Origin of the sequence: Aquabacter albus, assembly GCF_040049275.1 — a bacterium.
Taxonomy (GTDB): domain Bacteria; phylum Pseudomonadota; class Alphaproteobacteria; order Rhizobiales; family Xanthobacteraceae; genus Aquabacter.
This window is the reverse complement of the sequence record NZ_JBDZDT010000006.1, coordinates 282,576-503,947: the sequence shown is the minus strand read 5'-3', so window position 1 is coordinate 503,947 and position 221,372 is coordinate 282,576. Positions and strand designations below refer to the sequence as shown.

The 221,372-nt window shown below is 65.9% G+C and carries 226 protein-coding genes and 3 tRNA genes (2 of these 229 cut by a window edge); 125 read left to right on the top strand and 104 right to left on the bottom strand.

All coding sequences use genetic code 11. From position 1 onward, the window contains the following. Nucleotides 1–915: the 5' portion of a Bug family tripartite tricarboxylate transporter substrate binding protein gene (locus tag ABLE91_RS18055; protein WP_348932918.1), read on the bottom strand. It extends 60 nt beyond the left edge of the window; only the first 915 of its 975 coding nucleotides appear in the window; the start codon lies at nucleotides 913–915; its stop codon lies off the left edge, out of view. A 152-nt stretch (nucleotides 916–1,067) separates the two neighbouring features. Between ABLE91_RS18055 and ABLE91_RS18050 the strand changes: the two genes are divergently transcribed. Beyond that, complete coding sequence (locus ABLE91_RS18050) at nucleotides 1,068–1,964, top strand: amidohydrolase family protein (RefSeq protein WP_348932916.1); 897 nt, start codon at nucleotides 1,068–1,070, stop codon at nucleotides 1,962–1,964. Between the two features lie 8 nt (nucleotides 1,965–1,972). Beyond that, nucleotides 1,973–2,650 carry a GntR family transcriptional regulator gene (locus ABLE91_RS18045; protein ID WP_348932913.1) on the top strand — a complete coding sequence of 226 codons (678 nt, stop codon included), beginning with the start codon at nucleotides 1,973–1,975 and terminating at the stop codon, nucleotides 2,648–2,650. A 3-nt stretch (nucleotides 2,651–2,653) separates the two neighbouring features. Here ABLE91_RS18045 and ABLE91_RS18040 read toward each other — a convergent pair whose 3' ends face one another. After that, complete coding sequence (locus ABLE91_RS18040; RefSeq protein ID WP_348932911.1) at nucleotides 2,654–2,821, bottom strand: hypothetical protein; 168 nt, start codon at nucleotides 2,819–2,821, stop codon at nucleotides 2,654–2,656. A 28-nt stretch (nucleotides 2,822–2,849) separates the two neighbouring features. Beyond that, entirely contained in the window at nucleotides 2,850–5,024 is a 2,175-nt protein-coding gene (locus tag ABLE91_RS18035; protein WP_348932910.1) for a primosomal protein N', read from the bottom strand. A 77-nt stretch (nucleotides 5,025–5,101) separates the two neighbouring features. On the opposite strand from ABLE91_RS18035, the gene ABLE91_RS18030 reads away from it, so the two are divergent. The 9 genes from ABLE91_RS18030 (at nucleotide 5,102) to rlmH (ending at nucleotide 11,761) form a co-directional block, all read left to right on the top strand. After that, nucleotides 5,102–5,644 (top strand): DUF1697 domain-containing protein, encoded by a 543-nt coding sequence (locus ABLE91_RS18030; RefSeq protein WP_348932908.1) that lies wholly within the window; start codon nucleotides 5,102–5,104, stop codon nucleotides 5,642–5,644. A gap of 52 nt (nucleotides 5,645–5,696) precedes the next feature. Further along, complete coding sequence (gene obgE, locus ABLE91_RS18025) at nucleotides 5,697–6,731, top strand: GTPase ObgE (RefSeq protein WP_348932905.1); 1,035 nt, start codon at nucleotides 5,697–5,699, stop codon at nucleotides 6,729–6,731. A 38-nt stretch (nucleotides 6,732–6,769) separates the two neighbouring features. Next, nucleotides 6,770–7,048, top strand: a complete 279-nt coding sequence (locus ABLE91_RS18020) for a type II toxin-antitoxin system VapB family antitoxin (protein WP_348932904.1) — start codon at nucleotides 6,770–6,772, stop codon at nucleotides 7,046–7,048. Then, the gene (locus ABLE91_RS18015) at nucleotides 7,045–7,437 is read left to right on the top strand and encodes a type II toxin-antitoxin system VapC family toxin (protein ID WP_348932902.1); all 393 of its coding nucleotides are present in this window, start codon (nucleotides 7,045–7,047) and stop codon (nucleotides 7,435–7,437) included. The genes ABLE91_RS18020 and ABLE91_RS18015 overlap by 4 nt, the downstream gene beginning before the upstream one ends. A gap of 67 nt (nucleotides 7,438–7,504) precedes the next feature. Next, nucleotides 7,505–8,635 carry a glutamate 5-kinase gene (gene proB, locus ABLE91_RS18010; RefSeq protein WP_348932901.1) on the top strand — a complete coding sequence of 377 codons (1,131 nt, stop codon included), beginning with the start codon at nucleotides 7,505–7,507 and terminating at the stop codon, nucleotides 8,633–8,635. Between the two features lie 188 nt (nucleotides 8,636–8,823). Then, complete coding sequence (locus tag ABLE91_RS18005) at nucleotides 8,824–10,065, top strand: glutamate-5-semialdehyde dehydrogenase (RefSeq protein WP_348933033.1); 1,242 nt, start codon at nucleotides 8,824–8,826, stop codon at nucleotides 10,063–10,065. 6 nt (nucleotides 10,066–10,071) lie between these two features. Further along, nucleotides 10,072–10,719 (top strand): nicotinate-nucleotide adenylyltransferase, encoded by a 648-nt coding sequence (locus ABLE91_RS18000; RefSeq protein WP_510181967.1) that lies wholly within the window; start codon nucleotides 10,072–10,074, stop codon nucleotides 10,717–10,719. 159 nt (nucleotides 10,720–10,878) lie between these two features. Next, nucleotides 10,879–11,241, top strand: a complete 363-nt coding sequence (gene rsfS / locus ABLE91_RS17995) for a ribosome silencing factor (protein ID WP_348932898.1) — start codon at nucleotides 10,879–10,881, stop codon at nucleotides 11,239–11,241. 37 nt (nucleotides 11,242–11,278) lie between these two features. Beyond that, entirely contained in the window at nucleotides 11,279–11,761 is a 483-nt protein-coding gene (gene rlmH / locus ABLE91_RS17990; RefSeq protein WP_348932894.1) for a 23S rRNA (pseudouridine(1915)-N(3))-methyltransferase RlmH, read from the top strand. A 5-nt stretch (nucleotides 11,762–11,766) separates the two neighbouring features. On the opposite strand, the gene ABLE91_RS17985 is transcribed toward rlmH, so the two are convergent. Then, entirely contained in the window at nucleotides 11,767–12,483 is a 717-nt protein-coding gene (locus ABLE91_RS17985) for an SDR family oxidoreductase (protein WP_348932892.1), read from the bottom strand. Nucleotides 12,484–12,622: 139 nt separating this feature from the next. Between ABLE91_RS17985 and ABLE91_RS17980 the strand changes: the two genes are divergently transcribed. The 11 genes from ABLE91_RS17980 to ABLE91_RS17930 all read left to right on the top strand — a co-directional run bounded on the left by ABLE91_RS17980 (nucleotide 12,623) and on the right by ABLE91_RS17930 (nucleotide 23,888). Further along, the gene (locus ABLE91_RS17980) at nucleotides 12,623–13,942 is read left to right on the top strand and encodes a murein hydrolase activator EnvC family protein (RefSeq protein ID WP_348932889.1); all 1,320 of its coding nucleotides are present in this window, start codon (nucleotides 12,623–12,625) and stop codon (nucleotides 13,940–13,942) included. Continuing rightward, entirely contained in the window at nucleotides 13,939–15,288 is a 1,350-nt protein-coding gene (locus ABLE91_RS17975; protein WP_348932886.1) for a S41 family peptidase, read from the top strand. Before ABLE91_RS17980 ends, ABLE91_RS17975 begins: the two co-directional genes overlap by 4 nt. Nucleotides 15,289–15,653: 365 nt before the next feature. Beyond that, nucleotides 15,654–16,442 carry a transporter substrate-binding domain-containing protein gene (locus ABLE91_RS17970; RefSeq protein ID WP_510181966.1) on the top strand — a complete coding sequence of 263 codons (789 nt, stop codon included), beginning with the start codon at nucleotides 15,654–15,656 and terminating at the stop codon, nucleotides 16,440–16,442. Between the two features lie 191 nt (nucleotides 16,443–16,633). Further along, nucleotides 16,634–17,308, top strand: a complete 675-nt coding sequence (locus tag ABLE91_RS17965; RefSeq protein ID WP_348932884.1) for an amino acid ABC transporter permease — start codon at nucleotides 16,634–16,636, stop codon at nucleotides 17,306–17,308. After that, nucleotides 17,305–17,964: an amino acid ABC transporter permease gene (locus ABLE91_RS17960; protein WP_348932881.1), complete on the top strand. Its 660-nt coding sequence runs from the start codon at nucleotides 17,305–17,307 to the stop codon at nucleotides 17,962–17,964. The genes ABLE91_RS17965 and ABLE91_RS17960 overlap by 4 nt, the downstream gene beginning before the upstream one ends. Further along, entirely contained in the window at nucleotides 17,942–18,667 is a 726-nt protein-coding gene (locus ABLE91_RS17955; RefSeq protein WP_348932879.1) for an amino acid ABC transporter ATP-binding protein, read from the top strand. Before ABLE91_RS17960 ends, ABLE91_RS17955 begins: the two co-directional genes overlap by 23 nt. Nucleotides 18,668–18,942: 275 nt before the next feature. Continuing rightward, nucleotides 18,943–19,497, top strand: coding sequence for a F0F1 ATP synthase subunit delta (locus ABLE91_RS17950; RefSeq protein ID WP_348932877.1), 555 nt, complete (start codon nucleotides 18,943–18,945; stop codon nucleotides 19,495–19,497). Next, on the top strand, nucleotides 19,497–21,026 hold the full coding sequence (gene atpA / locus ABLE91_RS17945; RefSeq protein WP_348932875.1) for a F0F1 ATP synthase subunit alpha: 1,530 nt from the start codon (nucleotides 19,497–19,499) through the stop codon (nucleotides 21,024–21,026). Before ABLE91_RS17950 ends, atpA begins: the two co-directional genes overlap by 1 nt. Before the next feature lie 39 nt (nucleotides 21,027–21,065). After that, nucleotides 21,066–21,938 (top strand): F0F1 ATP synthase subunit gamma, encoded by an 873-nt coding sequence (locus ABLE91_RS17940; protein ID WP_348932872.1) that lies wholly within the window; start codon nucleotides 21,066–21,068, stop codon nucleotides 21,936–21,938. A 32-nt stretch (nucleotides 21,939–21,970) separates the two neighbouring features. Continuing rightward, nucleotides 21,971–23,407: a F0F1 ATP synthase subunit beta gene (gene atpD / locus ABLE91_RS17935; protein WP_348932870.1), complete on the top strand. Its 1,437-nt coding sequence runs from the start codon at nucleotides 21,971–21,973 to the stop codon at nucleotides 23,405–23,407. 58 nt (nucleotides 23,408–23,465) lie between these two features. Beyond that, nucleotides 23,466–23,888 (top strand): F0F1 ATP synthase subunit epsilon, encoded by a 423-nt coding sequence (locus ABLE91_RS17930; RefSeq protein WP_348932868.1) that lies wholly within the window; start codon nucleotides 23,466–23,468, stop codon nucleotides 23,886–23,888. Nucleotides 23,889–24,295: 407 nt separating this feature from the next. Here the strand turns inward: ABLE91_RS17930 and ABLE91_RS17925 are convergent, their stop codons facing one another. Both ABLE91_RS17925 and ABLE91_RS17920 read right to left on the bottom strand, forming a co-directional pair. After that, nucleotides 24,296–24,886: a protein-S-isoprenylcysteine O-methyltransferase gene (locus tag ABLE91_RS17925; RefSeq protein WP_348932866.1), complete on the bottom strand. Its 591-nt coding sequence runs from the start codon at nucleotides 24,884–24,886 to the stop codon at nucleotides 24,296–24,298. Then, complete coding sequence (locus tag ABLE91_RS17920; RefSeq protein ID WP_348932864.1) at nucleotides 24,883–26,118, bottom strand: alpha/beta fold hydrolase; 1,236 nt, start codon at nucleotides 26,116–26,118, stop codon at nucleotides 24,883–24,885. The genes ABLE91_RS17925 and ABLE91_RS17920 overlap by 4 nt, the downstream gene beginning before the upstream one ends. Nucleotides 26,119–26,151: 33 nt before the next feature. Here ABLE91_RS17920 and ABLE91_RS17915 point away from each other — a divergent pair, with 33 nt between their 5' ends. Then, a complete protein-coding gene (locus ABLE91_RS17915; protein WP_348932862.1) occupies nucleotides 26,152–27,087 on the top strand; it encodes a glycosyltransferase family 2 protein in 936 nt (311 codons plus the stop codon). A 36-nt stretch (nucleotides 27,088–27,123) separates the two neighbouring features. Here the strand turns inward: ABLE91_RS17915 and ABLE91_RS17910 are convergent, their stop codons facing one another. Continuing rightward, on the bottom strand, nucleotides 27,124–27,471 hold the full coding sequence (locus tag ABLE91_RS17910; protein WP_348932860.1) for a DUF1236 domain-containing protein: 348 nt from the start codon (nucleotides 27,469–27,471) through the stop codon (nucleotides 27,124–27,126). A gap of 390 nt (nucleotides 27,472–27,861) precedes the next feature. Between ABLE91_RS17910 and dxs the strand changes: the two genes are divergently transcribed. Continuing rightward, nucleotides 27,862–29,784 carry a 1-deoxy-D-xylulose-5-phosphate synthase gene (dxs, locus tag ABLE91_RS17905; protein ID WP_348932858.1) on the top strand — a complete coding sequence of 641 codons (1,923 nt, stop codon included), beginning with the start codon at nucleotides 27,862–27,864 and terminating at the stop codon, nucleotides 29,782–29,784. Between the two features lie 26 nt (nucleotides 29,785–29,810). On the opposite strand, the gene ABLE91_RS17900 is transcribed toward dxs, so the two are convergent. Next, nucleotides 29,811–30,269 carry a hypothetical protein gene (locus ABLE91_RS17900; protein WP_348932855.1) on the bottom strand — a complete coding sequence of 153 codons (459 nt, stop codon included), beginning with the start codon at nucleotides 30,267–30,269 and terminating at the stop codon, nucleotides 29,811–29,813. Between the two features lie 74 nt (nucleotides 30,270–30,343). Further along, nucleotides 30,344–30,901: a hypothetical protein gene (locus tag ABLE91_RS17895; protein ID WP_348932853.1), complete on the bottom strand. Its 558-nt coding sequence runs from the start codon at nucleotides 30,899–30,901 to the stop codon at nucleotides 30,344–30,346. 256 nt (nucleotides 30,902–31,157) lie between these two features. Here ABLE91_RS17895 and ABLE91_RS17890 point away from each other — a divergent pair, with 256 nt between their 5' ends. The 3 genes from ABLE91_RS17890 to ABLE91_RS17880 all read left to right on the top strand — a co-directional run bounded on the left by ABLE91_RS17890 (nucleotide 31,158) and on the right by ABLE91_RS17880 (nucleotide 33,771). Next, nucleotides 31,158–31,886: a TlyA family RNA methyltransferase gene (locus ABLE91_RS17890; protein WP_348932851.1), complete on the top strand. Its 729-nt coding sequence runs from the start codon at nucleotides 31,158–31,160 to the stop codon at nucleotides 31,884–31,886. Then, nucleotides 31,886–33,100, top strand: coding sequence for a class I SAM-dependent RNA methyltransferase (locus ABLE91_RS17885; protein ID WP_348933028.1), 1,215 nt, complete (start codon nucleotides 31,886–31,888; stop codon nucleotides 33,098–33,100). Before ABLE91_RS17890 ends, ABLE91_RS17885 begins: the two co-directional genes overlap by 1 nt. Nucleotides 33,101–33,198: 98 nt before the next feature. Continuing rightward, the gene (locus tag ABLE91_RS17880; RefSeq protein ID WP_348932848.1) at nucleotides 33,199–33,771 is read left to right on the top strand and encodes a DUF4142 domain-containing protein; all 573 of its coding nucleotides are present in this window, start codon (nucleotides 33,199–33,201) and stop codon (nucleotides 33,769–33,771) included. Nucleotides 33,772–33,944: 173 nt separating this feature from the next. On the opposite strand, the gene ABLE91_RS17875 is transcribed toward ABLE91_RS17880, so the two are convergent. The 3 genes from ABLE91_RS17875 to aroC form a co-directional block, all read right to left on the bottom strand. Then, complete coding sequence (locus ABLE91_RS17875) at nucleotides 33,945–34,772, bottom strand: DUF1194 domain-containing protein (protein WP_348932846.1); 828 nt, start codon at nucleotides 34,770–34,772, stop codon at nucleotides 33,945–33,947. 102 nt (nucleotides 34,773–34,874) lie between these two features. Further along, the gene (gene ribB / locus ABLE91_RS17870) at nucleotides 34,875–36,185 is read right to left on the bottom strand and encodes a 3,4-dihydroxy-2-butanone-4-phosphate synthase (protein ID WP_348932844.1); all 1,311 of its coding nucleotides are present in this window, start codon (nucleotides 36,183–36,185) and stop codon (nucleotides 34,875–34,877) included. Nucleotides 36,186–36,253: 68 nt separating this feature from the next. After that, nucleotides 36,254–37,366 carry a chorismate synthase gene (aroC, locus tag ABLE91_RS17865; protein WP_348932841.1) on the bottom strand — a complete coding sequence of 371 codons (1,113 nt, stop codon included), beginning with the start codon at nucleotides 37,364–37,366 and terminating at the stop codon, nucleotides 36,254–36,256. A gap of 142 nt (nucleotides 37,367–37,508) precedes the next feature. On the opposite strand from aroC, the gene ABLE91_RS17860 reads away from it, so the two are divergent. Continuing rightward, the gene (locus tag ABLE91_RS17860) at nucleotides 37,509–38,822 is read left to right on the top strand and encodes a hemolysin family protein (RefSeq protein WP_348932839.1); all 1,314 of its coding nucleotides are present in this window, start codon (nucleotides 37,509–37,511) and stop codon (nucleotides 38,820–38,822) included. 34 nt (nucleotides 38,823–38,856) lie between these two features. On the opposite strand, the gene ABLE91_RS17855 is transcribed toward ABLE91_RS17860, so the two are convergent. The 4 genes from ABLE91_RS17855 to fabI are packed head-to-tail and all read right to left on the bottom strand — an operon-like array spanning nucleotide 38,857 to nucleotide 41,254. Continuing rightward, nucleotides 38,857–39,438 (bottom strand): histidine phosphatase family protein, encoded by a 582-nt coding sequence (locus ABLE91_RS17855; protein ID WP_348932837.1) that lies wholly within the window; start codon nucleotides 39,436–39,438, stop codon nucleotides 38,857–38,859. Continuing rightward, the gene (locus tag ABLE91_RS17850) at nucleotides 39,435–39,860 is read right to left on the bottom strand and encodes a hypothetical protein (protein WP_348932836.1); all 426 of its coding nucleotides are present in this window, start codon (nucleotides 39,858–39,860) and stop codon (nucleotides 39,435–39,437) included. The genes ABLE91_RS17855 and ABLE91_RS17850 overlap by 4 nt, the downstream gene beginning before the upstream one ends. A 58-nt stretch (nucleotides 39,861–39,918) precedes the next feature. Continuing rightward, complete coding sequence (locus ABLE91_RS17845) at nucleotides 39,919–40,413, bottom strand: hypothetical protein (RefSeq protein WP_348932834.1); 495 nt, start codon at nucleotides 40,411–40,413, stop codon at nucleotides 39,919–39,921. A 13-nt stretch (nucleotides 40,414–40,426) separates the two neighbouring features. After that, the gene (gene fabI, locus ABLE91_RS17840) at nucleotides 40,427–41,254 is read right to left on the bottom strand and encodes an enoyl-ACP reductase FabI (RefSeq protein ID WP_348932832.1); all 828 of its coding nucleotides are present in this window, start codon (nucleotides 41,252–41,254) and stop codon (nucleotides 40,427–40,429) included. A 142-nt stretch (nucleotides 41,255–41,396) separates the two neighbouring features. On the opposite strand from fabI, the gene ABLE91_RS17835 reads away from it, so the two are divergent. Beyond that, nucleotides 41,397–41,473, top strand: a tRNA-Pro gene (locus ABLE91_RS17835). 226 nt (nucleotides 41,474–41,699) lie between these two features. Here the strand turns inward: ABLE91_RS17835 and ABLE91_RS17830 are convergent. The 4 genes from ABLE91_RS17830 to ABLE91_RS17815 form a co-directional block, all read right to left on the bottom strand. Further along, the gene (locus ABLE91_RS17830) at nucleotides 41,700–42,524 is read right to left on the bottom strand and encodes a sugar phosphate isomerase/epimerase family protein (protein ID WP_348932831.1); all 825 of its coding nucleotides are present in this window, start codon (nucleotides 42,522–42,524) and stop codon (nucleotides 41,700–41,702) included. 157 nt (nucleotides 42,525–42,681) lie between these two features. Continuing rightward, nucleotides 42,682–43,188: a hypothetical protein gene (locus ABLE91_RS17825; protein ID WP_348932829.1), complete on the bottom strand. Its 507-nt coding sequence runs from the start codon at nucleotides 43,186–43,188 to the stop codon at nucleotides 42,682–42,684. A 139-nt stretch (nucleotides 43,189–43,327) separates the two neighbouring features. Further along, a complete protein-coding gene (locus tag ABLE91_RS17820) occupies nucleotides 43,328–44,413 on the bottom strand; it encodes an MFS transporter (RefSeq protein ID WP_510181972.1) in 1,086 nt (361 codons plus the stop codon). 59 nt (nucleotides 44,414–44,472) lie between these two features. After that, a complete protein-coding gene (locus ABLE91_RS17815; protein ID WP_348932825.1) occupies nucleotides 44,473–45,834 on the bottom strand; it encodes an HdeD family acid-resistance protein in 1,362 nt (453 codons plus the stop codon). Nucleotides 45,835–45,979: 145 nt separating this feature from the next. Here ABLE91_RS17815 and ABLE91_RS17810 point away from each other — a divergent pair, with 145 nt between their 5' ends. Next, nucleotides 45,980–46,231 (top strand): hypothetical protein, encoded by a 252-nt coding sequence (locus ABLE91_RS17810; RefSeq protein WP_348932824.1) that lies wholly within the window; start codon nucleotides 45,980–45,982, stop codon nucleotides 46,229–46,231. A gap of 48 nt (nucleotides 46,232–46,279) precedes the next feature. Here the strand turns inward: ABLE91_RS17810 and mgtE are convergent, their stop codons facing one another. Further along, the gene (gene mgtE, locus ABLE91_RS17805; RefSeq protein WP_348932823.1) at nucleotides 46,280–47,656 is read right to left on the bottom strand and encodes a magnesium transporter; all 1,377 of its coding nucleotides are present in this window, start codon (nucleotides 47,654–47,656) and stop codon (nucleotides 46,280–46,282) included. 63 nt (nucleotides 47,657–47,719) lie between these two features. Next, complete coding sequence (locus ABLE91_RS17800) at nucleotides 47,720–48,349, bottom strand: carbonic anhydrase (RefSeq protein WP_348932821.1); 630 nt, start codon at nucleotides 48,347–48,349, stop codon at nucleotides 47,720–47,722. A gap of 469 nt (nucleotides 48,350–48,818) precedes the next feature. Here ABLE91_RS17800 and urtA point away from each other — a divergent pair, with 469 nt between their 5' ends. The 13 genes from urtA to ABLE91_RS17735 all read left to right on the top strand — a co-directional run bounded on the left by urtA (nucleotide 48,819) and on the right by ABLE91_RS17735 (nucleotide 61,890). After that, entirely contained in the window at nucleotides 48,819–50,120 is a 1,302-nt protein-coding gene (urtA, locus tag ABLE91_RS17795; protein ID WP_348932818.1) for an urea ABC transporter substrate-binding protein, read from the top strand. 149 nt (nucleotides 50,121–50,269) lie between these two features. After that, nucleotides 50,270–51,871, top strand: a complete 1,602-nt coding sequence (gene urtB / locus ABLE91_RS17790; protein WP_348932817.1) for an urea ABC transporter permease subunit UrtB — start codon at nucleotides 50,270–50,272, stop codon at nucleotides 51,869–51,871. Next, on the top strand, nucleotides 51,868–52,995 hold the full coding sequence (gene urtC / locus ABLE91_RS17785; protein ID WP_348932816.1) for an urea ABC transporter permease subunit UrtC: 1,128 nt from the start codon (nucleotides 51,868–51,870) through the stop codon (nucleotides 52,993–52,995). Before urtB ends, urtC begins: the two co-directional genes overlap by 4 nt. Before the next feature lie 6 nt (nucleotides 52,996–53,001). Continuing rightward, entirely contained in the window at nucleotides 53,002–53,772 is a 771-nt protein-coding gene (gene urtD, locus ABLE91_RS17780) for an urea ABC transporter ATP-binding protein UrtD (protein ID WP_348932815.1), read from the top strand. A 189-nt stretch (nucleotides 53,773–53,961) separates the two neighbouring features. Beyond that, nucleotides 53,962–54,657, top strand: coding sequence for an urea ABC transporter ATP-binding subunit UrtE (gene urtE / locus ABLE91_RS17775; protein ID WP_348932814.1), 696 nt, complete (start codon nucleotides 53,962–53,964; stop codon nucleotides 54,655–54,657). Next, nucleotides 54,629–55,471, top strand: coding sequence for an urease accessory protein UreD (locus tag ABLE91_RS17770; protein WP_510181971.1), 843 nt, complete (start codon nucleotides 54,629–54,631; stop codon nucleotides 55,469–55,471). Before urtE ends, ABLE91_RS17770 begins: the two co-directional genes overlap by 29 nt. A gap of 10 nt (nucleotides 55,472–55,481) precedes the next feature. Beyond that, the gene (locus tag ABLE91_RS17765) at nucleotides 55,482–56,102 is read left to right on the top strand and encodes an urease subunit gamma (RefSeq protein WP_348932812.1); all 621 of its coding nucleotides are present in this window, start codon (nucleotides 55,482–55,484) and stop codon (nucleotides 56,100–56,102) included. After that, nucleotides 56,102–56,458, top strand: coding sequence for a GFA family protein (locus ABLE91_RS17760; protein ID WP_348932810.1), 357 nt, complete (start codon nucleotides 56,102–56,104; stop codon nucleotides 56,456–56,458). The genes ABLE91_RS17765 and ABLE91_RS17760 overlap by 1 nt, the downstream gene beginning before the upstream one ends. Nucleotides 56,459–56,468: 10 nt before the next feature. Continuing rightward, nucleotides 56,469–58,181: an urease subunit alpha gene (gene ureC, locus ABLE91_RS17755; protein WP_348932809.1), complete on the top strand. Its 1,713-nt coding sequence runs from the start codon at nucleotides 56,469–56,471 to the stop codon at nucleotides 58,179–58,181. A 56-nt stretch (nucleotides 58,182–58,237) separates the two neighbouring features. Further along, nucleotides 58,238–58,927, top strand: a complete 690-nt coding sequence (locus tag ABLE91_RS17750) for an urease accessory protein UreE (protein WP_348932808.1) — start codon at nucleotides 58,238–58,240, stop codon at nucleotides 58,925–58,927. A 181-nt stretch (nucleotides 58,928–59,108) separates the two neighbouring features. Next, on the top strand, nucleotides 59,109–59,846 hold the full coding sequence (locus tag ABLE91_RS17745) for an urease accessory protein UreF (protein ID WP_510181965.1): 738 nt from the start codon (nucleotides 59,109–59,111) through the stop codon (nucleotides 59,844–59,846). Further along, nucleotides 59,843–60,469: an urease accessory protein UreG gene (gene ureG, locus ABLE91_RS17740; RefSeq protein WP_348932806.1), complete on the top strand. Its 627-nt coding sequence runs from the start codon at nucleotides 59,843–59,845 to the stop codon at nucleotides 60,467–60,469. Before ABLE91_RS17745 ends, ureG begins: the two co-directional genes overlap by 4 nt. A 113-nt stretch (nucleotides 60,470–60,582) precedes the next feature. Beyond that, nucleotides 60,583–61,890 carry an MFS transporter gene (locus ABLE91_RS17735; RefSeq protein ID WP_348932805.1) on the top strand — a complete coding sequence of 436 codons (1,308 nt, stop codon included), beginning with the start codon at nucleotides 60,583–60,585 and terminating at the stop codon, nucleotides 61,888–61,890. A 24-nt stretch (nucleotides 61,891–61,914) separates the two neighbouring features. Here the strand turns inward: ABLE91_RS17735 and cydB are convergent, their stop codons facing one another. The 4 genes from cydB to efp all read right to left on the bottom strand — a co-directional run bounded on the left by cydB (nucleotide 61,915) and on the right by efp (nucleotide 65,750). Beyond that, nucleotides 61,915–62,919, bottom strand: coding sequence for a cytochrome d ubiquinol oxidase subunit II (gene cydB, locus ABLE91_RS17730; protein WP_348932803.1), 1,005 nt, complete (start codon nucleotides 62,917–62,919; stop codon nucleotides 61,915–61,917). Nucleotides 62,920–62,931: 12 nt separating this feature from the next. Then, on the bottom strand, nucleotides 62,932–64,332 hold the full coding sequence (locus ABLE91_RS17725) for a cytochrome ubiquinol oxidase subunit I (protein WP_348932801.1): 1,401 nt from the start codon (nucleotides 64,330–64,332) through the stop codon (nucleotides 62,932–62,934). A 186-nt stretch (nucleotides 64,333–64,518) separates the two neighbouring features. Beyond that, nucleotides 64,519–64,920, bottom strand: a complete 402-nt coding sequence (locus ABLE91_RS17720; RefSeq protein ID WP_348932799.1) for a response regulator — start codon at nucleotides 64,918–64,920, stop codon at nucleotides 64,519–64,521. Between the two features lie 260 nt (nucleotides 64,921–65,180). Continuing rightward, nucleotides 65,181–65,750, bottom strand: coding sequence for an elongation factor P (efp, locus tag ABLE91_RS17715; protein WP_348932797.1), 570 nt, complete (start codon nucleotides 65,748–65,750; stop codon nucleotides 65,181–65,183). Nucleotides 65,751–65,891: 141 nt separating this feature from the next. On the opposite strand from efp, the gene epmA reads away from it, so the two are divergent. Continuing rightward, nucleotides 65,892–66,944, top strand: a complete 1,053-nt coding sequence (gene epmA, locus ABLE91_RS17710; RefSeq protein ID WP_348932796.1) for an EF-P lysine aminoacylase EpmA — start codon at nucleotides 65,892–65,894, stop codon at nucleotides 66,942–66,944. Between the two features lie 9 nt (nucleotides 66,945–66,953). Here epmA and ABLE91_RS17705 read toward each other — a convergent pair whose 3' ends face one another. After that, a complete protein-coding gene (locus ABLE91_RS17705) occupies nucleotides 66,954–68,075 on the bottom strand; it encodes an alpha/beta hydrolase (RefSeq protein WP_348932794.1) in 1,122 nt (373 codons plus the stop codon). Nucleotides 68,076–68,336: 261 nt separating this feature from the next. On the opposite strand from ABLE91_RS17705, the gene ABLE91_RS17700 reads away from it, so the two are divergent. The 4 genes from ABLE91_RS17700 to ABLE91_RS17685 all read left to right on the top strand — a co-directional run bounded on the left by ABLE91_RS17700 (nucleotide 68,337) and on the right by ABLE91_RS17685 (nucleotide 70,786). Then, nucleotides 68,337–69,014 (top strand): NUDIX hydrolase, encoded by a 678-nt coding sequence (locus tag ABLE91_RS17700; RefSeq protein ID WP_348932793.1) that lies wholly within the window; start codon nucleotides 68,337–68,339, stop codon nucleotides 69,012–69,014. A gap of 133 nt (nucleotides 69,015–69,147) precedes the next feature. Beyond that, nucleotides 69,148–69,426 (top strand): PqqD family protein, encoded by a 279-nt coding sequence (locus ABLE91_RS17695; protein WP_348932792.1) that lies wholly within the window; start codon nucleotides 69,148–69,150, stop codon nucleotides 69,424–69,426. Next, nucleotides 69,426–69,866, top strand: coding sequence for a lasso peptide biosynthesis B2 protein (locus ABLE91_RS17690; RefSeq protein ID WP_348932791.1), 441 nt, complete (start codon nucleotides 69,426–69,428; stop codon nucleotides 69,864–69,866). Before ABLE91_RS17695 ends, ABLE91_RS17690 begins: the two co-directional genes overlap by 1 nt. Then, the gene (locus tag ABLE91_RS17685; RefSeq protein WP_348932789.1) at nucleotides 69,833–70,786 is read left to right on the top strand and encodes a hypothetical protein; all 954 of its coding nucleotides are present in this window, start codon (nucleotides 69,833–69,835) and stop codon (nucleotides 70,784–70,786) included. The genes ABLE91_RS17690 and ABLE91_RS17685 overlap by 34 nt, the downstream gene beginning before the upstream one ends. A 40-nt stretch (nucleotides 70,787–70,826) precedes the next feature. Here ABLE91_RS17685 and ABLE91_RS17680 read toward each other — a convergent pair whose 3' ends face one another. Then, nucleotides 70,827–71,000 (bottom strand): hypothetical protein, encoded by a 174-nt coding sequence (locus ABLE91_RS17680; RefSeq protein ID WP_348932788.1) that lies wholly within the window; start codon nucleotides 70,998–71,000, stop codon nucleotides 70,827–70,829. A gap of 110 nt (nucleotides 71,001–71,110) precedes the next feature. On the opposite strand from ABLE91_RS17680, the gene ABLE91_RS17675 reads away from it, so the two are divergent. The 4 genes from ABLE91_RS17675 to ABLE91_RS17660 all read left to right on the top strand — a co-directional run bounded on the left by ABLE91_RS17675 (nucleotide 71,111) and on the right by ABLE91_RS17660 (nucleotide 75,388). After that, on the top strand, nucleotides 71,111–73,060 hold the full coding sequence (locus ABLE91_RS17675; RefSeq protein ID WP_348932787.1) for an asparagine synthetase B family protein: 1,950 nt from the start codon (nucleotides 71,111–71,113) through the stop codon (nucleotides 73,058–73,060). Nucleotides 73,061–73,314: 254 nt separating this feature from the next. Further along, the gene (pqqB, locus tag ABLE91_RS17670; RefSeq protein ID WP_348932786.1) at nucleotides 73,315–74,202 is read left to right on the top strand and encodes a pyrroloquinoline quinone biosynthesis protein PqqB; all 888 of its coding nucleotides are present in this window, start codon (nucleotides 73,315–73,317) and stop codon (nucleotides 74,200–74,202) included. Next, nucleotides 74,199–74,933 carry a pyrroloquinoline-quinone synthase PqqC gene (gene pqqC, locus ABLE91_RS17665; protein ID WP_348932784.1) on the top strand — a complete coding sequence of 245 codons (735 nt, stop codon included), beginning with the start codon at nucleotides 74,199–74,201 and terminating at the stop codon, nucleotides 74,931–74,933. The genes pqqB and pqqC overlap by 4 nt, the downstream gene beginning before the upstream one ends. 125 nt (nucleotides 74,934–75,058) lie before the next feature. Next, entirely contained in the window at nucleotides 75,059–75,388 is a 330-nt protein-coding gene (locus ABLE91_RS17660; RefSeq protein ID WP_348933019.1) for a hypothetical protein, read from the top strand. Between the two features lie 7 nt (nucleotides 75,389–75,395). Here the strand turns inward: ABLE91_RS17660 and ABLE91_RS17655 are convergent, their stop codons facing one another. Next, on the bottom strand, nucleotides 75,396–76,508 hold the full coding sequence (locus ABLE91_RS17655) for an S-(hydroxymethyl)glutathione dehydrogenase/class III alcohol dehydrogenase (RefSeq protein ID WP_348932783.1): 1,113 nt from the start codon (nucleotides 76,506–76,508) through the stop codon (nucleotides 75,396–75,398). A gap of 27 nt (nucleotides 76,509–76,535) precedes the next feature. Beyond that, the gene (gene gfa / locus ABLE91_RS17650; RefSeq protein WP_348932780.1) at nucleotides 76,536–77,108 is read right to left on the bottom strand and encodes an S-(hydroxymethyl)glutathione synthase; all 573 of its coding nucleotides are present in this window, start codon (nucleotides 77,106–77,108) and stop codon (nucleotides 76,536–76,538) included. A gap of 255 nt (nucleotides 77,109–77,363) precedes the next feature. Between gfa and ABLE91_RS17645 the strand changes: the two genes are divergently transcribed. Both ABLE91_RS17645 and ABLE91_RS17640 read left to right on the top strand, forming a co-directional pair. Further along, entirely contained in the window at nucleotides 77,364–78,341 is a 978-nt protein-coding gene (locus tag ABLE91_RS17645) for a helix-turn-helix domain-containing protein (protein ID WP_348932778.1), read from the top strand. A 63-nt stretch (nucleotides 78,342–78,404) separates the two neighbouring features. Continuing rightward, entirely contained in the window at nucleotides 78,405–78,605 is a 201-nt protein-coding gene (locus ABLE91_RS17640; protein ID WP_348932777.1) for a hypothetical protein, read from the top strand. A gap of 9 nt (nucleotides 78,606–78,614) precedes the next feature. Here ABLE91_RS17640 and pqqE read toward each other — a convergent pair whose 3' ends face one another. The 3 genes from pqqE to pqqA form a co-directional block, all read right to left on the bottom strand. Continuing rightward, entirely contained in the window at nucleotides 78,615–79,754 is a 1,140-nt protein-coding gene (gene pqqE / locus ABLE91_RS17635) for a pyrroloquinoline quinone biosynthesis protein PqqE (RefSeq protein WP_348932775.1), read from the bottom strand. Further along, nucleotides 79,751–80,044 (bottom strand): pyrroloquinoline quinone biosynthesis peptide chaperone PqqD, encoded by a 294-nt coding sequence (pqqD, locus tag ABLE91_RS17630; protein ID WP_348932773.1) that lies wholly within the window; start codon nucleotides 80,042–80,044, stop codon nucleotides 79,751–79,753. The genes pqqE and pqqD overlap by 4 nt, the downstream gene beginning before the upstream one ends. A 250-nt stretch (nucleotides 80,045–80,294) precedes the next feature. After that, nucleotides 80,295–80,375 (bottom strand): pyrroloquinoline quinone precursor peptide PqqA, encoded by an 81-nt coding sequence (gene pqqA / locus ABLE91_RS28965; RefSeq protein WP_510181970.1) that lies wholly within the window; start codon nucleotides 80,373–80,375, stop codon nucleotides 80,295–80,297. Between the two features lie 538 nt (nucleotides 80,376–80,913). Between pqqA and ABLE91_RS17625 the strand changes: the two genes are divergently transcribed. From ABLE91_RS17625 to ABLE91_RS17615, 3 genes are all read left to right on the top strand, one after another. Then, nucleotides 80,914–82,734: a methanol/ethanol family PQQ-dependent dehydrogenase gene (locus tag ABLE91_RS17625; protein WP_348932771.1), complete on the top strand. Its 1,821-nt coding sequence runs from the start codon at nucleotides 80,914–80,916 to the stop codon at nucleotides 82,732–82,734. Nucleotides 82,735–82,843: 109 nt separating this feature from the next. Next, the gene (locus ABLE91_RS17620; RefSeq protein ID WP_348932769.1) at nucleotides 82,844–83,383 is read left to right on the top strand and encodes a c-type cytochrome, methanol metabolism-related; all 540 of its coding nucleotides are present in this window, start codon (nucleotides 82,844–82,846) and stop codon (nucleotides 83,381–83,383) included. Between the two features lie 64 nt (nucleotides 83,384–83,447). Further along, entirely contained in the window at nucleotides 83,448–84,278 is an 831-nt protein-coding gene (locus tag ABLE91_RS17615; protein WP_348932767.1) for a substrate-binding domain-containing protein, read from the top strand. A 9-nt stretch (nucleotides 84,279–84,287) separates the two neighbouring features. On the opposite strand, the gene ABLE91_RS17610 is transcribed toward ABLE91_RS17615, so the two are convergent. The 10 genes from ABLE91_RS17610 to ABLE91_RS17565 all read right to left on the bottom strand — a co-directional run bounded on the left by ABLE91_RS17610 (nucleotide 84,288) and on the right by ABLE91_RS17565 (nucleotide 95,405). Beyond that, complete coding sequence (locus ABLE91_RS17610; protein WP_348932766.1) at nucleotides 84,288–84,941, bottom strand: hypothetical protein; 654 nt, start codon at nucleotides 84,939–84,941, stop codon at nucleotides 84,288–84,290. Next, entirely contained in the window at nucleotides 84,938–85,810 is an 873-nt protein-coding gene (pedC, locus tag ABLE91_RS17605) for a lanthanide ABC transporter permease protein PedC (protein ID WP_510181964.1), read from the bottom strand. The genes ABLE91_RS17610 and pedC overlap by 4 nt, the downstream gene beginning before the upstream one ends. After that, entirely contained in the window at nucleotides 85,788–86,567 is a 780-nt protein-coding gene (pedB, locus tag ABLE91_RS17600) for a lanthanide ABC transporter ATP-binding protein PedB/LutE (protein WP_348932764.1), read from the bottom strand. Before pedB ends, pedC begins: the two co-directional genes overlap by 23 nt. 20 nt (nucleotides 86,568–86,587) lie before the next feature. Then, nucleotides 86,588–87,013: a cupredoxin domain-containing protein gene (locus tag ABLE91_RS17595; protein WP_348932762.1), complete on the bottom strand. Its 426-nt coding sequence runs from the start codon at nucleotides 87,011–87,013 to the stop codon at nucleotides 86,588–86,590. Between the two features lie 53 nt (nucleotides 87,014–87,066). Beyond that, a complete protein-coding gene (locus tag ABLE91_RS17590; RefSeq protein ID WP_348932761.1) occupies nucleotides 87,067–88,038 on the bottom strand; it encodes a YVTN family beta-propeller repeat protein in 972 nt (323 codons plus the stop codon). 53 nt (nucleotides 88,039–88,091) lie between these two features. Then, nucleotides 88,092–89,318, bottom strand: a complete 1,227-nt coding sequence (gene pedA1 / locus ABLE91_RS17585; protein ID WP_348932759.1) for a lanthanide ABC transporter ABC transporter substrate-binding protein PedA1 — start codon at nucleotides 89,316–89,318, stop codon at nucleotides 88,092–88,094. 275 nt (nucleotides 89,319–89,593) lie between these two features. Continuing rightward, a complete protein-coding gene (locus ABLE91_RS17580) occupies nucleotides 89,594–91,900 on the bottom strand; it encodes a xanthine dehydrogenase family protein molybdopterin-binding subunit (RefSeq protein WP_348932757.1) in 2,307 nt (768 codons plus the stop codon). A gap of 355 nt (nucleotides 91,901–92,255) precedes the next feature. Continuing rightward, nucleotides 92,256–93,425 carry a serine hydrolase domain-containing protein gene (locus ABLE91_RS17575; RefSeq protein WP_348932754.1) on the bottom strand — a complete coding sequence of 390 codons (1,170 nt, stop codon included), beginning with the start codon at nucleotides 93,423–93,425 and terminating at the stop codon, nucleotides 92,256–92,258. A 41-nt stretch (nucleotides 93,426–93,466) separates the two neighbouring features. After that, entirely contained in the window at nucleotides 93,467–94,480 is a 1,014-nt protein-coding gene (locus ABLE91_RS17570; RefSeq protein ID WP_348932752.1) for a Bug family tripartite tricarboxylate transporter substrate binding protein, read from the bottom strand. 100 nt (nucleotides 94,481–94,580) lie between these two features. After that, on the bottom strand, nucleotides 94,581–95,405 hold the full coding sequence (locus ABLE91_RS17565) for a GntR family transcriptional regulator (RefSeq protein WP_348932750.1): 825 nt from the start codon (nucleotides 95,403–95,405) through the stop codon (nucleotides 94,581–94,583). 492 nt (nucleotides 95,406–95,897) lie between these two features. Here ABLE91_RS17565 and ABLE91_RS17560 point away from each other — a divergent pair, with 492 nt between their 5' ends. From ABLE91_RS17560 to ABLE91_RS17515, 10 genes are all read left to right on the top strand, one after another. After that, nucleotides 95,898–97,217, top strand: coding sequence for an ABC transporter substrate-binding protein (locus tag ABLE91_RS17560; protein WP_348932749.1), 1,320 nt, complete (start codon nucleotides 95,898–95,900; stop codon nucleotides 97,215–97,217). 114 nt (nucleotides 97,218–97,331) lie between these two features. After that, nucleotides 97,332–99,101: a CocE/NonD family hydrolase gene (locus ABLE91_RS17555; RefSeq protein ID WP_348932747.1), complete on the top strand. Its 1,770-nt coding sequence runs from the start codon at nucleotides 97,332–97,334 to the stop codon at nucleotides 99,099–99,101. A 419-nt stretch (nucleotides 99,102–99,520) separates the two neighbouring features. Continuing rightward, nucleotides 99,521–100,315: an HpcH/HpaI aldolase family protein gene (locus ABLE91_RS17550; RefSeq protein ID WP_348932745.1), complete on the top strand. Its 795-nt coding sequence runs from the start codon at nucleotides 99,521–99,523 to the stop codon at nucleotides 100,313–100,315. A gap of 110 nt (nucleotides 100,316–100,425) precedes the next feature. Further along, a complete protein-coding gene (locus ABLE91_RS17545; protein ID WP_348932744.1) occupies nucleotides 100,426–101,502 on the top strand; it encodes an amidohydrolase family protein in 1,077 nt (358 codons plus the stop codon). Beyond that, nucleotides 101,495–102,619 (top strand): amidohydrolase family protein, encoded by a 1,125-nt coding sequence (locus tag ABLE91_RS17540; RefSeq protein WP_348932742.1) that lies wholly within the window; start codon nucleotides 101,495–101,497, stop codon nucleotides 102,617–102,619. Before ABLE91_RS17545 ends, ABLE91_RS17540 begins: the two co-directional genes overlap by 8 nt. 4 nt (nucleotides 102,620–102,623) lie before the next feature. Then, complete coding sequence (locus tag ABLE91_RS17535; protein ID WP_348932740.1) at nucleotides 102,624–103,076, top strand: Rieske (2Fe-2S) protein; 453 nt, start codon at nucleotides 102,624–102,626, stop codon at nucleotides 103,074–103,076. A 21-nt stretch (nucleotides 103,077–103,097) separates the two neighbouring features. Continuing rightward, a complete protein-coding gene (locus ABLE91_RS17530) occupies nucleotides 103,098–104,186 on the top strand; it encodes an NAD(P)/FAD-dependent oxidoreductase (RefSeq protein WP_348932739.1) in 1,089 nt (362 codons plus the stop codon). Continuing rightward, nucleotides 104,183–104,443 carry a 4Fe-4S dicluster domain-containing protein gene (locus tag ABLE91_RS17525; protein WP_348932737.1) on the top strand — a complete coding sequence of 87 codons (261 nt, stop codon included), beginning with the start codon at nucleotides 104,183–104,185 and terminating at the stop codon, nucleotides 104,441–104,443. Before ABLE91_RS17530 ends, ABLE91_RS17525 begins: the two co-directional genes overlap by 4 nt. 190 nt (nucleotides 104,444–104,633) lie before the next feature. Continuing rightward, a complete protein-coding gene (locus ABLE91_RS17520; RefSeq protein ID WP_348932735.1) occupies nucleotides 104,634–105,623 on the top strand; it encodes a Bug family tripartite tricarboxylate transporter substrate binding protein in 990 nt (329 codons plus the stop codon). 123 nt (nucleotides 105,624–105,746) lie between these two features. Beyond that, the gene (locus ABLE91_RS17515; RefSeq protein WP_348932733.1) at nucleotides 105,747–106,691 is read left to right on the top strand and encodes a LysR substrate-binding domain-containing protein; all 945 of its coding nucleotides are present in this window, start codon (nucleotides 105,747–105,749) and stop codon (nucleotides 106,689–106,691) included. Here ABLE91_RS17515 and ABLE91_RS17510 read toward each other — a convergent pair. From ABLE91_RS17510 to ABLE91_RS17490, 5 genes are read right to left on the bottom strand one after another with little or no spacing between them, the layout of a single operon-like run. Beyond that, nucleotides 106,688–107,236 carry an isochorismatase family protein gene (locus ABLE91_RS17510; protein ID WP_348932732.1) on the bottom strand — a complete coding sequence of 183 codons (549 nt, stop codon included), beginning with the start codon at nucleotides 107,234–107,236 and terminating at the stop codon, nucleotides 106,688–106,690. The genes ABLE91_RS17515 and ABLE91_RS17510 overlap by 4 nt on opposite strands. Nucleotides 107,237–107,254: 18 nt before the next feature. Then, nucleotides 107,255–108,397 carry a CaiB/BaiF CoA transferase family protein gene (locus ABLE91_RS17505; RefSeq protein WP_348932730.1) on the bottom strand — a complete coding sequence of 381 codons (1,143 nt, stop codon included), beginning with the start codon at nucleotides 108,395–108,397 and terminating at the stop codon, nucleotides 107,255–107,257. 12 nt (nucleotides 108,398–108,409) lie between these two features. Beyond that, a complete protein-coding gene (locus ABLE91_RS17500; RefSeq protein ID WP_348932727.1) occupies nucleotides 108,410–109,621 on the bottom strand; it encodes a CaiB/BaiF CoA transferase family protein in 1,212 nt (403 codons plus the stop codon). A gap of 8 nt (nucleotides 109,622–109,629) precedes the next feature. Beyond that, the gene (locus ABLE91_RS17495) at nucleotides 109,630–111,267 is read right to left on the bottom strand and encodes a thiamine pyrophosphate-binding protein (RefSeq protein WP_348932726.1); all 1,638 of its coding nucleotides are present in this window, start codon (nucleotides 111,265–111,267) and stop codon (nucleotides 109,630–109,632) included. Between the two features lie 33 nt (nucleotides 111,268–111,300). Next, entirely contained in the window at nucleotides 111,301–112,587 is a 1,287-nt protein-coding gene (locus tag ABLE91_RS17490) for a CaiB/BaiF CoA transferase family protein (RefSeq protein WP_348932725.1), read from the bottom strand. A 655-nt stretch (nucleotides 112,588–113,242) separates the two neighbouring features. On the opposite strand from ABLE91_RS17490, the gene ABLE91_RS17485 reads away from it, so the two are divergent. After that, entirely contained in the window at nucleotides 113,243–114,211 is a 969-nt protein-coding gene (locus ABLE91_RS17485) for a Bug family tripartite tricarboxylate transporter substrate binding protein (protein WP_348932723.1), read from the top strand. Nucleotides 114,212–114,282: 71 nt separating this feature from the next. On the opposite strand, the gene ABLE91_RS17480 is transcribed toward ABLE91_RS17485, so the two are convergent. Beyond that, complete coding sequence (locus ABLE91_RS17480; RefSeq protein ID WP_348933013.1) at nucleotides 114,283–115,572, bottom strand: MFS transporter; 1,290 nt, start codon at nucleotides 115,570–115,572, stop codon at nucleotides 114,283–114,285. A 197-nt stretch (nucleotides 115,573–115,769) separates the two neighbouring features. Here ABLE91_RS17480 and cyoA point away from each other — a divergent pair, with 197 nt between their 5' ends. The 7 genes from cyoA (at nucleotide 115,770) to ABLE91_RS17445 (ending at nucleotide 122,567) form a co-directional block, all read left to right on the top strand. Then, complete coding sequence (gene cyoA / locus ABLE91_RS17475; protein WP_348932721.1) at nucleotides 115,770–116,942, top strand: ubiquinol oxidase subunit II; 1,173 nt, start codon at nucleotides 115,770–115,772, stop codon at nucleotides 116,940–116,942. A gap of 11 nt (nucleotides 116,943–116,953) precedes the next feature. Next, a complete protein-coding gene (gene cyoB / locus ABLE91_RS17470) occupies nucleotides 116,954–118,963 on the top strand; it encodes a cytochrome o ubiquinol oxidase subunit I (RefSeq protein WP_348932718.1) in 2,010 nt (669 codons plus the stop codon). After that, on the top strand, nucleotides 118,960–119,589 hold the full coding sequence (cyoC, locus tag ABLE91_RS17465; RefSeq protein WP_348932716.1) for a cytochrome o ubiquinol oxidase subunit III: 630 nt from the start codon (nucleotides 118,960–118,962) through the stop codon (nucleotides 119,587–119,589). Before cyoB ends, cyoC begins: the two co-directional genes overlap by 4 nt. After that, entirely contained in the window at nucleotides 119,586–119,966 is a 381-nt protein-coding gene (gene cyoD / locus ABLE91_RS17460) for a cytochrome o ubiquinol oxidase subunit IV (protein ID WP_348932715.1), read from the top strand. Before cyoC ends, cyoD begins: the two co-directional genes overlap by 4 nt. Nucleotides 119,967–120,040: 74 nt before the next feature. Further along, a complete protein-coding gene (locus tag ABLE91_RS17455) occupies nucleotides 120,041–120,721 on the top strand; it encodes an SURF1 family protein (RefSeq protein WP_510181963.1) in 681 nt (226 codons plus the stop codon). A gap of 24 nt (nucleotides 120,722–120,745) precedes the next feature. After that, nucleotides 120,746–122,029 (top strand): ATP-binding protein, encoded by a 1,284-nt coding sequence (locus ABLE91_RS17450; RefSeq protein ID WP_348932713.1) that lies wholly within the window; start codon nucleotides 120,746–120,748, stop codon nucleotides 122,027–122,029. Then, nucleotides 122,019–122,567, top strand: coding sequence for a response regulator transcription factor (locus ABLE91_RS17445; protein WP_348932711.1), 549 nt, complete (start codon nucleotides 122,019–122,021; stop codon nucleotides 122,565–122,567). The genes ABLE91_RS17450 and ABLE91_RS17445 overlap by 11 nt, the downstream gene beginning before the upstream one ends. Nucleotides 122,568–122,968: 401 nt before the next feature. On the opposite strand, the gene ABLE91_RS17440 is transcribed toward ABLE91_RS17445, so the two are convergent. Beyond that, nucleotides 122,969–123,280, bottom strand: a complete 312-nt coding sequence (locus ABLE91_RS17440) for a CsbD family protein (protein WP_348932709.1) — start codon at nucleotides 123,278–123,280, stop codon at nucleotides 122,969–122,971. 86 nt (nucleotides 123,281–123,366) lie between these two features. Here ABLE91_RS17440 and ABLE91_RS17435 point away from each other — a divergent pair, with 86 nt between their 5' ends. The 4 genes from ABLE91_RS17435 to ABLE91_RS17420 all read left to right on the top strand — a co-directional run bounded on the left by ABLE91_RS17435 (nucleotide 123,367) and on the right by ABLE91_RS17420 (nucleotide 127,158). Then, a complete protein-coding gene (locus ABLE91_RS17435; RefSeq protein ID WP_348932707.1) occupies nucleotides 123,367–125,673 on the top strand; it encodes a Tex family protein in 2,307 nt (768 codons plus the stop codon). A 111-nt stretch (nucleotides 125,674–125,784) separates the two neighbouring features. After that, the gene (locus ABLE91_RS17430) at nucleotides 125,785–126,102 is read left to right on the top strand and encodes a hypothetical protein (protein WP_510181962.1); all 318 of its coding nucleotides are present in this window, start codon (nucleotides 125,785–125,787) and stop codon (nucleotides 126,100–126,102) included. 373 nt (nucleotides 126,103–126,475) lie between these two features. Continuing rightward, nucleotides 126,476–126,724, top strand: a complete 249-nt coding sequence (locus tag ABLE91_RS17425; protein ID WP_348932706.1) for a hypothetical protein — start codon at nucleotides 126,476–126,478, stop codon at nucleotides 126,722–126,724. A 44-nt stretch (nucleotides 126,725–126,768) separates the two neighbouring features. Next, nucleotides 126,769–127,158 (top strand): Ig-like domain-containing protein, encoded by a 390-nt coding sequence (locus ABLE91_RS17420; protein ID WP_348932704.1) that lies wholly within the window; start codon nucleotides 126,769–126,771, stop codon nucleotides 127,156–127,158. A 69-nt stretch (nucleotides 127,159–127,227) separates the two neighbouring features. On the opposite strand, the gene rpsU is transcribed toward ABLE91_RS17420, so the two are convergent. The 3 genes from rpsU to ABLE91_RS17405 all read right to left on the bottom strand — a co-directional run bounded on the left by rpsU (nucleotide 127,228) and on the right by ABLE91_RS17405 (nucleotide 128,368). Continuing rightward, on the bottom strand, nucleotides 127,228–127,482 hold the full coding sequence (gene rpsU, locus ABLE91_RS17415; RefSeq protein ID WP_348932703.1) for a 30S ribosomal protein S21: 255 nt from the start codon (nucleotides 127,480–127,482) through the stop codon (nucleotides 127,228–127,230). A 216-nt stretch (nucleotides 127,483–127,698) separates the two neighbouring features. Then, nucleotides 127,699–127,908 (bottom strand): cold-shock protein, encoded by a 210-nt coding sequence (locus ABLE91_RS17410; protein WP_348932701.1) that lies wholly within the window; start codon nucleotides 127,906–127,908, stop codon nucleotides 127,699–127,701. A gap of 256 nt (nucleotides 127,909–128,164) precedes the next feature. After that, nucleotides 128,165–128,368 (bottom strand): hypothetical protein, encoded by a 204-nt coding sequence (locus ABLE91_RS17405; protein ID WP_348932700.1) that lies wholly within the window; start codon nucleotides 128,366–128,368, stop codon nucleotides 128,165–128,167. 459 nt (nucleotides 128,369–128,827) lie between these two features. Here ABLE91_RS17405 and ABLE91_RS17400 point away from each other — a divergent pair, with 459 nt between their 5' ends. Then, a complete protein-coding gene (locus ABLE91_RS17400; protein ID WP_348932698.1) occupies nucleotides 128,828–129,058 on the top strand; it encodes a hypothetical protein in 231 nt (76 codons plus the stop codon). An 88-nt stretch (nucleotides 129,059–129,146) separates the two neighbouring features. Here ABLE91_RS17400 and ABLE91_RS17395 read toward each other — a convergent pair whose 3' ends face one another. Next, nucleotides 129,147–129,965: a transglutaminase-like domain-containing protein gene (locus tag ABLE91_RS17395; RefSeq protein ID WP_348932696.1), complete on the bottom strand. Its 819-nt coding sequence runs from the start codon at nucleotides 129,963–129,965 to the stop codon at nucleotides 129,147–129,149. 401 nt (nucleotides 129,966–130,366) lie between these two features. Here ABLE91_RS17395 and ABLE91_RS17390 point away from each other — a divergent pair, with 401 nt between their 5' ends. After that, on the top strand, nucleotides 130,367–130,834 hold the full coding sequence (locus tag ABLE91_RS17390; protein WP_348932694.1) for a Ros/MucR family transcriptional regulator: 468 nt from the start codon (nucleotides 130,367–130,369) through the stop codon (nucleotides 130,832–130,834). Nucleotides 130,835–131,350: 516 nt separating this feature from the next. Then, nucleotides 131,351–133,312, top strand: a complete 1,962-nt coding sequence (locus ABLE91_RS17385) for a methyl-accepting chemotaxis protein (RefSeq protein ID WP_348932693.1) — start codon at nucleotides 131,351–131,353, stop codon at nucleotides 133,310–133,312. 64 nt (nucleotides 133,313–133,376) lie between these two features. Here the strand turns inward: ABLE91_RS17385 and ABLE91_RS17380 are convergent, their stop codons facing one another. The 5 genes from ABLE91_RS17380 to ABLE91_RS17360 all read right to left on the bottom strand — a co-directional run bounded on the left by ABLE91_RS17380 (nucleotide 133,377) and on the right by ABLE91_RS17360 (nucleotide 151,324). Further along, nucleotides 133,377–135,545: a site-2 protease family protein gene (locus ABLE91_RS17380; RefSeq protein ID WP_348932691.1), complete on the bottom strand. Its 2,169-nt coding sequence runs from the start codon at nucleotides 135,543–135,545 to the stop codon at nucleotides 133,377–133,379. Continuing rightward, the gene (locus tag ABLE91_RS17375; protein ID WP_348932690.1) at nucleotides 135,530–136,864 is read right to left on the bottom strand and encodes an efflux RND transporter periplasmic adaptor subunit; all 1,335 of its coding nucleotides are present in this window, start codon (nucleotides 136,862–136,864) and stop codon (nucleotides 135,530–135,532) included. The genes ABLE91_RS17380 and ABLE91_RS17375 overlap by 16 nt, the downstream gene beginning before the upstream one ends. Next, a complete protein-coding gene (locus ABLE91_RS17370; protein WP_348932688.1) occupies nucleotides 136,861–137,631 on the bottom strand; it encodes an efflux RND transporter periplasmic adaptor subunit in 771 nt (256 codons plus the stop codon). Before ABLE91_RS17370 ends, ABLE91_RS17375 begins: the two co-directional genes overlap by 4 nt. Nucleotides 137,632–137,695: 64 nt before the next feature. Next, nucleotides 137,696–139,255 (bottom strand): TolC family protein, encoded by a 1,560-nt coding sequence (locus tag ABLE91_RS17365; protein WP_348932686.1) that lies wholly within the window; start codon nucleotides 139,253–139,255, stop codon nucleotides 137,696–137,698. Between the two features lie 60 nt (nucleotides 139,256–139,315). Continuing rightward, the gene (locus ABLE91_RS17360; protein ID WP_348932684.1) at nucleotides 139,316–151,324 is read right to left on the bottom strand and encodes a cadherin-like domain-containing protein; all 12,009 of its coding nucleotides are present in this window, start codon (nucleotides 151,322–151,324) and stop codon (nucleotides 139,316–139,318) included. A gap of 1,322 nt (nucleotides 151,325–152,646) precedes the next feature. On the opposite strand from ABLE91_RS17360, the gene ABLE91_RS17355 reads away from it, so the two are divergent. Beyond that, nucleotides 152,647–161,118: an autotransporter outer membrane beta-barrel domain-containing protein gene (locus tag ABLE91_RS17355; protein WP_348932682.1), complete on the top strand. Its 8,472-nt coding sequence runs from the start codon at nucleotides 152,647–152,649 to the stop codon at nucleotides 161,116–161,118. Nucleotides 161,119–161,171: 53 nt separating this feature from the next. Then, complete coding sequence (locus ABLE91_RS17350) at nucleotides 161,172–161,333, top strand: hypothetical protein (protein WP_348932681.1); 162 nt, start codon at nucleotides 161,172–161,174, stop codon at nucleotides 161,331–161,333. A gap of 28 nt (nucleotides 161,334–161,361) precedes the next feature. Here the strand turns inward: ABLE91_RS17350 and ABLE91_RS17345 are convergent, their stop codons facing one another. Together ABLE91_RS17345 and ABLE91_RS17340 are read right to left on the bottom strand one after the other, a co-directional pair. Beyond that, entirely contained in the window at nucleotides 161,362–161,508 is a 147-nt protein-coding gene (locus ABLE91_RS17345; protein ID WP_348932680.1) for a hypothetical protein, read from the bottom strand. Nucleotides 161,509–161,710: 202 nt separating this feature from the next. Further along, complete coding sequence (locus ABLE91_RS17340) at nucleotides 161,711–162,655, bottom strand: 2-hydroxyacid dehydrogenase (protein ID WP_348932678.1); 945 nt, start codon at nucleotides 162,653–162,655, stop codon at nucleotides 161,711–161,713. Nucleotides 162,656–163,101: 446 nt separating this feature from the next. Here ABLE91_RS17340 and rnk point away from each other — a divergent pair, with 446 nt between their 5' ends. Further along, nucleotides 163,102–163,509: a nucleoside diphosphate kinase regulator gene (gene rnk, locus ABLE91_RS17335; protein ID WP_348932676.1), complete on the top strand. Its 408-nt coding sequence runs from the start codon at nucleotides 163,102–163,104 to the stop codon at nucleotides 163,507–163,509. 375 nt (nucleotides 163,510–163,884) lie between these two features. On the opposite strand, the gene ABLE91_RS17330 is transcribed toward rnk, so the two are convergent. Beyond that, nucleotides 163,885–164,223, bottom strand: a complete 339-nt coding sequence (locus tag ABLE91_RS17330) for a P-II family nitrogen regulator (protein WP_348932674.1) — start codon at nucleotides 164,221–164,223, stop codon at nucleotides 163,885–163,887. A gap of 356 nt (nucleotides 164,224–164,579) precedes the next feature. Next, nucleotides 164,580–164,655 (bottom strand) — tRNA-Thr (locus tag ABLE91_RS17325). A 194-nt stretch (nucleotides 164,656–164,849) separates the two neighbouring features. On the opposite strand from ABLE91_RS17325, the gene ABLE91_RS17320 reads away from it, so the two are divergent. The 10 genes from ABLE91_RS17320 (at nucleotide 164,850) to ABLE91_RS17275 (ending at nucleotide 172,737) form a co-directional block, all read left to right on the top strand. Beyond that, a complete protein-coding gene (locus tag ABLE91_RS17320) occupies nucleotides 164,850–165,071 on the top strand; it encodes a hypothetical protein (RefSeq protein WP_348932673.1) in 222 nt (73 codons plus the stop codon). Nucleotides 165,072–165,123: 52 nt separating this feature from the next. Then, nucleotides 165,124–166,413: a UDP-N-acetylglucosamine 1-carboxyvinyltransferase gene (murA, locus tag ABLE91_RS17315; RefSeq protein ID WP_348932671.1), complete on the top strand. Its 1,290-nt coding sequence runs from the start codon at nucleotides 165,124–165,126 to the stop codon at nucleotides 166,411–166,413. Between the two features lie 69 nt (nucleotides 166,414–166,482). Beyond that, complete coding sequence (locus ABLE91_RS17310; protein ID WP_348932670.1) at nucleotides 166,483–166,932, top strand: DUF2948 family protein; 450 nt, start codon at nucleotides 166,483–166,485, stop codon at nucleotides 166,930–166,932. Nucleotides 166,933–167,184: 252 nt separating this feature from the next. Then, nucleotides 167,185–168,483 carry a histidinol dehydrogenase gene (hisD, locus tag ABLE91_RS17305; protein WP_348932668.1) on the top strand — a complete coding sequence of 433 codons (1,299 nt, stop codon included), beginning with the start codon at nucleotides 167,185–167,187 and terminating at the stop codon, nucleotides 168,481–168,483. A 12-nt stretch (nucleotides 168,484–168,495) separates the two neighbouring features. Continuing rightward, complete coding sequence (locus ABLE91_RS17300; protein ID WP_348932666.1) at nucleotides 168,496–168,993, top strand: UPF0262 family protein; 498 nt, start codon at nucleotides 168,496–168,498, stop codon at nucleotides 168,991–168,993. Between the two features lie 56 nt (nucleotides 168,994–169,049). Then, on the top strand, nucleotides 169,050–169,466 hold the full coding sequence (locus ABLE91_RS17295) for an arsenate reductase ArsC (RefSeq protein ID WP_348932664.1): 417 nt from the start codon (nucleotides 169,050–169,052) through the stop codon (nucleotides 169,464–169,466). Nucleotides 169,467–169,563: 97 nt separating this feature from the next. Beyond that, nucleotides 169,564–170,184: a Maf-like protein gene (locus tag ABLE91_RS17290; RefSeq protein ID WP_348932662.1), complete on the top strand. Its 621-nt coding sequence runs from the start codon at nucleotides 169,564–169,566 to the stop codon at nucleotides 170,182–170,184. Then, the gene (gene yacG / locus ABLE91_RS17285; RefSeq protein ID WP_348932660.1) at nucleotides 170,181–170,378 is read left to right on the top strand and encodes a DNA gyrase inhibitor YacG; all 198 of its coding nucleotides are present in this window, start codon (nucleotides 170,181–170,183) and stop codon (nucleotides 170,376–170,378) included. Before ABLE91_RS17290 ends, yacG begins: the two co-directional genes overlap by 4 nt. A 254-nt stretch (nucleotides 170,379–170,632) precedes the next feature. Further along, entirely contained in the window at nucleotides 170,633–172,033 is a 1,401-nt protein-coding gene (locus ABLE91_RS17280) for an aspartate aminotransferase family protein (protein ID WP_348932659.1), read from the top strand. 314 nt (nucleotides 172,034–172,347) lie between these two features. Continuing rightward, nucleotides 172,348–172,737, top strand: a complete 390-nt coding sequence (locus tag ABLE91_RS17275) for a DUF1236 domain-containing protein (RefSeq protein ID WP_348932657.1) — start codon at nucleotides 172,348–172,350, stop codon at nucleotides 172,735–172,737. A gap of 59 nt (nucleotides 172,738–172,796) precedes the next feature. On the opposite strand, the gene ABLE91_RS17270 is transcribed toward ABLE91_RS17275, so the two are convergent. Both ABLE91_RS17270 and ABLE91_RS17265 read right to left on the bottom strand, forming a co-directional pair. Next, nucleotides 172,797–173,399 carry a glutathione S-transferase family protein gene (locus tag ABLE91_RS17270; protein WP_348932655.1) on the bottom strand — a complete coding sequence of 201 codons (603 nt, stop codon included), beginning with the start codon at nucleotides 173,397–173,399 and terminating at the stop codon, nucleotides 172,797–172,799. A 67-nt stretch (nucleotides 173,400–173,466) separates the two neighbouring features. Further along, complete coding sequence (locus ABLE91_RS17265) at nucleotides 173,467–174,315, bottom strand: 23S rRNA (adenine(2030)-N(6))-methyltransferase RlmJ (RefSeq protein ID WP_348932654.1); 849 nt, start codon at nucleotides 174,313–174,315, stop codon at nucleotides 173,467–173,469. 114 nt (nucleotides 174,316–174,429) lie between these two features. Here ABLE91_RS17265 and ABLE91_RS17260 point away from each other — a divergent pair, with 114 nt between their 5' ends. Continuing rightward, on the top strand, nucleotides 174,430–174,819 hold the full coding sequence (locus tag ABLE91_RS17260; protein WP_348932653.1) for a DUF2147 domain-containing protein: 390 nt from the start codon (nucleotides 174,430–174,432) through the stop codon (nucleotides 174,817–174,819). Nucleotides 174,820–174,832: 13 nt separating this feature from the next. Here ABLE91_RS17260 and ABLE91_RS17255 read toward each other — a convergent pair whose 3' ends face one another. Both ABLE91_RS17255 and ABLE91_RS17250 read right to left on the bottom strand, forming a co-directional pair. Further along, on the bottom strand, nucleotides 174,833–175,465 hold the full coding sequence (locus tag ABLE91_RS17255) for a ribonuclease T2 family protein (protein ID WP_348933007.1): 633 nt from the start codon (nucleotides 175,463–175,465) through the stop codon (nucleotides 174,833–174,835). Further along, nucleotides 175,465–175,938, bottom strand: a complete 474-nt coding sequence (locus tag ABLE91_RS17250; protein WP_348932651.1) for a hypothetical protein — start codon at nucleotides 175,936–175,938, stop codon at nucleotides 175,465–175,467. Before ABLE91_RS17250 ends, ABLE91_RS17255 begins: the two co-directional genes overlap by 1 nt. Nucleotides 175,939–176,251: 313 nt before the next feature. Between ABLE91_RS17250 and ABLE91_RS17245 the strand changes: the two genes are divergently transcribed. Next, nucleotides 176,252–177,589, top strand: a complete 1,338-nt coding sequence (locus ABLE91_RS17245; RefSeq protein WP_348932650.1) for a type III PLP-dependent enzyme domain-containing protein — start codon at nucleotides 176,252–176,254, stop codon at nucleotides 177,587–177,589. A gap of 112 nt (nucleotides 177,590–177,701) precedes the next feature. Here the strand turns inward: ABLE91_RS17245 and msrP are convergent, their stop codons facing one another. The 4 genes from msrP to ABLE91_RS17225 all read right to left on the bottom strand — a co-directional run bounded on the left by msrP (nucleotide 177,702) and on the right by ABLE91_RS17225 (nucleotide 181,180). Then, nucleotides 177,702–178,655 carry a protein-methionine-sulfoxide reductase catalytic subunit MsrP gene (msrP, locus tag ABLE91_RS17240; RefSeq protein WP_348932648.1) on the bottom strand — a complete coding sequence of 318 codons (954 nt, stop codon included), beginning with the start codon at nucleotides 178,653–178,655 and terminating at the stop codon, nucleotides 177,702–177,704. A 71-nt stretch (nucleotides 178,656–178,726) separates the two neighbouring features. Further along, a complete protein-coding gene (locus ABLE91_RS17235) occupies nucleotides 178,727–179,218 on the bottom strand; it encodes a DUF992 domain-containing protein (RefSeq protein ID WP_348932647.1) in 492 nt (163 codons plus the stop codon). Between the two features lie 124 nt (nucleotides 179,219–179,342). Beyond that, nucleotides 179,343–179,825, bottom strand: a complete 483-nt coding sequence (locus tag ABLE91_RS17230; protein WP_348932645.1) for a DUF992 domain-containing protein — start codon at nucleotides 179,823–179,825, stop codon at nucleotides 179,343–179,345. Between the two features lie 152 nt (nucleotides 179,826–179,977). Then, the gene (locus ABLE91_RS17225; protein ID WP_348932643.1) at nucleotides 179,978–181,180 is read right to left on the bottom strand and encodes a pyridoxal phosphate-dependent aminotransferase; all 1,203 of its coding nucleotides are present in this window, start codon (nucleotides 181,178–181,180) and stop codon (nucleotides 179,978–179,980) included. A 199-nt stretch (nucleotides 181,181–181,379) separates the two neighbouring features. Between ABLE91_RS17225 and ABLE91_RS17220 the strand changes: the two genes are divergently transcribed. From ABLE91_RS17220 to ABLE91_RS28960, 4 genes are all read left to right on the top strand, one after another. Continuing rightward, on the top strand, nucleotides 181,380–182,006 hold the full coding sequence (locus tag ABLE91_RS17220) for a glutathione S-transferase family protein (protein ID WP_348932641.1): 627 nt from the start codon (nucleotides 181,380–181,382) through the stop codon (nucleotides 182,004–182,006). A 188-nt stretch (nucleotides 182,007–182,194) separates the two neighbouring features. Next, the gene (locus ABLE91_RS17215; RefSeq protein WP_348932638.1) at nucleotides 182,195–182,548 is read left to right on the top strand and encodes a hypothetical protein; all 354 of its coding nucleotides are present in this window, start codon (nucleotides 182,195–182,197) and stop codon (nucleotides 182,546–182,548) included. Further along, on the top strand, nucleotides 182,548–183,687 hold the full coding sequence (locus ABLE91_RS17210) for a PQQ-dependent sugar dehydrogenase (protein WP_348932636.1): 1,140 nt from the start codon (nucleotides 182,548–182,550) through the stop codon (nucleotides 183,685–183,687). Before ABLE91_RS17215 ends, ABLE91_RS17210 begins: the two co-directional genes overlap by 1 nt. Before the next feature lie 41 nt (nucleotides 183,688–183,728). Next, on the top strand, nucleotides 183,729–183,818 hold the full coding sequence (locus ABLE91_RS28960) for a hypothetical protein (protein ID WP_510181969.1): 90 nt from the start codon (nucleotides 183,729–183,731) through the stop codon (nucleotides 183,816–183,818). 77 nt (nucleotides 183,819–183,895) lie between these two features. Here the strand turns inward: ABLE91_RS28960 and ABLE91_RS17205 are convergent, their stop codons facing one another. The 3 genes from ABLE91_RS17205 to ABLE91_RS17195 all read right to left on the bottom strand — a co-directional run bounded on the left by ABLE91_RS17205 (nucleotide 183,896) and on the right by ABLE91_RS17195 (nucleotide 186,695). Then, on the bottom strand, nucleotides 183,896–184,249 hold the full coding sequence (locus ABLE91_RS17205; protein WP_348932635.1) for a DMT family protein: 354 nt from the start codon (nucleotides 184,247–184,249) through the stop codon (nucleotides 183,896–183,898). A 63-nt stretch (nucleotides 184,250–184,312) separates the two neighbouring features. Beyond that, nucleotides 184,313–185,449, bottom strand: a complete 1,137-nt coding sequence (locus tag ABLE91_RS17200; protein ID WP_348932634.1) for a DUF2865 domain-containing protein — start codon at nucleotides 185,447–185,449, stop codon at nucleotides 184,313–184,315. A 151-nt stretch (nucleotides 185,450–185,600) separates the two neighbouring features. Further along, nucleotides 185,601–186,695: a TRAP transporter substrate-binding protein gene (locus ABLE91_RS17195; RefSeq protein ID WP_348932632.1), complete on the bottom strand. Its 1,095-nt coding sequence runs from the start codon at nucleotides 186,693–186,695 to the stop codon at nucleotides 185,601–185,603. 131 nt (nucleotides 186,696–186,826) lie between these two features. Here ABLE91_RS17195 and ABLE91_RS17190 point away from each other — a divergent pair, with 131 nt between their 5' ends. Beyond that, on the top strand, nucleotides 186,827–187,339 hold the full coding sequence (locus ABLE91_RS17190) for a CreA family protein (protein WP_348932630.1): 513 nt from the start codon (nucleotides 186,827–186,829) through the stop codon (nucleotides 187,337–187,339). A gap of 232 nt (nucleotides 187,340–187,571) precedes the next feature. On the opposite strand, the gene ABLE91_RS17185 is transcribed toward ABLE91_RS17190, so the two are convergent. After that, on the bottom strand, nucleotides 187,572–187,919 hold the full coding sequence (locus ABLE91_RS17185) for a hypothetical protein (RefSeq protein ID WP_348932628.1): 348 nt from the start codon (nucleotides 187,917–187,919) through the stop codon (nucleotides 187,572–187,574). Between the two features lie 400 nt (nucleotides 187,920–188,319). Between ABLE91_RS17185 and cysS the strand changes: the two genes are divergently transcribed. The 3 genes from cysS to cimA are packed head-to-tail and all read left to right on the top strand — an operon-like array spanning nucleotide 188,320 to nucleotide 191,836. After that, complete coding sequence (cysS, locus tag ABLE91_RS17180) at nucleotides 188,320–189,708, top strand: cysteine--tRNA ligase (RefSeq protein ID WP_348932627.1); 1,389 nt, start codon at nucleotides 188,320–188,322, stop codon at nucleotides 189,706–189,708. Further along, entirely contained in the window at nucleotides 189,705–190,226 is a 522-nt protein-coding gene (locus ABLE91_RS17175; RefSeq protein ID WP_348932626.1) for a GNAT family N-acetyltransferase, read from the top strand. Before cysS ends, ABLE91_RS17175 begins: the two co-directional genes overlap by 4 nt. Further along, nucleotides 190,223–191,836: a citramalate synthase gene (gene cimA, locus ABLE91_RS17170; protein WP_348932624.1), complete on the top strand. Its 1,614-nt coding sequence runs from the start codon at nucleotides 190,223–190,225 to the stop codon at nucleotides 191,834–191,836. The genes ABLE91_RS17175 and cimA overlap by 4 nt, the downstream gene beginning before the upstream one ends. A gap of 239 nt (nucleotides 191,837–192,075) precedes the next feature. Here the strand turns inward: cimA and ABLE91_RS17165 are convergent, their stop codons facing one another. From ABLE91_RS17165 to rplU, 4 genes are all read right to left on the bottom strand, one after another. Then, nucleotides 192,076–192,585, bottom strand: coding sequence for an RNA pyrophosphohydrolase (locus ABLE91_RS17165; RefSeq protein ID WP_348932623.1), 510 nt, complete (start codon nucleotides 192,583–192,585; stop codon nucleotides 192,076–192,078). 79 nt (nucleotides 192,586–192,664) lie between these two features. Then, complete coding sequence (locus ABLE91_RS17160; RefSeq protein WP_348932621.1) at nucleotides 192,665–193,297, bottom strand: GNAT family N-acetyltransferase; 633 nt, start codon at nucleotides 193,295–193,297, stop codon at nucleotides 192,665–192,667. A gap of 147 nt (nucleotides 193,298–193,444) precedes the next feature. Continuing rightward, nucleotides 193,445–193,717: a 50S ribosomal protein L27 gene (gene rpmA, locus ABLE91_RS17155; protein WP_348932619.1), complete on the bottom strand. Its 273-nt coding sequence runs from the start codon at nucleotides 193,715–193,717 to the stop codon at nucleotides 193,445–193,447. A gap of 18 nt (nucleotides 193,718–193,735) precedes the next feature. After that, nucleotides 193,736–194,047 (bottom strand): 50S ribosomal protein L21, encoded by a 312-nt coding sequence (gene rplU / locus ABLE91_RS17150; protein WP_348932618.1) that lies wholly within the window; start codon nucleotides 194,045–194,047, stop codon nucleotides 193,736–193,738. Nucleotides 194,048–194,258: 211 nt separating this feature from the next. Here rplU and ABLE91_RS17145 point away from each other — a divergent pair, with 211 nt between their 5' ends. From ABLE91_RS17145 to ABLE91_RS17135, 3 genes are all read left to right on the top strand, one after another. Continuing rightward, nucleotides 194,259–194,660: an acyl-CoA thioesterase gene (locus tag ABLE91_RS17145; protein ID WP_348932616.1), complete on the top strand. Its 402-nt coding sequence runs from the start codon at nucleotides 194,259–194,261 to the stop codon at nucleotides 194,658–194,660. A 163-nt stretch (nucleotides 194,661–194,823) separates the two neighbouring features. Beyond that, nucleotides 194,824–194,913: transfer RNA gene (locus tag ABLE91_RS17140), tRNA-Ser, on the top strand. Nucleotides 194,914–195,034: 121 nt separating this feature from the next. Beyond that, a complete protein-coding gene (locus ABLE91_RS17135; RefSeq protein WP_348932615.1) occupies nucleotides 195,035–196,357 on the top strand; it encodes a tyrosine-type recombinase/integrase in 1,323 nt (440 codons plus the stop codon). Here ABLE91_RS17135 and ABLE91_RS17130 read toward each other — a convergent pair. Next, entirely contained in the window at nucleotides 196,303–196,539 is a 237-nt protein-coding gene (locus tag ABLE91_RS17130; protein WP_348932613.1) for a hypothetical protein, read from the bottom strand. The genes ABLE91_RS17135 and ABLE91_RS17130 overlap by 55 nt on opposite strands. Nucleotides 196,540–196,546: 7 nt before the next feature. Further along, nucleotides 196,547–197,032 carry a thermonuclease family protein gene (locus ABLE91_RS17125; protein WP_348932611.1) on the bottom strand — a complete coding sequence of 162 codons (486 nt, stop codon included), beginning with the start codon at nucleotides 197,030–197,032 and terminating at the stop codon, nucleotides 196,547–196,549. 84 nt (nucleotides 197,033–197,116) lie between these two features. Between ABLE91_RS17125 and ABLE91_RS17120 the strand changes: the two genes are divergently transcribed. Continuing rightward, nucleotides 197,117–197,314 carry a hypothetical protein gene (locus ABLE91_RS17120; RefSeq protein ID WP_348932609.1) on the top strand — a complete coding sequence of 66 codons (198 nt, stop codon included), beginning with the start codon at nucleotides 197,117–197,119 and terminating at the stop codon, nucleotides 197,312–197,314. Nucleotides 197,315–197,319: 5 nt separating this feature from the next. Here ABLE91_RS17120 and ABLE91_RS17115 read toward each other — a convergent pair whose 3' ends face one another. Next, nucleotides 197,320–197,748, bottom strand: coding sequence for an ASCH domain-containing protein (locus ABLE91_RS17115; protein WP_348932607.1), 429 nt, complete (start codon nucleotides 197,746–197,748; stop codon nucleotides 197,320–197,322). Between the two features lie 101 nt (nucleotides 197,749–197,849). Between ABLE91_RS17115 and ABLE91_RS17110 the strand changes: the two genes are divergently transcribed. After that, nucleotides 197,850–198,107: a hypothetical protein gene (locus ABLE91_RS17110; protein WP_348932606.1), complete on the top strand. Its 258-nt coding sequence runs from the start codon at nucleotides 197,850–197,852 to the stop codon at nucleotides 198,105–198,107. Nucleotides 198,108–198,391: 284 nt separating this feature from the next. On the opposite strand, the gene ABLE91_RS17105 is transcribed toward ABLE91_RS17110, so the two are convergent. The 7 genes from ABLE91_RS17105 to ABLE91_RS17075 are packed head-to-tail and all read right to left on the bottom strand — an operon-like array spanning nucleotide 198,392 to nucleotide 201,730. Continuing rightward, nucleotides 198,392–198,625, bottom strand: coding sequence for a hypothetical protein (locus ABLE91_RS17105; RefSeq protein ID WP_348932604.1), 234 nt, complete (start codon nucleotides 198,623–198,625; stop codon nucleotides 198,392–198,394). A 1-nt stretch (nucleotide 198,626) separates the two neighbouring features. Then, nucleotides 198,627–199,676, bottom strand: a complete 1,050-nt coding sequence (locus ABLE91_RS17100; protein WP_348932602.1) for a DUF2303 family protein — start codon at nucleotides 199,674–199,676, stop codon at nucleotides 198,627–198,629. 28 nt (nucleotides 199,677–199,704) lie between these two features. Next, nucleotides 199,705–200,055 (bottom strand): YfdP family phage-associated protein, encoded by a 351-nt coding sequence (locus ABLE91_RS17095; RefSeq protein ID WP_348932601.1) that lies wholly within the window; start codon nucleotides 200,053–200,055, stop codon nucleotides 199,705–199,707. Nucleotides 200,056–200,067: 12 nt separating this feature from the next. After that, entirely contained in the window at nucleotides 200,068–200,748 is a 681-nt protein-coding gene (locus ABLE91_RS17090) for a hypothetical protein (protein WP_348932600.1), read from the bottom strand. Then, nucleotides 200,745–201,041 carry a hypothetical protein gene (locus ABLE91_RS17085; RefSeq protein ID WP_348932598.1) on the bottom strand — a complete coding sequence of 99 codons (297 nt, stop codon included), beginning with the start codon at nucleotides 201,039–201,041 and terminating at the stop codon, nucleotides 200,745–200,747. Before ABLE91_RS17085 ends, ABLE91_RS17090 begins: the two co-directional genes overlap by 4 nt. Before the next feature lie 3 nt (nucleotides 201,042–201,044). Further along, a complete protein-coding gene (locus ABLE91_RS17080) occupies nucleotides 201,045–201,476 on the bottom strand; it encodes a hypothetical protein (protein ID WP_348932597.1) in 432 nt (143 codons plus the stop codon). Beyond that, the gene (locus ABLE91_RS17075; protein WP_348932596.1) at nucleotides 201,473–201,730 is read right to left on the bottom strand and encodes a hypothetical protein; all 258 of its coding nucleotides are present in this window, start codon (nucleotides 201,728–201,730) and stop codon (nucleotides 201,473–201,475) included. Before ABLE91_RS17075 ends, ABLE91_RS17080 begins: the two co-directional genes overlap by 4 nt. Nucleotides 201,731–201,840: 110 nt before the next feature. Here ABLE91_RS17075 and ABLE91_RS17070 point away from each other — a divergent pair, with 110 nt between their 5' ends. Both ABLE91_RS17070 and ABLE91_RS17065 read left to right on the top strand, forming a co-directional pair. Further along, complete coding sequence (locus ABLE91_RS17070; RefSeq protein ID WP_348932594.1) at nucleotides 201,841–202,131, top strand: hypothetical protein; 291 nt, start codon at nucleotides 201,841–201,843, stop codon at nucleotides 202,129–202,131. Between the two features lie 290 nt (nucleotides 202,132–202,421). After that, on the top strand, nucleotides 202,422–203,837 hold the full coding sequence (locus tag ABLE91_RS17065; protein WP_348932592.1) for a hypothetical protein: 1,416 nt from the start codon (nucleotides 202,422–202,424) through the stop codon (nucleotides 203,835–203,837). On the opposite strand, the gene ABLE91_RS17060 is transcribed toward ABLE91_RS17065, so the two are convergent. Beyond that, the gene (locus tag ABLE91_RS17060) at nucleotides 203,824–204,576 is read right to left on the bottom strand and encodes an XRE family transcriptional regulator (RefSeq protein ID WP_348932591.1); all 753 of its coding nucleotides are present in this window, start codon (nucleotides 204,574–204,576) and stop codon (nucleotides 203,824–203,826) included. The genes ABLE91_RS17065 and ABLE91_RS17060 overlap by 14 nt on opposite strands. Nucleotides 204,577–204,659: 83 nt before the next feature. Between ABLE91_RS17060 and ABLE91_RS17055 the strand changes: the two genes are divergently transcribed. Then, a complete protein-coding gene (locus ABLE91_RS17055; protein WP_348932590.1) occupies nucleotides 204,660–204,890 on the top strand; it encodes a transcriptional regulator in 231 nt (76 codons plus the stop codon). A gap of 5 nt (nucleotides 204,891–204,895) precedes the next feature. Here ABLE91_RS17055 and ABLE91_RS17050 read toward each other — a convergent pair whose 3' ends face one another. Beyond that, nucleotides 204,896–205,168, bottom strand: a complete 273-nt coding sequence (locus ABLE91_RS17050; RefSeq protein WP_348932589.1) for a hypothetical protein — start codon at nucleotides 205,166–205,168, stop codon at nucleotides 204,896–204,898. Between the two features lie 77 nt (nucleotides 205,169–205,245). Between ABLE91_RS17050 and ABLE91_RS17045 the strand changes: the two genes are divergently transcribed. The 3 genes from ABLE91_RS17045 (at nucleotide 205,246) to ABLE91_RS17035 (ending at nucleotide 206,671) form a co-directional block, all read left to right on the top strand. Beyond that, nucleotides 205,246–205,797 carry a hypothetical protein gene (locus ABLE91_RS17045; protein WP_348932588.1) on the top strand — a complete coding sequence of 184 codons (552 nt, stop codon included), beginning with the start codon at nucleotides 205,246–205,248 and terminating at the stop codon, nucleotides 205,795–205,797. 64 nt (nucleotides 205,798–205,861) lie between these two features. Then, entirely contained in the window at nucleotides 205,862–206,395 is a 534-nt protein-coding gene (locus ABLE91_RS17040) for a hypothetical protein (RefSeq protein WP_348932586.1), read from the top strand. 51 nt (nucleotides 206,396–206,446) lie between these two features. After that, nucleotides 206,447–206,671, top strand: coding sequence for a hypothetical protein (locus tag ABLE91_RS17035; protein WP_348932584.1), 225 nt, complete (start codon nucleotides 206,447–206,449; stop codon nucleotides 206,669–206,671). 242 nt (nucleotides 206,672–206,913) lie between these two features. Here the strand turns inward: ABLE91_RS17035 and ABLE91_RS17030 are convergent, their stop codons facing one another. The 8 genes from ABLE91_RS17030 to ABLE91_RS16995 form a co-directional block, all read right to left on the bottom strand. Beyond that, the gene (locus ABLE91_RS17030) at nucleotides 206,914–207,390 is read right to left on the bottom strand and encodes a hypothetical protein (protein ID WP_348932582.1); all 477 of its coding nucleotides are present in this window, start codon (nucleotides 207,388–207,390) and stop codon (nucleotides 206,914–206,916) included. A gap of 279 nt (nucleotides 207,391–207,669) precedes the next feature. Next, nucleotides 207,670–207,915: a hypothetical protein gene (locus ABLE91_RS17025; RefSeq protein WP_348932580.1), complete on the bottom strand. Its 246-nt coding sequence runs from the start codon at nucleotides 207,913–207,915 to the stop codon at nucleotides 207,670–207,672. A gap of 21 nt (nucleotides 207,916–207,936) precedes the next feature. Next, nucleotides 207,937–208,209, bottom strand: coding sequence for a hypothetical protein (locus tag ABLE91_RS17020; RefSeq protein WP_348932578.1), 273 nt, complete (start codon nucleotides 208,207–208,209; stop codon nucleotides 207,937–207,939). A gap of 156 nt (nucleotides 208,210–208,365) precedes the next feature. Then, entirely contained in the window at nucleotides 208,366–208,713 is a 348-nt protein-coding gene (locus ABLE91_RS17015; protein WP_348932576.1) for a hypothetical protein, read from the bottom strand. 129 nt (nucleotides 208,714–208,842) lie between these two features. Continuing rightward, the gene (locus ABLE91_RS17010) at nucleotides 208,843–209,091 is read right to left on the bottom strand and encodes a hypothetical protein (protein WP_348932574.1); all 249 of its coding nucleotides are present in this window, start codon (nucleotides 209,089–209,091) and stop codon (nucleotides 208,843–208,845) included. 141 nt (nucleotides 209,092–209,232) lie between these two features. Further along, nucleotides 209,233–209,493: a hypothetical protein gene (locus ABLE91_RS17005; RefSeq protein WP_348932572.1), complete on the bottom strand. Its 261-nt coding sequence runs from the start codon at nucleotides 209,491–209,493 to the stop codon at nucleotides 209,233–209,235. A 7-nt stretch (nucleotides 209,494–209,500) separates the two neighbouring features. After that, nucleotides 209,501–209,668 carry a hypothetical protein gene (locus ABLE91_RS17000; RefSeq protein ID WP_348932570.1) on the bottom strand — a complete coding sequence of 56 codons (168 nt, stop codon included), beginning with the start codon at nucleotides 209,666–209,668 and terminating at the stop codon, nucleotides 209,501–209,503. Nucleotides 209,669–209,769: 101 nt separating this feature from the next. Next, the gene (locus ABLE91_RS16995) at nucleotides 209,770–210,021 is read right to left on the bottom strand and encodes a hypothetical protein (RefSeq protein ID WP_348932568.1); all 252 of its coding nucleotides are present in this window, start codon (nucleotides 210,019–210,021) and stop codon (nucleotides 209,770–209,772) included. A gap of 47 nt (nucleotides 210,022–210,068) precedes the next feature. On the opposite strand from ABLE91_RS16995, the gene ABLE91_RS16990 reads away from it, so the two are divergent. Together ABLE91_RS16990 and ABLE91_RS16985 are read left to right on the top strand one after the other, a co-directional pair. After that, nucleotides 210,069–211,316 (top strand): DUF7146 domain-containing protein, encoded by a 1,248-nt coding sequence (locus tag ABLE91_RS16990; protein WP_348932566.1) that lies wholly within the window; start codon nucleotides 210,069–210,071, stop codon nucleotides 211,314–211,316. After that, entirely contained in the window at nucleotides 211,313–211,987 is a 675-nt protein-coding gene (locus ABLE91_RS16985) for a GcrA family cell cycle regulator (RefSeq protein ID WP_348932564.1), read from the top strand. Before ABLE91_RS16990 ends, ABLE91_RS16985 begins: the two co-directional genes overlap by 4 nt. A gap of 2 nt (nucleotides 211,988–211,989) precedes the next feature. On the opposite strand, the gene ABLE91_RS16980 is transcribed toward ABLE91_RS16985, so the two are convergent. Then, nucleotides 211,990–212,349 (bottom strand): type II toxin-antitoxin system HicB family antitoxin, encoded by a 360-nt coding sequence (locus ABLE91_RS16980; RefSeq protein ID WP_348932562.1) that lies wholly within the window; start codon nucleotides 212,347–212,349, stop codon nucleotides 211,990–211,992. Between the two features lie 179 nt (nucleotides 212,350–212,528). On the opposite strand from ABLE91_RS16980, the gene ABLE91_RS16975 reads away from it, so the two are divergent. Further along, nucleotides 212,529–212,897, top strand: a complete 369-nt coding sequence (locus ABLE91_RS16975) for a helix-turn-helix domain-containing protein (protein ID WP_348932560.1) — start codon at nucleotides 212,529–212,531, stop codon at nucleotides 212,895–212,897. Nucleotides 212,898–212,901: 4 nt separating this feature from the next. Next, complete coding sequence (locus tag ABLE91_RS16970; protein WP_348932558.1) at nucleotides 212,902–214,032, top strand: DNA cytosine methyltransferase; 1,131 nt, start codon at nucleotides 212,902–212,904, stop codon at nucleotides 214,030–214,032. 11 nt (nucleotides 214,033–214,043) lie between these two features. Here ABLE91_RS16970 and ABLE91_RS16965 read toward each other — a convergent pair whose 3' ends face one another. The 4 genes from ABLE91_RS16965 to ABLE91_RS16950 form a co-directional block, all read right to left on the bottom strand. After that, the gene (locus ABLE91_RS16965) at nucleotides 214,044–214,313 is read right to left on the bottom strand and encodes a BrnA antitoxin family protein (RefSeq protein WP_348932556.1); all 270 of its coding nucleotides are present in this window, start codon (nucleotides 214,311–214,313) and stop codon (nucleotides 214,044–214,046) included. Next, nucleotides 214,300–214,578: a BrnT family toxin gene (locus tag ABLE91_RS16960; RefSeq protein WP_348932554.1), complete on the bottom strand. Its 279-nt coding sequence runs from the start codon at nucleotides 214,576–214,578 to the stop codon at nucleotides 214,300–214,302. The genes ABLE91_RS16965 and ABLE91_RS16960 overlap by 14 nt, the downstream gene beginning before the upstream one ends. Nucleotides 214,579–215,085: 507 nt before the next feature. After that, a complete protein-coding gene (locus tag ABLE91_RS16955; RefSeq protein ID WP_348932552.1) occupies nucleotides 215,086–215,271 on the bottom strand; it encodes a hypothetical protein in 186 nt (61 codons plus the stop codon). A gap of 203 nt (nucleotides 215,272–215,474) precedes the next feature. Continuing rightward, complete coding sequence (locus ABLE91_RS16950; RefSeq protein WP_348932550.1) at nucleotides 215,475–215,732, bottom strand: hypothetical protein; 258 nt, start codon at nucleotides 215,730–215,732, stop codon at nucleotides 215,475–215,477. Between the two features lie 92 nt (nucleotides 215,733–215,824). Here ABLE91_RS16950 and ABLE91_RS16945 point away from each other — a divergent pair, with 92 nt between their 5' ends. From ABLE91_RS16945 to ABLE91_RS16925, 5 genes are all read left to right on the top strand, one after another. Then, entirely contained in the window at nucleotides 215,825–217,327 is a 1,503-nt protein-coding gene (locus tag ABLE91_RS16945) for a DUF5906 domain-containing protein (protein ID WP_348932548.1), read from the top strand. Between the two features lie 324 nt (nucleotides 217,328–217,651). Further along, nucleotides 217,652–218,515: a hypothetical protein gene (locus ABLE91_RS16940; RefSeq protein ID WP_348932546.1), complete on the top strand. Its 864-nt coding sequence runs from the start codon at nucleotides 217,652–217,654 to the stop codon at nucleotides 218,513–218,515. A gap of 102 nt (nucleotides 218,516–218,617) precedes the next feature. After that, nucleotides 218,618–219,157 carry a hypothetical protein gene (locus ABLE91_RS16935; RefSeq protein ID WP_348932544.1) on the top strand — a complete coding sequence of 180 codons (540 nt, stop codon included), beginning with the start codon at nucleotides 218,618–218,620 and terminating at the stop codon, nucleotides 219,155–219,157. 210 nt (nucleotides 219,158–219,367) lie between these two features. Next, nucleotides 219,368–219,970 (top strand): hypothetical protein, encoded by a 603-nt coding sequence (locus ABLE91_RS16930; protein WP_348932542.1) that lies wholly within the window; start codon nucleotides 219,368–219,370, stop codon nucleotides 219,968–219,970. Nucleotides 219,971–220,071: 101 nt separating this feature from the next. After that, a protein-coding gene (locus tag ABLE91_RS16925; RefSeq protein WP_348932540.1) for a terminase gpA endonuclease subunit crosses the window boundary here: on the top strand, nucleotides 220,072–221,372 show its 5' portion. 625 nt of this gene lie beyond the right edge of the window; only the first 1,301 of its 1,926 coding nucleotides appear in the window; the start codon lies at nucleotides 220,072–220,074; the stop codon falls past the right edge of the window.

Below are 221,372 nucleotides of genomic sequence, written 5' to 3'. Positions count from 1 at the left end.
GATGAACTTGCCGAAAGCGGGGCCGAAGAGGGTGCCGGGCTCGGCGCCGAGATCGGCGAACTTCTTCGCCATCTCCGGCTCGGTGAGCGCCTTTTTGGTGGCGTCGATGATGACCTGGAGGACGTCCTGGCTGGTTTTGGCGGGGGCGACGAGGCCGAACCAGGCGGAGGCGTCGAAGCCGGGCACGCCGGCCTCGATCATGGTCGGCAGCTCGGGGAACAGCGGGGAGCGCTGGGCTCCGGCCACGGCGAGCGCACGGATCTTGCCGGCGGTCACCTGGGGCCGCACGGCGGGCATGTTGTCGAACATCATGGGGATATGCCCCGCTACGAGGTCGTTCATGGCCGGCGCCGCGCCGCGATAGGGCACGTGGACGATGTCGATGCCGGCCAGCGTCTTGAACAGCTCGCCCGCCAGATGGTTGGTGGTGCCGTTGCCCGAGGAGCCGAAATTGAGCTTGCCGGGCTCCGCCTTCGCGAGGGCGATCAGCTCCTTCACGGAGGTCGCCTTCACCGCCGGATTCACCGCGAGCACGATCGGCACGTTGGCCACCAGCGCGATGGGCGCGAAGTCCTTCAGCGGATTGTAGGGGAGGTTGGGATAGAGCGACGGGTTGATGGCGAGCGGGCCGGGGGCGGACAGGAGGAGCGTGTAGCCGTCCGGATCGGCGCGGACCACGTTGTCCGCGCCGACGTTTCCGCCCGCGCCCGAGCGGTTGTCGACGATGACCGGCTGCTTCCACTGCTCCTGAAGGTTTTGCGCGAGCAGCCGCGCGATCACGTCATTCGATCCGCCGGCCGGGAAGGGCACGATGATGCGCACCGGGCGGTCGGGGAAGGCCGCCGCCGCGCCGGTGACGCCGGCCAGCAGGGTGAAGGTCACCGCCGCGAGGGCGGCCAGAGAACGACGAAGCATCACTCCTCCAGATTTCATCGATGATTTTCAAAAAATCGATGATTATTCATTTACACCTCCCGGCTTCGTCGTCAAATGAATGAATCAGATCGTGCCTCTCCCATCGTGGATCGACGGTGACGCAGAGGCACCCGAAGGCCAAAGGTTGACTGATGAGCGTTGATGCCGCCCGCCCCATGCACGCCTGCCCGGCCCCCGACCGGAACACCAAGACGCCGGCCTTCAAGATGCCGCGCGGCGCTTGCGACACCCATGTCCACGTCTTCGGCCCGCAGGTGGTCTTTCCCTTCAGCCCCAAGCGCAGCTACACGCCGGAGGATTGCACCTTCGAGGATTTGCAGAAGCTTCATGCCATCCTCGGCATCGACCGGGCGGTGATCGTCCATGGCGGGGCGCACGGCACCGACAACCGCGCGACCCTGGACGCCCTCGACCGCAGCCCCGGGACCTTGCGCGGTGTGGCGGTGATCCCGTCCGGTCTGCCGCGGGCGGAGCTGGAGGACATGCACCGCCGCGGCATGCGCGGGTGCCGCATGTCCACGGTGGTGAGTGGCGGCGCTTCCTTCGACCATCTGGAGCGGCTGTCCGACGAGACGCGCGATCTCGGCTGGCATCTGGTGCTGCATTTCAACAAGGCGTCCGAGCTGGTGGACGTGGCGCCGCGGCTCGAGGCCATCAAGAGCCCCTTCGTGCTCGACCACATGGCCCGCATCGACGGGCGGGAGGGGGTGGACTCGCTGGCCTTCGCGATCCTGATGGGCCTGCTGGACACCGACCGCTGCTATGTGAAGCTCGCCAGCCTCTACCGCCTCTCCGCCGAGCCCTATCCCCACCGCGACATGCTGCCCATGATCGAGCGGGTGGTGGAGGCACGGCCGGACCGCATCCTGTGGGGCAGCAACTGGCCGCATCCCATCTGCCCTGTGCCCATGCCCAATGATGGCGATATAGTCGACCTCATTCCGCTCTGGCTGCCGGACGAGACCACCCAGCGGCTCGCATTGGTGGACAATCCGGCTGCGCTCTACGGTTTCGGAGCGATCGAGTAGACGAGGACATGACAGACATCCGCACCGCCGACACCCAGGGCGCCACGCTCTCCTCGACCCTCGTGACGCGGCTGCGCGCCTCCATCATGAACGGCGAGCTGATGCCCGGCGCCAAGCTCGTGCTGGACCGCATGCGCGCTGTTTATGGCGTCAGCTTGAGCCCGCTGCGCGAGGCGCTGTGCCGGCTGGAGAGCGAGGGGCTGGTGGAGATCGTGGACCAGCGTGGCTACCGCGTCGCGCCGGTCTCCAACGACAATCTGGCCGAGGTCATCCGCCTGCGCGTGGAGCTGGAATGCCTTGCGGCGCGCGAAGCGATCCTCCTGGGCGATGCCGCCTGGGAAGGGCGCATCCTCTCGACGCTCCACCAGCTCGGCCGCTGCAAGCGCGGCTCGCGCTCGGTGGAGGAGCAGGAGGCGTGGGAGGTCGCCCACCGCGCCTTCCATGCGGAGCTCATCTCGGCGTGCCGCATGCCGCTGCTGCGGCAGTTCTGCGAGACGCTTCACGACCAGAGCGACCGCTACCGCCGTATCTTCCTGAAGGACCACATGCCGGATAGGGATGTGCCGGCCGAGCATGCCGCCATCGCCGATGCCATGATCGAGCGGCGGGCGGATGACGCCACCCGCCTGCTGCGCGACCATATCGAGCGCACCGGCCGCAACATCCAGGCGGCTCTGTGCGGTTGAGGGCTATTTCGGCAGGGGTTCTGCGCCGCAGGCCTTCGGGCTGTCGTATTTGAACCAGTTGCCGCACTTGTCGCAGGCGGAAACGGACAGGCCGAGCGCGACAACCAGCGCGATGCGAACGAAACTGCGCACGGAAAACTCCCTCTCCGGTTCGCGCACAAGATAGGCCATCGCCGCTCTTTTGGAAGCGGCGCAGTGGTCACAGGAAGCTCAGCGGGTCCACATCGATGGCGACGCGCGTGTTGCCCGTGACCTTCGGCGCCACGGCGCGCCAGGCGCGCAGATAGGCGGACAGGTCGAAGTTGCGCGGCGCGCGCGCCAGGAGCCGCCAGCGATGGCGCCCGCGCAGCACGGCGAGCGGCGCCTCGGCGGGGCCCAGCACGCGCACATCCTTCGTGATGGGTGCGCAGGCGGCAAGGCGCCGGGCATGGGCCTCGGCGGCATGTGCGTCGGTGGCGGAGACAACGAGGCTCGCCATTCGGCCGAAGGGCGGCAGGTGCGCCTCCTGACGCGCCGCGATCTCGCTTTCATAGAAGGCGGCGCGGTCGCCTTTTACCAGAGCTGTCATCACCGGGTGCTCCGGCATATGGGTCTGGATGAAGCCGCGCCCTTCCGCAGCGCCACGTCCCGCGCGCCCGGCGACCTGATGGACGAGCTGGAACGTGCGTTCGGCGGCGCGCGGGTCGCCCTGGCCGAGGCCCACATCGGCATCCACCACGCCCACGAGGGCGAGGCCGGGGAAATTGTGGCCCTTGGCCACCAATTGGGTGCCCACCACCACATCCACCTCGCCGCGCGCCACCGCCTCCAGCTCCGCCCGCATGCGCTCGACGCCGCCGGTGAGGTCGCTGGAGAGGACGAGGCTGCGCGCCTCCGGGAACAGCGCCTGCACCTCCTCCTGAAGCCGCTCGACGCCGGGGCCGCAGGGGATGAGGCTGTCCTTGGCCTCGCAGCTCGGGCAGGTCTCCGGCACCGGCGCCTGATAGCCGCAATGGTGACAGGCGAGGCGGCGGCGGAAGCGATGCTCCACCAGCCAGGCGGAACAGGAGGGGCAGCGCATGCGATGCCCGCAGGAGCGGCAGAGGGTGAGGGGCGCATAGCCCCGCCGGTTCAGGAACAGGAGTGCCTGCCCGCCGCCGGACAGGGTCTCGTTGATCTCGGCTTCCAGGCGCGGCGCGATCCAGCGTCCGCGCGGCGGGCCTTCTTTGCGCAGGTCGATGGGAGCAAGCCCCGGCACCTTGGCGCCGCCGAACCGCTCGGGCAAAGCCAGCCGCCGGTAGCGCTCGCGCCGCGCATTCACTTCGGTCTCGATGGAAGGGGTCGCGGAGGCCAGAACGATGGGCGCACCTGCAAGCCGGGCGCGCACCACCGCCATGTCGCGGGCATGGTAGGCGACGCCTTCGTCCTGCTTATAGGCTGGGTCGTGCTCCTCATCGACAATGGTGAGAGCGAGATCGCGGAACGGCAGGAACAGGGCCGAGCGGGCGCCGGCCACCACCTTGACCTCGCCCGTGGCGACGCCCTGAAGGATGCGGGCGCGGCGGCGCGTGGAGACGCCTGAATGCCATTCCGCCGGCTTCACGCCGAAGCGTTTGGTAAAGCGGTCGAGGAAGGCCTGGGTGAGGGCGATTTCCGGCAGGAGAATGAGCGATTGCCGGCCCTGCTTCAGCGCCTCCGCCACCGCCTCGAAATAGACCTCTGTCTTGCCGGAGCCGGTCACGCCATCCAGCAGATGGACGGAAAAGGCGCGGGCCTCCACGGCGGCGCGCAAAGCGGCGGCAGCTGCCTCTTGGATTGACGACAGGTTCGGCGCGGCATGGGTGGGGTCGGGGAGTTCCGCCGCCGGCTCCGGCGGAAGCACGATGGTTTCCAGCGCGCCGTCATCCACGAGGCCGTCCACCACGGAAGGGGAGACCCCCGCCTCCCGCGCCGCGTCGCCCTTGCCGCGCACGAACCCGTCCGCCAGAAGGTCCATGAGCTTGTGGCGCGCGGCGGTCATGCGGCCGGGCACCTTTCCGGTGGCGCGTACGCCCACCCGTTCGCGCGCGACGCCCGGGCTTTCCCCGTGGCGCAGCGCCATGCGCAACACCATCCCTCGGGGCGCGAGGGTATAGTCTGCCATCCAGTCGATGAGCTTTAAGAGGTCCGCCGGCAGGCGCTCATAATCCAACAGCGCCTTGACGCTCTTGATCTTGGCGGTGTCCACCGCCTTGCCGTTGGCCGCGCCCGGCCACACGCAGCCGACCATTCCCTTGGTGCCGAGCGGCACATGCACGAGGTCGCCGGGCTGAAGCTCCAGCCCGTCGGGGACGGCGTAGGAATAGGGCGTGTCGAGGCCGAGAGGCAGCAGGACGTCGACGGTGCGCGGGCTCATGTTCCTCTTTTGGTCCAAGGCGCTCGAAAGGTCAAAGGGGCTGGACGGCGCCAAGTGTGTTGGAGATATTTCGGCCCATGAGCAAGCGGGTGGCACTTCTGCGCGGCGTGAACGTGGGTGGAAAGACCATGGTTTCCATGGCGGAGCTGCGCCATGCGTTGGAAGCGCTCGATCTCGCGGATGTTTCCACGCTGCTGCAATCGGGAAATGTGCTGTTCGAGGCGGGCGGGGCGGGCAATGCCGCGCTGGAGACGCGCATCGCCGGAGCGGTCTCCGAGCGCTTCGGCCTTGAGACCGAGGTGTTCGTGCACGATGCCGGAACCTGGGGAAAGCTGATCAAATCCAATCCCATGACCGCCGCAGCGGAAGCAGCGCCCAGCGGCTTCATCATGCTGGTGCTGAAGGCGCCGGCCGAGGCGAAGGTGCTGGAGAAGCTCCAGGCGCTCGCCGTCGACGGGGAGGAGTTGAAGGCGGTGGGCCACGCCCTCTTCGCCTCGCTTCCCAATGGGATCGGCCGCTCGAAACTGGGCAATGCGCTTTCGGGCAAGATGGCGGGATTGCGCGGGACCGGGCGCAACTGGAACACGGTCCTGAAGATCGCGGCGCTTCTGGAGGCGTGAGGAGAAGCAGCTCGGCCTTGCCTTCCTGCGTCGCCACGTCTACCTCCAGGCCATGAAATTCCTCGATCAAGCCAAGGTCTATGTGCGCTCCGGCGATGGGGGCGCGGGGTGCGTCTCGTTCCGGCGCGAGAAGTTCATCGAGTTCGGCGGCCCCAATGGTGGCGATGGCGGGCGCGGGGGCGATGTCTGGATCGAGTGCGTGGACGGGCTCAACACCCTGATCGACTATCGCTACCAGCAGCATTTCAAGGCCAAGAAGGGCGAGCACGGCATGGGCGCCAACCGCACCGGCGCGCGCGGCTCCGACGTCGTGCTGAAGGTGCCGGCCGGCACGGAGATCCTCGACGAGGATGAAGAGACCGTGCTCGCCGACCTCACCGAGGCGGGCCAGCGCATCAAATTGCTGGAAGGCGGAAACGGCGGTTTCGGCAACGCCCAGTTCAAGACCTCCACCAACCAAGCCCCGCGCCGCGCCAATCCCGGCCTTGAGGGCAAGGAGAAGTGGATCTGGCTGCGCCTGAAGCTGATCGCCGATGCCGGCCTCGTGGGCCTGCCCAATGCGGGCAAGAGCACGTTCCTCGCCGCCACCACGGCGGCAAAGCCGAAGATTGCGGACTATCCCTTCACCACGCTCCACCCCGGCCTCGGCGTGGTGCGGGTGGACGACCGCGAATTTGTGCTGGCGGACATTCCCGGCCTGATCGAGGGCGCGCACGAGGGCGCCGGCATCGGTGACCGCTTCCTCGCCCATATCGTCCGCTGCGGCGCCCTGCTGCATCTGGTGGACGGCACGTCCGAGCATGCGGGCAAAGCCTACAAGACCGTGCGGGCGGAACTGGCCGCCTATGGGCACGACCTTGAGGACAAGCCGGAGATCGTGGCGCTCTCCAAGGTCGATGCCCTGTCGCCGGAACTGCTGAAGCAGCAGAAGGAGCGGCTCCAGCGCGCCGCGAAGAAGAAGCCGCTGCTGCTCTCCGCCCAATCGGGGCAGGGGGTGCAGGAGGCGCTGCGCATGCTGCTCGATATCGTGCAGGCAGCGCGCGCCGCGGAGATCGAGGCCAAACCCCGGCCGGAATGGCGGCCTTGAGGGAAATATGCTAGCATCTTCGTAAAGGAGCTAGCACCATGGCCCGCCAACTGAACATCCGCAGCGACGAGGCGGTGGAAACCGCCAAGCGGCTGGCGAAGCGGCATGGCGTCACCACCACGGAGGTGGTGGTGCGGGCCCTGCGCCGTCTTGACCAGGATGCGCCGCCTGTCCCGACCGATGAAGAGCTGACGCGCGAGCAGAAGGCGGAGATCGAAGCGTTGCGGCGGCTTTCTCGCGAGGCGGCAAAGCATGCGGTTCCCGGCGCGACCTCCGATCACAGCGACATGTACGACGAGAATGGGCTGCCCATTTGATCGCGCTGGATACCTCGGCGATCGTCGCCATCGCACTCGGCGAGCCCGAGGCAGAGGCTTTCACGGAAATCATTGGTGCCCGACGTGCTTATGTTGCTGCGCCCACCGTGCTGGAGATCAAGCTGGTGCTGACTCCGCGTCTGGGAGCATACGCGGATGCGTTTCTAGAGGCCCTGCTGAGCAGGCCCTCGATCCGCTGCGTGGACTTCACGCTTCCCATGTATCGCCTCGCCGCCGATGCCTTCGATCGGTTCGGCAAGGGCCGTCACGCGGCCCGGCTCAATTTCGGAGACTGCATGTCCTACGCGGTCGCCAAGGCCCACGATGTGCCGCTCCTCTTCAAGGGCAACGACTTCGCGCAGACCGACATCAGGCCGGCTTTCGTCTGAGGCCATCTGTTCCTGACGCCCCTCTTGGAGTATCGAGACGGCCCCGCTTCACTGAAAAAGCCCAGCCGTGACTGCCCGAACCCCCGCCCTCGCCGATTTCCGCCGCATCGTCATCAAGGTGGGCTCCGCGCTCCTCGTGGATTCCGCGCGCGGGAAGGTGCGCCTCGCCTGGCTGACCTCGCTGGCGGAGGATATCGGCGCGCTGCACCGGCAGGGGAAGGAGATCATGGTGGTCTCGTCCGGCGCCATCGCACTCGGGCGCACCGTGCTCTCGCTGCCGAAGGGCCCGCTCAAGCTGGAGGACAGCCAGGCCGCCGCCGCCGTGGGGCAGATCGCGCTCGCCCGCACCTGGGCGGAGGCACTGGCGCACGAGGAAATCACCGCCGGCCAGATCCTCCTGACGCTGGGCGATACCGAGGAGCGCCGCCGATACCTCAATGCCCGCTCCACTTTGGCGCGGCTGATGGATTATCGCGCCGTGCCGGTGATCAATGAGAACGACACGGTCGCGACCTCGGAGATCCGCTACGGCGACAATGACCGCCTCGCCGCCCGCGTCGCCACCATGGCGAGCGCGGACCTCCTGGTGCTGCTCTCGGACATTGACGGGCTCTACACCGCCCCGCCGGCGCAAGACCCGGAAGCGAAGCACATTCCCGTGGTGCCGCGCATCACCGCCGAGATCGAGGGCATGGCGGGGGCCGCCGGCTCGGAACTGTCGCGCGGCGGCATGCGCACCAAGATCGAGGCGGGCAAGATCGCCACCTCCGCCGGCACCCACATGGTCATCGCCTCCGGCCACGGGAAGAATCCCCTGCGCGCCATCCAGGAGGGCGGGCGCTGCACGTGGTTCCTCACCGGCGCCACCCCCGCCCGCGCCCGCAAGGCGTGGATCGGCGGAGCGCTGGAGCCGCGGGGCGTGCTGCATCTCGATGCCGGGGCCGTGGCGGCGCTGCGGCGCGGGGCGAGCCTGCTGCCGGCGGGCGTCACCCGTGTCGAGGGCCTGTTCGAGCGCGGCGATGCGGTGTTGCTGCGCGGCCCGGACGGGGCCGAGGTGGGGCGCGGGCTCGTCGCCTATGACAGCGACCATGCGGAGCGCATCGTCGGCCGCGGCACGACCGAGATCGAGAATATCCTCGGCGTGTCGGGCCGCGCCGAGATGGTCCATCGCGACGACATGGTGGTGGGCGCCAAATAGCGCCCCATATAAGGTTCCACCCGTCGCCCGCTGTCCCGCTGGGGCATGGGGTGGTAAAGGTGGCTCAAGAGCCGATGCCCGGCCGTGTTCAAGAGAGTTGTGCCATGTCCCAGTCCACTGCCGCCCGTGCTGCCGCCCTCGTCGAGCGCACCACGCCGCCGGCTGCGCCTGCGGATGTGGCCGGCTATATGGTCGAATTGGGCCGCCGCGCCCGCGCCGCATCCCGCTCCCTGGGCCTCGCAAGCGCTGATATGAAGACGCAGGCGCTCAAGGCTGCCGCTGCCGCCATCCGCGCCGCCGCGCCCGCCATCCTCGCCGCCAATGATGAAGACCTCGCCCGCGCCCGCGCCGACGGCATGAGCACGGCGTTTCTCGACCGCCTCGCTTTGGACGAGAAGCGCATCGAGGGCATCGCGGCCGGGGTGGACATGGTGGCGGGCCTTGCGGACCCGGTCGGGGCCGTCACCGAGAGCTGGACGCGGCCCAACGGCCTGCTGATCGAGCGCGTGCGCACGCCGCTCGGCGTCATCGGTGTGATCTATGAGAGCCGCCCGAACGTGACTGCCGATGCGGCGGCCTTGTGCGTGCGGGCCGGCAATGCGGTGGTCCTGCGCGGCGGGTCGGACAGCCTCCTGTCCTCCGGCGCCATCCATGCCGCCTTCGTCTCCGGCCTCGTGGAGGCCGGCCTGCCGGCGGATGCGGTGCAGTTCGTGCCGTTCGCGGATCGCGCTGCCGTGGGCGCCATGCTGGCGGGGCTCAACGGCAATCTGGACGTGATCGTGCCGCGCGGCGGCAAGGGACTGGTGGGCCGCGTGCAGGCGGAGGCGCGGGTGCCGGTCTTCGCCCATCTCGACGGCATCGTGCATGTCTATGTGCATGCGGCGGCGGATCTCGCCATGGCCAAGACCGTGCTGCTCAACGCCAAGATGCGCCGCACCGGCATCTGCGGCGCCGCTGAAACTCTTCTGGTGGACCGCGCCGTCGCCGGCGAGATGCTGGCGCCGCTGGTGACGATGCTGCTGGACGCGGGCTGCGAGGTGCGCGGCGATGACGCCACCCAGGCCGTGGACACCCGCGTCGTGCCGGCAAAGCCCGAGGACTGGGACACCGAATATGAGGACGCCATCATCTCCGCGAAGGTGGTGGACGGCCTCGATGAGGCCATCGCCCATATCGAGGGCCACGGCTCGCACCACACCGATTCCATCATCACACGGGATGAGGGCGCCGCGCAGCGCTTCCTCACCGAGGTGGATTCGGCCATCGTGCTGCACAATGCCTCCACCCAGTTCGCCGATGGCGGGGAATTCGGCTTCGGCGCCGAGATCGGCATCGCCACCGGGCGCATGCATGCGCGCGGGCCGGTGGGGGCGGAGCAACTCACCACTTTCAAATACCGTGTCCACGGCTCCGGCCAGACCCGTCCGTGACCTGAGATGGCGGGGGAGGGGGCCGTGGCGTTAAGTGAGCAAGCCGTCCTGCGCCTGCCGCCGGTTTCGCGCGGTATGCGCATCGGCCTGTTCGGTGGCAGCTTCAATCCCGCCCATGAGGCGCACCGCGCGGCGAGCCTTCTCGCGCTGAAGCGGCTGGGTCTCGACCGGGTGTGGTGGCTGGTGACGCCGGGCAATCCCTTGAAGGATAATCGCCACCTGCCGACCCTGGCGGCGCGCGTCGCCTATGCCGAGACGGTCGCCCACCACCCGCTGATCGACGTGACAGGGGCCGAGGCGGCGCTTGGCACCCGCTACAGCTACGAGACCGTGGCGCTGCTCACCGAGCGCATGCCCTATGTGCGCTTCGTCTGGATCATGGGCGCCGACAATCTATCCCATTTCCACCGCTGGCAGCGCTGGCGCGCGTTGGCCGAAAGGGTCCCCATCGCGGTGGTGGATCGCATGGGCGACAGCCTCGGCGCCACCGCCTCGCTGGCGGCGAAAGCGCTCGGACGCTATCGAATCGACGAGAGTGACGCCGCCATCCTGCCGACCCTCGACCCGCCCGCCTGGGTGTTCCTGCACGGGTTGAAATCCGCCATGTCCTCCACCGGCATCCGCGCCGCGCAGCGGGCGCGGGAGGCGGCCTAACGGCGCGGTTTGGTTAAGGCGCCTTGATATTTGCCCGGTTTGGCCCCATTCTAAGGGTGCGGCCTCAGGGGCGGCGTCGCTGGTTCCTGGGCTGCTGATAAACAAGCGAGAGGATCCGGACCCCTGTCCACATCGGCTTCCCTGGCGGCTGCCACACCCATGGCTCCCGCACCGGTCTCCCAAGCGCAACTTGACGCCGAGGAGATCCTCGCCTTGGTTCTCGCACGCCTGGACGACGACAAGTCGGACGACATCGTCTCCATCGATCTGCGCGGGAAGACCTCCATCGCCGACTATATGGTGGTTGCCTCCGGCCGCTCTCAGCGGCATGTGGGCGCCATCGCCGAGCACCTCATCGAGGGGCTCAAGGCGGCCGGCATCAAGCAGGTGCGGGTGGAAGGCCAGCCCGCCTGCGATTGGGTGCTCATCGACGCGAACGACGTGATCGTTCACGTCTTCCAGCCCGAAGTCCGCAGCTTCTACAATATCGAGAAGATGTGGTCGGGCACCGCCCGGGCCTGATCTGCGAGGGCGCGCCCATCCAGTGCTGAGGCGCGCCGTGCGCATCCTGATCGCCTGTATCGGCCGCATGAAGGCCGGGGCTGAACGCGACCTCGTGGCGCGCTATCTCGATCGCGCCAAGGCTGGTGGCCGTTCGCTCGGCCTCAGCGGCTTCGAGGTGGTCGAATTTTCCGAATCATCCGCCCGCCGCGCGGAAGACCGCATGGCCGAAGAGGCCGGCGCCCTGATCGGCGCGCTGCCGGCCGGTGCGCGGCTCGGTGTGCTCGATCCGCGGGGACGCAGCCTGTCCAGCGAGGACTTCGCCGCGCGGATCGGCGGCGAGCGGGATGCCGGGGCGGGTGCCTTCGGCCTCGTGATCGGCGGTGCCGACGGCCTTTCGGACATGGTGCGCGTCCGCGCCGATTTGACCATCTCCTATGGAGCCGCCACATTTCCGCACCAGCTCGTGCGCGTCATGCTGGCCGAGCAGATTTACCGGGCGACGACGATTCTCTCGGGCCACCCCTATCACCGCGCCTGAGCCCTCTACCTGCCGCCGAGGCTCGCCCCGCCATCCACCCCCAGCACCTGCCCCGTGACGAAGCCGGCCTCCTCCGACAGGAGGAAGCAAATGACGGCCGCCACTTCCTCAGGCTGGCCGAACCGCGCCATGGGCACGGAGGCGAGCGTGCTGCGTTCCGCCTCGCTGCCCGGCGGGCGGGAGCGCCGCATCAGCTCGGTCTCGATGGGGCCGGGGGCTACCGCATTGGAGGTGATGCCGAAACCGGCCAGCTCCAAGGCCCAGCTCCGGGTGCAGCCGACCAGCGCGCTCTTGGCGGCGGAATAGGCGGTGCGGTTGTAGCCGCCATGGATGGCGCGGCTCACCACGTTCACGATGCGCCCGGTGCGGCGCGCCTTCATTCCGGCAAGAAACGCCTGCGTGACCTGCACGGCGGCACGGACATTGAGATCGAACACGGCCTCCAGCGTCGTGAGCTCCAGCTGCTCCAGCGGCTGGGGCGTGACGATGCCGACATTGTTGACGATGCGGTCGATGGCGAATCGCGCCTCTACCTCGGCCAGGACCCGGGCGGTATCGCCGGTATCGGCAAGGTCGCACGCCAAAAGCGTGCCGGGAAAATCGATGCCGTCCACATTCCGCGCGAGGCCGACCACCGCCGCGCCCTGGTCCGCCAGCCGCTGGGCCGTGGCGAGCCCGATGCCTTTCGTGGCGCCAGTGATGAGTACTGCCGTCTCCGCCATGCCGTCCTCCCGTTTTTCTGCCCTTTGGGTCGTGATGTCACAGGCGCCGCCGGGGAGCCAGCGGAATGGCTTTGAGACTGGCGGGCGCGGGTGCAGCATGGTTTACGTCTGCTCAACCACGCGGCTTTAGTTTCCATTCATGGTTCTTCGCATCGGCCCGTTCTTCAGCGCCTTGGTGCTCGCCTGTGCGCTCGCAGGTGGGAGCGCGCTCGCGCAGGCGCCTGTGCCGATGCCGCGCCCCCCGTCGGCGGGCGCCCCCCGCACTATGCCCAATGTGGACACGGACGCGCTGCGCGGCGATGTGAGCCGCAATGAGGCGCTTCAGGCCAAGCTTCGCGCCGATCTTGAGGCGGCCCAGGGTGACCGCGGTAAGCTGGCGCAGTTCCTCGTGGACACCACCAGCCGCATCCGCGACGTGGAGCAGCAGCTCATCGAGGTGGAAGGGCGGATGACCGAGCTGGACAAGGCCGGCTCGCAGATCCGCGCCTCCCTGGTGCAGCGCCGGGCGGTGCTGGCCGAGGTGCTGGCAGCGCTGGTGCGGCTGGGCCGCAATCCGCCGCCGGCCCTCCTGATGCGTCCCGACGATGCACTGGATGCCGTGCGCTCGGCCATTCTGCTGGGCGCAATCCTTCCGGAAATGCGGGTGGAAGCGGAGACTCTGGCCGCCGACCTCGGGGAACTCGCCCGGGTGCGCAGCGAGCTCTCCTCCGCTCGCGAACGTTTGACCACGCTGCGCCGGTCCCTCGACGAGGACCGTACCCGCATCGCGGCCCTGGTGACGGAACGTCAGCGCCGGCAGGCGGAGACGAATCCCACCCAGGCGGGCGACAAAGCCCAGGCCGAGACGGTGGCGAAGGCCACCGGCGACGTGCACGATCTCGTGACCCGGCTTGAGACCGAAGTGGCCCCCGCCGCGCGCGCCGCCGATGCCGCGAAGGCCCAGCCTCAGCCTGGTGCGGCCACGCCCGAGCCGGCAAAGACGACGATGGCCGCGCTCCAGAACCCGGGTCGCATCGCCCCCGCCATGCCCTTCACCGAGGCTAAAGGCTTGCTGCCACTGCCAGTTGCGGGTGTTCGGCTCAAGGACTTCGGTGCTTCGGACGGCCTCGGCGGGGCCGAGAAGGGCCTCACCATCGCAACCCGCGCCGGTGCCCAGGTGGCGGCGCCGTGTGACGGCTGGGTGGTCTATGCCGGGCCGTTCCGAAGCTACGGGCAACTCTTGATCATCAATGCCGGCGGCGGATACCATGTCCTGATGGCAGGCATGGACCGCATCACCGTGGATCTTGGCCAGTTCGTTCTCACGGGCGAGCCGGTGGCGGTGATGGGTAACGGGCCGCGCGTGGTTAACGCGGCCTCGGGGCAGCCTCAATTGTATGTGGAATTCCGCAAGGACGGAGTTTCAATCGATCCCGCCCCATGGTGGGCGGCAACGGACAGTCAGAAGGTGCGCGGATGATGCGTCGTACGTCTCTTTTTCTCTTCGGCGTCGCGGCCGGTGCCTTGGCGACTGTGGCCGCTGTCCAGCCGAGTATCCTGTCGGGCATGGCGGCCGAGGCCGCGTCCTCTGACACCTACCGACAGTTGAATCTGTTCGGCGACGTGTTCGAGCGGGTGCGCTCGGACTATGTGGAGAAGCCGGACGACGCGAAGCTGGTGGAATCGGCCATCAACGGCATGCTTGCCGGGCTTGATCCCCACTCCTCCTACATGGACGCGAAGAGCTTCCGCGACATGCAGGTGCAGACCCGCGGCGAGTTCGGCGGCCTCGGCATCGAGGTGACGATGGAAGACGGCCTCGTGAAGGTCATCGCTCCCATCGACGACACCCCGGCCGCCAAGGCCGGCGTGCAGGCCGGCGACATCATCACCAAGCTCGACAACGACCAGGTGCAGGGCATGACCCTGAACCAGGCGGTGGAGAAGATGCGCGGGGGCGTCAACACCCCCATCACGCTCACCATCGTCCGCAAGGGCGCCGAGAAGCCCATCGAGATCAAGGTGGTGCGCGACACCATCCGCATCCGCGCCGTGCGCTCGCGCATCGAGAACGGCGATGTGGGCTATATCCGCGTCACCTCGTTCAACGAGCAGACCTACGACAACCTGAAGAAGGCGGTCGAGGACGTCACGGCGCAGATCGGCCCGGACAAGATCAAGGGCTACATCATCGACCTGCGCAACAATCCCGGTGGCCTGCTCGACCAGGCCATCGCGGTCTCCGACGCCTTCCTGGAGCGCGGCGAGATCGTCTCCACCCGCGGCCGCAATGCGGACGAGACCCAGCGCTTCAACGCGCGGGGCGGTGACCTCACCAAGGGCCGGCCGATCATCGTGCTGACCAATGGCGGCTCGGCCTCGGCGTCCGAGATCGTGGCCGGCGCGCTGCAGGACCACAAGCGCGCGACCATCCTTGGCTCGCGCTCATTCGGCAAGGGCTCGGTGCAGACCATCATCCCGCTGGGCGGGAACGGCGCCCTGCGCCTGACCACCGCGCGCTACTACACGCCGTCGGGCCGCTCCATCCAGGCCAAGGGCATCGAGCCGGACATCGTCCTCATCCAGGACATGCCCGACGAGCAGAAGGCCAAGATCGCGGCGGCCGGCGGCGACACCACTCGCGGCGAGGCGTCCCTGAAGGGCCACCTGAAGAATGGCGACGACGAGCAGGCGGGCTCGCCCTCCTACGTCCCGGCCGATCCGAAGGACGATACCCAGCTCAAGATGGCGGTGGACCTGCTGGAAGGCGTTCAGAAGAACGCGGCCTTCCCGCCGAACCCGAACAAGACCAGCGTCGCCAACTGAGCGGCGTAAGTTCCAAGTTCCAAGGCCCTGCCGGGGAGACCCGGCGGGGCCTTTTGTTTTTGGACGGCTGCTTCTGGGAGGACCCGTGTCCGACGTCCCACCCACCAGCCGTCATGCCCGGGCGTGACCCGGGCATCTCTTTAAGGACCGGGCGCACCAGGATTCCCAGGAGATCCCAGGATCAAGTCCGGGGATGACGAGGGTTGGAGGCATCCCTCTCATTGCTGTTTTTTTAGGCGCGGTGCCCTTCCGGGGCGACAGCCCTGCTCATCGCATGCGCGGGGACCGACACCACATCCCGCATCTGCCCATGGCACACCTCTTGCTGATCCTGGTGGGAAACCTCGCGTCTGGAGCGTTCCCCCATGTCCTTCACCCGTCGCTCTCTCTTCGCCGGCGGCCTTGCGCTCGCCATGGCGGCTCTCCCGCTCGCCGCGCAGGCGGACGCGCTGGACGACATTATGAAGGCCGGCGTCATCAAGGTGGCCGTGCCGCAGGATTTCCCGCCCTTCGGCTCCGTAGGTCCGGATCTCAAGCCGGTGGGCTACGACATCGACATCGCGAACCTCATCGCCGCCAAGCTCGGGGTGAAGGCGGAACTGGTGCCGGTGTCTTCGGCGAACCGCATCCCCTATCTCCAGACCAAGAAGGTGGACCTCGTCATCTCCTCCCTCGGCAAGAATGCCGAGCGCGAGAAGGTGATCGACTTCTCCGTTGCCTACGCGCCCTTCTTCAATGGCGTGTTCGGTCCGGCGGACCTGAAGGTGACGAAGGTGGAAGACCTCGCCGGCATGACGGTGGGCGTCACCCGCGGCTCGGTGGAGGATCTGGAGCTCGCGAAGATTGCGCCCGCCAATACCGACATCAAGCGCTACGAGGACAACAACTCCACCATCTCCGCCTTCCTTTCCGGCCAGGTGAAGGCCATCGCCACCGGCAATGTGGTGGCCGCCGCCATCCTCGCGCGCAACCCGCCGAAGAAGCCGGAGGTGAAGTTCCTCATCAAGAATTCGCCCTGCTTCGTCGGCCTCAACAAGGACGAGCCCAAGCTCCTGGCGAAGGTCGATTCGATCCTGACGGCGGCGAAGAGCGACGGCGCTCTCAACGCCATCTCCCAGAAATGGCTCGGCGCGCCGCTGCCAGCGGACATGTGAAAACCAAGAGAGCTCCCTCTCCCGCTTGCGGGGGAGGGGTGGGGAGGGGGCATGTCAAGCAGAGCGGCGTCTGCAACCACTCGGACTGCACCTTTCCCCCTCCCTAGCCCTCCCCCGCAAGCGGGAGAGGGAATCACGAGCGGTGTCGTTGCGCGTTTGATGCGCGGCAGGGCAGGGGGACCGAACCAAGCATGGCCTATAGCCTCGATTTCGGCGCGCTGGCGGAATATGCGCCCGTCTTCGCCAAGGGCGTCGCCATCACGGTGGAGCTGATCGCGGTGGGCGGCACGCTTGGCGTGGCTCTCGGCATCGCCTGCGCCTGGGTGCGCACGCAGGGGCCGAAGCTGCTGCGGCCTCTGGTGTCGCTCTATGTGGAGTTGATCCGCAACACGCCCTTCCTGATCCAATTGTTCTTCATCTTCTTCGGCCTGCCGTCCATCGGCGTCTCCCTCACGGAGATGCAGGCGGCCATCCTCGCCATGGTGGTCAATCTCGGCGCCTATGCCGCCGAGATCATCCGCGCCGGCATCGAGGCGACCCCGCGCGGACAATTTGAAGCCGGCTCAAGTCTTGCCATGTCGCGGTTCCAGACCTTCCGCTACGTGGTGCTGGCACCGGCGCTCCAGCGCATCTGGCCGGCGCTTTCCTCGCAGATCGTCATCGTCATGTTCGGCTCGGCGGTTTGCTCGCAGATCGCGGTGGAGGACATCACCTTCGCCGCCAACTTCATCCAGTCCCGCAACTTCCGGGCGTTCGAGGCCTATATCGTCGCGACGCTGCTCTATCTCGTGCTGGCGCTGGCGTTGCGGCAGCTCATGCGCCTGCTGGGAACCGCCATCTTCCCCCGCCGGAGGGCCGCACGATGACCCCCTTCACCACCTGGGACATCGTCCGCAACCTCCTTTATGCGGCCGAGTGGACGGTCATCCTCTCGCTGGTCGCCTTCTTCGGCGGCGGGGTGGTGGGCCTGGTCGCGCTGTTCGCCCGCACCTCGAAGAACGTGGCCGCGCGCCGGCTGGCGGCCGTCTATATCGAGCTGTTCCAGGGCACGCCGCTGCTGATGCAGCTGTTTCTGTTCTTCTTCGGCCTCTCGCTCCTGGGCCTCAACGTGCCGCCCTGGCTTGCCGCAGGCGTTACGCTGACGCTGTGGACCGGCGCCTTCCTTGCCGAGATCTGGCGCGGCTGCGTGGAAGCGATTCCCAAGGGCCAGTGGGAGGCGTCCTCCAGCCTCGCCATGGGCTATTTCGAGCAGATGCGCCACGTGGTGCTGCCCCAGGCGCTGCGCATCGCCGTGCCGCCCACGGTTGGCTTCTCGGTGCAGGTGGTGAAAGCCACGGCGCTCACCTCCATCATCGGCTTCGTGGAGCTCTCCAAGGCCTCCACCATGATCACCAACGCCACCTTCCAGCCCTTCGTGGTCTACGGATTCGCGGCCCTCATGTACTTCGCGCTGTGCTGGCCTCTCTCGAAGAGCAGCCAGCTTCTGGAAAGGAAGCTGAATGTCGCTCATCGCAATCACTGAGGTCCGCAAGCGCTTCGGCGACAACGAGGTCTTGAAGGGAATCAATCTGGACGTGGCGCCCGGCGAGGTGATCGCCATCATCGGCAAGAGCGGCTCGGGAAAGTCGACGCTGCTGCGCTGCATCAACGGCCTCGAGACCATCGATGACGGGTCCATCCTGGTGGCCGGCGCGCAGCTTGCTCCCGACGAAGTGCATTTGCGGGCGCTGCGGCTGAAGGTCGGCATGATCTTCCAGCAGTTCAACCTGTTCCCGCACCTCACCGCCGGGCGGAACGTCATGCTCTCGCCCATGGTGGTGAAGAAGGTGCCGGCCAAGGAAGCTGAGGAAGAAGCACGGGCGCGGCTGGAGCAGGTGGGCCTTGGCCACAAGTTTGATGCCTATCCGGACGAACTCTCCGGCGGGCAGCAGCAGCGCGTCGCCATCGCCCGCGCGCTCGCCATGAAACCCCTGGCGCTCTTGTGCGATGAAATCACCTCCGCCCTCGATCCGGAGCTGGTGAACGAGGTGCTCCAGGTGGTGGGCAAGCTGGCGGGGGAGGGGATGACCCTGTTGATGGTGACCCACGAAATGCGCTTCGCCCGCGAGGTCTGCGACCGCGTCGTCTTCATGCACCAGGGCCGCGTCCATGAGATCGGCCCGCCGGACGAGGTGTTTGGATCTCCGAAAACCGTGGAACTTCAACAGTTTCTCGGCCTCGCCTGAGGCTGGGACGCTCACCCGATACCGGCGGCGCTCCGTCTGCGTCTGCCCCAAGGTGACCTCTTGCGCGCGTCCGCGGCAGGCCGGTGCGGCAATGCGGCGCTTGGGCGGGAACCCGGTCGTGTTGCCGCTTCGCAAAGCCTGTGTTAGGCAACCCGCAACTCCTGGGAGCGGCCTCGTCCGCGGTCCGGGATTTGGGCAATGATAATCCCAACAGATCAAGGGTTTCAGCTCTTGGCGCGGTTCGCGCCCAGGGACATGACCCAAGAGAGGCGCGGGTGGCGGAAACGATCGTGTCAGGCATGGCGGGGCGCTATGCGACCGCACTGTTCGAACTGGCCGACGAGGCTGGGTCCATCGACGCCGTAAAGGCGGACATGGACAAGCTGACGGCGGTGATCAGCGAGAGCGCGGATTTCGCGCGCCTCGTGAAGAGCCCCGTCTTCTCGGCTGAAGAGCAGGAGAAGGCCGTGGCGGCCGTCCTTGGCGCCCTCGGCATTTCCGGGCTGGCCGCCAACTTCGTGAAGCTGGTGGCGCAGAACCGCCGCCTGTTCGCGCTGCCGGCGATCATCAAGTCCTATCTTGCCCTCGTCGCCGCCAAGCGCGGCGAAGTCACCGCGCAGGTGACGGTGGCCGAGCCCCTCAGCGAAAGCCACACGGCCGCGCTGAAGCAGGCGCTCGTTGAAAAGACCGGCAAGGACGTGGGCCTCGACGTGACCGTCGACCCCTCCATCCTTGGAGGCCTCATCGTCCAGCTCGGCTCCCGCATGGTTGATGCTTCGCTGAAGACCAAACTCAATTCTATTCGGCATTCGATGAAAGAGGTTCGCTGATGGACATTCGAGCCGCTGAAATCACCGCGATCCTCAAGGAGCAGATCCAGAATTTCGGCCAGGAGGCGGAAGTCTCCGAGGTCGGTCAGGTTCTCTCCGTTGGTGACGGTATCGCGCGCGTCTATGGCCTCGACAATGTCCAGGCCGGCGAGATGGTCGAGTTCGAGAACGGCACGCGCGGCATGGCGCTGAACCTCGAAATCGACAATGTGGGCATCGTGATCTTCGGTTCCGACCGCGAGATCAAGGAAGGCCAGACCGTCAAGCGCACCGGCGCCATCGTGGACGTGCCGGTCGGCAAGGGTCTGCTGGGCCGCGTGGTGGACGCGCTGGGCAATCCCATCGACGGCAAGGGGCCCATCGAGGCCACCGAGCGCCGCCGCGTGGACGTGAAGGCCCCCGGCATCATCCCGCGCAAGTCCGTGCATGAGCCCATGCAGACGGGCCTGAAGGCCATCGACGCGCTGATCCCCATCGGCCGCGGCCAGCGCGAGCTCATCATCGGCGACCGCCAGACCGGCAAGACCGCCGTGGCGCTCGACGCCATCCTCAACCAGAAGCCCATCAACCAGGGCACGGACGAGAAGGCGAAGCTATACTGCGTGTACGTCGCGGTGGGCCAGAAGCGCTCCACCGTCGCGCAGTTCGTGAAGGTGCTGGAAGAGCAGGGCGCGCTGGAATACTCCATCGTCGTCGCCGCCACCGCCTCCGACGCTGCCCCGATGCAGTTCCTGGCGCCCTTCGCCGGCACCGCCATGGGCGAGTTCTTCCGCGACAACGGCATGCATGCCCTGATCATCCACGACGACCTGTCCAAGCAGGCTGTCGCGTATCGTCAGATGTCGCTGCTGCTGCGCCGCCCGCCGGGCCGCGAAGCCTATCCCGGCGACGTGTTCTACTTGCACTCCCGCCTGCTGGAGCGCGCCGCCAAGCTCAATGACGCCAACGGCGCCGGCTCGCTGACCGCCCTTCCGGTCATCGAGACCCAGGCGAACGACGTGTCGGCCTATATCCCGACCAATGTCATCTCCATCACTGACGGCCAGATCTTCCTGGAGTCCGACCTGTTCTACCAGGGCATCCGCCCGGCGGTGAACGTCGGCCTCTCGGTGTCCCGCGTGGGATCTTCCGCGCAGATCAAGGCGATGAAGCAGGTGGCGGGCAAGATCAAGGGCGAGCTCGCCCAGTATCGTGAGCTCGCGGCCTTCGCCCAGTTCGGCTCGGACCTCGACGCTTCGACCCAGAAGCTGCTGAACCGCGGCGCGCGCCTCACCGAGCTGCTGAAGCAGAGCCAGTTCTCTCCCCTCAAGGTGGAGGAGCAGGTGGTGGTGATCTACGCCGGTACCAATGGCTACCTGGATGCTCTGCCGGTGTCGAAGGTGCGCGAGTACGAGCAGGGCCTCCTGCTTGCCATGCGCTCCCAGCACCAGGACATCCTGGACACGATCCGCACCTCGAAGGAGCTCTCCAAGGAGACCACCGAGAAGCTGGTGAAGGCGCTCGACACCTTCTCCAAGAGCTTCGCCTGAGGTCGCCCTTGAAGCTGTGCAAGTGAAGGGGCGGGCGCCATGGCGAGCCTGAAAGACCTAAGAAACCGCATCGCCTCGGTGAAGGCGACACAGAAGATCACCAAGGCGATGCAGATGGTCGCTGCGGCGAAGCTGCGTCGCGCCCAGATGGCGGCGGAAGCAGCCCGTCCGTTTGCGGAGCGCATGGAGACGGTGCTGGGCAACCTTGCCTCCAGCATCACCACCAGTGCGGACACGCCTCTGCTGCTGGCAGGCACGGGCAGCGACGAGCGGCACCTGCTGATCGTCTGCACCTCCGAGCGCGGCCTGTGCGGCGCCTTCAACACGGCCATCGTCCGCCTCGTGCGCGAGCGGGCCAACACCCTGATCGCGCAGGGCAAGAAGGTGGAGTTCTTCTGCGTGGGCCGTAAGGGCTACGACCAGATCCGCCGCGTCTATCCCAAACAGATCGTCGAGTTCGTCGACCTGCGCGCGGTGCGCACGCTGGGTTATGACAACGCCCACGACATCGGCGACAAGGTGATCGCGCTGTTCAACAAGGGCGCGTTCGACGTCGCCACCGTGTTCTATTCGCACTTCAAGAACGTGGTGACGCAGATCCCGACCGCACAGCAGGTCATCCCAGCGGTTTTCGAAGCGAAGCCGGCGGGCGAGGCGGTGCCTTACGACTACGAGCCGGAGGAGAGCGAGATCCTCGCCGACCTCCTGCCGCGCAACATCGGGGTGCAGATCTTTCGGGCACTCCTGGAGAACCAGGCGTCGTTCTATGGCTCTCAGATGAGCGCCATGGACAACGCGACCCGCAATGCGGGCGACATGATCAAGAAGCAGACGCTGATCTATAACCGGACGCGTCAGGCCATGATCACGAAGGAACTCATCGAAATCATCTCCGGCGCCGAAGCGCTCTGACGGCAGCGGGACGAGGATAAAGGACGACGAACATGGCGAACTCCACCGGACGCATCACCCAGGTTATCGGCGCCGTCGTCGACGTGCAGTTCGACGAGCACCTGCCGGAAATCCTCAACGCGCTGGAGACCTCCAACCAGGGCAACCGCCTGGTTCTGGAAGTGGCCCAGCATCTCGGTGAGAACACCGTGCGCACCATCGCCATGGACTCTTCCGAGGGTCTCGTGCGCGGCCAGCTCGTCACTGACACCGGCAGCCCCATTATGGTGCCGGTGGGCGAGGCAACCCTCGGCCGCATCATGAACGTTATCGGCGAGCCGGTGGACGAGCTGGGCCCGGTGGTCGGCGATTCCATGCGCGCCATCCACCAGCCGGCGCCGTCCTATGCGGACCAGTCCACGGAAGCCGAGATCCTCGTCACCGGCATCAAGGTGGTGGATCTGCTGGCGCCTTACTCCAAGGGCGGCAAGATCGGCCTGTTCGGCGGCGCGGGCGTCGGCAAGACCGTGCTCATCATGGAGCTCATCAACAACATCGCGAAGGCGCACGGCGGCTATTCCGTGTTCGCCGGCGTCGGCGAGCGCACCCGTGAGGGCAACGATCTCTATTACGAGATGATCGAGTCCAAGGTGAACGTGGACCCGCACGAGCACAACGGCTCGGCCGCTGGCTCCAAGTGCGCCCTGGTCTATGGCCAGATGAACGAGCCTCCGGGTGCTCGTGCCCGCGTCGCGCTGACCGGCCTCACCGTTGCCGAGCACTTCCGCGACCAGGGCCAGGACGTGCTGTTCTTCGTGGACAACATCTTCCGCTTCACCCAGGCCGGCTCGGAAGTGTCCGCGCTGCTGGGCCGCATTCCCTCGGCGGTGGGCTATCAGCCGACCCTCGCGACCGACATGGGCGCGCTCCAGGAGCGCATCACCACCACCACCAAGGGTTCGATCACCTCGGTGCAGGCCATCTACGTGCCCGCCGACGACCTGACCGATCCGGCGCCCGCCGCCTCCTTCGCCCATCTGGACGCCACAACCGTGCTGTCGCGCTCCATCGCGGAAAAGGGCATCTACCCGGCGGTGGACCCGCTGGACTCCACCTCGCGCATCCTGTCCCCGCTGGTGATCGGCGAGGAGCACTACAACGTGGCCCGGCAGGTTCAGCAGACCCTGCAGCGCTACAAGGCGCTCCAGGACATCATCGCCATCCTCGGCATGGACGAGCTGTCCGAAGAGGACAAGATGACGGTGTCCCGCGCCCGCAAGATCGAGCGCTTCCTCTCCCAGCCCTTCCATGTGGCGGAAGTGTTCACCGGCTCGCCCGGCAAGCTGGTGGATCTCGCCGACACCATCAAGGGCTTCAAGGGCCTGGTGGAAGGCAAGTACGACCACCTGCCCGAGCAGGCCTTCTACATGGTGGGTTCCATCGAGGAAGCCATCGAGAAGGGCAAGAAGCTGGCAGCCGAGGCGGCCTGAGGCGCGCCGCGCCTTCGGGCGCGGCTGATCCCGCCACGCGGACAGCGGAGAGAACGACATGGCCACCTTCACGTTTGAACTCGTCTCCCCGGAGCGGCTCGTCTTTTCCGGCGACGTCACCTGGGTGGACGTTCCAGGTTCGGAGGGCGATTTCTCGGTTGGTGCCGGCCATGCGCCGTTCATCGCCATGCTGCGCCCCGGCATCCTGACCATTCGCGGCGAGGGCGCGCCCAAGCGTCTCTTCGTGCGCGGCGGCTTCGCCGAGGCGAACCCCACCAGCCTCACCGTGCTCGCCGAGCGCGCGACGCCGGTGGAGGAGATCAACATGGAGCAGCTTCGGCAGCTCATGAAGGACGCCGAGGAAGACGTCGCCGATGCGCGGACCGACGAGGCCAAGCAGAAGGCTTCTGCCCAGCTCGCCGACCTGAAGCAGGTTGTCGAAGTGCTGAACCAGGGCGCCCTGAGCGGCACCACGCACTGAGCGCTTCCAGGGTTTGGAGTTCAGGAGCCGGGCGTTCGCGCCCGGCTTTTTTGTTGGCAGAAAGAGCGCCCGCTTTGCGACCGGCGCTCCGCCAATTCCCTCTCCCGATCCAAACGCAGCCGTCATGGGCGGGCTTGACCCGAAGTCGGATGTTTCCGACTTCGGTCTCAAGATTGGAAGTCGGCAGCAGCCGACTTGCATGCCATCCACGTAGTTCTGCCGGATGAACGCTTAAGGGATAGCCGTGGATGCCCGGGTCGAGCCCGGGCATGACGATTTCGAGGGCAAGATGGGGGCGCAGACGCGATGTCCCAATCTGGCACGGCTCGTCCGCTCCGCACTGCACACACCGGGAACAAACCCGCTCCGAATCGCGGATGTCCGCAGTCCGTGGTTTGTTCGGCCGCTCAGTAGATGAAGGGCAGGACGCGCTTGGTGCGCGCGCAATAGGCGTCGTATTCGGCGCCGAAGGTCTCGCGCATCATGGCCTCCTCCTCGCCCACCCTGAGGAAGAACAGGATGCCGAAGCCCACAAGGCCGGACAGGCCGGCCACGAGATTCGGCAGAAGCAGCGCCTGCGCCAGGGCCCACAGGAAGAAGGCCGTGTACATGGGGTGCCGCACCCGCTCATAGACGCCGGATGTGATGAGGCGGTGCTGGTCCCTGATCTCCAGCGTCACCGACCATTGCCGCCCCAGGGCCTTGTGGGTGCGCCAGAACAGCCAGAGGGCGACGAGAAACACTGCGATACCGGCCACGACCTGGAGCGGCGAGACGGGGTAGGACAGGCCCCTGGGAAAGCCCGTCGCCACATAGATGGCCGGCACGACACCGAGGCCGAAGGTGGAGATGGAGAGGAGAATCATCTCCCGCGCCGTGCGCCGGCGCCCATCGGCCACGCGGGTGCGGCGCGCCTTGATCTGGAAGGGCAGGCGGATGAGGAACCAGGCGGCGACGCCCACCACCCAGGCGGCCTTGGCGAAAGCAAGCAAGCTCATGCGGCGCCCCGGCGCTCGGCGGGCACGATGGCGCCGTCCTGTTCAAAGATGACCTGCGGCCCCTCGATCTCGTGCACGATCGCGTTGAACGAGACCGGGGCGAAGACGAAGGCGTAGAAATCGTAGGCCGCGCGCCGGTCGTTCGCCAGGAAGAACTGGCAGTGCAGGCGCATGATGTCGAGCCGGAACCGGGAGAAGGTCTCGGGGGTCAGCATCTCGCGGATGGTCACCTGCCGCACGAACGGCCGCAGCAGGCCGTTGGAATTGCCGGCATGGCGCAGGTTGACCGGGTTAACCTTGTAGAAGCTGACAATGTCGTCCCGCGCCTGGAATTCCACCCAGTAGATGTCGCGTGCGTCATAGACCGCCTGCGCCGCCTGCCGCAGCCACGCACCTGCCGGGTGAAGCGCGAACTTGGCCGAGGTGTTGCCCACGGTCAGCAGGCGGATGGACGCGTGCTGGGGAAAGTCGGGATCCTTCTCCAGCGCCCGCGCCAGCAGGCTCACCGCATGCATGGCGCCGAGGCTATGGCCGGCGATGACGATCTCATCCACCCCGCCTTCCGCCACCACCGCCAGAAGCCGGTCGGCGAACGCGTCCATGCGCGCCTCGATGGCGGGGTGGCGCCGGCGCACGAAGTCTACCGAGAATTCTGCAAGGTCCAGGGATTGCTGCAGCCGCACCCGCGCCCCGAACGTCGCCATGAGACCGAAGAAAGCGCCGGCTGTCGCCGCTATGGACAGGCCGGCCGCCATCCACCCTCCCAGCGCCGCGGCGAAGCCGAAGACGAGCCAGCCGGCAAAGATGGACGCCGCCGTGATGGCGAGGAGGGCGACATAAGTGAGGACGAAGAAGATGCCGTAGCGGTGGCTGAACTGGAAATAGCGCAGGATCGTTCCGGTCGCGATCATGTCGGCGATGGCCCGCAGGCCTCCGCCAATATGCGACCAGCGGCTGCGCCGCATGTCCGCCCGCACCAGATCGTCCCAGGCCAGAAGCTCGAATCGCGTCTGCGTGGTCCAGCCGGGGCCGGAGGCGACGGCATCCCACTGGGCGCCGGTTGGGGTCGGGCGAGGATGGGGCTCGCACTCCGCCTGCGTGTTCCACACCGAGGCAAAGCGCGCCATCTCCCGGGTGAAGATGCGGTGGTGCCCTTCCGCATCCATGGGATCGAAGCCGGCCAGGAAGAAGAAATGGCGGCGGAGCGTCGGGGCGTTGTCGCGCAGCGGCATGGTCCGCAGCCTTCTACCGGAGGAGGCGGTGCGATGAAAGGGCCGCGCGGCGGTTTGACCGCGCCGGGGCAGGTGCTACCTATCCAGCGCGGCGCACCGCCGCGGCTTGGGCAAGGGTTTTCCGTGCAGTCGCTTGATTCCGTCTCGGTGGTCCTGGTCTCCTATGACAGCGGAGCGGTGATCGGCCGGGCGGTGGCGTCGGTGCCGCGGGAAGCCGAAATCATCATCGTCGACAATGCGAGCCCCGAGGGCACCGGCTTCATGGACGGGCTGGCGCGCCCGGCCACCTTATTGCCCATGGCACGCAACATGGGCTTCGGCACCGCCTGCAATGCCGGCGCGCGGGCAGCGCGCGGGCGTCATGTATTCTTCCTCAATCCCGACGCGGTATTGGAGGAGGGGGCTCTCACTACGCTGCTCGCCACCGCCGGCCGATACGGGCCGGGCCTGCTGATGCCGTCCATCGTCGGCGAGAACGGGCGGCTGATGCGCAAGGAAGGGTCGATCTTCCAGCCCGTGCCGCGTGGGCGCCGGTTGAAGGAGCAGGAGATCGCCGGGGACTATTGCACGCGCTTCGTGCACGGCGCGGCCTTCCTGGTGGAGCGCGACCTGTTCCTGGAGATGGGCGGGTTTGACGAGCGCATCTTCCTCTATCACGAGGACGACGACCTCGCTTTGCGCGCGGAGGCGCGGCATCTGCCCATTATCGTGGTGCCGGAGGCGCGCGTACGCCATGGCGGCGGCAAGTCCAGCGCGCCCAGCCTGAAGCGCACCTTCGCGATAAACCGCCTGAAGAAGCATTCCGAGCTTTACCTGCGCCGGAAATACGGCCGGCCCATCGCCTTCCTGCGCGATGCGGCGCGGCTCGGGGGAGGGTGCCTTCTGGCCGCCCTGACCCTCGACAGACACCGGTTCATGATCCGCGCCGGCAAGCTGGCAGGGCTTCTGGATGAGCGCGGGGCGCCGTGACGACGCCCCGCTTTCATCGGTGTGCTGACGTTCAGGTTACTCGATGATCTGGATGACCTTCCGGGTGCCGGGCTCCACCAGCACGGTCTGGCCGCCGATCACGGAATAGCGGTAGCGGCTGACGCCCACGTCGGACGGGAAGGAATAGAGCTCAACGCTTTGGGGGACCGTGGCACCCGTGGAAACGGTGAAGCCGGACGGCGCGGCCACCGACGGACGCTGCTCGCGGACCACATAATCGCGGATCTTGGTGCGCTGCTCTGTGGTGACGGAGACCGAGCTGGACCCGCTGGGCGAAACGGTGGTGGTGGTGCTTGTCTGGGCCAGTGCCGGCGCTGTGACAAGAAGCGCGGCAATGGTCGCTACTGCAAAGTTAGCACGCATGATGTTCTCCAATGCTATGCCCGAATTCGAACGATGGGAGTAGCGAAGGGTTCCTGAAATAATGAGGATGATGTCATCTAGGACTGTTTGGGCAAAAAATCTTATAATTGGCTCAGAATATACTTTTATACGCCGAATCTATGCCGCACATACGTCTTGTTGTTTCCAAAATTATTCCCAGATTTAGGGCTCCTGTGGGTGAGGCGCGGGACTATCGGATGCTGCGCTGATGGTGCCGCAAAACGGGGCCATTTCCTTGATCCGTTGCGCGTTTCGGTGCAGCCGTGTAAGCCTCAAAGGCCTGCGCGGGAGAAACCGCCGACCCGGCCCGTCCCGTCGGACCGGCCCGGTCCCTCCAGCGCCAAGACGGCCGATTGGGCGGAGTTTTTCGTGACGGTTTCCAGGACCCCGCTTCTCGACACGGTGACCTCGCCCGCCGACCTGCGGGCGCTGCCGGACGAGAAACTGCAGCAGCTTGCCGACGAGCTGCGCGCCGAGACCATCGATGCGGTTTCCGTCACGGGCGGGCATTTGGGCGCCGGGCTCGGCGTGGTGGAACTCACCGTTGCGCTGCACCACGTCTTCGAGACCCCGCGCGACCGGCTGATCTGGGACGTGGGGCACCAAGCCTATCCCCACAAGATTCTCACCGGCCGGCGCGACCGCATCCGCACCCTGCGCCAGAGCGGGGGGCTTTCCGGCTTCACCCGGAGGTCCGAGAGCGAATACGACCCGTTCGGCGCCGCCCATTCCTCCACTTCCATCTCGGCCGGGCTCGGCATGGCGGTGGCGCGCGACCTCTCGGGGGAAGACCGCAACGTCGTTTGCGTCATCGGAGACGGCGCCATGTCGGCGGGCATGGCCTATGAAGCGATGAACAATGCCGGCGCCATGGACAGCCGGCTCATCGTCATCCTCAACGACAATGACATGTCCATCGCCCCGCCCACGGGCGCCATGTCGGCCTATCTGGCGCGGCTCATCTCCGGGCGCACCTATCTCTCGCTGCGCGAGCTGGGCAAGCAGCTCTCCCGCCACATGCCGAAGTTCGTGGAGCGCGGCGCGCAGCGGGCGGAGGAGTTCGCGCGCGGCTTCTGGACCGGCGGCACGCTGTTCGAGGAGATGGGCTTCTATTATGTGGGCCCCATCGACGGCCACAATCTGGAGCACCTGCTTCCGGTGCTGCGCAATGTGCGCGACGCCAAGACCGGGCCGATCCTGGTGCATGTGGTGACCCAGAAGGGCAAGGGCTACGCCCCCGCCGAGGCCTCCGCCGACAAGTATCACGGCGTGGTCAAGTTCGACGTGGTGACGGGCACGCAGGTTAAGCCCAAGTCCAATGCGCCGTCCTATACCCGCGTGTTCGCTGAGAGCCTCATCAGCGAGGCGCGGCGCGACGAGAAGATCGTCGCCATCACCGCGGCCATGCCCTCGGGTACGGGGCTCGATCTGTTCGGGCAGGCGTATCCCGAGCGCACCTTCGATGTGGGCATCGCCGAGCAGCACGCGGTGACGTTTGCCGCCGGGCTCGCGACCGAGGGCTACAAGCCCTTCTGCGCGCTTTATTCCACTTTCCTCCAGCGGGCCTATGACCAGGTGGTGCACGACGTCGCCATCCAGGGCCTGCCGGTGCGCTTCGCCATCGACCGGGCCGGACTCGTGGGGGCAGACGGGGCGACCCATGCGGGCGCCTATGACGTCGCCTTCCTCGCCTGCCTGCCGGGCTTCACCATCATGGCCCCCGCCGACGAGGCGGAGCTGACCCATATGATCGCCACCGCCGTGGCGTTCGACGAAGGGCCCATCGCCTTCCGTTTTCCGCGCGGCGAGGGCGTGGGCGTGGAGCGGCCGGACCAGGGCGAGGTGCTGCCCATCGGCCGCGGGCGTGTGCTGCGCGAGGGCACGGATATCGCGCTCGTCTCATTGGGCACGCGGCTTGCGGCCTGCATGGAGGCGGCTGACCAGCTGGCAGCCATCGGCCTGTCGGCGACGGTGGCGGATGCCCGTTTCGCAAAGCCCATCGACAGCGCGCTGATGCTGCGGCTCGCCCGCGAGCACGGAGCGATGATCACGGTGGAAGAGGGATCGGTGGGCGGCTTCGGCAGCCAGGTGATGCAGCTTCTGAGCGATGCCGGCGCGCTGGATCGCGGCTTCAAGCTGCGCTCCATGGTGCTGCCCGACACCTACATGGACCATGACAGCCCGGCGCATCAGATCGCCATGGCCGGGCTCGATGCCGATGCCATCACGGCGAAGGCCTTGTCGCTGCTCGGCCCCGCCGAGGCGCGCGCGCCGATCACCCGGCGCGCGTGACGCGTTGAGCGCCTAATTGGCGGCGCCTATTTGCAGGCGCCCTCGAACTGGCCGTAGGCGTCCACTGCGCCGTCGAGCACCACCTGCTGCTTGACGCCCTTGGTCTCGATCACCAGCAGCTTGCCGCCGGCGAGGACGGCCTTGATATCGGCCAGCTTGCCGCCGGCATCCACGTCCACGGACGCGGCTTCATCGTTGGCGACGCCCTTTCCGGAGAACTCCTTCTTCACCTTGCCGGCGGTGAGGATGATCTTCGCGGGATCGTTGGCCTTCAGGCCCTTGGAGCCGATGTGCGAGCTGACCAGCACGGTGGCGTTGCCGCGGTCGCAGGTGAAGGAAATGAAGGAGTTGTCGGTCTCGGGCACGCCGAAGAACAGCACCGACCCCGTGTCGGTGTCGGTGGTCCCCCAGGACATCTTGACCTGGGCGGCCGCCGGCAAAGCCGAGGCGGCGAGGAGCGTAAGGGCGAGGGCCGCGCATTTCATGGCGTGTTCCTTGTCAGTTCGCGCGGGATCATAGACGGACGTCGGCAAAGGGAAAGCCGAAGTCGGAAGCTTGGTTAGCGCCGGGAAAGGCAGGACGCCTCGAAGTCGGCGAGGCGCGCTCGCGCATTGGCCAGAGGAAAGCTCTGGTTGACGCTCGGCATTTTCGGGATCGCCGCCGGCATCTTCGCGTTGAGGGTGTCGCCCGCACGGAACAGATCGAACACGCGCGGCTCCAGGGCCACGGCGGCCTCCACCACCAGCGCCCCGTCGCTGGAGCCGAGGAAGGCGGTGGCCGCAAGCTCAAGCCGCCGCTTGCCATTGGTGAGCGACAGCGGGACGCCATCACCGGAGGCGAACGGCTTTCCCTCCACCTCGATGGCGATCTGGAGCAATTGCGCAGAGGGCTGGCAGGTGGCGGCGAAGACGGGGTCGGGGTCGCGAGGCTGGCCGAAGCGCAGCACATAGGTGCCCTCGCCGCGGACGACGCTCCAGACCCGGGTGTCGACCGGTGCCGACGGTTTTGCGGTGGTGGATTTCGTGGACTTGGTCTTGGCCGTGGATGTCGCCGCCTCGGCGGTGCCGAGGCCAAAAGTGATCAGAAGCGCGCCGAAAAGCGCTGGCACTGGGCGCATGCGGACTCCGATCCCGACGGCTGCATGGTGCCGATACGCTTCGGGCGTCACGGCGGACATTCAACTGCGAAGGTCGCTTGATGGTTCAGGGAAAAAACGTCGCGGGCGCGGGGAGATGGGTCAAGGTCCGGCAGTGGGATTGCCCCCGCCGACGCTCTGCTATCTTACCGCACGACCATCCTTTAGAAGGGTCACCATGGCGAGATGGTGGCGCGGTTTCACGATCTTTCCTAGGGGCGTATCAGGGTAGGGTTAAATGACGCGTCAGCGCATCGATAAGCTGCTGGTGGCGCGCGGCCTGTTCGACAGCCGGGCCCGCGCGCAGGCGGCGGTGCGGGCGGGGCTGGTGCGGGTGGACGGTGTGGCCGCCACAAAACCCTCCGAGGAAGTGGCCGAGGATGCGGTGCTGCTGGCGCAAGAGGCCCATCCCTTCGTCTCGCGCGGCGGCCTGAAGCTGCAAGCCGCGCTGGATGCCTTCGGCTTCAATCCCGAAGGCTGCATCGCGCTGGATGTGGGCGCCTCGACAGGCGGGTTCACCGATGTGCTGCTCGCGCGCGGCGCCAGGCGGGTCTATGCGGTGGATGTCGGGCACGACCAGTTCCATCCGCGCCTGCGCGCGCGCCCGGAAGTGCAATTGTTCGAAGGCACGGACGCCCGCTCCCTGTCGCGGGAGCTTGTGCCGGAGCCCGTGGATCTCGTGGTGGTGGATGTGAGCTTCATTTCCCTTTCGCTGGTGCTGCCGGCCGCCTTGAGCCTGGCGGGGGAGGGCGCCCGCCTTGCGGCATTGGTGAAGCCGCAGTTCGAGGCGGGCCCGGCGCGGGTGAAGAAGGGCATCGTGCGCGACGCGGCGGTGCATGAGGAAGTTTGCGCGCGCGTCTCGGCGGAGGTATCGGCGCTGGGATGGCGGGTTGTCGGCCTCATCCCCTCGCCCATCGAAGGCGGCGACGGCAACCGCGAATTCCTGATCGGAGCAGAGCGAGCGTGATGGAGGCGGTTGTGGCGCGCATGGGCGCACAGGGCGACGGCATTATCGAGGCCGAGGACGGCTCCCTGTTCGCGCCTTATACCCTGCCGGGCGAGCGGGTGAGCGGGGTGCGCGAGAAGGACAAGCTCAAGGTGGAGCGGATCCTCTCCGCGAGCCTTGAGCGCGTCGCGCCTGAATGCGGCCATTTCGGCATTTGCGGCGGCTGCCTGCTCCAGCATTGGGAGGCGGGGGCCTACCAGCGCTGGAAGCGGGATCTGGTGGTCCAGGCGCTCCGGTGGGAAGGCATCGAGACGGAGATTGCGCCGCTGGTGGATGCCCATGGGGCTGGGCGGCGGCGCGTGATCTTCCATGCGCGGCAGGCGGGCGCGCGGACCATCGTGGGCTTCGCCGAGCGCAAATCCCATTCCATGGTGCCCATCGTGGAATGCCCGGTGCTGGCCCCGGCGCTGGACCAGGCCCTGCCGGCCGCGCGGGCAGTGGCCGAGGCGCTGGCACCCCTGAAGAAGCCGCTCGACCTCCACGTCACCGCTACCGAGGCGGGAATGGACATGGATGTGCGGGGCTCCGGCCCCCTCCCGCCCATGATCGCCATGGATCTCGGCGCCATCGCCCAAACCTTCCGCCTCGCCCGCCTCACCCGACATGGGGAATTGGTGGCGCAGCACGAGGCGCCGTTCGTCACCATGGGCCGGGCGCGGGTGCATCTGCCGCCGGCGTCTTTCCTCCAGGCGACGCAGGCCGGGGAGGAGGCCCTGGCGATGCTGGCCCTCTCCATCGTGGCGGGTGCCAAGAGCGTGGCGGACCTGTTCTGCGGCGTCGGCACCTTCGCCTTGCGCCTCGCCGAGACCGCCCGCGTTGCGGCCTATGAGAACAATGCGGGCGCCATCGCCGCGCTCGCCCGTGCGTCGGCGCCCGGCCTGAAGGGCGTCGAGGCGGAGGTGCGCGACCTGTTCCGCCGGCCTTTGCTGGCGGAGGAGCTTGCCCGGTTCGACGCGGTGGTCATCGACCCGCCGCGCCAGGGGGCGGAAGCGCAGGCGCGGGAACTGGCGCGGGCGAAGCTCGATCGCATCGCCTATGTCTCCTGCAGCGCCTCCACCTTCGCCCGCGATGCGCGGCTCCTGGCGGAAGGGGGATTCCGCCTGCGACATGTCACCCCGGTGGATCAGTTCCGCTATTCGCCGCACGTGGAGCTGGTGGGCCATTTCCAGCGCTAAGCCAGAGCCTTAATGCCCGCGAGGCATGCGGAAGGGGGCTGGTGCCGTGCCCCGAAAAAGGGCTAGAAAGAGGCGGTATCCTTTTCGGGGAGAGGGCAATGAGGGCTGTTATTTTCGCCTCCGCCGTGGCCTTGGCTTTGAGCGCCACGCTGGCTTCCGCGCAGACCATGAGCATGCCGACGGCCGCCGCCGCCGGTCCCACGCCGGCCGCTCTCGCCGCCGCCGCGACCGTGCCGAGCACCAAGGCGTTCGTGGAGACCGCCGCCGCCGCCAACCAGTTCGAGATCGTGTCGAGCCAGCTCGCGCTGACCAAGACCAAGAACAAGAAGATCGTCGCCTTCGCCAAGAAGATGATCAAGGACCACACCCAGATCGGGAAGAACTACGTCGCGGCCCTGGGCAAGGCGAATACCGGCATCACCCCGCCGGCGGGCCTCGGCGACGAGCTGGACAAGATCATGGCGCGCCTGAAGTCCGAAGAGGGCGCGACCTTTGAGGCGGACTACATCGCCGCCCAGACCAAGGGCCACCAGGATGCGGTGGGCCTCTTCGCCGGCTATGCCAAGGGCGGGGACAACAAGGTGGTGCAGGCCTTCGCCAAGAAGACCCTGCCCATGATCGAGATGCATCTTCAGATGTGCTACGAGCTGGCCGCCGCTCAGAAGAAGTGAGGGGCAGCTCTAAGTAAGCTGCAACGTGAAAGCCGTCACGTCATGGCCGGGCTTGTCCCGGCCATCCACGCGGCTCCGCATGTGCTGAGCGAACGGTGGGACGTGGATGCCCGGGCCAAGCCCGGGCATGACGGTTGTTTAGTTGCTACGTGGGCAAAGGAATCCGGCCGGCCTCAATTGTTCCAGTGCTCTTGCCACATGCGCTCGCCCACAAGGCAGGAGACGCGGGCGGGGTCCACCACCGGTACGACGCGCGATGACGCGGATGGGGGCTTCACTCCGGCCACTTCCAGCACCAGCTTGGTCTTGATGGCGCGGGCGAACTCCGCCGTGGAGCGCACCGGGATGACGAAAGCCCCGGCGCCGCCGATGACGCAATCCTCATAGTAGAGGTCCAGCTCCGGCACATCCATGGCGGAATTGGTGCCCCGTTTCAGCAGCAAGGGCAGGCCGTTGATGGTGACGCCGCGGCTCACCACCTCGTCGCGCACCCGCGTCACCGGCGGGCCCTGATTGTTGACCCCGTCACCGGACACGTCGATCACGTTGCGCAGGCCGCGATAGCCGCTGGACTGGAACAGCTTGGAGGAGAACAGCAGGGCGCCGGAAATGGATGTGCGATAGGCCCGCCGCAGCGGCGTCGCGAGGATGGCGTCGGAGAGCGCCTTCGCGCTCGCCGGGCCGTCGACGATCTGCCACGGCAATATCACCCGCTGCTCGCTTTCGCCGGCCCATTCCACATAGGTCACCGCGATCCGCCCGTTGGGGCCGAGCTTGAGGGCGTCCAGGAACTCGCTGGAAATCAGCGCCGCCGCATAGCCCTCGCGTTGCAAGGCTTGCTCGTCCGGGTCCATGGAATAGGAAATGTCCACCGCCAGGACGAGCTGGACGTCCACCACATTGTCAGCCTTCTGGGCCGGCGCGGCGGAAGCGGTCGCAGGCGCGAGCGCCCAGGCCAGGGCTGCGAGAAAGACAGCGACACCCAACTTCCGCTGAGCCATGGCTTCCTCCTAAAGGGAACGGCAGCAGGAATGATGCGTCGCATCATGCTGCCACCAAGCCGCCCCGTGAGGAAGAGGTTAGCCGCCTGTTTCTTCAGCGCGTCACGAATCGAGGGATTCGGTCTCCACGATCTCGATGCCGAAGCCGGCCAAGCCCACATAGGTCCGCGCCTTCGAGGCCAGAAGGCGGATGGAGACCACGCCGAGGTCTCGCAGGATCTGTGCGCCGAGGCCCACTTCCCGCCAATGCTGGTCGCGCTCCGCCTCGCTGGCGCTCTTGTCGGAATGGCCCATGGCGGTGGCGGGCACGCCCGAGGTGCCGTCGCGGAGATAGACGAGCACGCCCCGGCCCTCCGCCTGGATGCGCTCCAGCGCCTTCTGCACCGTCTTCGCGCCGCCGAACGCGTCGGCGATGGGGTCGGCACGATGCAGGCGCACCAGGACGTTCTCCCCGTCACCGATGCGGCCGAGCACCACGGCGAGGTGGTTCACGCTCTCGAACGGGGTGAGGAAGGAATAGCCCTTCATCTCGCCGATGGAGGTCGGGACCGGGAATTCCGCCGAGCGGGACACCAGCTTCTCGCGCGCCTGACGATAGGCGATGAGGTCCGCCACCGAGATGCGCACGAGGCTGTGCTTGTCCGCAAAGGCCGTCACCTGCGCGCCCCGCTGGACGGTGCCGTCATCATTCACCAGCTCGGCGATGACGCCCACCGGGGGCAGGCCGGCCAGCCGGCACAGGTCCACTGCCGCCTCGGTGTGGCCGGAGCGCATGAGTACGCCACCTTCCTTGGCGATGAGGGGGAAGACATGGCCCGGCCGCACGAAATCGGCGGCGCCCATGTTTGGGTTGGCAAGCGCGCGCACCGTATTCGTGCGCTCCTCGGCCGAGATGCCGGTGGTGGTGCCGTGCTTCACGTCCACGGAGACCGTGAAGGCGGTGCCCATGGGCGCGTCATTGTTCGCCACCATGGGCTCCAGCCGCAGGCGCTTCGCCTCGGACGGGGGCAGGGGGGTGCAGACGATGCCGGAAGTATTGCGGATCACGAACGCCATCTTCTCCGGCGTCGTGAGGGAGGCGGCGAGGATGAGGTCGCCTTCATTCTCGCGGTCGTCATCGTCGGTCACGACGACAATGTCCCCGCGCGCGATGGCCTCGATGGCGGATTGGACGCGGGACTGGGCGCTGTCGGTCACGGGAACACCTCGAATGCGCGGCGGCGCTAGGCCGAGAAGGTCATTGGGGGTGACGGCTTGGCCGGTGGCTTCCGCGATGCGCTCTGCCGTCTCGCGGGAGACCCAGGCGCGGGCATCGTTGCACAAGGACGTCACGCTGGCGGGCGAGAGCCCCACCTGCCGCGCGAAGGCGCTGCGTGTCGTTCCGGTGCTTTCCAGCCAATCCGTCAGTTTCATGCGGCCAAGCTAGCAAAGCTGTTTTTCAGTCTCAATGAAAATTTATGAGATTTCAGTAAAACTGAAAATCACCGTTCGAAGGGCCAGCGGGGCGTGTCGCCGACCTGGCCGCGATGGCGCAGGAAATGGTCCGCCAGCACGCAGGAGAGCATGCCCTCGCCCACCGGCACGGCGCGGATGCCGACGCAGGGGTCGTGCCGCCCCTTGGTGATGAGGTCTGTCTCCTCGCCGTATTTGTCCACCGTCTTGCGGGGCGTGAGGATGGAAGAGGTGGGCTTCACGGCAAAGCGCGCGATCACAGGCGCCCCCGTGGAGATGCCGCCCAGGATGCCGCCCGCATGGTTGGCAAGAAAAGCGGGCCGTCCCTCATTCCCGCGCCGCATCTCGTCGGCATTCTCCTCGCCGGTGAGCAGGGCGGCGTTGAAGCCTTCGCCGATCTCCACGCCCTTCACCGCATTGATGCCCATGAGGGCCGCGGTGATGTCCGAATCGAGCTTGCCATAGATGGGCGCGCCGAGGCCGGGGGGAACGCCTTCCGCCACCAGCTCGATGACAGCCCCCACGGAAGAGCCGGCCTTGCGGATGCCGTCGAGATACTCGGTCCAGAGCGGCACGGTGCCGGGATCGGGGCAGAAGAAGGGGTTGTTCGGCACCTCGGCCCAATCCCATCGGCTGCGGTCGATCTCGATTTCGCCGATGCGCACCAGCGCGCCGCGCACGGTGACGTCCGGCAGCACCTTGGCCGCCAGCGCGCCGGCGGCGACCCGCATGGCGGTCTCGCGCGCGGAGGAGCGGCCGCCGCCGCGATGGTCGCGGATGCCGTATTTCACGTCATAGGTGAAATCCGCGTGGCCCGGCCGGTAGCTGCCGGCAATGTCGGAATAATCCTTGGAGCGTTGGTCCACATTCTCGATCAGCATGGCCACCGGCGTGCCCGTGGTGACGAGCCCGCCCTCGGGATGCTCCAGCGTACCCGAGAGGATGCGCACCTCATCCGGCTCGCGGCGCTGGGTGGTGAAGCGCGACTGGCCGGGCCTGCGACGGTCCAGCGCGGCCTGGATGTCCTCAAGCGCAAAGCGCAGGCCGGGCGGGCAGCCGTCCACGACGCAGCCGATGGCAGGGCCGTGGCTTTCCCCGAAGGTCGTGACCCGGAACAGATGTCCGAACGTGTTGAACGACATGGCCTCGCTTCCGATCTGTCGCGCTGTCTAGATGAATTTCCTCCAAAATTGAAGGCTCTGGCCCACTGCGGCGCGATCCCTCACGCATCGGCCGCGAGGCTATGCTATGGAGGACGGGACGAAAGGTGCCCTTCTCTTCGCCATGCCCATTATCGAGATCCTGATCGTTCTTTTCCTGGTGTTGCTCAACGCCGTTTTGGCTGCTGCGGAGCTCTCCATCGTCTCCTCCCGCCCCGCGCGCCTGCGCACTCGGGCGGATCGCGGCCATAAGGGTGCGAAGGCGGCGCTCGCGCTTGGCGCCGAGCCGGGCCGTTTTCTCTCCACGGTTCAGATCGGCATCACCCTTATCGGCATCCTCGCCGGCGCCTTCTCCGGCGCAAGCCTGGGCGAGTGGGTGGGCAATAGCCTCGCGGATCTCGGCCTGCCGCACAATCTGTCCGATCCTTTGGGCTATGCCATCGCTGTGGCGGGTATCACCTATGTTTCGCTGGTGATCGGCGAATTGATCCCGAAGCGCATGGCCCTGCGCAACCCCGAGAGCCTCGCCGTCATCCTCGCGCCGCTGATGATCTCCCTGTCGAAGGTCGCGGCTCCGGCTGTCTGGTTGCTGGACCTCTCGACCCAGCTCGTGCTGCGCCTCCTTGGCAGCAAAGCGGGGGAAGGCAGCGGTGTCACGGACGAGGAGATCCGCGCCATCATCGCCGAGGCGGAGGGCGCCGGCGTCATCGAGCCGGCGGAGCGGCGGATGATTTCGGGCGTGATGCGCCTTGCCGACCGTCCGGTCACCGCCATCATGACCCCGCGCCCGGACGTGGAGTGGGTGGACGTCACCGCCAGCGCCGAGGAAATCCGCGCGGCGCTGCTGGACGCGCCCCATAGCCGCATGCCCGCCTGCGAGAAATCTCCCGAGGAGACCCTGGGCGTGATCCAGGCCAAGCGCCTCCTCAACGCCTATCTGAAGGGCGAGACGCCGGACCCGCGCGCGTTCGTGGAGACCGTGCCGTTCCTGGTGGAGACCGTGGGGGCGCTGGAAGCCATGCGCGTCCTGCGCAGCGCCGAGGTGCCCATGGGCATCGTGGTGGACGAATATGGCGACATGGTCGGGGTCGTCACCGGCTACGATCTGCTGGTCGCCATCACCGGCTCCATCCCCGAGACCGACCATGTGCATGAGCGGCATGTGGTGGAGCGGCAGGACGGCTCCTTCCTCATCTCCGGCGAGACGCCGGTGGACGAATTGCGCGAAGTGATCGACGCGGAGCTGCCGGAGGACGGCAGCTACCACACGGTGGCGGGCTTCGCCTTGTCCCAGATCAAGGAGCTGCCCGAAGTGGGGGCGGTGTTCGACGCTTATGGCTGGCGCTTCGAGATCGTCGACATGGACGGCCGGCGCATCGACAAGCTGCTGGCTTTCCGCCCACCGGTCCTGCACCGGCAGAAGGTAGGCGGCGGCTGAGGCGGGAACGCAATCACGCCTCCGGGCGCGCTGCTTATTCAGCCACCTGGAACCTGCCGCCGGCCAGCACATAGACCGCCCCCTGGCGCACGGGAACGATGGTCGCCTCGCTTTGGGGCATGCCGGCCTTGGCGTGCAGGAGCGCACGGATGACGCCGCCATGGGTCACCACCACGGCATCGCCCGGAATGCGGTCCACGGCGGCCACCGCCCGTTCGCTCAGCGTGGCATAGCTTTCCCCGTCCGGCGGCACGAATCCCCAGGGATCGAGATCACGCGCCCGGACGTGGGTGGAATAGCGCTGGCGCAGCTCGGGCCAGGTGTGGCCCTCCCACCGGCCGAAGGAGAGTTCCGCGAGATCGTGGTCCTGTGCGAATTCAGATGCCGGCAGGTCGAGCGCGGTGCGCAGGATGCGCATGGTCTCCACGGCCCGCGAGAGCGGGCTTGAGACATAGGTGAGCGTGCGCACGTCCCCTGTCACCTGATTGAGCACGCGGCCCACCTGCGCCGCCTGGGCCCGCCCGAGGCTGTTCAGCGTGATGTCACGGCGGCCTTGCAGGCGGCCGGCGATGTTCCAGTCCGTTTCGCCGTGGCGTACCAGGAAGAGGCGCGTCATCGGCCGGGCAATGTGATCGTGTGCGTGTACCACTGGCCGATGGGCGGATAGGCGACGCGGATGGTCGCCTGTCCCGCGCCTGAGCCGGTGACGATGGTGCCCGGCAGCCTGCGGCCGAGGCAGACGAGATAGCCGTAATCCGTGCCCGTGACGACGTACGTACCGAGCCGGATGTTCAGGTGCACGCCGGGGGAGGCGCTGATGACGGTGATCTGCGGCTCGCCCTGATTGGTGCATTGCTGGTTGGCGGTGCCGGCCGCGAACAGCACGCCGTCGCCGCCGCCGGTGTAGAAATTCACCACATAGGCGTCGGGGTCGTTGTCGGCGCGGGCGAAGGCGGGGCTGGCGGCGGCCGAGACGGCGCCGGCCAGCACAATGCCTGCCAGAATCCCCCGCGGCGCGGGGTGGGTTTTGAAGCTCATGATCCGACCTCCCCTTTTTGGAACCGGGGACGTGCGAGCCTGAAACAGGCGACCGACCTCACCGGTAGGGCACCTCTACGACATGATCATACCATGCCCCGAGATTGGGGTAGGTCACGCGCAGCGCGATCCTTGCGCCGCCCTTGGGCGGACGGCCCACATAGCGCACCACCGCCCCGCTGACGGGCCGGCCCAGGCAGAAGGTGGAGCCGGCGTCGGTGCCGCTGGCGATGAACGTGCCGGGCGAGACCACCACCTTGCCTCTCGCCGGGGCGTTGAGCACGGCGATCGTCGGCCGCTGCCCAGTCTGGCAGAGGAAATCCACCGTCGCTGCCCCGAAGGCCGTGCCCTTTGGCCCGCCGGCGCTGCCGGTGAGATAGGCGATGCTCGATTCGGAGGGGGTGACGTAATTCGGGAAGATCGCGCCGCCGGGGCCGAAGATGCGCTCGCTCAGCGGATATTCCTGGAAGCTCGTCCAGCTTTGCGCCAGCGCGCCCGAAGCCGTGCCGAGGGACAGGAGAAAAGCTGCGGAAAGGGTTTTCAGCTTGCTCATCCTGTCAGCTCCTTCAGTCGCGCACGAGCGCCAGGTCCGGCGCATCGGGGTGCTTCATGCCGACGATATGATAGCCGGCATCCACATGATGCACCTCTCCCGTCACGCCGCGCGACAAATCTGAGAGAAGATAGACGCCGGTGTCGCCCACCTCGTCCGTGGTGACGGTGCGGCGGAGCGGGGAGTTCAGTTCGTTCCACTTCAGGATGTAGCGGAAGTCGCCGATGCCGGACGCGGCCAGCGTCTTGATGGGGCCGGCGGAGATGGCGTTGACGCGGATGTTCTTCGGCCCGAGGTCGGCGGCGAGATAGCGCACGCTCGCCTCCAGCGCGGCTTTGGCGACGCCCATGACATTGTAGTGGGGCATCCACTTCTCGGCGCCGTAATAGGTGAGCGTGAGAAGCGAGCCGCCATCGCTCATCAGCTTCTCCGCGCGCTGGGCGACGGCCGTGAAGGAGTAGCAGGAGATGAACATGGTCTTGGTGAAATTGTCGGCCGTGGTGTCCACATAGCGGCCGTCCAGCTCGTCCTTGTTGGAGAAGGCGATGGCGTGGACGAGGAAGTCCAGCTTGCCGAACAGCTTCTCCGTCTCGGCGAACACCGCGTCCATGCTGGCCGGCTCGGTGACGTCGCAATGGCCGACCAGATGGCCGCCCAGCTCCGCCGCCAGCGGCTCCACGCGCTTCTTCAGCGCCTCACCCTGATAGGTGAGGGCGATCTCCGCGCCATGGGCGCGCGCGGCCTTCGCGATGCCGTATGCAATGGAGCGGTTGTTGGCGACGCCGAGAATCAGCCCGCGCTTTCCCGTCATGAGACCGCCCGCGCTGCCGTCGTTCACCATGGTCCGCTACTCCCTTGGGCCACAAATCGCCCATGACGGGCGGGCCTCCTATGGCACGCGGGCGAGGGGGGTTCAAGCGACGCCGTTCGAGAACGGCCTTGCTTCCCTCCCGCGACGCATGCTAGAGGCTCGCGCCTTGGTTCGGAGTGTAGCGCAGTCTGGTAGCGCACCACGTTCGGGACGTGGGGGTCGCAGGTTCAAATCCTGCCACTCCGACCAGTTAAGAATTTGATCTAAAAGGGCTATCCCGAACCCTTTCCGTTGCTGCCAAAGGCAACAGCGACAGAATCCCTCCATCAGATAGAGCGCCGCCGGCGGTCCAGGGCTCCGGCCCGGCGTTTTTGCGTCAGCGCGCATCTTCAAGGGCTGGCTGGCCCGACTCACATGAGCCTGCGGGGGCGCGATTCACCGGCCCTTCCGAAAGCCGCTTTCGATTCACCGAGGGTCAGATGCTGGTGCGCGCGCGGGCGATGAGGGTGCGCAGGACCTCGTCCGGGTCTTCCTTCCACCAATGATCGCGCGAGAAGATTTCCACCTCGATGAGGCCGTCATAGCCCACGGCTTCCACCATGCGCCGGATGAGGGGGATGTCGATGACCCCGTCCCCCATCATGCCCCGGTCGAACAGGAGGTCGCGCGTGGGCACCAGCCAGTCGCAGACGTGAAAGGCCAGAAGGCGTTCCCGTCCCGCACGCACGATCTCGCGCGCCAGGGCCGCGTCCCACCAGACATGATAGACGTCGAGGGCGATGCCGACCCCCGGCCCCAGCGCGTCGCACAGGTCGTTGGCCTCGGCGAGGGACGTCACGCAGGAGCGGTCGCCGGCATACATCGGGTGCAGGGGCTCGATGGCCAGGGGAATGCCCGCCCTGCGGGCGTGATCCAGAACGGCGGCGATTCCCTCGCGGACCTGCGCCCGGGCTCCGGCAAGGCTCTTCGAGCCCTCGGGCAGGCCGCCCACCACGAGAACGAGGCACCGGGCGCCGATGGCGGCCGCCTCGTCTATGGCGCGCCGGTTGTCGTCGAGGTTGCGCTGGAAACCGCTGGCGGTGGCGGCGGGAAACATGCCGCCCCGGCACAGGCCGGTCACGGTCAGGCCATGGTCCTGGATGAGACGCGCCGCTTCAGCCACGCCGCAGGCGGCGAGCATGTCCCGCCAGGGGGAAATGCCGCCAATGCCATGGCGGGCGCATCCCTCGATGCACTGCCGAAGCGTCCATCTTTCCCGCACGGTCGCGGTGTTCAGTGACAGGCGGGCGGGCTCGACCATGGTCTTGAGCTTACCATGTCGCGCAGGCGCATGGCGGGTGTCAGGAAGATGCCCTCGGGCCTCGTTGCGGGCCTGACGGTGCGTGCAAGCTCATCCTATGCCCGGAAAAAGAAAAGCCCCCGCTCCGGACGGAGCGGGGGCTTTCCCGAAACAGAGCTCACCAGCCGCAGTGCAGGCCACCATACGGGCCGCGCCAGCAACGGCCAGGGCCGCCATACCACCAGTCGATGAAGAGGCTCGCCGCCTGGCCGGAGACCGGCTTCTCGTTGCTCAGCACCTTGATGTTGTAGGTGAGCGTGTCGCCCGACAGGACCGGGTCGGACAGCTCAACCACGGACACCTGGGACTTGCCGTCCACGGTCACCGAAAGGGTGGCGTTGGGCGGGTCCTTCTGGAAGCTGTCCTTGCCGTCGGTCCACAGCTTCACGAAGCTCGCCGTGGTGGTGTCGCCGGTCATGCGCTCGGGACGGTCGGCGAACATGACGGTCTGCGGGGCGACGCCCTTCAGCACCAGCTTGGAGCCGTCGACGGTCGCGGAATCCGCCGCCTGGACGAACAGCCAGTTGGCCGCCGGCATCGCCGTCTGCGCGCTGGACTGCGCCATGGCAGGAGCCGCTACGGCGAGCGTCCCGGCAATGACGGCTGCACTCAACCAAGTCTTCATGGGAAGCTCCCCCGATAGTTTCGCCCGATGGCAGGACCTTACCAAATCCAAAGTGGAAGTGAAGATTTTAATAAATTATTACAGTAATTTAACAGCAGCGACGCTTACGCTTTTTCCAAACTGGACATCTGCCTTTGCGTCAGGTGTCCCGCTTCAGGAAAAGGGCGGCGAGAGCGAACGCGCCGCAGGCTATGGCGGCGAAATAGGCAAGGCCGTGCAGGAAGGTCTGCATGGCGAGCCCCGCTGCCAGCGGCCCCACCAGCGCGCCGCCGCCCCACACGAGGCCCATGACCGCATAGATGCCGACCAGTTCGCCACCCTTGAAGCGGCTGCCCACCACGGTCAGCATGATGGTGGCGACGCCCACGAACGAGCCGCCCCAGACAAACAGAAGCGCATAGGCCGCCCATTCGTGGCCCATGGTCAGCGGCCAGATCAGGGCGCCAGCGGTGGCGATCAGCGCCAGGATGATCACCAGCTTGCGCCGGTCCATCTTGTCGCCCAGCCAGCCGATGGGGAGCTGAAGGAGGATGGCGCCCACCATCATGCAGGTGATGAGCCGCGTCGCGTCGCCCTCGCTCCAGCCCACGTTCACCGCATAGATGGCGAGGAAGGACAGGCCCGCGGCTTCCAGCGCCGCATTGAGCAGCGTGGCCGAGAGGGCCAGAGGGGCGAGGCGCATGTAATGGATCGGGCTGGAATGACTGGGGGCGTCGAAGACCGGCGCGACCACCTTCGGCGAGGCGACAAACAAGGCGGAGAATAACGCCAGCCCGGCACCCACCGCATAGGGCAGGGCGCCGGCCGTGCCGATCACGGAGAGGATCAGCGGGCCAAGCGCGAACCCCACCGAAAGCGCGGCGGTGTAGGTGGCCATGGCCCGCGCCCGGGTCTCTTCGGTGGAGAGGCTGTTGATCCAGGTCTCGGAGAGGACGAACAGCGTCTCCGAGGCGACGCCCAGGACGAAGCGCAGCGGGAACCACAGCCACACCAGCGGCATCAGCGGGAAGCCCATGAGCGTCACGGCCGCGAGGGCGAGCGCCGCGAGGATGAGCTTGCGCACGCCGAATGCGGCGACCATGCGCGGCAGCACCATGGCGGTGGCGAGGATGCCGATGGCATGCATGGCCGCATTGGCGCCGATAGCCGCCTCGCTCAGGCCCCGCTCGGCGAGGTCGAGGGCGATCAATGCGGCGCTGAGGCTGTAGGTCAGCCCGAACATCATCGCGGTCGCGATCACCGCCCCGCGCGAAAGCAAGTTGGAGGAGGCGGGGGCGATGGCGGTCACGGGGCGGTTTCCTTGCTGTCGAGCGGGGCGGCCTCGGATGCGGCGCGTACGGAATGCGGGGTGCGGAAGTGCCGGATGGCGCCGCGCAGGCGCTCCATCCAGGAGACCTGGACCGGCTCCACCAGCCGGTGCATGGCGCGGGCATAGTCGAGCGCGTAGCCGGGGGTCCAGGTCATGGTTTCCGCGCGCTGGCGCAGCATGACCGCCACCCACATGTCGGGATTGCAGAGCAGCCGGATGAGGCGTGCCCACGGATATTTGGTGGCGAGCGAGCCTTCCAGGGCCGCATCGAGCGCCGATGCGACGGCCACCGAGCAGTTCCGGTTGGTGAGGTTGTAGGTGTTGTCCTGCCGGTAGCCGGCCCAGAAGGCGCGCAGGCGGCGTGGGCTGTAATTGTGGAAGATCACATCGGAATCCGACTCGCACCAGCCGGCGGCCTCCACCGCATAGGAGGGCTGGAAGCGGCCCGCGAAGTCGTTCTCCTTGGTGGCCTTGAACATGGCCATGAAGTCGCCGGAGCTGCGGTCGATCTCCACCGCCGGATAGTGGCTGATATAGAGGTCCGGCTGGGCTTCCAGCGCGGCATGGCCGGTGGAGATCACGCCGTTGCGGTCCACCGCCGCGATGTAGCGGTCGAGGACGAGGCGCCGCCGCGCCACGTCGGCCGAGCCCACGGGGGTCCAGACATGGACGATCATCGGGTGCTCGGGCTTGGCCTCGTCCTCCAGGCCGATGAGCACCGGCGCGTTGTCGTACCAGGCGCGTTGCGCGAACATGGGCAGCGCCAGGATCGCCACTTCCGGTTCGAGCTTCTTGAGCATCAGGCTCATGCGCAGCAGCACCCAGCCCGAGAACATGAGGCTGAGGCCGACGCAGAAGGGGATGTTCTTCGCCCGCGGGATTGGCCAGTCGGTGATGATCAGCGCCGCGATCAGGAACTCGAATAGGCCGAACGCGATCACCGCGCGCCAGGCGGAATAGCGCAGCGCATTGGCGGTGAGGATGCGCAGCATCCCGTCCACGATGAATGCGAGGGCGAACAGGGTCGTGACGGCGAGGTCGTTCTTGTACGGAAAATCGAGGATCAGGCCCGCGATGAACAGCAGGAACACGCCGCGCGCTGCGGTCAGGTAGCTCCCGACATTCGGCCCGGTTCCCAGCAGCGAGACGAGCGCGAGGATGCCCTGGATGACGAAGAGCAGGCCGAAGACCTGGGTGGCGACGATGGTCACGCCGTCGGTGGCGTCGAAAATGATCAGAAGGCCGAGCACCGTCAGCACGGCGCCCAGCGCCGCGATGACGAACCATCGCTTGCGCAGGGAATCCGAGCCGATGAGCAGGAATGCCAATTGCCCCACGACGATCCCGTCCCCCGAATAGATGGCCGCCTTAGTATCTCAACCGCGAGCGGGGGCCAAGCGCGTGTAATGGGCAGCGCCTGCGCGGAACCGGCGCGGCTCACCCTCGTTACTGAGGCGTGGCCAGACGAAGAAGGAGGTCGGCATGAGCACCCATGATCTGGAGCGGTTGAAGGCTGATGCCTCCGGCAATACCGGGCTGAGCGAGGTTTTGGCCGAGGCTGTCTCCAGCTTCGCCAGCACGGACGATGCGGTGAATTTCCTGGAGACCCGCGGCTTCAGCATCTCCGCCAAGGAACTCACCGTCGCTGCCGCTGACGAGGCACGCGAGGAGGTGCCGGTTGGCGAGGGTGAAGGCGGCTACGGTGCGCTTCTGAGGTTCGTGTCGAATCACTAGAGCGGCAGGCTGGCGGGAGCCGGCGACAGGCCGGCTCCCGCAGGCCGGTCACAGAATGGTGCCGTGGAGGAAGAGCCACGCCACGCTGAAATAGATGACGATGCCGGTGACATCCACCAGCGTCGCAACGAAGGGCGCTGACGCGCTGGCGGGGTCGAAGCCGACCCGTTTCAGGATGAACGGCAGCATCGAGCCGGAGAGCGAGCCGAAGGTCACGATGCCGATCAAGGCGACGCCGATGGTAACCGACAGCAGCATCCAGTGCTCGCCATAGTCAAAAATGCCGAATTCCTGCCAGATGGCGATGCGCAGGATGCCGATGACGCCGAGGATGGAGCCCAGCACGATGCCGGTGGGCAGTTCGCGGATGACGACCTTGTACCAATCGCCGAGCTTGACCTGGTGCAGCGCCAAAGCGCGGATGATGAGGGAGGTGGCCTGCGAGCCGGAATTGCCGCCCGAGCTCATGACGAGCGGGATGAACAGCGCGAGCACGATCGCCTTCTCAAGCTCGTCGGAGAAGACCTGCATGGCGCTGGTGGTGAGCATTTCCGACAGGAACAGCACGCAGAGCCAGCCGCCGCGCTTCTTGATCATCTGCGAGAAGGAGATCTGCAGATAGGGCTCGTCGATATGCTCCATGCCGCCCATGCGCTGGACGTCCTCGGTCTGCTCGTCGATCATCGCATCGATCATGTCGTCGAAGGTGCAGATGCCGATGATGTGGCCGGTGGTGTCCACCACAGGGATCGCCAGGAGATCGTATTTGGCGATGAGGCGTGCGACGTCCTCGCGGTCCGCCAGCGCATTGGCGGTGATGGCCGGATAAGCCGGCGCCAGCGAGAGGATGGGGGCCTGCGGCTCCGCGGTGATGAGCGCGCGCAGCTTGACCACGTTCACGAGGCGCTTGGAGACGGGATCGAGCAGGAAGATGGCGTAGATGGTCTCGCGGGAGGATTCCACTTCCCGCAGATGGGTGAGGGTCTGCTGCACCGTCCAATTGGCCGGCACGCTGACGAACTCGGTCGTCATGATGCTGCCGGCGCTGTTGTGGGGATAGTTGAGAAGCTGATCGATGGCCGTCCGGGTCTCGGCGTTAAGCCCGTCTTTCAGCTGGGAGCGCTTGGGCTCCTCGATCCACCGCAGGATGTCCGCCACCCGGTCGCTCGACATCTGTTCGAGCAGGGCGTTGGCCCGTTCCGGGGGGAGTTCCTCCAGGACCTCGCAGGCCCAGATGAAGTCGGGCTGATCGAGCAGCTCGACGGCCCATTCCTGGGGCATGGTGCCAATGAACTGCACCGTCTCCGCCAAGGTCTTGCGGTTCAGCAGTTCGACGACGTCGGCGACATGGTGCGTGCCGATGGCGGTTGGCGCTGCCGCAATGGATGCGGTGTCGATTGGATCCTGTTTCACACGTTCCCCCATTCCCCAAGGGCAAAGCCATTGCACTGCCAATAGGCAGAAAATCGCAAATGGCGTGTGACGCTGCTACTCGTCTCGCCCGGTTGTCGGGACGGCGCGGAACTCGCCGTCCTCCAGCAATTCGAGGCGGCCGGTGGCAACGCCGAAATAGGCGCCGTGGAGCGTGAGGTCGCCGGTCTCGACCCGCTCGGCGATCCAGGGAAAGGTGGACAGGTTGTCGAGCGAGAGTTGCACACAGCACCGCTCGCAGAAGTATTGCTGCTGGTCCGGAGGGAGGTCCGCCTCCAGTGTCTGGCGCCGGGCCTCTTCCGCAATGGTGATCCACTGCGCGACGAAGTCCTGTGCCCCGGGAGGGGCGCCCTTGAGAAGGGCGCTGACGCCGCCGCATTGGGCATGGCCAAGCACGACGATTCTCTTCACCTCGAGCACCCGCACGGCAAATTCCAGCGCCGCGCTGGTGCCGTGATAGTTGGCGTCGGGCTGATAGGGCGGCACCAGATTCGCGACGTTGCGGACCACGAACAGCTCGCCCGGGCCGGCATTGAAGATCATCTGCGGATCGACCCGGCTGTCCGAGCAGGCGACCACAAAGGTCTCCGGCTTCTGGCCGCGCGCTGCCAGGGTCTCGAACAGCGCCTTATGCTCCGGCCACGCCAGCTCTCGGAAGCGCCGGTAGCCTTCGATCAGTTTGTCCATCGTTTCGCCCCCGCTGAAACCGGCGCATAGAAACGCCCACTTATGTCCAAGGTCAAGATGGGTGCGATGCACAAATAAGGACCTGCTTCGATTTCGGAACGCCAGAGCCTGTGGTGCGTTGTCTCGGCAGAAAATCTGCTGAGAGGAGTTAAAGATGCGCGGCTTGGTATTGTGGCTTCTGGGTGTGCCTTTTTCGGTGATCGTCCTTCTGTATCTCTTCAATGTACTATAACCCTGCGGAAGGCGCAGGTGACGCAGGGGTTTGCCCCAAAGCGTCGCCTGCGCCTTAAATATGGGCACGTGGATAAAAAATCATCAATGGCGGCCGATTGTATGCCGCTTGCTGCGTCTTTATCGATGCGGCGCGAGGGTTCCGCGCCCTCAGGTCCAGTCGATGCGGTGATGGCATGCCGCTTGCTGTGTTGGTGTGCGCTGGCCCGGGGCCAGCCGACGAACACGGAGAGAGCGCATGCTCGGTTTGCTGGGACGGGCCGCCAAAGGGCTAGGGGCTTTGGCTGCAGTCGCGACGGTGGCGGGAACCATCGGGTCCGCCAATGCGCAGGAGACCATCAAGGTCGGCATCCTGCATTCCCTTTCGGGCACCATGGCCATCAGCGAGACCACGCTGAAGAACGTGATGCTCATGCTCATCGACGAGCAGAACAAGAAGGGCGGCATTCTCGGCAAGAAGCTGGAAGCCGTCGTTGTCGATCCCGCCTCCAACTGGCCGCTCTTCGCGGAAAAGGCGCGCGAGCTGATCACCAAGGACAAGGTCTCCGCGGTGTTCGGCTGCTGGACCTCGGTGAGCCGCAAGTCCGTGCTCCCCGTGTTCAAGGAGCTGAACTCCATCCTCTTCTATCCCGTCCAGTATGAGGGCGAGGAGAGCGAGCGGAACGTCTTCTACACCGGCGCCGCCCCGAACCAGCAGGCGATCCCGGCGGTGGACTACCTCGCCAAGGAAGAGAAGGTTGAGCGCTGGGTGCTCGCGGGTACCGACTATGTCTATCCCCGCACCACCAACAAGATCCTGGAAGCCTATCTGAAGTCCAAGGGCGTGAAGTCCGAGGACATCATGATCAACTACACCCCGTTCGGCCAATCGGATTGGCAGACCATCGTGGCCGACATCAAGAAGTTCGGCTCGGCGGGCAAGAAGACGGCGGTGGTCTCCACCATCAACGGCGACGCCAACGTGCCTTTCTATAAGGAGCTGGCCAACCAGGGCATCAAGGCCACCGACATCCCCGTCATCGCCTTCTCCGTGGGCGAGGAAGAGCTGGCCGGCATGGACACGAAGCCCCTGGTCGGCCATCTGGCCGCCTGGAACTACTTCATGTCCATCAAGACCCCGGAGAATGACGCCTTCATCAAGCAGTGGCAGACCTTCATGAAGAACCCGAAGGCCGTCACCAACGATCCCATGGAGGCCCATTATATCGGCTTCAACATGTGGGTTCAGGCGGTCACGAAGGCCGGTACCACCGACCCCGACAAGGTGATCGCGGCGCTGCCCGGCACCAAGCAGCCGAACCTCACCGGCGGCGTCTCGGAGATGCTCCCCAACCACCACATCACCAAGCCCGTCTTCATCGGCGAGATCGAGGAGAACGGTCAGTTCAACGTGGTGTGGAAGACCGAGAACCTCATCCCCGGCGAAGCCTGGTCCAAGCAGCTCGAAGGCTCCAAGGACCTCGTGGCCGACTGGGTGCAGCTCAATTGCGGCAATTACGACTCGGTCAAGAAGACCTGCCTCGGCAGCGTGACCAAGTGAGTTGAGCGGCCCGCCGCCGTCGGGCGGCGGGCCGTTCCCCGGCACCTCGCCGGCCGCGTTCGCGCGGCCGTCCCTTGGCAACGGTGGGATTGCGGACCGACATGATAATTCAACGATTGAGACGTGCCGTTCTCCTGCTTTTCGCGTGGATGGCCCTTGCCATCTCGCCGGCCATTCTCGCACCCACAAGTTTCGCGCCGGCTTGGGCGCAGGCGGCCTCCGGCGATCTTTCCGCCGCGCTCGCCAAGCTTGGCACCGACAGCTATTCGGACACAGAGGCGGCGCTGGGCGCCCTTGCGGTCTCCACTAGTCCCCAGGCCCCCGCCATCGTGGACGCCATCCGCGACGGGCGCCTCCTCATCGATCCCCAGAGCAAGGCGGTGTTCCTGCGCACGCCGGCCGGTGCGATCACCGATCCAGCGACCGGCGCGACGGTGGCCGCGCCTCCTTCCGGCCTGCGCGCGGTGCGGCTCAACAATCGCGTCCGCCGCGCGGTGGATGCGGCCGCCGGCGCGCTGGCGCTGCTGAGCCCCAATCCTCAGAAGCGCCTCGAAGCCGCGGCCGCCGTGTTCAAATCCCGCGACGCGACCGCGCTCCCCACGCTTGATGCCGCCATCGCCAAGGAGAGCGACGCCGCGGTGAAGACCGCCTTCGCCCAGGCCCGTGCCGTCCTCATCGTCGGCAGCCCGTCCGTCTCCGAGCCGGAGCGCGTCTCCGCCGTGCGCCTCATCGCGGCGCGGGGCGACCAGGATGCGCTGGCCGTCCTCTCCAGCCTGCCGGCGGAGTCCCCCGCCGCCGTGAAGGCGGCGGCCGCGGACGGCATCGAGGCCATCAATCGCAACCTCGCCATATGGGCGGTGGCGCAGAATGTCTGGTACGGGCTCTCGCTGGGCTCGGTGCTGCTGCTGGCCGCCATCGGCCTCGCCATCACCTTTGGCGTCATGGGCGTCATCAACATGGCCCATGGCGAGATGGTGATGATCGGCGCCTACACCACCTTCATGGTGCAGGAGGTGATCCGCAACAGCGCGCCCTTCCTGTTCGGCTGGTCGCTGGCCATCGCGCTGCCCCTGGCCTTCCTGGTGACCGCGCTGGTGGGCATCCTCATCGAGCGCACGGTGATCCGCTTCCTCTATGGCCGGCCGCTGGAGACGCTGCTGGCCACCTGGGGCATCTCGCTCATCCTCCAGCAGGCGGTGCGCTCGGTGTTCGGGCCCACCAACAAGGAGGTGGGCTCGCCCTCTTGGATGTCGGGCTCCTTCGATCTCGGCCACATGGCCATCACTTATAACCGCCTCGCCATCATCATCTTCTCGCTGCTGGTGTTCTTCGCCCTGCTCATGGTTCTGAAGCGCACCGCGCTCGGCCTCTATGTGCGGGCGGTGACGCAGAACCGACGCATGGCGGGGGCCATGGGCATCCGCACGGGGCGCATCGATGCGCTCACCTTCGGCCTCGGCTCCGGCATTGCCGGCATCGCCGGTGTCGCCCTCTCGCAGATCGACAATGTCAGCCCGAACCTCGGCCAGGGCTACATCATCGACAGCTTCATGGTGGTGGTGTTCGGCGGGGTGGGGAACCTCTGGGGCACGCTGGTGGCGGCCTTCGGGCTCGGCATCGCCAACAAGCTGCTCGAACCCTTCGCGGGTGCCGTGCTCGGCAAGATCATCATCCTCGTCCTCATCATCCTGTTCATCCAGAAGCGCCCGCGCGGCCTGTTCGCGCTCAAGGGCCGGGCGGTGGAAGCATGAACGGCCTCGGCATCATCGACCGCAAGGGCGCGGTCTTCCTCGCCATCGTGCTGGGGGCGGCGGTGCTCGTCCCCGCCTCCAACCTCACGCTGGCGGAGAGCAACCCGCTCCACGTCTCGGACTATCTGGTCCCGCTGCTGGGCAAATATGTCTGCTATGCGCTCCTCGCCGTCGCGGTGGATCTGGTCTGGGGCTATTGCGGCGTGCTTTCGCTCGGCCACGGCGCCTTCTTCGCTCTGGGCGGCTACGCCATGGGCATGTATCTCATGCGCCAGATCGGCCCCCGGGGGGTCTATGGCAACCCGGTCCTGCCGGATTTCATGGTGTTCCTGAACTATAAGGAGCTGCCCTGGTTCTGGTGGGGCTTCGACTGGTTCCCGTTCGCGCTGGTGATGGTGTTCCTGGTGCCCGGCGCGCTGGCGTTCCTGTTCGGCTGGTTCGCCTTCCGCTCTCGGGTCACGGGCGTCTATCTCTCCATCATCACCCAGGCCATGACGTTTGCGCTCATGCTCGCTTTCTTCCGGAACGACATGGGCTTCGGCGGAAACAACGGCCTCACCGATTTCAAGGACATTCTCGGCTTCTCCATCTCCGCCGACGGCACCCGCGCGGCCCTGTTCGCGGCCTCCGCCATCGCTCTCGCCGGCGGCTATCTCGTCTGCCGGGCGCTGGTGACGTCCAAATACGGAAAGGTGCTGGTGGCGGTGCGCGATGCGGAGAGCCGCACGCGGTTCCTCGGCTATCGCGTCGAGAACTACAAGCTGCTCTGCTGGGTGGTCTCCGCCATGCTCGCCGGCGTCGCCGGGGCGCTCTATGTGCCGCAGGTGGGCATCATCAATCCCGGCGAGTTCGCCCCCGCCAATTCCATCGAGATGGTGATCTGGGTGGCGGTCGGCGGGCGCGGGACGCTGGTGGGCGCGGCGCTCGGCGCGCTCATCGTCAATGCCGGCAAGACCTGGTTCACCGGCGTTCTGCCCGAGGCGTGGCTGTTCGCGCTCGGCGCCCTGTTCGTGCTGGTGACCTTGTTCCTGCCGCGTGGCGTGCTCGGGCTCTGGGACAGCATTTTCGCCAGGCGGCGCAAGCCGGAACCGGCCGGCGTGCCCGTCGCCAAGCCAGCGGAGTGAGGACCCATGGAAGCAACGCTCCCCGATACCCAGACCCTCACCCAGTCCCTCTTGTACCTCGACAACGTCTCGGTGGTGTTCGACGGCTTCAGAGCGCTCAACGCCCTCTCGCTCACCATCGAGGAAGCCGAGATGCGCGCCATCATCGGCCCCAACGGCGCCGGCAAGACAACCATGATGGACGTCATCACCGGCAAGACCCGCCCCACCAAGGGCGAGGCCATGTTCGCCGGCACCTACGACCTCACCAAGCTGGACGAAGCCGCCATCGCCCAGCTGGGTATCGGCCGCAAGTTCCAGACCCCCACCGTGTTCGATATGCACACGGTGGAGGACAATCTGCTCCTCGCCCTGAAGGAGGACCGGCGCGCCTTCGCCAACATCTATTGGCGCCGCACGGCCCATGAGAAAGAGCGCATCGAGGCGCTGCTGGAGCGCATCCGCCTGAAGGACCATCGCTTCCGCAAGGCGGCGGAGCTGTCCCACGGGCAGAAGCAGTGGCTGGAGATCGGCATGCTGCTGGCCCAGGAGCCGCGCCTTCTTCTGGTGGACGAGCCCGCCGCCGGCATGACCGACCAGGAGACGGCGGACACGGCGGATTTGCTGCGGGATATCGCAAAGACGCAGTCGGTGGTGGTGGTGGAGCACGACATGCAGTTCGTGCGCGACCTCGGCGTGAAGGTGACGGTGCTGCACGAAGGCTCGGTGCTGGCGGAAGGATCGCTCGATCAGGTGAGCGCCAATGAGCGCGTCATCGAAGTCTATCTGGGGAGGTGAGGGAATGCCTGTTTCCGACACGTACTCTCCCGCTGGGCGCGCTCCCTCTCCCGCTTGCGGGGGAGGGCTGGGGAGGGGGCAGGCGCGACCTCTCCACGCTCCTGGCGTTAACCGGCCTGCGGCCGGCCCCCTCCCACCCCTCCCCCGCAAGCGGGAGAGGGCTTTTGCGCGCCCCAGCGGAGGCCTCCCATGCTGAAGGTCGAAAACCTCGATCTCTATTACGGCGCCGCCCACACGCTGCGCAAAGTCTCGGTGGAGGCGCTGCCGGGGCAGGTGACGTGCGTGCTCGGCCGCAACGGCGTGGGCAAGACCTCGCTCCTGCGCGCCATTGTCGGGCAAAGGACCATCGCCGGCGGCACCATCACCTTCAACGGGCAGGATATCACCCGCCTGCCGACGCCGGACCGCGCCGCGCTCGGCATCGGCTTCGTGCCCCAGGGCCGCGAGGTGTTCCCGCTCCTCACCGTGAAGGAGAATCTGGAAACCGGCTATGCCCGCCTCGCCCGCAAGGACAAATACGTCCCTGACGAGATTTTCGAGCTGTTCCCGGTGCTGAAATCCATGATGGGCCGGCGCGGCGGCGACCTCTCCGGCGGGCAGCAGCAGCAGCTCGCCATCGGCCGCGCGCTGGTGACACGGCCGAGCCTCCTGGTGCTGGACGAACCAACGGAAGGCATCCAGCCTTCCATCATCAAGGATATCGGCCGGGCCATCGCCTATTTGCGCGACAAGGGCGACATGGCCATCATCCTGGTGGAACAGTATTTCGAGTTCGCCAAGGAGCTTGCCGACCGCTTCATCCTGATGGAGCGCGGCGAGGTGGCGGCGAGCGGAGACCGGAGCGGGCTCGATGGGGATGATGTCCGCCGCCTCATGGCCATCTGAGGGACAGGCGCCGGCGCGCCAGCGCAGCGAAGGGCGGGTGCGGGTGACGGTGGAAGCGGCGCGCGGCCGCACCCATCTGGCGGAGCTTTCCGAGAGCGGCGCCCTGCGGGCCCGCCTCCCGCGCGTGGATGGCGTGGGCCTGGAGGCGGTGCTGGTCAACACGGCCGGCGGCGTCGCCTGCGGCGACCGTTTCACCATTGCGGCGGGGGCGGGGGCGGGTGCGCGCCTCACCGTCTCCACGCCGGCCGCCGAAAAGGTCTACCGCTCCGATGGGGCGACCGCCCATATCGCCGTCCGCCTCTCAGCCGCGCACGGCGCCCATCTCCACTGGATGCCGCAGGAAACCATCCTGTTCGACCACGCCCGCCTCGCGCGGCGCTACGAGGTGGATCTGGCGCCGCTCTCTTATTTCCTCTCCTTCGAGGCAGTGGTGTTCGGCCGCGCCGCGCGGGGCGAGGCGATGGAGAGCGGACACCTCTGCGACCACTGGCGTGTGCGCCGGGCGGGGGAGCTGATTTTCGCCGACGCGCTGCGCCTTTCCGGCCCCGTCGCCGCGCTCCTCTCCCGTCCGGCGGTGGCGGCGGGCAAGGCGGCTCTTGCCACCTGCCTTTATGTCGCGCCCGACGCGGAAGCGCGGCTGGAGGAGGCGCGGGGCCTGCTGGACGGCTGCGCCAGCGAGGCGGGCGCCAGTGCCTGGAACGGGCTTCTTGCCGTGCGCTGGGTCGCCGCCGACATCGAAACGTTGCGGCGCGATGCCATCTCGTTTCTCATGAGATTCCGGGGCGCGCCGCTGCCCCGCGTTTGGGCTTCTTAGGAGGGACGCCGTGCTGCTGACGCCGCGCGAAAAAGACAAGCTGTTCATCGCCATGGCCGCCGAGGTCGCCCGCAGGCGCCTTGCGCGCGGCGTGAAGCTCAACCATCCCGAGGCCATCGCCCTCATCACCGATTTCGTGGTGGAAGGGGCGCGGGACGGACGCACCGTGGCGGACCTGATGGAAGCGGGCGCCCATGTGATCACCACCGATCAGGTGATGGAGGGCATCGCCGAGATGATCCACGACATCCAGGTGGAGGCGACCTTTCCGGACGGCACCAAACTCGTCACCGTCCACCACCCCATTCGCGGCGCCGCCTCCGACGACGTGCCGGGCGCGATCACGACGAAGCCCGGCGACATCGTCTTCAACGCGGATGCCGAGCGGGTGGCGGTGAGCGTCGCCAACACCGGCGACCGGCCCATCCAGGTGGGCAGCCACTACCACTTCTTCGAGACCAATCCGGCGCTGGCCTTCGACCGCGCCAAGGCGCGCGGCATGCGCCTCGACATCGCCGCCGGCACGGCGGTGCGCTTCGAGCCGGGTTCGACCCGGGAGGTGATGTTGGTACCGTTCTCCGGCAAGCGGGAAGTGTATGGCTTCCGGGGCGACGTGATGGGAATTCTGTGATGGCAATCCAACACTATTTCGGCGGTTGCCAATGCGGCGCCGTGCGCTTCGAGGTGGATCTGGACCTCGATGACACCATGACCTGCAACTGCTCGCGCTGCGGGCGCCTCGGCACCATCCTCACCTTCGCGCCCGCCGGCGCGTTCACCCTGAAGAAGGGCGAGGGGGCGATGACCGAGTATCTCTTCAACAAGCACCGGATCCAGCATCTGTTCTGCGCCACCTGCGGTGTCGAATCCTTCGCCCGTGGCACGAAGCTCGACGGGACGGCGGTGGTCGCGGTGAATGCCCGGACGCTGGACGGCGTGGACCTTTCGAGCCTGAAACCGATAGCCAATGACGGCGCGAGCACCTGAGGACCCTGTGATGACCAAGGCCCATCTGCCCCGCTCCGCCTACGCCCACATGTTCGGCCCCACCACGGGGGACAAGATCCGCCTCGCGGATACGACCCTCATGATCGAGGTGGAGAAGGACTTCACCATCTATGGCGAGGAGGTGAAGTTCGGCGGCGGCAAGGTGATCCGGGACGGCATGGGCCAGAGCCAGGTGACCAATGCGGCCGGCGCGGTGGACACAGTCATCACCAATGCGGTGGTGCTGGACCATTGGGGCATCGTGAAGTGCGACGTGGGCATTTCCGGTGGGCGCATCGCGAAGCTCGGCAAGGCCGGCAATCCCGATGTGCAGCCGGGCGTCGACATCATCATCGGTCCCGGCACGGAAGTGATTGCGGGCGAGGGGAAGATCCTCACCGCTGGTGGCTTCGACAGCCACATCCATTTCATCTGCCCGCAGCAGATCGAGGAGGCGCTGTCCTCCGGCATCACCACCATGCTCGGCGGCGGAACGGGGCCGGCCACCGGCACCTTCGCCACCACCTGCACGCCGGGGCCCTGGCACATCTCCCGCATGATCGAGGCGGCGGATGCCTTCCCCATGAATCTCGCCTTCGCCGGCAAGGGCAATGCCTCCCAGCCGGCGGCGCTGGAGGAGATGGTACGGGCCGGCGCCTGCGCGCTGAAGCTCCACGAGGATTGGGGCACGACCCCGGCCGCCATCGACTGCTGCCTCTCGGTGGCGGATGCGTTCGACGTGCAGGTGATGATCCACACGGACACGCTGAACGAGAGCGGGTTCGTGGAGGACACCATCGCCGCCTTCAAGGGCCGCACCATCCACGCCTTTCATACCGAGGGCGCGGGCGGCGGGCATGCGCCTGACATCATCAAGGTGGCAGGGCTCGCCAATGTGCTGCCCTCCTCCACCAACCCCACGCGGCCCTTCACGCGGAACACCATCGACGAGCATCTGGACATGCTCATGGTGTGCCACCACCTCGACCCCTCCATCGCAGAAGATTTGGCCTTCGCGGAAAGCCGCATCCGGCGCGAGACCATCGCGGCGGAGGATATCCTCCACGATATCGGCGCGCTCTCCATGATGAGTTCGGACAGCCAGGCCATGGGCCGGGTGGGTGAGGTGATCATCCGCACGTGGCAGACCGCGGACAAGATGAAGCGCCAGCGCGGCGGCCTGCCCGGCGAGGGCGACAACGACAATCTGCGCGCGCGCCGCTACATCGCGAAATACACCATCAACCCGGCCATCGCCCACGGCGTGTCCAGGCACATCGGTTCCGTGGAGGCGGGCAAGCTCGCTGACCTCGTGCTCTGGACGCCGGCCTTCTTTGGCGTGAAGCCGGACCTCGTGCTGAAGGGCGGCGCCATAGCCATGGCGCAGATGGGCGACCCCAATGCCTCCATCCCCACGCCCCAGCCGGTGCATTACCGCTACCAGTTCGGCGCCTTTGGCCGGGCGCGCACCGCCACCTCCTTCACCTTCGTCTCCAAGGCGGCGCTGGAGGACGGCATCGCGGCCCGCCTCCAGACCGGTAAGGCGCTGGTGGCGGTGGAAAATGTGCGCGGCGGCATCTCTAAGAAAAGCATGATCCTCAACGATGCCACGCCCCATATCGAGGTAGATGCGGAGACCTATGACGTGCGCGCGGACGGGGAGCTTCTCGTCTGCGAGCCGGCGGAGGTGCTCCCCATGGCCCAGCGCTATTTCCTCTTCTGAGCTATGATGGGCGGCAGAAGCGTGCTTCGGCGCGCCCGTCCTGATCCGAGGTTTCCATGATCCGCGCCACCGCCATCGTCCGCCGCCCCGCCGTCCGCGAGGAGCGCGTCGTCGACACCGTGATCCTCGACCATCAGGCCCGCCACCGCCGCCGCATCGTGATGACCGGGGAGGGTGGGACGCAATTCCTGCTGGATCTGGAGAAGGCCACCGTCCTCGACCATGGCGATGCCATCAGGCTGGAGGACGACCGGCTGGTGAAGGTGGAAGCCGCGCCGGAAAAGCTGATCGAGGTGAAGACCACGAGCCCGCTGCGGCTGCTCAAGGCCGCGTGGCACCTGGGCAACCGGCACGTGGCGGCGGAGATCACGGAAGAGGCGATCTATTTCGCCGAGGACCATGTGCTGCTGGAAATGGTGCGCGGCCTGGGTGCCATCGCGACGCCGGTGGTGCGGCCGTTCCGGCCCGAGAAGGGGGCCTATGAGGCGGCGGAGGCCCATGGCGGGCACGGGCATCATGGGCATGAGCACCACGACCATGGGCACCATCACGGCCATGGCGAGGAAGGCCATGTGCACGGACCGGATTGCGGCCATGACCATGGGCATGAGCACCAAGGGCACTCTCACTCCCACGCCCATGCTCATTCCCACGCCGAGGCGCATGCGCATTCGCATGGCGAGAAGCACGATCATGCCCATGGCGAAGACTGCGGCTGCGGGCATCACCACCACCGTCATGGCTGATGTCGCGAAGCGCCTGCCGGCGACGGTCGAGGGCGAGGCGCCTCTGGTCTCACCCTCCCCCCTTGCGGGGGAGGGCAGGGAGGGGGGTGATGTCCTCTCTGCTCTCACGATATCTGGTTCTTTAGCGGAGGCTGTATCACCCCCCTCCCTAGCCCTCCCCCGCAAGGGGGGAGGGGACGCGGTGGTCGAAGGGGTAGGGCGCACATTAAGGGCTGAGGAAGCGTCCCGCATAAGGGACGGAGGGGCACTCAGCCTCCTCCCGCTCTTCGCCTGGCTCTCCCCCTCCTTCCCCGTCGGGGGTTATGCCTATTCCCACGCGCTCGAATGGGCAGTGGAAGCGGGGGACGTGGAGAAGGAGGACAGCCTCCTCTCCTGGCTCTCAGACCTGCTCCTCTACGGCTTTGCCCGCAGCGACGCCATCCTGCTCTCCCACGCCTTCGATGCGGCCGGACGGGGGGATGCCGCTGCCCTTGCCGAGGTGAAGGCCCTCGCCGTTGCGCTCGCGCCTTCGGCCGAGCTGCGCCTGGAGACCTGCCAGCAGGGGCGCAGCTTCCTTGACGCGGTGCTGGCCGCATGGCCGCACGAGCAGCTGGATGCCCTGGCTCCGGCGCTGAAAGGCGATGTCGCCTATCCCATAGCCCTCGGCCTTGCCGCCGCGGCTCACGGCCTGCCCAAGCCCGCCGTCATCGAAGCCTTCCTGCTGGCCCTGATGCAGGCGCTGGTGTCCGCCGGAATCCGCCTCGCCCCCATCGGCCAGACCGGCGGCACGCGCGTGCTCTCCACGCTGGCGCCCAAGGTCGCGGCGCTGGCGCAGGAGATCCCGGCCCTCACCCTGGACGATCTGGGAACTGCCACGTTCCGCGCCGATCTCGGCTCGTTCCGCCACGAGACCCAATATACAAGGCTTTTCCGCTCATGAGCGCTTCGAAGAACGGACCCCTGCGGGTCGGCATCGGTGGTCCGGTGGGATCGGGCAAGACGGCGCTCATGGAAGCGCTCTGCAAGGCCTTCCGCGCCCGCTACGACATCTGCGCCATCACCAACGACATCTACACCAAGGAAGACGCCCGCATCCTGACGGTGGCAGGTGCGCTCGAGCCGGAGCGCATCCTGGGCGTCGAGACCGGCGGCTGCCCGCACACCGCCATTCGCGAGGACGCCTCCATCAATCTGCGCGCGGTCGCGGACATGCGGGCCAAGTTCCCGAACCTCGACATCGTGCTCATCGAATCCGGCGGCGACAACCTCGCCGCCACCTTTTCTCCGGAGCTCGCCGACATCACCATCTATGTGATCGACGTGGCCGGCGGTGAGAAGATCCCGCGCAAGGGCGGGCCGGGCATCACCCGCTCGGACCTGCTGGTGGTGAACAAGACCGACCTCGCCCCCATGGTGGGCGCCGACCTCTCCATCATGGAGGCGGACACGCAGCGCATGCGCGCGGGGCGGCCCTATGTCTTCTCCTCCATCCGCAACGGGGTGGGCGTGGACGTGGTGGCGGCGTTCATCGAGACGGCGGGCGGCCTTTCGGCTGCCGCGTGAGCGGAACGGCGCCCCTGCGGCCAAGGTGGGCATCGCCGGCTTGACTTGCAGCGGCGGTTTCTTCCTATGCCAGCCCATTGGGCCATGGGGCTGGGAAGAGAATGCAGACGACGATGGCAGCGGCCACGGACGTGGAGCAGCGCGCATTTGGTAAGGCGTTGCGCCGCCTCATCCCGCTGATGATGGTGCTCTATCTCGTCAGCTTCCTCGACCGGGTGAATGTGGGGTTCGCCGCTCTCGAGATGAATGCGGACCTCGGCCTGACGCCCCTCGTCTATGGCTGGGGCGCCGGCATTTTCTTCCTTGGCTATTTCCTCTTCGAGGTGCCGAGCAACCTCATCCTGGAGAAGGTCGGAGCCCGGCTCTGGATCTGCCGGATCATGGTGACCTGGGGGCTCATCTCGGCGGCGACAGCCTTCGTCACCGAGGAAAAGGGCTTCTTCGCCTTGAGGTTTCTCCTGGGGGCGGCGGAGGCCGGATTCCTGTCGGGAATGATCCTCTATCTCGGCTATTGGTTTCCCTTGGCCGTGCGTGCCCGCTACGTGGCGCTGTTCATGGCCGCGGTGCCCATTGCGAGCGCCGTCGGGGCGCCGCTTTCGGCTTTCCTCCTGGGTGCCACCCATGGCGTCCTCGGCCTGTCGGGCTGGCAGTGGCTGTTCATCGTCGAGGGCCTGCCCGCCTGTCTGCTGGGCATCGCGGTGCTGAAGTTCCTCCCCGACGGGCCACACGCCGCCCGCTGGCTCACGGCGGAGGAGAAGGCGGCCATTTCGGCCCGGCTCGCCGCCGATCAGGCGGAGCACGCGCCCCTCGCCAGCCATGCGCTGTGGCCGGCCTTGACCGACCCGAGGGTGATCGTTCTCGGCCTCGTCTATTTCGGGCTGGTGGTGGGGCTCTATGGCATCGGCCTGTGGCTGCCCCAGATCATGCAGGCCATGGGCTATGCGACCCAGCAGATTGGGCTGATCCTCATCGTGCCCTATGGCCTCAGCGCCATCGCCATGCTCGTCTGGGGCCATCACAGCGACAGGACGGGGGAGCGCATCCTGCACGTGGCTGCGGCACTGGGCCTCGGCGCCCTCGGCCTGATCGCCAGCGTCCACGCGCCGTCCCACATCGTCGCCATTGCGGCGGTGACCGTCGCCTCCGTTGGCATCTATGCGGCTCTGGGGCCGTTCTGGACGGTGCCGCCCTTGTTCCTGCGCGGAACCGCGGCAGCGGCCGGCATCGCCCTCATCAATTCCATCGGCAATCTCGGCGGCTTCGTCGGCCCGTATCTCGTCGGGTGGATCAAGCAGACCACGGGCCGCTTCGAAGCGGGGTTCGAAGCGCTGGCCTGTGTCCTTGTCGTCGCCGTTATGCTCGCCTTTGTGCTCGGCCGCATGCTGGCGAAGCAGCGCCCGGCGGCGCGGGCCGGACGCTAAAGCGGGCCGCTGCCCCGCAAAGTCTCAGTGATAGCCTTCGCCTTCGCGCACTTTCCCGCGGAAGATCCAGTAGACGAAGATGATGTAGCCGAGGATCACCGGCAGCAGGAACACCACGCCGAACAGCATGAAGATCTGGCTCGCCGGTGCCGCGGCGGTCTGCCAGACGGTGAGGTGCGGGGGCACCAGATAGGGGAAGGTAGAGATGCCGAGCCCCAAAAATCCCAGCACGAACAGGGCGATGCAGCCGAGGAAGGGCCACACCTCCGCCGTGCCCTTCAGCCCGCGCCAGACGAACCACGCGATGGCGGCGGTGATGACCGGCACCGGGGCGAGATAGAAGATGTTCGGCACGGTGAACCAGCGCTGGGCGATGCGCTCGATGGCCAGAGGCGTCCAGAGGCTCACGATGCCCATGAAGACAATGACCACCGGCAGCAGGATGGTCGCCGTGCGGCGCGCCTGGGCGGCCACCGGTCCGTCCGTCTTCATGATGAGCCAGGTGGAGCCGAGCAGCGCATAACCGATCACCACGCCGATCCCGCACATGAAGGCGAAGGGGGTGGCCCAATCGAACGTGCCGCCGGCAAAGGCGCCGTTCTGCACGTTGACGCCCTGCACCAGACCGCCAAGCACCACCCCCTGCGAGAAGGCGGCAAGCGTCGAGCCGGCGGAAAAGGCGACGTTCCACCAGGCCCGGCTCGATGCCGCGACCCAGCGGAACTCGAACGCGACGCCCCGGAAGACCAGGGCAAGCAGCATGATGATGATGGGCAGGTAAAGCGCCGGCATCACCACGGCGTAGGCCTTGGGGAAGGCGACCCACAGGCCGCCGCCGCCCAGAACAAGCCAGGTCTCGTTGCCGTCCCAGAAGGGCGCGACGGTGTTCATCATCTGGTCGCGCTCCCGCTCCTCCTTGGCGAAGGGGAAGAGGATGCCGATGCCGAGATCGAACCCGTCCATGACCACGTACATGATGACCGCGACCGCGATGATCAGCGACCAGATGACCGGGAGATACCATTCCATGGTGCGGTCTCCTCACTCGCCAGGGGCGATGGCATCGCGGGCGGCGGTTTGCGCTGCTGCGATGGGGCGGCTTGGGCGGTCATGGCGGGGCGGCTCGATGGCAGAGCCGGTCGGTCCCTTCACGATGAGGCGGTTGATGTAATAGATGCCCATCGAGAACACGATGCCGTAGACGATGACGAACAGCGCCAGCGTCACCGCGACGGCCGTGCCGCTCACCGGGGAGATGGCGTCTGCCGTGCGCAGGATGTTGTAGGCGACCCAGGGCTGGCGCCCCTGCTCGGTGACGACCCAGCCAGCCAGGATGGCACAGAAGCCGAGCGGCCAGGCCAGCGAAGCCGGCCAGAGATACCAGCGCGTCTCATACAGCTTCCGCCGATAGATGAGCCACGCGCCGACCCAGCCGAACAGGATCATGAGGACGCCGATGCCCACCATGATGCGGAACCCGAAGAAGGGCCCGATCACCGGGGGGCGGTCCTGGGGCGGAAAATCCTTGAGGCCGGGGAAGAGGCCGTCCAGCGAGTGGGTGATCAGCAGCGATGCCCCGCGCGGGATGGAGATCTCGTAGAGATTGGTCTCCGCCTTCTCATCGGGCCACGCGAACAGAACCAGGGGGGCGGGCTTGGAGCCGTCCCAATGGGCCTCGATGGCGGCGATCTTGGCGGGCTGGTACTTGGCGGTGTTTAGCCCGTGGCTGTCGCCCACATAGGCCTGGATGGGCGCGACGATAGCGAGCATGCCCACCGCCATCTGCATCATCACCCGCGATTCCTCGTGGAAACGCCCGGCGAGCAGGTAGCGCGCGCCCACCGCCAGCACCACGAGCGAAGTGGTGAGATAGGCGGCCAGCAGCATGTGCGGCAGGCGATGCAGGAAGCTGGGGTTGAAGATGATCTCCATCCAGTCCAGCGGATAAGCGATGCCGTCGCGCATCTCATGGCCGGTGGGAGTCTGCATCCAGCTATTGGCCGACAAGATCCAGAAGGCCGACATGGCGGTGCCCGCCGCCACCATCACGCAGGACAGAACGTGCAGCCAAGTGGGAACGCGGTTCCAGCCGAACAGCATGATGCCGAGGAAGGTGGCCTCCAGGAAGAAGGCCATGAGCACCTCGAATCCGATGAGCGGGCCGATGACGCTGCCCACCACTTCCGAGAAGCGGGACCAGTTGGTGCCGAACTGGTAGGACAGGACGATCCCCGAGACCACGCCCATGGCGAAGCTGACGGCGAAGATCTTGGTCCAGTAGCGGGCGAGCCGATGGAACACCTCGCGCCCGGTCTTCAGCCACAAAAGCTCAAGCGTGGCGATGAAGGCCGAGAGGCCGATGGTGAAGCTCGGAAAGATGATGTGAAATGAGACCGTGAACGCGAACTGAATGCGCGCCAGCAGCACCGGATCGAAATCCATTGCGCCTCCCCTCCGGCGGCAGAGGGGGAGCCGTAACGCTCCACCTTTCCATGCGCTCGTCGGATTGGCGAAGCTTAGTGGAGTTCCAGCTTTTGCTCCACTGGGGAAACTGCGTAACCCCGGATGGCCGCTACGGCATGTTGCCACCCGGCCAAACGCCGCGCGACGCGGCGGCGCTTGCACATGTCAGATATGCGCGTCGTGCCTTTGGCCGGCCGAGAGGAAGGCCGGGCCGGCATCGCCACTGGTGCGGCTCAGGATATCGCTGAGCGCGTTGGCGATGGCCCGGCTGGTATAAGGCTTCGGCACGCGCACCGCGCCGGCGAATTGCTCCGGCAAAGGCGTCGTGCCGATGAAGCCGCTGCAGAATATCAATGGAATGCCGCGCGCCGCGAGGATCTCGGCGGCAGGATAGACATATTCGCCGCGCAGGTTGACATCGAGGATGGCGACGTCGGCCGCGACCGTCTCGGCGACCCGCTTGGCCTCGGACAGGCTCGCCACCGGCCCGATCACCTCGCAGCCCAGCGATCTCAGATTGTCTTCAAGCCCGAGGGCCACGAGCAGTTCGTCTTCGACGATAAGCACTCGCTTTCCGGAAACATCCATAATCACGCGCCTTATTCCCCCGATCGGCGCAGTAACGGATGAGATTTGATTTTGGTTCCCGCTCTAGCCGAAAGTCTAAGGGCGGCGCGACATTTCTGCCACAGGGGCGGCTGTGGGGAGCAGGTCGGATCCCTGACAACAGCCGTCGTGGCCGGACTTCATCCGGCCATTTCTTCAGAACCAGGGCGCGAGGCACCAGGAGATCCCCGGACAAATCCGGGGATGATGGGCGGGGACGGTCAGTCCTTCGCGCGTTCCACGTAGGACGCATCGGCGGTCATGATGACCACGCGCGTGCCGGCGGAGACGTGGGGGGGAACCATGGTGCGCACGCCGTTGGAGAGCATGGCGGGCTTGTAGGAGGAGGAGGCGGTCTGGCCCTTCACGGTGGGCTCGGTGTCCACGATCTCCAGGGTCACGCGCTGCGGCAGCTCGATGGCGATGGGATTGCCGTTATGGGTGGAAAGCATGCATTCCATGCCTTCCTGCAGGTAGACCTTCTGGTCTCCCAGCACATCCTCGGGCACCGTGACCTGATCATAGGTCTCCGGGTTCATGAAGGTGTAGCCGTCGCTGTCCTGGTAGAGGAAGGTGTGAGGGCGGTCTTCCACATAAGCGCGCTCCACCTGCTCGGTGGTGCGATAGCGCTCGGAGATCTTCACGCCGTCGGAGATGCGGCGCATGTCCATCTGGGTAACGGGCGTGCCCTTGCCGGGATGGATGTTCTCGGCGCTGAGAATGACGTAGAGCTTGTCGTCGATGTCGACCACGTTGCCTTTGCGCAGAGAGCTGGCGATTACCTTGACCACGTCGCGTGTTCCTCAAAAAAGTTGCGGCGTGTCGCCGCCTCGTGTCGGCGCGCAACATAGCGATCTTCGCGCTTTTCGCCAGTCTCCCGGCGTTCTTTTGGGGAATGGTGCCACTTTCCCATCTTCATTGCGGTTGTTCCCATGACAGCGGATGCGGCGGCGAGCCCCTGGTGGGACGAGAGCGTGCATGCCGACCGGCGCCCGTTCCTCATGGCGCGGGGCCGGGTGGTGGCGGCGGTCCGGGCCTATTTCGCGGATGAGGATTTCGTCGAGGTGGAGACGCCGGTGCTCCAATTCTCGCCCGGCAACGAGGCGCATCTGCACGCCTTCGCCACGCAATGGCATGCCCCGGAGGGCGGCGCCTTTCCCTATTATCTGCGCACTTCGCCGGAATTCGCCGCCAAGAAGCTGCTGGCTGCCGGCGAGACGCGCATCTTCGAGATCGCACGCGTCTTCCGCGATCGGGAGCGGGGCCGGGCGCACCATCCCGAATTCACCATGCTGGAATGGTATCGCGCGAATGCCTCCTATGAGGCCTTGATGGCGGATTGCGCGCGCCTGCTGGGGCTGGCCGCCATCGCGGGTAGCGTTGCTGCATTCTCTTATCGCGGCAAGACCTGCGATCCGTTCGCCGCGCCCGAGCGGCTGACCCTGGCCGAGGCGTTCGGCCTTCATGCCGGCATCGATCTTCTACGCTTCCTGGCCGAACCGGGAGAGGAGCCGGAGCCCGCGCCGTTTGCCCAAGCGGCGCAGGAGGCCGGCATCCGCGTTGCGGCGGACGATACGTGGGCGGACATCTTCTCGCGCGTGCTGGTGGAGCGCATCGAGCCCCATCTGGGCGAGGGCCGCGCGACGCTCCTGTGCGAGTACCCCACCAGCGAGGCGGCCCTGGCCCGGCCGAAGCCCTCCGACCCCCGCGTCGCCGAGCGCTTCGAGCTCTATGCCTGCGGGCTGGAACTGGCGAACGCCTTCGGCGAGCTGACCGATCCGCAGGAGCAGCGCCGGCGCTTCGAGGTGGAGATGGCGGAGAAGCAGCGGCTCTACGGGGAGCGCTATCCCATCGACGAGGGCTTCCTTGCCGCGCTCGCCCGCATGCCGCCGGCGAGTGGCAGCGCGTTGGGCCTCGACCGGCTGGTCCTGCTCGCCTCAGGCGCCCGGCGCATCGAGGATGTGCTGTGGGCGCCGGTGGAATGAGCCAGGGGCTCAGAACCCCCCGAAGTTGGGCGTGACGCCGCTGATCTGGATCTGCCCGAACTCCACCGTCTCCGGGACTTTGCCGCCACTGGATGTCACGTTCTGCTCGACTGACTGACGGAGCTGCGAGCGCAGGCCGGCGAGCTGAGCGAACTTGCCATGGTTGAGCTCATCCCCATCCGACTTCACGTCGGTCATGTCGACCACCACCGCGCCGAGCGCAACCAGCTCCTTGTCGTTGTTATAGGCCCCCAGGCGCTGCTTGCCGCCGGCAATGAAGTCCGAGATGCCGAGAGCCTTGTCGTCGTGCGAAACGATGACGATGAACGGCTTTTCCGGCTTTCCGAACCGCTTGAGCTGGGACTTGAACACGTCCACGTCGATGTCCGGCGCCGCCAGGATCACGTTGCCGACCCGCTTGGCGGGAAGGATCGTCCCCGCGATCTTCATCTGCCGGAGCGCCTCCACCGTCAGCCAGTTCCCCATGGAATGGGCCATGATGGTGACCTTCTCGGCATTGCTCTGGGCCACGAGGGTCAGTGTGTGCTCGAGGCTGTCGCGCGCCGCCGTGGCGCTGTTGTTGTCATAGACATAGTCCTCGGTCTTCCCGCGCGAGGCCCAGGTGAAGAGGACCGGGACGGCGGTCGCGTCTGCGTCATGCGCCATCTGGGCCAGGCGGAAGAGCGCCTCCGAGAACATGGTGTTGTAGCCGTGCACGAACAGGAACACGTTCTTTTCGCCACGCGGCCGCTTGGCGAGCTGGGCGTTGAGGTCGGCCACGAATTGCGCGTCGGTGTCGCGATAGACGGCCTCGTGGACCACCATGTCCGTGTTGGGATTGCCCGGCGCCTGCTTCGGCCACTCGATGGCGCCCTGCTTGTGGGTGGGCGGAACGGTGAGGGTGACGGTCGCGAAATCGAGCTTCGCGCTGCGCTCTCCATTGAAGAGGACGCCGGGGCGCGGATCGCGGGCGCGGGTGGTGGCGACGAGGACGGTGTGCGGGGTGGCGCCGGGCGCCTCCGCAAGGCTCGGCGCCAGCACGTCCAACCCGGGACGGGACGCGCAGCCTCCCAGCATCGCTCCTGCGGCCAGAACCGCCGCCACGGTAAGGATCACACGGCCCTTGATCATTGATGAGATATGGAATGGCCGGCGTTCCCGGCGACCCTGCCGTGACGACCGGACGGCTTCAACAGACACTACGCAGCCCCCAAACCTTACCCATCTGGTATCCTAGCAGGAAGCGCACAGGCCCGCGAGATGTGGATTTTTGGCCGCTTTTGAGGCCCAGGCTGGATTCCGGCTCGGATAGCACAATTTTTTTGTCGATGAATTTAGACAATTCACCTTATGCGCATGAATATGACGGAGCGACACCCCATAATGCGAATCATGACGAGCTTCACCGACCCTAGCCATCCCCGCCGCGTTCAATACGCGGCCTTACCCTACCGCCAGAGGCAGGACGGGGAAGTGCAGGTGCGCCTCGTCACATCGCGCGAGACGCGGCGGTGGGTGATCCCCAAAGGCTGGCCCATGAAGGGCGTCCCCCCCCACAAGGCGGCGGCGCGGGAAGCCTTCGAGGAAGCGGGGCTGATGGGCGTCACCTCGCGTACGGCGTTAGGGCTCTACACCTATGAGAAGCGGCTATCGGCGACGCGCAGTGTGACCTGCGACGTGATGGTGTTTCCCATGAAGGTGAAGCGCTATCTCAAGAAGTGGCCCGAGCGCAGCCAGCGCATCGGCTTCTGGTTCACCATCGAGAGCGCCGCTGCCGCCGTGCAGGAAGAGGGGCTGCGTGAGCTGATCCTCCGTTTCGGGGAGGTCTTGGCCGCGCGTTTTGCCGCAAAGCAGAAGAAGGGGGCGGAAGCCTCCGTCGCATTCTCCCCCGCCGCCCCGAAGGCAGCCAAAGCGGTTGTCCCTGGCACAGCGGAAGAGCAGCCGGCGATCTCCAAGAAGATGAGCGGAGCCAAGAAGGCGGCCAAGACCAAAGATGGGCCGACGCCCGCCGCTTCCGCATCGCCAGCGCCCAAGAAGGCAACCGGGAGCCCACATCCGACTTCGCACTGAAGGTCGGTGCAGGTGCTGGATTCGCATTCGGCGTCGGTAGACACAGCAACCTGCTGATGCGGGATGTCATCTGCGAATTGGCGCCGGGATGTACGAGGTGATACGTCATCACGGTTGCTAGGGGCAGGGGAAGATGGGGCTCGGCCTGGACAGCCATATCGTGGCGGCACCCGACATCCTGTCCGCGGACGTGGACGGGGAACTGGTTCTCATGGATGCCGTGTCCGGCAAGTATTTCACGTTCGAGGGTGTCGGCGCCGACATCTGGCGCGCGCTCGGCGCGCCGGTCAGCGTGGGTGCGCTCTGCGACCGGCTGGTCGGCGAGTATGATGCGCCGGAGGAGCGCATCCGCGCATCGACCCTCCGCTTCCTGAACGACATCCTCGAACGCCACCTCATTAAAGTCGTGTGATGCGCGCCCGGCTCCAGGCGGTCGAAACCCTTTTGGCGCTCGCTTTGGGCTGGCTGCTGGTGTTCGTGCTGCCGTTCCGCGTGCTGGCAAAGCTTCTCGGTCACGCCGGGCCCAGTGAGAATTCCCAAGGCCAAGGCGCTTCTTCCACCCACCTTGGGATCGCGCGCGGTCTCGGCTGGCGGATCGAGCGCCTTGCGCCGCGCTTTCCCGGGCGAGCCACCTGCCTGGTGCGGGCGGTTGCCGGCTGGCTCCTGCTGAGGCGGCGCGGGATATCCTCCGTGGTGCGCTTCGGCGTGCGCCGGCACGAGGGGGTGCTGGAAGCGCACGCCTGGATTCGCGTGGGTGAGACGACGGTGCTCGGCGGGGAGGAGGCACAGACCTTCGCACCCATCGCGGATCTCGGGGGATGGGCGGGGGCAGGCGGGCGGTGGCGCCGGTGAACTGGTCCTATCGCGTGAGCGGCCTCACGCTCGGCGCGGAACGCCCGCTGCCTTATCTGAACGCCGTGGACGATACGTGGGCGCCGGATGTCCGCATCGCCTTCGCGCCCGTGCCGGCCCAGCCAGCCGCTAAGACATCAGGGCTGTTCCATATCCACGCGCCAGACCTTGTGGACCTCGTCGTGCCGGACAGGCTGACCATCCGCATCTCCGGCGGCCGGCAGATGACCGTCGCGGTGGCGCCGGATCTGGAGGCGGGCGAACTGCAGACCCTGCTCTTCGGCCCCGCCTTCGCCGTGCTGCTTCACCAGCGTGGGTCACCGCCCTTGCACGCCGGGGCGGTGCGCGTGGGTGAGGGCGCCCTTGCCATTGCTGGGCACAGCGGGGCGGGCAAATCCACCACGGTGCGCGCTTTGGTGCGCCGTGGCTGCCGCCTTCTGTGCGACGACCAGCTTGTGGTCGAGGCCGGCACCGGCATGGCACACGCGGGGTTTCCGGCCATGAAGCTATGGGGCCACGCCGCCGCTTTCTTCGGCGAGGCGGTGGAGGCGGCCCGCCGCGTGCGGCCGGGCCTCGACAAGTTTCATCTCGATGCCGCCGAAGCCTTCGCGCCTCAGGCGGTGCCCTTGCGCGTCATTTGCGTTCTGGTGCCCGATCCGGCCGCCGCGCGTCCCACGGCCGAGCGGCTCAGTAGCCCACAGGCGGTCATGGCGTTGGGCGGGCTCTGTCATTACGGCCAGACCGCCGACGCGCTGGGGATGAGGCCTGCAATCTTTCGGTGGGCGGCGGCACTGGCGGCCCGGGTGCCGGTCTATGTGCTGCGTCGGCCCGATGATCTCGCCGGCATCGAGGAGGTCGCCGACCTCGTGTGGACTTTGGCGCGCCAGCACGCGCCGGAGGCCGCGGAGACGCCGGCATGACGCGGCTTGTGCGCGGACCGGCGGGTCCGCCGGCCGCAATTCAGGACTGGCCGATTCCGCCCTCGGGGTTGCCTGCCTCGTCCGAGCGGGTGAGATCGGCAACCCGGATTTCCACCCAGCGCGGCTCCGACCAGGCTTTCCGGGGAGAAACAGGCGCGGGCGTCGTGCCAATTGCATCGAACGCATCGTAAGAGACGGACTTGTCCTGGTCCATGCGAACCCCCGAGGCCACTTCTTGAACGTGCGGCACGGCCCACCCTCACACCGACAGGCGCGACCGAGGCAAATGTGGCTGCACGCTGCGGACATTATACGGGCGCGGTCATGACAGCCATATGCGGCATCTGGCATCCCGATGGCCGGCCCGGCGCGGCGGACGCCTGCGCGCGCATGCAGCGGGCGCTCGCCATCTATGGATCCGGCCGCACCGGGCATTGGGATGGCGGGGAGATCGCGTTCGGCATCGGGCTCGCCCGCCTGCTGCCGGAGGATGTGTATGACCGCCAGCCATTGACTGGAGGGGGCGGGCGCTTCCGGCTTCTCGCGGATGTCCGCCTCGACAACCGGCCGGAACTGGCCGAGCGCCTCTGCCTGCCGGCCGCCGAGGCGCGTCTCATGGCGGATGCGGACCTTGTGCGCGCGGCCTGGGAGACATGGCAGGTGGGTGCCCTCGACCATCTCATCGGCGATTTCGCCATCGCAGTATGGGATGCGGAACGCCGGCAGCTTCACCTTGCGCGCGACTTTCTGGGCCAGCGCCCGCTTTTCTATCATCACGGCCGGGGCGTCTTCGCCTTTGCCAGCATGGCGAAGGGCCTGCACGCGCTGCCGGACCTGCCGAAGGCGCCGGATCTCGACACGCTGCGCGATTACCTGGCACTGGCCCCGCAGCGCGGCCCCGGCAGCTTCTTCGCCCATGTGAGCCGGGTGGAGCCAGGCTCCCTGGTGACGCTGCATGCGGACGGCCGCCTGGAGCGGCGGGACTGGTACGACTGGCACCTCGATGGGGACCTGCGCCTCCCCTCCGATGCGGCCTATGTGGAGGCGTTCCGTGCCACGTTCGACCGCGCGGTGACGGACCGGCTGCGCGCCACGGGGCCTGTCGCCAGCCATCTCTCCGGCGGCCTCGACAGCTCGGCGGTGACGGCGGCGGCGGCGGGGATGCTCGCGGAGCGGGGGCAGGGGCTCACCGCCTATACCCATGTGCCGCTAAGTGGGGTGGAGCTGGAGGAGCCGCGCAACCGCTTCGGCAATGAGTGGCCGCTGGCCCAGACGGTCGCCCGGGCATATCCGAACATCACGCACGTGGCGGCGGATGCGCCGAACCGGATGATGGGCGGCGACCTCGATGCGCATTTTCATTACTTCGAGTATCCGACGCTCAATCTATGCAACATGGTGTGGGCGCGCGAGATCGCGCAGCTAGCCGGCCGGGGGCGCCAGAAGGTGCTGCTCACCGCCGGCATGGGCAACATGACCATCAGTCAGAGCGGGCTGGAGCGCCCCGCCGAGCTGTTTCGCGCGGGACACTTCCTCACCTGGTTCAAGGAAACTCTGGCATTGACCCGCACCGGGCACTCGCTGGCGGGCGCCTTCGTGGGACGGACTTTCGTGACGTTCCTGCCCGGCCGCATGGTCAACCTGCTGCGGACATTGAGGCGCCGCCAGGCGTGGGAACTGTCGGAATTCTCAGCCTTGCGCCGGGAGGTAATGGACAGCGAAGCCTTCCGGGCCCGCATGCGCGCGCTCAACTACGATCACAGCTTCCGCCCCTGGCCGAGCATGCGCGCCAAGGCCCGCTTCGTACTGCGCCGCAGCGATCTGGGCGGCCATGAGCAGAAGGGCCATCTCGCCGCCTTCGGCATCGACCCGCGCGATCCCACGTGCGACAGGCGGTTGGTGGAACTGGTCCATGCCATGCCGTCATCCATGTTCCTGCGCAACGGGCAGACGAAATGGATTTATCATCAGGCCTTCGCAGATCGCGTGCCGGCGGAAATCCGCGCGGAACGGCGCAAGGGCTATCAGGCGGCCGATTGGGCGGAACGGTTCCGGTGGGCAGCACCCCATCTGGAAGCGCAACTGGCATCCGCCGCCGCCCATCCGGCAGTATCGGGTCTGATGCGGACCGAGGAGATGCTGTCCGCAATGAAAAGCGGCATGCCACAGGGCGTGCCGGACGGGAAAGTTACAAGAAAATATCGCTTGAATATCCTGCGTGGATTGTCCGTCGGGCATTTCGTAACGAAGATGGACAACCGGAATTCATCCTGACGCGGTATTGAAATTCGCGCGGTGTCCTAAGCTCATTTGAATGTCGCCCGAAGTCCTTTCTTGCTCAGAAAGCGGAACGGGAGCGCCGGGCTCACGGCGGCACGCCAAGGCGCCATCCGCGCTCAGCCCCATCGACGGTGTCGAACAGGTGGTCGGTCGAATGTAGGATGGAAGCGATGACTTGCGCATCAATGCCGGAAACGGAGACTTTGGCGCAAGGCGCCGGCGAAGAGGAGGCTGGCTGAGCCGCTCCCATGAAGGCCATCGTTCTCGGGGCAGCCGCCGGTGGTGGCTTCCCGCAATGGAATTGCCAATGCCAAGTCTGCGCGCTCGCGTGGAGCAGGGATTCGCGCGCGCCCTGGCGGACCCAATCGAGCCTTGCGGTGACGCTCGATGGCGAGAGCTGGGCTGTGCTGAACGCCTCCCCTGATCTTGGAAGCCAGATCCGGGCGACGCAGGCCCTGTGGCCGCACCGGGCGCGGCATTCGCCCATCGGCACGGTCATTCTCAGCAGCGCCGAAATCGACCATGTGGCCGGGCTGCTCAGCCTGCGGGAGCGACATCCGTTCGACCTGATCGCGCTCGCGCCCGTTCTGGAAGCGCTCGATGCCAACCCGATGCTCGGAGCCGTGCCAGCGCGGCGCGTGACGGCCACCGCGTCGGCTCCTGTCACCCTGGCCGATGGACTGACGGCAGAACTGTTTCCCGTCCCGGGCAAGGCGCCTCTCTACCTTGAGGGCGACGATCCCCAACTCGGGTCCGAAGCGGGCGAGACGGCCGGCATCCGGATCAGCGGCCGGGGACGATCCATCGTCTACATCCCCGGCTGTGCTGCCTTGTCCGCCAGCGTGCGCGCCCAGGCGGATGGCGCAGATGTGTTGTTCTTCGACGGCACGCTGTTCACCGACGACGAGATGATCCGCGCCGGCCTCGGTGAGAAGACCGGCCGGCGGATGGGACATCTGCCGATTACGGGACCTGGAGGCTCATTGCCCTGGCTTGCCGGGCTGCCCACGGCGCGGAAGATTTATATCCACCTCAACAACACCAATCCGGCCTTGATCGAGGGCTCGCCCGAGCGTCTCATGATCGAGGCTTCCGGTGTCGAAGTGGCCTATGACGGCATGGAGGTGGAGCTGTGAGCGACCTGCTGTCACCCGGCGAATTGGAACAGCGTCTGCGCGCGGTCGGAGAGCAGCGCTATCACGACAAGCACCCCTTTCATGTCCGGCTGCATTCGGGCCAGTGCACGAAGGGCGAGGTCCAGGCCTGGGCCCTCAACCGCTTCACCTACCAGGCCCACATTCCGGTGAAGGACGCCTTCCTGATCGCCCGCACCAACGATCCCGCGCTGCGGCGGGCCTGGCGCCAGCGCCTCGTGGACCATGATGGCCGGGAGGAAGGCGAGGGCGGGATCGAACGCTGGCTCCGGCTTTGCGAAACCCTGGGGCTGGTGCGGGCGGATGTGCAGGCCCATCGCGGCGTGTTGCCGGCGACACGCTTCGCGGTGGAGGCTTATGTCAATTTCGTGCGCGAGCGCCCGCTGCTCGAAGCGGTGGCGTCGTCCCTGACCGAGCTGTTCTCGCCGCAGATCATCCGCGATCGCGTCGCAGGCATGCTGGCCCATTACGATTTCGTCAGCCCCGAGAGCCTAAGCTATTTCACCGCCCGCCCGGAACAGGCGCGGCGCGATGTCGAGACGGCGCTCGCTTATGTCACGACCCATGCCCGCACGCCCGCTCAGCAGCAGGCGGTCATCGCGGCGCTCGAATTCAAGTGCGACGTGCTCTGGGCCATGCTGGACGCGCTCCATCATGCCTATGTGGAGCCCGGCCAGATCCCGCCCGGCGCCTTCGTGCCCGAGGGCGGCTGATTGCTGCATTCGGGCTCAGGGCTTATCCTGTGTTCCCGGCGTGGACCGCTCCACCGATATCGTGTCAGGGAGACGCGAACGTGCGCGGAAAAGCATTCGCCCTCGTGCTCTGCCAGACGCTGACCGTGGTGCTGGCGACACCCTTTGGCATCCGCGATGCCGGCGCTATTGACGTGCCGGTCAATGATTATCCGACGGCCGCGCGCGCCGATTATGTCTTCGGGTGCATGGCCGCGAACGGCCAGACGCGCGACGCGCTGCAAAAGTGCTCCTGTTCCATCGATGTGATCGCGTCCGTCCTGCCTTACGAGGAATATGAGGACGCCGAGACCATCATGTCGGTGCGCCAGCGGGGTGGCGAGAACGCAGCGATGTTTCTCAGCATGCCGCAATTGCGGGAGAAGGTCGCGCGCCTGAAGCGGGCGCAGATCGAGGGCGAGCTTCGCTGCTTCTGACGCCCTCTCAATAGACCACGACCGAGCGGATGGACTTGCCCTCGTGCATCAGGTCGAAGCCGTGATTGATCTCTTCGAGCGTGAGCGTGTGGGTGATCAGATCGTCGATATTGATCTTCCCCTCCATGTACCAGTCCACGATCTTCGGCACGTCCGTGCGCCCGCGCGCGCCGCCGAATGCCGTGCCCTTCCAGACGCGGCCGGTGACCAGCTGGAACGGCCGCGTCGCGATCTCCTTGCCCGCTTCCGCCACCCCAATGATGATGGATTCACCCCAGCCGCGATGGCAGCATTCCAGTGCCTGGCGCATCACGTTGACATTGCCGGTGGCGTCGAAGGAGAAGTCGGCGCCGCCGCCGGTGAGGTCGACGATCGCCTGCACCACCTTGTCGGTGCCGATCTCGCTCGGATTGATGAAGTCGGTCATGCCGAATTTTTCGGCCATGGGGCGCTTGGCCGGGTTGGTGTCGACGCCGATGATCTTGCCGGCCCCCACCATGCGGGCGCCCTGGATCACATTGAGGCCGATGCCCCCTAAGCCGAACACCACGACGTTCGCGCCGGGCCACACCTTGGCGGTGTTGATCACCGCGCCGATGCCGGTGGTGACACCGCAGCCGATGTAGCAGATCTTGTCGAAGGGGGCGTCCTCGCGCACCTTTGCCACCGCGATCTCCGGCAGCACCGTGAAGTTCGAGAAGGTGGAGCAGCCCATATAGTGGAACACCTCGCCGCCATCGCAGGAGAAGCGCGAGGTGCCGTCCGGCATCACGCCCTGGCCCTGCGTGGCGCGGATGGCGGTGCACAGGTTGGTGCGGCGGGACAGGCAGCTTTTGCATTGCCGGCATTCCGGCGTGTAGAGCGGGATCACGTGGTCGCCCACCTTCACGGAGGTGACCCCCGCGCCCACCTCCCGCACGATGCCCGCGCCCTCATGGCCGAGGATCGCCGGGAACTTGCCCTCCGAATCCATGCCGGAGAGGGTGTAGGCGTCGGTGTGGCAGATGCCGGTCGCCATAATTTCGACCAGCACCTCGCCCGCCTTCGGTCCGCCCAGCTCCACGGTCTCGATGGTCAAAGGTTTCGCAGCCTCCCAGGCGACGGCAGCACGTGTCTTCATGGCCGGTCCCTCCAAAGCGACCCGCGATCAGGACTTCAGGACACCGGTTGTCTTGGCAATGTGCGTCGAGATGGCATCCATGAGGGGCGGTGAAAGGCAGTCATAGGGCTCAAGGCCGATCTCGCGCAGATGCGCGCGCACTGCATCCTGGTTTGCCGGATCAGCCCCCGATTCAATGATGGAGGAGACGAACGCGGCGAAAGTCGGCGGCGACCAGCCGGTTTCCGGCGACAGCTCCGTGTGGATGAAATCAAGGCCATAGAAAGCGTGGCCGGTATTCTCGATCCGCCCGTACATATGAACGCCGCACCCCGTGCAGGCATGTCGCTGGATGGTGGCGGAGGCATCGACGACCTTCAGCTTGTCCCCGTTCTCGAGGACCGTGACCTTGTCGCGCGGCGCCACAGCGATCATCGCGAAGAAGGATCCTTGAGGCTTCCAGCACTTCGTGCAGCCGCAGGCGTGGTTATGGGCGGATTGCGAGTCGACACGCACCCTCACGGGGCGGTCCGTGCATTTGCACACGAGCGTTCCCCCGGGGAAACCGGCGGCGGCGGGCGGGAGGCCGCGGTCGATGGACGGATGGATGGCGATGGTCATGATCTCGTCCCTCCCTGTCGCCGGTGTGATCCTGCGTGCGGGATGGCAAAGACCCCGCGCGTGGAAATCCGGCGTTCGTCGGTATACGCCTGATGGCGCGTGTCCAGCATGCAGTGTTGTACCTTTCTCACCGCCGCGCTTGCCCTAAAGGGAAGAGGCGCTTGTCTGTCCGGGAAAGCAGCATCCGGAAGGACATGCTCAAAGACATTTCTTGCCATAGGCCGGCGATGTAGAGTGGCTTTGTCGAAGCCTTGAATGCTGCGCGCGACGATGACCCATTCAATTGTGTCTCTGAGCACCGCCACGACACCTGCTCCGCTGCGGGCCGAATATTGGGCGCAGGCGTTGGGCACGTTATGCGGCCGGCTTCACGCGGATGCATTTGGCGACGGGACCATCGACGGCCATATCGATTATGCGACGATCCGGCGGCTCCGGCTCTGTGAGATCGAGGTCAGCCGGCACCGGATCGCACATCCCGCCTCGTGGACCGAGCGCGGCGGGCATCCCGTCATCAAGGTGCTTTTCCAGACGTGCGGGACGTCCATATTCGAACAGGATGGCCGGCGCCTCGTCATCGGTCCGGGCGACTGTCTCGTTTACGACGTGTCCAAGCCCCACGCCATCACAAGCCCTGCGCTGACGAAGCATCACGTGGTCATCATACCGAGGCCAGTGATGGAGCAGCGCGGCGTGCCGCTGGAGCGGCTTCAGGCGCAGCAGGTTTCGGCGCGCGAGGGCGCGGGCCGCCTGGCCCATGATTTCGTCTTATCCGTCTTCAACGAGGCTCCATCGCTGTCGCCGGGCTGCGAAGTGCAGGTGGCCGAGACCTTGCTCGACCTCGTGCTGCTGCCCTTCTTCTCGGAATCCTGCCTCAAACGATCGGGGCCCGAAGCCCTCAGGTCCCGGATCAAGACCCTCATCCGCGCGAATTTGAGCGATCCGAATCTCAGCATCGAGCAGCTCTCTTCGAGGCTGGATTGCACGAAGCGCTATCTCCACATGTCGTTTGCCGATGAGGGGACGACGATTACCGGCTACATCTGGCAGAAGCGGCTGGAGAAATGCCGGGAAGAGCTGGAGCTTGGCCCGGGATCGGGAAGGACCCTCACGGATATCGCCTTTTCCTGGGGCTTCAGCAGCTCATCGCATTTCACCCATCTTTTCAAGAAACGATACGGAATGCCGCCTTCGGCTGTCCAAAGGCAGGCCAACCCTCCACCCGTCCGGTAGCGCGGGCACGGCTTTTTCCATCGGCCGGAGCTGGTCCGGCCACGCAGCGGTGAGGAGCGGGAGATGCTCGCAATTGTCATTTCCGTCTGCCTCATCAGCAACCCGGCCATTTGCCGGAATGAGCGCATTCCGCTGCTCATCCATTCCTCGCTGACCCAGTGCGCAATGAACGCCGTACCCTATGTGGCGCAATGGAATGGCGAGCATCCGGATTGGCGCGTCGTCCGTTGGCGCTGCAGCGGCGCGGACGAGAAGGACATCTGATGGGATGCCTTATGGCTGGGTCACGCCCTGATACGTCCGATAGATGAAATCGCTGCGGCCGGATGCGGCGTCGGCTTCCGCCAGCGCGACGATCTTCCGATGCAATGGGGACAATGAGCAGGCGGGGTCCGTGGCAGACGCGTCGCCGGCCAGCGCCATGGCCTGGCAGCGGCAGCCGCCGAAGTCCAGCTCCTTTCGCGCGCAACTGCGACACGGCTCCTGCATCCAGTCCGTGCCCCGGAAGGCATTGAACGCCGCGCCGCGATACCAGATGTCCGACAGGCTCGCGTCGCGCACATTGTCGAAGGTCAATCCCGCAATGGTTTCGGCCGCATGGCAGGGCAAGGCGCGTCCTGATGGCGTGATGTTCATCAAACGCGCACCCCAGCCGCCCATGCAGGCTTTGGGGTAACGGGCGTAGTAATCCGGCAGGACACAATCGATGACGAGGCGTCCGGTCGTTCGGCTCCTGGCCTCTTCGACATCCGCCATCGCCGTTTCAACCTGCCGACGCGTGGGCATCAATCGATCGCGATTGACCAGGCCCCAGCCGTAATACTGCACATGGGCAATTTCGATGCGTGCCGCACCCCACTCTTCCGCAAGTCCCACGAAATCGGGGATCTGATGCACGTTTTCCCGATGCACCACGGCGTTGACGGTGAGGCGCAGTCCAAGCCGGGCAATGTCGGCGGCGACCGCATGCTTGCGCTGCAAAGCCCCTTCGTATCCGGCAACGCGATCACAGGTCCTCTCGTCGACGGCTTGCACCGAAAGCTGGATATGGTCGAGGCCGGCTTCAGCGACCGCGTCCAGCACCGCCGGCTGAAAGCCGACGCCGGAGGTGATCATGTTGGTGTAGAGCCCGACCTGATGCGCATGCGCGACCAGTTCGGCGATGTCGCGCCGCAGCATCGGCTCGCCGCCGGAAAAATAGATATGGAGAACACCCAGCGTGGCGGCCTCATCCATCAGCCGCTTCCAGTCAGCGGTGGAAAGTTCGCCCGAGCGCCGGTCGAGTTCGAGCGGGTTGGAGCAATAGGGGCAACGCAGGGCGCAGCGATGCGTCAGCTCCGCCAACAGCCCCATGGGCGGTGGCAGTTCGGGGCGCACCGGGGTGGCTCGTGCGAGCGTTTCCGCATCGCTCATAGGTCGATCATCCTCTGATCGGCGAGGCCGCGCAGAAACACCATGACATCGGCGGCGATCTCGTCATGGTCGGCCTCGAAGGCCGTCGCCAGATCCTTCGCGATCGCTTCGACGCTGCGTGCGCCATCGATCCGCTGCAGGATCTCAATCGCGGTCTCGTCGGGCTCGAACACGCGCTCGGGCCCCAGAAGGAACCATTTCTGGCGGCTTTGGTCGAAGCGCAGGCGAACGCCGCGGGGGAGCGCCGGGACAATGGCTGCAAGGTCAGCGCTCGTGATGTTGGTGGTCATAAGTCAGCGCCTTCCGCAATTTCATCAAGCGTAGGGGCGCCAGAATGCGATGGCGTGAACCACATGAGCACGCGTCCGCGCGTCACGTTGCGCCACCCTGCGATACATTCAAATTCGAGCCGTGACCCGCCGCTCGTCGTTCCACCGCGAGCCGACAACGGCAGCTTCTTCACCGCAACGCGCTCTGCGGCCGGTGAGCCCATGGACCCCATCCGGCCCCAGGCGATGGCCTGACCTTCGGAACGGAAGCTCAGAACTCCGCTGGCGCGTAAGACGTGACTTCGCAGCCAACCGTCACTTCGATGATCGCGGGTTTTTTCCACTTGCGCATGATCGGTTTCTCCAGAACGGGCCGACATCCCTAGGGGAACGCCGGAAGTCCACAGGACTGCAACCTGATGCAGACATAATTTATCGCATCTCCGCACCAAAGGGTCAACGGCTGCGACGTCCTGATGGCTTGCGATCACTGGCACCTTCGTAGCAAGAAAAGGCAAAATACCCCATTCCAAGCCTGAGCTAGGCAGTAACTGAGATTATATATGCCACCGATTACATTGTGCATCGCAAAAATTGCCGCGGAAGCTTCTTTGGATGGATCAATAATCGTGGAAAATCAGCCACTCCGAGATCAAATCTCAAGGGAGCCGAAGCATAAATAAGGCGTGATGACTTAGCTCTATCTTGTCCGGCCTCAAAAAAAGGCATACACCTATGTAGATTGAAATCGGTTTCTAAGGCTGGCGCCCGCTTGGCGTTGATACAGCCGTAGATTGAGCAACGCCCAGGCGCATGGACGCTTCGGCGGTTCGCCGTGACACGCTACGGAGCGCCATTCGAAACAGACAAAAACGCCAGGAGGGTCCGCCATGCGCAAGATTATCCAATCGGCAGCTTTGTTAACGACTGTCGCCTTCTCCGCGCAATCATTGGCAAATTCTGATGTGATCAAGTTGACATCGGATCCAAATCAATGGGCGATCCAGACCGGCGACTACGCGAATACACGCTATTCAAAGCTGGACCAGATCAATCGCGACAATGTCAAGAATCTGAAGGCGGCCTGGACCTTCTCGACCGGTGTGCTGCGCGGCCATGAAGGCGCGCCGCTGGTCATCGGCGATACGATGTATGTCCACACGCCATTCCCGAACATCGTCTATGCGCTCGACTTGAACCAGGAAGGCAAGATCATCTGGAAATACGAGCCCAAGCAGGACCCCTCGGTCATCGCGGTGATGTGCTGCGATACCGTCTACCGCGGCGTCGCCTATGCGGACGGCATGATCTTCCTTCATCAGGCCGACACGACAGTCGTGGCGCTGGACGCCAAGACGGGCAAGGAAGTCTGGAAGCAGGTGAACGGCGATCCCAAGAAAGGCGAAAGCAACACCGCGACTGTTCTTCCGGTGAAGGACAAGCTTATCGTCGGCATTTCCGGCGCCGAGTACGGCGTGCGTGGGCATGTCACCGCCTATGATTTGAAAACCGGCAAGCAGCTCTGGCGGGCCTATTCCACCGGCCCGGACAGCGAGATGCTGATCGATCCCGAGAAGACCACCACGCTCGGCAAGCCGGTCGGCAAGGATTCCTCGCTGAAGACCTGGACTGGCGACCAATGGAAGATCGGTGGCGGCGCCACCTGGGGCTGGTATTCCTACGATCCGGACACCAACCTGTTCTACTACGGCACCGCCAATCCCTCGACCTGGAACCCGGCGCAACGGGCCGGCCCCGATGGCAAGCCCATCGACCAGAAATGGACCATGGCCATCATCGCCCGTGACGTGGACACCGGCATGGCGAAATGGGCCTACCAGATGACGCCGTTCGATGAGTGGGACTATGACGGCGTCAATGAGATGATCCTGGCGGACATCCCCGTCGCCGGCCAGACCCGCAAGGCGCTCGTCCATTTCGACCGCAACGGGCTCGGCTACACGCTGGACCGCGTGACCGGCGAGTTGCTCGTCGCCCAGAAATTCGATCCGGCGGTCAACTGGACCACCGGCGTCGTCATGGACAAGAACAGCCCGCAATATGCCCGCCCGCAGGTGGTCGCGGCCATGTCCACGTTCCAGAACGGCCAGGACAAGAACACGAAGGGCGTCTGCCCGGCGGCCCTTGGCACCAAGGATCAGCAGCCGGCTGCGTATTCGCCGCGCACCAATCTGTTCTACGTGCCGACGAACCACGTCTGCATGGACTATGAGCCGTTCCGCGTCTCCTACACGGCCGGCCAGCCTTATGTAGGGGCAACCCTGTCCATGTTCCCCGCGGCCGGAAGCCATGGCGGCATGGGCAATTTCGTTGCCTGGGATGCCGGACAGGGCAAGATCGTCTGGTCGCTCCCGGAGCGGTTCTCGGTCTGGTCGGGTGCGCTCGCCACCGCTGGCGGCATCGTGTTCTACGGCACGCTGGAAGGCTATCTGAAGGCGGTTGACGAGAAGGACGGCAAGGAGCTGTTCAAGTTCAAGACCCCCTCCGGCATCATCGGCAACGTCATGACCTATACCCATGCGGGCAAGCAGCACATCGCGGTGCTGTCCGGCGTGGGCGGGTGGGCCGGCATCGGGCTCGCAGCTGGCCTCACCAACCCGACCGATGGCCTCGGTGCAGTGGGCGGCTATACCGGACTGCGCGACTACACCGCCCTCGGCGGCACGCTGACGGTCTTCACCCTGCCGTGACCGGCAGGTGGCCAATGGCCGGCGCGCCCCGTGGTGTCGCGCCGGCTTTTTTCAGGCCCGCATTAATATCGCGGGCAGGTGCCGCGCAACCGCTTCCGGAGATGCTGACGTGAGAGGGTTCGGCACCAGCGCTCCGTTCGCGGGCCTCGCTTTCGTCCTCGCGCTCCTGGCTGCAGGCCCCGGCGCGTCGCAGGATAAACCACCACAGGACAAGCCGGCGAAAACCCAGGAAGACGGGAAGTGGTTCGACGCGGATGGCGCGCCGACCTACAACATCACGGTCGATGGCAAGGTGGACTGGTACACCTATTCCGGCTTTCGCCGCTATCATTCCGAGTGCCATGTCTGCCACGGCCCGGAGGGCGAAGGCTCGACCTATGCGCCAGCATTGGTCCAGTCCCTGAAAACCATGAAATATCCCGAGTTCATGGAGGTCGTGGCCAGCGGGCGCACGGTCGACCGTCCCGACAAGACCAGCGTCATGCCGGCGCTCGGCGATAACCCCAACGTCATGTGCTACATCGACGACATCTTCGTCTATCTGAAGGCCCGCGCCGATGGCGCGATCCCGCGCGGCATGCGCCCGGAGCGCGGCGTGGAGAAGCCGGAGACGGCCACAAAAGATGAGAAGGCGTGCATGGGCTCATAGGGGGCTGTCGCGGCGGGCACGCCGCGTAGACCGGGCAACGGAGGCGTTGCGGCTGGCTGATGCCTTGCTTTGGGTTCTGTGCGCCGCGGCGCTGCTGTTCATTCTTGGCGGCGCCGAGGCTGCCGAAACCGGCCGCGCAGATCTGGTGAACCGCGAGGTCCTCCGGGTCTGCAGCGATCCCGCTAATCTGCCCTTCTCCAACGAGGCGCGGCAGGGGTTCGAAAACAAGATCGCCGAACTGGTGGCGGGCGAGCTGAAGATCCCGCTCGAATACACCTGGTTCCCGCAGGCGACGGGGTTCGTGCGCCAGACGCTGTTCGCCAAGCGCTGCGACGTCATCATCGGTTACGCGCAGGGCGACGAGCTCGTTCTCAACACCAATGCCTATTACCGATCGACCTATGTTCTGGTCTATCGGCAGGGGCAGGGCCTCGATGGTGTCAGCACGCTCGCGGATGAGCGGTTGAAGGCCAAGCACATCGGCATCGTCGCCGGCACGCCGCCGGCAAGCGTCATGGCCATGCTCGGGCTCATGGAGAAGGCGAAGCCCTATCCCCTGGTGGTGGACCGGCGCTATGAATCGCCCGCGGAACGGATGATCGCCGATATCCGGTCCGGGGAGATTGATGCCGGCATTCTGTGGGGCCCGATCGGCGGCTATTTCGCCAGCCGCGATGGCGAAGCGCTGACCGTGACCCCCTTGCTGAAGGAGACGATGGGCCCGCGCATGGCCTACCGGATCACGTTCGGCGTCCGCAATCAGGAGGATGACTGGAAGCACAGGCTGAACGAGATCATCGCCAAAAGGCAGGGCGATATGGATGCGATCCTGCTGGATTATGGCGTGCCGCTGCTGGACGAGGAGATGAAGCCCATCACATCGCCCCGGCGCTGAGCGTGGCTGTCAATCCTTCATCAACGCCCGGATTTCCCGCGCGAGGTCGAAGGCCCGTTGCTCGATCTGCACGGGTATTTCACAGGCGTGCGGGATCGCATCCTGTCGTTCGGCGAAGAACCGGGTATCCCAATTGTATCTGTCCTCCGCCGCCTTCAGCTCCGCCTTGGCCGTCTCATCGCTCGCGGCCTTGGCACGCAGCGCGCCGAGCGCGGCGCCTTGGGCCTGGATTCTCTCGGCGAGCTGCCTCTGCCGGTGCTGAAACCGCTCTATCCCCGCAAGGACCACGGCGCGATCGTCATTGATGGTCTTCAGCACGCCCGCGAAGAGGATTTTCAGCTTCTCGTCCCGCACCGGGTCCGGCTGGGCCTTGGCCCATTGCTCAAGGCTGTCTGCCGCTTTCTCCATGGGGACGGCGCGGCTGACGAGCACCTTGATCAGGCGCCCCATCTCCGCGTCGTCCTGCCAGCCCGTGAGCGCTTCCACATCGGGGCCGTCCCACATTTGCGCCGCTGTGAGCGTGACGACCTTCCGCTGCACGCAAGGCCATTCCGCTTCCACCGCGTGCGCTGGAAGGGCCGCGAGCGCGGCCGTGCCGCACGCGATCCAGAGAGCCGCGCACGTCAGGCGCCAGTCCGGGAAAAAGCCTTTCGCGCACGTCATGCGGCGCCTCCGGGAGCACCCCGCCGGCCCAGCAACCCCTTGGATGGATTGTAGGCGTAAATGGCGGCGGCGAGAAAGACGATGGTGAAGGCCAGGACCGCCGTGAGCGAGGCCATATCGAGCTGCGCATACAGGGCGAAGCGGATCAGCTCGACTGCATACGTGAAGGGATTGAGGCGGCAGATCTCATAGAGCAGCGGGCTCGATTCCCGGATGCGCCACAGCGGATAGAGCGCGGAGGAGGCGAAGAACATGGGGAAGATCACGAAGTTCATGACACCCGCGAAATTCTCCAGCTGCTTGATGACCGACGACAAAAGCAAGGCCAGCGCCCCGAGCATCAGGCTCGACAGGAACAGCGCGGGCAGCACCGTGAGGTAGCCGAGCAAGGGCGGCTCGATCTCCCAGGCATAGGCGATCAGCAGAAAGACGTAGACCTGCAGCAGCGCCACCGCCCCGCCGCCGATCAGCTTCGATGTGAGGAGGAACCAGCGCGGAAACGGGCTGACCAGCAAGGTGCGCATGGCGCCTGTCTCGCGGTCATAGACCATGGAGAGTGACGACTGCATGGCGTTGAAGAGCAGGATCATGCCGATGAGGCCCGGCGTGACGAAGACCTCGTAGAGGACGTAGGTTTCGTAAGGCGGGATGATGGATACGCCGAGAACCTGGCGGAAGCCGGCCGCGAAGATGAACAGCCAGACGAGCGGCCGCACCAGCGCGGAGAGGAACCGCTCGCGCTGGTGCACAAAGCGCAGGATCTCGCGCCAGACGATGCCGTTGAAGCACGCCAGATAGCCGGAAAATCCCGAGCCTGCGCGGCCGCTTGCTAGGTCTGGTGACGCGCTATCCATCGGCACGACCTTCATGCCCGGCCCCGCCGGCAGAGTTGGCGTCCGCCGAGCTTGTCATGGTCGTGAAGGCATCGCGGATCGTCGGTAGGCCTGTCTTTGCGAGCAGGGTGTCGTGGTCCCCCGCAAACAGGACCCGGCCCTTGTGCAGAACCACGATGCGATCGGTCGGCGCGATCTCGTCGATCAGATGCGTCGCCCACAGGACGCCGAGCCCCTGCCGGGCCACCAGATCGCGCACCAGGGCAATGATGCTTTCGCGGGCGCCGATATCGAGGCCGACGGTGGCCTCGTCCAGAAGAAGGCAGCGCGGATCGTGCAGCAGGGCGCGGGCGATCTCCACACGGCGCGCCTGCCCCCCGGACAAAGCACGCACTCTGTCGCGCGCCTTGTCGGCCAGCCCGACCGCGGCGAGCAGCTCCATGGCGCGCGCCTTGGCGGATGCAGGGCCAAAGCCATGCAGCGCGGCATGATAGGTGAGATTTTGCAGGAGGCTCAGATCGGCATCGAGCGACCGGCTCTGGAACACCACGCCGATCTGCCGCAACGCGGCCGACGGGGCGCGGCGCACGTCATGGCCGAAGACACGGATTTCGCCGCTCACATTGTCATAGAGCCGTGTGATCAGAGCGAATAGCGTCGACTTTCCCGCGCCGTTGAGCCCGAGGAGCACTGTGAACGAGCCGGCCGGCACATCCAGCGACACATCAATGAGCGCGGGCCGGTCGCCGAACCCATGGCTCACCCCGGCAACCGAAAGCGCCGTGGTGGCCAAGGGATGGTTCGGGCTCACATTCACTTGACGATGAACCGCCCTGCCATGCCCTTTTCCTCCAGCCCCCTGCATGACCAGGCATATTCGCCGGGCCGGATGGGCACGAAGAAAATCTCTGCCTCGCCCTCGCGCTCCATCTCGATTTCGTAGATGTGGCTCGCCTTGATCTCGACCTTGTTGACCTCGACCTTGCGCAGCCAGATGAAGTTGGTGAAATCCGGCGCGATCCAGGCGCATTCCTTCGCGCCAGTGGACTTGAGCTTCAGCACATAGCCCTTGCCGGTCTGAAGAGTGTAATCCTTCTGCGACACGCCATAGCCGGCATTGCCAAGGCCGAGCTCAAGGACGGGGAGCCTTTCGACCTTCTGCGCGAGATAGCCTTCCGCCTGCGCCGAGCCGGCCGTCAGGGTCACTGCAAGCAACAACGCGACGATGCGGACCTTCATGGCTCTCCTCCCGAAAGATCTGTCGGCTTTCCGCCTGTTGATGTTCGAACGGATCAGAAGGGGGCGATCACGACCCCCCAGGGATAGCGCCCCACCTTCACCGATTTGGTCACGCGCAGCTTCTCCACATCGATGACGGAGACGTCGTTCGATGTGCCGTTGGTGGTGAAGAGCAGCTTCTCGTCCGGCGTGAAGGCGAGCTGCCAGACCCGCTGGCCCACCAGGAGATAACGCTCCACTTTCATGGTCGCGACATCCACCACAGCCACGCGATTGGCCGGCCCCAGGGCCACAAACGCCTTCTTGCCATCCTTCGTGATCCGTATCCCCACGGGCTGGATGGCATCGGCGTTGACGCCGTTGATCTGGAACGACACCTTGCCGACGGGCTTGCGCGTCTTCACGTCGATGACGCTCACCGTGCCGCCGATCTCCGAACTCACCCACACTTGCGACCCATCCGGCGTGAACTCCGCATAGCGCGGCCGGGCATCCACCAGCACATGATCGAGGGTCTTGTTGCTCTCGGTATCGATGAAATGGGCCATGTTCGTCGTTTCGGAGGTGTTGACGAGAATGGTCCCGTCGGGGCTGACGCCCATGCCCTCCGGCTCGACGCCGACAGGGATTTCCGCCAGGACTGAGCCCTTCTCGATATCGACCACGGTGACGATATTGTCGTCCTCATTGGCGATGTAGAGCGGGTTGCCCTTCGGGTGCAGGATGAACAGTTCCGGGTCGGGGCCGGATGGCAAATTCTTGATGAAATCGAGTGTCTTCGCATCGAAGACCTGCACGGTATTGTCATCACTCGCGCAGATCAGCAGCCATTGGCCATCCTTCGCCAGCGTAATGCCCCGCGGGCGCTGGCCGACTTTGATGGTCTTGGTCACGGCCAGCGTCTTGCTGTCGATGATGCTGACAGTATTGTCCTTCTCATTGGAGACAAACACCGTGTACGCGCCCGCATTGGTCGCGAACACCACCGACGCCCCCATGAGAAGAAAGGATTTCAGCCACATCATGTTCCGTTCCCCATGAGGACCCGAAGACTTGAGGACGCTCTCGGCTTCTCGTTCTAAATCCTGCGCTCCCACGCCTTGCATTTCGTTTCGGGCCGGTCGACCCCGAGCGTATCGAGCACCGAGAACTGGTGCAGAAAGCCCGGCTGCGGCGAAACCGAGACCGGCAACTTCGGCGTGGCGATCAGGATCGGTTGGCGAAGCTGGCCATTCCAATCCCTGAATGTGAGCTTCTGGCCCTTGAAGCCCGCCACCTCGAACGCGGCGGAGCGCAGATACGCCTCGATATCGGCGAACGTGGTGGAACCACGGCGCGTCGCCGCCTCGCCGATGCTGCGCACCGCGAGCCAGACATCATAATCGAACGGGCGCATGGTCCGGTTCGCGGATCGCCTGAAGCGGTTCTGGAACTGCGTCCCGCCCCATTGTTCGAGGGCGGGATGCCAGCTTGTCGGCGTCAGCCCCTGCGTCCCCACCACCGGCCGCGGGTCCCATGTGCGATACGGCAGGTATTCGCCGAACTGCTCGGATTCGTCGGCGACGACCACCACGTCGTGGGCCGGCGCATTCTGCGTGAAAAGTGGGATCTGCTGTTGAACCTGCTCGTGCCCCCCGTCGGCACGCCGGGAGCCGGTTTCGACCGGGAAGGCCCGCTCCTCGACGATGCGCGCGCCGAAGCGTTTCGCGGCGCGCCGGACCGCGTCCGCATACGCCACGTCTTCCGGCCGCTGTCCGACGATCAGGAACCAGCGCCGCCATTGCTTCCACACCAGATACTGCGCCAGCGCGTCGGCCAGCATGGCGCGGGACGGGCTGGTGTGCAGGACATTGGCACGGCACTCCTCCTCGCGCAGGCTCTCGTCCGGCGCGCCGGCATTGAACAGGAGCGCCTCCTTCTCCCTCAAGGCGTCGGCGAGCAACAGGACGGTCTGGGGCCGGACGGCGAGCACGAGAAAATGCTGGCCCGCAGCGACCCGCTTCTCTGCTTCCGACACCAGCTCGTCGGCCCTCGCGCTCTCGATGATGTCGAGGCGAAACTCCTGGCCGAGAAAGCGCCCCGTATTGTTGTTGTCGGCAATGGCGAGCTTCGCGCCCGCGACCCCCTCGTCCGTCGGCGGGATATCAAGCAGCGACAGAGGAGGAGGTCGGTCGATCATCTCGCGGACGAGCACGATGTCGATCGTTTTTGTCTGCGCCGCCGGCTGCTGCGCGGATTGTGCGCACACTTCCACCGGCGCGCCGGCAAGCAGCAGCGCGCCAATTGTCAGACTGAGGTGCGCCATGCGTCGCGTTCTAGCTTTCACGCGCGGAGGGCGCCGATCGGCCTCGCATTCCTCCATGCGTGGCGCTCCCTGGCGGACGAAAAGCCAGCTGCCGAACGCAGCCGCATCATCCTTCCTCTAGGGGACAAGGCTGCGCCCAGCCACAAAGCACTGTCAAGCAAGATGCACCCTTTGGGCCCATGACCACTTGGGTGAGGGATGTGCTCTGCCAATTTGGGCAGGCCCCGCGAAATACCCGCTGATGTCGGAAACCGACAGCAACCCCCGCCAGCAGCTCAGGATTGCGATGCAGTGCTCAGCGCCTGCCACACCCGTGTCGGCGTCGCCGGCATATCAAGCGCCGGGGCGCCCGCCCGCGCCAGTGCGTCATTGATGGCATTCATGCAGGCGGCCAGTGCACCGACCGTGCCGGCTTCGCCGACGCCCTTCACGCCGAGCGGATTGACCCGCGTCGGCACCTCGTTGAACTTCAATGTGAAGCTCGGCAAGTCCTCGGCTCGCGGCATCTGGTAGTCCATGAAGGACCCGGTGATGAGCTGGCCGCCGTCGTCGTAGACAATCCGCTCGCCGAGCGCTTGGCCGATCCCCTGCGCGATGCCGCCATGGATCTGTCCCTCCGCGAGCATCGGATGGACGACCCGACCAATATCCTCGACGGCACTGTAGGCGACGACTGCGACCTGGCCGGTGTCCGGGTCGATCTCGACCTCGCAGATGTGGGTTCCATTGGGAAAGGTCACCTCCGCCGGCTTGAAGCTGGCCATGCCCTCGGCGGCCACGTCCTCCTCCACCGGAAGCTTCGCGGCGATCTCGGCCAGTGTCAGGGTCCGATTGCCGCCGGAGGCCCGGAACATGCCATCGGAGAGCGTCAACGCTTCCACCGGCACATCGAGCCGCTCGCTCGCGATATCGGTCAGCTTTGCGGCAAGCGTCGTTGCAGCCTCAGCAAGAGCAGGGCCGCCCACGCAGAGCCCGCTTGAACCGCCATTGCCCCTTCCGAACGGCAGGACATCGGTATTGCCCTGCTGGAAGTCGACGAGGTCGTTCGACACGCCGAAGAGATCGGCGACCAGCTGCGGGAAGACCGTCTCGAACCCCTGGCCGACGGACATCGTGCCCGATTGCACGCGCAGCCGCCCATCCCCCAGCAGCGAAACCCGGGCGATATCGGGCGCAATCCGTTTGAACGGTCCGCCAGCCGCCTCGATGCAGTTGCAGATGCCGATGCCGCGAAGCTTGCCGCGCCGTGCCGCTTCCGCCTGCCGTGCCGGGAAACCGGGGAGATCGGCAAGTTGCTCGGCCGCGTCCATATTGGCTTCGAAATTTCCGCAATCATACGTGAAGACGAGCGCGGTCTTGTACGGCATGGCCGAAGCCGGGATCAGATTGCGCCGCCGGAGGTCGACCGGCGAGACGGCGAGCTCGCGCGCAGCGACATCCAGCAGGCTCTCGATTATGTAGGTGGCTTCCGGCCGGCCTGCGCCGCGATAGGCTGCGGTCGGCGCCGTGTGCGAGAAGATGCCGGAGATCTCGGCGTGGATTGCGGGAATGTCGTAGACGCCCGCAACCCCGCCGATATTGTTGACCGTCCAGCCGGATTTCTGGCTGAGATAGGCGCCGAGATGGGCCCGGATGCCGACCCTCAGGCCGACGATGCGCTGCGTTTCGTCGAAACCAATCTCGCCCGTCACCTCAAGCTGCCGCGCCTGGTCGTCGGCCAGGAACGCTTCCGACCGGCTGCTCTCCCAGACAACGGGAAAGCCCAGGCTTCGCGCTGCGTGGGCGACCACGATCGCCTCGGGGATGATGCCGACCTTGAGGCCGAAAGAGCCGCCGACATCGCCGATCCGGATCTGCAGGCCGGCCTTGTCGAAGCCGGCGGCCGCAAGACCATCAAGCAGGGTGTATGGCGATTGATGGCTCGCCTGGATCAAGAGGCGGCCGTCCTCCTGCGGTTGTGCAAGGACGTTGCGGGTCTCCATGGGGTGGGCCGAGACGCGCGAGATGCTCATGCTCAGGCGCGTGACATGGGCCGCGGCCTTCAGCGCCGCGTCCGTTGCCGCCGCGTCGCCGCCTTGCCAGCGGAACGCGATATTGTCGGGTGCATCGTCCCAGACCGCGGGGGGATCGGAAGCCGCCGCATGCATTGATGATGCGGCTTCATCGAACCCATATTGGACGTCGACCTGCTCAGCCGCATCGATCGCCTGCGCGAGCGTCCGCGCGACCACGGCGGCGACGGCCTCGCCCACATAGCGAACCTGGTCGATTGCCAGTGCGGGACGATCGGTCCTCGGGGCCGGGCTGCCGTCCGGATGCGCCACATTGAACCCGCCCGGCGAAGGCTTCAGTCCGGCGGCGCACAGATCTGCGCCGGTGATGACCGCCAGGACGCCATCGGCCGAAGCGGCTGTCGTAATGTCGATGGCGACGATCCGTGCACGCGCATGAGGGGAGCGGATGAACACTGTGTGGAGGAGTCCGTCGGGGCGGAGATCGCCAGTATAGCGCCCGGCACCTGTGACGAACCGGCTGTCTTCAACGCGCCTTCGCGTCTGCACAGCAATTGCACTTAGGTCCATCGTGCTGCTTCTCTCCAAGAGGGTCGGCATCGCACCAGCTAACGGAAAGCTGCGAAGCCCTGACGAACGCTGGTTGGTACGCCAGGCAACGCATGGGAAGTCCAGCAGGCACAGGGGCCCTCTGGCGTTAAGTGCCGCTCCGAAATTCCTGCAAGGGAGCCAGTTTCACAATGGTCGGTGATCTGAGAATGACACAAATGGAAGCGGCGATGGGAGCCGAGCGTTTCCCGGCCTTCCAGCATATGGCGGCCGTTTGTTCATTGCGTGAAGGCAGCGAGCCGGCTGCAATTTTCCGGCCTGCGAATGGTCTCCAGAAGGCGGCATACATTCTGCCGCCTCCTGGATATTGGCGGACTTAGCTGAGCCAGTCGGGGCGCGGCCCACCGGCTGTGGCGACCGAGAGGCTGGCGCCCCGCACGCCGATGCCGGGACCCTGCCGCTGGAAGTTGGTGCAGTAGGCGAAGGAGAGATTGCGCTCCCGATCACACCAAGTGAATGCGCCTCCGGAGCCCGTATGGCCGAACGCCTTCGGATTGGGGCCCATGGGGATGGTGCTGGTCTCGTTGTGCATGAAGCCGTAGCCCATGCGCATCGCGCGCCGCGTCATGATGCAATCGTGCTCCCAGACCACGGTGTTGGCCTGCTCCACCGTCTCCTTGCCGAGGAGGCGCACGCCGTCGATCTCCCCGTTTCCGGCGAGCGCCGCGTAGATGCGCGCCATGCCGCGCGCATTGCCGTGGCCGCCGAAGGACGGGACTTCCTTCTCGCGGATCTCGCGCATGTTCTGGAAGTAGCCGTCGGGGCTTCCGCGCTTGGCGCGGTAGAGGGCCGACGTGGGGTCAGAGGCGATCTGGGCGAACTCGTTCAAAGGGTTCTTGTGCATGTCGGACACCCGCGCGATCTCCGCGGGGGTGAGGCCGATATTATATTCGGCGCCGATCTTGTCGGTGACCTCCTCCCGCAGGAAGCGGCCGACGGTGCGCCCATCCACGCGCCGCACGATCTCGCCGGCGAGAAAACCGATATTCTGGGAATTGTAGGCGCCATAGGTGCCCGGCTCCCAGGCCGGCTCCTGCTTTTCCAGAACGCGGATGAAGGTGTCGTAATCAAAGATGTCGCCAGCCTTGGCGACATCGCAATAGATGACGCCGCAGGAGTGCGACAGCACGTGGCGCACCAGCACCTTTTCCTTCCCGGCCTGGGCGAATTCCGGCCAGTAGGTGGCAACCGGCGCATTGAAGTCCACGAGGCCCCGGTCGATCAGGATATGGACGCACAGCGCGCTCATGCTCTTGGCGATGGAGTTCATGATGACGATGGTGTCTTTCTCCCAGGGCTGGGTGCGATCGACATCCTTGTAGCCGCCCCACAGGTCGACCACCTTTTTCCCATCCTTGTAGACGCACACCGCCGCGCCGATCTCGTTGCGGGAGGTGAAGTTCTTCACGAACTCCTCGCGCACCTCGGCGAATTCGGGAGCGCAGATGCCTTCGATGTGAAGGGGAGCATCCAATACGGTCGTCATGTCTCAAATCCTTTCCTTGATGCCGCGGGAGCGGGCGCCGGCTAGTTTCCGCTCTCGATGTTGTTGTCCTGGATGACCTTCGTGACGCGATCGATCTCCTGGCGCAGGAAGGCGTTCGCGTAGGCGGGCGTCTGCTCGTCCGGGGGATAGATGGACGAACCGGTCTCCGTGTAGGCGTGCACCACGTCGGGCTTGGCGAGGGCCTCCCGGAGCGCTGCGTTCAGCTTCATGATGATGGGCTCCGGCGTGCCGGCGGGCGCCAGCAGCATCTGCCAGAACGGATTGTCCGCCTCCTTAAGCCCCACCGCGGAGGCGTTCGGCACATCGGGCAGGAGGTCGGCGGGTTTTCCGGAGCCCGCCGCGTAGGCGATGAGATTACCGGCCTTGATCTGCGGGATGGAGAGGGTGGTGGCCGCCCAGACCAGATCCACATGGCCGGCAAGGACGTCGTTCATGGCCTGGCCGCCGCCGCGATAGGGCACGAACGTCACCTCGGTGCCGAGCGCTTTCACTGTGACCACCGAGTTGACATGGCCGGAGGTGCCGACACCCGGATGGGCGAAGCGCGCCGGCTTGCCGGGTCCGTTCATCCAGGCCTTCAGCTCCTCGATATTGCGCGCGGGCAGGGTCTTCCGGCCGACCAGGAAATTGTAGGTCCGGTTGATCATGCCGATGGCGGTGAGCTGCTTGTCGATATCCTTGGCGATCTTGGGATAAAGCGCCGGGAGGGTGGCGATGCCGGCCTGCTGGGCGAGGAGCGTGTAGCCGTCCTTGGGGGCGAAGGCGACCTTCACCGTTCCAATGGACCCGCCTGCGGCACCGATATTCTCAATGACCATGGGTTGCCCCAGGATCTGGCTCATGGCCTGCGCGACCGGCCGGATGGCAGCGTCCGTCGGGCCACCCGCGCTATAGGGCACGATGATCGTGATGGCGTGGTTGGGGAAGCTCGCAGCAGTTTCGTTCTGGGCCGCCGCTGTGCCGAGCATGCTGCCGGCCCAAAGCAAAAGCGAGGCGGATAGGAATACTTTCTTCTTTCCGAGCAAAAACGGCATGTTTCATCTCCCTGAGGGTATATTTGTTTTGTTTTGGAGCCGCGCGGCGGCGTTGAATGAAATCTCTCCTTCCTGAAGCGCGAGTGTCTCTTTCCGGCTTCTAAGCGGTCTCCGCGACTTTCGACTTCGTCTTGGACGCGGTCCGGACCTTTGGCTGGAGGCCGGCTCCATGGGCCTGGAGCGAGAGCCGGTCATATTGAGCGTCGAGATAGGCGAGGTTTCCGGAGAAATGATCGACCAAAAGCTGCACAGCGCGATCGCTTTCCCGCTTCACCGCGGCCTCGGCGATCTGCTTGTGCTCCTTGTCCACCTGGCGCGCGGTGGCGGCCGAGGTCGCCATCTGCATGAGGATCGCGCGCCGATATCGTTCGAACTGGTCGCAGAGCACGGAGCAGAAATGCTCGCGCCACGATGAGCCGGGGCAGGCGATGAGGTTGGTGTGGAACTGGGCGTGGAGCCTCTCCCAATTCTCGATCGCCTCATAATCCTCCGGCGAAGCGGGCAGGGGCGTGCGGCTGAGCCGGTGGAGGGACGCGATCACGTCGGCCTCCCAGTCCGCATCGCCTTTTGCGATGGCGATCCTGAGCCCCGCCGCGGTCAGTTCCGACCAGAGGTTGCTGACCTCGTGCAGCTCCTCGCGCGAGATCGGCGCCACAGCGAAACCGCGCTGGCCCTCGAAGGAGACGAGGCGCTCCGAGGCGAGCTTCGACAGCGCCTCTCGGAGCGGCGCGATGCCGAGGTCGTATCGCTGCACGAGCTGGCGGAACTGGAGCTTGTGGCCCGGCGCCAGCCGGCCCGAAAGAATGTCCCGCCGCAGCAGCCGGTAGGCTTCCTCGCCGAAGGTCTTCGACGCCTCGCGTTCCGGGCTGCCGCTCGCCGGCGCACCGCCGGATAGATCGTTGCGCTTCGTTTGCTGCCTCGCCATGCGGCGTTCGCTCCTGTCAGGCGGCGTCCCATTTTCTTATTGCAAAGAATTCGAATTTGTACAAAAATTTCGAACATAAGAAAAATGGGTCGCCCGTCATGACGAAGAATCATGAACGGCGGCACCATTGTCTAGGGAGAACGCCATGCCGACAGCCACGCTTCTGTGGCCTCACGAGGCCGTGCCTTCCGAGCGAAACCACCGCTCCCGCCCCCCAGACCGCTGATCCTCATCGCTGCGCTCGCCACTGACGCGCGGCCGGAACCGGATTCCCCCTGAATATGCGCCACGCCCGGCGCAGGATTTCGTGCGCGCAAGCGGCATGGGGAGCCGGGCATTTTCGGCGTCGGAAAAGGATGACGAGAGCCCGTCTCTACTGAAGCTTCCAGGAAAACAACGGCGGAAGCTTTGCTCCGAAGACCTTCCGGAGCACTCGAGTGTACGGAGGAACGCCAAGAAACAAACAGCAAAAGAAGAGGGAGGACCTGAGGGATGCCCATATCCAGACGAGACCTGCTGCTCGCATCAGCGGGGATGGCCGCAACGTCGGGCTTCACGACCTTTCCCGGCTTCACGCCGGCACACGCCCAGGATGTCACCTTAAGGTACAAGCCGGAGCCGGGCGCGTCGCTGCGCATCCTGCGCTGGTCATCCTTCGTCAAGGCCGATGAGGAGACCTGGCTCGCCAACACCAAGAAGTTCTCCGACCTCACCGGCGTGCCCGTGCGGGTCGACAAGGAGAGCTGGGAGGATATCGGCCCCAAGGCGGCGGTGGCGGCCAGCGTCGGGTCCGGCCCGGACATGATCATGGTGTGGCTGGACAATGCCCAGCTCTATGCCGACAAGCTGTTGGATATGACCGATCTCGCCGATTATCTCAGCGGCAAGTATGGCGGATGGTATCCAAATCTCGCGCTCTATTCGCTGAAGGACAAGAAGTTCATCGGCCTGCCGCTGGCGACCATCGGCAACGCCATCTGCTATCGCGACAGCTGGGTGAAGCAGGCGGGCTTCAGCGCGTTTCCGAAGGACACGGCCGGCTTCCTGGAGGTCTGCAAGGCGCTGAAGGGGATCGGCCATCCTGCCGGCTTCACGCTCGGCCACGGCGTCGGGGACGGCAACAACTTCTGTTACTGGGTGCTCTGGAGCCATGGCGGCAAGGTGGTGGATGACGCCGGCAAGGTGGTGATCAACAGCCCCGAGACCATCGCCGCCCTGAGATATGTCCGCCAGCTGTATCCCACCTTCATTCCCGGCACCGAGACCTGGCTGGACGTGAACAACAACCGTGCCTTCCTGGCGGGCGAGATATCGGCCACCGCCAACGGCATCCTCATGTATCTCGCGTCCAAGAACGACAGCCAGTACGCGAGCATGAAGGGTGACGTGAAGGCGGTAAACATGCCGGTCGGCCCCACCGGCGTTCCGGCAGAGATGTTCGCCACCAGCTCCATCGTGGGCTTCAAGTACACGAAGTATCCGAACGCCCTGAAGGCCTATCTGCAGTTCATGTTCGAGGCGCCCCAGATGAATGCCTGGATCGAGGGCAGCGCGGGTTCCTATTGCCAGCCGCTGAAGGCGTTCGCCGCGAACCCGATCTGGACCTCCGACCCCAACATGATTCCGTTTTCCCGCGCGTCGGAGATCCTGCGGCCGAGCGGCTATTCCGGGCCGCTCGGGGAGGCGTCAGCCACGGTTCTGGCGGACTATATCGTGGTGGACATGGTGGCAGAGGCCGCGACCGGGAAGGCGACCCCGGAAGAAGCCGCCAAGCGCGCCGAGGAGCGGGCCAAGCGCTACTACCGAAGCTGACGACCGCGGGCCGCCCGCGCGGCCCGCACCATTTCCTGGATCTACGGCCGGCGGCTCGACCCGCCGCCGCTTTCATAAGGCGCCGCGCGCGCCCACCATTGAAGGAGACCACCCATGAATGTGCGGGAAAAAACGGATCTGAGGGAAACCAGCGAAGTCCGCGACGGCATGCAGATCGACTGGGACCTGCCCATCACCATGGATGACGGCGTGGTGGTCCGCGCCGACGTCTATCGGCCGACCAAGCCCGGCAAGTACCCCGTCATCATCACCTACGGCCCCTATGCGAAATGGCTGGCCTTCCAGGATGGCTACAAGACCGCCTGGGACATCATGGTGGAAGAGCACCCGGACGTGCCGGCCGGCTCCACCAACAAATACCAGAGCTGGGAGACGGTGGACCCCGAAAAGTGGGTGCCGGACGGCTATGCGGTGGTGCGCGTGGACTCTCGCGGCTCGGGCCGTTCTCCCGGCTATGTGGACCATTTCTCGCCGCGCGAGACCAAGGATTTCCACGACTGCATCGAATGGGCGGCGGTGCAGCCCTGGTCCAACGGAAAGGTGGGGGCCAACGGCATCTCCTATTACGCCATCAACCAGTGGCAGGTTGCGGCGCTGGCGCCTCCGCACCTCAAAGCCATGTGCGTGTGGGAGGGAGCGGGCGACTGGTATCGCGACAAGAACCACCAGGGCGGCATCGTCTGCACGTTCCAGGCGAACTGGTACGACATGCAGTCGGTCAGCGTTCAGCATGGCCTCGGCACCAACGGGCCGAAGAGCAACATCAACGGCGACTGGGTCTGCGGGCCGGACACGCTGAGCGACGCCGAGCTGCGCAAGAACCGCAGCGATTTCGGCCAGATGATCTTCGACCACCCGCTGGACGACCAATATCACCGCGACCGCTCGGCCCATTGGGACAAGATCAAGATCCCCTTCCTTTCTGCCGGAAACTGGGGTGGGAACAGCCTGCACCTGCGCGGCAACGTGGAAGGCTTCGTCCGGGCCGCCTCCGAGCAGAAATGGCTGGAGATGCACGGCTCCCGGCACTGGACCCTGTTCTATGCGGACTATGGCGTGGAACTGCAGAAGCGCTTCTTCGGCCATTTCCTGAAAGGCGAGGACACCGGCTGGGACAAGCAGCCGAAGGTGCAGCTGAACATCCGCCATCCCGGGGAGAAGTTCGTCATCCGCCACGAGAACGAATGGCCGCTGGCGCGCACGCAATGGACGAAGCTCTATCTCAACTTCGCCAGGCAGAGCCTGGACTGGACGCCGCCCGAAGGCGGCGTGAACGAGGTGAGCTTCCCGGCGTCCGGTGACGGGCTGATGTTCCGCACCAAGCCGTTCGCCCACGACACCGAGATCACCGGCCCTTCGGCGGCGAAGCTGTTCCTTTCGTCGTCCACCGACGATGCGGACGTGTTCCTCGTGCTCCAGGTGTTCGACCCGGAAGGGCACGAGGTGGTGTTCAAGGGCGCGCTCGATCCCCACACGCCCATCGCCCAGGGCTGGCTGCGCGCCTCCCACCGCAAGTTGGACAAGGCGCTCAGCACGGAGTACCGGCCCTACCATACCCATGACGAGAAGCAGCCCCTCACCCCCGGCGAGGCGGCGGAGCTGGATGTGGAGATCTGGCCGACCTGCATCGTCATTCCCAAGGGCTACACCCTGGCCCTCAGCGTCCGCTCCAAGGACTATGTCTATACGGGCGGCAGCGGTGGCCGGCTCTCCAACATGAAGAACGAGTTCACCGGCTGCGGACCCTTCCTCCACAACGATCCCAGGGATCGCACGCCCAACATCACCGGCGCCGAACTGACACTGCGCGGCGGCAAGGGCGAGAACTACATTCTCGTGCCCATCATTCCAGAGAAGGCGTGACCTGAAAGGAAGCGGCGCGGACCGCGCCGCTTCCTGACGCCAAAGCCTCGAAATCCGACGACAGGCAAGAAGGCTTTACTAGCCTCCAGGCAACAAACGCCTCATGCCTTGATCCTGTCCGCCCGCGCAGAAGATCGAGCCCATCCGCGGCATTCGCGTCCCGGCGAGCCCCACAGCGGGCAGGCGCCGCCGGCATGGTCCGGCCCACTTTGCAGCCCGTGACCGAGGCGATCTCGCCGTCATGCATCGCGGCATGCGCCTGCCGATGCGAAGACCTCATCGCTGCATGCCGAAACGCGATGGGTGCGCCTCTGGCGCCATGGATAAGCTGCGCCACCGTTTACGGACCTTACCGCGTGAGACGACGCGGCGAGGGAGGCCGGCGTCTCGCCCTTTCAACATCTTCGGGAGCATTTCGGATGGAGCAGGTTCCTGCGCGCATACGCGCGAACACGATCGCGCGGAAGCTTAAGGCCGGCGAGGATTGCTTCGGCGTCTGCATGCGCTTCGCCTCGGACGCCGTGGTGGAGATTGCGGGCACGGTCGGCTGCGACTTCGCCATCGTCGACATGGAGCACGAGGCCCTGGGCCTTGCCGCTGCAGCATCCATGATCCGCACCGCGGACCTGTGCGGCATGACGCCGATCGCGCGGGTGGGGCGCCGCTACGAGACCATCGTCGATCCGCTTCTGTCGGCTGGCGCGCAGGGCTTCTGCCTAGCGCGGGTGCGCACGCGGCAGGATGTGGAGCGGCTGGTGGAGGCGGTCATGTACCACCCGCTGGGCAACCGGACCGTCTACGGCATCGGCCGCTCCGGCTTCTACGGCCACGGCATCGACGAGGACCAGTGGGCCGCCGACGCGAATGACGGGATGTATATCGAGATCGTCATCGAGGAGGCGGAAGCGCTGGAGAACCTCGACGCCATCCTCTCCCATCCGCGCGTGAACGCGGTGCAGTTCGGCCCCAAGGACTTGCGGCAGTCCCTCGGCATGCCGCCGGCGGAACGGCTCGCGGAGATCCTGGGCGATGCCGCGCGACGGGTGGAGGCGCACGGTCTTTCGATCTCGCGCAGCATTGCCGGGCCGGTCGCCCCCCGGGCCTCCGGGTCGGTCCCGCGAAATGTGGGCGACATGCTTGTGGCGGCACCCACCGGCCTTCTCGTCGGCGCCCTGTCGAAGATGGCGCAGAGCATCCGGCAGCCTGCCGCCTGAGGCGTCGCGAGCGCCCGGCGGCCATACGGTTTCGGCATGAGGCCATCTCGTTTCGTTGTTGGTCGTTGCGGAACGCGCTTGATACGCTCCCTTCAAAGGTGAGAGCAAAAATGAAAACCTTGGCGTTCTCCGGCCGCCTTGCCGGAGCCATAGATTGCGATGTTCATAACGCCGTGCCTTCCGTGAAGGTACTGTATCCTTATCTGTCGGAATATTGGCAGGACTTCATGGCCGAGGCGGGACATCCAAGCCTCGAGCCGAACTACTATCCGGTGAACAGTGCAATCGCCGCCCGCCCCGAGGCACGCGGCGCCGGCGGTCCGCCGGGCGCCGATCCCGATGCGCTGATCTCCCTGGTGCTGGACCAGACCGGAGCGAAGCGCGCGATCCTGAATTGCCTCTATGGCGTCCAGGCCCTCTACAACGAGTATTGGGCAGGGGCCATGGCCACCGCCGTCAATGACTGGCTGGCGGACCAATGGCTGGACCGGGATCCGAGGCTTTCCGCATCCATCATCGTCGCGCCCCAGAACCCGGCCGCGGCGGTGGAGGAGATCGAGCGCCGCGCCGCGGACAGCCGGTTCGTCCAGGTGCTGCTGCCGGCGCGCACGCAGATGCCGCTGGGTCGCCGATACTACTGGCCCATCTACGAGGCGGCGGCGCGCCATAAGCTTCCGGTCTGCATCCATGCGGGCGGCGGGGGAGGGGGCAATCCGCCGACGCCCGTGGGCTGGCCGACCTATTATGTCGAGGAATATCTGGCGGTGGCCCAGGGCTTCCAGGGGCAGCTGGTGAGCCTCCTGGCGGAAGGGGTGTTCGCCAAGGTGCCGGACCTGAAGGTGGTGTTCGCGGAATCCGGCTTCACCTGGCTGCCTTCGCTCTTGTGGCGGCTGGACAAGAACTGGAAGGGCCTGCGCCGCGAGGTGCCGTGGGTGGATCGCCTGCCTTCGGAGATCATCCGGGAGCACCTGAAGATCACCCTCCAGCCGCTCGACGAGCCCGATGAACTGCGCCGCCTCGTCGAGACCATCGATCACATCCAGTCGGATCAGGTTCTCCTCTTCTCGTCGGATTATCCCCACTGGCAGTTCGACGAGGAAGGACCCCTTCCCATGGCCCTCTCCCCGGAAGCCGAGCGCAACCTCCTGTTCGCGAACGCCGAAAGGACGTACCGCTTCCATGCTTGACCACGTCACGGAGCGTCCGGCCCGCGCGGCACGGACAAAGGCGCGCCAGCCCTTCATCGATTGCGACATCCACAACTACATCCAGTCGGATGCGGTTCTGATGCGCTATCTCGATCCGCACTGGCACAACCACCACCGCACCTATGGCCATCGCTCCAACCCGGCGCTGACGTTCCACGGCGCGCCCTATCCACGTCTTGCGGGCGTGGGCAAGCGCAAGGACGCCGCTCCCCCTTCCGGCCTCACCGCTGGGGCGGATTTCGACTTTTTCCGGCAGCAGCACCTGGATGCGTTGCCCATCGAGTATGGCATCCTCAACTGCCTCTCGCGGGTCGGCGATCAGCTCAACAGCGATTATGACGCGGCCCTCGCCCGGGCGATGAACGACTGGCAGTCCGCCGAGTGGCTGGCGGCCGACGAGCGGCTTCTCGGCTCCATCATGGTGCCCTATGAGGACGGGGACCTTGCGGCCGAGGAGATCCGCCGCATGGCGGCGGACAAGCGCTGCGCCCAGGTGCTGTTGAAGCCGCGCACCCGTGAGCCGCTGGGCCGCAAGCGCTACTGGAAGATCTACGAGGCCGCGGAGGCCAACGATCTGCCGATCGCGGTTCATTTCGGCGGCTACAGCCAGAATCCCATCACCTCCTCTGGCTGGTCCTCCTTCTATTTCGAGGACCACACCAACATGCCCCAGACCTTCCAGGCCCATCTCATCAGCCTGGTCTGCGAAGGGGTGTTCGAGCGCTTTCCCCGTCTGCGCATCATCTGTGTCGAAGGCGGGTTCGCCTGGCTGCCTTCGCTGATGTGGCGCATGGACAAGCACCTGAAGCGGCTCGCCGATGAAGTGCCACATGTCACGCGCCGGCCGTCCGACCTCGTCCGGGAGCACATACGGTTCACCACCCAGCCCATGGAGGAGGCGCCGAACCCGCAGCACATCCTCCAGGTGATCGAGCATTTCGAGACCGACGAGATGCTGATGTTCGCGACCGACTATCCGCACTGGGACTACGACAATCCCGACCGCGTGCTGGAAAAGCTCCCCGAGGCGCTGCGCCGGAAGATCTTTGTGGAGAATGCCCGCAAGTTCTACGGCCTCGAACCGAGGGCTGCGTGATCCGATGGCACGCTACGTCATCGCCCCCATCAAGGATTTCGAGGCCACGGACCGCATGATCGTGACGGTCGCCGGCCGATCGATCGGTGTCTTCAGGATCAAGGGCGAGTTCTTCGCCGTGCGCAATCAGTGTCCCCATGCGGGCGGCCCGCTGTGCCAGGGCGAACTGGGCGGGATCGTCCGGTCGAGCCTGCCCGGGGAATTCGACTATTCCCGCCGCGGCGAGTTCGTGCGCTGCCCCTGGCATTCCTGGGAATTCGATCTGCGCACCGGCCAGAGCTGGTTCGATCCGGACAAGGTCCGGGTGCGGTCGTACGAGGCGGCCGTGCTCGGCGGCGAGGATGTCCTTGCCTGCGACGTGAAGGAGATCGAGCGGGAAGGGCGGCAGCCCGGGCCCTACACGGTCGAAACCTACCCCATCAGCATTCACGACGATTACGTCGTGGTGGACGTCTAGGACGAGAGCGGAGCGGGCATGATGCTGGAAAGTGATGCGGCGACGATCGAGGCGGGGCCGGTCTGCGACATCACCATCATCGGTGCCGGGCCGGTGGGGCTCTCCGCCGGTTTCTGGGCGGGCATGCGCCGCGCCTCGTGCCGGATCGTGGACTCGCTGCCCACCATCGGGGGCCAGCTGAGCGCGCTCTATCCCGACAAATGGATCTACGACATTCCCGGCCACCAGAAGATCAAGGCGCGCGATCTCGTGGACCGGCTGGCAGAGCAGTCCATCGGGCAGTTCGGGATTCCGGTTCATCTCTCCACAACGGCCCTGTCCTTCTCGCGCCGCTGGCATCCCGAGCTGCAGGAGGAACTGATCGCGGTGGAGACGACCTCCGGGGTGTTCCTCTCGCGCACGGTCCTCATGGCGGCTGGCCATGGCGCCTTCACCCCACGCCCGCTTCCCGGCATCGATGCCGAGCGATGGACCGACCGGGGGCTCACCTTCTTCGTGACGAAGAAGGAGCAGTTCGCGGGGCGGCGCGTGATGATCGTCGGAGGAGGTGACAGCGCTTGCGACTGGGCCATGGAGCTGAAGGACCTCGCGCGGGAGATCATCCTCGTCCATCGCCGGGATCGCTTCCGTGCGCACCAACACACTGTGGACCTGATCGATGCCGCGGTCGCCGAAGGGCGCATCCGTCTCGCGGTGCCTTGCGTGGTCAAGGACATCCATGGCGACGACGCCCTGCGCCACGTGACCCTGGGGCCCGTGAGCAAGGGCGGGGAAGTCCAGCGTTTCGATATCGACGACCTCATCGTGCAGCTTGGTTTCATCACCGGCCTTGGGCCGCTGGCGGACTGGGGCTTCGATCTACAGGACGGCGGGATGCTGGTGGATGACAGGATGCGCACCAGCGTGCCCGGCATCTGGGCCTGCGGCGACATCGCGACCAGCGCCAGCAAGATCAAGCTGATCGCCACCGGCCTCGGCGAGGCGGCCACTGCGGTCGCTCACGCCATGGCCTTCATTCGTCCGGACGTGGAGCTCCAGCCGGAACATTCAACCAGTGTCGGGGTGCCGCCGGGTGTCGAGACCACAGAGCCAACCATGAGCGCAGCATGACCTACGTCATCACCACCCTGTGCATCGGCAGCAAGGACGCCTCCTGTGTTGAGGTCTGCCCGGTCGATGCCATCCATCCCTCGCCGGAAGACGATGTCTATGACGAGGTGGAGCAGCTTTTCATCGATCCGAAGCTGTGCATCGACTGCGATGCCTGCCGCACCGTCTGCCCGATGGAGGCCATCTACACCAAGGCGACGGTGCCGCCGGAGCAGGTGCCGTCGATCCAGCAGAATGCGGCCTTCTATGCTGGCTGAAATCGAGTAAGTCTCAGGTGCAGGCATTTATAATGTATGTGAGATCTGCGCGAGGATGAAGAGAAAATAATATTCAGTACATTGGAATAATAAAACTACAAATACCAATACTCCACCAATGAGCGGAAGCGGGACGAGAAACGCCAAAAAAACGCCTCAGGCGATAATAACAGGAGGAGCAGCTGTGAACATGCGCACGCTCATCGATCGTCGCAAGGTCCTCGCGGGCCTTGGCGCGACGGCCATATTCAATCCCCTGTCCGCACGGGCAGGCGCCTGGCGGCCGAGCGGCACGGTCCGGATGGTGGTGCCGTTCTCCGCCGGCGGCATCACCGATATCATCGCGCGCCTCGTGGCTGCCCATCTCCAGCAGAAATGGGGACAGTCAGTGGTGGTCGACAACAAGACGGGCGTGGGCGGCGTCGTCGGCACCATGGATGTGGTGCGCTCGGCGCCGGACGGGCTCACCCTGCTTCTGGGAAGCACGGGGCCGCAGTCAGTGGCCTACAGCCTGTTTCGGAACCTGAAGTATCAGCCCGCAGATCTGACGCCCATCAGCAACATCATCACCGGCTCCAATATCGTGATGATGAACAATTCCGTCCCCGTGAAATCCGTGCAGGACTTCATCGACTGGGCGAAGGCCAATAGCGGGCGCATCACCTATGCCTCGGCCGGCGTCGGCTCCATGACCCATTTGTCGACGCTCTGGCTGTTCAACCTTCTGGGCGTCCAGGCGACCCACGTGCCCTATCGCGGATCCGCGCCGGCGGTGGTCGACCTCATGACCGGCGTGGTGCCCATGTTCGCCGACAATATCTCCAACGGCATCGAGTTCGTGCGGGCAAACAAGGTGAAGGGGGTGGCGATCACGTCCGCCGAGCGCAATCCCTATTGCGACCTGCCGCCGCTGAAGGGGGCCGTCCCGGCGCTCGACAAATATGTGGTGGATACGTTTTACGGCGTGTTCGGCCCGGCCCGCATGCCGCCCGAGGTCGTCAGCGAGATCAATATCAGCATCAAGGAGTTCCTGGGGTTGGATTCGGCCAAAAAGAACATGGAGACCTGGGCCGCCGTGCCCGCCTGGGCGCCCCCGGCGCAGACGCTGGCCTATGTGGACGCCGACATCGCGAAATGGAAGGCGGTGATCGAGGCGGAAGGGTTGAAGCTGGACTACTGAACACGGCCATTGGCAGGAACATGCATCCATATACGTAATAATGAATGTATTGGCGCGCGTGTGTTCGCAGGTGCAAAACAGGTTCAGCTTTCTTCGCCGGTCGGTCCGGCCTAGGATTTGCGGATGAATCTGAAGCAACTGCGTTACGTGGTTGAGATCGTCAAAAACTCGAACCACCTGTCCGCCGCCGCCGAAGCCCTGAACACGTCTCAGCCCGGTGTCAGCCGGCAGATCCAGTTGCTTGAGGCGGAACTCGGCTTCGCCATCTTCGTCCGCGCGAACAATCGCTTTACAGGGCTGACCGAGGGGGGCGAGCACGTCTTCGCCATTGCCCAGCGTGCGCTTGCGGAGGTGAACGCGCTGCGCGCGCTGAAGGAGGACATGGGCTCCGGCGGCAAGGGCAACCTCATCGTCGCGACCACCCATACCCAGGCGCGGTATTTCCTGCCGCCGATCATCGAAGGCTTCATGGAGCGGCATCCGAACGTCCGGCTGACCCTCAAGCAGGGCGACCCCGCTTATGCCTGCGAGCTGGTGGGGGCGGGCGAGGCGGACCTTGCCATCGGCGCCGAGCCGATCCGCGTCTTCCCGCAGCTCATCTCGTTGCCTTGTGCCGAACTCAAGCGCTCGGTGATCGCCAAGGCGGGGCATCCCATTCTGGAGGTGGAGCCCCTTACGCTCCAGGAGATCGCCTCCCATCCCATCGTGACCTATGACCGGCGCTATAGCGGCCATTGGATCGTCATGCAGGCGTTCGAGCAGGCGGGGCTGGAGCCGAAGATCATGCTCAGCGCCGTGGATGCGGATGTCTGCAAGGCCTATGTGGAAAGCGGCCTCGGCATCGCGATCCTGTCATCTCTCACGTTCGACCCCAAGCGGGATGCCGATCTGCGGATGCGGGACGCAAGCCACCTCTTCCCGTCGAGCGTCGTGAACATCTCCTTGCGGGCGAATACTTATCTGCGGCCGATCATTCTGGATTTCGTCCGCGCCGTCGCCCCGCACCTGACGCCCCGCGTGGTCAGCGAGGCGATGCTCGCCGCTGCGGCGACCGCGAAGGCGGATTAATCCCGCAGCAGGCGACTGAGGGTCTTGAAGTGCGGCATCTCCGCATGCCGCATCCATTCATAGACGACCATCTCGCAATTGGTGATGCCGATGCCCTCCATGCGCAGGCGGGAGAAAGCCAGATCCACGTCCCGCGCGCGGCGGGAGCCCACGGCATCGGCGACCACATGGACCTCGTAACCGGCCTCCTTCAGGCCGAACGCGGATTGCAGCACGCAGACATGGGCCTCCATGCCGGCAATGACGATCTGGGTGCGGGATGTGGCGGCGAGCCGTGTGAGAACCGAGGGCATGGTCGCGACGCTGAAGGCCATCTTCTCGATGACCGCCTCGTTGGAAATGTAGCGCGCCAGCGCCGGCAGGGTCGCGCCAAGCCCGCGTGAATATTGCTCGAAGGCGAGCGCGGGCACGTCGAGATGCTGCGCGGCCTGCAGCAGGACGCCGGTGCGCGAAACCACCCCGTCGACATCGTGGATCACCGGCGCGAGCCGTTCCTGGATGTCGATGACCAAGACCAGGGACTGTGTTGGCGAGAGCAGTGCCAAAGGCGATCCTCCCGGCGCTCATGCGATGGCCTTCGCCTCGCGCAGCCCCGATATCTCGGCATGGGAGAAGCCCCAGTCCGCCAGCGCGGCATCGGTATGCGCGCCGGGCTCCGGCGGCGGCGCCGGGTGGTCCGGCGCGGAGCGGCTGAAGCGCGGCGCCGGCGCGGGCTGCCGCACGCCGGCGACCTCAATGAAGGTGCCCCGGGCCTTCAGGTGGGGATGCTCCATGGCTTCGCCCAGGGTCAGGACGGGCGCCACGCAGACATCCTTCCCGTCCATGAGCTTCAGCCATTCCTCCCGGGTCTTCTTCCGGAACGCGTCGCCGAAGCGCGCGCGCAGCACCGGCCAGCCGGCGCGATCGTGCTGGCCGGGAAGATCCTTGGCGTCGAGGCCGAGCAGCTTGAGGAGCGTGCCGTAGAACCGGCTTTCGATGGCGCCCACCGCGACGAGCTGGCCGTCGGCGGTCTCGTAGGAATCGTACCAGGGCGAGCCGCCATCATAATGGTTCTCGCCGCGCCGGTCGCCGATCAGCCCGGCTGCATACATGCCGTGGACGCTGGTGAGGATGGACGCGACGCCGTCCACCATGGCGGCGTCGACCACCTGTCCCTTGCCGGACGTGCGCGCCTCCAGCAGCGCGCAGACGATGCCGAAGGACAGGTACATGCCGCCGCCCGCCATGTCGGCGAGGAAGTTCTGCGGCGGGGAGGGGAGCTGGCCTTCCCGGCCAATGGCATGGAGGGCGCCGGAGATGGCGAGATAGTTGATGTCGTGCCCCGCCGCCTGGGCGAGCGGCCCCTCCTGGCCCCAGCCGGTGATCCGGCCATAGACCAGCCGGGGATTGGCCGTAAGGCAGGCATCCGGCCCGAGGCCGAGCCGCTCCATGACGCCTGGCCGGAACCCCTCGATGATCGCGTCCGCCTTTTCCACCAGGCGCAGGACCGTTGCCACGGCCCCCTCCGCCTTGAGGTCCATGGCGACGGAGCGCCGGCCCCGGTTCAGCGTGGCAAAGCGCGTCTCGCGCTGGAGGCCGAGATCCGGCGGCTCCATGCGGTCGAGGCGGAGCACCTCCGCGCCCATGTCGGACAGCATCATGGCGCAGAAGGGCCCCGGCCCGATGGCGCCGAACTCGATGACCTTGGTGCCGTGCAGCGGGCCCAATTGCCTGCTCCTTCAGATGGCGGCCTGCCGCACGGCGCCGGCCGCCGAGAGAGCGGCGATGCGGCTCTCGTCGAAGCCGAGCACGTCGGACAGGATCTCGCGGGTGTGCTGGCCAAGTATGGGGCCGGCGACGGGGGGAACGACGGGTGTGCCTGCGAGGCGGAACGGCGGCGCCACGTTCGGAATCTCACCCGCCGTCGGGTGCGGAATGTGGCTGACGAGCCCGCGCTCCGCCATTTCCGGCGAGCGCATGGCCTCCTCGATGGTCTTGGGCATCCCGGCGGGAACGCCAGCCGCCTGGAGCCTCGCAACCCAATCCTCGCGCGTCCCTGCGGCAAACAGGCCGTTCAGCAGCTGGGCAAGAGCGTGCCGGTTCTGCACGCGGCTGCCGGCCTTGTCGTAATCGGGATGGGAGACCAGCTCCGGCTTCCCGAGCACCTCCGCCAGCTTACGGAACAGGCCATCATTGGCGCAGCCGATATAGAATGGGCCGTCGGCGGCGTGGAACATACCCATAGGGGCGCTGTCGGAGCTCATGTTGCCGAAGCGCAGCGGGCTCACGCCCGAGACGAGGTAGCTCATGCCGTGGAAGCCCAGCATGTTCACCGCCGTGTCGAATAGCGCCACCTCCACATATTGCCCGCGCCCGGTCCGGTTGCGCGCGACGAGGGCGGCGAGCACGGCGTTCGAGGCCATCATGCCGGTGGAGACATCCATCACGGCCGGGCCGGTGCGGGTGGGCTCGATCTCCGGGTGGCCGTTCATGGACATGAAGCCTGTCTCGGCCTGCACCACCGGGTCGAAGCCCGCCCGCGCGGCAAGGCTCCCGGTGCGTCCATAGGCGGTGGCGGAACAATAGACGAGGCGCGGATTGACCTCCGCCGCCGCCTCATAGCCGAGGCCGTAGCGGTCCATGACGCCGGTGGAAAAATTCTCCACCAGCACGTCGGCCTTGGCGATGAGCGCCAGTGCGACCTCCTGCGCGGCAGGCTGGCGCAGATCCAGGCAGAGGCCCTTCTTGTTGCGGTTGAAGCCGAGGAACGGCCCGCCTTCCCCGCCCACATGGGGGCGGAAATGGCGGAACGTGTCGCCGCCGGGGGATTCGATCTTGATCACCTCCGCGCCGAGATCTCCCAGCAGCATGGTGCAGTAGGGACCGGCGATGAAGTGCGTGAAGTCCAACACGCGGATGCCGGCGAGGGCGCCTTCCTGGCTGCTGGTCATGTCCGGCCTCAGGTGCTGTGGGCGGTGAAGCTGACGGTGCCGGCCCGCGCCCGCCAGTCGGTGACCACGTTCACCACGGCGGTCCGCCCCTGCGCCACCTGGGCGGCCGCGCGCTCCAAAGCGGGGCGGATGTCCGCCGGCTGCTCCACATATTCCCCGTGGCAGCCGAGCGCCTCGGCCATCTTCTCGAAGCGGGTATAGCCAAGGTCCCGCCCGGGCTTTTTGCGCTCGGGATCGGCGGTCCAGCCGCCGTTCAGGCTGATGACCACCAGGATCGGCAGATCGTGGCGCACGGCGGTGTCCAGCTCCATGGCATTGAGCCCGAAGGAGCCGTCGCCGTGCAGTACCAGCACCTTCTTGTCGGGCCGCGCAGCCTTGGCGCCGACGCCGAACGGAAGGCCAACGCCCATGGTGCCGAACGGGCCGGAATTCAGCCGGTGGCCGGGGAGGTGGCTCGGGATGCTCTGCCGGCCATAATTGAGGATTTCCTGGCCATCGACCACGAGGATGGTCTCCGGATCGATGAAATCGCGGATCTCCTTGCAGAGGCGCAGGGGATGGATCGGCACCGCCTCGCTCGACAGCTCGGCCTCGCCGCCGGCCTTCTTCTTGTCCTCGATGGCTTTCAGGCGCGCCTGCCAGTCCGCGAACTGGCCGCGCGCGAGCTGCCCCGCAGCCGCCTCGGCGAGCTGGTCGACCACGGTGCCGGCATCGCCGACGATGCCGAGGTCCACCCGCGGAGCGGAGATGATGGCACCGGGATCGGTATTGATCATCACGAACTTGGCGTCGGGCGAGAAGCGCGGCGCCTTGCCCTGGCTGAAGACGTAGGTGAGGCGCGTGCCGATCACGAGCACGAGGTCCGCCTCGCGATAGGCGGTGGAGCGCGCCTGCGGCAAGCTTCCGGGTGCGTCCTCGCGCGTGATGCCGCGCCCCTGGGGCGTCGTGTAGAGCGGGATGCCGGCTGCCTCGACGAAGTCCGCCAGCCGCGGAGCCGCGCCAGACCACAGGATGCCGCTGCCAGAAAGGATGACCGGCCGCTTGGCGGCCTTCAGGAGCGCGATGCACTCCTCGACCGCCGCGGCACTGGCCGCAGGCGGGCGGATCTCAAGCGGGCGCGGCCATTCCACGGCCGCCTCGTCCACTTCCGCGTAGAGGACGTCGCCGGGCAGGTCGAGATAGACCGGTCCCGGCCGGCCCGACATGGCTTCGCGGAAGGCGCGGACGATCAGCTCGGGAATGCGCCGCGCCTCGTGGACGCGTTCGGCCCATTTGGTGACCGGCCGCATGATGGCGAGCTGGTCGATCTCCTGGAAGGAGCCGGTGCCGTATTCCGCCAGCGGACTCGCCCCGCCCAGCGCCACCACGGGAGCGCAATCCACCAGGGCATTGGCAAGGCCCGTGGTGAGGTTGATGGTTCCCGGCCCGGATGCGCCCAGGCACAGGCCGGGGCGTCCCCGCATGCGGGCATAGGCCTGCGCCATCATGGCGGCGGCCTGCTCATGGCGCACGTCGATCAGGCGCACGCCATGGTCCCGGGCCGCATTGAGCGCGTCGTTGATGGGACCGCCCATGATGAAGAATGCCGTGTCGGCGCCCACGTGCTCGAGCGCGCGCCCGACCAGCTCATAACCCCGGATACCCATGATGCTACGCCATCTCTATGGTTGAATGCGGCTTCAGATCACGTCCGCTTGCTTCAGGCTTTCCAGCTCGTCTTCCGAGAGATCGAGGAGGGTGCTGTAGACTTGCACGTTGTCCGCTCCGAGGAGCGGCGCAGCCGCGGCGGGCACATGGGATCCCGACATCTTCACCATGAAGCCCGGCATGGTGAATTCGCCACGCTCGGGATGATCCACGGTGACGAACGTGCCGCGCGCCCGAAGATGCGGGTCGAGAGACAGCTCCATGGTGTCGAAGACGGCACTGGCGGGAATGCCGGCCTCGCCGAACAGCTTCATCACGTGCCGCTTGTCGTGCAGCCGGGTCCATTCAGCGATGATGGCGTCCACCTCGCGATAGTTTGCCTGCCGCTGCTTCGGCGTGATGAAGCGCTCGTCGGTGAGCAGGTCCTCGCGCCCGATGACGGCGAGCAGCCGATCCCAATGATGGTTGCCCGCGCGCGTGGTGTAGACGTAGCAATAGTCGTTCGGCCCGCCGCCCTTGCAGGGATAGACTTCACTCGGAGACGTCCCGGCGAGGATGCTCTGGTTGCCGGTGCGAGGCGCGGCCTTGCCGGAGTTCGCCTGGGCGGCGAAGGCGATGCGGCCGAAATTGATCACCGCGTCCTGCATCGCCACCTCGATGCGCTGGCCCTCGCCGGTGACGCGCCGCTGATAGAGCGCGGCGAGGATGCCGATGGCGCAGTGGAGGCCGGCGCCGGTGTCGGCGACGTTCAGGCCGGGCTTGATGGGCCGCCCGTCCGCCTCGCCGGTGATGGAGACGCTGCCGCCGGCCGCCTGGGCGACGGCATCGAAGGCGAGGTAGTTCGCGTAAGGCCCTTCCGGGGCGAAGCCCTTGATCTGGGCGTAGATGATCGAGGGGTTGATCTTCCGGACTTCGTCGTAGGAGAAGCCGAGCCGCTCGATGGCGCCTGGGGCGAAGTTTTCGATGAATACATCGGCCTCGGCGACGAGCCGCCTGAAGAGGGCGCGTCCCTCCTCGCTCTTCAGGTTGCAGGTGACGCTGCGCTTGTTGGCGTTCAGGATCAGGAAGAAGTTGGAATCGAGGCCTGCGGCATCGGTCGTCGCCTTGCGGCCCTGCTCGCCGCGCCCCGGGGCTTCCACCTTGATGACCTCCGCCCCCAGCCACGCCAGCGTCTCGGTGCAGACCGGCCCGGCCTCGAACTGGGTGAGGTCCACCACGCGGATCCCGGCGAGGGCAGCGCGGTTGGGCTTCTCATGGCGCCCCGTCGCTTCCGTGCCGGCGGCGGTGCCGGCGTCACACGCTTCGGCGCCGAGAGTCATGTCGCGATCCTCCACTGTGGATTTCCTTTGATTATTTCTTTCCAGCATTGGCGTTTCGCGCACATGCGGAGAAATTTACTTTGACGATAAAGTATATGAAGAGGAGTGAGTTCCTCGGATGTCTCGAACTGAAGACGTCCCGTGCCGTCACTGCTCCGATTTCAATATCGCCGCTCTCCATTGAACTGTACGGATTGGAGGCGGGCAGGCCCAAGACCATTTGGTTATGTGCGCATAACGGGGGTGCATCGGGCACCACGGCGCAGCCGCGATGCGGCTCTTTCTGGACGACCGGATCCTTGCCGTAGCCTGCCATCTCGACGGTCCCTGCGTGTGGGAAACAACCGCGCAAGAGTTTCAGGGGGTGCGGAGAATGGTGCTGAATTACCGTTAATGCGCCTTCGTTATCCGTGGATAACGAAATCGTCTTAGGTCGCCTCCTGGGAGGTGCTTACTGTTTCAGAACCTTCACCGCGCGAATACGTGGCGGGGAAGGCTTATGACGTCCAAAGAGCGATTAGTCCCGGCAAGCTTCCGAACTTTGCGCTCCGCCCTCAAGTATCTGCGCATCGCCAAATGCGCGAGGGATGGAGCAAGAACGCAGTACAAAAGCGCGCAGCCAAAAAAGCGCGCCATCATCCAGGGAGGGATTTCCATGGTGCGCTTCATCCTGGCGCTGTTCGCGGCCATCATGCCCTTCGCACTCTCCGGCGCGCAGGCGGCCTCCTATCCCGACCGGCCTATCCGCATCCTCGTTCCCTATCCGCCGGGCGGGACCACCGACGTCATGGCCCGCGCCATGCAGGACCCCCTGACGAAGATCCTGGGCCAGCCGATCGTCATCGAGAACCGGGCAGGCGCGGCCGGTGCCATCGCTGCGCGCGAGGTCGCGAAGTCCACGCCTGATGGCTATACCCTGCTGTTCGGCAATGATGGTCCGAGTGTGATCGCCCCGCTGCTTCAGAAGCAGGCCGGCTACGATGCGATAAAGAGCTTCACTCCCATCACCCTGGTCGCCACTCAGCCCATGATCCTGGTGGTGAATGGCGATCTCCCGGTGACGGACCTGAAGAGCTTCGTGAGCTACGCCAAGCAGCAGCCGAAGCCGCTGCTCTACGCCCACGCCGGCTCCGGCTCCTCGGGCCATCTTTCGACGGAGCTGCTGTCGCAGACCGCGGGCATCCCGCTGACGGCGGTGCCCTACAAGGGGTCGTCGGTGACCACGCTGGGCGTCATGAACGGCGAGGTGCAGGTGCTGCTCACCACGTCGACGCCGAGCATGCTGGAATATATCCGCACCGGGAAGCTGAAGCTCATGGGCATGTCCACCAGCTCGCCTGGTTCCCTTCCGCCCGGCACCCCGCTCATTTCCGATGTGTATCCCGACTACAAGCAGGAAAACTGGTTCGGTGTGCTCGGTCCCGCCGGGCTGCCGCAGGACATCACCGACAAGCTGAACAAAGCCATCCGCGAGGTGGTGGCGCAGCCGGATGTGCAGCGCATCTTCCAGTCCGCCGGCTTCATCCCCATGACCGGCACGCCCGATGAGCTGAAGAGCGTCATCGCCTCCAGTTCCAAGCTGTGGGCCAATGTGATCGCCGAGCGCGGGATCGTCGCAGAATAAGGGGGAAGTGCCGCACGTACGGCGCCCCCGCAGTATCCCTGCTTGGGGGCCGAACACGCGGACTGACTTGGTCAGTCCGCGTCCAGCCGCGTGTTGAGCCTCAGGGCGAGCAGGGTGCAGACGGCGCCCGACAGGAGATAGGCGCCCGACGAGATCAGTCCGAACGTACTCGACAGCATGAGCGCGGCGAGGGGGGCGAAGCCGGCGCCGAACAGCCACGCAAGGTCGTTCGTCAGCGCCGAGGCCGTGTACCGGTAACGGTTGGCGAAGCGCGACGCCACAATGCCTGAGGACTGGCCGAACGACACGCCGAGCAGCACGAAGCCGAGCACCATGAAAAGACTTTCCCCAACGACGCCGCCGTTCAGGAGCTGGGGCGCGAAGCCGCTGAACACCGCGATCACCACGGCGGATCCACCGAGCAGGTTTCGACGGCCGACGCGGTCGGCGATGAAGCCGGATGCCACGACCGCCGCAAGGCCGAACACGGCGCCCACCGCTTCGATGATCAGGAATCGCGTCGGCCGCTCCGTCGTGAACAGATAGACCCAGGAGAGCGGGAACACTGTCACCATGTGGAACAGGGCGAAGGTCGCGAGCGGCGCAAAGGCGCCGATGGCGATGTTCCGCCCCTCCGCCCGGACCGTCTGCAGCACCGGGACCGGCTCAAGATCGCCGCGCTTGAACAGCTCGGCATATTCGGGTGTCACCGCCATGCGCAGCCGGGCGAACAAGGCGACCACATTGATGGCGAAGGCGACGAAGAAGGGGTAGCGCCAGCCCCAGCTGTAGAAGTCGTCGGCGGAGAGGTTGCCGGCGAAGAAGGCGAACAGCACGCTCGCGACGATCAGGCCGAACGGTGCGCCGAGCTGGGGGATCATGGCGTACCAGCCGCGCCGGCCTTCGGGCGCATTGAGCGCGAGGAGCGGGGCGAGCCCGTCCCACGTCCCGCCCCAGGCAAGGCCCTGGCCGATGCGGAACAGCGCCAGGAGCCAGACGGAGGCCACGCCGATGGTCTCCCGGCCCGGAAGAAAGGCGATGGCCACCGTGGAGGTGCCGAGCAGGAAGAGCGCCGCGGTCAGCTTTGCCCCGCGCCCATGGGCCCGGTCGACGGCGAGGAAGATCACCGTGCCGAGGGGGCGGGCGATGAAGGCGAGCGCGAAGATGGCGAAGGAATAGAGGGTGCCCGTCAGCGGGTCCACGTTGGGGAAGACCAGCCGCGGGAAGACGATCACCGAGGCGATGGCATAGACGAAGAAGTCGAAGAATTCCGACGTGCGCCCGATCACCACGCCGATGGCGATCTCGCCGGGATTGACGCTGCTATGATCCCCGTGGATCTGCCTCGCATCCCGTTCCATGGTTGATATGGACTGCGCCATGCGCCTCGCCTCGGTGCGACAAGAATAGACGGCCGCGCACGGACAGCGCCGACGGACCGAACGCCCTACTCATCTCCCGGCAGACAGGATGGGGGCATTGGGCAAATTGTCCAATGTCCCCTCTGCTGCAGCGCAGCTAGCCCTTCGCACAGATGATTTTTCCCGAAGGTGCTCCCTTGGGCCGCTTCCGCCTCATTGCCCTGCTTCCGCTGACGGCGCTGCTCTGCGGCTGCGATTTCGTCGTGCTGAATCCCTCCGGCGACATCGCGATCCAGCAGCGTGACCTCGTGGTCATCTCCGTGGTGCTGATGCTGCTCATCATCATCCCGGTCATGGCGCTGACCGTCCTGTTCGCCTGGCGTTACCGGGCGTCCAACACGGACGCGCGCTACGAGCCGGAATGGCACCATTCCACTCAGCTCGAGCTGATCATCTGGTCGGCGCCGCTGCTCATTATCATCTGCCTCGGCGCGCTCACCTGGATGGCCACGCATCTGCTTGATCCCTATAGGCCCATCGAGCGCATCGCCGACGGTGCGCCGGTGACGGACGCCCACAGGCCCCTTGAGGTCGAGGTGGTCGCCCTCGACTGGAAATGGCTGTTCATCTATCCCGAGCAGGGCATCGCCTCGGTGAACGAGCTGGCCGCGCCGGTGGACCGGCCCATCAGCTTCCGCATCACCGCCTCCTCGGTGATGAACTCCTTCTACATCCCCGCGCTCGCCGGCCAGATCTACGCCATGCCGGGCATGGAGACGCGGCTCCACGCCGTCATCAACGATGCCGGCACGTATCGCGGCTTCTCCGCCAATTACAGCGGCGCCGGCTTCTCCGGCATGTTCTTCCGCTTCCTCGGCCTCTCCGGCGGCGACTTCGACAAGTGGGTGGCGGACGCGAAGGCGGGCGGCGGCGCGCTGACCCGTGAGGCCTATCTGGAGCTGGAGAAGCCGAGCGAGAACGTGCCGGTCCAGCACTTCGCGCAGGTGGACCCGGTCCTCTTCAAGGCCATCCTCAATATGTGCGTCGAGAGCGGCAAGATGTGCATGAGCGAGATGATGGCCATCGACGCCAAGGGCGGCCTCGGCATGGAGGGCATCCGCAACGTCCTGCCGTTGACCTATGACAAATATAGCCGCCGCGGCGCCGTGTTCGGTGGCACACCCGGGATGGTGGTGGGCGTGTGCGCGCCGGAAGATCTGGCGGAGCCCGCGGTGCGGGTCGACGCCCTTGCCCCGCGCCCGGCATCCGCCACCACGCGCATCCTCGGCGCCGGCCTGCCGGTTCCCTCCTTCACGCCCATCAGCGCACCGGCGGCCGCTCCCGCCGCGCGCCGGCCCTCAAACTCCTGACGCGAGGCGCCATGTCCGCAGCTTCCGTTCCCGTAAGTCCCATTTTCGGACGGCTGACGCTGGAAAGCCTGCCTTTCCACGAGCCGATCCTGGTGGGTACCTTCATCATCGTGGCGCTGGGCGGCCTCGCCGTCGTGGGCGCCATCACTTACTTCCGGCTCTGGGGCTATCTCTGGCGCGAATGGTTCACCAGCGTGGACCATAAGAAGATCGGCATCATGTACATGGTGCTTGGCATCATCATGCTGCTGCGCGGCTTTGCCGACGCCATCATGATGCGCCTCCAGCAGGCCATGGCCTTTGCGGGCTCGGAAGGCTACCTGCCGGCGCACCATTACGACCAGATCTTCACCGCCCACGGCGTGATCATGATCTTCTTCGTCGCCATGCCGCTGGTGACGGGACTGATGAATTATGTGGTGCCGCTACAGATCGGCGCGCGGGACGTTTCCTTCCCTTTCCTCAACAATTTCAGCTTCTGGATGACGGCGAGCGGCGCCGTGCTGGTGATGACGTCGCTCTTCATCGGCGAGTTCGCAAAGACCGGCTGGCTCGCTTATCCCCCGCTCTCGGGCATCGGTTACAGTCCGGACGCGGGGGTGGACTACTATATCTGGGCCCTACAGATCGCGGGCGTCGGCACCACGCTGTCGGGCATAAACCTCATCTGCACCATCGTGAAGATGCGCGCGCCCGGCATGACGCTCATGAAGATGCCGGTGTTCACCTGGACGTCGCTGTGCACCAACGTGCTCATCGTCGCCTCCTTCCCGGTGCTCACCGCGGTCCTCGTGCTCCTGTCGCTCGATCGCTATCTCGGCTTCAACTTCTTCACGAACGACTTCGGCGGCAGCCCGATGCTGTACGTGAACCTCATCTGGATCTGGGGGCATCCGGAGGTCTACATCCTCATCCTGCCGGCGTTCGGCGTATTCTCGGAGGTCGCCTCGACCTTCTCGGGAAAGCGCCTCTTCGGCTACACCTCCATGGTCTATGCCACGGTGGTCATCACCATCCTGTCCTACCTTGTGTGGCTGCACCATTTCTTCACCATGGGCTCGGGCGCCAGCGTGAATTCCTTCTTCGGGATCACGACCATGATCATCTCGATCCCCACGGGTGCGAAGATCTTCAACTGGCTCTTCACCATGTACCGCGGGCGCATCCGGTTCGAATTGCCGATGATGTACACGCTGGCCTTCATGCTCACCTTCGTCATCGGCGGCATGACCGGCGTGATGCTGGCGATCCCGCCGGCGGATTTCGTGCTGCATAACAGCCTGTTCCTTATCGCCCACTTCCACAACGTCATCATCGGCGGCGTCGTGTTCGGCATGTTCGCCGGCATCGCCTACTGGTTCCCGAAGGCGTTCGGCTTCAGGCTCGACCCGTTCTGGGGGAAGATGTCGTTCTGGTTCTGGGTGGTGGGCTTCTATTTCGCCTTCATGCCGCTCTACGTGCTGGGGCTGATGGGCGTGACGCGGCGCCTGCGGGTGTTCGACGACCCCTCGCTCCAGATCTGGTTCATCATCGCCGCGTTCGGCGCCTTCCTGATCCTGCTCGGCATCCTCTCCTTCCTGGTGCAGATCGTGGTGAGCATCCGCAACCGCGTGGCGCTGAGCGATGTGACCGGCGATCCGTGGGGCGGCCGGACGCTGGAATGGGCCACCTCGTCCCCGCCTCCCGCCTACAATTTCGCCTTTACCCCGGTGGTCCATGACGGCGATGCCTGGTGGGACATGAAGCGGCGTGGCTACAGGCGTCCGCTCGAAGGGTTCAAGCCGATCCACATGCCGCGCAACACGCCAACCGGCATCTTCCTTGCCGGCTGCAGCCTGGTGCTGGGCTTCGCCCTCGTCTGGTACATCTGGTGGCTGGCGGCGGTGAGCTTTGTCGGGCTCCTCGCCATCGCCATCGCCCACACCTTCAACTACGACCGCGACTTCCACATTCCGGTGGAGGACGTGGTCCAAGCCGAGGATGAGCGCACGCGCCTCATCGCCGGGCAGGTGACGCCATGACCATCGCCGTGACCGCAGCCAAGGACGAGGCTCCCGTCTTCTACGAGGTGGAGGAGCATGCACACGCCGAAGGCGACAGCACCGCCCTCGGCTTCTGGATCTATCTGATGAGCGACTGCCTCATCTTCGCGATGCTGTTTGCCACCTTCGGCGTGCTAGGCGGAAATTTCGCAGCGGGACCGGCCCCGAAGGACCTGTTCGACCTGCCATTGGTGGCGCTCAACACCTCCATGCTGCTCCTGTCCTCCATCACCTACGGCTTCGCCATGCTGGCGGTGGACCAGGGCCGCCTCAGGCAAACCCAGGTCTGGCTGGCGGTCACGGGCGTGTTCGGCCTCGCCTTCCTCGGCATCGAGCTGTTCGAGTTCGCCCACATGATCCACGAGGGAGCGACGCCCCAGCGCAGCGCCTTTCTCTCGTCCTTCTTCACGCTCGTGGGCACCCACGGCCTTCACGTGACCTTCGGCATCATCTGGCTGGTGACGCTGATGGTCCAGATCGGGCAGCGTGGCCTGATCCCGGCCAACCGCCGGCGGCTCATGTGCCTGTCCATGTTCTGGCACTTCCTGGACGTGATCTGGATCGGCGTGTTCACCTTCGTCTATCTCATGGGGATGCTGCGATGAGCTCCGAGACGCACGCCCACCCGGCCGGAGCGCACCAAGGCGCGCATGAAAGCGGCCACGGCTCGCTGCGCGGCTATCTGATCGGCTTCGGCCTGTCAGTGGTGCTGACCGCGATCCCCTTCTGGCTGGTCATGATCGGCGCGCTCGGCAATGCCACGGCGACCGCCGTCTCCATCATGGCGCTCGCCATCGTCCAGATCGTGGTGCACATGGTGTTCTTCCTGCATATGAACACACGCACCGAGAACGGCTGGAGCATGATGGCCCTGGTGTTCACCATCATCATCGTCGTGATCGCGCTCAGCGGCTCGCTTTGGGTGATGTACCACCTGAACACCAACATGATGCCGGGCCACGACATGAGCCGGATGCAGTGACGCTCTCAGCCGGCGCGGGGAGCCGCCTTGGCCGCCGAACGCGCGGGGAGGGGAGGCCCATCCGCGCATTCGCGGTGGTCGCCCTCTACCTGGCGAGCGCGGCGGGGTTGTGCGCCCTCGGCGTATGGCAGCTCGAACGCAGGACGTGGAAGCTGGACGTGATGGATCGCGTGGAACAGCGCATCCACGCGCCGCCTGTCTCCGCGCCCGGGCCTGCCGCATGGCCGTCTATCTCGGCAGCCGGCCACGAATATCTCCATGTCCGGGTCTCGGGGCATTTCCTCAATGACCGGGGAGCGCTGGTGCAGGCGGTCACGGAGCGCGGCGGCGGCTATTGGCTGCTCGTTCCTTTTCAGACCTCTGAAGGCTTCACCGCCCTGGTCAATCGCGGCTTCGTGCCGCCGGACCTGCGGGACCCGGCGCGCCGAAGTGCAGGCGAGATCGAAGGCGAAACCACCGTCAGCGGTCTCCTGCGCATGAGCGAGCCGAAAGGAGCCTTCTTGCGCAGCAACGATCCCGAGGCCGGTAGGTGGTATTCGCGCGATGTTCCCGCCATCGCGACGGCGCAGGGGCTCGGCGAGGTTGCGCCCTACTTTATCGACGCGGATGCCAGGCCCAATCCCGGCGGATTTCCGGTCGGCGGGCTCACAATCGTCCATTTTCCGAACAATCACCTCGTCTATGCACTGACATGGTTCGCCCTCGCCGCCATGGCAGCCAGCGGCGCAATCGTCATCTGGGCGCGGCGCGCCTGACATGAAAGGCACGCCACGAAGGACATGACGACGCCAGCCCGCGACACCACAGGCAATAAGAACCTGCTTTTGCTGATCCAGCTGCGTTGGCACGCCGTGGTGGGGCAGGTGGTGACGATCCTCATCGTCGAGTTCTGGTTCCGCATCCCCCTGCCGCTTCTTGAAATGGGATCGGTTCTGGCCTTCCTCGTGACGCTCAATCTCGTGAGCATCTGGCGGCAGCAGAGCCAGGAGGCGGTGACGAACACGGAATTGTTCGTCGAGCTGCTGCTCGATGTCGCCGCGCTCACTGTCCAGCTCCATCTGAGCGGGGGAGCGACGAACCCGTTCATCTCCCTCTATCTGCTGCAGGTGAGCCTCGGCGCCGTGCTGCTGGAGACATGGTCGGCCTGGACGCTGGCGGTGGTGGCGAGCGGATGCTTCGTCTGGCTCACCTCCGCCTTCCGGCCGCTCGCTCTGCCACCGGGGCTCGCCGACAATCTCTTCAGCCTGCACATCAAGGGAATGTTCGTCTGCTTCGTGCTGGCGGCGGGCCTGCTCGTGTTCTTCATTACGCGGATCAGCCGCAACCTGCGCGCCCGCGATGCGCATCTGGCGGACCTGCGCCAGAAATCCGCCGAGGAAGACCACATCGTGCGCATGGGTCTCCTCGCCTCAGGCGCCGCCCACGAACTGGGCACGCCGCTGGCGACGCTGTCGGTGATCCTGAACGACTGGCGGCGCATGCCGTCCTTCGGCGGGGACCCGGATATTGCCGAGGAGATGGCCGAGATGCAGAGCCAGCTCGACCGTTGCAAGACCATCGTCTCCGGCATCCTGATGTCGTCCGGGGAAGCGCGTGGGGAAGGGACCGTGCGCACTACGGCGGGGGCCTTCTTCGACGAGCTGGTGGCGGAATGGCGGGTGAGCCGTTCGCCGGCCACGCTGGAATACAGCAATGGGTTGGGCTCAGGTGAGGCGATCATCTCCGACCCGGCCTTGAAGCAGGTGATCTTCAACGTGTTCGACAATGCCCTCGAAGCGTCGCCGGATTGGGTGGGCGTCGCGGTGCGCCGGCAGGCGGACGAGTTGATCGTCGACGTGAGGGATGCGGGTCCCGGCTTCGCCGAGCAGATGCTGGCCGAGTTCGGCAAGCCGTACCGGTCCAGCAAGAACCGGCCCGGCGGAGGGCTCGGCCTGTTCCTCGTGGTCAATGTGGTTCGCAAGCTTGGCGGCCGCGTGTTGGCGCGCAACGAGGTCAAGGGTGCTTGCGTTACCCTGGCGCTTCCGCTGCCCGCACTGTCGTCCGGAGACGCACATGGACTCTAGCGGCACGGAGCCCGCCGGCCTGCTGCTGATCGTGGAGGACGATGCGTCCTTCGCACGCGCCTTGCGCCGCTCCTTCGAGCGTCGAGGCTACGAGGTGCGGATCAGCGATGGCATCGACGAGGTGCGGGCGCTCCTGGAGGAGGCAACGCCCTCTTATGCTGTGGTCGACCTGAAGCTCGCAGCCGGTTCAGGGCTCGAATGCGTCAAGACTCTGCACACCAGCGATCCAGCCATGAAGATCGTGGTGCTCACCGGCTTCGCCAGCATTGCTACGGCCGTGGAAGCCATCAAGCTCGGCGCCTGCCACTATCTCGCCAAGCCGTCCAACACCGACGACATCGAGGCTGCCTTTGGCAAGACGGCGGGAGATACTTCGGTCCCCGTCGCTGCGCGACCGACCTCGCTCAAGAACCTCGAATGGGAGCGTATTCACGAGACGTTGGCGGAAACGGACTTCAACATCTCCGAGACCGCCCGCCGTCTCGGCATGCACCGCCGCACGCTGGCGCGCAAATTGGAGAAGAAACGCGTTCCCTGACTTTCCCGAGCGGTCTGATGCGGAGGCCCTGCCGGGTCAAGGCGGTACTTGGGAAAGGCCATTTCTCGATAGTGATCGTGTTGGTCTCTTCCCATCGTTCCGATGCGGAACTTGCGGTGGACTTTTCGGCTTCCCGTAGGGGGCGCGCCGAGGGACGCCGCAATGAACAACAGAGACACTGAGCGACCCGAAATCGATGATGGCACCAGCACCTCCGCCGCATTGGATGTTCCCCAAAGCGAGGAGGACCATCGCGCTCCGGCTCGTGCCTTACCGACGGGGCGCACCTGGACCGTAATCTTCGCCGGCCTCGTTGGGCTGCTGGCGGTCATGGCCACGATTTCGTGGCTCTATGACAGCTAGCGGGCGCGCCCGCCCAAAGGGTGACGGGCGCGCCATGCTCAGGCTCGGCCGGCCCAAACGCCGAGAATGAAGCCGATGAATCCAGCGGCGATCATGGCATTGACGGGACGCTCCGCCACATAGTCCTTCACCCGCCCGAGCGTGCTTTCAGCCAGGCCTTCGGCCTGATCGTAATAACCTTCGGTCCGAAGCGACATGTCGCCCGTAAGCGCGCCGGCAGCTTCCTTCACTCTGCCGCCAAGCTCGGTGACCGTTCCTGAAATTCGATTGCTGTCCATTCGACGCTCCATTGCCGTGGCTGAAGCGCAACGTGTTCCCAGGTTTTCCTGTTCCACGGCGTGATCGTTCATGTTTGGCGATGGCGCCTTATCGCCCGTTGGCAGCTGCCAACGGTCCGCTTAATGTCCGCCCCCCGTTCATGACTCGTGAGACCCGAATGGCTGACGCCCGCACCGCCGCCTCCATCGCCCGCACCATTGCGGCGGAGATCTCCGCCCGCCCCGAGCAGGTTTCGGCTGCCGTGACGCTGCTGGATGAAGGCGCGAGCGTCCCCTTCGTCGCGCGCTACCGCAAGGAGGCGACGGGCGGGCTGGACGATACCCAGCTGCGCACGCTGGAGGAGCGGCTCGGCTATCTCAGGGAGCTGGAGGCGCGGCGTGCCACGGTGCTGGAGAGCATCCGCACGCAGGAGAAGCTCACGCCCGAGCTTGAAGCCAGGATCGCGGCAGTGGTCACCAAGGCCGAGCTGGAGGATATCTATCTTCCCTTCAAGCCCAAGCGCCGCACCCGCGCGGAGATCGCCCGCGAGCGCGGCCTCGCGCCGCTGGCGGAGGCGATTTTGGCCGACCGCCGCAAGGTGCCGGCGGAACTCGCGGGCGCCTACATCACCGACGAGGTGGCGGATGTGAAGGCGGCCCTGGAAGGGGCGCGCGACATCGTGGTGGAACGCCTCACCGAGAATGCCGATCTGCTGGGCCGCCTGCGCGCCCACATGAAGGAGCGCGCCGTCCTGCGCGCCCGCGTGGAAGAGGGCAAGCGGGAGGCCGGCGCCAAGTTCTCGGACTATTTCGACCATTCCGAGCGGTGGGCCACGGCACCCGGCCATCGCGTGCTCGCCATGCTGCGCGGGCGCAACGAGGAGATCCTTTCCGTCGAGATCGAAGTGGACGCGGACGATGTCTCCCCGGTGAAGCCGACGGAGCGCATCGTCGCCGCTGCCCTGGAGGTCACAGACACCGCGCCGGGCAATGTGTGGCTGATGGAGGTGGCGCGCTGGGCCTGGCGCGTGCGCCTCTCGCTCAACCTCTCCGTCGATTTGATGGTGGAGATGCGCGAGCGCGCGGAAGAAGAGGCCATCCGCGTCTTCGCCCGCAACCTGAAGGACCTGCTGCTGGCCGCGCCCGCTGGCTCGCGCGCCACCATGGGGCTCGATCCCGGCATCCGCACCGGCGTGAAGGTGGCCGTGGTGGACCGCACCGGAAAGCTCCTGGACACAGCCACCGTCTACCCGTTCCCGCCGCGAAATGACGTGCAGGGCGCGCAGGCGGCGGTGGCGGCCTTGATCGCGAAGCACGATGTGGAGCTGGTTGCCATCGGCAACGGCACGGCGAGCCGCGAGACCGACAAGCTGGCGGCCGACCTCATCGCCCGCCTTCCCGCCGAGCGGCGGCCCATCAAGGTGGTGGTGAGCGAAGCCGGCGCCTCGGTCTATTCCGCCTCCGCCGCCGCCGCGGCTGAATTCCCCGATCTCGACGTCTCGCTGCGCGGCGCCGTCTCCATCGCCCGGCGCCTGCAGGATCCGCTGGCGGAGCTGGTGAAGATCGAGCCGAAATCCATCGGCGTCGGGCAATACCAGCACGATGTGGACCAGTCCCGCCTCGCCCGCGCTCTGGATGCGGTGGTGGAGGATGCGGTGAACGCGGTGGGCGTCGATCTCAACACCGCCTCCGCCTCGCTGCTCGCCCGCGTCTCCGGCCTCGGCGCCTCGCTGGCGGAGGCCATCGTCGCCCATCGCGATGCCAACGGCCCCTTCGCCGCCCGCCGCGATCTGCTGAAAGTCTCTCGCCTCGGCCCGCGCACCTTCGAGCAGTGCGCCGGCTTCCTGCGCATTCCCGACGGCAAGGAGCCGCTGGATGCGTCCTCCGTCCATCCGGAGGCCTATGGCGTCGCCAAGAAGATCGTCGCCGCCTGCGGGCGCGACGTGCGCGCGCTGATGGGCGACAGCGCCAAGCTGCGCGCGCTCGACCCGCACGTCTTCGTCGACGAGCGCTTCGGCCTGCCGACCGTGCGCGACATCATCGCCGAGCTGGAGAAGCCCGGCCGCGACCCGCGCCCGGAGTTCAAGACCGCCTCGTTCGCGGACGGGGTGGACGACATCAAGCATTTGCGCCCGGGCATGCTGCTGGAGGGCACGGTGACGAACGTGGCGGCGTTCGGCGCCTTCGTCGATATCGGCGTGCATCAGGATGGGCTGGTGCACGTCTCCCAGCTTGCGGACCGCTTCGTCAAGGACGCGCACGAGGTGGTGAAGGCCGGTGACGTGGTGAAGGTGCGGGTGCTGGAGGTGGATGTGCCGCGCAAGCGCATCTCGCTCTCCATGCGCAAGGACGGCGCGGCCGCGCCCGCCCGCCCGGCGCCGGACACCCGCGGCGATCGCCGTCCTCCCCCGCCGCCGCGCAAGCCCGAACCCGCCCCGCAAGGCTCATTCGGCGCCGCCTTGGCGGAGGCGATGAAGCGCAAGTGATGCGGGTGTGTCATGCGTTGGTGGGGCGTCGCCACTAGGGTGACGCCTCGCCGGGCGCAGCCCGAACGCCCCAGCAGGACCGCGCCGTTCTTTCAAGTGCCGAGGTGAGACATGCGCCAGATGCAGAAGACCTTCCTTGCCGGCCTCTGCCTGCTCGCATCATTGTTCATGGCGACCGCCGCCACGGCATCGTCCGACGATTCCTGGGGCGCTTTGAGGCAGGCCGTCGAGACCGCCTGCCTCAAGGCAGCATCCGCCAACCTCACGGGGGCGACGGCCACGGTCGACCCGTTTGGAAGCGAATCCTTCGGTCTGGCGCTGCTGCGGGGCAAGCCGAAAGGCGCGAAGCAGCCTGTGATGATGATCTGCGTCTATGACAAGAAGCGCCAGAGGGTCGAGCTGGGCGGCGAGCTTGAGGTGCCGCGTTAGTCTGCGCGGGCAGGGGCCTTTTGCCCCGGAAGCTGCGCGGCTGACGTCCGGCGGTTCCAAATAACCGGTTTGGGGAACGGAGCGGCGGACGCCGGCTTAGCCCCCGCGTTTGCTCGCGCATCATCCTCAATGCGGCAGCTGGGTGCGCCTCTACAGCAAACGCAATTTATCGGCCGGCACAGTGCATAGGAACCTGCCGGAAAGAGCAGATCTATCGCGGTATTTATCTTCTGCTTCTCGCGGCCTGCATAAGAAAAATGCCAATTTTCCCAGAGATATGGTATCGTAACTAAGGGAAGATCCGGCTCTCGATCCGTATCAAGATCGTCGATCGGCTAAAGATTATATCTTCCATTTTCAGAAGGAATGAGAAATGCCGAATATTTATTCCTTCGAATCCGAGGCAAAAAAGGGGCTGTTTGCGTTCGCGGGAGATGAGCGCGGAAGTCAGCTGCCGCAGCGCTTCGCGCCCTGGCGGGAGATTGCGGTTATCCTCCCGCATCACCGGCTTCCGCATCGCATCAACCGGGAATTGATAGAGCAGACGCTGAGCGAAGTGGGGTTTGCCCTGTGGCGGATCAAGAAGCCCGCCAGCCCGCTTCCCGAGCCCGCGGCGTCGTAGCGGAGCCGTTGCCGCCAGCACAAGTGCGCCGTGTTACTCGCCGAATGCCGAAGGACGAAATGTATATCAGACAAGCAATGGCAGCGGGCCTGCTGATCTTCAGCCTCAGCCCGGCGGCGGCTTATTCAGAGGAAATGACTCTGGATTATTCGTGGATCGGGACGAAGCTGTGCATGAGTGCGGCCGTGAGCCCGCCGTTCGCGATCGGGAATGCGCCGCTGGGGACCAGGACATTGAAATTTGTCCTGACAGGGTCCGAGGGGGCGCTGCTGGGGGGCGCCGTCGTGCCATACCCCGTGTCCGGCCAGATCCCGAAGGGGACGGTGTCGTTTCAATCCCCATGCATCTCGGGGATGTACACTTGGACGGTTGAAGCGCGGGACGAGGCAGGAAAGGTCTTATCCTCCGCTGCCTTGACCCGCCCATTTTACTAGAGCGGAGCGCCTTTGGCGATCACGGCCATGGGACTTGGCGGAACAGGACGTGCCGCCAAGCGCCCCTGATCAGGTCGCGCGTGCGGCCGGCGCCGGCCGTGGCTTGGCGGGGCGCTTTGGCAACAGGCCTTCGCGCTGGGCTGCCTTCCGCGCGTTCTTCCGCGCCCGACGGACAGCTTCTGCTTCTTCGCGAACCCGCCTTTCGGAAGGCTTCTCATATGCCTTCCGTTGTTTCATCTCACGGAAGACGCCTTCGCGCTGCATCTTCTTCTTCAAGACCTTAAGTGCTTGATCGATGTTGTTGTCTCTCACGAAAACTTGCAAGATCATATCCGATCTGAATAGTGAGCAGCTTTAGGGCAGAGACCTGATTGCTCGTATCATAGAAAAACCCGCTTCCGATCAAAGAAGCGGGTTTCGATCATGCTGATGCTTGTCCGGAAACGTTCCGCCGTCGACCGCCAGTACATCCGTGGTCAGCCAAAATTTGGCGGAAGCTCCGGGCAGCAGGCAACGAGGGATCGCTGCCCGCTGAAGCAATCAGGTCAGGAGCGCCAGGTTCGACGCAGCCATCTTGCCGCGCTGGTCGGAAGTCAGCTCGAAGCTCACCTTCTGGCCCTCGCGCAGCCCGGTCAGGCCGGCGCGCTCCACAGCGCTGATGTGCACGAACGCATCCGCGCCGCCGCTGTCAGGAGCGATGAAGCCGAAACCCTTTTCGGCATTAAACCACTTTACGGTTCCCGTAGTCATGGGAGACCCTTTCGATAAACATAGGTAGTGCTCGCCCACGTCAGCCGCAGGCCGTCGAATTTGCATTTTTTCGGGTAGGTATCGTCAGCAGGGCGCCGGTGTTCAGCGCAAGGCCAATTCGTCTGACCGTCATATCGACTGAAGGGAAGATGGGGTAAGTCGGGCCCGAAGTCAAATTTTTATTGGAATTTTATTTTTCGAGTCCTGCTGGCGGGCCATGCATCCCTTGGGAATCTTGTTGGAATAACAGTCGCGATCACCCTTTAGCATCGATCGCTTCGATCTGGCTTTCACCAGCCACCCGCTCGAAGGGCTCATCAGCGGAGCGCAGGCGGTAGCGGAACTCGCCCTGCTCGGAAGGCAGAACGCCGACCACTTCGAACGAGGGTGCCGTGGAGCGATGGGTGAAGGGGCGGTTCAGCGCTACCCGTGCGCCGACATTGAATTTGCGGTTAGTCATGATGATCTCATTTCAGGCGGGGGCGAAAAAGCTCTCACCCTCCGACGCCTGTCATTTTCCATTTGTGCGCTGAATATGCGCTTTCAAGCCGCGTCTGACCAGAAAAAGCTGATCGCGCGAGCTGTGAAATATTTTGAACACATGCCTGCGAGGGCAGGGATGATTGCGGAACTATTTTGGCGCCGGAGGCGTTTTCACTGGGATTTCCGGCGATTTGGGCTATCATTTGCCAAGAGATATTGTTCTCGTCCGCGTGCCTGATGCGCGGGGTGTGTGCCGCGTCAAGGCGCCGCGATCGCTGCTCTCATGCGGCAGGTTGCGAGCACGCCCTCGGTGTCGCGCGACGCTCATATGGCGGGAGCAGAGTTCTTTTTGCTGCGGCCCTTAATGGCGGTGCGAACACTTCCCCAGCCCGCGCGGCTACCGGCGACACAATCCCGCAACTGCATTGGACATTCTATGACCACCGTTACAGAACCCCGCAAAACCCTCTCCACCGGCGAGCGTCAGCGCCAGATCGAGGAATCGGTCTCCCGCGCCATGGCCGTCTATAAGCGGGAAGGCGATGCGGTCCGCGCCAATACCGAGCGTCTTCGGGCGCTGCGCGAAGCCCACGAGGCTGCAAATCCCGCTCTGCCGCTGCCGCGTAAGGGGCGTAAGCCCGTAAAGGGTCTCCAATTGGCGGAGTAAGCCTGCCCCAAGCGGGCGAATTGGCTGGATCTACATTCTGGTGGTGAGGCGTGCCGGCACGTTGCGCGCACGCTTGGGGCGCCCTCGGTCATGAACTCGGGGCGGCTGCATCCTCGGTGGTTACGTGAAAGCTCAGAAGGGTGCTTGGGCCGAACGTCATTGCGATCGGCACATCAGCGGCGTCGCGGCCGCGGGCAATCAATATGCGTCCGATGCGCGGGTCGTTGTTGCGAGGATCAAAGATGTGCCAGGCGCCGCCGAGAAAGACCTCGATCCAGGCCGCAAAATCCTGGGGAGCATGGGCTGGCGGAAGGCCGATGTCGCTCACATATCCGGTGCAGTACCGCGCGGGAATGTTGAGGCACCGGCAGAAGGCCAGCGCCAGATGGGCGTAATCGCGGCACACGCCCCGCGGCTCGCGGAAGACATCCGCTGCGGTTCGCGTGGCGCGGGAATGCTCGTATCCAAAAGTGATATGGTTGTGCACATAGTCGCAGACCGCCTTGACGCGCGACCAGCCCGGCGGCGTGCTCCCGAATAAGGACCAGGCAGCCTCCGAGAGTTGATCGGTCTCGCAATACCGACTTCCGAGCAAGAAGAGGAGGGTATCGGGAGGCAAATGCTGGACCGGAAGCTGCGCGGCCCCGTCTTCGGTTGGGTCCCACAAGCCTGAATCGCGCACCACCGTCTCGGTCTTCGCCGAGAATTGCCCCTGCGGGGCCACCAGCCGATTGCACCAGTTCCCGAAGCTGTCCCTGTAGCCTTCAATGGGTACCGAGGGTGTGGTTACAATATAATCCGGCTGTTCAAGGTCAGACACCCTGGATGAGTGAATATTGACCATGAAAATTATAGGGGTTATCTGCTGAAATTGGTAGATGAGCTCACAGCCGACGCGAATGCGCATAGATATATCCTGACGCGTCGGAGTTAAATGAAGTCGCCACCCGTAATATAAAGAATATAGGCGCAGCCTGGAAGTCGCCTTTGGCTCGCAGCCCAGCTTATGACGGACAAGATCGAGGAGTCGTGTGTCTTTTGTATCACGTCGGCCATGCCGCGCCTATGGAGCGGTTCGCCTCGCCGAGTTTCCTGTCTTATCGGCCCGGATTGATCGATTTTGGCCCTCGATGACTGCCATGCGACTCATAACTGTTGCGGGCGAGGAGGGCTGTGGCAGAAAAATCAAGCCCGCAGTGCTGAATGTGTGTTCACCGAAATTCCTGCAACAGGTATATTTTACTTGAAGAGGGTTGCAGAAATCGCGTTCCTTCGTCACATAGACACTTCATGGATTAGGAGGAAGCATTGGCCGACGAACTCAAACCCGTAAATGGTCCCGATTACCTGGGCCTCGCAGCAGATGTCGTCTCGGCGTTTGTTATGAACAATTCCGTGGCGCCTTCGGATCTGCCGGCCCTGATCAACAACGTGCATGCCGCACTCACCGGCCTTTCGAAGGGCAGTGAGCCTCTGGCCGAGCCGCAGCAGCCTGCCGTCGCGATCCGGAAGTCGGTGACGCCCGACTACATCATCTGCCTGGAAGACGGCAAGAAGTTCAAGTCGCTGAAGCGCCACCTGCGCACCACCTACGACATGACGCCGGAAGCCTACCGCGCGAAGTGGAACCTCCCGGCCGACTATCCGATGGTGGCGCCGAGCTACGCAGCGGCGCGCTCGGAACTTGCCAAGCAGATGGGCCTGGGCCAGCAGCGCAGGAAAGCGGTGGAAGCCAAGCCTGTGAAGGCGCCCTCCAGGCGGGCCAAGGCCTCCTGAGCCTGCCGAACCTTCTGGTGGGGGCGCCATCGGCGCCGCCGCCAGCCAGGAGCGTGATCTGGTTTGCATCGAACGGCCCGGCGGATTCGCCGGGCACAGTTCTGTGGGCGTGTCCCTTCCCAACCTGCCTGTGCATGTGCGCTGTTTCGCCGGCCGCACCACGCCTCTCGACAGCCTGATCCCTGCGCCGCTGCCCCTCGTCTGTTAGACGACTTTTAAAGCGATAGCCTCGCACAAGCCTCGTTTCCCTAGGCTTGCGAAACAAGCTCTTGCTTGAGGGGGGATACAGTGTCCGCAAATTCTGGGGTGGCAGCCGTCAATCTGCCAAGCGGCATGATCAATGCCGCGCTTACGTTTCGCCCCGGAAATAGCGGCCGAACCTTCTTCAGGAGCTTGTCGCTTGCTGTCATTCTGCGCGTGCTGTTCGGCGCCATGGCAGCGATTTCTATCGCCATACTTGCTTTTCTTATCTATCACAACCTGAATCAGATCGCAGAAAGCGCGCGTGTCGTTCGCGTGGCCGAAGCCGGCCGCGAGATGTTCACGGTGCTGCAGAATGTCCGCATCCAGCGCGGCCCGACGCGTGTTGCGCTCGCCGCCGAGCAGCCCGCGTCCCCGGCCTTCTTCAGCATGATCAGGGACGCCCAGAGCAAGGCTGATCCCGCCTTGGCGCGTGTGCTCATCTTGTGCCGCGAACTCGATTGCACCAACGGCAAGCCGGAAACCTTCGCGGACCTGCCGGCGAGCCTCGGCAAGATGAAGGCCCTGCGGACCGAGGCGGATCGCGCGCTGGCGCTGCCGCTGGCGCAGCGTCCCAAGAACACCATCAAGGACTTCAATGCGGCGGCGACCGATGTCATCGAGCGCCTCGAACTCATGGCTTTTGCCCTCGGCGAGACCGTCCGCATGGTGGATCCGACGACCGCGGAGCTGATGGCCATCAAGCAGGCGGCCTGGATTGCCCGTGACGGCGTGGGCCTGGAGCGCACAAACCTCTCGGACGCCCGCAATGCCGGCAAGATTTCTCCGGCGCTTGACCGGAAGATGTCCGAGCTGCATGGCCAGGCTTTGACGCATTGGGCGGTGGTGAAGGATCTGGCTGCGCGGCCGGGTGTGTCCCCGGAACTGGCGGCACTGGTGGCGCAGGCGCAGAGCGGCGTTTTCGTGGACTACGAGAAGAACCGCAAGAATGCTTATGACGAGCTTGCCGCCGGCAAGCCGCCGTCCATCTCCGATGATGAACTCAATCGGCTCGGCAATGTCGCGCTCGAAATCCTGACGGCCATCCCGAACACGGCGATGCGGCTTGCGCAGGAGCATGCGGAAGAGAATTACGCGGTCGCGAAGAACCTGCTTCTGGTGCAGAGCGGCGCGCTCGTCGTCGTGCTGGTCATCGCCATTGCCGGCTTCGTCATCGTCCAGCGCCGCGTCATCGGGCCGATCACCGGCATGACCGGGGCCATGGGCGCGCTCGCGGCCGGCGATCTCGATGTGGAGATCCACGGCGCCAGCCGCTCCGACGAGATAGGCAACATGGCGCGCGCGGTCGAGGTGTTCAAGCAGAACGCCATCGAGCGCCACCACCTGGAGGAAGAAGCCGAGCGCATGAAGGGCGTCGCCGAGGCCGAGAAGCGCCGCGCGCTCTACGAGCTCGCCCAGGGCTTCGACGCCAAGGTGGGCGACCTCATCGATTCCCTCGTCACCGCCTCCGGGCAGCTCGAGACCACCGCCAACGACATGACCAGCACCGCCGCCCGCACCACCCAGCAGTCGAGCTCGCTGGCGGAATCCGCGCGCAGCACCGGCGCCAACGTGCAGGCGGTGGCGGCGGCGGCGGAAGAGCTCTCCTCTTCGGCCAACGAGATCGGCACCCAGATCAGCCAGACGGCGAGCGCCGCCCAGAACGCGGTTGAGGATGTGCGCCACACCGACGTGACCGTGCAGGCCCTGTCCACCAGCGCCGAGCGGATCGAGACGGTGGTGGCGCTGATCAACGACATCGCGGCCCGCACCAACCTGCTGGCGCTCAACGCCACCATCGAGGCGGCGCGCGCGGGCGAGGCGGGACGCGGCTTTGCGGTGGTGGCGGGCGAGGTGAAGGACCTCGCCAACCAGACCCTGAAGGCGACCACGGAGATCGGCACCCAGATCAAGGAGCTGCAGCAGGTCACGGTGAATGCGGCCGGGGCCATCCAGGCCATCGGTTCCACCATCGGCCGGGTCTCGGACATCTCCAACGCCATCGCGGCGGCGGCGGAGGAGCAGCATTCGGCGACCTCGGAGATCGCGAGCCGCGTGGCCCAGGCGGCGCAGGGGACGGACGATGTGACGCGCAGCATCGACGATGTGCGCGACGCGGCCTCGATCACCGGCACCTCGGCGGCGGCGGTGCTCACCTCCGCCCGCGACCTCGCCCGCACCTCCGCCGAGCTGCGCCGCGAAATGCAGGTGTTCCTCTCAGGCATCGAAGCGGCGTGAGGGGCTGCGTGCTAATCCCCGGGCACAGCGCTGCGGACTTCCGTGAGCGCGTTCAGGCAGGCCCTCAGAACCCGCTCTCGCGGATGATGACGCTCACCACCTTGCGCCAGACCTGCCCGGCGATGGAGGCCGGATAGCCTTCGATGATGGCTGTGCCGGTGCGAGTATGGTCCGGGGTGACATGCACCGTCGGTGTCAGTGTGACGCGATAGACCGGCACTTCAGGCACCAGGAGTTCATTCTGGCCCTGTCCCGGCGCCTGGCGGGCGGCGATGGCGCCCCCATTCACGGAGGCCAGTTCGGGGTCGGCCAGTGCGCGCGTCGCCGTGCCGTCGATGGAGGTGACCTCCGCCGGCACGCGCGGCGCGGCGATGTTGGTGGGGATGAACTCGGCACGGGCCTTCAGGGGGATGCGATCGAGGTCCGCCTCGTCCACATAGGCATCGACGCGGGTGGAGGAGAGGTCCGCGACGATAGCCACCAGCTCGTTGGGCTTCATCCACTCCCCTTGCCCCAGCGGCTCCGCCATCTCCACCACGGTGCCGGCGATGGGCGAGCGGATGGTCAGCCGCTCGCGCTCGCTCTGGGCGGCGGCGAGCGCGGCGCGGGCGCTGTCGAGATCCCGTGCCAGGAGCTGGGCCTTGGATTGGAATTCGGGCTCCTGGGATGCGGCCTGGATCTGCGCGGTGATGCTGGCGATCTGCCGGACGGCCTGGTCGCGCTTGTAGGAGATGTCCGGGGACTGGAACTCGATCAGCGCCGCCCCTTCCTTCACCGGCGTGCCGACCTTCACCAGGATGTTCGCCACCTGGCCCGGCACCTCCGTGTAGAGGCGCACGCGGGTCTGCGCCGCCAGCAGCGCGGGCGCATGCACCGAGGTGCGCCAGGGGATGAACAGCCCGAGCAGGATAAGCCCGAAGACGGAAAAGGTAAGGAGCGTGCGTGCGTTCATCTTCTGCCCCCGGCGGCGCTTCACCCACTCGCTCATCTCGCGCACGACCGGGCGCAGCAGAAACCACCACACCTCCACCGCGAACAGGAAGACGCCCAGTATCTTGAAGAACATGTGATAGACGAGCAGGGCGATGCCCATGAACAGCAGGAAGCGGTAGACCCAGGTGCAGACCGCATAGCCGAGCAGCACCCGCCGCATGTCGGGAGACCAGACCTCCGGCGGCGGCTCGCGCAGATCGAACAGGATCTCCCGCAGCTTGTGGCGGGTCAGCGCGAAGGAGCGGTCCTGGAGGTTGGGCACGTCGATGAGGTCGGCGAACAGGTAATAGCCGTCGAACCGCATGAAGGGCGACATGTTGATGAGGACGGTCAGCACCCAGGTGGTGGTGGCCCAGATGAAGACGACGCTGCGCAGCAGGCCCTCGGGCAGGAAGCTCCAGGCCAGCAGCGCATAGGCCGCAAGGCAGCATTCCGCCGCCACGCCGGCAAGGCCGATGGCGAGCCGCTTGCGGCGCTCCGGCAGGCGCCAGGCGGCGCTGGTGTCCGTATAGAGCACGGGCGCCAGCACCAGCAGCGCCACGCCCATGCTGGGCACCCGGCAGCCGAGCCTTTTGGCGGTGAGCCCGTGGCCGAGCTCGTGCAGCATCTTCGAGGCCAGCAGCGCCGCGCCCGCCACCGCCGCGCCCTCCAGGGAGAAGAACCAGGGGAAGGAGGCCGAGAAGGTGTCCCACTGGCGCAGCGCCAGATAGAGGCCGAGAAGGCCCGCCAGGACCGTCACGATGAAGAAGGCGCGGGTGTAGACGAAGGACAGGATGGGCACCAGCGCCCCGAGCGCCCGGTCGGGGCGCAGGATCGGGATGCGGATGAACAGATAATGGTGCAGCAGGGCGGTGAGCCAGCCATGGCGCATGGACGCCTTGCGCCCGACCATCCTCTGGGTGGCCTGCACGGTCCCGCCCCGCAGCAGCTCCGCATTGGCGAGGAAGGTCGCGAAGCGCTCCACGTCCTCCGGCTCGGCCTCGATGAGGGTTTCATCGGAAATGCGGGCCGCGATCTCGGCGGGCTTGCGCAGGTGCCAGCGGGAGAGGATCTCGAATTCCAGCCAGCCCAGCCGGTAGAAGCGGTTCGCCACCGGATCGTACAGCGTCCAGGTGGGCGATCCGCCGCGCAGGGTCGGGCCGCGCTCCAGCACCAGCTCGTCGCGCAGGGGCACCAGGTCTGCGGGCGGCGGCCCGCCCATGGGCGGGCCCGCTGCGTCGGCGCTCAGAACCCCAGCCATTGCCGCGCGGACGAGATGGGACGACGCAGGATGGAATAGGCCAGGGGCACCTCGACGCCGTAGAGCTTGGCGGTGCCCTTCAGGCCGATGCGGGGCAGCGGCTCGCCCGCATCCAGCGTGGCCTTGATCCGATAGGCCATCACGCCGTCGGCACCCTTCTGCGGCTGGTAGGAGGCAAAGGTGAGCACGGCGCCGCGCGCCCGCTCGGGATCGATGTTCAGGAACAGGCGCACGGGGCTGCCGATCTCAAGGTCGATGGCGTCGGCCACCGGCAGCCGCACCTCCACCTCCACCTTGCCGGGATCCGCCACCAGCATCACCCGCTCGCCGATGGCCACGGGCCGGCCGAGCCAGTCGTTCGGGTCGTCGAACACCGCAAGGCCCGCCTGGGTCGCGCGGACCTCGATGCGGGCGAGCTGGTCCTTCAGATAGTTCACCTCGGCCAGCTGCTGGTCCACCTTGCCCTGGAGGGTCGGCAGGGTGGCGCGGGCCTTCTGGTCCACCACGGCGGACTGGCGCGCCTGGCGAAGCTCGGCGTCCGCCGCCTCCATGGCGCGGGTGGAGACTTCGAGCTGGTTGCGCAGGCGGCGCGGGTCGAGGGTGAACAGCACCTCCCCGTCCGAAACCTCCTCGTTGGGCTTCACGAGGACGTTGTAGACGACGCCTTCCAGCGGTGCGCGGATCACGGCCGGGTCGCGCGGGATGATCTCGGCCGGCGCCAGCACGGACTGGCGCACCGGGAAGAAGCCGGCGGCGATGACCGCGGCCAGCAGTGCCGCCAGCAGCAGCTTGCGGCGGCCCCCGCCCGCATGGGCGGCCCGGGCGCGCAGGCTGCGGCGCGCGAGGCGGGCGCCCCAGGCATGGCCGTAAGCATCGGCGAGATAGGAGAGGAGTGCCTTGTCTCCCTCCCCAAGCGGCTCCTCACGCGCCAGCACCAGCGCGCCGAGCGAGGCACCGAGCGGCACCCAGACAAGATGGGGCGGCAGCCATTCGTGCCATTCCCGGCCCAGCGCTTCGGGCACGTCGCCGGGACCGATCTCGCGCACCTCGGTGATCTTCAGGCCGTCGAGATGGGCGCACAGCCGGCTCGCCCACACCACATAGGGCGCATAGGGGTCGGCCGCGGCCACCCCTGAGACGGCGACGACCTTGCCCGCCGGCTTGCCCTGCCACAGCAGCGCCTGGCGATAGCGGATGAGGCCTACGGTCTCGTTGGCCATGACGAAGCCGAGCTCTTCGAGGCTCGCACCCCGTGCCCGCTTCTCAAGCTGCAGCAGCGCGGTGAGGCGCAGCAGCTGCTGGGTCTGGAGATTGCTCATCGCGTCGGGGCGGTCTCGGCCGTGGCCGGCGTCGGGGCTTGGAAATGCGCGAGCCCGCTCATGCCGGGAGCGAGATCAGGGAAGTCGCCCTCCACCTGCGCATAGACCTTCACGGACTGGCTTACGGGGTCGATATGCGCGCCGAGCCGGGTGACCACGGCGGGAAAGTCGCGGCCCAGTTCGTCGATGCGCACGCGGAAACGTGTCCCCCGCTTCAGCCAGACAAGCCAGCGGGACGGTGCAAGAAGCTCCACTTCCAGCTCGCGGTCGCTGAGGATCTCGACGATGGGTTCGCCCAGGTTCACATACTGGTGGTTCTTCACCTTCAGTTCGGCGACGCTGCCGGAGAAGGGCGCAAGGATGCTGCAGCGGGAGACGTCGATGGCGGCGAGTTCCTTCTCCGCCCGCGCCGCTTCAACATCGATCTCGGCGAGGTCCAGTTCCACCTTGCCCGTGGCGCCGCGCTTGTCGAGGAAACGGAATGCTTCGAGCTTGCGCTCGGTGCGGCTCACCTGCGCGTCGGCCTGGCCGAGCTTCGCGCGGTAGCTGGCGCAATCGATGCCGACCAGCTCCTGGCCTTTCTGGAAGGTCTCGCCCTCGCGCACCGGCAGGGAGATGATGCGGCCAACGATTTCGCTGGAGAGGATGGTCGCGTAGCGGGGGGTGAGCTGCGCGCGCACATCCACGTCACTGGGGCTCTGAGCCGTTGCGATACCGGGGGCGGCAATGAACGCCAGGATCGGCAGGAAGCGACGGAACGGCAACATCGGCAATGGGTCCAAATGTTACGCGCCGCTTCGGGGAGAAGCGGCGCGCTAATACCTCAGTGTCTCACATCTTGGCGGCGACGACCACCGCCGGAGCGGCCTCCGCCGTGGCGGCGGGCGGCGGCGTGAAGACCGGAACCGGGATGCGGCCCGTCCTCCATTCCTTCTGCTGCTGACGGATTGCCGTCACCAGTTCCGGCAGGCTCGCCGCCTTCACGTCCGCCGGCAGCGGATCGAGGCCGAGGGTCATGTAGATGCTCGCATCGGCGTTCTGGAGGTCGGCATAGGAGCGGTTGCTCCGCAGCTCCGCCAGCACCGCATTCGCCTTCTCGCGGATCAGGTCGAGGTTCGAGGTGGTCTGGGCCTCCTGCGTGTTCGACTGGAGGTCGGCGATGCGGCGATTGATGTCCGCCATGTCGCGGGACCGCTCGAAGGACTTGCGGGCGATGGCGTACTGGCGGGCCGAGATCTGCACCTGGGCGATGACCGCCATGGACATGGCCAGGCGCCGGTAATCGGCGATCTCCGCCTGGGCGTCGTTGAGCTTCATCACGCCGGGGATCGAGATGATGCGCACGAGGCTGGCGGTAAGGCGGGCGCCCACTTCGTTCCAGTCGTTGAACAGCAGGTAGCTGTTGCTGTCGTAGTTCATGGAGGCGAGGAGCGTCACGCCGGGGATGAGCCGGAGCAGGGCGCGGCGGCCTTCATTCTGGGTGATGCGGCCGTTATAGCCCTCTTCACGCAGTTCTGGCCGGTTGATCAGGGCGACGCGCTCCATCTCGTCGATGGTGAGCTTCACGCCCGGCACATAGGGCGAGCCGGAGGGGGATGCCAGGCGATAAGGCGTGCCGGGGCGCAGGCCCATGAGCTGGGCGAGCTGCGTCTTAGCGATGGAGAGCTGGTCCTCGATGAATTCCAGCTGCTGGATCAGCTCCATCAGGCCGCGCTGGTAGCGCAGCGCCTCTGCCGGGTCCTGCGAGCGCTCGGCGCCGGCGGCACGGGACTGCTCGAGGGCGCTCCGCGCTTCCACCAGCAGCGGACGCAGACGCGGGATGACCCGCTCGGCGGCGATGGCGGTCCAGTAGGAGGCGCGCACCTGCTGGAAGATGTTGTTGATCACCCGGCGGCGCTGCTCCTGAGCGATGATCACGCGATCGCTCTGCTGCTTGGCCTGGATGTAGCTGACGCCGAAGTCGATGATGTTCCAGGAGAGCGTCAGGTCGCCGAAGGTGCGGTCGCGGTCGACTGACACGGTCTCGAAGTTCGACGGCGTGATAGTGCCGGTGAGGTAGCTGGCGCTCGAACTCACCAGATCCTTGTTGCGGCCCACATAGCCCGCATTAGCGGTGAGGTTGGGCAGCATGTCGAGCCGGGTGAGGTCGAGCTGCCGATCCTGCAGGGTCGCGTTGAACATCTGCAGGCGGTTGTCGAGGTTGTAGGCAAGCGCACGGGCCTGCGCCTCTTCCAGCGAGATGGGGCTGGTTGGCCGCGGGCTATAGCTCTCAAGCTCCGCCCGGTCGGCGGACGCTCGGGCAACGTTTTCCTCGACCGTAAAGGGTTCCGGCGCCATGGCGCAGGCGCCGAGCCCTAGGCAAAGAACTGCCGCGAATATGCGCGTGTGCATGAACCCCCCTCATCTCGCAATTCAACTGGCGGAAATGACGGGGGCCGATGCGGCGCCCCGCTACAGATGAGGTCGCATGTCCGCTGCCAGCGCTTCCAGGAGTTGCGCCGCTTCAATCATCCGACCTGTTGGCCCCGAATTAAGCAAAGTTTTGGTTAATGAGGGGTTAATATGCAAGTCGGACGCGCTTCCTCCACTCATTTTCTGAGCCTCCGGAAGCTTATCTCCACCAGCGTTGCCAAAATACATCTTTCCAGCACCGCCGAGTAGCGACGAATCAACTGCGATTTCCTGAAGAGATGTCAGATTCGCCGTTTTGTATTCGACCGATTCGCGGTCGCTATTCTGATTGTCGGTACTCTTTTGCTCCTCCTGGTTTGCAGGAGCGGCATCAGGTGCCGCTGGCGCATTCTCTTGCTGCTTCGGCTCATCTTGTTGTTGCTGCTCAGGCTCATCCGCCGGGGGCGTGATCTCGGGCGGCTGAATCCTCACCTTGGCGGTGTCGAGGCTCTTATTGTTGTCGCGCAGCACATGGATGGTGACGGTCGACTCGGCTTCATGACCGGTCGAATCACGGGCCACCACGCGGATCATGTAGACGCCCGGCTCCACATCGTCCGGCGGCAAGGCCATGACGGTCTGGGTGTAGGGATCGAACGAGACCCAGCTCGGCAGCGCCTGGTTCCGGCCGAGTGTCGCCTCGAAGAACAGGTTGCTCTGGTTGGTGTCGCCGGAGAAGCGGAACATCACCTGCTGGGAGATGCCCTGCCACGTGGTGGTGTAGCGATGGATCGGCCACCCTTCGAGATAGGGGAAGCCACCCTCCGCCAGCGGCGCCACGGCGTAAGGCCGGAAGCCGGTCATGACACCCCACTTGTCATACCCGCGGGTGTCGATGTCGGCGGCCTCGTTGCTGCCGGGCACATTCACGACGCCGATGGAGATCGGAACTGCGCTGCGAGACCAGCCACCGGTATGGGTACCGGGCGCGCCGGCCGCCACCGCGGTGAGATCCGCAAAGCCGACGCCGGGGAAAGCGAAGCCGTCCGAGAGGTGGACCGAGAGCTGGCCCGGCGTGCCGCTGAAGCCGGTCGCCGGCACGAACCGGACTTGGGCCGTGGACGGCAGCACCAGGGCATTGCCCTCACTGAGGCCGCCGCTCGGAATCTGCTGCCAGCCGTTGCCGTCATTCAGGTTGTACTGCCAGGCGCCCTGGTCCGGGGTCGCCCCGTTGCCGGAGATGGCGACGCCGGTCAGAGGCGTGTCGCCGTCCGTGCCGTGGCTGACGGACACGTCGTCCTTGTGGTCGTTGTAATTGCCTGTGAGCAGGTCGCCGAACGTGTTGCCCGGCTTCTCGCCCGGGCTGTTGTCCACCGGCGGCAGGGTGACCGAGCCGGTGGCTTCTGGCTGGTCGTTCTCCGGCACGATGTCGATGCGCATGTTGCCCGGGTTGGAGAACGTCAGCCCATCGCTCACCTGGAAGGTGAAGTTGGTGTAGTTCGGCCCGTTGCCGTCGGGCGCCGGCTGATACGTCAGCTTGCCGGCGGCGATGTCGGCGATGGACACCTCGGTCCCGGGGGTCACGAGAATGCCGTCGAGATAGAGCGCACCCAGCGGCGGCAGGTCCGTGATGCGGATCGCCGTGGGGGTGTCGCCTTCCGCATCGGTGGAGGTGAAGTCCGCCGGCGTGAAGACGATCGGCGTGTCCTCGCGGCCGCTCACGAAGTCCCCGGGGGTGACCGGCGCATCGTTGGCGCCGTTGATCGTGATGGTCAGCGTGGCCGTCGACGTGTCGCCGTCCGCGTCGGTGATGGTGTAGGTCACCTTCTCCGTCAGCGTGTCACCATCCCGCAGCGCCGTCACGATCGGGTTCGTGTTGTCGAGCGTGTAGATGTAGCTGCCATCGGCGTTGATCACGATGGAGCCGAAGCTGGTCTGGAAGCTGGTGCCGACCGTCTTCGGATTGCCCTCGAAGACCAGCCCCGTCAGTCCACCCGTCGTGGGATAGCCATCGGCGCCCGACGTGTCGTTGGGCGTGATGACGTTTCCGCTCACCGTAGCAGGCGAGGCGTTCTCGGTGATGCTCGCGGTGTCGTTCACCGCGTGCGGCACGTGGTCGATGATGGTGATCGTGAGCGTGCCGGTGGCAGTGTCGCCGCCTGCGTCGGTGACGATCAGCGGGATCGGATCCGTGCTCTGTGTGGCACCCGGCTGGTGCTGCGGGTTGATGAGCTCATAGGTGTAGGTCAGTTCGCCGCTGGTCGGGACGCCGCCAACGGTCGTACCGGGGGTGAAGCCGGTCAGCGTGATCGTACCCGCCGGGGTCGTGATGACGACCGGAGTGGTGCCAAGGTCGTCGAGGTCGCTCAACGGGACCTCGACGCCGCCGACCGTGATCGACTTCACGCCGTCCGGCGCGGTGATCTGGATCATTCCGGTGGTGATCTGATCGCCCGAAGTGTCGGTCAGACCGCTCTCGTGGACGGTGTTCTCTCCCCCCACGCTTCCGTTCATGTCGTCGGGCGCGATCGTCGGGGTGCCGTCGGTGTCGCCGCCAATTGTGATGGTCAGCGTGGCCGTCGAGATGTCGCCGTCCGCGTCCTTGATGGTGTAGGTCACCACCTCGGTCAGCGTATCGCCGTCCTTGAGGGCGTTCACCGCCGCGTTGGTGTTGTCCAGCGTGTAGGTGTAGGTGCCGTCTGCATTGAGGACGATGGAACCGTAGGCCAGCGTGAGCGAGGCGCCCACGGTGCCGGGGGTCGAGCCGAACGCCACGTCGGTCACGGCGCCGGGGACCGACGGTCCGTCTGCGCCGATGGTGTCGGCAACGTCGCCGGGACCGGCGCCGGCCCCACCGAACACGTTGCCGTCCACGGTGCCCACACCGCCCTCGGTGATGGCCGCCGTGTCGTTGCGCGCGATGGGCGCGTCGTTCTGAACCAGGATGGTCAGCGTGCCGGAGGCCGAGCCGCCGCCGGCGTCATCGACCTGCAGCGCGATATTGTCGGTCACGGTGCCGGACGTGTGATCCTGATTGTCCGCCAGCGTGTAGGTGTAGGTGATGGTGCCATGGGTCGGCACGCCGCCGACCTCGCTGATCACGTCGAACCCGGTCAGCGTGATCGTTCCATCCGGGGTGGTGATAACGACCGGAGTGGTGCCGAGGTTCTCGATGTCGGCCAGCAGGATTTCCGTGCCGCCCACGGTCACGGAGACGAGGCCGTCCGGTGCCGACACATCGATGGTGCCGTCGGTGGTCTCGCCGTTGCCCGCTTCCAGGGTGCCGCCCGGCAGGCCGCTTTCGTTGACCGTGTTCTGGCCGGTGACGCCGGAGCCGTTCTCGTCGGCGGGGGTGATGCTCGGGCCGGTGCCATCCGAATTGCCGTGGATGGTGATGGTGAGCGTCGTCTGGGACGTGTCGCCGTCAGCGTCCGTGATGGTGTAGGTCACCACCTCGGTGAGCGTGTCGCCGGTCTGCAGCGCGTTGACCGTCGCGTTGCCGTTGTTGAGCGTATAGGTGTAGCTGCCATCGGCATTGAGAACGATGGAGCCATAGGCCGTCGTCAGCGACGCGCCCACCGTTCCGACGGTCGCGCCGAAGGATACGCCGGTGACAGGACCGGGGGCATGCGCGCCGTCCGCGCCGATGGTATCGGCCACGTCGGTGGAGCTGGCGCCGGTCGCGCCGAACACGTTGCCGCCAACCGTCGACGATGTGTCTTCGGTGATCTCGTTCGTGTCGGCCCGTGCGATCGGCGCATCGTTCTGGATCAGGATCGTCAGGTTGCCGGTATCGGTATCACCGCCGGCATCCGTGACAGTCAGGTTGAACACGTCTGTGACGGGGCTACCGGAGTGATCCTGGCCGGAAGTCAGGGTGTAGGTGTAGCTCAGCGTTCCGCTGGTGGGCACGCCGCCGATATCCGTGCCGGGGGTGAAGCCATTCAGGACCAAGGTGCCCTTGGCGGTCACGATGGTGACGGGGGTCGAAGGCGACAGGCCGGCAAGGTCCGTCACGTCGAGCGTCACGGTGTCGTCGACGCCGTCCGAGATGATGATGTTCGCAAGGCCATCGGCCGCATCGACCGTGATGGTTCCGTTCACGGTTTCGCTGGTGGCCGAGGGATCGGTGCCCGTCGGCAGGCCGGCCTCGCTCACCGTGTTCTCGCCCGTGGCGCCGGCATTGCCGTCCACAGCCGCGATGGCCGGTGTGTTGTCCGTATGGCCGGTAATGTCGATGGTCAGCGTCGCGGTGTCGGTGCCACCATCGGGATCGGACAGGGTGTAGGTGAACACCTCGTCGTTCAGCGTCTCCCCGGTCTTGAGCGCGTTCACAATCGGGTCGTCGGGATTAAGCGTGTAGGTATACGTGCCATCCTCGTTGATGGTCAGCGTGCCGTGCTTACCCTCGACGACCATCACGCCGCCGGTCGGCGTCACTGCCGGATCGACGCCGTTCGACACCTGCGTCAGGAACAGCTGGGGAACGGTGTTGTCCGGATCGCTGTCGAGCGGCGTCCCGTCGGTGATGACGTTGCCGCCCACCGGCGCGCCATCCTCGGCGACCGTGTTCACGTTGTTTTCCGCCACCGGCGGATCGTTGACCGGGGCGATCAGGATCGTGCCGGTGAGGATGTTGGAGGCGAGCGAGCCGCCCGTGCCGGCCGTGTCGCCATCCGGGTCGGTGTTCACGCCGTCGCGCACCTGCACATGGTAGGTGCGGGTGTCGTTGCTTCCGTAATTGGTCGGGTTGTCGGTGGTGTTGCGGAAGGTGATGGCGTTGAGGATCGCCTGCACCTCGGCAACGGTCGTGTTGTCATCGAGATGGATGATGAGCGAGCGGCCGACGCCGTTCTCCGTGCCATCGATGGTGACGCCCGCGGGGAGGCCCGTCACTTCGAGCCGGTCGCCGGTGACATAGGCATCGAGGGTGATCTCGATCTGGCCGGCACCGAACACGCCGGCAGACAGGCCGGGCGTGGTGGTGAGGTCGACGTCGCTCAGCGAGCCGCTGGAGATCAGGTTGACCGAGGTGGTACCGGTGCCGACGCTGGCGTTCTCGGTGACGCTCGGCGTGACGCCGTCCAGCGTCGTACCGCCGATCACCGGCGCATCGTTCACCGGGGTGACGATGGTGCTGAGGGTCCGCTCGGTGGACCAATGGCTGGTGCTGGTCGCGGTGTCGTCCACGGCGCCGCTGATGTCCGCGTAGCCGTTGGACGCGACGGCCTGATCGGTCACGCGGACCTCCAGGGCGCCGGGCGTGCCGTTGAAGTTCGCGGCAGGGAGGAAGCGGATAAGGGTGGAGGTGGTCAGCTGCAGCGCGTTGCTCTCGTCGAGCCCGCTGGTCGGGATGTCGTTCCAGACGCCGCCGTCGAAATATTGCCACGTGCCTTCGGCCGCGCTGGCATTGTTGCCGACGATCGTGATGCCGCCGAGGGCACCGGCGGCATTCTCGCCGCCGATGGGGGCCGCCGACTGGTTGTCGGTTGCGTCGCTGTACGAGCCGCCGAAGAGCTGGGTCACGGTCTGGCCGGCCGGGTTGGCAGTGTCTTCCACCACCGACGGCAGCGTCCCGTTATTGACGGTGGGCTGGTCGTTGACGTTGTCGACATGGATGTCGAGCGTCACCGTGCCCGCGCTGTAGCGGGTGGTGCCACCATTGTTGGCGCCGGAAACGTCCACGTTTCCGCCGTTGGTGGGCGAGGTGGTCGAACCCGACATGGGATCGTTTCCGCCACCGACGTTGTTCTCCACCAGACGGACGGTGAGCTGCTCCGGCGTGCCGTGGAAATCGTCCGCCGGCACGAAACGAACCAGCGCGTCAGCCTGCAGGTAAAGGCCGGTCGCATCGGTCCGGGGGCCGATGGCGGTCCATGAGGTGCCGCCGTCGGTCGAATACTGCCAGACACCCTGGTTGGCGTTGGTGGTGAGGCCGGTCACGACGACGCCGACGAAGGCGTCCTGAGCGGAGCCGTCGGTGATCTGGTCGGTACCATCCGTGAAATAGCCGGAGAACAGGTTCGAGACCGTATCGCCAGTGATGGAAGCGGCCGCCGTGTCCTCGTTGATGGCGGGCAGGTGCTCGGCGGTGCCGCCGCTGTTGTCCACCACCGGCGCATCGTTCACCGCGTTGATGGTGACGCTGAATTCGCGCGTGGTGACAAGGATGTTGCTCGAGCCATCCGCATAGGCGAAGTCGCCGGGGTTGGCATCGGGATTATCGGTATCGCCCGTGAGGCTGCCCGGCCGTCCGCCATTATTGCCGTTGTCGTTAACGACGATGGTGACGCCGAAGTCCCCGTTCCAGTCGGTGCGGGCGCCGTCGGTGTTCGGGAGCTGGACCTTGAGGCTGTTCACCCAGGCGTTGATCTCGCTGAGTGACCCGGTGAACTGAAGGGTACCCACGGGCCCAACCGCTGCACCGTCCGCCTCCACGATGTTGAAGCCGGCTTCCAGCGTCACCGTGATGGTGAGGTCGTCGCTGAGCGCATCCGAATCCGTGATGGCGATGTCGTGGAACTGATAGGTCGAGCCGCCCTCATTCTGCTGCTGGGCCGGCACGTCCACATGCGCGGGGTCGTTCACCGAGGTCGGGAACACGTCACGATTGGCGAAATTGACGTTCGGCGTCAGGCCGAGCGCGAGGATCTCGGTCGTGGTGTCGCTATAGATATCGAACTCGGCGGTGGGCACGTCCGCAGTGCCGTTGCCGGCATTGTCGTTCTCGCCGCCGTTCGCCTCTGTGCCCACGAGAGCACCCGTGCCGCTGTCGCGCTCGCGGTCGTCCGCGATCACTTCGACATGGTAGTGCGCGTCCGTGTTGGTCAGTCCGCCGCCGATCTCGACCCGGAGGCCGTCGAGATAGCTGTTGATCTGATCGCGCGTCCCGCGCAGCACCAGCGCGCTGCCGGTGCCGTCATAGGTGCTGTCGACCACCAGCCCAGGCACGCTGGCCGTGGAGGTGATGTTGATGATGCCATTCGTGCCGTTGTACGAGGCAAGGTCCAGCGGGTTGCCGGCATCGTCGGTGAGCCGGATGGTCACTTCAAGGAAATCGGATTCGCCATCGGCGACGTTTCCGCCGTCACCGCTGATGTCCTTGTCGGCGACCTGGAAGCCATCGACGTCCGTCGGCCCGGTGAGCGGGACCGTATCGCCCCCGCCCGAGACCGTCGGCCGGTCGTTCACCGGCACGATGGTCAGCCCGATTTCGAGGTTCGGCGGGTTCGCGGAGGCGCCGCTGCTGCCGATGTTGGAGCCCGTATCGCTGAACGAAACCGTCAGCGTCACGTCGCCGGCGTCGGCGCCATTGAGGTCGTGGTTGACGTCGGCAGCGCTCTTGTAGGTCAGGGAGCTGTTGAGGAACGCCTCGATATCCGAGGCTATGCCGGTGACCGTCAGAGTGCCGGTGTTGCGGCCAGAGACCGTGATGCCGGCTTGTGTACCCGCGTTCAGCGTGCCGTTGGGCACTGAGAGCGTCACCGTCACCGGGGTTCCGAAGGAATCGGATTCCGCGTCGGAAATGTTGAAGTTGATCGTGCTGCCGATGGGCGTGGCTTGGTCTTCGTAGACGGTGGCGGTGCCGTTTCCGGTCAGACCCGCGGGATCATTGACCGTCGAGGCGCGGATCGTCACCGCCGCCGCGTTCATGTTGCCCGCGAGATGGTAGAGCGGGTCGGATGTCGGCAGCGCCAAGGTCGGAACGACTGCGCTGTACCAGTCCAGCTCGGTGTTGATCACTGGCGTGGCCTGGCCGGTCAGGACAACCGACGGCTGGTTCACCGTCCCGCCGCCATTGCCGCCGTACTGGGTGCCACCGGTCCCGGTGTCCACGTCCTTGAAGCTGCCATCGGCATTTCGCAGGCGGTCGTCTGCGATCACCTGAACCTGATAAGTCTGATCGTGGTCGGTCGAGAACGCGACAGAGAGCGTCGCCAAGGCCGCGTTGATCTCATCCCGCGTGCCGCGCAGCACCAGATAGTCGTTGATGCCGTTCTTGTCTCCGTCCTGCGTGATGGCGGTGTCGACGTCGATGGTCACGTCGGCGTATTCGCCCGCGGTGAATGCCGTGCCGTTTTCATGCAGCAGGCGGACGGTCACCTGGATGTAGTCGGTCTCATAGGTGGGATTGACGACCGCGAGGTCCGGATCCGAGACGCTGAAGCCGGGGATGTCGGTCTGGTTGTTCGTGGAATCGATCGGCCCCGAAGGTGCGGTCACCACGGGCTGGTCGTTCGAGGGCTTCACATAGATCCAGAACTCGCGCGCGGTCTGCTCCGCGGCGCCATCGGAGAGCGTGAAGGTGAACTTGTCGTCCGGCGTGGCGGGATAGCCCGTGCTGGTCGGGTCATCGCCATTGTGCAGGTAGTAGATGCGGCCCGCATCGACGTCCGCCTGGCTGAAGGAGGAGCCGACGCTGATCGTCGTGAAGGTGAGGCCGCCATCGGTCGAATAGGCGATGCGGCCGTGCGCCGGGGCGCCCGTGATGCGGTACTGCACCTGCATGTTGGTGCTGTCCGGGTCCACCGCCTGGAGCATTGCCGAGGTGATCCGCTCGAACGAGCCCTCATAGACGATTTCCAGCGGCTGGTTCGCAGCGCTGCCGCCCGAGCCGGTGGCGGGGATGACGCCGGTGGGATCGGCCTGCGTCGGATCGGAAGCGATCTGCGGCGGATCGTTGAGCGGCGTGACCACAAAGCCGACGGACGCAGTGGTGGACGTCGCGCTCCAGCGATCGGTGGCCTGGGCCTGGAAGGTATCCAGCCTGGTCTCACCGCCATTGTGGACATAGCGAAGACGGGTGGTACCGGCATCGCCGGTGATCCAGCTCGCTTCCAGCACGGTCGAGCCGATCACCACTTCCCAGCTGTCGCCGTCCCAATATTGCAGGGCGCCGTTGTCGGGCAGATCGGTGATCTTGAAGGTGAGCTGGCTGCCGTTATTATACGCGAAGTTGTCGCCCCCGCCTGGCAGCGTGGCCGAGCCTTCAAGGTAGCTTTCGCTGTTGGCATCGTCCGGATCGGCGAAGCTCAGCTGGGCAGTGGTGATGTAGAAGGTGGCGCCTTCATTGACGACGTTCACCGACGAACCGGCCGCCGTCGGCGTATCGTTCACGGGCTGGACATAGAAGGTAAAGTCGGTGACCCACGCGTCGGGGGCCAGCACGCCGCCACCGCTATCGACCAGGACACCTGCGGACGCACTGAGGGTTACGCTGGATTCAAAGTCCTCGCCGCCGTCATGGACGAAGCGCACATTGCTGTTGTTGAGGTCAGCCTGGGTGAAGGTGTCGTAGACGCCGAGGGTCACCCACGAACCGTTCACGAACTTCTGGAGCTGGCCGTTCCACGCGCCGAAATCACCGCCATTGAAGGCCAGGACGGTATAGACGACCTGCTCGGGCGCAACGCCGTCGACCTCGTAGCTGAGGCCGGGATTCGACCCGCTCCCATCGGTGAGGACAACAGTGCCACCCTCGGGAAGGGTGCCCTGCGCCACGCCTGCCGTGTTCGTGCCCGCATAGTCGGAGGAGTTGTGCGAGGCGACGGTGCCGAGATCAGGCAAACCACCGCCGAGACCCGTGCCGGTCGGGGTCGGTTGCAGGTTGATGGTGAACTGGAAATTGCGGAGCGTATCGGCCGGCGCCTGGCCGGTATAAACGCCGCCCAGACGCTCGAACTGGTTCCCGTTCGCCTCCCAATGGGGCGAGATAGCGTTGTCGAGGACCTGGAAATTGAACGTATCGGTATCGCCGAGGGTGGCGGCAGCCATCTGGTAATAATAAACGCGCCCCGCCAGCACGTCGGCCAGCGTGAACGTGCCGCCATTGGGGATGAAGTATTCGGTGCCGCCGTCCTTGAAGACCAGACGGCCCTGATCGAGCCCGGCCTGGCTCGTCACGCGGAAGGTGAGATTCTCAGGGTTCGAATCGACGTCCGTGACGTTCAGCATCGCCGTGTTGAGCTGAACCATGAAGGAGCTGTCGATCGACGCGGCCAGCGTGCTGCTCTCCACCCACACCGGCTCGTCATTCACCGCGCGCACGGTGATGTCGATGGTCGAGGTGGCGCTCAGCGGGGCAGACGGGCTGGTGCCACCGCCGCCGTCCGTAACCTCGACGCCGAAGCTGTCGTCTTCCGGACGCTGGGGATTGGGATCGCCCCCGCCGGTATTGTCGACGCCGTCATTGGCATAGGTCAGCCCGCCGCGCGCATTGTAAGCGAAGCGGAAGCCCGATCCGGTGCTGATCTCGGACTGGGTAATCTGGTGATTGACGAAGTTCTGGGTCACGCCGTTCACAATGGCCGTGCCGGTGAAGTAGAGCGTGCCGTGCTCGGCGAGCGAGGTGATCCGCACGTTGAGTGCGCTATCGGTGTCCGTGGGATCGCCGCCGCCGTCGGCGGTGATGAAGTTGCCCACCACGGACTGCGGCACGCCGCCGTCGGTCGCATTCGCCGGCTGGCCCTCATAGACCGCGCCACCGCCGGAAATCGACGGCGCCTGGTTCACAGGCGTGATGTCGACCGTGACCGTTGCGGAATCCGACTGCGCGATCGGGGTCGCGCCGTCGTTCACCAGGATGGAGAAGGTATCGTCGGTGTTCTGGGTGGCGCCGGTGGCGGTGTGCACGTAGACGAGGTTGCCGTCGATCACGTTCTGCTGCGTGAAGACGGAGCCGACGCCAATGCGCGTCCCATTGAGGGTCAGGTAGCCATAGATCGGGTTCGCGTTCAGGCGATAGACGATCTGCGAAGGATTCTGGCTCCCCGCGGTGACTTCCGGATCGGCCGCCGGCAAGGCGGAAACAGGCACCGCCGTTCCGGTTGATCCCTCCTGCACCGTCATGATGCTGTCGGACACCAGCACGGGATCGTTGGACGGCGTGACCTCGACAGCGATGGAACGCTGGCTGGTCGGGTGAGCCCCGTCCGTCTGGTTCGTGATCTGAAGGGTGAGGGTGGTGGCGCCCGAAGTCGCCCCCCGCTCCACATCTGCAGCCTTGAAGGAGATCTGGTCCAGCCACGCATTGGCTTGCGCCAAGGTGCCCGTGAACGTCCAGCCGCCGGCGATTGCGCTGCCCTGCCCACTGCCGTTGAGGAGGGTGCCGACCGTGGTATCGCCGATCGTTGCCCGCACGGTGAATTGGTCGCCCGTGTTGGAGCTGGTGAACTGCCAGCCGGACAGCGAGCCGGTGTCCGCACCCGGATCGTTGAGCACGCTCGGCTCCGCCACACGGAGCACGTCTGCGGTGCCCGTGACGGTGGGGGTATCCAGCAAATGATCCCAGGCGGCCGCGGCGGCCATCTCGAACGGCACGACCGTCTCGATGGAGCCGGTCTTGGCCTCCAGATCCCAGTCGCCGCCGCGCGTGGCGGCGCCGGTGGCGTCGGTGGAGGCGGCCACGTCCGCGCCGGTCAGCGAGGAGAGGCTGTTGATGAATGCCTGGCCGCCCGGAAGCTGCGCCACGTCGCAGCCCCAGATCATGATGTCGCCGTTCTGGGTGAGCGCGGAGCCCCACTCCGCGATCTGGCCGGCCTTGGCTGAGAGGGTCGTCGCATCCACCGTGGTGGTGCCGATGCCGAACTCCCCGTTCTCGCCATGGCCGACGAAGTGGATCGCCTTGAGGTCGCCCTTATGCGCGGCGAGCGCGTCGCTCACCTGCGCGAGACCATCCTTGGCGGGGTCGAGGACCACGATCTCCACGCCGGGCTGCGCCTTCAGCGCGCCAAGGTCGGGCAGGCGACCGTCCACGAACACGATCTCGGTGATGGGGGTGGCTCCTTGAGCCGCCGCCTTCTCCAGCTGCGCCTCGCCCTTGCTGCCGAACGGTCCGACATCGGCCGGCACTTCGGTGTGCTTCGCGCCGTCGCCGGGCGTGGTGTTTGACGGCTTGTCGACGGCGGCCGGATTGGCCTGATCCTTCGCCGCGCTCTCAGCGGCATGATCGGCCGGGGGAGGGGCGGGCGGAGCTTCGGCCGCCTTGGCCACGGCGGCGGCGGTCGCCCCGCCGGCGGCGTCGTACATGAAGCGCGGCTCAAGGGCGAGCGTCAGGCTCGCCGCTGGCATTCCCTTACGCGAATTCCCCCGATTCCGGACGGATTTCCCGGCGAAGGTTTCGTCGCGCTTCATGATTTCCCCCATTGGCACAATGCCGAGGCCCACTTCGGGCTGTGCAATGACGCCGTCCCCTGACGGCCGATGAAAAATTGGTGCGGACCAGATTACCGCTCACACGAAATCGATTTGTAGCCGACTCGCCCTATAATTTCAATATAGTGAAATAGAAGCTCCGTGTGGTCTTCATAAACTGAAGAGTGAGCGTTTTGCATGAGAACTATATTTAATATAGCGCTCTAAAATGAGCGATCTCTTATATTTAGTTAGATTAGATTTGGCGGGCGTTTATAATCATAGTATAGATAAAAATGCATAATGAGTACAAAGTGCGTTATATTCGATAAAATAATCGAATATCATGATGCATGATTGCATGTTTAGTGAATTTAAGGCGGGTGTGTATATTTTTAGAGATGATAGTGTTTAATATAAATCATAAAACTGTCATCAAAATATTGATGTATAGTGAAAATGTACTGCGAAAATGCGCTGGAGATCGGAAGTTTTCGCCGATGTTGTAAGATTATATGTGCGTTGCAGTTTATGGTTTTCTATATTCGGGCGGGCTTCGTTTTGATTGTTCTGCAGATCGGGCAATCGCGGCAAGGTTCACGCTTGCGTGAGTTGATCCCCGGTACTCAGATGCATTTATGGAGGTATTATAATAATTTAGATCTGAGTGGGTGAAAACCGTGGCGAGACTTCTCGTGCCCACCGAAGCAGCAATGGCCTTGCGATTTTCGGGGCCTGCGGTGCGGACGAAATTTCCAGGATGAAGAGGCGGAGGTGCACTGAGCCGCAGATCGCCTTCATGCTGCGCAGGCGAGGCGGCTGCTGAGCCTGTGGCCGAGGCCGTTCAAGCAGCTCAGAAGCCACCGAAAGCCACGGACGCGGCGGGTGCCGACACGAGCACTGTGCTGCCATCTGCCGATGCGCCCGAGCTGGCTGCGGCTCTCATCCCGACCGAGGAGGTCGCGGCCGGGATCCGGGAGGCCATCGCGCCAGGACATGTCGTCCTCATGGCCGACGATGTCGACGGCGCGTCCGAGGGATGGTGGCCGCTCCCAACAGCGGTTGTCCTCGTTTCACGCCTCCGCATGAGAGGCGGCTTCCCGCAATGGCTCAAGCACCTCCAGGATGCTGTTTCGGTCCACGCTTCTGCACGAGGAGCGTCCGGGAGGCGACTGCGATGAATCAATATCTCGGTTTCCAACGTCTCCTCGGTCGGCATCTTCGCGCAGGCCATCGGCGGTGCCGGCGGCAGCGGCGGCATGGCCTTCAGCGGCGCCCCGAACCTGGCGGTGGCGGTCGGGGGCTCGGGCGGCGACGGCGGCGGCGGCGCCACCGTTTTGGTGTGGAACACGGGCAACATCTGCACCGGAAACGGCTGCGTTTCCGGCGGCACGGCGCCGACCAGCACCGCAGGCGGCGCGTTCGGCATCCTGGCGCAGTCCATCGGCGGCGGCGGCGGGCTGGGCGGCTTCGGCCTCTCCGGCTCCGCCTCCTCCGTCGCCGGCCTTTCGGTGGCGCTGGGCGGGACCGGCGGCGGCGGCGGCAACGGCGATTATCTCCTTGTCGGCAATATCGGCTCCATCAAGACGGTGGAGATCAACTCCGCCGGCATCCTGGCGCAATCCATCGGCGGCGGCGGCGGGTCGGGCGGCGGCGCCGTGGCCTTCGACCTCTCCGGGGGCGTTGGCGGCGCCATTTCCCACGGCGGATCCGGCGGGTCGGGCGGCGCGGGCTATGGCATCGGCGTGAATTGCAACGGATACAGCCCCGGCGCCAGCGCGGCAGCAGCCAGCGACGTCTGCTGGAGCGGCATCACGGAAGCGACCGCGCCTGCTCCCAACAGCTTCATTTACACGTTGGGCACCGGCTCTCCGGGCATTGTCGGCCAGTCCATCGGCGGGGGCGGCGGCGCGGGCGGATATGCCGTGTCGCTCACCGCCGGCAGCGGCGCGGGCTTCTCGTTCGCCTTCGGCGGCTCGGGCGGCAGCGGTGGCTATGCGGAAGGCGGCTATGTCGGCACCAACGGCGTTCAGATCCTTACGGCGGGCTCGGATTCGCCCGGTCTGATCGCGCAGGCCATCGGCGGCGGCGGCGGCAGCGGCGGCGCCGTCATCAGCGGCAGCATCTCTGCAGGCGCAGCCATCGCCGTCAGCCTTGGGGGCACGGGTGGCAGCGGCGGCTATGCCGGCTCGGTGGTGGCCGAGAACCAGGGCGGCGTCATCACGACGTCCGGCGTGCGCTCGCCGGGCATGATCGCGCAATCCATCGGCGGCGGCGGCGGCGCGGGCGGCTCCTCCATCGCCATCGCGGCTTCCGACACGGCAGCGCTCACTTTGTCCGTGGGCGGCAGCGGCGGATCCGGCGGCTATGCGGGTTCCGTCGTCGTCTACAACGAAAACTATGCCGGCACGAACGGCGGCTCGGGCGCCATTACCACCAGTGGCTATGGGTCCGGCGCCATCCTCGCCCAATCCATCGGCGGGGGCGGCGGCAATGGCGGCTACGACGTTTCCGGCTCGCTCTCTTTGTCGGCGTCCGGCGCGGTCGGCATCGGCGGGCCGGGCGGAAGCGGCAATTATGCGGGCAGCGTGAGCGTGACCAACTCGGGCGTCCTGACCACCACCGGCGGGGGCGCGGCGGCCATCACGGCCCAGTCCATCGGCGGGGGCGGCGGCAATGGCGGCTTCACGGTCGCCGGCGATGTCTCCATCGATGCCGGCGGATCACTGGGCATCGGCGGCACCGGCGGCACCGGCGCGGCGGCAGGGGCGGTCAGCGTCTCCAACAGCGCACAGATCCTCATGTCTGCCGCCCTGACGGGCAACGCGCCGGGCATCCTTGCGCAGTCCATTGGCGGCGGCGGCGGCAATGGCGGGTTTGCCGCCGCCGGTGCCCTGTCCAATGGGGCGGCGGCGAGCCTTTCCGTCGGTGGCGGCGGCGGGTCGGGCGGCACGGCGGGAATGGTCACGATCTCCAATTCCGCCACGGTCTCCGTCGCCGGTCCCCTATCCTCGGTCCTGGTGGCGCAATCCATTGGCGGGGGCGGCGGCAATGGCGGATTCGCCGTCGCCGGAAGCCTCGCCGACGATGCGAGCCCGGCAGCGGCCATCGGCGGCGGCGGTGGCGTGGGCGGCACGGCTTCCGCCGTGACGGTTTCGCTCACGCGCGGCAATCTGGTTGCCGCAGGCGACCAGTCCTCCGGCATCATCGCGCAATCCATCGGTGGCTCGGGCGGTTCGGGCGGATGGGATTTCGCCGGCGCGCTCGGAACGGGCGCCTCTCCTTCGGTCAGCCTCGGCGGCACCGGGGGCGGTGGCGGCTCTGCGGGGAGCATCACGGTCACGGGCGATACCGATTCCCTCATCTCCACGTCCGGGCTGCTGGCTCCGGGCGTGCTGGCGCAATCCATCGGCGGCTCCGGCGGCAGCGGCGGCTTCAGCGCCTCGGCGGCCACCTCGGGTGTCGCGGCGCCGTCCGTGGCGGTGGGCGGGGCCGGAGGCACGGGCGGTACGGCCGGCGCGGTCACGGTGACCATTGCCGGCCTGGTCCAGACGGCGGGCGCGCAATCCCCCGGCATTATCGGCCAGTCCATCGGCGGCAATGGCGGCAATGGCGGATCGGCCATTTCAGGTTCAGCGGTGGCCGGCGGGGCCGAGACGGACGTGGCCATCGGCGCGGCAGGCTCCACCGGGGGAACCGGCGGCACGGGGCAGAATGCCGGCCTTGTTTCCATCACCAGCACCGGCGAGGTGAACACGCTGGGCCCAAGCTCCATCGCCATCCTCGCCCAGTCCATCGGCGGCGGCGGCGGCAATGGCGGGTCGAGCCGCGCCTACAGCCTCACCGCGTCCTCCGGCGATACCACGAGCGTCGCGGCCTCCGTCGCGGTGGGTGGCGATGGCGCGGCGGGCGGAAACGGGGCGGCCGTCTCCGTGGTGCAGCTCGGAACCATCGTGGCCGGCAGCGAAGGCCAGGCGAGCGATCTCGCCGCCGGTATCATCGCCCAGAGCATCGGTGGCAGCGGCGGCAATGGCGGCTCGGCGGATGCCAACGCCATCGCCGGCAGCGTGGCGGCCACCGTCGCGGTGGGCGGAGCCGGCGCGGTCGGAGGCACCGGCTCATCGGTCACCCTCCAAAGCAATCAGAGCACCACCTATTCCGTTGTCACCTATGGCCAGCAGGCGCCGGCCCTCATGGCCCAGTCCATCGGCGGCGGCGGCGGCAATGGCGGCTGGTCGCAGAGCGATGCCTCGAGCAACCAATATTCCGCAGCGGTGGCTGTGGGCGGCTGGGGCGGCGGCGGCGGCTCGTCCGGCACGGTCGAGATCACCTCCGGCGGCACGCTCGTCACCTTTGGACAGGGCTCGGCGGCCATCTTCGCCCAGTCGGTGGGCGGCGGCGGCGGCAATGGCGGCACCAGCTCCACCGTCGCGAAGGGCACCGAGGGCGGCGAGATCGGCGGCGGCATCGCCTCCTATACCGGGGTCGGTGAGGCCCACGGCACGACCAGCGCGCCCAACACCGGCAAGGCGGCGAGCGTGAGCATCGGCGGCTATGGCGGCACGGGGGGCGACGGCGGCGCCGTCACCGTCACCAACGGCGCGGGCATCGTCACCCATGCGGCCAATTCCAACGGCATCTTCGCCCAGTCCGTGGGCGGTGGCGGTGGCAATGGCGGCGACAGCGACGCGGATGCGGGCGGCGGCCAATATTCCGCCGCCGTGAGCCTCGGCGGTGGCGGCGGCGTCGGTGGATCGTCGTCTTCGGTGACGGTGAAGAACACCGAGGCCATCTCCACTTACGGCGCGCAATCGGTGGGCGTGTTCGCGCAGGCGGTGGGCGGCGGCGGCGGCAATGGCGGCACGGCGTCCAGCTCGGCCGATACCGACGGCACCGCCGCCCTGTCCTTCGGTCTCGGCGGCAGCGGTGCCGGGGGCGGCGGTACGGGAACCGTGAGCCTCACCAACAGCGCCGCCATCGCCACGGCCGGCGCCAATGCCGCCGGCCTGTTCGCGCAGTCGGTGGGTGGCGGCGGCGGCAATGGCGGCTCGGCGCTTTCCAGCACCAAGGCCACCAGCGGAATTTCCGGCATCTCGAGTCAAGCCTCGACCGGCACCCTGCCGAGCTCGACGGACGGTTCCTCCACCAACGCCGCGGCAGCGGGCGCGAATTCCTCCGGGTCGAAAGGCAGCCAGGCCGGCTCCAGCGGCGGCAACGCGCTCGGCATGAGCATCGGCGGCGCCGGCGGCGGGGCAAGCTCCGGCAACACCGTCACGATCTCGAATACCGGATCCATCACCACCGGCTACGGGGTGAATGTTTCGGCCGGCGACGCCTCTCCGGACAATTCGCCAGCCATCTTCGCCCAGTCTGTGGGCGGTGGCGGCGGCAATGGCGGCTCCAGCACCACCAATTACGAGGCCTCCGCCTCCTCCGTCGCGCTCTCTCTCGGCGGGTCGGGCGGCGGGGCCGGCGCGGGCGGCGCCGTGAACATCACCACCAATGCCGCGCTCTCCACCTTCGGCAATTATTCCGCGGCCATTTTCGCGCAATCGGTGGGTGGCGGCGGCGGCAATGGCGGGTCGTCGAACACCTCGTCCGGCGATGCCGGTTCGTCGTCCTTCGCCTTCGGCCTCGGCGGATCGGGCGCGGGAGGCGGCGACGGCGGTTCGATCTCGCTTTCGCTGGACAAGTCCGTGCTGATCACCACGACCGGTGTCGGCTCGCAGGGCGTGTTCGCGCAATCGGTGGGCGGCGGCGGCGGCAGCGGTGGGGCCTACACCAGCGCCGTCGCGGGCGTCGAGGGCAGCACCGGCACGGGAAGCGTCACGGGCAAGGCCAGCGGCACGTCCGCCTCGGCCTCCAGCGGCGTCGCCATCGCCGCCGGACTTGGCGGGACGGGCGGCGGCGGCGGTGATGGCGGCTCGGTTTTCGTGGGCAGCGCCAATGGAATCTCCACGAGCGGTACGTCGGCTGCGGGCATTTTCGCGCAATCGGTGGGCGGCGGCGGCGGCGCGGGCGGCGGCGCCGCGACGAACGCCAATTCCGGAACCTTCCTGGTGGGCTTCGGTCTCGGCGGCGAGGGTGGCACCGGCGGTACGGGCGGCGGAGTGACGGTTACCCAGACCGGGTTCGTGACGACGTCCGGCGACCTGTCCTACGGCATTTTCGCCCAGTCGATAGGCGGCGGCGGCGGCGCGGCGGGAGCCTCCAGCACCACTTCCGCAGGCGCCGGCGATGCCACGCTCTCCATGGCGCTGGGCGGCACGGCCGGCACGGGGCAGACCGGCGGCAGCGTGGACCTAACCCTCGAGAACACGGTCAGCACCCAGGGCAACTGGGCGACCGCGATCCTGGCCCAATCCGTGGGCGGCGGCGGCGGTGTCGGCGGGGCCGTCAGTTCCACGAGTACCGGCGTGGGGACGGCCGCCGGAGCCTTCGGGCTGGGCGGCAGCGGCGCAGCCGGCGGCGATGGCGGCGCGGTGACGGTTGATATCGTCGGAAGCGCGATCTCCACCAAGGGCGCTGCTGCGATGGGTATCCTCGCTCAATCCATCGGCGGGGGCGGGGGCCTTGGTGGCGGTGCCACCGGCATGTCGGACCTGTCGCAGTACGGCGCCAACCTCACACTCGGCATGGTCACTTCAACCACCGGCGTCAGCGGTCTCGGGGGAAGCGGCGGCGCCATCAACGTCTCGACCACCGGAGAATTCCTCAGCTCCGCCGGCGTTTCGGAGATCATTGATTCCAGCATCTCCACCAGCGGCCATCTGGGGTACGGCATCCTTGCGCAATCCATCGGCGGGGGCGGCGGTGCCGTCATCAACGTGGCGAGCACATCCGGCACCTCCTCTTCCGTCTCTCTCGAGATGCAGCTGGGCGGAATCGGCGGCGGCGATACGCAGGATGGCGGTGCTGTCACCGTCGCGAGCGGGGGGGCCATCACCACGTCTGGCGCGGGCGCCATCGGCATTGCGGCTCAGTCCATCGGCGGGGGCGGCGGCATCGGCGCGTTCGTGCTCGACGGCACCACCAGCACCAGCATCGATACGCAAACGCTGTTCATCCTCGGTGCCGGCACAGGTGGCGGCGGGAACGGCGCGGCGGTGTCCGTCACCTCCTCGGCCTCCGTCACGACCATGGGTGCCTATGCCACGGCCGTGCTTGCGCAAAGCATCGGCGGCGGCGGTGGACTGACGGTGGGAATAGCCGGCACTGCAGCCAGCATTGCCTTTGGCGGCAGCGCGAGCCTGGGCTACCAGGCCGACGGCAGCGGCGGGGCGGTGAGCGTCACCACCACGTCGGGCACCATCTCCACCTCCAACATCGTGGCGCACGGCATTGTCGCCCAAAGTGTCGGCGGCGGCGGCGGCATGATGACGCCAAGCGGGACCATGATCCTCGGTGGAGCCGGCAGCGGCGATGGTGGCAACGTGACCGTCACGACGGCGTCCGCGATCACCACCACAAGCGCAGCTTCGGTGGCCATCCTGGCTCAGAGTGTCGGCGGCGGCGGGGGGATCGGCATCGCCGACACCGTCATGCTGGGTGGTACCTCCTCAACCTCGAACGGCGGCGCCGTGACTGTGACCAGCGGCGGCGCGATCTCCACCAGCGGGACAAACGCTGTCGGCATCCTGGCGCAGAGCGTCGGCGGCGGTGGCGGCATCGTTCTCTCCACCGGCAATAGCTTGAGCGCGTCGCGGCAGACCGGCAGCGGCTATGGCGGGCCGGTCACGGTGACGGTGAATGCTCCGATCACCACCACCGGCGCGGGCGCCTACGGTGTTGTCGCCCAGTCGGTCGGTGACGGGGGCGGCCTCATCATGGAGGGCACCCGCGTCGAGTTCACTCCCGCAACCACTGGTACGTCGGGCAAGGTGACCGTCAATGCCAACGCCAGCATCACGGCTTCAGGCTCGGGTGCGACCGCGATCTACGCCCAGGGCAGTGGCGACCCGATCATCAACATCGCGGCCGGCGCCAACATCGTCGGCGGGCCGGGCGGGACGGCGATCACCAGCGACGGCTCCGAGCACTACATCACCAATTACGGCGGGGTCTCTACCTTCGACGGGGCCACGGGCCTTGCCATCCAGGTCACGGGGGGCGTCGCGAGCGTGACCAATGGCGGCGTGCTGCTCGGCAATCTCAGCCTGGTCGCCGGGCAGGGCAACCTCCTGCACAACCTCTCCACGGGCACCATATCGGCCGGACCCTCGCTTGATCTCGGCGGCACCGGCCTCTTCCAGAACGACGGCACCCTGCAGATCGCCATGGCGAGCCCGGGTGCAACCACCATCAACGGCAATCTGGTGCAGACCGGGTCCGGCACCATCCTGGTGCGCTATAACCAGGCCACGGGCCTTGCCGACAGTTTCAACATCACGGGGTCGGCGACGCTTTCCGGCGGCCTGCGCCCCGTGCCCCTCAATCCGGGCCTGCTCATGCCCGGCCATCTCACCAATACGGTCATCACGGCCGCGGGCGGGCTCGACACGTCGAACCTGCGCATCGTGGGCCAGACGGCGATCCTGAACTATGCGCTCTCCGGCGCCGGCGGATCGCTCGTCCTCGACACCGACATCGATTTCACACCCTCCGGGCTCAATGCGCGGGGCCTGCGCATCGGCACCCTGATCGGCGCCATCCAGACCCTGGGCAGCTCGCCTCTGTTCCAGACCATCGTCGCGACCCTGGTCTTCGAGCCCACAGTGTCCGGCCTCCAGGTGGCCTATGATACGGTGGGCGGCAGCGCCGCCTCGCTCGTGCCCCAGAGCACCTTCGGTGCGGCGAGTGCGCTGGTCGGCGCGGTCACCGCCCAGATGGACCAGTGGCGCAGGGGGTTCCAGGGACCGCCCGCCGCGTCTGTCGCTGCGCAGGCTAACGGTGTCCAGGGTGCCGGCAGCCGGTATGTGTGGGGCTCGCCCATGGGCGCCGCCACCACGGGGGGCGGCCTCTCCGGCCAGATCTATGGCGGCACGGCCGGCTGGGACGGCGAACTGGCCAATGCGCCGATCGTGATGGGCCTCGCCGTCAACCTCTCCCAGACCCAGCTGGCGGCCTCGCAGTGTGGCGCCAGCGTCACCAACAATTACGGTGGCGTGGCGGTCTATGGCATGGAGCGCTTCGGGCCGGCCTATGTCTCCGTGTCGGGGTCGTTCGGCTACAGCCACGCCACCTTCGACCGGAACTTCTACGATCTGGGCCTTGGGCTCTCCACCTCGTCGGGCTTCGACAGCACCATCCTCGCCGGCCGGATCGAAGCGGGCTACAGTTTCGACCTGCCGGGCACGGGGGCGAAGATCACGCCCTTTGCCGCCTTCCAGCCCATGCAGCTCTGGCAGGGTGGGTCCAGCGAGTGGTTCCTGGGTTATGGTCCCGGCCTGTCCTATGACGCCGCAGCCATCACGGCGCTTCCGGTCTTCCTCGGGGTGCAACTCGACGGCTCTTGGAAGGTGGAGGGCGGCGGTGTCCTCACGCCGTTCCTGAAGCTCGCCTGGATGCACGATTTCAGCCCGAACCGCGATGTGTCGCGCAGCTTCGCGGAGCTGCCCAATTTCTCGTTCTCCGGCAACGCGCTTCCGGTCGTCTCCGACGCGGCGGACATCCATGCGGGCCTGCAGCTCTTCACCGGCTCGAACGTGACCCTATCCGCAAGCTTCGACGGACAGATCGGGTCCGGCTACTCCGTCCTCGGCGGCAGCGGAACATTCCGCGTGCGGTGGTAGCGCATCTTCACACAGCCTTATCGCTGAAGCCCAACGGCCACGGGCCAGCCGTATTGTTCGCCTTCGGCCCCGGCGCCCCCATCGCCGGCGACGAGGCCCTGGTGGAAGCCGGCCTCGACATGGCCTTCACCGCCAACACCACCTTGTCCGTCTTCTATGCCGGCCAGCCCGCCGAGACCGACACCAGCAACATGGTCAGGGCAGCTTCACGCTGAAGTTCTGAGTAAATTGCGCGCACGCCGACTAGGTTTTCGAAGGCCCGTTCACTCGCTCCCGAACTTCTTCCAGCGTTTCATCAACAAGGAAGAACTGGTTCCTGCCGGAGGAGTTGATCGCGGTCGTCACAATGTACGCGCCGTCTTCAGTGCTTCTGGCGAAGACGATATGCATGGGGTTTATCAGGACCGTGTCCTTGTCACCGATCTGGGTGAATTCGCAAAGATGCATTTCCGTCCTCGCTTATTTGGGCCGTTGACCATGGAGCGCGCGCCCATGCGGTTCAAGCAACATATGTCAGGCGGCACCCCGTGACCGCCATCGGGTCAGTGAGTGACGACCTTCAATGGGTCGCAAGGCCCCCTGACGCCGCCGGTTATCCAATGACAGGCGTCAGCACCGGCCGGCCGCGGAAATGAGCCTGAAGGTTGTTGAGGACAAGCTGAACAGTCGCCTGCACGGCCTCCGGTGAAAGGCCCGCGAGATGGGGCGTGATGATCACGTTCCTCAGCGCGATAAGTTCGCTTGGCACCTCTGGCTCGCCATCAATCACGTCGAGTGCAGCGCCGGCGATGCGGCCGTCCCTCAGCGCCTCGATCAGAGCGGCCGTGTCGACCACGCTGCCGCGTGCAATGTTGATGAGGAACCCTTCCGGCCCGAGGGCATCGAGGACGGCCGTGCCGACAAGACGTCTGGTCGCAGCGCCGCCGGGTGTCGCTACCACGAAGTAGTCCGACCATTCGGCGAGTGCGGTTGGGGTCGGAAGGTGCAGCCACGGCGATCCATCGCGGGGCTTCCGGCTATGATAGGCGATGGGCATGCCAAAGCCGCCAAAGCCGCGCTTGGCGATTTGCTCGCCGATATTTCCCAGGCCGAGGATGCCGAGCTTCTTGCCCGAAATCATGGGGCGCATGTGACGGGCGCGCACCCAGTCGCCGCGTCTCACCGCTGCGTCTGACTGCACGACATCACGAGCGATGGACATGAGCAGCGCCATGGCGTGGTCGGCGACCGAAGCGGCGTTGGCTCCCGGGCCATGGGTGACGATGATGCCTCGCGCCCTGGCGGCTGCCACACCAACATTTTCATACCCTGCACCGAGCGCGCAGATGATCTCCAGATTGGGCAGCGACGCGATTTCGTGGGCACCGAATCCCGTTGTGCCATTCGTCAACACGGCCCGGATTTCATCGCCTCGGCTCCGTATTATCTCCGCCCGCTCGGACACGGTGGGGGCAGCGTAAACCTCGAAACCGGCGCCCTTGATGAAAGACCGATGATCAGGGGAGAGTTCGATCGCGACGAGAAGAGGGATCGGCATAGGCAGGCCTTGCTTGAAAGGGACGAGCGGGCCCCCTGAGGCCGCAGGCAGAAAGGGCCTACGAGGCTACCCCGCAGGTTCGCTCATAGGGACAGGCCAAATGCCGCGGCGCCGATCGTGATTTCGAATTTTGGGGGCCACCCTCACATCTTTCGCAGACGGTGGCGCAAGCTCTTCACAGGATGGCCAACTTGACATCGGGTGACGCTACGGAGTGTGATCGCCTCATGAGCGCTGTCGCCAATCACCTCAGTCGTCCCTGCCCAATCGCAGGAGCATAGCCCCGCGCTCGGCCTCCGCGCCCCGAGCGCCGGGGCGGACATCTTGCTGCCTCTTCGATGGGGGGCCGCACGTTCAGAGCGCACCAACTCCCATTTCCGTTTTCCAGCATCTGCGCGAGGCGGGCTTCACGGCCGGCCGGCGGAGCTTTCACAGAGACCAGCGCCATGAACAAGCCGGCGAGAACCCCACGCCTACCCTCCATCGTCCTTGGCAGTGATGAGCATAAGCGACTGACCGGTCTCGCTTCCGCCGCGCTGTCCCGATTGCCGGAAGTGGCAGAAGAGCTGCTTTCCGAGTTGGACCGGGCGCGCCTGGTGGCTCCTGGTCGCGTTCCGGCCTCAGCGGTTCGGATGGGCTCGACATTGACCTTCACTGCAAACGGGCAGTCACGGACCGTGACGCTGGTCTATCCCGAGGAGGCTGATATTGCCGCCGGCCGCATCTCCATCCTGACGCCAATCGGTGCGGCGTTGATCGGGCTGTCGGAGGGCCAGTCCATCGCATGGACGGACCGTAGCGGGCGGCGCCAGGAACTCACAATTCTCTCGGCCCGGCCGCCGTCGGACTTGTAGATGGCTAGCCGTGATCGCAAACGGATTTGGACGCCGGCCGGAAGTTATCCGGTCCTAGGCTGATACCAAAGATCTTCCAGGTAAGCGTTGGCAGCTTCCCTGGAACGAAATGGGCCTGCGTGGATCATCTGGTCGTTATCAACCAGATAAAATCCAAATCCAGCATACCCGTCTGGCACGGCCGTCTGTAAGTCATCGAGCAAGATCACCTGGAGATCTGCAGGCCTTGCCATTCTACCCTCTCCAATGCCCGGTCGAGATCCCTGACCGCGGGGGAAATTATTCGTTTATCCCCCGATTGGGAATATGAATCTTGGGCTTTCCGCTCTTGCGCGGAAGCATGGGCGCGAGCGGCTCGGTGCTGCCGGCGCCATCTCAAAGCGCGTCGGCGTCAGTTTCGCCGGTGCGGATGCGCACTGCGTGGTCGATCTGGAAGACGAAGATCTTCCCGTCGCCGATCTGGCCGGTCCTCGCGGCCCGCGTGATCGCTTCCACGACCTTGGAAACCTCGTCGGACGTCACAGCCACCTCGATCTTGAGCTTCGGCAGGAAGCTCACGGCATATTCGGCGCCGCGATAGATTTCGGTGTGGCCCTTCTGCCGGCCGTAGCCTTTCGCCTCACTGACAGTCATGCCGTGAACCCCGATACTGGTGAGGGCGTCGCGCACATCATCCAATTTGAACGGCTTGATAATGGCCATGACGAGTTTCATCGGTCGGTCCTTCGGCTTTTGCTGTGCGCCCTAGGGACTTCTTAGGTCGGGCAGCTCCCTGGGAACAGCGGGAATTTCTCCCGATATTCTGGGACGTCTCGGTCGCAGCCGACATGGTGGAGGTGAAGCGGGGGCGGAAATTTGCGGTTCGCCATTCTGGCGAACCGCAAGGTGAAGGCGCAAGGAAGGGTGGTTCACCGCCTACCCTTGCTCCGCTGACGTTCCCATTGTCAGCCGAGGTACATTACGCCAACACAAATTTCGGCTCATTTTGCTCTTGGCGACAGAGCCCGAAACGTCAGCGAATTGGGCGCGCGGCTGGCGCAGATAGTTTATTGAATTCATTGGAGAATAAATGGTGCCGCAAGAGGGATTCGAACCCCCGACCCCCTCATTACGAATGAGGTGCTCTACCAGCTGAGCTATTGCGGCTCCGAGGTGTTCTGCCTCGTTTCGGGGTCTGCACCCGCGTAGCCAATGGGCTACCAGGGGCACCATGCCCGTGGGCGCCGTCATACGGAAAGGCCGCCCGACTTGCAAGGGGCGCAGGCAATCCCCAGTTCAAACCGCGGATTGATCCCCAGGCCAAGCTTGCGTCGGCGTGGCGCCGGGGTTAACGCTCGGCCATGTCCGCCGAGAGCGAAAAGAAGGCTCGTCTTGCCAGTGCGTTGCGCGCAAATCTCGCGCGCCGCAAGGCGCAGGGCCGCGCCCGGGCCGCGCAGGAGGACTTGGTTCAGGAAGATATGGGACAAGGGGAGGGGACAGGCGCGCCGCAGGGGGAGGGCGATGCGCCGGGTGCAGGTCCGGCCCACGAACGGCGCATTGTGCCGAAGGACGGGGCCGGCTAGACAAAAGGTTTGACCCGCGCGCACGCCGCACGGGGACGGGAGCGTTCTGCGCATGGACAAGATCAGGATCGTCGGCGGCCGCCACCTCACCGGGACCATTCCCATCTCCGGGGCCAAGAACGCCGCTTTGCCGCTGATGATTGCCGGCCTCCTCACCGAGGAGAAGCTGACCCTGGAGAATGTCCCCCGCCTTGCCGACGTGGCGCTGCTCCAGCGCATCCTCGGCAATCATGGGGTCGACATCACCACCGCCGGCAAGCGCAACGGCGATGATCCCCATGCGGGCCAGACCCTGGAGATCGATGCCCGCGCCATCGTCGACACCACCGCGCCTTACGATCTCGTCTCGCGCATGCGGGCGAGCTTCTGGGTGATCGCCCCGCTGATCGCCCGCATGGGCGAGGCGCGCGTGTCGCTGCCCGGCGGCTGCGCCATCGGCACGCGGCCGGTGGATTTTCATCTCGATGCCTTGCGCGCGCTCGGCGCTGAGATCGAGATCGATGCGGGCTATGTGGTTGCCCGTGCGCCCAAGGGCCTGACCGGCGCGCGCATCGTGTTCCCCAAGGTCTCGGTTGGCGCCACCCATACGGCGCTGATGGCCGCGGCCACGGCGAAGGGCGAGACGGTGATCGAGAATGCGGCCCGCGAGCCGGAGATCGGCGATGTGGCCGCCTGCCTCGTGAAGATGGGCGCGCGCATCACCGGTGCCGGCACGGGCACCATCCACATCGAGGGCGTGCCGCGCCTGCGGGGCGCGCGCCACGCGGTGCTGCCGGACCGCATCGAGACCGGCACCTATGCCATGGCCACCGCCATGGTGGGCGGTGACGTGATGCTCGCCGGCGCGAGCCCGGACCTTCTGGAGAGCGCGCTCGACACGCTGCGCGCGGCAGGCGCCGAGATCGATGCCACCAATGAGGGCATCCGCGTGCGCCGGAACGGCGCCGGCATCCTGCCCGTGGATGTCTCCACCGCCCCGTTCCCCGGCTTCCCGACCGACCTTCAGGCCCAGTTCATGGCGCTCATGACCAGGGCGCGCGGGCGCTCGCGCATCACCGAGACGATCTTCGAGAACCGCTTCATGCACGTGCAGGAGCTGGCCCGGCTCGGCGCCCGCATCCAGCTCGATGGTGATACGGCCATGGTGGAGGGCACCGAGAAGCTGAAGGGCGCGCCGGTGATGGCCACCGACCTTCGCGCCTCGGTCTCGCTGGTGATCGCGGGTCTTGCGGCCGAGGGCGAGACCATGGTCCAGCGGGTGTACCACCTTGACCGTGGCTTCGAGCGGCTGGAAGAAAAGCTCGCCCGCTGCGGCGCGGAGATCGAACGCATCAGTTCGTGAGGTCTTCGGCCCTTGATCCGGGAAGGCATCGTCGCCATTTGCGAGCAAGATGAACAAGGAATAGTCCCGATGGACGCTCTGAAGCTTCTCGCGCTGGACGAGGAAGATCTGGCGATCATCTCGGCGCACCTCCAGGACGCGGTGGTGAAGGTGGGAGACATGGGCTTCCTGCCCAAGACCCAGCGCTTCGCCCTCGTGCTGAACAGGTTCGACTGGGACCAGAAGGTGTGTGCCGAGCAATATGTGCGGCGCCGTGCGGGCCTGCATTTCGAGCGGGTGCGCAATGTGCGCTTCCGCGGGCTCGATCCGAAGGATCGGGAGACGGTGCTGAACCTGCTGGCCGTGACGTTCGATCTGACCGACGCGCCCTCCGGGGAGGTGACGCTCGCCTTTTCCGGCGGTGCCGACATCCGCTTCGAGGTGGAATGCATCGAGGCGCGCCTGTCCGACCTCGGCCCCGCCTGGGGTTGTCCCCACGCGCCCACACATGCGGGTGCGGTGAGCGCGGCGGAAGGCTGAGGCTCTTTTCCTCTCGATTCCCTCTCCCGCTTGCGGGGGAGGGTTAGGGAGGGGCACCTCAAGCAGACCTACGCCGGGATATCTGAGAGGGCGCGCCCTTTCCCCCTCCCCCGCAAGCGGGAGAGGGGGCGGCGCGCTAGGCACCGGCATCCCGCCTCCGACAGTGTGCTGCAACGGCCCCGCGAGGTGCGAGAGGCCGGTATCGCCTAAATCCCCGTTCACCTTTCCCCGCTCTTGCTCTATCGAAGCGGCATGCCGATCCGTCTCGATACATATTCCCCCGATTTCGCCCCGGCCTTCGCGGATTTCCTCGCCGGCAAGCGGGAAGCCTCGGCCGATGTGGCGGCCGTGGTCGCCGACATCATCGCCGCCGTGCGCGCGGAAGGGGATGACGCCCTCATCGCGCTGTCCGAAAAGTTCGACCGGGTGGATCTGAAGCACCTCGGCATCCGCGTCTCCGACGCTGAGATCGACGCCGCGCTGGCAGGCATCCCCGCGGAGACGCTGGAAGCCCTCGCCTTCGCCAAGGCCCGCATCGAGGCGCACCATTCCCGCCAGAAGCCGAAGGACGAGCGCTATACCGACCCGGTGGGCGTGGAACTGGGCCAGCGCTGGACGCCGGTGGATGCGGTGGGCCTCTACGTGCCCGGCGGCACCGCCGCCTATCCCTCCTCGGTGCTCATGAATGCCGTGCCGGCAAAGGTCGCCGGCGTGCCGCGTATCGTCATGGTGGTGCCCGCGCCGGATGGCGAGATCGCGCCTCTGGTGCTGGCGGCGGCGCGCATTGCCGGCGTGGACGAGGTCTATCGCGTGGGCGGGGCGCAGGCGGTGGCGGCGCTCGCCTATGGGACGCAGACCATCGCCCCGGTGGACAAGATCGTCGGCCCCGGCAACGCCTTCGTGGCGGCGGCCAAGCGTCAGGTGTTCGGCAAGGTGGGCATCGACATGGTGGCCGGCCCGTCCGAGGTGCTGATCCTCGCGGATGGCGAGGCGAACCCCGACTGGATCGCCGCCGACCTCCTCGCCCAGGCGGAGCACGACACCGCGGCGCAGTCCATCCTCATCACGGATTCGCCCGAGCTGGCTGAGCGCGTGGAAAGTGCCGTCGCCGACATGCTCAAGACCCTGCCGCGCGCTGAGATCGCCGCCGAATCCTGGCGGGTGCATGGCGCCATCATCCTGGTGCACGCATGGGACGAGGCGCTTGCGCTCTCCGACCGCATCGCGCCGGAGCATCTGGAGATCCACTGCGCCGACGCCGAGGACCTTGCCGCAAAGGTGCGCCATGCGGGCGCGATCTTCATCGGCCCTCATACGCCGGAGGCCATCGGCGATTATGTGGGCGGCACCAACCATGTGCTGCCCACCGCCCGCTCGGCCCGCTTCTCCTCGGGGCTCGGCGTGCTGGATTTCATGAAGCGCACCTCCATCCTGAAATGCAGTCCCGAGGCGCTCCGCGTGCTTGGTCCTGCCGCCGTGCGCCTGTCACAAGTGGAGCGGCTCGACGCCCATGGCCGCTCCATCCTGGCCCGGTCCAACGGGGGCGCTTAAGGCGGGGTCAGCATGAGCGGAAGCAGCGCCAAGAGCACGCCCACCAGCCGCCTGTGCGCGGTGACGCTGGACGACGCCTCCATCGGCCGGGGCGGCTCCGATGTGGAGCATGAGCGCGCGACCGCCATCTATGACCTGCTGGAGGAGAATTCCTTCACCCCCGTGAGCGATCCGGGGGAGGGACCCTACAGCCTCCACATCGCCCTTGCGGACAACCGGCTCGTGCTGGACGTGAAGCGCGAGGCGGGGGAAGTGGTGGTGCAGCACCATCTCTCGCTCACCCCGTTCCGCAAGGTGGTGAAGGATTATTTCCTCATCTGCGAGAGCTATTACCAGGCCATCCGCACCGCATCCCCCACCCAGATCGAGGCCATCGACATGGGCCGGCGCGGGCTCCACAACGAGGGCTCCGAGCTGCTGCGGGAGCGGCTGAAGGACAAGATCGAGGTGGATTTCGACACCTCCCGACGCCTGTTCACGCTGATCTGCGCGCTCCACTGGAGGGGGTAAGGGTGAACGTGTCCCCCGCGTCGCCCGCGCCTGCGCGATCGGCACGGCCTCAGTCCGTGCTGTTCGTCTGCGGCCAGAACGTGGTGCGCTCCGTGATGGCGGAGGCCATCGCCAAGCACCTGTTCGGCAAGTCGGTCTATGTGCAGTCGGCGGGGGTGATCGCCGGGGAGCCGGACCCGTTCGTCACCGTGGTGATGGACGAGATGGGCCTCGACGTGAAGCGCCATCGGCCCCAGAGCGTGGACGATCTGGCGGATTATGAGGGTCTTGGCTTCGATCTCGCCATCTCCCTCTCGCCGGATGCACACCACAAAGCGCTGGAGCTGACCCGCACCAATGCGCTCCACGTGGAATATTGGCCGACCTCCGACCCGACCCTTGAGACCGGCAACCGCGAGCAGCGGCTGGAGGCCTATCGGACCGTGCGGGACGAGCTGGAAATGCGCATCAGGGCGCGGTTCCGGCAGCCCTAGGAGCCGTCATGCGATGGCGGGAGCGTTCCGGAACTTGCATTGATGCCCCTTTCCGATAGCGTGCCGGCGCAAAAGTAGAGTTGGAGCGAGGCGGATTGTGAACGACCGGGTGAAGCTCGTACTGGCGTCTGGATCGCCGCGCCGTCTCGCACTGCTGAACCAGGCTGGCATCGAGCCGGATGTGCTGATGCCGGCGGAGATCGACGAGACGCCGGAGCGCGGGGAGCTGCCGCGCAAGCTGGCGCTGCGCCTCGCCCAGCAGAAGGGCGAGCTGGTGGCCCTGCGCGCCCGCGAGGCGGGCATGAACGCCATCGTGGTGTCCGCCGATACGGTGGTCGCCGTGGGGCGGCGCGTGCTGCCCAAGCCCGACGTTCAGGACGAGGCGGAGCATTGCCTGCGGCTGCTCTCCGGCCGCGCCCACCGGGTGTTCACCGGGCTCTGCGTCGTCTCGGCGCGGGGCCGGGCGCGCACGCGCCTCGTCGAGACCCGGCTACGCTTCCGGCGCCTCTCGGGCGAGGACATCACGGCCTATCTCGCTTCCGGCGAATGGCGTGGCAAGGCGGGCGGCTATGCCATCCAGGGGCTGGCGGGCTCGTTCGTGGTGAAGCTCACCGGCTCCTATACCAGTGTGGTCGGCCTGCCCTTGGCCGAGACCGTGGCCCTGCTCCAGGGCGAGGGCTTTCCCGTGCGCACGGGCTGGAGCGAACGGGCGGCATGACGGAGAGCCAGAAGCCGGATGCGCCGGCCTGCCCCATCTGCGGCAAGCCCATGGTGGAGCGCTATCGCCCCTTCTGCTCCAAGCGCTGCGCGGACGTGGACCTCAACCGCTGGCTCACCGGCGCCTATGCCATCCCGGCCAGCGAGGAAGATGACGAGGACGGCGAGGGCACGGAGCCGAAGGAACGGGGTTAAGACGGCTTATCACGCGTCACACTCAGAAATGAGCAGGTTCTCGACCTTACTGTCGTCATGGCCGGGCTTGTCCCGGCCATCCACGCGGCTTCGCTAGGTACGGACTCAACGGACAGACGTGGATGCCCGGGACAAGCCCGGGCATGACAGCGCTCCGGGGTGTCGTCGCGGCGCGCGGCAGGCTATGGATGTCGGGAAGCTCTGCCCTTGCTGGAAAAGTGCCTGCGGGGCCCGCATCCAGGAGTGCGCCCATCGTGACGTCCGCCCCGGTTTCCAACTCCACCGCTTATTGGCGCCATCTCGACGCCGAGCATCACCTGCACCCCTTCTCGAACACCAAGTCGCTGAACGAGGAAGGTGTGCGGGTCATCACCCATGCGGCGGGGAGCTATATCTTCGATTCCGAGGGCAACAAGATCCTGGACGGCATGTCGGGCCTGTGGTGCTCCAGCGTCGGGCACGGGCGGCATGAGATCGTCGATGCCATCAGCGATCAACTGAAGAAGCTCGATTATTACAACACCTTCTTCAAGACGACCCACCCCGCCGTGGCAGAATTGGCCGCCGCCATCGCCGAGGTGGCGCCCTCCGGGATGAAGCACGTTTTCTTCACCTCCGGCGGCTCGGAGGCGGTGGACACGGTGATCCGCATGGTGCGCCATTACTGGGCGGCCATGGACAAGCCGCAGAAGCACATCTTCATCTCCCGGCGGAACGCCTATCACGGCTCCACAGTCGGTGGCGCAAGCCTCGGGGGCATGAAGCCCATGCATGCCCAGGGCGGTCTGCCCATCCCCGGCATCATCCATGTGCAGCAGCCTTATTGGTGGGCCGAGGGCGGCGACATGAGCCGCGAGGAATTCGGCCTCTTCGCCGCCCGCGAGGTGGCCCGCGCCATCGACGAAGCGGGGGCGGAGAATGTGGCCGCCTTCATCGGCGAGCCCATCCAGGGCGCCGGCGGCGTGGTGATCCCGCCCTCCACTTATTGGCCGGAGGTGCAGAAGATCTGCCGCGAGCGCGAAGTGCTCCTGGTCTCGGACGAGGTGATCTGCGGCTTCGGCCGCACGGGGGAGTGGTTCGGCTGCCAATATATGGGCGTCGAGCCGGACCTCATCACCTTCGCCAAGGGTGTCACCTCAGGCTACTTCCCGTTGGGCGGGGTGATCGTCGGCGAAAAGGTGGCGACGGGCTTCATCGCGCACGGCGGCGAGTTCAACCACGGATTCACCTATTCCGGCCACCCCGGCGGCTGCGCGGCGGCGCTCGCGAACCTGAAGATCATGCGCGAAGAGAAGCTGGTGGAGCGGGTAAAGGGCGAGATCGGCCCCTACCTCCAGGAGCGCTGGCTCAAGCTCGCCGAGCATCCCCTCGTGGGCGAAGCGCGCATGGTGGGCCTCATCGGCGCGCTGGAGCTGACGCCTGATAAGGCCGCCCGCGCCAAGTTCGCCCAGGAGGAGGGGACGGTGGGCCTGCTCTGCCGCGACATCTCCTTCCGCGAGGGGCTGGTGATGCGCGCCGTGCGCGACGGCTTGATCCTCGCGCCGCCCTTCACCCTCTCCTTCGCCGAGGCGGATGAGCTGGTGGCCACGGTCCGCCGGGTGCTGGACGAGGCCTATGCGGAGTTGAAGGCCAGGGACTGGCTGCGGGCGGCGTAGGAGCGCGGGCCTGTGGAGCTGTATCTGTCATGCCCGGGCTTCGCCCGCGCACCCCACGCTCCCGGCTGTCACCGCTATTGTAGCCCGGCTATTCTTAAATAGCTGAGCCCCAGCTAATTCAGGCAGTTTTCGGAAAGTTCCGATCGCGCATAAATAAAATAGAAAAATTCCAGCAAAGCCTACGTTCCTTCAAATAGGAACAAAGTTTGCGCTAAGAAACGCATCTTGTACTTAGCTTCTTTTCAATCTTCACAATGGAACGAAGGCACAGCTACGCCGTTTCGCATTGGGTCCTTACCAAGAGGAGTGATCCTATGCGAAATCGTCTTATGGCTACCGCTGCCGTCCTTGCCGTTCTGACCCCGAGCCTTGCCTTTGCGCAGGCGTCCACGGCGACGGGCGCGGTCGGCGGCGCGGCGGTCGGCGCGGTTGTCGGCGGCCCTGTGGGTGCGGTGGTGGGCGGTGCGGTCGGCGCCACCATGGGCGCGGCGGCCGAGCCGCCTGCGGAAGTGCGGACTTATGTGGTCCAGGAGAACCGTCCGTCGGTGCGGATGGAGCGCCAGGTGGTGGTGGGCGAGCCCCTGCCGTCCAACGTGCGCGTCTATCAGGTGCCGAACTACAGCCAGTATGAATACAGCGTGGTCAACGACCAGCGCGTGATCGTGGAGCCCGGCACCCGCAAGGTGATCCAGGTCATTCCTTGATCGTCCTGATGTGAGGGCCTCAAGCGAGGCCCTCATCGAACAGCCCCTCCTTCGGCGTCCTACGCCGGGGGAGGTGCCGTATCACGGTAGGCCGGGGTGCGGGCCGTGAAATCCGCCAGCCACGCGACAAGCTTGGGGCGGTCGGCCTGCCAGTCGTCTCCGAGCCGCAAATCCACATATCCAAGCGCGCACGCGAGCGCGATGGTTCCGGTGGTCGGCTCGGCCCCAGAAGCTGGCGGCTCGGCTTCCAATGCCGTGAGGGTGCGGTCGATCTTGGCGCGCTGGCGCGCCACCCAGTCCGGGTGCCGCCGCTCCTCGGGCCGGAAGCGCGATTCGTAGAAGACCAGCAGCGCCGCATCCATGATGCCGTCCGCCAGCGCTTCCAGCCGCATGGACGCGAACTTCGCCTCGGGATCCACGGGCACGATCCGTCCGCCACCCGCCTTGTGGTCGAGATAGGCGAGAATAACAGGCGAATCGAACAGCGGCTTCTGCCCCTCGTCGAGAAGCACCGGCAGCTTGCCCAGCGGGTTCTGCACTAGCAGCGTGTCCGTATCGCTGAGCGTATCGGCCAGTTCCAGCTCCAGCGGCAGGCCGAGATGGCCGGCGGCGGTGCGCACCTTTCGCGCGAAGGGGGAGGTGAGGGAATATCTCAGTCGCATGGGAAAGGCTCACGGAGAGGGGTGAAAAGCGGTAAAACGATTTAGCCGCCGAGGAAAGAGACTTCGCTTATTCCGGCACCAGCCAGGAGACCCGAGAGCGGCCTTTTCCATCGTGCGCCAGCAGCGGCGAGAGGGCGGAGAGGATGATGCGCATCTCTTCCTGAAGCGTGAACGGCGGGTTGACGATGATCAGCCCGGAGCCGGACAGGCTGTCCAGGGAGCGCACCTCGGCAAAATCCAGTTCCACCTTCAGGGTCTTGGGCATGCGCAGGCGAGCCACGTCGCGCCGGAAGGCGTCCACCGCGCGCAGGTCCTTGATGGGATACCAGATCATGGCGATGCCGTGGGCGAAGCGCTCGTGCGCCGCCTCCAGCGCCTCCACCAGCCGGCCGAACTCGCCCTGCTCCTCGAATGGCGGGTCCACCAGCAGCAGCCCGCGCCGCTCGCGGGGCGGCAGATGGGCTTTCACCGCGTGCCAGCCATCCTGCACCATCACCTTGGCGCGGGCGTCCTCGCCGATGCGGCGCTCCAGCTTCGCCTTCTCTTCCTTGTGCAGCTCGCAGAACACGAAGCGGTCCTGCGGGCGGGACAGAGCGAGCGCGAGGGCAGGGGAGCCGGGATAGAGGCGGGCCCCGCCCTCCGCCCTCATGCGGCGGACCGTGTCGAGATAGGGCGCCAGAAGCTCGGCGGCGGGGGCGGGCAGGTTGGCCTCAAGCACGCGCTCGATGCCGGCTTCCGCCTCGCCCGTCTTCTGGGCGCTGGCGCCCGAGAGATCGTAGATGCCGGCGCCCGCATGGGTGTCGATTACCCGGAAGGGCGTGTCCTTCTTGGCGAGGTGGACGAGCACGCGGGCGAGTGCGGCGTGCTTCATCACATCCGCCGCATTGCCGGCATGGAAGGCGTGGCGATAGTTCATGGGATCAGCCGGGTTCCGGAGGCAGCGGCGGTTTGTCGATTTGCGTCCCGCATCCTCAAATGCACTCTTACCCGCCGGTCAAGCTCGGACCGCAACATGCCAGGAGGCCGCCCCATGAAATTCGCCGCCGCAATGCTCGCCGCGACCCTGATCGCCGCGCCCGCCATTGCCCAGGAGATCCCCTCCATCACCGGCACCTGGAAGGGCCAGAGCGACGGGCTCAGCAAGAAGGACGGCTGGATCACGGGCCCGGTGACCCTGGTGGTTTCCGAACAGCGCGGGCGCTCGTTCAAGGCGAGGATCACCTATGCCTCGCCCAAGGGCGGCGAGCAGAATGAGGACATTGTCGGCACGCTGACGCCGGATGGAAAGTCGGTCTTCCTGGCGGGGGATGACGGCATTCACATCGCGGTGCTCCAGGGCACGACGCTGGACGCCTGCTATCTCGAGCCCGGCGACGATGACGGCCTCGCCGTTTGCGCCCGGCTCCAGAAGCAGCCCTGATCTCTGGTCCGGCCTATCGCGGGGCCGGCACGTTCAGGGATCGGCGCGGCGAGCAGCTGCGCCGGTCCACCTCGCCGCAGGAGACGAAGGCGAGGTCCTTTCCGAGGCAGATTCGCACCTCATTGAGGCGTCCCTCGCCGCAATCCACCGCCATCATGTCCGGCGCGAGGCTCGGATTGACGCTGCGGAATGCCTCTTCGATCTCCGCGCTGGTCATGGAGAAGGCGCTGGAGGGGGCGGCGAAGGCCGGGGGAATGACGACGCGCTCGCGCGCTTTGCGCACCAGATTGAAATAGGCGGCTGGGGCAAGGCCGGAGCAGGTGCCGTGCTTGCGCCATTCGTGTAGGATCAGGCCCTTGCTGGGCATGAGGTCCGCCATGGCCGAAATGGTGGCGTCCGGCACATAGGGCGCCTGGCGCGTGCAGAAATCGGGGTAGCCGGTTTCATATTGCGGCCAGAGCCCGTGGACCACGAAGGCGCGCGGGGGGCCGGTGCGGCATTGCTGCGGGCTCGCCTTCGGCCCGGCGCAATAGGTCGGGCTCCAGGACAAAGCGAGCACATAGAAATCGAATCGCCCCGGCTGCTCCTGGGCCGCCGCGGGGAAAACCGCCAGCAGGGCCAGAAGGCCCGCCAGCAGGCGCAGCATCACGGACGGGCCATCTTGCAGTTGGGCGCGTAGGCGAGGTTGCGGTCGAGCCCGCTGATGCACCATTCGACGCCCCAGGTGTAACCCTGGAAGCTCGAATCCTCAATGATCGAGTAATAGATGGCGTGCTGGCGCGCATCGGACAGGGTGACCATCGCGCTGCAATAGCGGCGGGGCTGATAGTCCGGGCCCCAGGGGCGATACGCGATTTCGCGGACATTCTGGAAGGTGCTGATGTTCAGCGCCGCGTTCCAGTACATGCGCTCGGTCTCGGCGAACCGCATGGAGATGGTGCCCAGCGCCAGCGGCTCGGAGCACGCGGGCAGGTTCACCGGGGTGGTGCTGTAATCCCCGTTCGGCAGCCAGAAATTGTCGAGCAGGATGTTGGCAGCGGCGGCAGGCGTGACCGCCGACGCGACGGCCATGAAAGCCGCGACACCGGCCCCTGCCCATTTGCGCAAATTGCGACGCATCCCGCTCTCCCAACCCTTCAAACTCGAAACTTGGGGAGGGACGATGAAATGCCCGCGCGCCCGGGTCAAGCGCAGGAGGGCAACACCTTGCGGGAAAAAGCACGCACATCGGCCAATCCAGGGTGTGATGGCGCGCCTGCGGCAGGATGAGGCGCCGTTTCCGGAGGCGTTGCGCAGGTTTTCTCTTCCAGGCCGGCGCTTCGGCGCGTGCGCCGAAGCTGCCATCGTGGTGTCGCGGAAAGCATGTGTCATTGACCTTCATGTACGGTCGGTGGCACCAGTGTGCCGACCCGCACGGACGGAAAGAACATTCATGTCGAAATCCGGCTTCGTTCCTCATCTCGTGGCGGAGGGCGCGTCCCCCAGCCTTCAGCGCTTTGCCACGGGACGCGATGTTGCGATCCACATGCGGCCGGACACGCCGATCTACTGCTTCCGTCCCGCGGTCCTCAACGCCGATGCCCGCGCCTTCAAGGCCGCCTTTCCCGGCAAGACCGCCTATGCGGTGAAGACCAATGGCGAGCACATGGTGCTGAAGACGCTGGCGGATGACGGCATGTCGGTGTTCGACGTCGCGAGCCCGGCCGAGTTCGCTGCGGCGCGGGAGGTCTCGCCAAACTCCGAGCTGCTCTACATGCACCCGGTGAAGGCGCAGTCGGACATCCGCCTGGCGCTGGAGAAATACGGCATCCGCGTCACCGCCGTGGACCACGAGGACGAGGTCGCGAAGATCCTGCGCATCGTGAACGCGCTGGACCTCGACCCCGAGGAATTCACCATGTTCGTGCGCATCGCCTCCAAGGGCGAGGCGGCCTACGAGCTCTCGAAGAAGTTCGGCGCGACGCCGGCCCATGCGGCGGAACTGCTTCAGCGCATCCACAATATCGGCTTCAAGTGTGGCATCGCCTTCCATGTGGGCAGCCAGATGGAAGACCCGACCACCTATGAGCGCGCCATCGCCACGGCCGCCGAGGTGCGTGATGCGGCGAAGGTGCCGATCGTGGAGCTGGACATCGGCGGCGGCTTCCCCGCCGTCTATGCCGACGATCCGCGCCGGCCGCATGCCGCCATGCCTCCGCTGCCGGACCTGATGAAAAGCGTGCTGGAGGCTGTGCAGCGGCACGGCTTCGGCGGCATTCCCTTGGTGGCCGAGCCGGGGCGCGTCATCGTCGCCCGCGCCTATTCCGTCATCGTGCGCGTGCTGTTGAGGAAGGGCCAGCGGCTCTATATCAATGACGGCATCTGGTCCTCGCTCTCCGACAGCTGGACCGGCAAGCTGCTGTTGCCCGTGAACTATATTCCCGATCCGGCGCGCAAGCGGCGCTTCGGCGATCCCCAGAAGATGCTGCCCTTCCGCATCTATGGCGCCACTTGCGACAGCGTTGACGTGCTCTCGCGCCCCTTCTACCTGCCGGAGACGGTGAATTCGGGCGACTGGATCGAGATCGGCCACATCGGCGCCTATTCCCTCTCGCTGCGCACCCGCTTCAATGGTTTCTATCCCGACACGGTGGTCGAGGTGGACCAGCCCTTCGAGCCCCTTAGCATCGCCGGCGCCGCCCCCGAGCCCGACCGCGCGGGCGGGCCGGAGCACGACGCGAGCGTCGGCTACCGGAGCGAGTTCGGCGTGCCTGCGGTCTCGGAGCGTTGAGGAAACGTCTTCGTCATCCCCGGGCCTGACCCGGGGATTCAGGCATCGCGCAGGCGGAAAGAGATGCCCGGGTCGAGCCCGGGCATGAGGGCTGTTGGAAGGGGTCGCCCCCTCACATGAACAGCTTTTCCTTTTCCAATCCCGTATAGAGCCCGGCCACATATTCCCCGTAGCCGTTATAGAGCAGCGTCGGCCGGCGCTCGCCGGTGGCGATGTCCTTCTCGGTGGCCTGGCTCCAGCGGGGGTGGGGCACCTGGGGATTCACATTGGCCCAGAAGCCGTATTCCGCGCCTTGGACCACTTCCCAGAAGCTCTTCGGCCGGGTCTCCACAAAGCTGACCTTCACAACAGCCTTGGAAGATTTGAAGCCGTATTTCCAGGGCAGTGCCACCCGCAGTGGGGCGCCGAACTGGTTGGGCGCGGGCTGCCCGTAAATGCCCGTGACCATGAAGGCGAGTTCGTTGTTCGCCTCCGCCATGGTGATCGCTTCCACATAGGGCCACGGGTAGAAGCGGCCGTTCTGGCCGGGGGCCACGGCGCGGTCGAGGAAGGTCTCGAAGCGCACATATTTCGCGCTGCCCAGGGGTTTGGCGTAATCCACCAGCGCCTTCATGGGAAAGCCGGTCCAAGGCACGGCCATGGACCACGCCTCCACGCAGCGGTGGCGATAGAGCCGCTCTTCCAGGGTGACCGCCTTCAGCAGGTCGTCGATGCCCACCTGCATGGGCTTCTCGACGAGGCCGTCTATGGTGATGGTCCAGGGGCGGGTTTTCAGCTTGGCGGCGGCCCGGCCCACATCGTAATTGGTGCCGAACTCGTAATAATTGTTCACCGAGCTGGCGCTCGCCTCGGGCGTCATGGGTCGGTCGAGGGTGTAGCGCTCGTTGCGCTTGGCGGGATAGAGCCCGGCGGAGGGGTCGGTGTCGGCGAAGGCCGCCTCGGGCAGCATGCCGGCGCCGATGAGGCCGGCGCCCGCGCCCAGAATCGCGCGCCGCGACAGGAAGATGTGCTCCGGTGTCGCCTGGCTCTCCGGGATCTCCCAGCCGCGTTTCGTTCGAATATGCATGGAGTGCCTCCGTTGCCGCGAGCATTGCGGCGGGCCGGAGGAGCGCGCAATTCACAGGCGCGTGTGGGGAATCAACGCTTTGGTGAGGTGTCGAGGGTCAGCGTCACCCCGGCGAGGGAGATGGAGAGGCCGCTATCGGCGGAGATGCTGAGCGGCTGGAGCGAGATGCTCCGGCTCGCATCCTTCGCCACAAGCATATTGGCCGAGAAGCCGGGGCCGAGCGCGATGCCGCTTGTGATGCCTACATATTGGCCGACGAGCGCGCCGGGGCCGAGCTGCGGGGTGGTCGCCAGCACCATCCAGAGCATGCTGGCCTGGTCGGAGACGCCGAAATCCAGCCCCGCCCGCTCCAGGGTGCCTGAATAATAGAATTGGCCCATCTCGGCGGCAGGCCGGTATTCGCAACGCACTTTGCGCGAGGAGCCCAGCCCATAGGCCACTGCAACCTCGCCGCGGCATTCCAGGAGACCGGATGCCACTTTGGGCATCTCCTGTGCGCCGGCCGGCAGCGCGCAGAGAAGGAGAAGGCTCAGCGCGCCGGTGGCGCGGGTGCGAATGCGCATCACGCCGTCAAAGCGCCGGCGCGGACGGACGCCGCGAGGGGCGCGGGGGCGGCGGGAAGGCGCATAGCGATTCTCCAGGACGCGGAAACGGGGCGGAGGCCGGAGCCCCCGCCCCAAAGGAGGCTCAGCGGAGCGTCAGGTCGGAGACGGTGAGGCCGAGGTTGACGCCGGTCTCGCCCTGGAAGGACAGCGGCTGCAGCGCAATGGTGTTGTTCGAGCCGCCGACGAGCGCATTCGCGCCGAGGCCGACGCCGAACGCCGCATTGGCCGAAGCGCCCACATAGGTGCCGCGCAGATCGCTCGGGTTGATGCTGCGGGTCGGCGCGAGCACGGTCCAGATCAGGACGCCCTTGCCGTTGAAGCCCACGTCGAGGCCGAAGCGACGGACCTGGCCGACATAGCTGCCGGGCTTGGTGCGGCGGGACAGCGGCTTCAGCACGCAGGTCATGTCGCGCACGGAGCCGATGACGAAGCTCACATTGGGCTGCATGGCGCATTCGAGGGTGCCGACCTGAACGCGGGTCTGCGCGGAGGCCGGGAGAGCGCCAAACGTCAGAGCAGAGGCGGCGAGGGCAGCGGCAAAGCCGGCTTTGATGAAGGTCTTCATAAGTTTTTCCTCCAAGAGGCACGTCCGGCCGCGGGGGCGTGGCGGACGCCGCAAAGCCTTAGCTCGGCATTGCCGATCCGCCAACGCCCAGAAAGGCCGCAGGTTCCCTGCGGCCAAGATTCTTTCGTGGTAGCGTCTTTTGAACCGCTATTTCAGCGCAAGGCGCCGCAGAAGCGCTGGATGCGCCGGCAGGCTTCCTCAAGCTCCTGCGTCGAGGTCGCGTAGGAGATTCGGAACGCCGGCGCGAGGCCGAAGGCCGAGCCGTGCACCACGGCCACCCCTTCCGAATCGAGCAGCTCCGTTGCGAAGTCCTCGTCGGTTGCGATGGTCTTGCCCGAAGGCGCCGCCCTGCCGATGGTGCCGGCGCAGGTGGGGAACACGTAGAAGGCGCCTTCCGGCTTCGGGCAAGTGAGGCCGTTCGCCTGGTTCAGCATGGCCACCACGAGGTCGCGCCGCTCCTTGAACACCGCATTGTTGCGCGGAATGAAGTCCTGCGGCCCGTTCAGCGCCTCCACGGACGCCCACTGGGCGATGGAGGAGGGGTTGGAGGTGGACTGGGACTGCAACGTGCCCATGGCCTTGATGAGCGGCTCGGGGCCGCCGGCATAGCCGATGCGCCAGCCGGTCATGCAATAGGCCTTCGACACGCCGTTCAGCGTCAGCGTGCGGTCATAGAGGCTTGGCTCCACCTGGGCGGGGGTGGCGAACTTGAAGTCGTCATAGACGAGGTGCTCGTACATGTCGTCGGTGAGGATCCACACATGGGGATGCCGAACCAGAACGTCGGTGAGCTTCTTCAGTTCGTCATGGGTATAGGCCGCGCCCGAGGGGTTGGAGGGCGAGTTGAAGATGAGCCACTTGGTCTTCGGCGTGATGGCCCTTTCCAGCGCCTCGGCCTGGAGCTTGAAATTGTCCTCGATGCGGGTCTCGATGGAGACCGGCGTGCCGCCGCAGAACTCGACGATGTCGGGATAGCTCACCCAATAGGGCGCCGGGATGATGACCTCGTCGCCGGGGCCGATGGTGGCCACCAGCGCGTTGAACAGCACCTGCTTGCCGCCGGTGCCGACGCTGATCTGGCTCGGCTTGTAGTCGAGGCCGTTGTCGCGCTTGAACTTGCTGACGATGGCCGCCTTCAGCTCCGGGATGCCGTCCACCGCGGTGTAGCGGGTCTCGCCACGGCGGATGGCCGCGATCGCCGCTTCCTTGATGTTCTCCGGGGTCTCGAAGTCCGGCTCGCCGGCGGACAACGCGATGACGTCGCGTCCGGTCGCTTTCAGCTCGCGGGCCTTGTTGGAGATGGAGATGGTGGGCGACGGCTTGATCCGCATCAAAGCGGGCGACAGCAGGCTCATGGCCTTAAAGCTCCGGACGTGTTTGTAACCATGCACCGGACGCTTTACTCGACGCGAGGCACGGCGCGCTCATTTAATCGAGCAGGTTTCCCCGAACAAGCAAGCATCTGTGATGGCTGCCGTGCGCGGGGCTGATGGGTACGCCTTGCGGACAGGCGCGAGGTACGCCATGTGGGCGAGGTCCGGGAAGGGGACTGCCGTGCTGAAACTCTATTCCACACAGTCTTCGGGGAATTCGTACAAGGTGCGCCTGCTCCTGGCGAAGCTCGGCCTGCCGTTCGAGCTCATCGAAGTGGACATCTTCGCGGGCGAGCATCGCACGCCCGATTTCCTCGCTTTGAACCCGGAAGGACGGGTGCCGCTGCTGGAGCTGGAGGACGGCGCCATCCTCGCGGAATCGAACGCCATCCTCTTCTATCTCGCCGAAGGCACGCCGCTGCTGCCCGCCGACAAGCTCAAACGCGCCGAGGCGCTCCGGTGGATGTTCTTCGAGCAGAACAACCACGAGCCGGGCATCGCCCAGGCGCGTTTCTGGCTGCGTCAAGTGCGTGGGGGGCGCGAGCTGCGCACCCACGATGCGGACCGCTGGATGGAAGAGGGCTACGGGGCGCTGAAGATCATGGAGCGGCACCTGGCCGGCCGGCGTTTCTTCGTCGATGGCGGGCTGACGATCGCGGATCTCGCCCTCTATCCCCACACGCTGGTGGCCCCGGAAGGGGATTTCGACCTCCAGTCCTTTCCGGAGGTGAGGCGCTGGCTACAACGCGTCGCGGACGAGCCTTTGCACGTGGACATGGACTGGCATCCGCTTCAGGACGCGGCGTAATCCTGGGCTGCCAGGGTCACGCTTGCGTGATCAAAGTCTTGAAAGTGCCACGCTTTTTCCCCGCCGAGTCGCGGCGGCGCCACAATCGCATCGCCCTCGCAGAGCAACTTCTGATGAGTCCGACTGGAACCGATTCGCGGTGATTCGGCGTTGAGGTTCAAAGTCATACGTGAAACGAGTGGTTCACCATGTCTGAGTTTCGCGAGTTCGGCACACTGCGGGTGGGGGCTTCGGCCGCTGATCCCGAGGCCCTTGCGCGCGCCGTGCGCAAGCACAAGGCCGGCGATGTCATGACCCAGGCTGCGCTCACACTGGCCTTGATGTTGGCCATTTGCGCGGTCACCTTTGTCCTTTCGGTGGATCGCGCCGCCGCCATGACGCTGGCGCATGAGGAGGTTGGGATGGTGTCGCACGCGCTCGTTGGAGCTACCCTGACCGCAGCCATTGCTGCTGCCATCGGCGCCACGCTCATCGCCACGTACCGCAGGGCGCAGGCGCGCCTTGTCCGCGTACCCGTCCGCGCCCGCCGCACCCGCGGGTGATGGTGCCGGCCGGCGGCATTGCCGCCCTGGCTTTCGTTCTGTTCGCGGCCTGTGCCGCGACATCCGCCTTCGCCCAGGCCGAATCGCCGCGCACCTTCGCAGGTGAACAGGTGCGTGTGACGCGCTTCGCCTCCGGCCTGGAGAATCCCTGGGCCATAGCCTTCCTGCCCGATGGCCGGCTCCTCGTCACCGAGCGCGCCGGGCGGATGCGGGTGGTGTCCCGCGACGGGCGGGTCTACGCGCCCATCCAGGGGATACCCCGCGTCCATGCCAGCGGCCAGGGCGGGCTGCTCGATGTGGCCCTCGACCCTGATTTCGCCCAGAGCCGTCTTGTCTTCTTCAGCTATGCGGAGCCGCGCGCGGATGGCGCCGGCACGGCGGTCGCGCGCGGCCGGCTCTCCAGCGACATGACCCGGCTCGACGACGTGACGGTGATCTTCCGCCAGATGCCGTCCGGCACCGGCAACAATCATTTCGGCTCCCGGCTCATTTTCGCCCGGGACGGCACGCTGTTCGTGACGCTGGGCGATCGCTACAGCCTCCGTGACAAGGCGCAGGACCTCTCCACCACGCTGGGGAAGGTGGTGCGCATCAACAAGGACGGCTCCATCCCGGCCGATAATCCGTTCCGCAACACGGAGGGCGCGCGTCCGGAAATCTGGAGCTACGGCCACCGCAACGTGCAGGCCGGCGCCATCGATCCGCGGGACGGAAAGCTCTGGACGGTGGAGCACGGCGCACGGGGCGGGGACGAGGTGAACATTCCTGAGGCGGGCATGAATTATGGCTGGCCCGTGATCACCTATGGCCGGGATTATTCCGGCGCCAAGATCGGCGAGGGGACGGCCAAGGCGGGCATGGAGCAGCCAGTCTTCTATTGGGACCCCTCCATCGCCCCGTCCGGTGCGACCTTTTATGACGCGGCGCTGTTTTCCCGCTGGAAGGGCAGCCTGTTCGTCGGCGCGCTGGCGGGCATGTCGCTGGTTCGCCTCACCGTGGACGGAGACAAGGTGACCGGGGAGGAGCGGCTCTCCCTGGACAAGCGGGTGCGCGATGTCCGGCAGGGTCCCGACGGCGCATTATGGCTCGCCATCGACGCGGACGATGGCGAGATCTTGCGGGTGGTGCCGGCGCGGTGAGAGACTTGTCCTGGACAAGCGAAAGCGAAGCTTGAGCGCCGATCCGGGACCCAGCGCAGAGTCCGGCGCAGCCGTCAATCAGCGACCAGCGTAAAGAGCATCTCCGCCGCGCGGCGTCGGAGATGAGGTGAAGCGCCTTCGGCGGTCCCTTGCGCTGGGTCCCGGGTCTGCGTTCCGGCTACGCCGTCACTTGCCCAGGACGAGCCCATTAAAACTTCTGAAAAATGAAGTACGCGCCGAGCGCGATGAAGCCGAAGCCCACCGCGTGGTTCCAGCCCAGCGGCTCCTTCAGATAGAGCACCGAGAAGCCGGCGAAGACGATGAGGGTGATCACCTCCTGCATCGTCTTGAGTTCTGCCGTGGAATAGACGGCGGAACCCATGCGGTTCGCCGGCACGGCAAGGCAATATTCGAACAGCGCGATGCCCCAGCTCGCCAGGATGGCGAGAAGGATGGGCGATGATTTGAACTTGAGATGCCCGTACCAGGCAAACGTCATGAAGACGTTCGAGGCCAGCAGCATGAGGATGGGCAGGACGGCGGCGGGAGACCAGGAAGGCATGATGATCCTCGGTGGGAATCTACCCACTGAGCGCAGCATCACCCTTCCATCAAGTCAAACCGCTCACTGCACCGGCGCGGGCGGTTTCGGCGTGCTGATCACCCGCACCGGCCGCTGGCCGGGCTGTTCAGCCGCCGGCGCCATGGGTGCGGTGGCGGAGGGTGGCGCGTCGGTCGCGCTGGCGGGCTTGGCAGCGGTGCTCGCGGCCCGGCCCTTGGCCTGCTGCGGCACCTCGGCCGGGCGCGGCTGGGACATTTCCTTCGCCTGCTCCTCGGTCACGAGGATATCGCCCTTCTGGAGCGTGCTCTGGTCCTCAAGCCCCGAGAGCGCCTGCGACCAGGACTGGCCGGGCGCCCGGCAGGAGCAGGTGGGGACCAGCTGCTTGCGATAGAGCAGGGCGGTGGGCAGCGACATATAGGGTTTGCCGCTGATGTTCGTCGCCTGCTGGATATCCTCGCCGGGATTACGATAGGTGAAGAGCTGTGCCTCGGCGGCCGGGCACAGGCGGCGGCACAGCGCATCGTCGGTGGCGAAGCGCGCGGGCACCGTGGCGTAGGAGATGGGGAAATAGAAGCCGTCGCAGGTCCGCACGCAGACGGTGCGGAAGGTGGACGATTTCGGCAGGTCCATGGGGGCCACATCAAGGCCGGGCGCCTCTTCCGGCTCGCTGTCCACGGGGCCGCCGAACAGGGCCTCGAAGAAGTTGCGCGGGCGCGCCGGGCGCTGGCCGGCGCTGGGCGTGGTCATGGCCTGGGCGGCGGCGCGGTATTGCGGGCCGCAATTGTTCTGGGCCAGCGCGAGGATGATCTGGCGGCGCTGTCCCTGGGTGTCCACGCCGGACCGCTCGACAGTCGCGAGCGAGGAGCGGATGTTGGAGATCTGGCGATCTATGTCATCGCAGGCCGGCGGGCGGGGCGGGCCCTGGAAGATGAAGAAGCCGCGCGGGGCGTCGCACTGCATGCTGCGCGCCTGCTGGCTCAGCCGGTCGAGATCGGCGCGCATCTGCGCGGCCTGCCGGATGCGGGCATCGTTGGGGTCCGGCCCCCGGTCGATCTGGGCGAGGGCGCCTTCAAGCTGCATGCAGGTGGGGCCAGCGCCCTGAGGCTGCGCCACCGCGCCAGGCGGCGGGTAGCCTTGCTGCGCCAAAGCGGGAGCCGCAGCGAGCGTAAGCCCGAGGGCGAGAAAACGAACCACCTTCATGCTGACCCTTGCGCGCAGCGTCCCGTGCTCAAAACCGGGCCCTTATAGCCCCATGGACGGGGCCAATGGTGACTAAAGTGTGTTTCGCGCGCAAAAGGCGCACCTCACAAAAGCTTCATCAGCCCTCGGCCGCCATGCCGGCCGATCCGCCTCAGCTCTTGCCGCGCATGCGGATGCTGAAATTGTCATAGGCATATTCCGCGATCTGCCACCAGACGAGCTGGTCGGAGCGGATGGCGGTCATGCTGTCCAGCGCCTGCTTGAAGGCAGGGTTGGTGGCGGCGATCTCGTTATAGAGCTCGAACGACGCCTTATAGCCGGCTTCCATGATGGAATTGGGGAAGGGGCGCAGTTCGCAGCCCTGCTGCACGAGGCGGCGCAAGGCTGGCGGGTTCACGGCGTCATACTTCGCCAGCATCCAGTTGTTGGCGGCCTCGCAGGCATTGGCGACGATGGCCTGGTAGTGCTTGGGCAGGCGGTTCCACTGGTCCAGGTTGAAGACGTTGTGGAGCATGGCCCCGCCTTCCCACCAGCCGGGATAGTAATAATACTTTGCCACCTTCACGAGGCCGAACTTCTCGTCGTCATAAGGGCCGACGAACTCCGCCGCGTCGATGGTGCCGCGCTCCAGCGCCGAATAGACGTCGCTGGGCGCGATCTGCTGGGGTACGACGCCGAGCTTGGCCAGCACCTGCCCGCCAATGCCGCCGATGCGGAATTTCAGGCCCTTCAGGTCCTCGGTGCTGTTCAGCTCCTTGCGGAAGAAGCCGCCCATCTGGCAGCCGGAATTGCCGGCGGGGATGGAATAGGTGTTGTACTTGGCGAGCACGCCATTGATGATTTCGGCCCCACCGCTGAAGAACCACCAGGAATGCTGCTGGCGGGAATTGAAGCCGAAGGGCACGCCCGTGCCGAAGGCCAGCGTCGGGTCCTTGCCGATATAGAAATAGGTGGCGGTCTGCGCGCACTCCACGGTGCCTGACGAGACCGCGTCCAGCGCCTGGAGGCCGGGCACGAGCTCGCCTGCCGGGAAGGTCTGGATCTGGAATTTTCCGTCAGTCGCCTCGGAGACCATTTTGGCGAAGGTCTGGGCGGTGCCGAAAATGGTGTCGAGTTGGCGCGGGAAGGACGAGGTCAGCCGCCACTTGATCTCGGGGCTGCTCTGCGCCACCGCGGGCATGGCAACGGCGGTGGAAGCAAGCGCAGTTGCGGAGGCGCCGAGGAAGCGGCGGCGGTTTTTATCCATTCTTTGCCCTCCAGGCGTCTTCATTCTGTTATGCGGAGAGGTGTCACGCCGTGCTAGGCGCGTCAATGCTGCCCTCCCGGAAGAGGGCTGCGCACCCATATAAGTGAACGGTGCCCACCGGGAACGACCAGATGCTTCGCCTTGCCCGCCTGTCCCTTGCCTGTCTCCTCGGCCTCGCCGCCGCCGGTCCCGTCATGGCGCAGGAGCCGGACCTCATCTTCCGCAAGTCCACGGTGTGGAAATTCCTCACTCCGGACGACAAGCTGGCGGTCTACGGCATCGACGATCCCGTGGTTTCCGGCGTCGCCTGCCATTACACGGTGCCCGAGAAGGGCGGCCTGTCCGGCATGGTCGGGGTGGCCGAGGAGGTGTCCGACATCTCGCTCGCCTGCCGGCAGATCGGACCCATCTCCTTCAAGGAGAAGTTCGAGCAGGGCGACGTGGTGTTCCGCCAGAGCCGCTCCTTCTTCTTCAAGAAGATGCAGATCGTCCGCGGCTGCGACGTGAAGCGCAACGTGCTGGTCTATCTCGTCTATTCGGACAAGCTGATCGAGGGCAGTCCGAAGAATTCCACCTCCACCGTTCCCATCATGCCCTGGGGCGGGACGGCCGAAGTGCCGAAGTGCGGGGATTTCATGAAGTAGGCGTTGAGCGAGCGGGTGCTTGTCCTGGCCGACTGCAACGAAGCGAAGCGCAGTGGAAGGAGAGCCGGGACCCAGCGCAAGAAATCGCCGCAGGCGCTTCAATGAGCCTTCGTTGCCACGCAACGGGGGCGTGAAGGCGCTGGTCGCGGGTTGACGGCTTCGCCGGAGTGTTGCGCTGGGTCCCGGATCGGCGCTCCGCCTGCGGCGTCGCTTGTCCGGGACAAAGGCTCGCTCACCGCGTGCAGGTGATCGCCACCATGGAGGGGCAGAACTTGCCGGCGCAGGCGGGCCGGGTGGCGGCTTCGCTGGCCACAGGGCGGATCGCGCCGGCATTCGCAGGAGCGGCGCTGCTGGTGGGGCCGGTGCTGCCCGTTACCTGTCCGAAATCGATGGCGCCGGCATAATCGTGGGCGCGGCACCAGGCCGAGGCCAGCTGCTCGCCGCACGGCTCGCCATTGGCGAGGCACGTATCGACGCCGTAGCCGTCGGAATTCTCCAGCAGGAAGATGCGCGTCTCGGCCGATGCCGCCCCCGTCAGGAGCATGAAGGCGGCGGCGAAAAGCAGGCTGGTCTTTTTCATGGGGCGGGCGTCGACCTCGTGTCGGCCTGTGCTGCCGGACGGCAGGCGAAGGCGCGGCTTCGGCGGGACGATGCTGAATCGTCGCATCGGGCAGCGGAGGCATAGACGGCACGACGGAAGCCGGTCAACCCCGACGCAGGTCGAATCCCGGCCTTCCGGCGGCCCAGCATCCATGAAAATGCCTTGACGGCGCACGCTTGCGCTCTCATTGTCCGCCGCCATGAATAGGATGGTCATAAGCCCTATCCACAGGCGCCCCGGCGCCGCTTTGTCGATTATTTGCGGTTAGCCCATTAGCGCTGGCCGCGGCCGTCCCTTGCTGCATCCTTGAGGAGACTGGACGCCCCGGCCGACGGGACGGGCGCGTGCACGAACACGCCTTTAGGGGAGCGGACGAACCATGGAGCTGCGGCTCTACAATACGCTGACGCGCGCGAAGGACGCCTTCCGTCCTTACGATCCCTCGAACGTGCGCCTGTATGTGTGCGGGCCGACGGTCTATGACCTCGCCCATATCGGCAATGCCCGCCCCATCATCGTCTTCGACGTGCTGTTCCGCCTCCTGCGGCGGCTCTATGGCGAGGACGCCGTCACCTATGTGCGCAACATCACGGACGTGGACGACAAGATCAATGCGCGCGCCGCCGAGCGCAGCATCGATATCCGCGAGCTGACGGAAGAGACCTATCGCTGGTTCCGCGCGGATACCGAGGCGCTGGGCTGCCTCGAGCCCAGCGTCGAGCCCCGCGCCACCGAGCACATCGCCGAGATGCGCATTCTCATCGAGCGGCTTGTGGCCTCCGGCCACGCTTATGTGGCCGAGGGCCATGTGCTGTTCCATGTCCCCTCCATGCCGGATTACGGTCGCCTTTCGCGCCGTCCGCTGGACGACATGATCGCCGGCGCCCGCGTGGACGTGGCGCCTTACAAGCGCGATGCCATGGATTTCGTGCTCTGGAAGCCGAGCCCCGAGGGTGTGCCGGCCTGGCCCTCGCCCTGCGGCATCCCCCAGCCGGGACGGCCGGGCTGGCACATCGAATGCTCCGCCATGTCGTGGCGCCATCTAGGCGAGACCTTTGACATTCACGGCGGCGGCATCGACCTCGTCTTCCCGCACCATGAGAACGAGATCGCCCAGTCGCGCTGCGCGTTCGGCACCAATGTCATGGCGCAGGTGTGGATGCATAACGGCTTCCTCACCCTGGAAGGCGAGAAGATGTCGAAGTCCCTCGGCAACTTCGTCACCATCCGCGAGCTACTCGCCGACTGGCCGGGTGAGGTGCTGCGTCTCGCCATGCTCTCCACCCATTACCGCCAGCCCATCAACTGGACCCGCCAGGGCATCGGCTTTGCCGCCAAGACCCTGGACAAGTGGTATCGCATCGTCGGGGACGAGGCGGCGGAGACGGGGGAGGACAACCCGTTCGAGGCGGAGATCGCCGATCGGCTGGGGGACGATATCAACTCGCCGTCCGCCATTACCCACCTGCATCACCTCGCCGAGGTGGCGGAGGATGTGGACGCGTCGTCCGCGCTCAAGCGCCGCTTCAAGGGCGCCGCGAACCTGCTCGGCCTGCTCCACGACACGGAGAGCGAATGGCGCGCCCGCCAGCGCGCGGCGATCTCGGTGGATCCGGCGGCGGTGGAAGAGCTGATCGCCGCCCGCCTCGCCGCCCGCAAGGCACGGGACTTCTCCACCGCCGACCATATCCGCGAGCAGCTCGCCGCACAGGGCGTGGTGCTGATGGACAATAAGGACGGCACCACAAGCTGGGAGGTGGCGCGATGAAAGCCGCCAACACCAACAGGCCCCCGAGCCCCGCCGCACTGCGGCCGCTGCTGCCCTCCGACATCGCGCGGCTCGCCGCCATCTTCCGCGCCGCCATCGCGGAACTGACGGAGGACGATTACAGCGTCGAGCAGCAGGATGCCTGGGCGTCCGCCGCCGACGATGAGGCGGCGTTCGGCGAGCGGCTGGCGAAGAACCTCACTTTGGTGGCGACGCTGGACGGCGAGGCGGTGGGCTTCATCACCCTGAAGGACGACCGCGTCATCGACCTTCTCTACGTGCATCCCCGCGTGGCAGGCACGGGGGTGGGATCGGTTCTCTGCAACGCGGCGGAGACCCTTGCGAAGGCGCGCGGCGCCAAGGCGCTGACCGTGGACGCCAGCGACACGGCGCTCTTCTTCTTCCAGCACCGCGGCTACGAGCCCCAGCGCCGTAACACCGTGCCGCGCGGCGATGTCTGGCTGGCAAATACGACCATGCAGAAGTCGTTCGAGCCGGAGAAGGTGCCGCCATCATGAACACGGCGCCGGAGCCGATGCGTGAACGCCTCTATCTCTTCGACACCACCCTGCGCGACGGGGCGCAGACCAATGGGGTCGATTTCACGCTGCCCGACAAGCTGAGAGTGATGGGCCTCCTCGACACAATCGGCATCGATTATGTGGAGGCCGGCTATCCCGGCGCGAACCCGCTGGACACGGCGTTGTTCGCCGAGGCGCACCCGGCGAAGGCCAAGGTGACGGCGTTCGGCATGACCAAGCGCGCCGGCCGGTCCGCCGCCAACGACCCGGGCGTCGCGGCCCTTCTGGAAGCGAAGGCCGATGCCATCTGCTTCGTGGCGAAGGCGTCCGCCTATCAGGTGCGGGTGGCGCTCGGGACCACGGAGGAGGAGAACCTCGCCTCCATCCGCGAGAGCGTTTCAGCCGCGGTCGCCGCCGGCCGCGAGGCGCTGGTGGATTGCGAGCACTTCTTCGACGGCTACAAGGAGAATCGCGACTTCGCGCTGGCCTGCGCCCGCACGGCCTATGAGGCCGGGGCGCGCTGGGTGGTGCTGTGCGACACCAATGGCGGCACGCTGCCCCATGAGGTAGAGGCCATCGTCGCGGACGTGACCCGCGTCGTGCCTGGCGATCATCTCGGCATCCACGCCCATAACGACACCGAGCAGGCGGTGGCGAATTCGCTCGCTGCTGTGCGGGCCGGGGCCCGGCAGATCCAGGGCACGCTCAACGGCCTCGGTGAGCGCTGCGGCAATGCCAACCTCTGCTCGCTGATTCCGACCCTGCTTCTGAAGCCGGATTATGCCGGGCGCTTCGAGCTTGGCGTGTCCCGCGAGCAGCTCGCGGACGTCACCCGTGTCTCGCGCGTCCTCGACGAGATTCTGAACCGCGCGCCGAACCGCCATGCGCCCTATGTGGGTGAGAGCGCGTTCGCCACCAAGGCGGGCATCCACGCCTCCGCCATCCTGAAGGACCCCGCCACCTATGAGCATGTGCCGCCCGAACTGGTGGGCAACCATCGCCGGGTGATGGTGTCCGACCAGGCGGGCAAGTCCAACATCATCTCCGAGCTGGAGCGGCTGGGGGTCGACGTGGACAAGAAGGACCCGCGCCTCGTCCGCCTCCTGGAAGAGGTGAAGGAGCGCGAAGCGCTGGGCTATTCCTATGAGGCGGCGGACGCTTCCTTCGCGCTCCTGGCGCGTCGCATGCTGGGCGCGGTGCCGGACTTCTTCCAGGTGGACCGCTTCAGCGTGAACGTGGAGCGCCGCTACAATGCGCGCGGCGAGATGAGTACGGTGGCTGAGGCCATCGTGAAGGTGCATGTGGACGGCGAGGTGCTGATCTCCGCCGCCGAGGGCAACGGCCCGGTGAACGCGCTGGACGTGGCGCTGCGCAAGGATCTCGGTAAGTACCAGCCCTTCATCTCAGGGCTGCGGCTCACGGACTATCGCGTGCGAATCCTCGACGGCGGCACCGAGGCCATCACCCGCGTGCTCATCGAGAGCGCCGATGAGACCGGGGCGCGCTGGACCACGGTGGGGGTGTCTCCGAACATCATCGACGCGTCGTTCGAGGCGCTGATCGATTCCATCACGTGGAAGCTGCTGAAGGAAGGCGCGCCGGGGTGAGGGGGCGTGCGTGAGGAGTGCCGTTGTCCTGGACAAGTGAGCGCGAAGCGCGAACGCAGATCCGGGACCCAGCGCAAGACTCCCGCGAAGCGGTCAGCCCGCGACCAGCGTAAAGGACATCACCGCTGCGCGGCAGCGGTGATGGGTTGAAGTGCCTTCGGCAGACTCCTGCGCTGGGTCCCGGATCTGCGCTCCCTTTCAGCGTCGCTTGTCCAGGACAAAGCATGCGGAGCAGAACCTCACGCCCCCGCGAACCGCCGGAAATCGTGGATCACCCGCTCATAGACCTGCTTCTTGAACGGCACCACCAGCTCCGCCGCCCGGTCCAGCTGCTCCCAGCGCCAGTCCACGAACTCCGCCTTGTGCTTGCCGCCGCCAGGTCGAAGGATGTCGATCTCGGCATCCTGGCCGGTGAAGGAGAAGGCGAACCAGCGCTGGGTCTGGCCGCGATACTTGCCCTTCCATGCTTCGCCCGCGATGCGGCCGGGGAGGTCGTAGCTCAGCCAGTCCTCGATCTCGCCCACCAGCTTCACGGAGCGGATGGACGTCTCCTCATAAAGCTCGCGCAGGGCCGCCTCCAGGGGCTCCTCGCCCTTGTCGATGCCGCCCTGGGGCAATTGCCAGGAATGGGTCATGTCCACATGCTCGGGCCCGCCCGCCCGCTTGCCCATGAAGACGTGGCCAGCGGGATTGAACACGGCGATGCCCACGCAGGGGCGGTAGGGGAGGTCGTCGTGGTGGCGCGCCATCTCATGCCTCATGCTCGGGAGCTGGGGCTTCCATAGCAGATGCACCGCGCGCCCGCCTGTGGCGGACGCGCGCGTGGCCTCAATGGGCGAGCGTGCGGCGGAGCGGCAGGGCGGTGGAGCCCCAGGCGCGCAGCGAGGCCCAGGTGCCCTTGTCGAGTTCGAAGCGGTCCACCGGCACGGAGGCGCCGATCGCCTTCACCCGGGTGAGGCCCGCGCCGCACCACTGGAAGCCGCACTTCTCCAGCACCCGGCGGGAAGCCGGATTGACCACGCGGGCGGCGCCCAGCATGCGCAGGGTGTCGGTTTCCGAGAAGGCGTAGTCGATCACCGCGCGGGCCGCCTCGGTGGCAAGGCCGCGGCCCCAGAAGGGCTCGCCGAACCAATAGCCCAGCTCCGGCGCGCTCTCGCCCGGGCGGCGACCGAAGCCGCACATGCCGGCGAAGGCAAGGCCCGCCTCGTGTTTCAGGAACACAGCGAAATGGGCGCCCTCGGTGGTGGCGGCAAGGTGCTCGATGAAGGCCCGGCCATCGGCGGGGCGATAGGGATGGGGCAGGTTCGCGGTCATCTCCGCGATCTTGCGGTTGTTGGCGTGCTCCGCGATGGCTCCGGCGTCCTCGATCTGCGGCACGCGGAGCACCAGCCGCGCGGTTTCGAGGACGGGGATACAGCTCTCCTGGAGCAGCGCTCCGGTCGGCGTCTCGACGATGGTCATGGCGGGCTCCTGGGCCGAGGGGCGGACAAACGAAAACCGGGGAGACGTCTCGTCTCCCCGGTTTGTCCAGGAGCCCGGATTGTTCCGGATCAGGCTCCCACCGGGTCAACGAGACCGGCGGGAACCTGCATTTTCAGGTCTCGCCGTTTACTCAGCCGCCTCAGCGGCGGCGGGAATCACGGATACGTAGGTTCGGGCGTTGGCTTTGGTGCGGAACTCGACTTTGCCGTCGGTAAGCGCGAACAGGGTATGATCCTTGCCCATGCCGACATTAAGGCCCGGGTGCCATTTGGTGCCGCGCTGACGCACGATGATGTTGCCGGCGATGACGGCTTCGCTGCCGAAGCGCTTCACGCCAAGGCGGCGGCCATCGGAATCGCGGCCGTTACGGGACGAGCCGCCTGCTTTTTTGTGAGCCATCTGTGCTCTCCGTTCCTATCAGGCGCCGGCGGCGATGTTGGTGATGCGCACGACGGTGAGGTCGGCGCGGAAGCCACGCTTGCGGCGCGAATTCTGGCGGCGGCGCTTCTTGAACGCGATGACCTTGTCGCCGCGCGCCTGCTCCACCACCTCGGCGGTGACGGAGGCGCCTTCCACGAGCGGGGCGCCGACCACGATGGTCTCGCCGCCGAGCATGAGGACGGGGAAGGACAGGCTCGCGCCGGGCTCGGCCTCGATTCGATCCAACGTGATGACGTCGTCGGCGGCGACGCGGTACTGCTTGCCGCCTGCTTTGATGACCGCGAACATTCTTGTCTCGCTTTCGTGTTCAGCCAGGCCTCGAAGGGCCGGCTTCTTCGGTCGGGTTGGGGTGTGCGGGCATTTACGGCCCGCGCGAAGCGGTCCCTTTAGCCGCAACGGGGGGCGACTGTCAATGCAAAAGCCTTGCATTTGTTCAGCTCCCGCCGTCTTCCGCGACGGGCGCGCCGCTTGGTAAAGTCGTTCCAGAAAGTGAGGGACGATGCACGACAAGCAGGCCGTCATGCCTAAGGATGCTCCGGCCATCCGCACCATCGCCATGCCGGCGGACACCAATCCCAACGGAGATATCTTCGGCGGCTGGCTGATGTCGCAGATGGACCTTGCCGCCGGCAACGTCTCCGCCCGCCGCGCCCGCGGCCGCGTCGCCACCGTCGCGGTGGAGGCGATCACCTTTTTGAGCCCGGTGGCGGTGGGCGACGAGGTGAGCCTGTTCGCCAGGGTTCTGAGCGTCGGGCGCACCTCCATGCGCATCGAGGTGGAGGCCTGGCGCCGCGCCCGCCAGAGCGAGGAGACGCGGAAGGTCACGGAGGCCACCTTCACCTTCGTCGCCATCGACGATGAGGGCCGCTCGCGGCCGGTGCCGCCGGAGGCGGAAGAATAAAGCGGGATCTTCGGACGAGAGTGCCGTGCTCCCCTTCCTGCTTACGGGGGAGGGGGATTGGCAGTTGGTTCGGTGCGCGAACGTCTTGTAACCGCCCGGCCTCTCCGCTAGAAGCGCTCAACCACGCGACGGGCGCGCCTCACGGCCTCCCGTGCCCCCGGATGGAGAGGTGGCAGAGTGGTCGAATGCACCGCACTCGAAATGCGGCATACGGGCAACCGTATCGGGGGTTCAAATCCCTCCCTCTCCGCCACCCCGCTCCTTGCTAAGTCCTTGAAATATCGCGCAATTGCGCTCCGCCATTGACTTTCGGAGGCATCTCTGTCCGGAATGTTGTGCAACATTTTGCGTAACATCTGGGGCGGTTTGGGGCGATGGCGCGCGAGATCGAGCCGCACAAGCGTAGCGGGTATTGGTATCTCGTACGGCGGGTGCCGAAGGCGTTTTCCGAGCTTGATCGTCGGGTGCTGATCCGCGAATCCACCCACATCGCGGTGGCCGACGACCCGCGGGGCGTGCGGGCTCGGGGGGTAGTGCGGTCGCTCAATGCCGAGCTCGAGGAATACTGGCGCGGGCTCGCCGCCGGGCGCTCGGCCGAGGCACAGGAGCGCTATGACGAGGCTCGCAAGCTCGCCCGTCGGGCCGGGTTCAATTACATCCCCATTGCTGCGCTCGCCGACCTCCCGGACGAGATCCTTCGCCGCCTTGCGGCTCTCGCTGTCTCAGTTAAGGAGAGGCCGGAGATCCAACCGGAACTGACGGCCGCCCTCCTCGCGGGAGAGGAGGCACCTTCCTTGCGCCTGTCCGGACTGCTGGAGGCCTTCGAGGATATCCAGCGTGCCAGTCTCTCTTCCATGTCGGAGGACCAGGTGCGCCGCTGGCGCTCCCCGAAGGCGCGCGCGATCTCGAACCTCATCGACAAGATCGGCGACAAGCCAGTTGCCGACGTCACCCGCAACGACGCCCTTGATTTCCGCGACTGGTGGCAAGACCGGGTGCTGCGCGAGGGCATCGAGATCGAGACGGCCAACAAGGATTTCGGCCACATCAACCGCATGTTCCGCACGGTGGACAATAAGCGGCGGCTCGGCCTTCAGCCGGTCTTTGGTCTGCTGAGAATCGAGGGCGGGGCTACGGGCCAGCGCGCCGCCTACGATGCCGCCTTTGTACAGGACAAGATCCTCGCCGCCGGCACCTTCGGCGAGCTCAACATCGAGGCGCGGTGCGTCATCTACCTGATTGCCGACACGGGCCTGCGCCCCTCGGAGGTGGTGAACCTGACCGATGAGACCATCTTCCTCGACGCGGACATTCCCTATGTCCACGTGGTGCCGGACGGGCGGAAGATGAAGACGCCCCACTCCGAGCGGAAAATCCCCCTGGTCGGAGCCGCCCTCGCGGCCGCGCGGCGTTGCCCGGCCGGGTTCCCCCGCTATCGGGACAAGTCCGCCGGCCTCTCGGCATACATGAGTCGGTTCTTTCGGGAGAAGGGGCTACGGCCCTCGCCGGCGCATTCGCTCTACAGCCTGCGCCATACCTTCGAAGACAGGCTCACCGCCATCGAGGCACCGGAAAAGGTGATCGCCCAACTCATGGGCCATAAATGGAGCCGGCCGCGCTATGGCGCCGGGCCGTCGCTGGCTCAGGCGGCGGATTGGCTGTCCCGCATCGCCTTCAGGCCGCCACCCGACCTGTAGGCCTCGAGGATGCGGCGGGCCCGGGCGACGGGATCTTCCTCATTCCTGGCCAGTTCGAGCTCGCGCTCGATGGCGAGCATCAGCGGTGCATACTTGGCACCGTACAACACCACGATCTCCGCGAGCTGGGCGGTGGCCGCCTCGAGCTCGGAGACGGTGGCCTTGGTGCGGCGCGTGGACATTGGCGCCTTACCTCGAGCACCAATCGTGGGGGAAGCGGTCCTTGCCATAGCGGAACGGCTTGGCGAGGCCGGCAGCGACGAGGGTTTCGCCCACATCCCGGCCGGCAGCCGTCAGCCGCGCGCAGAGGCGGCCGTAATTGCAGGCGGGGGTGCCCTCGGTGCCCGGCCGGCACTGGCAGGAGACGCGTTCGAAATCTAGCCCTCCGCCGGCGACGAGGCGGCGCAGGCGCTGCGTCGCCTGGGCGCCCAAAGCCCGCTCCTGGGGGCATTTCGCGGAGAAGCCCACCTCCGGAGTGTTGTACCCAACCAGACGATAGCGGATCGCCCCGACGATGACCGTGTCACCGTCGCGCACGTTGATCTGCCCGGGGGCGATGGGTGCCGCGTAGGCGCCGGCTGAGAGCATCGCAGCGAGGATGAGGAGGATGGCGCGAACCGTCACGCCCCAGAGCTGAATGGGATCGCGCTTCAGCGCCGCGCGCATGCTAGGCATCGGTGTGTGCCTCCTCTGGGTGAAAGGGGAGATGCAACGGGACTGGCCCGAGTGCGTTTTATCCCAAAGCGGAGACCTATCCTGATGGCCGGAGAGCGCACCAAACACAGCCCGCATCGCAGTGATGAAGTCGAGCGACAGAAAGAGATCACGCGACAGCAAGGGGAGCCTAACGACAAGGCTCACATTCGGGGGCAGGGCAAGAAAAAGGCGCCGCCGGAGAAGCCAGCAGGCGGCATCGGAGATGCGCCAAGCCCGGTCGGAGAGAACGATCTGGCCTGAGGCAGTCACAGCAAGCTCCCTTGGGCAGGCCCGACAGCGGCAGTAGGCGCCGGCGCGGGTTCGGGTGGGTCGAAGGTGGGGGTGAAGAAGCCGAGGGCGCCCTTGCAGGGTAGGAAGGGCAGGGGCTCGCCCCGGGTGAGTACGAAGGCGTAGGGGCCGAAGAACCAGGGGCTCTCGTGCTCCGTCACCGCGTCGATGATGACGGCCTTGCCGACGATGCCGCCCCGGTCAAAGGTCTCGGGCAGCACGATCTGGGGGAAGTTGCCGCGCACGAAGGCGAGCGCATCCTCATTGAACTTCTTACCGGCATGGATGAGCACCTCGCCCCGGAAGTGGAGGCCCGGGTTCCAGGGCTTCCATTTGCGATTCTCAACGTCCTTGTGGCCGTTGACGATGAGCCATGCCCACGGCTGGATGATGGAGAAAGCCTTCATGGCATTGCCTTCCGGAAGGTCGCCAGCGGCTCGGGATCACGCCTCTGCGACATTTCGTTCAAGGTGAAACCGGAGCCGACAGCCGCGCGTTTCGGCACGCAATGACTGATCACTGGACTAATCCACTCACTCGCCCCGTCGTCCTTTCCGGCCGGCAAAGGGGCGCGCTCACCACCCTCATCGAGGGCGCAGAATTCCTCGTCTCGCGGTTCTGCGATGTCACGAAAAACCCGGAGCTTGCCAGTTGCATGGCCGCGATCATGTCGGCCGCCAGCACTGGCCTTCGGAGCGACGCAGAGGCCGCGACCGATCATCTGACGCGCGTCCTCGCCTCGCGACGCATGCTCGTCGTCCACTGAGGGACTGTGATGAAGAAAAAGGACCCCCCTCCCACCGCCAAAGACGATGCGAAGCATTCCGAACAGACGCGGCAGCAAATCTCCAATCGGGGGGCTTCCGGGCGCTCCGGTAGGCCGCCGGGCAAGGCCTCTAAGAAGCCATCTCCGAAGCCAGCAGGCGGAATCGGAGATGCGCCAAGCCCAGTGGGCGAGAACGATCTGGCGTGAGGTTTCATAGCTGGCCACCCCGCTTTTCCTTCAGTTCAGCGATGTGCTGCGGTAGGCGACGAGGGAGATGTCATTCGTCATGCCGCCGCTTCCATCTCGCCGAAGAGATCGGGGAGCTCGGCTTTCCGAGCCGCCGCCCGGCGCGCCTTCGCCTCGCGGATCTCCGCGCGTAAAGCGTCGCAGGTGGCTTGCACCATCTTCCGATAGTGCGCCGCGCGCGGGCGATGCCCGCGAACGGCCTTGGTCACGGCCGTGGCCGCAGCCGCCGCCGCCTCACGGCGACGCCGTTCGAGGGAGGCAGCCGTCGCCATGTCAGGCCGCCATTTCCTGCTTGCCCTCATAGGTGGGCAGAGTGGTTTCCTGGGCGGCGAAAGCGAGGTCCCGCTGGACGCGCTCGCGCAGCCAGTATTCCCAGCGGTAGAGCTGGTAGAACCAGATGGCTTCCTGCCCCTTCATCCGATAGCGGATGCGCGCCGGGATGCGGACGACTTGCGGTTCGGCGTCGCCGGACACGAAGGGCGCCACCGACACCATGAAGATGCCGGGAATATCGATCTGGTCGCCATTGGCATTGGTGTGCTCGGTCACGAACACCATCTGGCGCTCGCCGTTCTTCGGGCGCACCCCCTGCTTCACCGTCGCGCCCACATAGACTTCGAGCGAGCGCGAGAGGTCGAGCAACTCCGCCGGCGTGGCGAAGCGCTCCTTGAAAAGTGTCTCGAACTCCTGGCGCTCGCCATCCGTCGGCGCCGCAAGTTCGGCCGCGTGCTCTTCCAGGAAGTTGGCAAAATCGCCCTGGGTCATGGCGGAGGCTTCGCCGTTGCCCTTAATCCAGGTCTTGAACTCTTCCGTCAGCGGGAAGGCATATTCGACCCGGTGCCTGCCCCAGCGGGCGTCGTGGCCGGTCGTGTGATAGTCGAGCACCGCCGTCAGCTTCGGGTTGGGCCAGGAGGTGGCGGCGAAGATGGCGGAGTTGGCGTCCTTGTGGCGGTTCACGAGGGCGATGAAGGAAGAGAGCGTCTCCACCGTCGCGGTGCCCTTGCGCACCATCTTCGGACGGGCCGCTTCCAGGGTCTCCAGAAGGGACACCGGCTCCTGCATTGCGCGGTCCCACATGATGGGCACCTGGGGGGGCAGGCCGGGTTCGAGGCCGGCGGTCGGCACCAAAATGACTTTCGGCTCGCTCGCTTCCTGCGAGAGCTTCTTCAGCGCGTCGATGGCATCGCTGTCGAACGAGCCGCAGTAGGGTGCGCGGTTCTCGCTGCCGCCAAGAACGCGGCCGATCACAGCTGCCGCGAGGCTGGGCGGGATGCTGGGCTTTCTATCTTCGCCCGTCTTGGGCGTGTTGGTCTCTTCGGTCATGAAGCGTCCTCAGGCTGGGGGGAAGGGGTCAGGCGAACTCGCGCTCGGCGCCGCCGGCGGCGCGCGGGCCCGCGAACATGTCGGTCTGGCTGGGATGCTGGACGGACAGGCCGCCATCGAGGGGCCAGAAGGTGGTGCTCGGGATGCCCTTCTCCTCGGGCAGCTTCACCTTCACGTCGGGCTTTATGTCGAGCCGGTCGTTCAGCTTGGTGACGGTGAGCGTCACCGTGACGGTCGCCTTGGCCTTGTCCTCGGGGTGCTCCTGGAGCGCGCGGATGGCCCGCTCCATTTCGTCATTGAGCTTCTGCTCGAGCTTGCCGCGGCCGAGCAGGCCGAGCGCCTGCGTAAAGCTGCGGATGATCCGGGGGGCAGGGGACATGGACGGGCTCCTTCAGGCCGCGCGGCGCGCGGGGAGGTGGGGGAAGAGGAGGTGCAGGCGCCGCCGCCATTCGTCGGCGGCCTTGGGCCACGGCCACACCGTGATCCGGCCCTTCATGCGGATGGGTGCTGCCGCCTCCACTTCCGCCGCCCAGGGGTAGGGCGGCTTGGCCAGGAGGTGGGCGCGCTCGGCGGCGAGCATCCGCAGGTCCCAAACGCGGACTTGGGCCAGGATCTCCGGCGGCAGCGGCCAGGGGAGGCCGACACGCTCGTAAATGGCGATGTCCAGGTCGCGCTTCTGCTCGGCCAGGGCGTCGCGGAACAGCTTGCGGCCGACGCGCTCCCAGGTGGGGCCGCCGATGCCCGGCAGCGCCGCGAACTTGGCACCCACCCGCGCCTCAAGCCCCTGTGCCACCGGCGTGCCGATGTCGCCGATGGCATATTCGTGCGCATCGTGGAGGTGGAAGGCCTGCGCCAGCAGCTGGTTGCCGGTTTCCGCCATGATCGCCTCGGACCCATGGCATTGGTGCTGCGCCACCGAATAGGCGCCGGACTGCACATGGCCGATGAAGCGGGGTAGGCGGGCGAGCGCCTCCGGCAGGTCGGTGACGATGTCCACCATGTCCGCCGTGGGCGCCATGAGGTCCAGGGCCCGGCCGGTGGTGGTCTGGATCCAAATGTCGGGCGCGGTCACGCGGCGTCTCCGGAATAGCCGTCGCCGTCGTCGGGCTGCACGGGGCTGAAGCTGGGGGCGGTGCCGCCGAAGCGGCGGAGAGCGATCTCCAGCGCGCGGTCGATGGTGCGGCGGAGGGCAGGGGTGCAGCGGGCGTCTTCCCGGGTGTTGGCGAGCCACACGCCCATCTTCTCCGCGACATCCCGCTCGCCTTCGCGGGTGGCCTGAAGCAGGCCCTGCGAGGCGGCCCACACCAGCTTGGTGATGCTCTCCGGGCCGCGCCCGGAGGGAGAGAAGGCGATGAGCGCGCCCATGGGCTACGCCGCCGCCAGTTCGGAGGGGGCGCCGGCGAGGCCGCGGGCGTCATCGGCAAATTCGAGGATCTGCGCGGCGGTGAAGCCGGCGCGGGCGAGGTCGTGCTCGGTGCAGTGGCCGGTGAGGGACACCCGCTCATGCATCACCCGCGCCATGCGCGCGGCGGTGGCCGCTGCCTCCTGCGCCGCCGCCTCGCGCCGCCGCGAGACGAGAGAGAAGCGGAAGGTGGCGTAAGGGCCGCCCGCGATCCCCGCGAGGTGGATCACCGGCACGCGCGAGCGCTGCATGGGCTCGACATCGTCGAGGCCCTCATTGGCGCGCACGGTGTAGACGTTGCCGAGGAGCAGCGGGCTGTCGGCCTTGAGGCCCGCCAGCGACATGCAGCGGACGATATCGCCCGCAGCCACGTCGGGCGGGCATTCGGTGAATGTCATCGAAGGGCTCCGTGGAAATCGACGGCTTCGGCGAAGGCCATCTGCCTGGGGTGGGGCCGGCGCGGCGCGCCGGTGGGAAGAAAGGCGGAGGGGAGGGCAGAGGGGTGCAGGACGATGCGGCCCGGCTCGGGCGCTTCCGGCACCAGCAGGGCGCGGGCGGCATCGCTGAGGGTGGCGATCTCGGCGCGGGTGAAGCCGGCGGCCACCAGATCGTCGCGGGTGCAGACGCCGGTCTCCCGGCGCCGATCTTGCATGGCCTGCGCCATTGCACAGACACGCTCAAGCTCTTGGCTCATGCGTGCACCGCAATGTTAGGTTCCGCACAAGCGAGCCGCACAAGCGGCCGATCATGGAGGAGACAGAAGTGTTCGTACTCACGCCAGAGCGCGAGATGGTCGCGACGAAGATCGCTTTTAGCGAGCTTCAGGATGCCTTCGCCGACCTCGCTGCCGCTCTCGCCCGCCTGGCGCCGAGCACCGCGGAGACGATGGTGGCGGATATCGGCGCCGGCATGCAGCGGACGCTCCGGGCTTTCTCCGACTCCCTCGCTCCCGAGATCCGGGATGACGCCGTGCTGCAGGCCGCCGCGACCGCCCTGGAAGGCGCCATTGAGCTTGCGCTGGAGCGCATGGCCGAGGCTGCGAAGACGCAGTAGGCGGAAGGGAGATGTGCGGGCAGCGCGCGCCGTTGAAGGGGCGCTTTTGGCCTGCGTCGTTTCCAGGGGCGACATGCCGTCCTCATCACTATTGGCCACGGCATAAAAGCACGACTTTTATTATAAAACAAGTGCAGCTTTCATTCTATGTCTGGGTGACGAATTTTGCTCTTTGCGGAGACGCCGGGCTCTTCGAGCGAGGTGACGGAATCGAGTCACGCTCAGCATAAAAACGCGGTTGACAACTTTAAGGCGAATGCATTGAGATCACTAAAAGGGGCGGATAATCGATGCATAAATACAGGTTGGAGTTCTCGTCCGAAACTCTCAACGAAGCCCGGTTAAGGGATGTCCTGGAGCGTGAGTTCAAGATCGCGAGTATTCTTATCGTTCGCGACACGCCTGTACTCACCACAACATCAGCGCCTAAAGCGACTTCGGATACTCAAAAAGCGGTCGTCAGTCTTCTCTCTGACGGAAAGCCGTGGAGGCGGAAAGCGATATTACTAAGCTTGATGCCTGCCGTCCCACAGGCAGAAGTAGCGAACGCCATAGTAAGAATGCTGGCAAACGGACTTATGAAGAAGGTGCAACACGGGGTTTATTTGCTGAATGGGGTAGAGCAGACGGAGTCGACGCAAATTCCTAGGTTGAATAGAGGGCCGGAAAGCCCTACTGTCTTGAAGGCTATGGACCTGCTCTCTTCCCCGCGCTCCGCGTCCTTCTTGCGAATTGAGTTGGGCGTCACTCGTCAGCGCGTCGATCAGATGACGAAGAAGCTTATGGCAGAGGGGCGAATACGCAGATTTCCTGTATCGGGGGAGCAGGGGGCCTTCATCTATGTACGAACAGAGAATGCCGGTAAGGAAACGATCTTACTTCGAGCCCCCAATCTACACGAGACAAGAGGTAGAATTATTTCTACGTTTTTGCCCGAAACGCTTGCTCGCTTCGACGACATCGCCTCGCTTGTTCGGGTGGCGGGGCATCAAGTGAAGACCTATCTTCAGCAATTGAGCACCCAGGGCCTGGTAATCACATTTAAGCTTGGCAACCGAAGTTATGCTGCCATCACTCCGCGGGGTCTAGACCATCCGCAATATGATAGAGATGCAGTCAAGGTGACGACAGCCGATCCGCTACGCGACTTTGGGCGACTGCGTGCGCGGTTTATTCAAATTCTAGATGTTCTGGGCGAAGCTAAGACTATTGATTTGACCTATGGCTTGCCGTTTAAAAAGGACATTGGAAGAGCGAATGGATCTGGGCAAGTAGTTCAGAGGCTTACTCAGTCTGGGCTTATCCAAAAGATCTCTGTCGAGAGTGGCCGCCATTCTGGCTACAGACTTACAAAAAAAGGCGAATTTGTCGCTGCCGTGCTGAAAAAACACATTCCTGAGATAGATGTTTCGGCGTTGCATGAGCGCATTAGAATGGGCCATGAGGGTCGAATCCGTGAGATCAGGCAGAGAGTTCTTTCAAAAGGGCGTGGCGCTGCTTCAACAACGCAAGATTCGATTATAGGTGCGCTGAAAGCATTTGGCCCACTTAGTACAAGCGAGATCCAGGAGAAAATGGATACAAAATTTACAAATCCGAAGAGCATAAATCTGGCTCTTCGAACCCTTGAGAGGAGATCAGTTATCGTTTGCCTTGGCGTTGCTGGTAGGGGGCGAGCAAAAACATGGGCAATTAAAACTGAGTAAACCGAAAAAGGTAACGGCCAAAGATGGTAACTTCATCAGGGTCAAATTCGTCGGAGCTATACAGCGGATTATCTGATGAAAGGATCCACCGGGCGTTTGATCCTGTGCGCCTCACCTTAATACGCTTCAGTGTCCGCCCCTGGCCGTAGTCTACTGCCCAAATTCCATCCGCTTCTACGGACCTTCGGCGCGTATCGATAAATACCACATCTGTACGCTTGATAGTTGGCTCCATCGAGTCGCCGTCCATTACCCATCCCGCAATGTGATGTGCCGAAATTCCAGCGAGAGATCGCAAAGCCCCTGGCGGGACGCGCCACCAATCGGCGACGGGCTCAAGCGTTTGCATTTCCCCAAATTGAATCGTGACGACTTCGCCAGTCGATCCGCCTCCCATCCGGCCGGCTATCTGGGCAATTGCATCCTCAAATGGAGGCTCGCTTTGCTTGGGCGCCACTTCATCGTAGTCGAGCCTTGCGGCAACTTCCATCGAGTCGATATGCTCATCGTGAGTAAGATTGTGGTGATCCATTTCACGCATCCGCCCGACCAATGCCTGACCTGGATCGATCCCCAGTAGGCGGCACACGCGCAGAAGGTTATCCGAGGAGGGTGCATCTTCACCTCGTTCCCATTGTCCAACAGCGGACGTGCTGACCTTTAGGCTCTGCGCGACCTCGCGCAGAACCATATTCTTCCGAAGGCGCGCTGCGCGCAGAATTCGACCAAGTTCCTTCATTGTTTCTTTTTCATGCCCCGAGAACGGTGCGTCTATGAAAGTGTGCCTTGTGCCAGGGTAAAAGCTGTGCTTTTAATGACGTCATGTCAGAGCTCGCACTCTCCCCAACGGAAGAAGCAATCCGCCTCGCGGGTGGCCCGACTGAGCTGTCGCGACAAATAGGGATTTCCCCGCAGGCGATCTCTCAGTGGGATTTGGTCCCGGCGAAGCGTGTGCTTGTAGTTGAAAATATCACTGGCATTTCTCGCTACGCACTTCGCCCCGACATTTACGGGCCAGCGCCGAGCCTCCATTCGCAGGAGATGGCGGCATGAGCCAGTCACCCGTTGCCGGGCAGGGGCCCGATCATCGACAAAGCCCGCCGCTCCAGCTCATTCACGAGTTGGGCGGTTCGGTCGCCGAGCTGTTCTGCGCCTGGGAGCGGTTGAGCCCCCATATCGGCCATCCTCTGCCGCACATCGTCCATCAGCGCCGCCGCGACGTGGTGAGGCGTCTCGAAATCGCGCGCGTACATGGCGAGCAGGGTCAGGTTCATCTGCTCCACCACTGCGATGCGGGCAATGAGCGCTTGAATGAGATCGTCGGTGTCCAAGGTGCGTCTCCGTCTGAAATCTATGCTGCCTATATGGCGTTCGTTGCCGGCCAGCATCCCACCTCGGAGCGGGCGGAATGAGCACCACCTTCGACTTGCGAGGCCTTGATGAGGAGGATCTCGGCGATCTGAAATGGCAGATCGAGAAGATCCAGGACATTCGGGCGCGCCTAGGAACCGTCTTTGTTCTTCGGCCGACGGAGCGAGAGCGTGGCCTGCTTCTTACCCAGGCCATCGGCCACCTTTCCGTCGCCCGGCTTGAGGATTTGGACACCGCCGCGGACCGGCTGCTGGCGTTGGACGGGCTTGTCTCCGGAGAGGCTCCGTTGGAGGGACTCTCCGACGATGGCCTCCTCCAGCGCCTTGGCGAAATCGTCCGCGTGCTCGACGAGGAAGGCATTTCGCGTCTGCCGCACGACGGCGGTGCGGAAGATCCGGGCTTCGCGGGTGGTGTGATTGACCATCGCGCCGGGATCCCGCTTGACGCTGGGCGCCATGAGCCGGGCGACGAAGGTCGACCACAGGTTCATGACCTCCGCGAATTCCTTCCGGCTGAGGGTGACGGTGTCGCTGTTCCTGGCATCCATCCCGAACCTCCCGTCCCGCGGAGGGCAACCCCGCCGCCGTGATCTGACAAGCCCAAGCTCGCACTGAACCGCCGTTTTCGGAACGAAAAAGCAGGGAGCTTTTTTCGTGGACGCTACCCCTTTGCCCGATGGGCTGATCGCCCTCATCAAGAGCACCACCCGCGCAGCCGTGGCGGCCAGCATCGTGCCCGGCTCCACCGGGCCGCAGCGCGTCGAGCAGCTCACCGGCTTTTCCGCAGGCCAGATCAGCCGCTGGCAGGGTGATGCGCACAAGGATCTGGCGCCGCTCGAGGCGGCCTTCCTGCTCGAATTCGTCTCGCAGAAGCCGGTCTTCGCCCGCGCGCTCGCCGCCCTGACGGGCCACCGGCTGGTGCCCATCGAGGATGGTGAGGGCGGCGGCGACTTCGTGGCCGACCTGGTGAGCGTCACCTCCTCAGCCGCCCGCCTCACCGCCGCCTACGGCGCGGCATTGGCCGATGGGCAGATCACGAACCGCGAGCGCGAGGAGCTTCGCCGCGAGCTCGCGCAGCACCACACGGCGCTGCTGAACGCCGAGCGGCGCCTTTCAGGAATTCCCGAGGCCGAGGACGGCGCCGTGCCGGCTGAGGCGCCGAAGCGGACGCGCCAGCGGCGCGCCTGAGTTCATCGCGTTCCGGGCTGGGAAGGCCTGGACACAACAGGGGAGGGGAGCATGGTCCGCTGCGCGGTCATCCACGTGCGATGCCACTACGTCCGCCGCGCGCCCGCCGCCCGGCGGATGGCAGCGCGCGGCTATGCGCCCGGCCACATCTCCGCACTTCTCGGCCTCTCTCCCAACCGCGTGCGCGATGCCCTGGCCGGCGAAGCTGCCAATGGCCGCGTCTGGACCGAGCGTGAGCGCGAAGTGCTGGTGTTCGAGATGGGGAGGGTGGCGTGAACCAACTTGTTCTCACGTCGCCTGAGCCGAAGAAGGCGCCAAGCGTGCGGCGGGGCGGATGGTCCTGGGGGCCGGTTGGAAACCGGGTGCGGACGATGAGCTCGCCCCATCCTTCGCGCCTTCATTGCCCGCGTGTAGCGGCAGACGCTACCGAAATTCGGAGCGCCCCGCCGGATCAGACGCTGGCGGGACGCCCGAGTGCGAAAACAGCCAAGCTGAGACCGGCGAATGTAGGCGGTCACTCACATCAACCGCTCAGTCCTGACCAAGCGGTCGAGGTCATCGGTGGCCGCCGACACGTCTTCGACCGTGCCTGTCTTCGCCGCCCGCACGAGCTTCTTCGCTGCGAGCTGGAGCGCGGCCGAGTGGACCATGTTGGTTATCTCGCCGGACAGAAGCCGACCGGCATCGCGCAATGTTTTGAGGCGCACCTGCGGGTGCGCGAGCTGAATGGGATAGATCAGGTCGTCATCCCAGTGAGTCTCGCCCAGGCGTTCGGGACCATCTCCGGGAAGACGGTCACGCCCATCGATAGGGGCGATCGGGCTCGTCGAGACTTCTGCCGGCCGGTCTCCGCCGACTTCGCCGGTGGTGCCGCCGCCTTGATGATGCCGGGCTTGATCCAGGCCCGGGGTGCGGACCTTCAGCTTCCCACGTGGCGGGTCTATCCGATCCATGCGGCTTTGGTGCTGATCATCCGGATATGCGCTCTTCGCCATGGCGTTACTCCCTCGCGCAGCCAGCATGATTGCGGAACACGGTCTGTTTCCGCGTGTTCCTCGGCTGAAACGCAAAACGGCCTGCCCATTCTTGAATGGACAGGCCGCATAGCCTTTCTTTCCCCGGCTATTCCAGGCGGCGCGAGCGCAAGCCTGCTGCTCAAGACGTCGGCTCCGGGGCTGCGGGCCCGAGGGGATCTTCCTAACCCAGCGCGCGATCTCAATGCGCGGCACATGAAACCGGGAAAGCGTCCAAATAGAGGAGGCTTTGCCGCAGGGTCACTGCATCTTTTGCGCCGTCAGATATCGCTCAAGCTGGGTGGTGGCTTCAGCGATGTCCTTGGGGTCTTCGCTCTCCGCCGCCTGCATCAGCAGCGTCATGGCGTGCGCAAGAACGTCGTTGCGCAGCACCCCTTGGGACCGGCTGAGCAGGAATTTCCCCGCCTCTTCCAGCGTGGAGAGCGTACCGCTCGCACGTCCTCGGAGCGTGATCGAACGAGCGAGGGGCGTCTTCCAGTCGGTCATGGTGGGGATGAGCGCTGCGGATCAGCGCTTCCTGCAATGCGCGACGAGCCGCTCAAGGCACTTGGCTGCGGCCTCCAAATCCTCGGGGCTTTCAGTCTCCGCCGCCTTCATGACCGCGTTGATAGTGCGATTCAGAGGTGCCTGCGCCGTCGTCTTCGCCGGGGCTCGCAGTACGAATTCCTTCGCGTCATCAATGGTCGCGATGACGCCGGGGGCGCCCTTGAGGTGAACCTCGCGGGGCAAGCGTATGTCGAAGTGCTTGACCATGCCGCCGATACCAAATCCGATTGTCATAAAACCGTCATATACCCACGCGGCGCACGGTCAAGATCAAAGGTGCGGCAAGGGCTGGCGTTAGAAACGCCATGTGGTGCAACGGGTTCCGCCGTTGGCGCGGCGCTGGGCCATTCGGCGGCGGCTTCGCCTGGGTTTCAGCGGGGGGCTTGGGCCTCAGATGGCGTGCGCAACTCGCTCGATAAGGAGGAAGCGTCCCACCCGTTCCGACGCGGCCGCCACATCGTTCGGTGTGCAAGTGCGGGCGGCGCGAACGAGCAGATCCGCTGCGACCTGGCGGACCGCTGGATCGTGGCAACCGAGGGCGTGGCCAGAGAGGAGATCGGCCGCGTCCTTCAACGTGCGGATCTCCTTGCCATCCAGAGCGCGGAAGACCCCAGGCAGGGGAATGGTCCAGTCCAGCTTCGCCCCGGGATAGGCAGCCGCGGCGCCGCGGCGGCTGATCTGGGTCGGGGCGGTGTTGATGGTGAGCGATTGGCGCTGGTCGCGCGCGAAATTGGTCATCTGAAATCTCCCGCCGCCAGCACTGGCCTGCGGCCTAAAAGTTCCTGCGCGCCGGAGGTTCGTCGCCGGCGCATCCCGCAAAAAGCCCCGCCCCGGAAGGGGGCGAGGCCTTTTCGCTCTGTGGCGCGGTCAGCGCTGGCCGGGATTGTCCTTGTTCTGGTCCTGGCGCTGCTCGTCCGTGTTGCCGTACTGGCTCTGCTGATCGGGGCGCTTCTGGCCGCCCTGCTGGTCCTTGCCGCTGCCGGTCTGGCGCTGCTGCTCGCCGGGGCGGTTGCGATCCTGCTGCTGGTCGGGCTGGCGATTGGGATCCTGGCCGGGACCGCCCTGTCCGCCCTGCTGGCGCTGCGGGTCCTGGTCGGGTTGGTTCGGGTTGCCCATGATCGTTATCCTTATGTGTTGGGGTGTATTCCCACCACAACAACCCTGGGCATCACTGATCGTTGCAGCTTGGCTGAAAATATAGCTGGTATCTATTGCCCATACGGAATGGGATATCTGGCTTCTGAGAGCCCGCAGGGTTCACGTTGCAAATGCATGTATCATGGCATGACGCGCAAGGAAGATACGAAATTCTTCAGTTGCGGCCACGATGTCCTTCTTCGATCCAGTCGATGCTGCAAAAATCAGGGCGTCCATGGCCTTGTCGAACTGCGGCGACATCACGGTGCCGCAGCACTCCATCATGAAAGCGATGGCCGCGCTGACGGTCGCGACATGGCGCTTGCCATGCCAGGTGATGTCGAAGCCGCGGGCAAGCGGCGCATCCCATTCCTTCGCCATGGGGCGATCAACCGGGCAGCCGCTTTGCCGCATCCGCGCGGCTCGTGTCGAGCACGGGGCTCTGCCTGTTCGCGGCGACGAGCACCTCGAGGGCGGACGCGAGGCTGTGGTCTGACTTCCCGCGCAGGTGCTGCACAAGCGCCTGAAGAAGTGGGCGTTCGGTTCGAAACTTCATTGTGGCCATCCCAGCGTGTTTCAGCGGGGGCGCAACGCGGTCTTGGCCATTCCGGTTCCGCAGCTGGTCTGAATCATCGCGTTGCGAGGAGCTGCGCGACCTCACCTCGTCCTTTGAGCCGAGAAAACGCTTTCGAGCTGAACCGTCGCGGCCTCGATGTCGTCGGCTTCGCCGCTCTTGGCCGCCTCCAGAACAAGGTCGATGGCATCGATAAGTTCGGCGGGCTGCATCAAGCTTTCGGACCGGTCGAGCAGAAAACGACCAGCGTCGGCCAAAGTCGTCAAAGTGATGCCGCCGGTGCGGTCATTGAGCGCCAGCGTCCGCGCCAGAGGTTCGTACCAGAAGTCGTGCATAGCGAAGTGCAACGCCCGTGCTCACCAATTGGTTTCGGGGGTGACGCATGACCGGCTCCGCCCGCGATCCCGAATTCGAGAAGTGGCTGGACGAGGCGCGCGCGGTGACCTGCATGGAGGTTATCGACAAGCGGGGCATCAAGCTGGCCAAGGGTATTGAGCGCAGCGGGCCGTGCCCGGTGTGCGGCGGCACCGACCGCTTCAGCGTCCACACCCGCAAGGATCTGTGGGTGTGCCGCGCCGAAGGCAGAGGCGGGCGGGCCATCGCCCTGGTGCAGTATCTCGACGGTGCCGACTTCATCGCCGCGTGCGAGACGCTCACCAGCCGTCCCCCGCCGCGGGGCGGCACGGGCGTGCGCCTTTCGCCCGAGGAGCTGGAGGCGCGAGAGGCCGAGGCGCAAAAGAAACGCGACGCTGCAACGGTGTCCTCCGAGACATACCGCGAGGAGGAGCGGCAGCGGCTCTACCGGATCTTCCAGAACGGGAAGCGTGCCCATGAGGCGCCGTTCCTGCTGGCCTATTTCGAGCTGCGCCGGCTCGTGCTGCCGCCGCGCTGCAAGGTGCTGCGTTTCCTGCCGGATGCCCCCTACTTTCACGGGGAAGAGGAGGACGAGCGCGGCCGCAAGCGGCCACGCCTGATCTACCGTGGCCCGGCCATGGGTGCGGCCATCACCGATCCGACGCACATCTTCCGCGGCCTGCACTTCACCTGGTTGGATCTGACCCGCGAGAAGGGCAAGGCGGAGGTCTTCGATCCCGACACAGGCGAAGAGCTTCCGGCGAAGAAATCTCGCGGCACCAAGCAGGGCAACCGCATCGAGCTTGTGCCGGCGCCTTCCGGGGTCGCTACCCATGGCATTTCGGGGGAGGGGATCGAGACCACACTCTCGGTCTGGGCCGACCTGATGGAGGCGGGATGGGACCTCTCCGCCACCGAGTTCGCGGCCGGCGTCGACCTCGGCAATCTCGCGGGCGCGGCCGAGGCCACGGTGCCGCATCCCACTAAACGTGTCGTGGACAAGCGCGGCTACAGCCGGCCCCAGCGTGTGAAGGGGCCAGTGCCGCGCATGGACAGCGCGGCCATGTGGCTGCCCGAGAGCATCGTGCACCAGACATTCCTCGGCGACGGTGACAGCGACCCCTTCGCCACCCGCTGCGCCATGGAGCGTGCCGAGGCGCGCCACGCCGCGCCCGGTCGGTTCTGCACCACGGCCTGGGCGCCGGAAGGTTTCGATTTCAACGATTTGCGGCGCCGCCGGCATCTCCCGGCGCATGTGGGGAGGGAAGCGGCATGAGCGGAGTTTCGAGAGGGCCGTGGGCTGACGAGAAGAATGTCGCCGCTCTGCGGGCACTGGTGGCGGAGCCACTTAGCGCCGGGGAGATCGCCAGTCGGCTTTGTGAGCTTGGCGTCCAGGTGACGCGCAATGCAGTCATCGGCAAATGCGAGCGTATGGGCCTCCGGCTGCACGGCGCGCAAGGCTATCCCGCCGGGCGCCCCCGTCGGCCGAAGCCGATCATCCTTTCCGGGCCGGGGGACGCCTCCCCCCCGGCGCCGGGAGCGCGGCGGGCCAGTAAGGGCCGATCAGCGTGCGGCCCTGAATGCCCGCCGCGCACGCCTGACGTTGTGGCGCCGACCCTTGAGAAGAGCGTGCCGAACGATGGTGTCCGCAAGCCGCCCACGCCGCCGGCGCGCTTTTCTGCGCTGTTCTCGGCCGAGCGGCCGGGCGTCCTGCTGGCCTCCACCACAGGGTGGCAATGCCGCTGGCCGGTGGATGGCGAGGGCCTGACGCTGGAAGTGTGCGGGGCGAAGGCACCGGAGGGACAGTCCTACTGCCGACGCCACCACTGCATGGCCTACCGTCCCGCCGGCCACCCGCCGCGCCCACCCTTCGACACCAGCATCGCCCGCGCGCCCAACCGGCCGCGCGATGGCGACCTGGTTGACACCATCGGGGAGGCGGCGTGATGTCAGTGATATCGGGAGCGCTTGGCCGTAACAGCGGCGTGCTTCACCAGCGCTTTGAGCTCGGTGATCGCTTTAGCTTCGGTCATCCTCGATTTGTCCTTAGGGATGTCCACCGGGACTGTGACCGCGACGCCCCCCTCGAGCCAATCGGCCTCCCAGGCCTTATGGCTCTCCAGGGTGCTAAGCTCGGGAATGCGTATCCCGTCTGCGACCAACCCTTCGAGGTGGAAGGCGAGCGCCTGGGCGCCGTTCGTGACCGCCTCGTCGAGGGTATTGCCGCTGGATATGCAGCCGGGAAAATCGGGGAAGGAGATGCCGAAGGCGCCATTCTCCACATGAACGATGCCGATTGCGTATGGCACGCGTCTGCGCTCCTGCGTCTTGTTCTGTCGGGATGGCGCCGGCCAGCCGCACTACCGCTCCCGCCGGTGTGCGCGGCTGAACCGCTCATTTGTAGCCATACATACGATCGGGCGCCAATGACCATCGCATGGGCGCCTGATGGGTTGGACTTCAACGACGCGCTGATGGGGAGGGCGGCGTGACCCTCGATGCCCTCAGCCTGGAGCACGAATGCGAGACGCTCCGCGAAGAAAACTCGCGGCTGCGGGCAGCGCTGATGGAGGAGATTCAGCCCCCCGCGGCGTGGCGGCTGACACACTTGCAGGTCGTGATCCTGCGCGTGCTTATGGCGCGACGCATGGCGACACGCGCGGCGCTGGAGGCGGTGCTTTACGGAGCGCGCGGAACCGAGCCGCGGGGCGAAAAGGCCCTGCTGGTGCACATCTCCCAGATGCGCTCGAAGCTCGCGCCGCTCGGGGTGTCAATCGCGTGCGCGCCGCAGCAAGGATACTTCCTGTCCGAGCCCGACAAGGCGCTGCTGCGCCAGTGCTGCGACGGGGCGGCGTGATGACATGGGTCGGGCCTACTACAACGAGATCGAACCCTTCGCTGCCCAATGGCTCCGCAGCCTCATCGCCGCCGGCCACATCGCGCCAGGCGATGTCGATGAGCGGTCAATTGTCGATGTTCGACCTGATGACTTGGCCGGCTACACCCAGTGCCATTTCTTCGCCGGCATCGGTGTCTGGAGCTACGCCCTGCGTCTTGCAGGATGGCCCGACGATCGCCCCGTGTGGACCGGATCATGCCCTTGCCAGCCTTTCAGCGCGGCAGGCGCAGGCGGCGGGTTTGATGACGAGCGGCACCTGTGGCCGGCGTTCCACCATCTCATCCGCGTCCGACGCCCTCCAGTCTTCCTTGGTGAGCAGGTTGCAAGCAAGGACGGCCTCGCTTGGCTCGACCTTGTACAAGCTGACCTGGAAGCAACGGGCTACGCCTGCGGGGCGGTTGATCTCTGCGCTGCGGGCGTCGGCGCGCCACACATCCGGCAGCGACAGTGGATCTTTGCTGAACGGTTGGCCGACGCCAGCGGCTCGGGATTGGAAGGGCAAGACGCAGGAGCGCTGGGGGACGAATGCGCGTCCACTGAACGAGGTGGCGGGGATGACCGATTGGAAGAAGCCCGAAGGCATTGCCGAAAGATGCGAGATGCATGGCCTGCACACGCCCATCTCTGGGGTGAAGATCGAGCCATCAGTTTGGCAGGCGCCCTGCGCCGCGGGCTGGCCCACTCCGCAGTCCCGCGACGGAGCGAACAGCCGCTCGGGGATGGTCGAGAGGACGGGTGGGCGTCGGCGAAACCTGGACGATTACATCCTTCTCGCTGGCTGGCCGAGCCCGACCGCGCAGGATTGCTGTCGAGGCAACGGGACGATCAGGCCGCACGATACGGGCATTCCGCTCCCACAGCGAGCGTCCATGATCGACACGGGCCACCCGGCCCGGTTAACGGCCTCTGGCGAGATGCTGACTGGCTCTTCTGCCGGGATGGAAAGTGGCGGCCAGTTGAACCCGGCACATTCCCGCTGGCTCATGGGGCTGCCGCCCGAGTGGGACGCCTGCGCGGTTACGGCAATGCAATCAATGCCGAAGCGGCGGCGGAAGTCATCGGCGCCTACCTCGACATTCGCAGAGGCCGCTGAATGACCTCAAATTATGCCCTCCGCCGGCCGGCCTGCACCACGTGCGCCTTCAGCACCGCGTCGATGCGCGTCTGCCAGCCCGGCCCGCTGGAGCGGAAATGCTCCACCACCTCCGGCGACAGGCGGATGTTCACCGCCTGCTTTGGGCTGTCCGAGCGCGGCCGCCCGCCCTTGGGCTTGCCGGCCACCTCCTCCACCGCCTCGGCGAAGGCGGCGGCGTCGAGCTCCGGGATCTCCTCATACTCAGCCGGGCTCGGCACGTGGGCATCAACCTTCTTCAAGTCGCTGCCGATAGAGCGCTTTTTCGCGGTCATTGCACTTCCTCATCGAGATGACCCGACGCGCCTCACCGCGCGGGGTCCAGCACACGATCACCATGCGGCCCGCCAGTTCGCCCACCGTGAGGAAGCGAGGCTCCTCATAGTCCTGCCGGCGATCCTGCACCGTGAAGGTGCGCCCGGCAAACACCAGCGCGGCGTCTGCAAAGTCCAGGCCCCGGTCTTCCAGGGTGGCGGCGCGCTTGGCGGGGTCGAAGGTGATCTTCATGAGGTTTTTGTAGATACGAAAATAGATGACGTCAAGAGTTTTTGTGGATACGGAAAAGGGGCCGCGGAATGAACGCTATGGCCGTGGGGGACTTCGCCAGCGGGGGCGGATGGGAAGTGTCGCCCGTTGCGCATGGACGAGATCTTCAAGGCCTTCGTCACGGCCTGGAAAGATCTCGGCTACGGCAACATGGGTTCCAGATTGCTGCCCACGGTCGTGACCAGCCTCAAGAGAACGCCCCGCAGGGCGTTGCCGCAACGGGGCGCATGGCCGGGGTGCCCTCAGCCATCACGGCGCCCGCCGTCTTGCTTCCTGAGCGGGTGCCATGCTCCAGGATCGCGGGGCCAGAGCGTATGAGAGGGTATCCCCGCTCGGAACACGAGCCTGCAACCGGCAGTCTATCACAAGGCGGTCGGAGCCGCATCAGCCCCCAGGCGCGGGAGCGACTTCCTCATCCGCCCATCCAGCGGGTTCGCCCCATTGGGACGCGAATGGAATGGGCGGAAGTCACCGGGTCGACGGGAGCACTTTCGGCACGAGCCCGCGCCGCGCGGGGCTGTTCAAGATCCGCGGCCGCTCGTCCGGTGCAGTCAGCAGACGATCGATCATTTCACGAGAAATCATCCTGCCGGGTTGGCTTAGGTCACGCTGCTGAAGCTGGGCGAGGAAGGGGCTTTTTTGCCGGGTGTCCATGGTCTGTCCTTTTCAGCCCAACGCTATCAACCCCGGCTGTGTGGTTGCAGTTCCGGAGATGCGGCGCGACCGTCCGCCAGCTGGTGATCGACGACGCCTTCCCGGCTGGGGGGCTTTGCCTCCGTCGGCATCCGCAAAGCGCTCGGCCTGTCCGAAGGCAGGGTTGCCGAATCCATTCACAGTGCCTGAGCAATCTGTTCCTCTTAGCTCAAGGCGTGCACCATGTTGTGCCGCGTGAGGAACCGCCGGAAGTCAGCAGTGGCCTCGATGATGTCAGCGCGCTCGCCGGTCGTCGCGGCTCGGATCAGCGCGTCCATCGCCTCGTCGAAGTGGCGGGACGAAAGCGTTCCGCAGCAATCCATCATGAAGGCGATGGCTTCGCTGATCGTGCTGATGCACCACTCCCGGTGCCAAGAGACGGAAAACGTGCGTGCCAGCGGTGTATTCCACTGTTTCGCCATTGGGTGCTCACGGGCCTGGACCAGGATAGGCGCTTTCAACATTCCCGTGGCCTTTCGAGTTCCTTTCCGGCGTTCGATGGTGGGAGAGCTGTTTGACCACCTCCGCATCCGATTTCCCCGAGGCCTCGCCCCCGGGTGCCGCCGATATCGTCGCCATCATCTCGGCCGCGCAGGGTTCGCCGCAACCCGATGAGGATGTGGGAGAGAGCGATCCTTTCGCCGAGGAAGATCCTGCGCTGCGCGCCGGCGGCTTTGATGTCGAGGTGATGAACAGCGAGTACGCGCTCGTGCTCATGGGCTCCAAGGCTGTGATCGCGCGGGAGCAGGTGGCTGGACCCATGGAGGACCGGCTCCGCCTGCTCTCGGTGGAGGCCTTCTGCCAATGGCACAGCAACACCTTCACGGAAGTGCGCGGCGCCGACGGGAAGGTGAAAGGCACCACCTGGGCCAAGCGATGGCTCACACACCGCCGGCGGCGCCAGTTCGCCGGCATCGAGTTCTTCCCCAACCCCGACGGGGCGGCGAGCACGAACGGTTATCTGAACCTGTGGCGGGGTTTCGCCTTGACGCCGAAAGAGAAACCCGGGGGCTGGGCGATCCTGCGCGACCACATGCTCACCAATGTGTGCGAGGGGGACGAGGTGTTGTTCCGCTGGTTGTTCGGCTGGTTCGCCCACATGGTCCAGCGGCCGCGAGAGCGGGTGGGAACGGCCGTGGTGCTGCGCGGCAAGATGGGCACGGGAAAAACAAAGATAGGCGAGGTTTTCGGCTCGCTGTTCCCCGCCCATTACTTCGCGGTGGATGATCCGCGCTATGTGACCGGCCAGTTCAACGCGCACATGGCGTCCTGCCTCCTGTTGCAGGCGGAGGAGGCGGTGTGGGCGGGCGACAAGGCGGCGGAAGGCCGCCTGAAGGGCCTTGTCACCTCCAAATTCCAGATGATCGAGGCCAAGGGCATCGATCCCATCCGCCTCGACAATTTCGTGCGTCTGCTCATGACGTCGAACGAGGACTGGGTGGTGCCGGCGGGAAAGGATGAGCGGCGCTTCTGCGTCCTCGATGTGAACCCGCGCTGTGCTCAGAACACGGACTATTTCCGCGAGATGGATGAGGAGCTGGCCAATGGCGGCCGGGAGGCGCTGCTCTTCGACCTGCTGCACTTCGACCTCTCCACCGTTGATCTGCGCAAGATCCCACGCACCGGGGCGTTGCTGGAGCAGAAGCTTCGATCGCTCGACAGTGTGGAAAGCTGGTGGGTGGAGCGGCTGATCACCGGCACCACCACCAGCGCGGGCGAATACTGGATGGAGGAGATACCGGTCTCCATCCTGTTCGAGGACTACATCACCGTCGCCGACAAGGTTGGCGTGCGCCGCAAGAGCGAACTCACGGCCTTCGGCATCAAGCTCATGAAGATGGTGCCGGGCCTCATCAAGAGCCGTCCCTTCTACGAGGTTTCGCCCTCGGTGATGAGGCGCGCCTGGTGTTACCGGCTGCCGTCCTTGGATCGCTGCCGGGAGGCGTTTGAGGAGGAAGTCGGGCAGGCCGTCGCATGGCCCTCGGTGGCGGAGCCGGAGGAGCCATCCGCGCCGTGAGAGAGACTGGGATTGAAGGGGTGAAGGCCTTTCGGTCCAACCTTGAGGTTGGACCGAAAGGCGAGGTTGGACCAAGCGGCGCCTTCCATTCCAAAGGCCGGTCCAACCTGTCCAACCTGTCCAACCTTTCCCCTCGCGCGTGCACGTGATCACGCGCGCAAGCAGGGGTCCAAATTTTGCCGAAGGTCCCGCTCTCGCGGTTCGAATGGCTGTTTTGAGGTTGGACAGGTTGGACAGGTTGGACCGAGTGAAGCGGGCAAAGGATTTCTTTGGTCCAACCTTGAAAACCGAGGTTGGACAAGGTTGGACCGGGAAGGGTGGGTCATGAAACAGATCAATATCGAGGCGTTGCTGCGATGGACGTATCGGGACGAGCTGCCGAAGGTTGGGCGGCCCACGTCCATGGTGGCCGCAATCCGGCCGGGCTGGTCCGCCATGTCGAAGTTAAGCGTGCTGCACACCGTGGTGCAGGAGACGGACATCGCCAACCGTTGGGGCTTGGTTCCTTTGGACATGGCGGCTGACGATCCCCATCCCGACGCGCTCGCGGTGGCGGAGGCGGTGGAACGGCTGGGTAAGCGCGAGGTGGAATTGCCCGGCGATTGGAGCCCATTGTCCGACATGGGCGATCTGGGCGATGAGGGCGCGGAGGCGGTGCGCCGGGGTGTGGAACGCCTCTTCATCCTCGACGCGAAGGGCCTGAGGAAACCGCGTCAGCCGCTGTCCCGCCTCGTGATCCGGCACGCCATCCTCGGCAGCGCGCCGGCTTGGGAGGGCGAGGTGCCGGCGCGGCGCATGATCTGCGAGCATGGAAAGCCGAAATGGTTTCGCCGCGTGGTGCAGGAGACGCCTGGTCCCTTCGACCCGGTGTCGACCGAGGTGGAAATCGACGGCTACAATCACACCCGCCAGCGGCCCTATCCCGGCGCCTATCGCAAGTTCGAGCTGGTGCCCGATCCCATGGGTACCGTGGTGGACCGGGGCGAGCGCGAGCTGTGGGTCGCCGCCTTGGCAATGCTGGCGGAGGATCTGCAGGGGCGGGGGCTGATTGCCCACACGGTCACGGGTTGCATTCAATCCGCGAGGCCGTGGGAGGCCGCCGCTCCGGAGGTGCGAATCTTGCCATCGACCATCGTCCGGGCCGTGACTGTTCGCGAGGGCCAAAAAAAGAAACCAATCCCTGCTTGACGTGCGGCAGTTATTTGGTCCATCTCTTGTCACGGATCAAAAGAAACCCGGTACGCACCTCGCGGCCGGGTTTTTTCGTGGCTCGATCGGGGAGGCGGTCATGTGACGGCTGAACTCCAGTTCGATGCGTCCGACTTCCAAAGGGTCGCTCGCATCTTCGAGCGCCTGCCCCACGACATGCAGGCCATCGCCTTCCGCCGGGCGGCGGGGCGCACGCGGCAAGTGGTCGAGCGTACCTATGCGCGCTTCGCCTCGCATCACATCAAGGTGCCGCAGAAGCACATCAAAGATCGCATGCGTTCCTCCCTTTCGGGCGGCGACGTGACCCTCACGGTGCGGTCCACCAACATTCCGCTGGACGCGCTCGGCGCCCAGCAGCGCGGCTACGGCGTCTATGTTCGAGGCCGAGGCCGGTACGAAGGCGCCTTCATCCCGAAGGCCTCCGCCCGCCGCGCCGCCGGCATCGTGATGCAGCGCCTCGGAAAGGGGCGCCTGCCCACCGAGATGCTGTTCGGCCCGAACCCGGCCAATGCGGTCGCCCGTACCCCGGCCGAGTACGAGGACATGCTCGCGCAGATCGCCCAGGGCGAGTTCGCCACCGTGATCCTGCAGCAGGTGTCCTACCTCCTCAGCCGGGCGTGACATTCCTGCACAAAGGCGTGTCACTCCAGCACTTCGCCGCCCGAAGTGTTGCCCCGTCGCAACGAAGGCAGGCCAAGCCCAACACCTGGGCCACCGCTGCGCCCCCCGGTTCAGGGACCGTATCCGCCCATCAAGACACCCACGGTCCCGGCGGATCGCGGAATTTCGCCAGTGAAACAGCGGTTTAGCTTGGGTTGACAGGGTTGACACATGGCGCAGCCGGTTGACAGCAGCGGGCCGCGGGTCATGTGGAGCGTTTCGCAGATCGCGGAGCGCGATGGCATCAGCAAGCAGGCCGTCTCCAAGGTCGTGCAGGGTCTGATTGCCCAACATGGCGTCCCGGTAGAGCGCGACACGCGCGGACGGGTCGCGAGGATCTCGCTGGCGCACTACGACCATCACCGAGGCCAGTTCTCGAACCCGGCCAAGGTGGTGGCGTCGCGACCGTCACCCCCAATTGGCGGGGATGTGCCCCGCGGGGATTCCTTCGAGGAGGCGCGCCGCCAGAATGAATGGCTGAAGGTCGAGCGGGAGAAGCTCGATCAGGCCAAAGAGCGCAAGCAGCTCGTGCGCGTCGACCTGATGAGCGTGGCCTTGGAGCGCGCCGGCCGGGAGATACAGGCAATCATCGCACGCCTGCCGAACCAAGCGGATGATGTGGCGCTCGCTGGGGCGAAGGAGGGGGTGCACGGGGTGCGCCTGAAGCTGCGGGACGTTGCCTTCGAACTCAACAGCAGCGTTGCGGATGCCATGGCCGCGTTGGCGGCCGAGGCGCCGGCAAGCGATCCCGCCCTTTCGGATGAGGATGGATGAACGCGCACACCGGCGCACTGCACCTGGTGGGGAGCCGCCTTGCGGCCACCGTCCGCCCGCAGCCGCCAGTTTCGTTCGTGGAGTGGCTGCCGAAGAACATCGTGCTGGTGGACGGCGCGAAGAAGGGCGATCTGTGGTCGGCGGTCGATGCGCCCTATCTCATCGAGCCGGCGGCCTGCCTCAGTATCGAGCACCCCTGTAATCTGGTGACCATCCGCAAGGGACAGCAGACCGGCGCGTCCATCCTCGCGCTCGCCTGGTCGCTCTATCTTGCAGAGGTGGCGCCGGACAACATGCTTTACGCGGTGCCCGGCATCGACGCCCTGCAGGACATCAACGGCCAGAAGCTGCAGCCGCTGATCGACGCCTGGCAGAAGAAGACGGACAAGCGGATCATCTATTCCGCCGTATCGCGATCAGGCGCCGGCTCTACGGTCTATGAGAAACGGTTCGCGGGCGGGTATCTCTCGCTTTCGAATGCCAATGTCGCGATCGACCTCTCCCTTCGCACCTGTCGCTACGGGGTGAAGGACGAGCTGTCGAAGTGGAAGGAGACCAACACCGGCGACGATCCGGAGGTGCTTTTCTTCGGGCGCTTCACCGCGTTCCGCCGGCAGCGGTCCTACAAGATCCTCGAAATCTCGACGCCGGAGCTCGATAGCGGCGACGATCTGGGCGACAACCCCGGCCATTGCCGGATTGACCGCTCGTTTCGCCGCTCTGACCAGCGGTTCTGGAATATCCGCTGCCCTGAATGTCGGCATGAGTTTGTGCAGTGCGACGACGGGCTGCTGATTGACCGCAAGCACCCGCATAAGTCCGAGTACGTCTGCCCGGACTGCGGCCACCTCATCAGCGAGATGGAGCGTGTGGCGGAGGTTCGAACGGGCCGCTACATCCCGACGAAGGAGGGGCCTGACAGGCATCCCGGCTTCCACATCGACGCCTTCATGTCGCTCATGATGAGCTATGAGGCGATCGCCAACGACAAGCTGGAGGCGGAGAAGCGCGGCGAGCCTGGGCAGAAGAATTATTCGAACCTGGTGCTGGCGCTGCCCCATGCCATGCGGGGAAACGCGCCGGACCACCAGCGCCTCATGGAGCGCCGGGAGAAGTATCCTCGCGGTGTCATCCCGCCCGAGGGGCTGATCTTCGTTGCCGGCGCTGACGTGCAGCATGATGGCATCTGGTTCATCGCGCTCGCATTCGCGGAGGACCGGCAGACCTGGACCGTCGAGGCCACCTTTGTCGAAGGGTCCACCGACGATCCAAACACCGGCGCCTGGGAAAAGCTTTCCGAACTGCACCAGCGCATGTGGCCGGATAGCTATGGGGGTGAGCGGCGGATCGAGGCCATGTCGGTGGACGCCGGCGACGGCAACCGCACCACGCAGGTGATCGA

Coding starts and splice junctions, on each gene's coding strand:
- ABLE91_RS17340 (WP_348932678.1), bottom strand. CDS start 162,655: ATGCCGATCCCTCTTCTCGTCGCGATCGAACTCTCCCCTGATCATCGG.
- atpD (WP_348932870.1), top strand. CDS start 21,971: ATGGCGAACTCCACCGGACGCATCACCCAGGTTATCGGCGCCGTCGTC.
- ABLE91_RS17985 (WP_348932892.1), bottom strand. CDS start 12,483: ATGGCGGAGACGGCAGTACTCATCACTGGCGCCACGAAAGGCATCGGG.
- ABLE91_RS17955 (WP_348932879.1), top strand. CDS start 17,942: ATGTCGCTCATCGCAATCACTGAGGTCCGCAAGCGCTTCGGCGACAAC.
- ABLE91_RS17410 (WP_348932701.1), bottom strand. CDS start 127,908: ATGACTACGGGAACCGTAAAGTGGTTTAATGCCGAAAAGGGTTTCGGC.
- ABLE91_RS17300 (WP_348932666.1), top strand. CDS start 168,496: ATGAGCGGAAGCAGCGCCAAGAGCACGCCCACCAGCCGCCTGTGCGCG.
- ABLE91_RS17395 (WP_348932696.1), bottom strand. CDS start 129,965: ATGCGCATTCGCGTCGGCTGTGAGCTCATCTACCAATTTCAGCAGATA.
- ABLE91_RS18040 (WP_348932911.1), bottom strand. CDS start 2,821: ATGGCCTATCTTGTGCGCGAACCGGAGAGGGAGTTTTCCGTGCGCAGT.
- ABLE91_RS17700 (WP_348932793.1), top strand. CDS start 68,337: ATGACGAGCTTCACCGACCCTAGCCATCCCCGCCGCGTTCAATACGCG.
- ABLE91_RS17100 (WP_348932602.1), bottom strand. CDS start 199,676: ATGACCGAAGAGACCAACACGCCCAAGACGGGCGAAGATAGAAAGCCC.
- ABLE91_RS17705 (WP_348932794.1), bottom strand. CDS start 68,075: ATGATCAAGGGCCGTGTGATCCTTACCGTGGCGGCGGTTCTGGCCGCA.
- ABLE91_RS17560 (WP_348932749.1), top strand. CDS start 95,898: ATGCCCATATCCAGACGAGACCTGCTGCTCGCATCAGCGGGGATGGCC.
- ureC (WP_348932809.1), top strand. CDS start 56,469: ATGACCAAGGCCCATCTGCCCCGCTCCGCCTACGCCCACATGTTCGGC.
- rplU (WP_348932618.1), bottom strand. CDS start 194,047: ATGTTCGCGGTCATCAAAGCAGGCGGCAAGCAGTACCGCGTCGCCGCC.
- ABLE91_RS17495 (WP_348932726.1), bottom strand. CDS start 111,267: ATGGGTATCCGGGGTTATGAGCTGGTCGGGCGCGCGCTCGAGCACGTG.
- pqqE (WP_348932775.1), bottom strand. CDS start 79,754: ATGAGCGATGCGGAAACGCTCGCACGAGCCACCCCGGTGCGCCCCGAA.
- ABLE91_RS17480 (WP_348933013.1), bottom strand. CDS start 115,572: ATGGAACGGGATGCGAGGCAGATCCACGGGGATCATAGCAGCGTCAAT.
- ABLE91_RS17165 (WP_348932623.1), bottom strand. CDS start 192,585: ATGGCGCGCCACCACGACGACCTCCCCTACCGCCCCTGCGTGGGCATC.
- ABLE91_RS17645 (WP_348932778.1), top strand. CDS start 77,364: ATGCTGCGCGCGACGATGACCCATTCAATTGTGTCTCTGAGCACCGCC.
- ABLE91_RS17975 (WP_348932886.1), top strand. CDS start 13,939: ATGATGCGTCGTACGTCTCTTTTTCTCTTCGGCGTCGCGGCCGGTGCC.
- cydB (WP_348932803.1), bottom strand. CDS start 62,919: ATGGAATGGTATCTCCCGGTCATCTGGTCGCTGATCATCGCGGTCGCG.
- ABLE91_RS17900 (WP_348932855.1), bottom strand. CDS start 30,269: ATGAAATGCGCGGCCCTCGCCCTTACGCTCCTCGCCGCCTCGGCTTTG.
- ABLE91_RS17845 (WP_348932834.1), bottom strand. CDS start 40,413: ATGAGCAAGCTGAAAACCCTTTCCGCAGCTTTTCTCCTGTCCCTCGGC.
- ABLE91_RS17490 (WP_348932725.1), bottom strand. CDS start 112,587: ATGACTCTCGGCGCCGAAGCGTGTGACGCCGGCACCGCCGCCGGCACG.
- ABLE91_RS18020 (WP_348932904.1), top strand. CDS start 6,770: ATGGCCCGCCAACTGAACATCCGCAGCGACGAGGCGGTGGAAACCGCC.
- ABLE91_RS17920 (WP_348932864.1), bottom strand. CDS start 26,118: ATGCCGCTGCGCGACAACGCCCCGACGCTCCGCCGCCATTTCTTCTTC.
- hisD (WP_348932668.1), top strand. CDS start 167,185: ATGCCGATCCGTCTCGATACATATTCCCCCGATTTCGCCCCGGCCTTC.
- ABLE91_RS17575 (WP_348932754.1), bottom strand. CDS start 93,425: ATGACGACCGTATTGGATGCTCCCCTTCACATCGAAGGCATCTGCGCT.
- ABLE91_RS17045 (WP_348932588.1), top strand. CDS start 205,246: ATGAGCACCACCTTCGACTTGCGAGGCCTTGATGAGGAGGATCTCGGC.
- ABLE91_RS17010 (WP_348932574.1), bottom strand. CDS start 209,091: ATGGGCAACCCGAACCAACCCGACCAGGACCCGCAGCGCCAGCAGGGC.
- urtB (WP_348932817.1), top strand. CDS start 50,270: ATGGCCCTTGCCATCTCGCCGGCCATTCTCGCACCCACAAGTTTCGCG.
- urtA (WP_348932818.1), top strand. CDS start 48,819: ATGCTCGGTTTGCTGGGACGGGCCGCCAAAGGGCTAGGGGCTTTGGCT.
- ABLE91_RS17270 (WP_348932655.1), bottom strand. CDS start 173,399: ATGCGACTGAGATATTCCCTCACCTCCCCCTTCGCGCGAAAGGTGCGC.
- ABLE91_RS16990 (WP_348932566.1), top strand. CDS start 210,069: ATGACCGGCTCCGCCCGCGATCCCGAATTCGAGAAGTGGCTGGACGAG.
- obgE (WP_348932905.1), top strand. CDS start 5,697: ATGAAATTCCTCGATCAAGCCAAGGTCTATGTGCGCTCCGGCGATGGG.
- urtE (WP_348932814.1), top strand. CDS start 53,962: ATGCTGAAGGTCGAAAACCTCGATCTCTATTACGGCGCCGCCCACACG.
- ABLE91_RS17370 (WP_348932688.1), bottom strand. CDS start 137,631: ATGTTGCCGTTCCGTCGCTTCCTGCCGATCCTGGCGTTCATTGCCGCC.
- ABLE91_RS17580 (WP_348932757.1), bottom strand. CDS start 91,900: ATGGACCTAAGTGCAATTGCTGTGCAGACGCGAAGGCGCGTTGAAGAC.
- pqqD (WP_348932773.1), bottom strand. CDS start 80,044: ATGACCACCAACATCACGAGCGCTGACCTTGCAGCCATTGTCCCGGCG.
- ABLE91_RS17485 (WP_348932723.1), top strand. CDS start 113,243: ATGGTGCGCTTCATCCTGGCGCTGTTCGCGGCCATCATGCCCTTCGCA.
- ABLE91_RS17015 (WP_348932576.1), bottom strand. CDS start 208,713: ATGACCAATTTCGCGCGCGACCAGCGCCAATCGCTCACCATCAACACC.
- ABLE91_RS18050 (WP_348932916.1), top strand. CDS start 1,068: ATGAGCGTTGATGCCGCCCGCCCCATGCACGCCTGCCCGGCCCCCGAC.
- ABLE91_RS17260 (WP_348932653.1), top strand. CDS start 174,430: ATGAAATTCGCCGCCGCAATGCTCGCCGCGACCCTGATCGCCGCGCCC.
- ABLE91_RS17405 (WP_348932700.1), bottom strand. CDS start 128,368: ATGACTAACCGCAAATTCAATGTCGGCGCACGGGTAGCGCTGAACCGC.
- cyoB (WP_348932718.1), top strand. CDS start 116,954: ATGTCCGCAGCTTCCGTTCCCGTAAGTCCCATTTTCGGACGGCTGACG.
- cyoC (WP_348932716.1), top strand. CDS start 118,960: ATGACCATCGCCGTGACCGCAGCCAAGGACGAGGCTCCCGTCTTCTAC.
- ABLE91_RS17930 (WP_348932868.1), top strand. CDS start 23,466: ATGGCCACCTTCACGTTTGAACTCGTCTCCCCGGAGCGGCTCGTCTTT.
- ABLE91_RS17830 (WP_348932831.1), bottom strand. CDS start 42,524: ATGGTCGAGCCCGCCCGCCTGTCACTGAACACCGCGACCGTGCGGGAA.
- ABLE91_RS17125 (WP_348932611.1), bottom strand. CDS start 197,032: ATGCCTAGCATGCGCGCGGCGCTGAAGCGCGATCCCATTCAGCTCTGG.
- pqqB (WP_348932786.1), top strand. CDS start 73,315: ATGAAGGCCATCGTTCTCGGGGCAGCCGCCGGTGGTGGCTTCCCGCAA.
- ABLE91_RS17035 (WP_348932584.1), top strand. CDS start 206,447: ATGGTCCGCTGCGCGGTCATCCACGTGCGATGCCACTACGTCCGCCGC.
- ABLE91_RS17120 (WP_348932609.1), top strand. CDS start 197,117: ATGGCCGGAGAGCGCACCAAACACAGCCCGCATCGCAGTGATGAAGTC.
- ABLE91_RS17275 (WP_348932657.1), top strand. CDS start 172,348: ATGCGAAATCGTCTTATGGCTACCGCTGCCGTCCTTGCCGTTCTGACC.
- ABLE91_RS17425 (WP_348932706.1), top strand. CDS start 126,476: ATGCCGAATATTTATTCCTTCGAATCCGAGGCAAAAAAGGGGCTGTTT.
- ABLE91_RS17515 (WP_348932733.1), top strand. CDS start 105,747: ATGAATCTGAAGCAACTGCGTTACGTGGTTGAGATCGTCAAAAACTCG.
- ABLE91_RS17770 (WP_510181971.1), top strand. CDS start 54,629: ATGATGTCCGCCGCCTCATGGCCATCTGAGGGACAGGCGCCGGCGCGC.
- ABLE91_RS17915 (WP_348932862.1), top strand. CDS start 26,152: ATGAAAGGGCCGCGCGGCGGTTTGACCGCGCCGGGGCAGGTGCTACCT.
- ABLE91_RS17200 (WP_348932634.1), bottom strand. CDS start 185,449: ATGAAGGTGGTTCGTTTTCTCGCCCTCGGGCTTACGCTCGCTGCGGCT.
- ABLE91_RS17535 (WP_348932740.1), top strand. CDS start 102,624: ATGGCACGCTACGTCATCGCCCCCATCAAGGATTTCGAGGCCACGGAC.
- ABLE91_RS17910 (WP_348932860.1), bottom strand. CDS start 27,471: ATGCGTGCTAACTTTGCAGTAGCGACCATTGCCGCGCTTCTTGTCACA.
- ABLE91_RS17855 (WP_348932837.1), bottom strand. CDS start 39,438: ATGACGCGCCTCTTCCTGGTACGCCACGGCGAAACGGACTGGAACATC.
- ABLE91_RS17925 (WP_348932866.1), bottom strand. CDS start 24,886: ATGAGCTTGCTTGCTTTCGCCAAGGCCGCCTGGGTGGTGGGCGTCGCC.
- ABLE91_RS17610 (WP_348932766.1), bottom strand. CDS start 84,941: ATGACGTGCGCGAAAGGCTTTTTCCCGGACTGGCGCCTGACGTGCGCG.
- yacG (WP_348932660.1), top strand. CDS start 170,181: ATGACGGAGAGCCAGAAGCCGGATGCGCCGGCCTGCCCCATCTGCGGC.
- ABLE91_RS17420 (WP_348932704.1), top strand. CDS start 126,769: ATGCCGAAGGACGAAATGTATATCAGACAAGCAATGGCAGCGGGCCTG.
- ABLE91_RS17235 (WP_348932647.1), bottom strand. CDS start 179,218: ATGCGCATTCGCACCCGCGCCACCGGCGCGCTGAGCCTTCTCCTTCTC.
- ABLE91_RS17365 (WP_348932686.1), bottom strand. CDS start 139,255: ATGCACACGCGCATATTCGCGGCAGTTCTTTGCCTAGGGCTCGGCGCC.
- ABLE91_RS17675 (WP_348932787.1), top strand. CDS start 71,111: ATGACAGCCATATGCGGCATCTGGCATCCCGATGGCCGGCCCGGCGCG.
- ABLE91_RS17850 (WP_348932836.1), bottom strand. CDS start 39,860: ATGAGCTTCAAAACCCACCCCGCGCCGCGGGGGATTCTGGCAGGCATT.
- ABLE91_RS16970 (WP_348932558.1), top strand. CDS start 212,902: ATGGGTCGGGCCTACTACAACGAGATCGAACCCTTCGCTGCCCAATGG.
- ABLE91_RS17750 (WP_348932808.1), top strand. CDS start 58,238: ATGATCCGCGCCACCGCCATCGTCCGCCGCCCCGCCGTCCGCGAGGAG.
- ABLE91_RS18030 (WP_348932908.1), top strand. CDS start 5,102: ATGAGCAAGCGGGTGGCACTTCTGCGCGGCGTGAACGTGGGTGGAAAG.
- murA (WP_348932671.1), top strand. CDS start 165,124: ATGGACAAGATCAGGATCGTCGGCGGCCGCCACCTCACCGGGACCATT.
- ABLE91_RS17555 (WP_348932747.1), top strand. CDS start 97,332: ATGAATGTGCGGGAAAAAACGGATCTGAGGGAAACCAGCGAAGTCCGC.
- ABLE91_RS17430 (WP_510181962.1), top strand. CDS start 125,785: ATGCGCCAGATGCAGAAGACCTTCCTTGCCGGCCTCTGCCTGCTCGCA.
- ABLE91_RS17550 (WP_348932745.1), top strand. CDS start 99,521: ATGGAGCAGGTTCCTGCGCGCATACGCGCGAACACGATCGCGCGGAAG.
- cysS (WP_348932627.1), top strand. CDS start 188,320: ATGGAGCTGCGGCTCTACAATACGCTGACGCGCGCGAAGGACGCCTTC.
- ABLE91_RS17545 (WP_348932744.1), top strand. CDS start 100,426: ATGAAAACCTTGGCGTTCTCCGGCCGCCTTGCCGGAGCCATAGATTGC.
- ABLE91_RS17210 (WP_348932636.1), top strand. CDS start 182,548: ATGGTGCCGGCCGGCGGCATTGCCGCCCTGGCTTTCGTTCTGTTCGCG.
- ABLE91_RS17085 (WP_348932598.1), bottom strand. CDS start 201,041: ATGGGCGCGCTCATCGCCTTCTCTCCCTCCGGGCGCGGCCCGGAGAGC.
- ABLE91_RS17890 (WP_348932851.1), top strand. CDS start 31,158: ATGACGCGTCAGCGCATCGATAAGCTGCTGGTGGCGCGCGGCCTGTTC.
- ABLE91_RS16955 (WP_348932552.1), bottom strand. CDS start 215,271: ATGGACACCCGGCAAAAAAGCCCCTTCCTCGCCCAGCTTCAGCAGCGT.
- ABLE91_RS17435 (WP_348932707.1), top strand. CDS start 123,367: ATGGCTGACGCCCGCACCGCCGCCTCCATCGCCCGCACCATTGCGGCG.
- ABLE91_RS17445 (WP_348932711.1), top strand. CDS start 122,019: ATGGACTCTAGCGGCACGGAGCCCGCCGGCCTGCTGCTGATCGTGGAG.
- ABLE91_RS17625 (WP_348932771.1), top strand. CDS start 80,914: ATGCGCAAGATTATCCAATCGGCAGCTTTGTTAACGACTGTCGCCTTC.
- ABLE91_RS18000 (WP_510181967.1), top strand. CDS start 10,072: ATGGCGGGGGAGGGGGCCGTGGCGTTAAGTGAGCAAGCCGTCCTGCGC.
- rpmA (WP_348932619.1), bottom strand. CDS start 193,717: ATGGCTCACAAAAAAGCAGGCGGCTCGTCCCGTAACGGCCGCGATTCC.
- ABLE91_RS17135 (WP_348932615.1), top strand. CDS start 195,035: ATGGCGCGCGAGATCGAGCCGCACAAGCGTAGCGGGTATTGGTATCTC.
- ABLE91_RS16940 (WP_348932546.1), top strand. CDS start 217,652: ATGAAACAGATCAATATCGAGGCGTTGCTGCGATGGACGTATCGGGAC.
- pedC (WP_510181964.1), bottom strand. CDS start 85,810: ATGAAGGTCGTGCCGATGGATAGCGCGTCACCAGACCTAGCAAGCGGC.
- ABLE91_RS17525 (WP_348932737.1), top strand. CDS start 104,183: ATGACCTACGTCATCACCACCCTGTGCATCGGCAGCAAGGACGCCTCC.
- ABLE91_RS18035 (WP_348932910.1), bottom strand. CDS start 5,024: ATGAGCCCGCGCACCGTCGACGTCCTGCTGCCTCTCGGCCTCGACACG.
- fabI (WP_348932832.1), bottom strand. CDS start 41,254: ATGGTGAACGACGGCAGCGCGGGCGGTCTCATGACGGGAAAGCGCGGG.
- ABLE91_RS17055 (WP_348932590.1), top strand. CDS start 204,660: ATGTCAGAGCTCGCACTCTCCCCAACGGAAGAAGCAATCCGCCTCGCG.
- ABLE91_RS16960 (WP_348932554.1), bottom strand. CDS start 214,578: ATGAAGATCACCTTCGACCCCGCCAAGCGCGCCGCCACCCTGGAAGAC.
- ABLE91_RS17145 (WP_348932616.1), top strand. CDS start 194,259: ATGCACGACAAGCAGGCCGTCATGCCTAAGGATGCTCCGGCCATCCGC.
- ABLE91_RS16930 (WP_348932542.1), top strand. CDS start 219,368: ATGGCGCAGCCGGTTGACAGCAGCGGGCCGCGGGTCATGTGGAGCGTT.
- ABLE91_RS17565 (WP_348932750.1), bottom strand. CDS start 95,405: ATGGCGAGGCAGCAAACGAAGCGCAACGATCTATCCGGCGGTGCGCCG.
- ABLE91_RS17195 (WP_348932632.1), bottom strand. CDS start 186,695: ATGGATAAAAACCGCCGCCGCTTCCTCGGCGCCTCCGCAACTGCGCTT.
- ABLE91_RS17655 (WP_348932783.1), bottom strand. CDS start 76,508: ATGAAGACACGTGCTGCCGTCGCCTGGGAGGCTGCGAAACCTTTGACC.
- ABLE91_RS17825 (WP_348932829.1), bottom strand. CDS start 43,188: ATGAAGACTTGGTTGAGTGCAGCCGTCATTGCCGGGACGCTCGCCGTA.
- ABLE91_RS17735 (WP_348932805.1), top strand. CDS start 60,583: ATGGCAGCGGCCACGGACGTGGAGCAGCGCGCATTTGGTAAGGCGTTG.
- ABLE91_RS17980 (WP_348932889.1), top strand. CDS start 12,623: ATGGTTCTTCGCATCGGCCCGTTCTTCAGCGCCTTGGTGCTCGCCTGT.
- ABLE91_RS17255 (WP_348933007.1), bottom strand. CDS start 175,465: ATGCTGCGCCTGCTGGCGGGCCTTCTGGCCCTGCTGGCGGTTTTCCCC.
- ABLE91_RS17175 (WP_348932626.1), top strand. CDS start 189,705: ATGAAAGCCGCCAACACCAACAGGCCCCCGAGCCCCGCCGCACTGCGG.
- rnk (WP_348932676.1), top strand. CDS start 163,102: ATGAACAAGCCGGCGAGAACCCCACGCCTACCCTCCATCGTCCTTGGC.
- ABLE91_RS17190 (WP_348932630.1), top strand. CDS start 186,827: ATGCTTCGCCTTGCCCGCCTGTCCCTTGCCTGTCTCCTCGGCCTCGCC.
- ABLE91_RS17105 (WP_348932604.1), bottom strand. CDS start 198,625: ATGGCGACGGCTGCCTCCCTCGAACGGCGTCGCCGTGAGGCGGCGGCG.
- ABLE91_RS17130 (WP_348932613.1), bottom strand. CDS start 196,539: ATGTCCACGCGCCGCACCAAGGCCACCGTCTCCGAGCTCGAGGCGGCC.
- ABLE91_RS17875 (WP_348932846.1), bottom strand. CDS start 34,772: ATGGCTCAGCGGAAGTTGGGTGTCGCTGTCTTTCTCGCAGCCCTGGCC.
- ABLE91_RS17030 (WP_348932582.1), bottom strand. CDS start 207,390: ATGGCGAAGAGCGCATATCCGGATGATCAGCACCAAAGCCGCATGGAT.
- ABLE91_RS17205 (WP_348932635.1), bottom strand. CDS start 184,249: ATGCCTTCCTGGTCTCCCGCCGCCGTCCTGCCCATCCTCATGCTGCTG.
- ABLE91_RS17245 (WP_348932650.1), top strand. CDS start 176,252: ATGTCGAAATCCGGCTTCGTTCCTCATCTCGTGGCGGAGGGCGCGTCC.
- mgtE (WP_348932823.1), bottom strand. CDS start 47,656: ATGGGGGAACGTGTGAAACAGGATCCAATCGACACCGCATCCATTGCG.
- ABLE91_RS17265 (WP_348932654.1), bottom strand. CDS start 174,315: ATGAACTATCGCCACGCCTTCCATGCCGGCAATGCGGCGGATGTGATG.
- ABLE91_RS17025 (WP_348932580.1), bottom strand. CDS start 207,915: ATGACCGACTGGAAGACGCCCCTCGCTCGTTCGATCACGCTCCGAGGA.
- ABLE91_RS17520 (WP_348932735.1), top strand. CDS start 104,634: ATGCGCACGCTCATCGATCGTCGCAAGGTCCTCGCGGGCCTTGGCGCG.
- ABLE91_RS17115 (WP_348932607.1), bottom strand. CDS start 197,748: ATGAAGGCTTTCTCCATCATCCAGCCGTGGGCATGGCTCATCGTCAAC.
- msrP (WP_348932648.1), bottom strand. CDS start 178,655: ATGCATATTCGAACGAAACGCGGCTGGGAGATCCCGGAGAGCCAGGCG.
- ABLE91_RS17960 (WP_348932881.1), top strand. CDS start 17,305: ATGACCCCCTTCACCACCTGGGACATCGTCCGCAACCTCCTTTATGCG.
- ABLE91_RS16995 (WP_348932568.1), bottom strand. CDS start 210,021: ATGCACGACTTCTGGTACGAACCTCTGGCGCGGACGCTGGCGCTCAAT.
- ABLE91_RS17095 (WP_348932601.1), bottom strand. CDS start 200,055: ATGTCCCCTGCCCCCCGGATCATCCGCAGCTTTACGCAGGCGCTCGGC.
- ABLE91_RS17725 (WP_348932801.1), bottom strand. CDS start 64,332: ATGGATTTCGATCCGGTGCTGCTGGCGCGCATTCAGTTCGCGTTCACG.
- ABLE91_RS17225 (WP_348932643.1), bottom strand. CDS start 181,180: ATGAGCCTGCTGTCGCCCGCTTTGATGCGGATCAAGCCGTCGCCCACC.
- ABLE91_RS17375 (WP_348932690.1), bottom strand. CDS start 136,864: ATGAGCAATCTCCAGACCCAGCAGCTGCTGCGCCTCACCGCGCTGCTG.
- ABLE91_RS17940 (WP_348932872.1), top strand. CDS start 21,066: ATGGCGAGCCTGAAAGACCTAAGAAACCGCATCGCCTCGGTGAAGGCG.
- ABLE91_RS17695 (WP_348932792.1), top strand. CDS start 69,148: ATGGGGCTCGGCCTGGACAGCCATATCGTGGCGGCACCCGACATCCTG.
- ABLE91_RS17330 (WP_348932674.1), bottom strand. CDS start 164,223: ATGAAACTCGTCATGGCCATTATCAAGCCGTTCAAATTGGATGATGTG.
- ABLE91_RS17060 (WP_348932591.1), bottom strand. CDS start 204,576: ATGAAGGAACTTGGTCGAATTCTGCGCGCAGCGCGCCTTCGGAAGAAT.
- ABLE91_RS17895 (WP_348932853.1), bottom strand. CDS start 30,901: ATGCGCCCAGTGCCAGCGCTTTTCGGCGCGCTTCTGATCACTTTTGGC.
- urtC (WP_348932816.1), top strand. CDS start 51,868: ATGAACGGCCTCGGCATCATCGACCGCAAGGGCGCGGTCTTCCTCGCC.
- ABLE91_RS17360 (WP_348932684.1), bottom strand. CDS start 151,324: ATGCCAGCGGCGAGCCTGACGCTCGCCCTTGAGCCGCGCTTCATGTAC.
- ABLE91_RS17450 (WP_348932713.1), top strand. CDS start 120,746: ATGACGACGCCAGCCCGCGACACCACAGGCAATAAGAACCTGCTTTTG.
- pedA1 (WP_348932759.1), bottom strand. CDS start 89,318: ATGGCGCACCTCAGTCTGACAATTGGCGCGCTGCTGCTTGCCGGCGCG.
- rsfS (WP_348932898.1), top strand. CDS start 10,879: ATGGCTCCCGCACCGGTCTCCCAAGCGCAACTTGACGCCGAGGAGATC.
- ABLE91_RS17810 (WP_348932824.1), top strand. CDS start 45,980: ATGAGCACCCATGATCTGGAGCGGTTGAAGGCTGATGCCTCCGGCAAT.
- ribB (WP_348932844.1), bottom strand. CDS start 36,185: ATGAAACTGACGGATTGGCTGGAAAGCACCGGAACGACACGCAGCGCC.
- ABLE91_RS17215 (WP_348932638.1), top strand. CDS start 182,195: ATGTCTGAGTTTCGCGAGTTCGGCACACTGCGGGTGGGGGCTTCGGCC.
- ABLE91_RS17860 (WP_348932839.1), top strand. CDS start 37,509: ATGCCCATTATCGAGATCCTGATCGTTCTTTTCCTGGTGTTGCTCAAC.
- cyoD (WP_348932715.1), top strand. CDS start 119,586: ATGAGCTCCGAGACGCACGCCCACCCGGCCGGAGCGCACCAAGGCGCG.
- ABLE91_RS17075 (WP_348932596.1), bottom strand. CDS start 201,730: ATGCAAGATCGGCGCCGGGAGACCGGCGTCTGCACCCGCGACGATCTG.
- ABLE91_RS17965 (WP_348932884.1), top strand. CDS start 16,634: ATGGCCTATAGCCTCGATTTCGGCGCGCTGGCGGAATATGCGCCCGTC.
- ABLE91_RS17885 (WP_348933028.1), top strand. CDS start 31,886: ATGGAGGCGGTTGTGGCGCGCATGGGCGCACAGGGCGACGGCATTATC.
- pqqA (WP_510181970.1), bottom strand. CDS start 80,375: ATGCGCAAGTGGAAAAAACCCGCGATCATCGAAGTGACGGTTGGCTGC.
- ABLE91_RS17440 (WP_348932709.1), bottom strand. CDS start 123,280: ATGAACGATCACGCCGTGGAACAGGAAAACCTGGGAACACGTTGCGCT.
- ABLE91_RS17185 (WP_348932628.1), bottom strand. CDS start 187,919: ATGAAAAAGACCAGCCTGCTTTTCGCCGCCGCCTTCATGCTCCTGACG.
- ABLE91_RS17970 (WP_510181966.1), top strand. CDS start 15,654: ATGTCCTTCACCCGTCGCTCTCTCTTCGCCGGCGGCCTTGCGCTCGCC.
- ABLE91_RS17540 (WP_348932742.1), top strand. CDS start 101,495: ATGCTTGACCACGTCACGGAGCGTCCGGCCCGCGCGGCACGGACAAAG.
- ABLE91_RS17230 (WP_348932645.1), bottom strand. CDS start 179,825: ATGAAGACCTTCATCAAAGCCGGCTTTGCCGCTGCCCTCGCCGCCTCT.
- ABLE91_RS16985 (WP_348932564.1), top strand. CDS start 211,313: ATGAGCGGAGTTTCGAGAGGGCCGTGGGCTGACGAGAAGAATGTCGCC.
- ABLE91_RS17345 (WP_348932680.1), bottom strand. CDS start 161,508: ATGCATATCGTCTTCGCCAGAAGCACTGAAGACGGCGCGTACATTGTG.
- ABLE91_RS17500 (WP_348932727.1), bottom strand. CDS start 109,621: ATGACCAGCAGCCAGGAAGGCGCCCTCGCCGGCATCCGCGTGTTGGAC.
- ABLE91_RS17680 (WP_348932788.1), bottom strand. CDS start 71,000: ATGGACCAGGACAAGTCCGTCTCTTACGATGCGTTCGATGCAATTGGC.
- epmA (WP_348932796.1), top strand. CDS start 65,892: ATGACAGCGGATGCGGCGGCGAGCCCCTGGTGGGACGAGAGCGTGCAT.
- ABLE91_RS17690 (WP_348932791.1), top strand. CDS start 69,426: ATGCGCGCCCGGCTCCAGGCGGTCGAAACCCTTTTGGCGCTCGCTTTG.
- ABLE91_RS17310 (WP_348932670.1), top strand. CDS start 166,483: ATGGACGCTCTGAAGCTTCTCGCGCTGGACGAGGAAGATCTGGCGATC.
- ABLE91_RS17570 (WP_348932752.1), bottom strand. CDS start 94,480: ATGCCGTTTTTGCTCGGAAAGAAGAAAGTATTCCTATCCGCCTCGCTT.
- ABLE91_RS17250 (WP_348932651.1), bottom strand. CDS start 175,938: ATGCGTCGCAATTTGCGCAAATGGGCAGGGGCCGGTGTCGCGGCTTTC.
- ABLE91_RS17110 (WP_348932606.1), top strand. CDS start 197,850: ATGACTGATCACTGGACTAATCCACTCACTCGCCCCGTCGTCCTTTCC.
- ureG (WP_348932806.1), top strand. CDS start 59,843: ATGAGCGCTTCGAAGAACGGACCCCTGCGGGTCGGCATCGGTGGTCCG.
- ABLE91_RS17590 (WP_348932761.1), bottom strand. CDS start 88,038: ATGATGTGGCTGAAATCCTTTCTTCTCATGGGGGCGTCGGTGGTGTTC.
- ABLE91_RS17000 (WP_348932570.1), bottom strand. CDS start 209,668: ATGAAGTTTCGAACCGAACGCCCACTTCTTCAGGCGCTTGTGCAGCAC.
- ABLE91_RS17400 (WP_348932698.1), top strand. CDS start 128,828: ATGACCACCGTTACAGAACCCCGCAAAACCCTCTCCACCGGCGAGCGT.
- ABLE91_RS17020 (WP_348932578.1), bottom strand. CDS start 208,209: ATGACAATCGGATTTGGTATCGGCGGCATGGTCAAGCACTTCGACATA.
- ABLE91_RS17355 (WP_348932682.1), top strand. CDS start 152,647: ATGGCCTTCAGCGGCGCCCCGAACCTGGCGGTGGCGGTCGGGGGCTCG.
- ABLE91_RS17640 (WP_348932777.1), top strand. CDS start 78,405: ATGCTCGCAATTGTCATTTCCGTCTGCCTCATCAGCAACCCGGCCATT.
- ABLE91_RS17080 (WP_348932597.1), bottom strand. CDS start 201,476: ATGACATTCACCGAATGCCCGCCCGACGTGGCTGCGGGCGATATCGTC.
- ABLE91_RS17320 (WP_348932673.1), top strand. CDS start 164,850: ATGTCCGCCGAGAGCGAAAAGAAGGCTCGTCTTGCCAGTGCGTTGCGC.
- ABLE91_RS17530 (WP_348932739.1), top strand. CDS start 103,098: ATGCTGGAAAGTGATGCGGCGACGATCGAGGCGGGGCCGGTCTGCGAC.
- cimA (WP_348932624.1), top strand. CDS start 190,223: ATGAACACGGCGCCGGAGCCGATGCGTGAACGCCTCTATCTCTTCGAC.
- ABLE91_RS18045 (WP_348932913.1), top strand. CDS start 1,973: ATGACAGACATCCGCACCGCCGACACCCAGGGCGCCACGCTCTCCTCG.
- ABLE91_RS17820 (WP_510181972.1), bottom strand. CDS start 44,413: ATGATGTTCGGGCTGACCTACAGCCTCAGCGCCGCATTGATCGCCCTC.
- ABLE91_RS17380 (WP_348932691.1), bottom strand. CDS start 135,545: ATGGCTGGGGTTCTGAGCGCCGACGCAGCGGGCCCGCCCATGGGCGGG.
- gfa (WP_348932780.1), bottom strand. CDS start 77,108: ATGACCATCGCCATCCATCCGTCCATCGACCGCGGCCTCCCGCCCGCC.
- atpA (WP_348932875.1), top strand. CDS start 19,497: ATGGACATTCGAGCCGCTGAAATCACCGCGATCCTCAAGGAGCAGATC.
- ABLE91_RS17005 (WP_348932572.1), bottom strand. CDS start 209,493: ATGGCGAAGGAATGGGATGCGCCGCTTGCCCGCGGCTTCGACATCACC.
- ABLE91_RS18005 (WP_348933033.1), top strand. CDS start 8,824: ATGGTCGAATTGGGCCGCCGCGCCCGCGCCGCATCCCGCTCCCTGGGC.
- ABLE91_RS17065 (WP_348932592.1), top strand. CDS start 202,422: ATGCATAAATACAGGTTGGAGTTCTCGTCCGAAACTCTCAACGAAGCC.
- ABLE91_RS17160 (WP_348932621.1), bottom strand. CDS start 193,297: ATGACCATCGTCGAGACGCCGACCGGAGCGCTGCTCCAGGAGAGCTGT.
- ABLE91_RS17800 (WP_348932821.1), bottom strand. CDS start 48,349: ATGGACAAACTGATCGAAGGCTACCGGCGCTTCCGAGAGCTGGCGTGG.
- ABLE91_RS17685 (WP_348932789.1), top strand. CDS start 69,833: ATGGGCGGGGGCAGGCGGGCGGTGGCGCCGGTGAACTGGTCCTATCGC.
- ABLE91_RS17880 (WP_348932848.1), top strand. CDS start 33,199: ATGAGGGCTGTTATTTTCGCCTCCGCCGTGGCCTTGGCTTTGAGCGCC.
- aroC (WP_348932841.1), bottom strand. CDS start 37,366: ATGTCGTTCAACACGTTCGGACATCTGTTCCGGGTCACGACCTTCGGG.
- urtD (WP_348932815.1), top strand. CDS start 53,002: ATGGAAGCAACGCTCCCCGATACCCAGACCCTCACCCAGTCCCTCTTG.
- ABLE91_RS16950 (WP_348932550.1), bottom strand. CDS start 215,732: ATGGCGAAACAGTGGAATACACCGCTGGCACGCACGTTTTCCGTCTCT.
- ABLE91_RS17595 (WP_348932762.1), bottom strand. CDS start 87,013: ATGAAGGTCCGCATCGTCGCGTTGTTGCTTGCAGTGACCCTGACGGCC.
- ABLE91_RS17760 (WP_348932810.1), top strand. CDS start 56,102: ATGGCAATCCAACACTATTTCGGCGGTTGCCAATGCGGCGCCGTGCGC.